We start from the raw sequence: 225,956 nt of genomic DNA, 5'->3' as shown, positions 1-225,956 counted from the left end.
CTTGTCCACCCCTTCGATCGGCGGTTCCCCGGCCGGATAGACGTCGGCGACGATCACGCTGTCGGCGTCGGAAAAGGCGGTCGAGAACTCGTTCATCAGGTCGCGCAGCCGGGTGTAGCGGTGCGGCTGGACCACGGCGATGACCCGGCCCTCGGTCACCTGACGCGCGGCCTTCAGCACGGCGACGATCTCGACCGGATGGTGGCCATAGTCGTCGACGATGCGCACGCCCCCGACCACGCCGGTGGTGGTGAAGCGGCGCTTGACCCCGCCGAAGCCGGCCAGACCCTCGCGGATCGCCTCGTCGGACACGTCCAGCTCGCGCGCCACGGCGATGGCGGCCAGGGCGTTGGAGACATTGTGCCAGCCGGCCATCGGCAGGTGCAGGTTCTCGATCCGGTGGGTCTCGCCGTTCTGGATCACGACGTCGAAGCGGGCGCCGTCCGGCCCCATCTGGCAGTTGTCAGCCCGCACCATGGCCTGGGGATTGGTCCCATAGGTGACCAGCCGCCGGTTATCGATGGAGGCGACCAGCTTCTGCACCTCGGGATGATCCAGGCAGACGGCGGCGAAACCATAGAAGGGGATGTTCTCGACGAAATCGACGAAGGCCTTCCGCACCGCGTCGAAGTCGCCGTAATGGTCCAGATGTTCCGGGTCGATATTGGTCACGATGGCGACCGTCGATTTCAGTCGCAGGAAGCTGCCGTCGCTCTCGTCCGCCTCGACCACGATCCAGTCGCCGTCGCCGACCTTGGCGTTGGTGCCATAGGCGTTGATTATGCCGCCGTTGACCACCGTCGGGTCCAGACCGGCCGCATCCAGCAGGGCCGCGACCATCGAGGTCGTCGTGGTCTTGCCGTGGGTGCCCCCGACCGCGATCGAGAACTGCAGACGCATCAGTTCGGCCAGCATCTCGGCCCGGCGCACCAGGGGGATGCGGCGCTCGCGGGCGGCCTTCATCTCCGGATTGTCGGCCTTGACCGCCGTCGAATAGACCACCGCCGACACGCCCTCGCTGACGTGAGCGGCGTCGTGACCGATGAAGATCCGCGCGCCCAGCTTCTCCAGCCGTTCGGTGTTGGCGCTGGCCTTGGCGTCCGAGCCCTGAACCGAATAACCGATCTTCAGCATGATCTCGGCGATGCCGCTCATGCCTATGCCGCCGATGCCGACGAAATGGACGGGACCGAGGTCGAACGGGACGGGGCGAAGGCGAGCGATCATCCGATGCGCTTAGCAAGGGATCGGGCGGAATGCACGGGGGTGTCTGCGTCCAATTCCGACGTCGGGACGTGATAGGCGTCGCGCGGGAGAACGGGCATGACGGCGAACGCGGTTCGGTCGATTTCAGACTATTCAGACTATTCAGACCCTGTTTTTCGGGCACAGGGTCTGAAACGGCCGCCGCTCGGCCGCCTACGACTTTAGTCGATTGGCCTTGCGGAAGCTTGTCGTGCAAACAGGCGTTGAGTGACCGCCAGGCGGTCAGGCAGGAGTATTTTCGTGGGCAAACTCAGCACCCCTATCATCTTCGGCGTCATCGCCATTCTGGGGGCCGTCTCCCTCGGCGTCATCGCCCTGCACCAGGGGGAGAGCATCAGCGCGGTCTGGATGGTGGTGGCGGCGGTCTGCACCTACGCCATCGCCTATCGCTTCTACAGCCGCTTCCTGGCCAACAAGGTCATGCAGTTGCAGCCCTCGCGCCCGACACCCGCCGTCCGTCGCGACGACGGCCTCGACTATGTGCCGACGCCCAGGAACGTCCTGTTCGGCCACCACTTCGCCGCCATCGCCGGCGCGGGGCCGCTGGTCGGGCCGGTGCTGGCCGCCCAGATGGGCTATCTGCCCGGCGTGCTGTGGATCCTGGTCGGGGCGGTGCTGGCCGGTGCGGTGCAGGACATGATGGTCCTGTTCATGTCCACCCGGCGCGACGGCAAGTCGCTGGGCGACATGATCCGCACCGAGATGGGCAATATCCCCGGCATCATCGCCCAGGTCGGCGTCCTGATGATCATGGTCATCATCCTGGCCGTTCTGGCCCTGGTCGTGGTCAAGGCCCTGGCCGAAAGCCCGTGGGGAACCTTCACCGTCGCCGCCACCATCCCGATCGCCATCTTCATGGGCCTGTACACCCGCTATCTGCGGCCCGGCCGCGTTGGCGAGGTGTCGGTCATCGGCGTCGTCCTGCTGATCCTGGCCATCATCGGCGGCGGCCATGTGGCGGCCGACCCGTTCTGGGGCCCGGCCTTCACCCTGACCGGCCCGACCCTGGCCATACTGATGATGGTCTATGGCTTCATCGCCTCGGTCATTCCGGTCTGGCTGCTGCTGGCCCCGCGCGACTATCTGTCGACCTTCCTGAAGATCGGGGCCATCGTCGCCCTGGCCATCGGCATACTGATCGTGCGTCCACACCTGCAGATGCCGGCCGTCACCTCCTTCATCGACGGCACCGGCCCGGTCTTCGCCGGCGCGCTGTTCCCCTTCCTGTTCATCACCATCGCCTGCGGCGCCGTCTCGGGCTTCCATGCCCTGATCTCCTCGGGCACCACGCCCAAGCTGCTGGAGAACGAGAGCCAGATCCCGCTGATCGGCTATGGCGCCATGCTGTGCGAAAGCTTCGTCGCCGTCATGGCCCTGATCGCCGCCACGGTGCTGGACCCGGCCGTCTATTTCGCCATGAACAGCCCGGTCGCCATCATCGGCAATGACGCGGTCTCGGCCGCCGCCGCCGTGGCCCAGTGGGGCTTCCACATCACCCCCGGCGAGCTGGAGCAACTGGCCCGCGACGTGGGCGAGCACTCGATCCTGTCGCGCGCGGGCGGCGCCCCGACCCTGGCCGTCGGCATGGCCCACATCCTGTCTGGCGTCATCGGCGGCAAGGCGATGATGGCCTTCTGGTACCACTTCGCCATCCTGTTCGAGGCCCTGTTCATCCTGACGACGGTCGACGCCGGCACGCGCGTCTGCCGCTTCATGATCCAGGACCTGCTGGGCGTGGCCGTGCCGAAGATGCGCGAGACCAAGTCCTGGGGCGCCAATGTCGTCGCCACCGCCCTGACGGTCGGCCTGTGGGGCTATTTCCTCTACACCGGCGTGGTCGATCCCCTGGGCGGCATCAACAGCCTGTGGCCCCTGTTCGGCATCGCCAACCAGATGCTGGCCGCCATCGCCCTGATCCTGGGCACGGTCGTCCTGTTCAAGATGAAGCGCGAGAAGTTCGCCTGGGTCATGGTCGTCCCGGCGACCTGGCTGCTGATCTGCACCCTGACGGCGGGCCTGCAGAAGCTGTTTCATCCCGAGGTCCGCATCGGCTTCCTGGCCCACGCCCGCAAGTACCAGGAGGCTCTGGGCGCCGGCGAACTGATCGCCCCGGCCAAGACCGTGGGCGACATGCACCGCATCATCGTCAACGACTACGTCAACTCGACGCTGACGGCGGCCTTCCTGTTCGTGGTCGTGACCATGGTGGTCTACGGCGTCCTGGCCTGCCTAAAGGCCTATCGCAGCAACCGGCCGACCGTGCGCGAATATCCCGAGGCGCACGAGCTGACGGCGTCCGACGACGCGGCGGATATCGCCCGTGCCTAAGTCCGGGCTCCAGTCCGGGCCGGCTCCCGCCGCCACGCCGGACGACCTGCTCTGCCTGTGCCGCGACACCGCCTTGCGGTGGGGTCGCGGCGTCAAGCGGACGGCGGGGGCCATGATCGGCCAGCCCGACTACGACGCCTATGTCCGCCACGCGGCCACGACCCATCCCGACCAGCCCCCGCTGGACAAGATCGCCTTCTTCCGCCTGCACGAACAGCGTCGCTTCGGCGGCTCGGGCGCCTTCAAATGCTGCTGATCTAAAGGCCGGCGGGCTGGTCTGCCGACCGGACCCGGTCCGCTCCCTGCGCCTGGAGCGCGGCGATGGCCGCCTCCAGCGTCGGGTCCTCGCCCGCGCGGCGCTGGCTCACGGTGCGGGGCGCCGCGATGTCCGGGGTGACGCCGCGTTTCTCCAGCCGCACCCCGCCCGCCGTGACGAAGTTCGCCCGGCTCAGCGTCAGCTTGCCCCCGTCCGGCAGGTCCGTCTCCTGGGCGATCAGGACCGAACCGATGGTCTTCTCGCCCACCACTATGCCCCGCCCCGCTTCCTGCAGGGCGGCGGGCGTCAGCTCGGCCGCGCTGCGGCTGCCCCGGTCCACCAGGACCGCGACCGGATTGGCCACCGGCGCGCTGCGGTCGCCGCAGTCGCCTGAGGCCCGCAGGATCACGGGCCGCCCGTTCCGTCCGGTCCGCGTCGCCCAGACCTGATCGCGGGGCAGGAAACAGGTCAACACCGACTCGGCCTCCCACAGCCGGCCGCCGGGATTGGCTCTCAGGTCCAGGATCACGTCCACATCCGACGGCAGGCCGTCCAACTCGCCGCCCAGCCAGCGCCCCAGTCCCGCATCGAACTGTTCCACCGTCAGCACCAGAACCCCCGGCCGGGACTTGTCGGCCGTAAACGGCTGCGGCCCGTCCATCAGCTGCGGGGTCAGGATGGTGTCGCGGCGCATCCCGGTCTCGTCCGTCAGAACCAGATGGACCGGCGTCCCCTCCTGCACCTCCACGTCCGGTCCCCACGGCCGGCCGTCGACGCTGTCCAGGGTCCAGCCCAGTTGCACCCCCGCCGCCTGAGCCGGAGAGCCGTCGCGCACCCGCTCCACCGTCCACAGGTCGGGATCCTCGCCCCGCATCAGGGTCATGCCCATGACGGCCCGGCGCGCATACTGGGCGTCCTGGCGACGCACGGCGGCCGGCGGGCTGGCGCCGGCATGGCCGTCGTCCAGCAGGTCCAGCATGGTGTTGACGACCCGGTACAGCGCCCGGTCGTCGGCCGCCGCCAGGGCCTGGGGCCGGAACCGATCGCGCGCCGCGCCCCAGTCCACCCCATGCAGATCAGGATCGTAATAGCCGCGCCGCACCTCGCTCCAGACCGTGTCGAACACCCGCTGGTTCATCCGCGCCCGCTCGCGGCTGGGCGCGGCGACGACCGCCGCCGCCGGGGTCTCGGCGTAGGCCAAGGCCGCCGGCCCGCCGCAAAGCGGCAAGCTGAGCAACAAGAGGCTGAAAAGCCGGGCGGAACCTTTGACGGACATGCCGGCCATGTGACGCAAGACCGGTCCCGTCCTCAAGTCACGAATATGCGTTATTCGGGAATACGCGCCCCGTCCCAGGCGAACACCCCGCCGCTGTCGGCCGGCGTCAGCGCCGCCATGACCGCCAGCAGCCGTTCGGCGGAATAGTCGGGCGTGAACAGCCGCCCCTCCGCCACCCCCTTCTGGAACGGCGCGCTCAGGCCCGTATCGACCGTGCCGGGATGCAGACCCGCGATCACGGCCAGCGGATGACTGCGCGCCATCTCGATCGCCAGATTGCGCAGGATCATGTTCAGCGCCGCCTTGGACGCCCGATAGCTGTGCCATCCGCCCAACCGGTTGTCGCCGATCGACCCCACCCGCGCCGACAGGGCCGCGAACACCGCCCGCCGGTCGCGCGGCGTCAGCGGCAGCAGGTGTTTCGCCGCCAGCGCCGGCCCCACGGCGTTGACGCGATAGTCCCTCAGCATGTGATCCGCCTCAAGCTGCCGCAGGCTCCGCTCGGGCCGGAACCCGTCATGCAGCACGCCCGTCGCCAGCACGATCAGCGTCGGCGCCGCGCCCTGGCCGATTCGCCGCGCCGCCTCCGCCAGACTGGCCTCGTCCTCCAGGTCGGCCGCCAGGGCCTGTGCGCCCGCGACCTCTTCCCCGGTTCGCGATATCGCCCAGACGGTCTGGTGCTTGCCCTCCACGATCAGGCGATCGACCAGGGCCCGGCCGAGGCCGCCCGTCGCCCCGATCACCACCGCCGATCCGTTCATCCCGTCTCCCCTCGCGTTTCGTCCCATGATAGGGGCGCGGCATGAACATCACCACGGTCGGCCTCGATGCCGACGACACCCTCTGGCACAACGAGACGATCTTCCGCCTGACCCATGCGCGGTTCGTCGATCTGCTGGACGATCACGGCGACGCCGCCACCATCGAGGCGCGCTTGGCCGAGACCGAGCAGCGCAACCTGCGGCTCTACGGCTACGGCGTGAAGGGCTTCACCCTGTCGATGATCGAGACGGCGATGGAGTTGTGCGACGGCGGCGCCCCGCCCGAGGTCGTGCGCGAGATCCTGGCCGCCGGCCGTGAAATGCTGGCCCATCCGGTCGAGACCCTGCCCGGCGTGGACGAGGTGGTCTCCGAACTGGCCGAACACTACCGCCTGGTCCTGATCACCAAGGGCGACCTGCTGGACCAGGAGCGCAAACTGGCGGCCTCGGGCCTGGGCGACCGGTTCGCGGCGGTCGAGATCGTCTCCGAAAAGGACCGGGCCACCTACGACCGCGTCTTCGCCCGCCACGGCACCGGCGCGGCCGAGGCCGTCATGGCCGGCAATTCGATGAAGTCCGACGTCCTGCCCGCCATCGCCGCCGGCGCCTTCGGCGTCCACATCCCCTACCACGTCACCTGGGCCCACGAACTGGCCGACGCCCCGGTGAACGAACCCCGCTACGTCTCCCTGTCCCGCATCGGCGAACTGCCGGACTGGATTGCGGCGATAGAGGCGTGACGCCTCAGGCGTAGCCCAAGAGAGCGCGCAAGCCCGGAGCGTGAAATTCGATCAGCTTCTTCTGCGCCTCTGAGATCTCGTCGGGCAGGACGACCGCGCTGGACACATTCAGGTTCTGGCGCGCCGTTCGGCTCTGTCGTTTGTCTGCGCCGACCCTGACCCGCTCGCGCCAATCGGCGGGCACGGCCTCGAGGCCGCAATCCGCCAACAAACGTAGGAAGAAGACCTCCGAAGCCTTGCTGTTCAGATCTTCCACCGCAGCGACGATGTCTTCGTACCGGTAGAGGACCGCCCGTGTGCCCATCCAGGCGACGACATTATGGGTGTACATGTCTTCCAGCGTCGGCGTCCGCTCGTGAATGCCGAAGATCATCATATTGATCAGTTCGTCGGCCGGTATGGCGCCGCTCTTCAGATGCGCCAGATTGGCCTGCTGAAATTCGTCGGACAGATAGAAGCGCGCACGCGCCAGCACCCAACTGTGCGGATCGCGCGCCAGAACGATATGTCTCGCGGCGCCCAGGGCGTGGACGCCGGAATCGCTGAACAGCAGATGGCCGCAGCTCATCATCGGCCGAGCCGGATCGAACAGATGACGATGCTGGGCCAGGTTGGGAATCTGCACGAACTCGCGCCCATAGTGCTGCCCCACCGGCACGAACATCCGCAGGATGTTGCGAATAAGGTGAGTGCCGCCCTTGGGAATGCTGTTCAGGAAGAGGGGCGTCGACAGTGGCGCGGGATCAAAGCGCGCCGCATCCTCGTCCAGCGTATCCTTCATGCCCAGGATGACCGCCATATTTCACACTCTCCGCAAGACAAAAGGGGCGGCAGGTTGGAGAACCCGCCGCCCCGTCAAGACCATATAGCCCGTTTGTCGATCAGAACGACTTGCTGATGCGGACAAAGCCGCGGCGGCCGTACATGCCTTCGGTATATTGCGAGGTGAAGGCCGAGGTGCCGACGGTGCTGAATTCGCCCAGGTTCAGGGTAGTCAGTTGCGGCGGCAGTTCGTCGAACAGATTGGCTACACCTGCCAGGATCGACCAGCTTTCGGCATCATAACGAACAGAGAAGCTGTGGAAGGCCGTGAAGGGCGCATCAAGCTTCAGATAGACTTCCTGTCCGCCGACCGTGGCGGTGTCGCTGCCATAAGAGGCGTAGTTGCCTTGGTGCCCAATCATCTGGACGGCCCAAACGCCGGTCCAGGGGCCTCGTTCGTACTGCAGGTTCAGATTGCCCACGAACTGCGGATTACCGACCTCGCCGAGGGTGTCGACGATATTGTCGGCGAACAGGGCTTCTCGCGATTCCAACTGCCAGGTCGCCTGGCCGTCGATCGAGAACCGGTCGCCCCAAGGCAGGTCGTGGGCATAACGCGCTGTGAAATCGATGCCCCGGTTGGTCTGTTCGGCGATGTTGATGAACTTGCCGGAGATGGTGTCGATCCGGTGCGTTCCCTCGTTACGGACGAACTGGCTGCAGACCGGGTCGGTCGGGAAATTGTCCGAGAGGTAGCAGGCCGAGACGGTTCTCGAGCCCAGACTGGTGACCTGGTCCTCGATCTCGATCTCGAAATAATCGACCGCAGCGCTGAAGTTGATGAACTTCGGCGTCCAGACCAAGCCTATAACATGGGCCGTGGAGGTTTCCGGCTCAAGTTGTCCCAATCCGCCGCCCTCGAACAGCGTCGCCGAACTGCCGGCCCCGTTGTGGGTCCCGGGCACGCCGCCGCCCGGTCCGTTCGGATTTGCGCAGTTGTCGGCCAGGCGTTGGCTGATGGTGCCGTCAGTCAGGTTCTGCTGCCAGTTGATGCAGGGATCCACCGTGCGCTGGCTGGCGAAGCTGCTCTGGTCGGCCAGATACAGTTCGAACAGAGCCGGGGCTCGGAACGACGTGCCCGTGGTGGCGCGCATGCGAACGTCCGGCAAGAACTCCCAGTTCACGCCGACCTTGTAGGTCGATGCGCTGCCCGACGTCTTGGTGTTGGTCATCCGGCCGGACAGGCTGAGGTCCAGGCCATAGGCGAACGGCATATCCTTCAGAACCGGGATCGACAGTTCGGTGAAGATTTCGGCCGTGCGCTCGGAGCCCTGGGTGATGCCGGCGCTGGACGAACCCCAGGCGTTGGCGCTGCGCGTGATTTCGCCCGGGACGTCGTTGATTTCGTCGTGACGAACATGGAAGCCGAGGGCCGCCCCGATCGGGCCGGCTGGCAGGTCGAACAGCTCGCCACCCATGAAGCCTTCAATATAGGCCTGTTCATAGACAGTGTTGCCCTTGTCCACGTCGAACAGGAAGGCGCGCTGTTCATCAGTCAGATTACCGGCTAGGAAGTCCGGATCGGCCCAGTTGATGTCGATGCAGGTCCGACCGCTGACCGCCATAATCTCGCCGGCGCAGGAATCGGTGCGGTAGCTCTGGCTGTCGACGGCGTCCTTCAGGATGACGTCGGCGGTATAGTCGCCGTCCGAACGGCTGTATTGGAAGAAGACGTCCCACTTCCAGTCGTTCAGGAAGCTGCCCGGATCGACGAAGTCGCCCCGGACGCCACCGACGACGCGGGCGTAATCGACCTGCTGGCTGGCCGAGTTGTGGTTCGTGATCGGCGTGGGGCTGAGCAGATAGTCGCCGCCCCAGCTTTCATAGCCGTACCCAGCGCCGTAAGACCAGTCGCCGGCGTAGGCGTAGTTCCAGAACTGGCGGTAGCCCTTGGTCGAGGATTTGCGGCGGTTCAGTAGGACTTCGGCATAGGCCTCGGCGTGCTCGGTCAACTGGTATTTGCCCTCGGCGAAGACCGTGTAACGCTCAACCTCGGGGATCAGGGTCTGTTCGTCGTCAAACGGGTGGTTGCCGTTCATGACCGCCGTGCTGGGGCCGTCATAGCCGACCAGATAGAAGCCTGGAGGCGGGACCGGCACCTGACCGGCCAAGCTGCCCGGCACGGTCGGGATGTAGTTGCCCAGGTCGCCGTCATAATCATACTGGAAACGGCCCGGCAACGAGGCGAAGGTGTTGTCATAGGCCCAGACATGGCCCCACAACAGGTCTAGGCACGCGGGCTTGCCGGTACGCGGATCGATCCGGTCCGCACGATTGCCTTGAGCGTCAAAGACATACTGTGCCGCGCAACTGGTGTAGTCGCGATCACCCTGCAGTTGCTCGAACTGCTTGTAGTAGTCGCCAGATATGCTGAAGCTGCCGCGTTCGAACGTCTTGCCGAAGGTGCCGGAGAAGTTCATCTGCTCGCCACCGCCTTCGAAGGGCGCGGTATAATAGGCGGTCAACTCGCCGCCGTCCTGCTCGACGCCGGTAATCAGATTCACCACACCGGCTACGGCGTCAGACCCGTAGATCGACGAGGCGCCGTCCTTCAGGATATCGACACGCGACAGGGCCGATTGCGGCAGGACGTTCAGGTCGAACGCCGAAACGCCGCCACGTGTGCCGGCCGGACCGGCGCGACGACCGTTCAGCAGAACCAAGGTGCGGTTGGCGCCTAGGCCACGCAGCGAAACCGTCGCCGCGCCCGGTCCTCCGTCGGTAACGAAAGAGCTGGAGATCGTCGAGGTGACTTGGGGCGAGCCGGCGGCCAGGGTCGATTGCTGCAGCAATTGCGCCGTGTCGCTGAGACCACGCGCTTGGGCGTTCTGCGCGGTCAGCACCTGCACGGGCGAAGCGCTCGTGTATTCGTTCCTCGGGATACGCGAACCAGTGACTACAATTTCCTCTACTTCGGACGTGGCCTCAGTCTCCGCAGCCGTAGGCTGAGTTTCCTGTGCCATTGCCGGCGCGGCGGCCATCAGAGTAGCGAACGCGCCGCCAACCAAGGCAGAAGCATTCAAAAGTCCCATCCGACGAGTCATGGAATTCCCCAGTTCAGCTCTAAATGAACTGCCTACTAAATGTGAATTTCGAACCGCAGGCCACCTCAATGACGCAAAGTCGACACCTTGTCGCAACGAATGTGGCAAATTCGCATCACTTTTTTGACCTGATTTGAGAGCCCGAAAGGTCTTGCCCCCCCGCCCCTCCCTCTCTAAACGGGCCGCTTAACCGACAACCCGACGCGAGCTCCGCATGGCGACGCCCTGCGGCGGCTACGCGCGCGCAAACTACGAAGGAAGACGTCGCCCCTTGGACGCCTCGGACATCAGTCATGACGAACGCGACGCCATGGTGCGCGCGGCGCTGGCCGAACAGGGCGACAGCGGCGTGACGCCGCGCCACACGCTGTTCTTCTTCCTGGGCGACGAAGACGCCCATGGCGACCTGTGCGAGGTGGCGCGGCGCGCCGGCTTCATCGCGCGCGGCGACGGCGACATGACGATTCTCGAGACCACCATGGCCGTCGACGCGGAGAGTTTCGCTCCCGTCTCGTCCATGATGCAGACCTGGGCCGCGGCCTTCCAGCTGGAGTACGACGGCTGGGAATGCGCGGTCGTGACCCATTAGCGTTCAATAAGAAGAAGAGCTGGCGATGCCCAAGCGCACAGACATAAAGTCCATCCTCATCATCGGCGCCGGCCCGATCGTCATCGGCCAGGCGTGCGAGTTCGACTATTCCGGCGTCCAGGCGTGCAAGGCGCTGAAGGCCGAGGGGTACCGGGTCATCCTGGTCAACTCGAACCCCGCCACCATCATGACCGACCCCGAGGTGGCCGACGCCACCTATATCGAGCCGATCACGCCCGAGATGGTCGAGAAGATCATCGCCAAGGAACGCCCCGACGCCCTTCTGCCCACCATGGGCGGCCAGACCGCGCTGAACACCGCCCTGGCCCTGGACGCCTCGGGCGCGCTGAAGAAGTACGGCGTCGAGATGATCGGCGCGAAAGCCGAGGTCATCGACAAGGCCGAGGATCGTCAGAAATTCCGCGACGCCATGGACAAGCTGGGCCTGGAATCGCCCCGCTCCAAGGCCGCCCACTCGATGGAAGAGGCGCTGGAGGGGCTGGAGTACGTCGGCCTGCCCGCCGTCATCCGTCCCTCCTTCACCCTGGCCGGCACCGGCGGCGGCATCGCCTTCAACCGCGAGGAGTTCGAGGAGATCGTCCTGCGCGGCCTCGACCTGTCGCCGACCACCGAGGTGCTGATCGAGGAATCGGTGCTGGGCTGGAAGGAATATGAGATGGAGGTCGTCCGCGACACGGCGGACAACTGCATCATCATCTGCTCGATCGAGAACATCGACCCGATGGGCGTCCACACGGGCGACTCCATCACCGTCGCCCCTGCGCTTACGCTGACCGACAAGGAATATCAGCGGATGCGGACCGGCTCGATCAACGTCCTGCGCGAGATCGGCGTCGAGACCGGCGGATCGAACGTCCAATGGGCGATCAACCCCGCCGACGGCCGCATGGTGGTGATCGAGATGAACCCGCGCGTGTCGCGTTCGTCCGCCCTGGCCTCCAAGGCCACCGGCTTCCCCATCGCCAAGGTCGCGGCCCGTCTGGCCGTCGGCTACACCCTGGACGAACTGCAGAACGACATCACCCAGGTCACGCCGGCCAGCTTTGAGCCGTCGATCGACTATGTCGTCACCAAGATCCCGCGCTTCGCCTTCGAAAAATACCCCGGCTCGGAGCCCCTGCTGGGCACCTCGATGAAGTCGGTGGGCGAGGTCATGGCCATCGGCCGCACCTTCCAGGAATCGATGCAGAAGGCCCTTCGCGGGCTTGAGACCGGCCTGTCCGGCTTCGACGAGATCGAGATCGAAGGCGTCGCCGACGTCGAGGACGCCGGCGCCGCCCGCGCCGCCGTGGTCCGCGCCCTGGGCATCCCGACGCCCGACCGCATCCGCGTCATCGCCCAGGCCTTCCGCCACGGCCTGACGGTGGAAGAGGTCAACGCCGCCTGTTCCTACGAGCCCTGGTTCCTGCGCCAGATCGCCGACATCGTGCGCGAGGAAGGCCATGTCCGGGTCAAGGGCCTGCCGACCGACCCGACCGAGTTCCGCCGCCTGAAGGCCAAGGGCTTCTCCGACGCCCGTCTGGCCCATCTTGTCGGGTCCACGGAAAAGGCCGTGCGCCTGGCCCGTCGCGGCCTGAACGTCCGCCCCGTCTTCAAGCGGATCGACACCTGCGCGGCCGAGTTCGCCAGCGCCACCGCCTATATGTATTCGACCTATGAGACCGGCGCCCTGGGCCAGATCCCCGAGTGCGAGTCCCAGCCGTCGGACAAGAAGAAGGCCATCATCCTGGGCGGCGGTCCGAACCGGATCGGCCAGGGGATCGAGTTCGACTACTGCTGCTGCCACGCGGCCTTCGCCTTCGACGACATCGGCGTCGAGTCGATCATGGTCAACTGCAACCCCGAGACCGTCTCGACCGACTACGACACCTCCGACCGCCTGTATTTCGAGCCCCTGACGGCCGAGGACGTGCTGGAGCTGATCGAGGTCGAGCGTTCGAACGGCGACCTCATCGGCTGCGTCGTCCAGTTCGGCGGCCAGACCCCGCTGAAGCTGGCCCACGCCCTGCAAGAGGACAATATCCCTGTCCTGGGCACCAGCGTCGACTCCATCGACCTGGCCGAGGACCGCGAGCGCTTCCAGCAGATGCTGGAGGCCATCGGCCTGAAACAACCGCCCAACGGCCTGGCCCGTTCGGCCGAAGAAGCCGCGCAAAAGGCCGAAGAGGTCGGCTATCCGGTCGTGCTGCGCCCCTCCTACGTCCTGGGCGGCCGCGGCATGATGATCGTCCACGACCGCGAGCAACTGGACCGCTACGTCCATGAGGCCATGCGCGTCTCAGGCTCCGACCCCGTCCTGATCGACCATTATCTGAACCGCGCCACCGAGGTGGATGTGGACGCCCTGTGCGACGACGAGACGGTGTTCGTCGCCGGCGTGCTGGAACATATCGAGGAAGCCGGCGTCCACTCGGGCGACAGCGCCTGCTCCATGCCGCCCTGGTCCCTGTCGGCCGAGACGGTGGCCGAGCTGAAGCGCCAGACCACCGAAATGGCCAAGGCCCTGAAGGTGCGCGGCCTGATGAACGTCCAGTTCGCCATCGAAGAACCGCACAGCGAGAACCCGCGCATCTTCGTGCTGGAGGTGAACCCGCGCGCGTCCCGCACGGCGCCCTTCGTGGCCAAGACCATCGGCCAGCCGATCGCCGCCATCGCCGCCAAGGTCATGGCCGGCGTGCCGCTGAAATCCTTCGGCCTGACCGACAAGCCTTACGACCATATCGCGGTCAAGGAAGCGGTCTTCCCCTTCGCCCGCTTCGCCGGGGTCGACACCATCCTGGGCCCGGAAATGCGCTCGACCGGCGAGGTCATGGGTCTGGACTGGAAGCGTGAGGGCGAGGCCGACATGGCCCCCGCCTTCGCCCGCGCCTTCGCCAAGTCCCAGATCGGCGGCGGCACCACCCTGCCCACCGCCGGCTGCGCCTTCGTCTCGGTCAAGGAGGACGACAAGCCCTTCATCGTCGAGGCGGTTCAGACCCTGCTGTCGGAGGGCTTCTCCATCATCGCCACCAGCGGCACCCGGGACTATCTGGCCACCCAGGGCATCGAGGTCGGCCTGGTCAAGAAGGTGCTGGAAGGCCGCCCGCACATCGTGGACGCCATGAAGAACGGCGAGGTCCACCTGGTCTTCAACACCACCTCGGGCAAACAGTCGCTTCAGGACAGCTTCAGCCTGCGCCGCACCGCCCTGATGATGAAGATCCCCTACTACACCACCACCGCCGGCGCCCTCGCCGCCGCCCAGGCCATCGGCGCCATCAAGGCCGGCGACCTGGATGTCCGACCGATCCAGGACTACGCCTGATCACGGACCGGAGGGGCGAGCAGACGCCCCTCCGGTTCGCCCTATGACCGACCGTCAGGCCGCGCGGCGCGCGGCGTAGGCTCCACCCGGCAGAGCGGTGATCCAGCCATAGCGGACCAGGGTGGACAGGGCCTGAACCACCCGCTGTTCGATCTTCTTGCCGCCGCCCTTGAAGGCGCGCGACACGGCGGCGGCGTCCATCGGACCGTTCGCCGCCTCCAGCACGGCGCGAATGGCCATGACCTGTTCGCCCTTGTCCTTGGGGAAGACCGGCAGGCTCTTGTCGATGGCGACGACCGTCTCGCCCAGGTCCAGTTGACCGGACTTGGCGGCGGCGCCCTTGGCGAAACGCGGAATCTGATAGTCGGGCCGCAGCCAGCGCACATGGCCCGCCGCCTCTTCCGCCGCGCGTTCGGCGTTCAGGGCGACCAGCCGTTCCAGAATGATCTCGTCCAGTTTTTTACTTTCGTCATCCTCGGATGACGAAAACAGAGGGATCAGGTCGTCCCAGCCATAGGCCTGCATCGTCGCCCGGTCGATCTGGTCGTGCAGATCCTTCAGGATCAGCACCCGGCCGCGTTCCTTGACGTCCTGATCCTTGGCGTCCAGCGGCACCCCGGCGCGGATCTTCTCCAGCACGTTATACAGGCCAGTCAGGGTCAAGTCCGGATGCTCGGCCTGCACCGTCTTGCGCGTGGCGTCGAGTTCCTCGCCGAGGGCGCGGAGGGTGGCGCGGAGGGCGTCGGACGTGTCGGGGAAGGGGAAGGGGTCGAAGCAAGCGCTTCGCGAGTAACGGGAGTCGTTGCCTACGCCTAGCCACCCGCCCTTATGCATCGACCATTCGACGTGAAGGCGCGATGAGAGCACCGCAAGATGCCAAGCATCAGACGAGCAAACTCCTATCAACGTTTGATCCATCATCACGTCGGATGGCGCGAACTGAAAAGTACGGAACTTCGAAGTTTGAATGGTCAGAATGTAGCGATGTAAATCGCTGACACTGTCGCGAAACTCCGGTCGAGCTTCGGCAAAATACCACCAGTTATCTCTGTAGCTTGCGCGTCGATCAGTGGCTCTGACCGGCCGAATTCTTTCCGCAAGTCGAGTGTAAACAACAGGGTGCTCTCGCCTTAATGTGGCAAGATCTAAGCCAAAGGGATCGATTATGGTGACGCCGCGTACTCGAGCGCTGAGGTCGCGTCCGCTTCTGTATGTCCTGATCAGTGAGCCGCTTTGCGGCTCTACGGAAAGCAGTTGCTGATGCTCAGCGGGGGAAAGGATAAAACCATCCCCCAAGAAAATTATTCCCCTGAAGCAGACGCCCTGATTGGCACCGAGAGCAACGGCCGACGTGGCGTCCACCCCAGTCGTCAGATCTGCGTTGATCTTTGCGGTGCGGCTTTCATAAGCAATTTCCGGGGTGTCGCTGTCGAGGCCGCGCTCCGACGTGGTCCAAAAGAGCGAACCCTCATGACGGCCAGCTTCGCAACTGGTCATCGCAATCCTGACGGAGGCGCTGTCGCTAGTCGCTTTCGTCCAAGGGTGATCTGCCATCGCAAAAATGATCGAAAGCGGCAACTTGCCACCCAAATAGCGCTCTATAACGCGCCGCTGAAAAACTTGACTGATCGAGTTGGTGGTAACGAATCCGAAGCGTCGCAAAGGAGTTTTCTTGCGGGTCAAAATCTCGCCAGCGCGATCCCACCAGTACATCACGAAATCGGCGCTCTCGTTAACATGAGGATGAGCGCGCCAAACAGCTTCCGCTTTTCCAGGGTCAAGTCTTGAGCGAAGAGTTGCCCCGCCGATAAACGGCGGGTTCCCCACGATGAACTCCGCCACGGGCCAGTCCGGCCGCCGTGCGTTCGGATAGACCTGAACCGCAACCCCGTCCCTCATCTCGAACTGATGTTCGGGATAGCCGTCCCAGGTCAGGACCGCGTCCTTCTGCTGGATATTGCCGAAGGCCTTCAGGATCGGTTCGGCGGGGTGTTCGACGCTGTTGCGATAATGCTGTTGCAGATAGCCGATCCACAGCACCAGTTCGGCGATGGCGGCGGCGCGGACGTTCAGTTCGATGCCCAGGAACTGGTGGGGATCGACCGTCTCGAAGCCGATGCCCTCTGTCTCGCCCAACTCGGCCAGGGCCTCCAGCACCTCGCCCTCCAGCCGTTTCATCAGCTCCAGCGAGACATAGAGGAAGTTGCCGGTGCCGCAGGCCGGGTCCAGCACGCGGGTCATGCACAGCTGATGGTGAAAGGCGCGGACGGCCGCCACGGCCTCCTTATGCTCGCCCCGTTCGCGCGCATCCCCGGCCTTGACCAGGGCGGCGTTCCAGTCGCCCCGTAACGGCTCCATCACCGTCACCTCGACCAGCCGCTCGACATAGGAACGGGGGGTGTAGTGGGCGCCCAGCTTGCGCCGCTCGCCCGGCTCCAGCGCCTGTTCGACCAGGGTGCCGAAGATGGCCGGCTCCACATAGCGCCAGTCGTGGCTCGAGGCGGCCAGCAGTTCCCCGATCTCCTCGCGCCCCAGGGGGAAGGCCTTGGCGTTCTTGAACAGGCTGCCGTTGAAATGCCTCAGGTGCAGGCCGAAGCCGGCATAGAACCGGCTCTCGTACTCCGGCGCATCCATGCTCTTCCACAGGGCCTGGAGCATCGGCGCGAAGCTCTCGGGATGGTCCAGTTGGTCCTTCAACAGGGCGGTGAACCGCCCGCGTGGCAACAGGTCCACATCCTCGGCGAACATGGTGAAGATGCACCGCATCAGGAAATGGGCGACCTCTTCCGCCGGATGCTTCTTCTCCAGCCGTTTCGACACCTCGGCCAGCCGCTCGGCGATCTGGCGGGTGACGCGGGCCGACTCGCGGGTCGGGTCCAGCGAAAGCGGCTCGGTCCAGATCGCCTTCAGCCGTTTGACGATCTTCTCGTCGCGCAGATCCTCCAGCCGGACCCGGAAGCCCTTGCGGTCGGGGAAGTGCGAATAGGCCCGGCCGCTGCCCGAGAAGTCGGCATAGACCTCGAACACATAGCCCACGTCGCAGACGATGATGAAGGGCGGGGCGGCGTGGTCGGCCGGCAGGCGGAAGACATAGTCCTCGGCCTGACGCCGGGCGTTGCGCATCAGCACGTCCCACTTGCCCTGGGACGCGGCGGTTGAGGCGGTTTCGTCCGCCTTGAACAGCGCGCCCTGGCCGTCGTCGCGATGCGCCGCCCGCGACTGTTTGGCCTCCAGGATGAAGCAGCCGCGCTTGTACAGGTCGATCCGCAGCGTCGAGGCAAGGCCCTCCGACTCGCGCCGCTTCACGCCTCGCTCGAACACATAGTCGTTGGTGCGGGTGTCGTCGCTGGCCGGATCGGGACGCGGAAGATCCAGGGCTTCGCACAGTTCCGTCAGGAACATCTGATAGTTGGCGCGCTCGGCCCCGCCCCGCGCGGCGCTCCAGCGCTCAATGAAGGTGTCGATATCCAATGATGCGCCCCGTGTCCGCGCCACACCCTAGAGTATGATCTCTTGGGGAGGAACCGGCCTTCATCCCCAATGACGCCTTCTTGCCGATCAGACGCCATCCTCTAAGGTGGCCTTGGGGAACAAGGGGATCACGGATGAAACGCGCGATATTGACGACGGCCGCTCTGGCTCTGGCCCTGGCGGCCGGGACGCCCGTCCTGGCGCAGGACGCCGGTCTGAAGGCGGCGGTGAAGGCGGATTATGACGCCAATCTCGCGACCCTGTTCGACTGGTTCCACCGCAATCCCGAACTGTCGGGGCAGGAGGTCCAGACCTCGGCGCGGCTGGCGCGCGAGCTGACGGCGCTCGGCTATCAGGTCACGACCGGCGTCGGCGGCACGGGCGTGGTCGCCGTGCTGAAGAACGGCGACGGCCCCACCGTCATGATCCGCGCCGACATGGACGGCCTGCCGCTTCAGGAACGCTCGGGCCTGGCCAACGCCTCGACGGCGCGCCAGCTGGACGCCGACGGGGTCGAAAAGCCGGTCATGCACGCCTGCGGCCATGATGTGCACATCACGGCCCTGGTCGGCACGGCCCGCCAGATGGCGGCGCGCAAGGCCAACTGGTCCGGCGCCCTGGTCCTGATCGGCCAGCCGGCGGAAGAACGGATCTTCGGCGCCCGGGCCATGATGGAGGACGGCCTCTACAGCCGCTTCCCCAAGCCGGACTACGCCCTGGCCTTCCACGTCTCGGCCGACACCCCGACCGGCAAGATCGAGGCCCCGCTGGACATCACCTCGTCCAGTTCGGACAGCGTCGATATCGCGGTGCGCGGCGTGGGCACGCACGGCGCCTATCCGCACCTGGGGGTCGATCCGGTGCTGGTCGCGTCCCAGATCGTGGTCTCCCTCCAGACCCTGCGCAGCCGCGAGGTCAGTCCGCTGGAGGGGGCGGTGGTCACCGTCGGATCGATCCACGGGGGGATCAAGCACAACATCATTCCCGAACAGGTCGATCTGCAACTGACCGTCCGCGCCGACAGCCCCGAGGTCCGCACGACCCTGCTGGACGGGATCGACCGGGTGGCCCGCAATACGGCCCTGGCCCTGAACGTGCCCGAGGACCGGCTGCCGGTCGTGACCCGCTCGGCGACCGAGACCACGCCGGCGACCATCAATGACCGCGAGACCGCCCAGCGGGTGCGCGACATCTTCGCCGCGACCTTCGGGCCGGACGTGCTGCGCGACACGCCGCGCGGCGGCATGGGGGCCGAGGACTTCGCCTATTTCGTCCAACCCGAGACCGGGGTGAAGGGCGTCTATTTCAGCGTCGGCGGCACGCCCGAGGCCGAGCTTGAGCAGGCCGCCGGCCACCATTCGCCCCTGTTCAAGATCACGCCCGAACCGGCCGTGACCCTGGGCGTCGAGGCCTCGGTCGCGGCGGCCGAGGGCCTGATGCCCCGGACCAACTAGGAACGAACTAGGGCGAACTAGGCGGCTTCGGCCGCCTCTTCTTCCCCATCCTCGCCCGCCACGATCCGCGTGGCCGCCAAGTCGCCGGTGACATTGCCGACGGTGCGGAAGATGTCGGGGATGACCTCGACCGCCAGCAGCAGGGGCAGCACCCCCAGCGGCAGGCCCATGGCCAGGCAGATGGGGCCGACGCTGGCGAAGAAGCTGACCTGGCCCGGCAGGCCGACCGAGGCGATGGAGACGGCGACAGCCGTCAGCCCGCCTGCGATCAGAGCGGCCAGGCTCAGCTCCACCCCGTTCAGTTGGGCGACGTACAGACAGACCGCCAGATTGGCGACCGGGCTGGTGATGCGGAACACCGCCACCGCCAGCGGCAGGACCAGACCCGCCGAGGTCTGGGGCACGCCCAGCCAGTCGCGCGCCCGTTCGATCATCACCGGCAGGCTGGCCAGCGACGACTGGGTCGAGACCGCCACCACCTGGGCCGGGGCCACGGCGCGCGCGAACCGGCCCAGCGAGATCCGCCCCCAGACCGTAGCCACCACATAGATGATCATGATCAGGCCGATCTGGCTCAGGCAGACGATGGCGACATAATGGGCCAGGGTGCCCGCCACCCCCAGCCCGGCTCTCAGGCCCACGCCCAGCGCCAGGGCGAACACCCCGAACGGCGCGGCCAGCAGCACCCAGTGGACGATCACCACCAGGGTCTCGGCCACCGCCTCAAAGAAGCCCGCCAGGGGCCGGCGCAGCTCGGCCTTGATCCGGGTCGCGGCGAAACCGAAGGCCAGGGCGAAGACCACCACGGCCAGGACCCCGTCGTCCGCCGCCGCCTTGATCAGATTGGCCGGCGCCAGACTGGCCAGGAAGGCGCGCAGGCCGTCGGTCCGCGCCGCCTCGCCCACCGTCGCCAGCGAATCCGCCGGAACCCCGGCCAGCAGGGCCCGCCCCGCCTCCGGATCGATGGGCCACAGGGCCAGCAGCCCTAGGCCCGCCAGGATCGCATAGACCGTCGCCCCGACCAGCAGCAGGCCGAACACCGTCAGCGACCGCACCGCGATCCGCCCCGTCGCCGCCGCGTCGGCGATGGAGACGATGCCCGTCACCAGCAGGCTGAACACCAGGGGGATGACGGTCATCCGCAGGGCGTTCAACCACACCTGGCCCAGGCTCTCGACCACGCCCAGCGCGCCGGTCAGCCAGGGGGCGTCGGCTTCCTGGGCCAGGGCGCCGACGACGACGCCGGCGGCCAGGGCCGCGATGACGAAAAAGCTCAGCGAGGTGAAGAAGGCGGCGACGCGAGATCTGTTCATGACGCACGGCTAGCATCGCTTTCGCCGTCGCGCGCGCCAAACCTTCTGTGATCGGCCTTCAGTTCATGTCGTCGCAGGTCGAAACGCGCCGCCGGCCGAGGCGTTGAGCCGACGAAGGAGATTCCATGTCCCGTCTGCACAAACTCGTTCCCCTGCTCGGCGGCCTGCTGCTGTCCCGGGGCGGCCGCCGCGTCGCCGGACGTCACGCCGGCAAGCTGGCCCTGGCCACCCTGGCCTATGAGGTCTGGCGCAGCCGACGCGAGGGCGCCCGCCCCAAGGTCCGCCCCGGCCCCCGTCCGCGCTGGAGCGGCCGCTCCCCGCGATAGGCCTCGACTTCCGGCCTCACGATGGGGATAGTCGAACCCGTTCGAACGGAGCCTCCATGATCAAAGTCCATCATCTGAACGACAGCCGTTCTCAGCGCGTGCTGTGGCTGCTGGAAGAACTGGGCCTGGACTATGAGGTGGTCCGTTACGAACGGGACGCGACCAGCCGGCTTGCGCCCCCGGAACTGCTGGCCATCCATCCGCTCGGCAAGTCGCCCGTGATCCAGGACGACGGCGTCACGGTCGCCGAGACCGGCGCCGTGGTCGAGTATCTGCTGGACACCTATGGCGAGGGCCGCCTGCGCCCGGCCGCCGGTTCCGAGGACGCCCGACGCTTCACCTATTGGCTCCACTACGCCGAGGGTTCCGCCATGCCGCCCCTGCTGCTGAAGCTGGTGTTCTCCATGCTGCCGCGGCGCGCGCCCGGCCTCGTCCGACCCTTGGTCAAGAGCATAGCCGCCAAGGCCCTGACCGGTTTCGTCGATCCGCAGCTGCGGACCCACGTCGGCTTCTGGGAGGACGAACTGGGACGGTCGGAGTGGTTCGCAGGCGACCAGTTCACCGCCGCCGACATCATGATGAGCTTCCCGGTGGAGGCCGGCGCCGACCGGGCCTTCGACCCAGCGACCAAACCCCGACTGAGGGCCTTCCTCGACAAGATCCACGCCCGCCCGGCCTATCGCCGCGCACTGGAACGGGGCGGGGCCTACAGCTACGCCTGAGGCGAAGACACGGCTCGGACGCAACCCGGCGACGTCACGGGCGTTAAGAGCCCATGCAATTTCGAACCATTCAGATCGTAGCGGGCCTGACGGCGGCGGTAGCCTTCGTTCTGGCCTTCATGGCCGCCGGCGCCGCCCTCGTGTCCGGCCTCTTCATGCTGGCCGGTCTCGCGGCGGTCGCCTGGCTGGCCTACAGCCTGATCAAGGGCGTCGTGCACCGCGACGACAAGTCCGAACCGCCTGCCCGCGCCTGACGCCTCCATCGATAACGGGGCTCGCTCTTGAAATCCTGAACGAGAAACCCTAATATTGATGCCCGGCCGCGCCCGCCCCGCGGCCTTTTGTGTGCCTACTCCGCGTCTTTCCAGTCTCCGGGCGAACCAGAAAAATCACGACACCAATGGAAAAAGTGCCGATGACGGCCGAGGGCTACCGTGTCCTCGACGATCAACTGAAGCAATTGAAGTCGGTCGAAAGGCCGAGCGTCATTGCGGCCATCTCTGAGGCCCGCGAGCATGGCGACCTGTCCGAAAACGCCGAATATCATGCCGCCAAGGAGCGTCAGGGCTGGATCGAAGGCCAGATCGCCGAGATCGAGGACAAGATCAGCCGCGCCCAGGTCATTGACGTGTCGAAACTGTCGGGCAGTCAGGTCAAATTCGGCGCCACGGTCACCGTGGTCGACGAGGACACCGAGGACGAGGCCCGGTACCAGATCGTCGGCGAACACGAAGCCGACGTGAAAAAGGGCAAGGTCTCGATCGCCTCGCCCATCGCGCGCGCCATGATCTCCAAGGAGGTCGGCGACGTGGTCGAGGTCAACACCCCCGGCGGCGTCAAGGCCTACGAAATCCTCAAGGTCGAGTGGAAGTAAGATCGTGACCGACGCCGCAGGAACACGCCCGCCTCTGGTGTCGCATGTTTCTGTGGGCGTCTCCGATCTGGAGAAGGCGGGCGCCTTCTATGACGCCGCGCTCGGCGCGTTGGGGATCGGCAGGGTCATGGACCATGTCATGGGCATGGCCTACGGCCGCGCCTTTCCCGAATTCTGGGCCTCCATCCCCCATGACCGCCAGCCATGCTCGGCAGGCAATGGCGTGCATGTCTGTTTCGCCGCATCCGATCGGGACGCCGTTGATCGTTTCCACGCCCAGGGCCTGGCGGCGGGCGGCCGCGATGACGGCGCCCCCGGCTTCCGGCCCGACTACGCGCCGGGCTATTATGCCGCCTTCCTGCGCGACCCTGACGGAAACAAGCTCGAGGCCATGACATGGGTCAGGCCGGCGTCGATCGACGCGTGACCGCCCCCTCGTCTTCCCGCGCCCTGACCATCTGGGTCGTCTCGGACGGCCGCGCCGGGATCGAGAACCAGGCCCTGGGCCTCGCCGAGGCGGTGGAACGCCTGACCCCGGCCGAGATCGCCGTCAAACACGTCCGCTGGCGCCCCCTGTTCGACCGCTTGCCGTCGGCCTTCAAGACCCCGGCCATGCTGGCGCCGACGTCCGACCCGCTGACGGCGCCCTGGCCCGATCTGTGGATCGCCACCGGCCGCGCCACCCTGCCGCTCTCGACCCGCGTCAAGGCCTGGAGCCAGGGCCGCACCTTCGTGGTCCAGACCCAGGACCCGCGCTGGTCGAACGCCAGCTACGACATGATCGTCGCCCCCGCACACGACGGCCTGTCGGGCGATAATGTCTTCGAGATCACCGGCTCGCCCCACCGCATCACGCCCGCGCGGATCGCCCAGGCCGCGCCCGCCTTCGCGGACCGGATCGCCCCCCTGCCCCATCCCCGTGTCGCGGTGCTGATCGGCGGCAGATCCAAGGCCTTCGACCTCACCGAGGCCCATGCGGCGGACCTGGCCGACCAGATCGCGGACGCCGTCCGCGCATCCGGGGGATCGCTGATGCTGACCTTCTCGCGCCGCACGCCCGAGGCCGCCAGGGCCGTCATGACCGCGCGCCTGTCCGACCTACCGGGCTGGATCTGGGACGGGACCGGCGACAACCCCCTGTTCGGCTTCCTGCACTACGCCGACCATATCCTGGTCACCGAGGACAGCGCCAATATGGCCGCCGAGGCCGCCTCGACCGGAAAGCCCGTCCACGTCCTGCCCATGATCCCGCTGAAGTCCGGCGACAAGTTCGCCCGGCTGCACGACGACCTGGCCGAACGCGGCGCCACCCGTCCGTTCGACGGGACACTGGACGGCTGGACCTACGACCCCCTGGCCGAAACCGAGCGCGCGGCGCGGGCTGTGCTGGAAGCGATGGGGACACGCTAAGCCCAACTACGTTCCGCTCATCCCGGCGAAAGCCGGGACCCAGGGCTTTGGGCGTTCAGATTAGGGCCGGGACTCACCGCTTTCGATCCAGCGCATCGCCGAGCGAAAGAACTGGGTCCCGGCTTTCGCCGGGATGAGCGGGATGAGCGGGATATGGGCTGGTCAGTCGCCCCCGCCTCCGCCGTCTCCGCCGCCGTCGCCCCCCCCCGTCATGGCCGTGATGATGCGTGTCCCCTCCGTCGAAAATCACTGGCCCGCCGCCGTCCGAACCCTCGCCCGTCTTCGACTTGGGTTTTGCGCTGAAGACCACGCCCAGCCCGGCCCCGATAGCGACCCCGACCCCGATCCCGAGAGCCAGATTGTCCAGGGCCAGGCCCAGTGCGACCCCGATCGCTATCCCCACGCCTATGCCGACCGGAAAGACAGCCGCCTTGTTGTCGCTCATCCCCGCCTCCCTTTGCACCCGAGGCGAGACTAGCATCGCGCAAACGGGAATCAGCGCCTAAATAGGCGTCATGACCCAAGCTCGTACCGTCCGCGTCGCCATCATCGGTTCCGGCCCCGCCGGCTGGACCGCCGCCATCTACGCCGCCCGCGCCTCGCTGAACCCCGTCGTCATCGCCGGCATCCAGCCCGGCGGCCAGCTGACCATCACCACCGATGTCGAGAACTATCCCGGCTTCGCCGAGACCATCCAGGGCCCCTGGCTGATGGAGCAGATGCAGGCTCAGGCCCTGCACGTCGGCACGGAAGTCATCCACGACATCGTCGTCTCCGCCGACCTGTCGCAACGCCCGTTCCGGCTGAAGCTGGACGGCGGCGAGGAGATCCTGGCCGAGACGGTCATCATCTCCACCGGCGCCCAGGCCAAATGGCTGGGCCTGGAGTCCGAGGCCGCCTACCAGGGCTTCGGCGTCTCGGCCTGCGCCACCTGCGACGGCTTCTTCTACCGCGGCAAGGAAGTCGTGGTCGTCGGCGGCGGCAACACCGCCGTGGAAGAGGCGCTGTTCCTGACCAATTTCGCCGCCAAGGTCACGGTGGTCCACCGCCGTGAGGAGTTCCGCGCCGAGAAGATCCTGCAGGACCGCCTGTTCGCCAATCCAAAGGTCGAGGTGATCTGGAACTCGGCGATCGAGGAGATCGTCGGCGTCGTCGACGGCATGGCCAAGAACGTCACCGGCGTGCGGCTGAAGAACGTCCAGGACGGCTCGACGCAGGAAATCCCGGCGGACGGCGTGTTCATCGCCATCGGCCACGCCCCGTCGTCGGAACTGTTCAAGGGCCAGCTCGAAACCAACTCGGGCGGCTATCTGCGGGTCAAGCCGGGCACGGCCGCGACGGCCATCGAGGGCGTCTGGGCTGCGGGCGATGTGACCGACGACATCTATCGCCAGGCTGTCACCGCCGCCGGCATGGGCTGTATGGCCGCGCTGGAGGTCAGCCGTTTCCTGGCCGAGGAAGACCACGCCAAGGCTCACAATCCGATCAGCCACAAGGAAGCGGAAAAGATCGGGGTCTGGTGAACGCCTGCCGCCCGGCCGCCTGAAACCTCAGGGACCGGGAGGACGTCAGGCGAACAGTTGCAGGCCCGGCGGCGCGTATTCCACCGGCTCGCCGTGTCTGCAGCGAAGGGCGTAGTCGATCGCCTTCTGGACGCATCGCTCGTCGGTCGGCTTCGACAGGACGCCGATGGCGCCGGCCACGCCGTCGCGCACCATGCCGGGATTGGCCGTCATGAACAGGACGGTCACGCCCATGTCCTGACCCAGTTCCCGACCCAGACTGATGCCGGTGGGTCCGTCGGAGAGGTGGATATCGACGAGGGCCAGATCCACATCGATCTCTCGCGCCATGTCGCGCGCGCCCTTCGCCGTCGTGGCCACGCCGACGACCTCATGACCCAGATCCTCCAGGACGAAGCGCAGTTCCATGGCGACCAGGGCTTCGTCTTCGATGATGAGGATACGCGCGGTCATGGATACTGAACTTGTGTGCGGGAACGAACACAACGCAGATGGAAGGGATCGGTTTCAGGCCAAGGCGATCTAATGCGCCTTTTCGGCCGCCCTGCGACGGGAAAGCGCCGTGGCCGGCAAATCCACCAGGATTCGAAGGCCTTCGGGACGCCAATCCCGAACCAGCCGCCCGCCCAGCTGGCCTTCGACGGACAGCGAGGCCAGGGACGATCCGAAGCCCGTTCGTGTCGGCGCCTCTGACACAGGGGGGCCGCCGGTTTCGATCCAGGTCAGGATGAACCGGTCCTCTTCCCGCCGCGTCGCCAGATCCACCCGCCCCCCGGTCCGGGACAGGGCCCCGTATTTGGCGGCGTTGGTCGCCAGTTCATGGAACAGCAGGGCCACCGACGTCGCCGCCTGATCGTCGAAAACCGCGTCGTCGCCCGCGAGATGGACCCGGGCCGCGCCTGCGTCATCGGCATAGGCCTGGAACAGGTCCGACAGGAAGGCGTGCAGCGTATTGGCGCCGACCGTCGGCTGCGACGTCTCGGTGTGCGGCCGCACGAACTCGTGGGCGCGCGCCAGGGCCGTGATCCGCGTCCGCAAGGAGGCGGCGAACGCCCGCGCCTCCGGGTACTGCCGCGCCGACAGGGCCACCAGGGCCGTGATGACGGCGAAGATGTTCTTGATGCGGTGGCTCAGCTCCTGGCTGATCAGTTCGCGGCCCTGCTCCAGCCGCTTCAGCTCATCGATGTCGGTGCAGGTCCCGAACCAGCGGCTGATTTCGCCGTCCGGGTTCCGCACGGCCGCCGCCCGCCCCAGGGTCCAGCGATAGACGCCGGAATGGTGTTTCAGCCGGTATTCGATCTCATAGGGTTCGCCGGTCGCCAGGCATCGCCTCCAGCGCTCCATCGCTCTCGGCTGGTCCTCGGGATGGAACATGTCGGTCCAGCCCTCGCCGTCGGTCGATCCGGCGGGCACGCCGGTGAACTCGTACCAGCGCGCATTGTAATAATCGTGGAAGCCGTCCGGTCGCGTCGACCACACCATCTGCGGCATGGCGTCCGCCAGGACCCGAAACTGGGCCTCGCTGGCGCTGAGCCGCGCGGCGATGGCCTCCAACTCGGCGTCCGCCTGTTTCCGGTCGGTGATATCCACGACGACGCCCGAAAACCGCACGGGCGCGCCGGTCGGATCGAAATAGACCTGGCCGCGGGCCACGATCCAGCGCGCCTGGCCCTGGGCGTCGCGCACCCGGTACTCGCTATGGAAACGACCTTCCCCCGACATGGCGGCCTGAATCTCCGCCTGGACCCGCGCTTCGTCCTGGGGATCCACGGATCGGGTGAAGTCGGCGATCGGCGCGCCCGTGCGGGCCATGACGGGATCGACGCCGTACATGGCCGCAAACCGTTCGTCGGCGACGACCCGGTCCGCCACGATGTCCCAGTCCCATGCGCCGACATAGTTCGACGCCTGCAACGCCCGGCGGGTGGTGTCCTCGCTTTCCTCGCGCTGGCGCAGAACGCGGCGCAGCTCCAGCTGGGACATGACCTGGTCGGCCAGGGTCTGCAGCGCCATCTGCTGCAGATCGGTCAGTCCCTCGGGACGCGCCTTGGTGTCGAGCACGCACAGGGCGCCCAGCGGCACGCCGTCCTGCGTCTTCAACAGCCGCCCGGCGTAGAAACGCAAATGGGGTTCGCCCGTCACCAGGGGATTGGCGGCGAAGCGCGGGTCCAGGGACGCGTCGCGCACCACCATTCCGTCCGCCTGCAACAGCGTATGGGCGCAGAAGGAGGTGGCCAGAGGCGTCTCTCGCACGCCCAGACCTGCCTCGGCCTTGAACCACTGGCGGTCTGCATCGATCAGATTGACCACGGCGATGGGCGCCTCGCAGATCCGCGCGATCAGGGCGACGATGTCGTCGAAGGCGGCCTCCCGGTCGGTGTCCAGGACCCCATAGTCCCGAAGGATCGCCAGGCGCTTGGGCTCGTCCCACCGCAGACTGTCTTTATCGGCGTGGGTCAAGCAGGCGTCCTCGCTGGGCCGGTGGTTCCGGTCGATCATGTGAATGCTCTGCCCACGCGAAGCGTTGCAATGCGCGGGTCGGCGCGTTTCAGGACGCCGGTCGGCCGACTTCCTCGACCGGCATGTCCGCCACGCCTTCGGGCGCGACCGCGACGGCTGCGGGCTGTTCCAGCGTCCGCAGCCGGGCGTTTATGGCGACGACTTCCTCCTGGGTCGGCAGGCGACGGCCGCCCAGACTGACCACGCCGACGACGCGTTGCTGGCCGTTGATCTCGACGGTCTTGATCGGCGCATCCCCGCCTGGCGCCGCCAGAGTGTCGGGATCGGCGCCGCCGGTCGCCTGACCGGGCTGGACGCCCGGCCGCGGCCGCGAGAACCGCGCCTCGTCGATCACCGGCTCATGGCCCTTGTAGACGGTGCGGAAGGCGGCGGTTTCGCCGTACAGGCCCTTCCAGCGATAGAAGACATGCACGCCGATCTTGTTGACCCGGGCCACCGACGGCGACCACCAGGGGTTCACATAGTCGGCGTGGTAATGGGTGGCGGTCCCGACCTGCTGGGCGACCGCGCCGTTCAGCGCCTTCTCCGCCACCTTGCGCGCCCGCTCCCAGGCCCAGGCGACCGGCGCCTGGGACAGGGATCCGTCGCAGGTGAAGCTGAACTGACAGCCCGTGGTCCGCTCGGCGCCCTCGAACACAACGCCGCAAATGGTGTTGGCGTAGTTGGGATCGCGCACCCGGTTCAGCACCACCTGGGCCACGCCGGCCTGACCGGCGTCCGGCTCCAGCGCCGCTTCGAAATAGACGGCCTGGGTCAGGCATCGCAGGGCGCGGCGCCGATCCTCGGCGCTGCCCTTGAAGACGAAGGACCGGGCGGGACGCAGGGCGCCGGTCGCCAGCATCGCCCCGTCGGTGGAATAGGCCGCGGGCTGCAGCAGGCTTGGGTCATGACGCTGGGCCAGGGCCAGTTGCGAAGGCGTCAGACGCCCCTTCACGGCGTCCAGGCCGTGAGCGCTCATGTCCCCGCCGGTGATCCGGGCCACGGCCTCGGCCGTGCGGTCGGCGTCGGGACGCACGCTGGACCCGGCGGCCATGGCGACGCCCAGCACCGCGCCGGCCGCAGGCAGGGCCGCCGCCGAGCGCTTCAGCGCCGTCCAGATCATCTTCCAGTGGGCCAGTGTCATTCAAATCCAGAAAGGAGACGACGCTCCGGGAGCCGGAGCGTCGTCGTCGTCAGCCCTATGCGCGGACTTCGGGGCGGTTTTCGGGCGCCCGCAGACCGATGTTATCGGCCGCCGAGCGTGGAGCGCAGCATCCAGGCGAACTTTTCGTGCGAGCCCAGGCGCTGGGTCAGCAGATCGACGGTCACGTCGTCTCCATCGCCGTCGGCCACGTCCAGAGCCGCCCGCATGGTGGCGATCAGGGTTTCGTGGTCGCGCATCAGCTCACGCAGCATCTCGGGCGCGTCCTTTTCCGGGTCGCCGTCGCGGATGCTGGTCAGATTGGCGAAGGTGCCATAGCCCTGAGGCGCGAACTCGCCCAGCGCCCGGATACGTTCGGCGATGTCGTCCAGCGCCTCCCACTGGTCGCGATACTGCTGCTCCAGAAGATTGTGCAGGGCGAAGAACTCCGGCCCCCGCACGTTCCAGTGATAGCCGTGGGTCTTCAGATAGACGGCGTAGGCGTCAGCCAGAACGCGTGTCAGCTGTTGGGCGACGTCGCCACGCTCGGTCTGGGACAGGCCGGTGTCGATCGTGTCAGTCATGTTGCGCTCCTTGGGTTGATTAACTTTACGCCGGAACGGGTCCGGTCGAATATGGCTGTCAGGAACGCGAAGCGCGAGCGAGCGTTGCATGGACAAGCGTCACTTTAGAACGACGCGTCGGGAGCGGGCGAAGCATGGACCCAGCCGTGGTCTTCAGGCGACTTCGGGACGCCGACGGAGGTCTGCTGGCGCTCGCGCGGCTCAAGCCGGGTTCGGTCTGGACCCGGATTGTCATCGGACTGATCGGGGCCGGCGCCGCCCTGTTGCTGCGCGCAGCCGGAGCGGCCTTCTACGGCGAAATCACCGGCTTCATGATCCTTCTGCCCGGCGTCATCCTGGCGGCCCTGGCGGGGGGCCGGCTTTCGGGCGCCACGGCGCTGGCGGCATGCCTGATCGGGGGCTGGTCCCTGGTGATCGTCAGCAGCGGCTCGAAGCCGGGGATGCCCCCCGGTCTCAGCGTCGTGGCGACCTTCAACTTCATCGTGGTCGGCCTGTTCTGCGCCTGGATGGGCGCCTGCCTGCGCGGCGCGCTGGCGCAACTGGACGCGGTCGTCTCGGCGCTGTCCCTGTCCAACGCGCGCATCGACGAGACCGAAGGACGGTTGCAGATCGTCAGCGAACTGGCCCCCGTCATGCTCTGGATGACCGACGAGACCGGCCGCATCATCCATCTGAACAACGACCAGCGCCTGTTCTGGGGCGGGCTGGACGATCCCAGCGATTTCGACGCCGACGCCTTCCTTCACCCCGACGACCGGGACCATGTGCTGTCCGTCTGCCGTCAGGCTGATCGGGACCATGTCGCCTATGTCGTCGAGGGGCGTCACCGTCGCCACGACGGCGAATGGCGCGTCCTGCGCAGCGAAGCCCGGCCCCGTCTGAACGCCGACGGCCGCTTCTTGGGCATGATCGGGGTCAACATCGACGTCACCGAGGCCCGCGCCGCCGAGGCCGCCCTGCGCGACAGCGAAACCCGGTTCCGTCTTCTGGCGGACACGGCCCCCTCGCCCATCTGGCTGACGGATGTCGATGGGGCGGTCGAGTTCGCCAATATCGCCCTGACCGACTTCTACGGCGGCACGGCCGCCTCCCTGAGCGGCCACGGCTGGAAACAGACCATCCATCCCGATGATCAGCCGCAGGTCGAGGCCGCCCAGGCCGCTGCCCGGCCTGATCTTCGCCCCTATGGGTTCGAGGCTCGGTTCCGGCGTCACGACGGGGCGTGGCGCTGGATGCGCGTCGCCGTGGAGCCGCGCTTTGACAAGGCCGGGGTCTTTCTCGGCTACGCCGGCATCTCCTTCGACACCACCGAGAACCGGGAGGCGCTCGAAACCGCCGCCCGCGCGGAACGGCAGCAGGCTTTCCTGCTGGCCCTCAGCGACCGGCTGCGCGACCTGTCCGACCCCGGTCTCATCATGAGCGAGGTCGAGGCGTCGATCGGACGTCTGATCGCAGCCGACCGCGTCGGCTATGGCGAGATCGATCCCGACAGCGGCCTCATCTCAGTGACCGGCCAGTGGGCCGCCGACGACGGGGCCGTTCGGGACAGGATCAGCCTTGACGCCTTTGGCGAGGGCCTGATCGCCGACCTGGCCCAGGGCCGCACCGTCCGGATCGACGACGTGTACGAGGATCCGCGCACCGCCGACGTCGCGGGCGCCTTCGACGCCATCGGGACTCGCGCCCTGATCCGCGCGCCCCTGATCCGGGCAGGCCGTCTGCGCGCCTTCCTGTTCGCCCACGCCTCTGTTCCCCGTCGATGGACCGAGGCCGAGGCGCGCCTTCTGGAGGAAGTCGCCGCCCGCACCTGGACCGAGGTCGAGCGCGCCCGCGCCGAGACCCAGACCCGCGAGAGCGAGGAACGGTTCCGGGCCATCGCCGATACGGCGCCGGTGCTGATCTGGGTCACGGATCAGGATCGCCAGCGCTCCTTCGTCAACCAGGCCTATGTCGACTTCTTCGGCGCCGACTATGAATCGGCGCGGGCCGCAGACTGGCGTTCGTCCCTCCATCCCGACGACGTCGCCCGCATCGTCCAGGAATCGGCCGACGGCGAGGCGACCGGCCAGCCCTTTTCCATGGAGGCCCGCTATCGTCGCCATGACGGCGAATGGCGCTGGCTCAAGTCCTTTTCGCGTCCCCGCCTGACGGGACAGGCGGTGGTCGGTTTCGTCGGCGTCGCCTTCGACGTCACCGACATGCGCGCGGCCCAGGCGCGGCTGACTGAATCGGAAGTCCGCTTCCGCACCGTCGCCGACAGCGCCCCGGCCCTGATCTGGATGACGGACGCCACGCCGTCGATCATCTTCGGCAACAAGCGCTATCGCATCTTCTGCGGCATCCGCTCCAATCGGCAGTTGGCCGACGCCTGGCGGCGCCTGATCCATCCTGACGACGAAACGGTGTTCGACGCCGCCTTCGCCCGCGCCTTCCAGGCCCGGGACCGGTTCGAGGCGCTCAGCCGGGTCAATCATCCCACCCTGGGCCTGCGATGGATCCGCACCGAGGGCGTGCCGCGCTTCGACGCCTCGGGCGTCTTCCAGGGCTATGTCGGCGCCAGCCTGGACGTCACCGACGCCAAACGGGCCGAGGACGACCTGAAACGCATCAATGAGCTGCTCGAGGACCGGGTGGCCGAGGCCCTGACGGAAAAGGCCGCCGCCGAGGCCCACCTGATGCATGCCCAGCGGATGGAGGCCGTGGGCCGGCTGACCGGAGGCGTGGCCCACGACTTCAACAATCTGCTGACGGTCGTCATCGGGGCCCTGGACATCATCCTGCGCTCGGACGACCCGGCCAAGAAGAAGAAGCTGGGCGAGGCCGCCCTGGCCGCCGCTCGGCGCGGCGAGAGCCTGACCCACCAGTTGCTGGCCTTCTCGCGCCGCCAGGCCCTGCGCCCCGAAGCCATCGACCTGAACGGCCTGATCCGCGAGGGCGAGCCCCTGCTGCGTCGCGCCGTCGGCGAGGCAGTCGACTTCAAGGTCAAGCTGAAGCGCGGGGGCGTCCGCGCGAACGTGGACCCGGCCCAGTTCGAGGCCGCCCTGCTGAATCTGATCGTCAACGCCCGCGACGCCCTGGGCGACGTCACCGGCGGCCCTATGCGCGACGGCGCCCCAATGGGCGCGCCCCCGGCCGCGCAGGTCCGCGAGGGAGCGAGGATCACCGTCCAGACGATGACCTGTTCGGTCGAACCCGGTCAGGTCGCCGAACTGGCGCCGGGCGACTATGTCTGCGTGTCGGTGTCGGACAACGGATCCGGCATGCCGGCCGAGGTCATCGACCGCGTCTTCGAACCCTTCTTCACGACCAAGCCCGTCGGCAAGGGCACGGGACTGGGGCTCAGCCAGGTCTATGGCTTCGCACGCCAGTCGGGCGGCGGGGTCCATATCGCCTCCACGGTCGGGCGCGGGTCCGAAATCCGTCTCTATCTGCCGCCCCTCCAGCCCCAGGAGACCGCGCCCCCCGCCCCCGTTCCCATCAGCGCGGACGTCGCCTTCGCCAAGGGCGGCCGCATGCTCCTGGTCGAGGACGACGCCAGCGTGGCGGCCGTGGCTCTGGATCTTCTGGAGAGTTTCGGTCTCGAAGTGGTGCTGGCCGAAAGCGGTCCCGACGCGCTCAAGGCGCTACAGGCGGCGCGCTTCGACATCATGCTGACCGACATCGTCATGCCGGGCGGCATGAGCGGCGTCGATCTGGCCCGGCAGGCGGCCCGAGACTGGCCGGACATGCGCATCGCCCTGACCTCGGGCTATGTCGGCGACGACGTGGACCAGGTGCTGGCCGACACCCCCTGGCCCTTCCTGCGCAAACCCTATTCGACGGAACAGTTGCGCAGCATCATCGACGGCCGCGCCGGCCTTCCCGCTGAATAGGCCTTCCGCTGAATAGGTCCGTCCGCCCAATAGGGCGGCCAAAGAAAAACGCGCCGCAGAAACCCGCGACGCGTCGATCCTTCAGTGCAGGGCCTTGAGCGACTTAGCGACGCGCCTTGCGGGCGGCGTAGCGGGCGTCGCGCTTGGCCTTCTGCTCTTCCTTGGTCAGTTGCTTGCGCGCCTTGCGGTCGGCGCGCTTCTCGGCCTCGAGGGCTTCCTGGGCTTCGAGATCGGCGGCCATGCGGGCGGCGTCCTTCTCGGCCTTTTCACGGCGCTGCTCGGCCTTGGCCAGCTCGTGCTGCTGGCGCAGGGCCTCCTTTTCGGCGGCGCGCTTTTCAGCCAGGCGTTCGAATTCAGGGTCGGGGGCGGCGGCCTTCGGCTTGAATTTGGCGAGCAGGGCCTTTTTGGCCTCCTGCTGGGCGGTAATGCGGTCGGAAAATCCGGTCTTCAGATCTTTCATGCGAAAGCGTCAGGGTTCCTTGTGAACAGCCAGGGGCGGCTATCGGGGATCAGGCGGCGACGAAAAAACGCACGGCCAGAAGCGGGCCGCACAAAGCCGATACGCGCGCCAAAAGCAAGGTTCACCGCAGCGAAATCGGACGGACGCACGATTTGACGCGCATATGCCGCGCATCGCCCGTCCAGTGATGCAGATAGGTCGCGCCCCTGCCGAAACAAGGGCGCGACGCGTTCTAGTTGGGTTTCTGGGCCTGGCCGACGACGGCCCCGGCGGCGCCGCCGACAGCCGCGCCGACCGGTCCGCCGACGACAGCGCCGGCCACCGCGCCGCTCGCCGCCTTCTGTTCGATCGTGGTTCCGCAGGCGGCCAGGGCCAGGGTCGCGGCGGCGACAGCCGCCATCACAAGGGGTCTCGACATGGGGCTTCTCTCCAAAGGTCACGCTTCAACGCGACCGCAACGCACAGGTTCCCTCCCTGGCGTCAAGTCGCGAATACGGCCCATGATCGCAAAATGAACAGAACCCGGCAGGCGCTTTAGCTGATATCGCAGGCTGTCACATTTGCGAATGAAGACCTACTGCAATACAATACAGTATTCGTCGTCACGACTGTCACATTCCGGCCCGGATTGTCATTCCCCCCGTGCGATACAGTGAAAATACCTAATCGTTTCGACGCCTTAACCGCAGGCTTGCGAATCAGCCACATTCAGGTCACAAACTTCGCTATATAGGCCCGTCCTCGACGCCGGGCAGCATGAGCCGTGCGTTGACCGCAGTTGGAACGCGACCGTCAGAGTCGCCCAGCAGGCGAGACTACCCCGGGGGCAGCGTTTCTCGCCCTGCTGAACAGGACTAACTCGTTGTCGCATTCCTCTCAGACGCGCGCCGCGTCGCGCACCGATCGTGTGGCGAAGATCAAGCCCATGACGGCTGCAGCGGCCTTTGGCGGTCTGGTGGGACTGGCGATCGGCGGCGCCTATCTGGGCGGAACCCTGGCGCAGGCGAATACGCTGCGCGCCCAGGCCGAACGGATTCACGGCGCCACCGCCGCCGGCTTCACCGAAGAAGCGCTCTCGGCCGCCGCCGGGGGCCTGGACGCCAGCGCGCTCTCGATCGCACGCCGACACGATCCCTATACCAGCGCGGGCGCCGCCCAGCGCGACCGCCAGGCGGAACTCCTGGCTGCCCGCCTCGACCAGTTGAACGACAACCGCGATCCGAACCTGCGTCGCGCCAATCTGACCACGCCGGTCGGCGCCCGGCCGTTCCGCATGGCCAACGCCCTGGACGCCAGCCGCGATCTCGATTGCCTGACCCAGGTCGTCTATTACGAAGCCCGCGGCGAAGGCCGCGACGGCATGAAGGCCGTGGCCCAGGTGGTCCTGAACCGCGTCCGCCACCCCGCCTTCCCCAAGACCATCTGCGGCGTCGTCTATCAGGGCGCCGCGCGCCGCACCGGCTGCCAGTTCTCGTTCACCTGCAACGGCGCGATGCGCGGTCGCGTCAACTCGGGGGCCTGGAACCGCGCCAAGAGCATCGCCTCGGGCGCCCTGTCGGGATCGGTCTATTCGGCCGTCGGCAACGCCACCCATTTCCACACCACCGGCGTCTCGCCGGTCTGGCGCAACTCGCTGATCCGGGTGAATCAGGTCGGCAGCCACCTCTTCTATCGCTTCGGCGGACGTTCGGGCGCCAGCGGGGCCTTCACCTACGCCGCCCGGCCCTCGACCGCGGGCGACCAGCCCCGTCTGATCCAGGCCGGGCTCGATCCGGTCGAGGCCGCCCGCCAGGCCGGACAGGCCGTGGCCTATTCCCTGGTCCTGGCCCAGGAAGGCCTGTCCGCGCCGGAACCGGCAGCCCCCGCCGCTCAGCCGCGCCCGCAAGCCCAGCCGCAACCGGAAGCCGCCTCGCGCGCCCAGCCGTCGCCCCAGCCGGCCGCCCAGACCGCCGCCGCCCGCACGAGCCGCCCTGCGGTCACGTCGGCCAAGACCGCCGCAAAGGTCGAGGCCACGGACGTCTCCAACCCGGTCTGATCCATGGACGGGAGCGGCTTCGAGAGACCGCTCCCGCTCTAAAGGCTCAAAGCGCGTCCAGACCGATGTCCAGCACGGGCGCGGAATGGGTCAGGGCCCCGACCGAGATCACGTCCACCCCGGTCTCGGCTATGCCCCGCACGGTCGTCAGATCGACCCCGCCCGAGGCTTCCAGCGTCAGCCGTCCCGCGACCCGCGCCACGGCGGTCCTCAGATCGTCCAGGCTGAAGTTGTCCAGCATGACCACGTCCGGCGCCGCCCCCTCGGCGATCAGGCCCAGCACCGCCTCCAGCTGATCCAGCCCGTCGACCTCGACCTCGACCTTCATCAGATGGGGCGCAAAGGCCCTGGCCCGGCGGACCGCCTCGGCCACCCCGCCGCACACGGCCACATGGTTGTCCTTGATCAGAATGGCGTCATCCAGGCCGAAGCGATGGTTGATCCCCCCGCCGCACGCCACCGCATGTTTCTCCAGCGCCCGCAGGCCCGGCGTGGTCTTGCGCGTATCGGCGATCCGCGCCTTGGTCCCGGCGACCGCCTGAACATAGGCCCGCGTCAGGGTCGCCACGCCCGACAACCGCCCGACCAGGTTCAGCGCCGTCCGCTCGGCCGACAGAAAGGCCCGCGCCTCGGCCTCGACCACCGCCAGCACCGCCCCGGCCTCGAAGGCGTCGCCGTCCTCGAGCCGCAGATCGACCGACGCCTGCGGATCCATCGCCAGCACCGCCAGCCGCACGCAGTCGATCCCCGCCAGGACGCCGGGCTTGCGCGCCACGAATCCTGCCTTCATCCGGGCGTCTGCGGGAATACAGGCCAGGGCCGTCACATCGCCCGCCCGGCCCAGATCCTCGGCCAGGGCCATCCGCACGACCGGCTCGATCAGCACATCCGGCAGGGACCGGCTCACGCGGCGGGCTCCAGCACGGCCGGACGCATCGCCGGGCGCACATTCCGCACCCGCGTATGGTCCGCCACAGCCGCCGTCTGCGGATAATCCGAGCGATAGTGCCCGCCCCGGCTCTCACGCCGATCCAGCGCCGCCTGCACGACCAGACGCGCCGCCTCCAGCGCCGCCGCCGAGCCATACTGCGCCTCCAGCCGGTCGATCAGGGCGATCAGGCCCGACAGGCCCGCTTCATTCCGCACCACCCCCGCATGAGCCGTCATCGCGGTTCTCAGTTCGGACATGGCCGCCTCGGGCAGGTCCGGCGTGACCTCGACCGGCGATGGCCGTCCGCCGCCGGTCTCCAGCGCCGCCGCCCGTCCCGCGCGCCGCCCGAAGGTCGCCGCCTCAAGCAGGGAGTTGGACGCCAGCCGGTTCGCCCCATGCACGCCCGTCGCGGCGCATTCCCCGACCGCATACAGGCCCGCCACCGTGGTGCGCCCGTCCGCATCGGCGGCGATCCCGCCCATATGATAATGGCAGGCCGCCATCACCGGGATCGGACTGATGCGCGGGTCCAGGCCGCTGCGCATACAGGCGGCGAACACGGCCGGAAATTCGTGCGGGAAGGCCTCGCCGATGGCCGCGCGCGCATCCAGATAGGCGCCCCGCCCCTCCATCCGCGCGGCATGGACCGCCCGCGCCACCACGTCGCGCGCCTTCAGGTCCGCGTCCGGCGCCTCGCCCAGCAGGAACCGGCCCTCGCCGTCGATCAGCCGCGCACCCTCGCCCCGCAAGGCTTCAGTCGCAAGGGGCGCGGGATCCAGACCCACGTCGATGGCGGTGGGGTGAAACTGCACGAACTCAGGATCCAGGATCTCCGCCCCCGCCCGCGCCGCCAGCGCCAGGCCTTCGCCCTTCAGCGCCGCCGGTGTGGTGGTCGCCCCGAATAGACCGCCCGCCCCGCCTGTAGCCAGAACCACCGCCGTCGCCGTGATCTCGACCAGACGCACGCCCGGCCCGCGCGCCGCCACCGCCCCGACCACCCGGCCGTCGGCGTCCAGCAACAGGGCCTTCAGCCGCGCGTCTTCCCAGACCGTGATCCGCTTCTCGGCCCGCACCGCCGCGACCACGGCCGACAGGATGGCCCGCCCGGCCCCGTCGCCGCCGACCCGCGCCACCCGCGCCACCGAATGGGCGGCCTCCAGACTGACCACGAAGCCGCCGTCCGCGTCCCGGTCGAACGGCGCGCCCAGGGCCGCCAGCCATTCCACCGTCTCGCGCCCGGCATCGGTCAGGGCCCGCGTCGCCGTCGGCTCGACCAGACCCGCGCCCGCCGCCTCGGTGTCCTTCGCGTGCAGTTCCGGCGAATCCACAGCCGTCAGGGCCGCCGCCATCCCGCCCTGCGCCCAGGCGGACGAACAGGCGTTCAACAGGGGCTCGGGCGTCAGCACCAGAACCTCAGCCCCCGCCCGCGCCGCTTCCAGCGCGGCCGACAGGCCCGCCAGACCGGCGCCGACGACCAAGGGCCCGTCATGTCGCGTTCGGTTCATCAGCGCACTCCAAGAGAGTTCAGGCCCAGGCTCACCGCCCCGGCCGGATCGCCCCCGACCATGGGCAGCAATGCGCCCAGGGCCGCCGCCGCGCAGACGGCCAGGGTCAGCAGGTACAGGACCAGGCTCTTGCCCGCCTCGGGCCAGCTCAGCGTGCCCCAGGCCGCGCGCCAGACGCCGCGCTTCAAGTGGGCCAAGACCGACAGGGCCAGGAAGGCGGCCAGGATGAATCGCCCGGTGGACAGTCCCCACCAGACCACGGCCACGCCGATGACCAGCAGCACGATCTGCTCCAGCCGCGGATGCACCCGCGTCAGCACCGGCCCCAGGGCTCTGGACCCGTCCAGAGGCGGCGCCGGGACCAGGTTCACCAGGTTCAGCATGGCGATGAAGAAGGCGCCCATCAGCCATTCGCCCTGCCCGGTCGCCATCCACACCCCGACAAACGGGATCATGGCCAACAGACCGAACGCCGGGCCCGCCAGCGAAACCAGCACCCCGTCCCATTCGCTCTTCGGCTCCCGCCGCGCCTTGGCCAGCCCGCCCAGGAAGGGAATGATATAAATCCGCGCCGGCCCCATCCCCATCTTGTTCATCGCCAGGGCGTGCCCCGCCTCATGCACGAACAGGCCGATCAGCACCGCGCCCGCCACGATGGCGCTGCCGGTGATCCACCACAGGAAGCCGCCCATCAGGGCCGTGGACAGCAGGGCCCAGACCAGGCTCTGATCCTTCTCGACCGGAATCTCGGCCGGGGCTGCGGGGGCGGCGCGCACGGCCGGGTCCTCGGGCTTGGGATCCCAAGGGCCGGGGATGCGATCAGGCGTGCGGTTCGGGGTGTCGATATTGCTCATGACGTCCAGATGGGCGCAGCAATCGGTCTCGACCACGGGACCGATCGCCGCGTCTCGCTCAGATCAGCTCCACATCGACGTGATGCCGCGCCTTGACCAGGTCGTAGCGCGCCGGAACGGCGGGCGGCGGCAGGTCGATCATCCGCTGCACGGCCAGCCGCCCGCGCTCGATCATGTCGGCCGGAACCGTCACCTCGAACTGCATGTGCAGCAGGCAGTCGCGGATGTTCTGCAGCGTGATCCGTTTCATGTGCGGGCACAGGTTGCACGGGCCGATGAACTGCACGCCCGGCACGTCGCCGGCGACGTTCGAGGCCATCGAACATTCGGTGATCATCACCACCTGTTTGGGCCGACGCGCCTCGACATAGTCGGTCATGGCCGCCGTCGAACCGGCGAAGTCCGCCGCCGCCAGCACGTCTTCCGGGCATTCCGGGTGGGCCAGGATTTCCGCGCCCGGATAGGCGGCGCGCATCTCGGCGATGTCGTCCACCGTGAACCGTTCGTGCACCTCGCAGCGGCCCTTCCAGGCGATGATCCCGACCGTCGTCTGGGCCGCGACATTGCGCGCCAGATATTCGTCGGGGATCAGGATGACCCGATCCACGCCCCATTCCTTGGCCGCCCATTCCACCACCTGCACGGCGTTGGCGCTGGTGCAGCAGATGTCGGTCTCGGCCTTCACATCGGCCGTGGTGTTCACATAGGTCACGACCGGCAGGCCCGGATAGCGCGACTTGATCCGCCGCACATCCGCCCCCGTGATCGACGACGCCAGCGAACAGCCCGCCCGAAGATCGGGGATCAGCACCGTCTTTTCCGGGCTCAGGATCTTCGAGGTCTCGGCCATGAAGTGCACGCCCGCCTGGACGATCACCTTCGCATCCGACCGCGCGGCCTCCTTGGCCAGGCCCAGGCTGTCGCCGACATAGTCGCCGACCCCGTGGAAGATCTCGGGCGTCATATAGTTGTGGGCCAGGATCACGGCGTCGCGCTCGCGCTTCAGCCGGTTGATCTCGCTGATCAGCCGCGCCTGTTCGGGCCACTCCAGCGGCGTGACATGGTCCTTGACCTTCGCCCACACCCCGGCGGTCTCCCGCTCCAGTTCCTTCGTCAGACCAAAGGCGCCGTCCGCCATGACCGTCTCCCTAGACCCTTATGCTCAAAGTTAGCATAAGCACATCCAATGTAGGCCGATGGAGGCCGCGCGCAAGAGAAATCATCGCGTCCCCGCCAAGCACGGGAGACTCGCCGTCTTGAGCGCACGAACCTTTCACAAATGGGGCAAAATCGCCTAGACGAACGGCGACTTCATTTCCTCACCCACGCCTCGACCGACATTTTGATGCAAGACACCATCCGCCGCATCCTCACCGCCCGCGTCTATGACGTGGCGGAGGAGACCCCGCTTGATCCGCTGCGCCGCCTGTCGGCGCGGCTGGACCGGCCCGTGCTGCTGAAGCGCGAAGACCTGCAGCCGGTGTTTTCGTTCAAGATTCGCGGCGCCTACAACAAGATCGCCGGCCTGTCGCAGGCCGAACTGTCCAGGGGCGTGATCTGCGCCTCGGCCGGCAATCACGCCCAGGGCGTGGCCCTGGCCGCGGCCCGCCGCAACATCCCCGCTGTCATCGTCATGCCCACCACCACCCCCGGCATCAAGGTCGCCGCCGTCCGCGCCCTGGGCGGCGGAGTGGTCCTGCACGGCGACAGTTTCGACGAGGCCTACGCCCACGCCCGCCATCTGGAGAGCCAGACCGGCGCCGCCTTCATCCACCCCTTCGACGATCCCGAGGTCATCGCCGGCCAGGGGACGGTGGGGCTTGAGATCGCCCGCCAGCACGCCGACCCCATCGAGGCCGTCTTCGTGCCCATCGGCGGCGGCGGCCTGGCCGCCGGCGTCGCGTCCATCATCAAATTCCTGCGCCCCGACACCCGCGTCATCGGCGTGGAGCCGGTCGACGCCCCCACCATGAAGGCCGCCATCGACGCCGGCGAGGTCGTGACCCTGAACGAGGTCGGCCTGTTCGCCGACGGGGTCGCCGTGCGCCGCGCGGGGACCGAGACCTTCCGCCTGTGCAAGGACCTGCTGGACGAGATCGTCCTGGTGGACACCGACGCCATCTGCGCCGCCATCAAGGACATCTTCGACGACAGCCGGGCCATCGCCGAACCCTCGGGCGCCGTGGCGCTTGCGGGCCTCAAGGCCTGGGCGGCCGCCCACCCCGGCGCGGGCACGCTGATCGCCATCAACTCGGGCGCCAATCTGAACTTCGACCGTCTGCGTCACGTCGCCGAACGGGCCGAGATCGGCGAGGGCGCCGAGGCCCTGCTGGCCGTGGCGATGAAGGACGACCGCGACGACTACCGCCGCTTCCTCGACAGTCTCGACGGCCGCTCGGTCACTGAATTCAACTATCGCTGGTCCGGCGACGGCCACGCCCAGATCTTCGTCGGCGTCGCCCTGCGCAACGGCCCGCACGAGCGTGACGACCTGATCGCGACCCTCCGTTCCGGCGGCTACGCCGTCGAGGACATGAGTGACAACGAGACCGCCAAACTGCACGTCCGCTACATGGTCGGCGGCCGCACGGTCGGCCTGCCCCACGAACGCATCCTGCGCTTCCAGTTCCCCGAACGGCCCGGCGCCTTCCTGCGCTTCCTCAACAGCCTCCAGCCCGCCTGGGCCCTGACCCTGTTCCACTACCGCAACCACGGCGACGACGTCGGCCGGGTGCTGGCCGGCGTCAGCGTCCCGCCCGAAGAACAGGCCCAACTGTTCGCCGCCCTCGCCGACCTGGGCTACCCCTATGTCGACGAAACCGCCAACCCCGCCTGCCGCCTGTTCCTGGACGGCGCCTAGACACGCCGAGGGCGGCGACCGTCTCCGGCCGCCGCCCTCAAACCCGCCCTGATTCAGCTCAGGCCTTTTCGATCGCCGCCGCGATCTGGTCGCTGGAGTGGCCGGTCAGGTCCTTGGCGATCTCGCCGGCCAGTTTGGATTCCAGATCCTTGTGCCAGTGCTTGCGCAGTTCCCCCAGAGTCTTGGGCGCCGCGATCACCAGCAGTTCGTCGATCTTGTTGGTGACCGACCATTTGTTTAGCACCTCGGCCACGCCCATGGCGAAACCGTCCTCGGCCTGGGTGTCGTTGTCCGGGTTGGCCTCGCTGGACCGGCGGCCGGACGAGCCGGAAACCCGATCCTCCATCGCCGGAATCTCCAGCGGCGACAGCCGGATTTCCTGGGCGTTCGTGTTCTTGAACAGGACCAGCTTCTCGCCGTCGACCACCGCCACCAGGGCGCCATTGGATAGTTTCATCGTCGATACTCTTTCGGTCTGTGGACTTGGGTAACGGTCGGGGACCGATGCCGTTGCCTCGCCGATCAGAGCAGCCGGCCGCCGGCCTCGTGCGCCAGCAGCCAGCGCTTCCGCTCCAGCCCGCCCGCATAGCCGGTCAGGGTCCCGTTCGCCCCGATCACCCGATGGCAGGGCACGATCACCCCCACCGGGTTGGAGCCATTGGCCAGACCCACCGCCCGCACCGCCCTGGGCGATCCGATCGCCGCCGCCAGCTGCCCGTAGCTGCGCGTCTCCCCCGCCGGAATGGCCCGCAGCGCGGCCCACACCGCCTGCTGGAACACGGTCCCGCCGGTCTTGACCACCACCGCGTCGAACGCCGTCAGATCACCGCCGAAATAGGCTTCGACCGCCCGACGCACCGCCTCCGGCGCCCGCCCCTCGACCAGTTCGACCGGGCCGTAGTGGCGGTGCAGCAGCCGGCGCATCCGGTCTTCGTAGTCATGGAAATCCAGCGCCCGCACCGCCCCCTCGGCGTCGGTCGCCACCAGCACCTCGCCCACCGGCGAGGCGATCCGATCCAGGGTCAGGGTCATCGGCGTTGATTGTCTAGTCATCGGCCGTCTCCGTCACACGGTTCCAGTACAGGGCGCCATAGGCGCGCCAGGGGCGCCAGGCTTCGGCCCGCGCCGCCAGGGCTGCATTCAAGGTCGCAAGCCGGTCGCTGGGCGCATCCTCTCCGGCATCGATCCAGTCCCCCGCCGGCCGCAGTCCCGGCCAGGCCTCAAGCGCCGCACGCAGGTCCGGATCCGCCGACAGGTCCCGCCGGATCGCCTCGGGATCAGCCGCCAGATCGAACACCCGCCGCACCCGCGCCAGCACGCCGGGCAGGGCTTTCAGCTCGTCCACCCGCGCCTCCACGGCCGCCTTGCCCTCAGACCCCAACCGCACGGAGACCTCGCCGTCCGTCCCGTCCGTCGCCGCCCGCAGCCTGCGCCGCCAGACCCCGTCGGCCACCGCTTCGTCCGGGGCGGCCCGCGCCGCCAGGGCCGACATCATCGCGCTCCAGTCATAGGGCGGGCGATAGGCCAGGCCCAGCTTCACCGGGCCTCCGCCCTCGCCTTCCGCCTTGCGCCGCCGCAGTTCCGACGGCGGACGGCCATACAGGGCCTGGAAGGTCTCGTTGAACCGCCGCACGCTGCCGAAGCCCGACGCCATCGCCACCTCGGCCATCGACAGGTCGCTCTCGTGGATCAGCTGTTTGGCCAGCAGCACGCGCCGCGTCTGGGCCACGCTGACCGGCGCCGCGCCCAGGTGCTGGCGGAACAGCCGCCGCAGATGCCGCTCGCCCACCCCCAGCCGCGCCGCCAGGGCGTCTGCATCGCCCCCGTCCAGCGCCCCCGCCTCGATCAGGGCCAGGGCCCGGCTGACGGTGTTCGACGTGCCGCGCCAAGCCCCCATCTCGGGCGCCGTCTCGGGCCGGCAACGCAGGCAGGCGCGAAACCCCGCCGCCTCCGCCGAGGCCGCCGTGGGATGAAACACCACATTCTCGCGCCGGGGCGTTCGCGCCGGACAGACCGGCCGGCAGTAGATCCCCGTCGAGGTCACGCCGGTAAAGAACCGCCCGTCGAACCGGGCGTCCCGCGCCCCCAAGGCCCGCCAGCAGGCCTCCTGATCCAACGACTGTTCCATGACCCGCAGGATGGCGGCTCAGCCCGGCGATGTCTCGCGGTTTTCGGACATGGATGCTCAGTCCTTCAGATAGAAGATCGCCTCGACCGTCGTGTTCAGCGCCCGCGCCAGATCCAGGGCCACAATGGTCGAGGGGATGAAGACCCCGTTCTCCACCGTGTTGATCGTCTTGCGCGACACCTTGGCGGCGTCGGCCAGCTGGGCCTGGGTCAGGCCGGCCGCCGTGCGGACCTCCTTCAGCCTCAACCCCAGCCGACTACTCCCCATCGCCGGACGCCTCTCGATCCAGAAGCGCGAACCGCAAGGCCGCCGCCCCCGCCGAAGCCAGCAGCGAGAAGGCCAACACCAGCGGCGTCCAGTTCGGCGCCCACACGCTGGCGGCCAGCGCCAGGGTGGCGCCCGCCATCAGGACGATGAAGGCCAGGCCCGTCGCGCGCGCCCGGATATGACGGGACAGTTCGTCGTCGAGGAATTTCTTCACTTTCCGCGAACCGCCGTCCCACTCCATAACCGTCATAACAATGATCCAGCTGACCGTGACGGCCATCAGCAATGGAACCACAGCCTCACTGACACGCCCGGCGAGCAGGTCGTCCGAAAAGCCGATGATCATGATCCCCTCGATCAGAACCACCAGGCTCATGGTGAACAACTGGATGGTCCGATTCCGTTGAACGCGATCCCGATAAGTCATGATCGCGTCCAGGCGTCGTCGATCTTGGCCGGGCTTGCTGAACCAGGCCAGGATCGCCCCGACCAGCATGGCGACGCCGCCCGCCGCCGCGACCGCCATGGCCCATTGCGCATCACCACTATCTTCGCTGGCGGCCAGCGCGCCGATCCCGACGATGCCCAGCGTGAAGACCACCAGGGCGAACCCGTGCCGGCGGCGGCGGCGACGCTCACGCGCCAGGGCCGCCTCCTTCTCATCCTCATCCATGAGCGCCGCTCCTCAAGACTCTCGGCCCGCAATCCGATTGCAAATCACCCATCGCGCCCGGCCTCCCGATCCAGCCAGGCGAATCGCAGCCCCGCCGACGCCCCGCCCAAGGCCAGGACATAGGGCAAGGCCATGATCCCGTACTGGGGACGCCACAGCCCCAGGCCCAGCGCCACGGTCAGGCCCGTCATCAGCACGACGAAGGCCAGGATCATCGATCTGGCCCGCATGAGCTGGGTCAGCTCGTCTTCCAGGAACCGGCGGTTTTTGCGTGTGTGTGCGTCCCAGCCCATGACGATAAGCGGGATCAGCCAGCCGTAAAGAACCGGCAGAAGAACCTGCACATAGGCGCCCAGATTATGGTCTCCACCCAGGATCCGCTCCATCGCCCGATGCGCCTGAGCCATGAAGAGAAGTAGCACCACGGGCAGCATCACCAGCTGTTGGGTGCGCGCCCGCTCCAACTTGTCACGCCGCGCCCCTTCTCCGCTCGCCGCCACGATGATTGACTGGCCTGGACGCGCGCTCCACGCCCAGATCGCCCCGATGAGCGTCAGAGCAAATCCGATCCCTGTCGCCACGCCCGCCGCCGTCGCCTCATCGCCTTCTACGCCGGAAACCAACGCGAACCCCGCGCCGCCGACCATGGCTACGGCGCCGACGACGGCCAGGGCGAGCGCCGTCCACCAGCACCGTCTTCTTTCCAGTTTCACGCGCTGGATCGCTTGATCGTCGCTGTTGCTCATGTCGCCCTCCTGACGTAACCTTGAGGTTACATATCACCTATAGGTTACACGTCAAGACCGTTTTCTTTTTCCGTGCCCCGACTAAGGTGTCCGCCTCCCGGGGGGTCAGTTCATGTCCAGTCATCGTCGTTCCGTGCGTCCGCTCGCCTTCAGCCTGGCCGGCGCCTGCGCCGCCGCCTTGCTCGCGGTCCAGCCCGTCTCGGCGCGCCAGACAGGCGCCGACATCCCCACGGTGCGTCAGACCCTGGGCTATGACAGCGGTCAGGAGATCACGCGCGCCGCCGACGTGCGCCGCTATTTCGAAGCCCTGCGCGCCGCCGCTCCGGACAGGGTGGCGATAGGCGACTATGCGACGACCTGGGAGGGCCGCCCCCTGTTCTGGGCCGCCGTCGGCTCGCCCGCCAACATCGCCCGGCTGGACCAGATCAAGGCCGACGCCCGCGCCCTGGCCGATCCGCGCCGCACCTCGCCCCAGCAGGCCGCCGCCCTGATCGCGGATCAGCCGGTCCTGGTCTGGATGGCCTATTCGGTCCACGGCAATGAGATCAGCCCCGCCGACGCCGCCATGCAGGCCGCCCGTCGCCTGCTGACCGACCCGACCGCCCAGGCCTGGCTGGCCAACACCGTCGTCGTCTTCGTCCCGACCCAGAACCCGGACGGGCGCGAGCGTTTCCTCAACAGCTTCGCCTCGGGCCGCGGCTCCCTGCCCAATCCCGACCCCGCCTCGGCCGAGCGGGACGAGCCCTGGCCCAGCGGCCGCTACAACCATTATCTGTTCGACCTGAACCGCGACTGGTTCATCCAGACCCAGCCCGAAACCCAGGGCCACGCCGCTCTGGTCCGCGACTGGCGGCCCCAGGTGGTCGTCGACAGCCACGAGATGGGCTCGGACGAGACCTTCTTCTTCCCGCCCGAGGCCGAGCCGCTGAACCCGTGGATCTGGCCGCGCACCCTGGAGAACCGCGCCCTGTTCGGCCGCAACACCGGCGCCCGGTTCGATGCGGCGGGTCTGGCCTATTTCAACCGCAAGGTCTTCGACGCCTTCTATCCCGGCTATGGCGACGGCTGGCCGGGTTATCTGGGCGCCGTCTCCATGACCTACGAGGTCGGGTCGGCCCGGGGCCTGGCCGCCCGCCGCAGCTCGGGCGAGGTCTTCACCTACGCCGACACCGTGAGCGCCCACCTGACCGCCACCCTGGCCACCATCGAGACAGCCTCGCGCAATCACGACCGGTTGCTGAACGACTTCTACGCCTATCACCGCGACGGCGTGGCGGGACGGGGCGCCTATGTTCTGTCGCGTGCGTCGGATCCGGCGGCGGCGGACCGTCTGGCTGGACTTCTGGTCCGATCGGGCATCGAGGTCGGGGTCGCGCGCCAGGCCTTCGCCTGCGCCGGCCAACACCGCGCGGGCGACTATGTGATCAACCTGGCCCAGCCCCAGCGCCGGATGGCCGAGGTGCTGCTGACCCGCGACGTGCCTGTCCCGCCCGACTTCCTGGCCGAACAGGAGCGGCGCCGCGCGCGCGGCCTGGGCGACGAGATCTATGACGTCACAGCCTGGTCCCTGCCCTTGATGTTCGGCGTCGATGCGACCCGCTGCGACAGCGCGCCGAGCGTCGCCGTCGAGGCGCGCGGCCCCGAACTGGTCACGCCCGCCGCCGTCCGGAACGCAGAGGCCCGCTACGGATTCCTGGTCGCGCCCGGCTCGGCCCAGCCCCGCTTCCTGGCCGCCGCCCTTCAGGCCGGACTGACGGTCAATTCGGCCGACCAGCCCTTCACCCAGAACGGCCGCGACTGGCCCGCCGGAACCCTGATCCTGCCGAAGGCGGGCGCGCCCGCCGACCTGATCGCCACCCTGAACCGCCTCGCCGCCGACACGGGCGCCGAAGTCGTGGGCGTAGACGAATCCTGGGTCGAGCGCGGCGCCGGCTTCGGCTCCAGCGACGTGGTGCGTCTCCGCGCGCCCCGCATCGCCCTGGCCTGGGACAGTCCGACCGCCCCCGACGCCGCCGGCGCGACCCGCTGGCTGCTGGAACGCGACCTGGGCTATCCCGTCACCGCCATCCGCACCGCCAGCTTCGGCGAGGCCGACCTGGCCCATTATCAGGTCCTGATCCTGCCAGAGGGCCGCGACTACGCCTCCGTCCTGGGCGAGGCCGGGGTCAAGGCCCTGCACGACTGGGTCTCGCGCGGCGGCACCCTGATCAGTCTGGGAACCGCCACCCGCCTGCTGGCTGACGCCGACAGCGACATGCTGGCCTCGCGCCGCGAGGACGGCGCCTTGGACAAGGACGAGGACAAGCCCGCCGCCCCCGCCCGGATCGCCAACCAGACCGACTACGCCGCCCTGCTGGCCCACAGCGACCACGGCCCCGACTCGGTCGCCGGCGTCCTGGCCCGCGCCCATGTCGATCCCGACCACTGGATCGGCGCCGGCCTGCCCGAAACGCTGAACGTCCTGGTGCGTGGGGCCGACATCTACGCCCCCCTGAAGCGTGGCGAAGGGACCAACGCCGTGCGGTTCGAAGGCTCCGACCGGCTGCTGGCCTCGGGCCAGCTGTGGGCCGAGAACCAGGCCCAGCTGGGCTTCAAGCCCGTGGTCATGGTCGAGTCCCTGGGGTCGGGCCAGATGATCGCCTTCACCCAGGATCCGACGGTGCGCGGCTATCTGGAAGGCCTGAAGCCCCTGTTCGCCAATGCGGTGTTCAAGGGACCGGCCCACGTCTCGCCGCGCTGGTGAAGTCCCAGACGCCTGATCGCGATCAGGACTGGACACAGGCTCAGACGCGCATAACCTCGTTTTTCGCCCGCAGAGGCGCAAATAGAAAAATGGGAGTTACGCCTTGGTTCGTCTGTCTGTTTCCAAACTCGTCTCGATCGGCGCCTCGGTCGGGGCCGCCGCCGCCCTGTTCGCCGTGGGCGCCGTCGCTGTCGCCCAAACTCGTCCCGATCCCCAGCCGGCCGTTTCCGGCCGCGCCCTGCCGGTCGGCAGCTATCGCGAGACCTGCCGCAACATCTCGCTGAACGGGGATCGGCTGCGCGCACGCTGCATCGCCAAGGACGGCCAGTCGGTGGCCTCGACCCTCAGCGTCCGCGCCTGCCGCGGCGCCCAGGTCCGCAACGACAACGGCCGCCTGACGTGCGACGCGGCGCCCGCCGCCCGCACACGCTGACGCCCGCCCCGGCCCCGGATACGCCGGGGCCGGGCCCGATCACATGGGCCAGAACAGCAGGATCGCCGGCGGACCGATCACCAGCACCAGCAGGCTCAGCGGCGCCCCCAGCTTGGGATAGTCCGAGAACCTGTACCCGCCCGGCCCCATGACCAGCGTATTGCACTGGTGCCCGATGGGGGTCAGGAAGTCGCACGCCGCCCCCACCGCCACGGCCATCAGGAAGGGGTCAGGCCGATAGCCCAGTTGCTGGGCCAGGGTCGCGGCGATGGGCGCCACCACCAGAACCGTCGCCGCATTGTTCAGGAAGGGCGTCACCGCCATGGCCGCGAACATCATGCCGGCCACCGCCACCACGGGCGGTATGCCCTGGAAGATCGACTTCAGCCCCCCGGCGATCAGATCCGCCCCGCCCGTCTGCTGGATCGCGTCCGACACCGGGATCAGGGCGGCGATCAGCACCAGCAGCGGCCCGTCCAGCGCGGCGTAGGCCTCGCGCATCTTCAACCCGCCCAGGGCCACGATCACCACCGCCGCGCCGAAGAAGGCGATGGCCACGGGGATCAGGCCGAACCCCACCATCACCATGGCGACAGCCAGAACCACGGCGGGCAGGAACTTCCGCCGCTGGCCGCCCAGCCGCATGTCCCTTTCCGCCAGGGGCAGCAGGCCCAGGGTCGCCAGCCGCCCCGGCAGGCCGGCCTCGGACCCCTGCAGCAACAGCACATCCCCCGCCTGCAGCTTGGCCGTCCGCAGATGCTGCGTCAGCTCATAGCCGCTGCGCGACACCCCCAGCAGGTTCAGCCCGTACTGGCCGTACAGGTCCAGCGACCGCACCGACTGTCCGGTCAGGGACGAGTCCGCCCCGATCACCGCCTCGACCAGATGGACCTCGTCCTTGGCCTCCTCCAGCAGCACCGGCCGGTCGCCGCGCACCAGCTTCAGCTTGGTGGCGACGATGAATTCCTCCAGCGCCTCCTGGTCGCCCTTGATCAGCAGGGTGTCCCCGGCCCGGATCAGGGTGTTGCCGCGCGGCCGGGCCTTGCGCTTGCCGTCGCGGATCAGGGCCATCACCTGGATCTCGTCCGGCGCCATGGCCTTCAGGGCGCTGATGGGCTTGGTCGCCAGCGTCCAGTCGTCGGGAACCCGCGCCTCGGTCAGATAGGCGTTGGCCGACAGGGCCGCCGACAGACCTATGGTCCCCGTCCGGTCCTTGGGCAGCAGCCGATAGCCGAACGTCAGGAACACCAGGGCGGCCCCCGTCAGGATCAGGCCCACCGGCGCATAGTCGAACATCTGGAACGGCGCCCCGACCATGTCCTGACGCACCTCGGCCACCAGGATGTTGGGCGCGGTCCCGACCAGGGTCACCATCCCCCCCGCCATGGCCCCAAACGCCATGGGCATCAGCAGCCGCGACTGTTTGGTCCCGGTGCGCCGGCTGACCTGCAGCGCGACCGGCATCATGATGGCCAGGGCGCCGACGTTCTTGGTCACCATCGACAACAGGGTCACGGCCGCCGTCAGCACCGGCACCTGGCTGCGTTCGGTCTTCAGGTGCGGCAGGATCCGCTTCAGCGCCAGTTCGACGATGCCCGACTTGGCGAAGGCCGCCGACACCACCAGGGCGCAGGCGATGATCACCGTCACATCGTTGGAAAAGCCCTCGAACGCCGCCTCGGCCGGGATCACCCCGATGGCCAGACCCGCCACCAGGGCCGCCACGGCGACCAGGTCATAGCGGAACCGGCCCCAGATGAAGGCCGCCACCGTCAGGCCGACCAGGCCGAAGGCCAAACCCTGTTGTAGTGTCACTCAGTTGCTCTCGCCCCCGGCCGCCCAGCGCCGCCGACGGACAGCAACGGCGGAAACGGCCGGAGGTTCAACACATCCGCGCCGGCGTCCCTTACCGGCCGACGACCAGTCGCCCCGCCGCCCGCAGGATCCGCCAGATCTCGGCCAGGAAGGCCCAGACCACGATGATCATCAGGATCGCCGCCAGACCGCCCGCGTCGTCCGCCGTGGGATGGAACAGCGCCCGCGCCCGTTCGGCGAACTCCGTCACCGTCCCGACCCAGATCACCGGCGTCAGCGGCGACCAGAACCACAGCCACGCCACGCCCCAGGCCGCTGCGGCGCCGAAAGCCATGTCGCCCAGGGCCGTCAGCCGCACATTCCCCCCCGACGCCGCCCGCGTCAGGTCGAACAGGATCCGCGCCACGACGAACAGGGTCACGGGCCAGTAGGCCGCGTCGACGACCTGGACCAGGATCCGGCCATAGTCGACGCCGTCCACCACCCCGGCCAGTTCCTCCGGCCGGATCGAGGCCATCGGCAACAGGCCGGTCCACCACAGCAGCAGCACGCCCCAGGCGATGGCGCTGGACACCGCCCGCGCGGCCGGCGACATCTCGGCGCTCCTGCGCACCGCCGGCCCCGACTTGGCGGCCGCGCCTTCACGCAGCGTCGCCCCGCCGCGCGCCAGCCTCTGGCCCCAGGTCTCGGCGTCGATATCGCCGCCCAGTTCGAACAGGCCCAGATCCTTGACCCGCCATCTGGCGATGAAGTCGGGCTTCTTCTCCTGCCGCTCCAGCACGAAGCCGATCAGGGTCACGATCCCGATCACCGACACCGCCCCGCTGAACAGGCTGGCGAAGGCCTGGCCTATCGCCTGACCCGCGTAGATGTCGCCGGCCAGCACCCGCGCCGCCAGTCCGATCAGGGTGACGCAAACCATCACCAGCAGCGCCGTCTTCACCGCGAACAGCCACCACGGATAGAGCTCCGGCCCGATCAGCGCCTGCGGCCCAGACCGATAGCGCGCCGCCACCGTCAGCGGATGGCCGACCTCGCGCAGCAGGGCCTCGACCTCGTCGTCGCTCGGCGCCCGGCCCAGCCGCGCCTCCAGCGCCTCGAGCCGCCCCATGATCTCGTCGCGCAGCTCGGCGACGATGTCCTCGCGCGTCGCCTTCGGCAACTGGGCCGCCACGGCCTTCAGATAGGATTCAACCAGGTCCATCCCACGCTCTCCCTCTTTCCCGATGTTCACAGCATCTTCTCCAGCGAGGCCGACAGGCCCCGCCATTCGGCCGCCAGCCGCGCCAGCATGGCCTCCCCGCGCGGCGACAGGCGGTAGAACCGCTTCTTGCGCCGCTCCTCCTCGCGCCACTCGCTGTCCAGCAGCCCCTGGCTCTCCAGCCGCCGCAGCAGCGGATAGAGGGTGCTCTCCTCCATCTCGACCCCGACCTCGCCCAGCGCGACCCGCAGCGAATAGCCGTATTGCTCGCGCCGCAAGCTCGCCAACACCGCCAGGATCAACGACCCCCGCCGCAGCTCCAGCCGCAGACTCTCGAACAGCAGTTCCTCATCCTGACTCAAACCCGCGCTCCCGATCCACGACGTCGCATAGTGTGTGACGCACAGTGTATGAGACATACTGTGCGAGAGAGTCAAGCGAGCGATGGTTTCCGCATGAAGAAGGGCGCGGAGGGTTTCCCCTCCGCGCCCCAATGCCGACGATGCGTCGATCCGCTTAGAAGCTGCGGAAGTTTGCGCTGATGAAGAAGCGTCGGCCGAACAGATCGAAGTTATCCGCCGTCGTATTACCGAGCCAGCGCGCCGGCTCCGCGTCGAAGGCGTTGACCACGCCTGCACGCAGGGTGACGTCGTCCCGCACATCCCAACGCACCGAGAAATCGTGTTGGCTGAAATCGCCCGTCTCGATGTACTTCAGGCTCTCGTAGCGGTCCGGATTGGCCAGGATATTGTCGATGTCCTCGATTTCTTGGCTGGCCTGCCAGTCCCAGTCCCAGCTGAACGACAGGGTGTCCGTCGGCGACCAGGTCAGGGTGGACAAGAAGCGCACGCGCGGCGAACCGACGGTGTCCTGATAATCCGTACCGTCCGCCGGATCGTCGATGTTCACGTAATCGACCTGTTCGATCAGCCAGTTGCCGCGGATGGCGTGACGGAACGAGCCCCATCCACGCCCGCCGAAGCGGAACAGATCGCCGCCCCATCGGGCCGAGAAATCGACGCCCTTAGCCGTCAACGCCGCATAGTTGAGCGAGCCCTGGATGAAGCTGGTCACCTGGAAGCTGGTTGCGTCCCGCGTCTGGGTCAAGCAGGCCAGAGTATTGACCTGATCGCCGCTGACGCACTGGTTTGCGGCCGCCTGAGCGCTCACCGAGTCGATGGCGTCGTTGATCTCGATATCGTAGTAATCCATCGTGATCGCGAGGTTCGGCAGCAGGTAGTCCGGCGTCCAGGCGAAGCCGTAGCTGAAGCTTTCCGAAGTCTCGGGCTGCAGGAATTGGTTACCGCCCGCCAGGCCGGGCACCGAACCGCTGCCGTAGTTCGGCAGATAGGCGTTCGTCGCGCCCAGGTCGGCGAAGTTCAGATCCAGACCGGCAGCCGAGGCAAGCGCGCCGCAGTTGGCGATCCGGTTGGCCGCGATCGAGCGGTCAGCCAGATTGTTGATGACGGTCGCACTGCAAGGATCCGAGAAGCCGTTGGCGAAGGTCTGCCCCAGCGGCTCGTTGGTCTCGCTGAGGTTCGGCACGCGGATCGCGGTCGATTTGGTGGCGCGCAGCAGCAGTTGGTCGAACGGACGATAGGTTACGCCCAGGCTATACGTCTCCTGTTCGCCGACGTTGGAATAGTCGGAGAAGCGGTAAGCCCCGTTGATGTCCATAGACCGGCCCAACCAGGTGTCGCGCATGATCGGGACCTGAAGCTCGGCGAACATCTCGTTGGTGTCATACGACGCTTCCTTGAAATCCGCGCCGCTGTTCAGGAACAGCAGACGCCCTGCGCGGTCCCGATCACGCCCGATGCCGCTGGTGATCTCCTTGCGGTACTCGTAACCGACGACCGCACCGATCGGACCGGCGCCCCAGAAGTCCCACAGATCGCCGCCGGTAAAGGCGACGAAATCGTGCTGCTTGTTCTGATCTTCGACCTTGATCGAAGCCTGAATATAATCCAGCGCCTCTTGCGAGAAGCCGCCGGCGCCGAACACCCGCACAGGGGTGCAGTCGCTGATGACGTCGCCCTGGCGCGAATAGGTCGTGGTGACGCCGCCGCTGGTGAGGCTTGCGTTCGGCACGGCGACGCCTTGGGCGTTCAGCAGTTGCACGCGGCAGACCACCTCGCCCGCACGGCCGTTGACGATGCCAGCGGTGTCAACCACCGCGTCAGCGGCCGCCTGATAACGAACGATATCCACGCCCAGTTCGACGTTTTCATTGTCCATCTGGCCATAGGTATAGGCCGCTTCCCACCGAATATTGCGCACGAAGCCGAAGTCCGGCGCATCGCCCCGCAGACCCAGCACATAACGCTGCAGTTCGCGGGTGTTTTCCTGAGTCCGGGATGGGCCATACAGCTTGTGCTGGGCGCGCGGGTCGGCGACCGTTCCGGTCAGAACCCCGGCCGAGTTATAGACTTGCCGGCGGTTATTCGTGATCGCCAGGCGCACATCTTCCGGCAGATAGGCGTTGTCCAGCCCGATCTCGAACGCCGACGTCGCCGTGATCGCCCCGACCGTGCCCGGCGCGAACTGGCGGATGTTGAAGTCGTGGAATACCCGCTGACCGGCGTCATAGGTTTCTTCCTTGACGTACTTGGCCTCTCCGAAGGCCTCGATGGAATCGGTCAGCTTGAAGTTGAAGCCGGTCTGGAAGCGGTAGTTCTCCGATTCCGGAAGGCGGCTGTTCTGGCCCTGCTCGGTATTGGGGTTCTGACCCAGCCCCCCGTTGCTGACGGTGCGCGACAGACCCGTCTGCTGGCGAATCGGGCCGAACACCACAGCCTGCGAGGCGCCGGCGTCGGTATACAGATAGCTGTTGTTCGGATTGTTGGTCGGCGCGACCGAGAAGCAGTTCGCCGAGAACGAGGTGGCCGAGCAGGTCGCGAACGGCACGTCCGGATCGCTGGCGGGGCTACGTTGCACGCCGGTGGACAGAATCGTGATCCCGCCTCGGTCTGTGCCGCGAATATAGGTGCGCAGGTTGTTGACCAGGATCAGATCGATGACGCCGTCGCTGGACGCTGAGGACGGGTCTGCGTCGTTGCTGATGAAACCCCAGCCCTCCCGACGCCAGTCGACATCGCGGTCCAATACCTCGTCGCTGCGCTGATACTCGCCAGAGACATAGACGTTCAGACGATCTTCCAGGAACTTGCCCCCCCACAGGGCGGAGAGCCGCTCGCTCATCTGTCCGTCTTGGTTGACCTCGGCCAGCGATGCATCGACCTCGAGCCCGTCGAAATCCTTGCGCAGCGTGAAGTTGACCACGCCCGACACGGCGTCTGCACCGTAAACGGCCGCAGCACCGCCGGTGATCACTTCGACGTTCTCGATCAAAAGACGCGGAATCGTATCGACATCGACGGCCAGAGAACCGGGCGAGGACCCGACATGGCGACGGCCATCGACCAGGACCAGCGTACGAGCCGAGCCCAAGCCGCGCAGGTTCAGCAGCGACAGGCCGCCATCGTTCAGGTTCGATCCTGTAGTGTCTTCCGGCACTTGAGAGAATGAAAGCGCGGGAATGTCGGCGAGGAAGTCGATGACGTTAGATTCACCCGATTGCAAAACCTCTTCCTGGCCGATCTGGATCAGGGGCGTCGCGGCGGTGGTGGCGTCGCGGCGGATGCGCGACCCGGTGACGACGATCTCCCCAACTTCGGCAGCCTGCGAGCCTTCGGCCTCCTGCGCGGCGGCGGCGCCGACACTCCCCATCACTCCGGCCAGCACTGTTCCGGCCAGAAGGGCCCCACGCAAAGTCCGTCCAGCGTCCAAATTCACTCGCATGCATAACTCCCCGAATTGAGCGACTAATAGTCGCCGCAATGCACATGAGAGCGAGGCGACGCCACCTCATTTCAGCAAAACAGACATATATTTGGCGCCTGCGTATCAATTTGGTGACAAGTTTGCGCCTTTTGATTGTTCCGCTATCAACTTAGTCGAGTGACAAAGAAAAAGGCGGCGGACCGAAGCCCGCCGCCCTCTTCATTTCGAATCGACCGCGATCCCTAGAAGGACTTGGTCAGGTTCACGAAGGCCGTGCGGCCCAGGTAGTCATAGCCCGAGTACAGCGGGGCGTTGCCGACCCGGTTGTACACGCCCGACGAGATGGTCGGCGGGTTGTCGTTGAACAGGTTGCGAACGCCGAGCGTGGCGGTCCAACCATCGGACGCATACTGGACCGAAGTGTTGTGCAGCCAGTAGTCATCGGTCGCGAGGTCGTAGTCCGACGTAGCCGGATCTTCCCCGTAGTAGGCGTAGCTGTCGGTGCCCTGGATCCATTCGACACCGTAGCGCACGCGCCACTTGTCCCAGGCGTAGGAGACGTCGGCCGTTCCGGTGAACTCCGGATTGTCGATCATGCCGGTGTAGTCTTCCAGCGGATCTTCGGCGAACAGCTTGTTCGAGATTTCCGTGTACTGGGTGATCGCCAGGTTGAACAACGCCGTGCCGGGGCCGACGTCCTTGCGATAACGGACCGTGTAATCCAGGCCTTTCACATTGTCCGTCGCCAGGTTGACGTAGCTGTCGCGGACCGTGAGGCTGTTGTCCACCGCATCGCGCGTGACCAGTCGGCAGAAGCCGGCGTCGGCCGCGAAGTCGGCCGGGTTGGAGTCATAGCAGCGGGTCAGGATCTGGGCTGCACCGGTGCGCGACACGCCGTTCTCGACCTCGATCTCGTAATAATCGACGGCGAAGGCCAGATCGCCCCAGCCCGAGGGCAGCGGCGGCTGGACGACCAGGCCGACGGTCATGTTGGTCGAGGTTTCGGCCGCCAGGCCGGCGTCTGCGCCGCCTGCGGTGATCACCGTGACGCTGTTGGTCGACTGGAAGTCGCCCGCCAGGCCTTCGGCCGTGCAGTTGGCGACGCGGTTCGGGTTCACGCCCGGCGCGCCGTAGTTGTTGCAGCGGTCGTTGGTGTTCGACAGGAAGCCGGTGGTGGCGCCGACGAACTGTTCGAACAGCGCCGGGGCGCGGTACGAGGTGCCGTAGGTGCCGCGAACCGTGACCCAGTCGATCGGACGATAGACCAGACCGACCTTGTAGGTCGTGTCGTCGCCGTACGAGTCATAGTCGGTGTAGCGGAACGACCCGTTCAGGGTCAGCTCGCGGACGCCCGGCAGGTCGACCAGGATCGGCGCTTCGATTTCGCCGAACACTTCCTTCACCGAATCCGAGCCGCGCGTGATGGCCGAGGTCGAGAAGTTGTAGGTGTTGCCCAGCTGGCTATCCAGGCCCGGCGTGTCGTCGATTTCGGACTCACGCCATTCGGCGCCGAAGAAGCCCATGACGCGGCCGGCAGGCAGGCTGAACAGCGGGCCGTCGATGCCGATGCTAACCACTTTTTCGGTGAACTCGGTCGTGCCGGTCACCGGACGGAAGACATAGTCGACCCAGTCCTGCGGCAAGGCGCCACGGATGGTCTGCGCGTTCAGGGCGGGTGCGGCGACGCAGCCGGGGTTCGAAGCCAGTTCGGCGCACTGGAACTGGCCGGGCGCCGTTTCCACCACGTCCAGCGACTCGATCATGCGATCGGTCAGGAACTGTTCGCTGGTGTAGGTCGACTTGGACCGCGAATAGCTGACGTAGGCGTCATAGCGCCATTCCGGCAGGAACAGGTCGCCCTTGATGCCGGCGACATAGCGGCCGAAGTCCACTTCCTGTTCGGAATGGTCGTTGCCGAAGCCGATGAAGGCGCGGGCGCCGACATCCTGGCCCTTGTTCAGGCCCTGATCGCCCGAGATCGTGCTGAACGCCAGGCTGTCCGGGATCAGCGGGCTGCCCTTGGCGTAGTCCAGCGAGAGCTGGCGATAGCCGGTCTGCGAAGACTTGCGCTGGTTGAACAGGGCTTCGCCATAGACCTCGGCGTTCCCCAGGGCGTGAAGGTCATAGCCGACTTCGCCGTACAGGGTGGTGATGTCCACCGGCGAGATCAGCGACTCGTTCAGCATCCGGTCTTCGAAGGTGTCGCGGACGTTGAGGTCGTTGCCGGGGCCGCCCACGCCTTCAAACCCGGGCACGCCGCCGGCGACGCCCGCGTTCGGACGCCAGCGATTGAACACCGTCCCGACGGAACCGGGCGCGCCGACGCCCGCCGTGCCGATGAACGTCCGGGCGCCGCTGGCGCTGGGCGGACCCTCCACGCCCAGGGCGACGGTGTTGATCGTCACGCCGTTCGAGCCGGTCGTGGTGATCGGATAGCATTTCGACTGGCCGGTCAGCGGGTCGATATAGTCCTGGCCGTTGCGGAAGCCGTCGGTCTGGCAGCGCGTGAACTCGCGGTCGCGCAGGGTCAGTTCGTCACGCTCGTAGCGTTCGACCGAACCGGCGGCGCGCCAGCGGTCGGCACGGACGCCCGCCGTCAGCGACAGACGGGTCGAACCGCCCGCGCCATTGGCTTCCAACGGCTCGTTGCGCTGGCCTTCAAAGGTGACGCCTTCGAAGTTGTTGCGGGTCTGGATGTTGACCACGCCGGCGACGGCGTCCGAACCATAGACCGACGAGGCGCCGTCACGCAGCACTTCGACGCGGTCGATGATGGCGGTCGGCAGCACGTTCAGGTCGGCCGCGCCGACCGAACCGCGCGAACCGGCCGGCGAAACGCGACGGCCGTTCAGCAGCACCAGGGTGCGGCTCGGGCTCATGCCGCGCAGGCCGATGGTGTTGGCGCCGGGGCCGCCGTTGGTGACGTAGCCGCCGTACGAGTTGTTGATCTGCGAGGTGCCGCCGGTGACGGCCGTGCTCTGCAGCGCCTCCGTGGTCGAGGCGAAGCCCTGCAGGGTCGCCTCTTCGCGCGTCACGACCTGGGTCGGCGAGGGGGCGTTATAGTTGTCACGGCGAATACGGGAGCCGATGACGACGATGTCTTCGACGCTTGCGGACTCATCGGCCTGAGTAACGGTGGCGTCTTGAGCCATCGCGACAGGCGCTGAAAGCATGGACAGCGAAGCCGCCACAATTCCGCCGACCATAGTCGACGACAGAAGGTAATTTTTACGAGTACGCATACGCCTCATTCACAAACAGTATTGAACAATACTTAGGGAAACAGCTAGATATCGCGGATATATACCGATGGTATGTTAAATACATCCGTTATATGACCTTGTTAGGCATACGTTTTACACACCGCAACCAAAAAGTCGCATAATTGTACGAAAAATGGAGGAATTGGGCGCGATAGGTCACATGTTGCGGCGTATTGAAGCATTTTACTTCCACATCACGCCGCTTTGTCGCCATTTTTAGGCCTTGAACCGGCCGTTCACCGCCGCAAGCCCCCTCTCTGGCGCCGCCGCTTCCTGCGCACTAAGTTCTGTTCATGAACCGTTCTTCGACGCCGAAGCCCGCCGCCGCCAAGCCCGCCAAGCCCGTGCACACGCCCGACCCCGGCGTGCGCGAGGCCGCCGCCGCCTTCAAGCGCGACACCGGGAAAATGCCGATGTTCGCCCCGGTCACCGGCCCGCGCCTGACGCCGGAGGAGCCCGTCGCCGCCCCCGCCGACTGGGTGCCCCACCGCCCCTCGCACGAGGGCAAGAAGAAGGGCGGCCGCTTCCGGCTCGAGACGAAATACACCCCCGCCGGCGACCAGCCCGCCGCCATCGCCGAACTGGTCGCCCAGGCCGAGGCGGGCGACCGCGATCAGGTGCTGCTGGGCGTCACCGGCTCGGGCAAGACCTTCACCATGGCCAAGGTCATCGAACAGACCCAGCGCCCGGCCCTGATCCTGGCCCCGAACAAGACCCTGGCGGCCCAGCTCTACTCCGAGTTCAAGTCATTCTTCCCGGACAACGCCGTCGAATATTTCGTCAGCTACTACGACTACTACCAGCCTGAAGCTTATGTTCCGCGTACGGACACCTATATCGAGAAGGACTCGAGCATCAACGAGCAGATCGACCGGATGCGGCACTCGGCGACGCGGGCGATCCTGGAGCGGGAGGATGTGATCGTCGTCGCCTCGGTCTCCTGCATCTACGGCATCGGGTCGGTGGAGACCTATACGGCCATGACCTTCACCCTGAAGGTGGGGGACCAGATCGACGAGGCGAAGCTGCGGGCCGACCTGATCGCGCTGCAGTACAAGCGCAACGACCTGAACTTCGACCGCGGCATGTTCCGCAAGCGCGGCGACGTCATCGAGATCTTCCCGGTCCACCTTGAGGACCGCGCCTGGCGCATCAGCCTGTTCGGCGACGAGCTGGAGGCGATCCAGGAGTTCGACCCCCTGACCGGCAAGAAGACCGCCGACCTGACCGAGATCACCGTCTACGCCGCCAGCCACTATGTGACCCCGCGCCCGACGCTGAACCAGGCCACCCAGGGCATCAAGGCCGAGCTGAAGGAGACGCTGGACTGGATGATCGAGAACGGCAAGCTGCTCGAGGCCCAGCGGCTGGAGCAACGCACCCGTTTCGACCTGGAGATGATGGAGGCCACCGGCAGCTGCGCCGGCATCGAGAACTATTCCCGCTGGCTGACCGGCCGCGCCCCCGGCGAGCCCCCGCCCACCTTCTTCGAATACATCCCCGACAACGCCCTGCTGTTCGTGGACGAGAGCCACGTCACCATCGGCCAGATCAACGGCATGTTCCGCGGCGACTACCGCCGCAAATCCACCCTGGCCGAATACGGCTTCCGCCTGCCCTCCTGCATCGACAACCGCCCGCTGAAGTTCGAGGAATGGGAGGCCATGCGCCCCCAGACCGTCCACGTCAGCGCCACCCCCGGCGCCTGGGAGATGGACCAGGCCGGCGGCGTCTTCGTCGAACAGGTCATCCGCCCCACCGGCCTGATCGACCCGCCCGTCGAGATCCGCCCGGTCAGTGGCCAGACCCGCAACCAGGTCGACGACGTCATCGACGAGGTCAAGGCCACCACCCGCGCCGGCTACCGCTCCCTGGTCACCACCCTGACCAAGAAGATGGCCGAGGACCTGACCGAATATATGCATGAACAGGGGATCCGCGTCCGCTACATGCACTCCGACGTCGACACGCTGGAGCGGATCGAGATCCTGCGCGACCTGCGTCTGGGATCCTTCGACTGCCTGATCGGCATCAACCTGCTGCGCGAGGGGCTGGACATTCCCGAGTGCGGCCTGGTCGCCATCCTGGACGCGGACAAGGAGGGCTTCCTGCGCTCCGAGACCAGCCTTATCCAGACCATCGGCCGCGCCGCCCGCAACATCGACGGCCGCGTCATCCTGTACGCCGACCGCATGACCGGCAGTATGGAGCGCGCCATCGCCGAGACCGACCGCCGCCGCGAACGCCAGATGGCCTACAATACCGAACACGGCATCACGCCCGAAAGCGTCAAGCGCGACATCAAGGAGCTGATGGACAGCCCCTATGAGTCCCGCGAAATGGACCGCCTGACCCGCCCCGGCGTCGCCGAAGCCTCCAAACCCTTCGTCGGCTCAAACTTCCAGGCCGCCCTCAAGGACCTGGAAGGCCGCATGCGCGAGGCCGCCTCCAACCTGGAGTTCGAGGAAGCCGGCCGCCTGCGCGACGAGATCAAGCGCATGAAGCTGCTGGACCTGGAATTCGCCAACGAGGCCCTGACGGGGGCGGGCGAAGAGGTGGACCGGTCGGCGCCGAAGAAGTGGCGCGCGGAAGCGGCGGCGGAGAAGGCGGAGGCGTTCAGGAAGGGGCGGTAACCTGCGGTTAAGGGCCGTTTGATTTTGCGCCTTACCCGTGTGCAAATCACCGCTCCAAAAGCTATGGGCAGGCTGCATGGCATTTTCAGAGTTTGAGCCACCGATTTTCAAGCGGTTGCCGCGTAACGACACGGGTGACGCCCCCGGTCATCAGTCGGGATTTGTCGTACCTGCTGAGCTTGGGCCATTTTTCCCGCCGCTCCCCCCTGGAACTGCCCTGTCCCCAGTTCCTTCCATCGCCATTCGCGCCTTGCTCGTGATGAATGGCGTAGCGCTTGGGACAGTGGACACCGTCTATCAGCACCAAACGTGGGGCGGAACACGAGCGCCTGAACGGCGAGTCACCTCAAACTTGAAGCCTCTGCTCGGAAAGGCAAAGGCGGGCGATATTCTGTCTATCGAGCGTAGCCTCGATGATGATCTTTTCTATCGACTTACGCTTTATCCAGCGGGCAGTCCGGAGTTTGCCCAGATCGACAGCCGCACAGGAGGTAGGAGGTGGGGGACCTTGGGTGGAGACGCGCCCGTCAGCAACGCCCAGATCGCTTCTGCGGAGAAAGATCTGACCGCGCTGGTTGATAAGCCATTCAGACCATTTGACGACGGAGCAGCCATACAAATAGTTGCGCGGATTGCACGAAGTAGAGCTTTCCGTGGTCTGATCAAGCGTGCCTACGATCAGAAATGTGCAATGTGTGGTGGCGGGTTAGTCAATGCCTTAGGCAATTCAGAAGTCGAGGCAGCACATATTATTGGACGCGGCGCTCTCGGGTCGGATGACGTAAGAAATGGCCTAGCCCTGTGTCGCGCTCACCATTGGGCTTTCGACCAAGGTATGATTTGTGTCAGCGACCAAAGCACAGTCATTGTAAAACCTGAACTATATTCGAGGTCGGAAAACGCTACGCTAAAGTTGATTGATGGAAACAAGATTTCCACACCAAAAGAGCATAGATTTTGCCCCGATCCTGGTGCGCTCGCCTGGCACCGAAAGCATGTTTTCGAGGTTTCGGCCTAGCCTAACGTATTTGATCCAGCAACTTCTAAAATGCGCCTTTCTGAATAAAGCCAACTTTCGATCTTAGATGAAATTGATAATAGATCTAATCGACCTTTCCCTTTGAGGCTGCACTCCCAAACTGTGCATATCCTCCAACCCTCCGCACTCAGTTGGAGAGCGTGTTTGTAGTCCCGCTCCGAGTTCTGGGAGATCTTTTCCGCCCAGAACTCCGGCCGCGTCTTCGGCCATTTGAACAGATGACAGTCGTGCCCATGCCAGAAGCACCCGTGCACGAAGATCACTGCCCGATATTTTGGCAAGCACAGATCCGGGTTGCCCGGCACGTCCTTGCAGTGAATCCGGTAGCGAAACCCGCGTGCGTGAAGCGCCTTGCGAATCATGAGTTCGGGCTTAGTGTTTTTGCTCCTGATGCCAGACATCATCCGGCTGCGGGTCGCCGAATCGACGATGTCAGCCAACTGCCACCTTGCGCCGCGCAGCCAGCGCTCGGAACAGGTGCGGCTTCATGTGTTCGGCCACAGCCTTAACCGCCGGAACGACGACCGAGTTTCCGAACTGGCGATAGGCTTGGGTGTCCGACACCGGGATGATGAACTCATTTCCACGTGGCTCGTCAAAGCCCATTAGCCGCGCGCACTCTCTCGGGGTCAAACGCCTTGGAGCCTTGCCATCCTCCTGTTCGATCAGGATTTCCGAGCCGTCCTTATAATACCGGGCGGACAGGGTGCGGGCGACATCGTCCGGCCCGACCAGACCGAATCCAAAGCCGTTGCCCGCCGCTTGGTGTTTCTCCTTGTACCGCTGGAGATAGTTCCAGAGGTGATCGGTCAGGGTGTACTTCTCCGAAACCCGCCCCGAGTTTCCGACGGTGAACCTCTGGTCCGGCGCTTCCGAACCGTCGCCAGGATGCAAGATATCTCTCAACTTCGGTTTGGCGTCGGGCACCTTCAGATCGGCGAAGCTGAACCCCTGATCCTCACGGAACCCGATGATGAAAATCCGCTCACGGTGCTGCGGCGTCCACGACCGGCCGTCAATGACGCGCCAGTCAATGGTGTAGCCTAGCTCTTCGGTCAGAACGTCCTTGATGGTCTGGAATGTCTTGCCCTTGTCGTGACTGATCAGGTTGCGGACGTTCTCCAGCAGGAAGGCCGCAGGCTGGTGATGGGCGATGATCCGCGCCACATCGAAGAACAGCGTGCCTTGGGTTTTGTCCTCAAATCCGTGCGCACGGCCGAGCGCGTTCTTCTTGGAAACGCCGGCGATCGAGAACGGCTGACAGGGGAAGCCGGCCAGCAGAACGTCATGCGCCGGGATATCCTCAACGGCGATTTTGGTGATGTCGCCGTTGATTTCGTGGTCGTCGTGGGGGAAGTTCGCGGCGTAGGTCTTCTGGCTGTACTTGTCCCACTCGGACGTAAAGACGCACTTGCCGCCGATGGACTCGAAGCCCCGCCGCAGTCCGCCGATGCCGGCGAACAGGTCGATAAAGGTGAAATCTGCCGCTTCCTTACCTCCTCTCACAAGCTTGAGTGAAGGTTGGGAGACTTCAATCGGTCCATCAATATAGCCACGCTCAACAGCCTTATCGGCCACCGCTTGGCCCGCCTGCTTAACCATGTTCGCATACTCCGACACGGTCGACCCCGCGCTGCTATAAGGTGCCAGACTGCCAAGTTTTAGCCAGGAGAACAAGTCAAGAACGTATGTGATATATTCACACCTAGGCCTCATCGTCCCAAGGCCTGTTGCGGGATCGGCGGCTGGCGGGGCTGAAGTTTCGGCGGCAGATGGTGATCGGGCGGTATATCGTCGATTTCGTCTGTCTGAGGCATCGGCTGATCGTCGAGGCGGACGGGCCGCAGCATGACGACCGGATCGAGGACGCCGAGCGGGACGCCTGGCTGCGCGAACAGGGGTTCCGGGTGCTGCGGTTTCCGAATGGGATGATCGGGAACCAGCGGGAAGCGGTGCTGTCGGCCATTGTGGCGGCGACGGAGGAAGGCCTGACGCGCGACTAAGCGTCCTTCTCCCCTTGCGGGAGAAGGTGGCAGCCGAAGGCTGACGGATGAGGGGTTTCACCGGCCCTTACGGTCCACGCCGAACCGCCCCCTCATCCGGCCCTGCGGGCCACCTTCTCCCGCAGGGGGAGAAGGAAGACGCCGCTCACAACCCGTCCAGCGTCTTGTCCCAGTCCTTCGCGGACATGACCTTGCCGCAGCAGTCGATGACCATATCGACCCCGGTGCGGATGCGTCGGGCGCTTTCCGTCTCGGCGACCGGCTCCATCCCGGCCGCCTTCAGCTGGTCCTCCAGGGCGGCGACCCGACGGTCCAGCGCCGCGCGCCGGTGCAGCTGGGCGTGCCGAAACTCCTGGTTCTTCTGACCCAGGGTCTGCTGCTGGGTCCAGTAGGCTTCTTTCAGCGCCAGATGGGTGTCGGCGGCGCCGGGGCGGATGGCCAATCGGTCGCTCGCCGCCAGAGGGTTCATCAGTATGTCGTACACCAGTTGCAGCGGCGCATTCTCGACCGTCATGGCCCCGTGCGCCGTCTCGCCCCGCGCCTCCAGCTTGCGATAGGTGGCGGCCAGCCCCGCCAGGGCGCGCGCCTCCAACAGCCGGCCGGCGCGCATGGCCCGGCCCGAGGCCTGGGCGGCGGCCTCGGCCAGGACGGCCGGGTCCCCGCCGGCCGCATCGTCGGATGATACGTCGAACAGGCTCGGCGGCGGGGGCGGCGGATCGACCGGCTCGGCCGGAGCGTGCAGATAGCGGGACCAGCCGTCGCGCGTGGCGCGGGCGCGCAGGGCGTGGGCGGTCACGCCGTATTTGGCCGCGACCTCTTCGGCGCCCAGGCCGGCCAGATAGTCCTGGCGCACCTTGTCCCAGACTTCGGCGGGTTGAATCTTGTATTTGCGTCTTTCCATGCCGCCAGTATGGGCCATGGAGAAACCCTGGCTGGAAAGTCGGCGATATTCAGGGTTAAGAGCCTGAAATCACACAAGTCGATATGTCAGTTCAAACCCGCCAGCGCTCCTAATTCCTCTCCCTCCCCGTTCCGGGGAGGGGGGGCGAGCCGGAGGCGAGACCGGGTGGGAACGGCAGGGCGACGCTTCACCGACCTGCCGAAATCACAACGGCCGGGCGACGCACCACGCACCTGCCTAAATCGGAGCGGTGCGGCCTTGCCTGGCCGCCCCCACCCCGTTGCTTCGCAACGCCCCTCCCCCGCAGGGGGAGGGAGAGGGCGGGGCGGTGGGATCAGTCCTCGTCCATCTTGAGCGCGGCGATGAAGGCTTCCTGCGGGATTTCGACCTTGCCGAACTGACGCATCTTCTTCTTGCCGGCCTTCTGCTTCTCCAGCAGCTTCTTTTTCCGCGTGGCGTCGCCGCCGTAGCATTTCGAGGTCACGTCCTTGCGGAGCGCGCGCACCGTCTCGCGGGCGATGATCTTGCCGCCGATGGCCGCCTGGATCGGGATGACGAACAGGTGGGGCGGGATCAGCTCCTTCATCTTCTCGACCATGCCCCGGCCGCGCGTCTCGGCGCGGGCGCGGTGGACCAGCATGGACAGGGCGTCCACCGGTTCGGCGTTGACCAGGATGTTCATCTTCACCAGGTCGCCGACCTTGTATTCGGTGATCTCGTAGTCGAACGAGGCATAGCCCTTCGAGATCGACTTCAGACGGTCGTAGAAGTCGAACACCACCTCGTTCAGCGGCAGCTCATAGACCACCATGGCGCGGGCGCCGACGTAGGACAGTTCGATCTGCTGGCCGCGGCGGTCCTGGCACAGCTTGATCACGCTGCCGAGGTATTCGTCGGGCGTCAGGATGGTGGCCTTGATCCAGGGCTCGGAAATGGTCTCGATCTGCATCACGTCGGGCAGGTCGGCCGGATTGTGCAGGTCGATCTCGGAGCCGTCGCGCAGGCCGATCTTGTAGACCACCGAGGGGGCGGTCGCGATCAGGTCGAGGTTGAACTCGCGGCTGAGCCGCTCCTGGATGATCTCGAGGTGCAGCAGGCCGAGGAAGCCGCAGCGGAAGCCGAAACCCAGGGCGGCGCTGGATTCCATCTCGTAGGTGAAGGAGGCGTCGTTCAGCCGCAGCTTGCCGATGGCGGCGCGCAGGTCCTCGAAATCGGCCGCGTCCACCGGGAACAGGCCGCAGAAGACCACCGACTGGACCTCCTTGAACCCCTTCAGCGGTTCGGCGGTCGGCTTCTTCTCGTCTGTGATGGTGTCGCCGACGGCGGCGTGGGCGACTTCCTTGATCTGGGCGGTGATGAAGCCGACCTCGCCGGGGCCCAGCTGGTCCACCGGGGTGTTCTTGGGCAGGAAGACGCCGACCCGGTCGATCAGGTGGGTCGAGCCGTTGCGCATCATCTTGACCCGCATCCCGGTCTTCAGCACCCCGTCGAAGACGCGGACCAGGACGACGACGCCCAGATAGGGGTCGTACCAGGCGTCGACCAGCATGGCCTTCAGCGGGGCGTCGGGGTCGCCCTTGGGGGGCGGGAGTTTGGTGACGATGGCTTCGAGGACATCCTCGATGCCGATGCCGGACTTGGCGCTGCACAGCACGGCCTCGGAGGCGTCGATGCCGATGACGTCCTCGATCTGGGCGCGGACCCGCTCGGGCTCGGCCGCCGGCAGATCGACCTTGTTCAGGACGGGGACGATCTCGTGGTTGTTATCAATGGCCTGATAGACGTTCGCCAGCGTCTGCGCCTCGACTCCCTGCGACGCATCCACGACCAGCAGCGACCCCTCGCACGCCGCCAGGCTGCGCGACACCTCATAGGCGAAGTCCACGTGCCCCGGCGTGTCCATCAGGTTCAGGACATAGTCCTGCCCGTCCTTGGCGCGGTAGTTCAGGCGCACCGTCTGCGCCTTGATCGTGATCCCCCGCTCCTTCTCGATATCCATATTGTCGAGCACCTGCTCGGACATCTCGCGCGCGGTCAGGCCGCCGGTGAACTGGATCAGTCGGTCGGACAGGGTGGATTTGCCGTGGTCGATGTGCGCGACCACGCTGAAGTTCCGAATGTTCGAGATAGGGGGAGTCGTCATCCGCGCGGCCCTATCACGCGTAGAGGTCCGGGACCAGCGGGCGCGGCGATCCGCGCCCGCTGGCCGTGCTAGATTAAGGCTTTGCAACAATATGTATCCGCGTTTGAGAACGGCTCGCGGACGCGGTATGGGTCGCGCCTCCCGATAACCGGCGCGAGCCGGGGCCTGCAACCGAGGAACTCCCCGTGTCCAAGACGACCCGAAACGCTCTCAACCTCGGCGCCATGGCCCTGTCGGCCTTCCTGCTGGCCAGTTGCGGCGGACATGGCGATGAGAAGACCGAGGAGAAGGCCGCCGGCGGCTCGCGCCAGACCGTCACCGCCGCCACCGTGACCCTGACCAATCTGCGCCGCACCGTCACCGCTTCGGGCACCGTCTCGGCCTGGGAGGAAGTGCCGGTCGCGGCCGAGACCGGCGGCCTGACCGCCGTCGCCGTCTATGTGGATGAGGGCTCCTATGTCCGTCAGGGCCAGCCCCTGGTGCAGATGAACGACGTCCTGCTGCGCGCCCAGCTGCGCCAGCAGCAGGCCCAGGTGCAGTTGGGCGAGGCCAATGTGGCGCGCGACGACGCGGCGCTGGAGCGGGCGCAGCAGCTGAAGGCGCGCGGCTTCCTGTCTCAGGCCTCGCTGGACACCGCCCTGGCCAACCAGCGGGCGTCGAACGCCAATCTGGCCGCCGCCCGCGCCACCCTGGCCCAGACCCAGACCCATCTGGCCCAGGCCACCATCCGCGCGCCCGTCGCCGGCCTGATCATCAGCCGCAGCGTGACCAAGGGCCAGATCATCTCGGCCGGGACCGAACTGTTCCGCATGGTCCGCGACGGCCGGCTGGAGCTGGACGCCCAGGTGCCCGAAACCGAGCTGGCCCAGGTTCGCGCCGGCCAGTCGGCGACCGTGACCTCCAGCGAGGCGGGAACCACCGCGGGCACGGTGCGGATCGTCACGCCCGAGGTCAACGCCAGCACCCGCCTGGGCCTGGCGCGCATCTCGCTGTCGCCCGGCGCCCAGCTGCGGCCGGGCATGTTCGCCCGCGCCGACATCGACGTCGGCGACCAGCCGGCCACCACCGTGCCCACCGGCGCGGTCCTGTATCGCGACAACAAGCCGGGGGTCTTCACCCTGGTCGCCGACGGCCGGGTTCACTTCCAGCCCGTCGTCATCCTGTCGCGGACCGACACCCAGACGGCCGTCACCGGCGTCAATGTCGGCGCCCAGGTCATCGTCAGCGGCGCGGGCTTCCTGAACGAGGGCGACCGCGTCAACGTCGCCCAGGCCCCCGGCGGCGCCCGTTCTGCTGTCCCCGCCGCCGCCGCCGCCCAGCCTGCGGCCAAGTAGGACCGACCCATGAACCAGATCTCGTCCTGGGCGATCAAGAACCCGATTCCGATCATCCTGCTGTTCCTGCTGCTGACCCTCGGCGGCGTGGTCGGCTTCATGGGGATGCGGATCAACTCCAACCCCGACATCGACTTCCCGCTGGTCAATGTCACCGCCGCCCGCCCCGGATCCGCCCCGGCGGAAATGGAGGTCCAGGTCACGCGGCTGATCGAGGACTCGCTGGCCGGCCTGTCGGGCGTGCGCCACATCACCTCGAACATCAGCGACGGCGTCTCGACGACGGTGATCGAGTTCGAACTGGGCACGGACACCGACCGGGCCACCAACGACGTGCGCAACGCCATGACCGGACTGCGCGCCAGCCTGCCCCAGGACATGCAGGAGCCGGGGGTCCAGCGCATCGACATCACCGGCGACGCCCTGATCACCTATGTGGTCCGCTCGCCCACCATGACGCCGGAACAGATCAGCTGGTTCATCGACAACGAGATGAGCCGCGCCCTGCTGGCCCTGGGCGGCGTGGGCCAGGTCAACCGCTCGGGCGGCGTGGACCGCGAAATGCGGGTCGAGCTGGATCCGCAGCGGCTGGCCGCCTATGGCGTCACGGCCGCCGAGGTCAGCCAGGCCCTGACCAACGTCAACAACAACCTGCCCGGCGGCCGCGTCACCATCGCCGGGTCCGAGCGCGCCGTCCGCACCCTGGGCGCCGCCACCTCGGTGGCGCAGTTGCGCGAGACCCTGGTGCCGCTGGGCGAGGGCAAGACCGTGCGCCTGGATAATCTGGGCACGGTCGAGGACAAGTGGAGCGAACCGCGCCGCCTGGCCCGCTACAACGGCCAGGAGGCCGTCACCTTCAACTTCCTGCGCTCGCGCACCGCGTCCGAGGTCAAGGTCGCCGAAAAGGTCCGCGAAGAGGTCAAGAAGATCGACGAGGCCCATCCCGAGCTGACCATCAGCCAGGTCACGGCCAGCGTCGAGGAGATCGAAGAGAGCTATCTGGCCTCGCTGGAGGCCCTGCTGCTGGGCGCCGTCCTGGCCGTCATCATCGTCTTCATCTTCCTGCGCGACTGGCGCGCCACCCTGATCGCGGCGACGGCCATGCCGATGTCGCTGATCCCGACCTTCGCCATCCTGGGCCCGCTGGACCAGTCGCTGAACGTCGTCACCCTGCTGGCCCTGTCCCTGACCATCGGCATTCTGGTCGACGACGCCATCGTGGAGATCGAGAACATCGTCCGCCACATGCGCGACGGCAAACCGCCCTATGACGCCTCGCTGGAGGCGGCGGACGAGATCGGTCTGGCGGTCGTGGCCACCACCGCCACCATCATCGCCGTCTTCGCGCCGGTCGGCTTCATGCCCGGCATCATCGGCCAGTTCTTCAAGGCCTTCGCCCTGGCGGCCTGTGTCTCCGTGGCCTTCTCGCTGCTGGTGGCGCGGACCCTGACGCCGCTGATGGCGGCCTTCATCCTGAAACACTCCCACCACGAGGATCGCGACCCGTTCTGGATGGGCGGCTATCTGAAGGCCCTGCACTGGTGCCTGGGCAACCGCTGGAAGGTCTTCATCATCGGCATCCTGTTCCTGGTCGGGTCGATCGCGACCTCGATCGTGGCCAAGATGTCGTTCGAGTTCATGTCGCCCGGCGACACGGCGCGCGCGGCCTTCCAGGTGGAGCTGCCGCCGGGTTCGACCCTGCGCCAGACCGACGCCGTGGTGCAGCAGATCACCCGCAAGCTGGAGGCCCGCCCCGAGGTCACCTCGGTCTATGCCGCCGTCGGCGGCCAGGACGTGACCCAGGCCAACATCTACGCCGACATGGTGCCCAAGGGCGACCGCGAGCTGAGCCAGCAGGCCTTCGCGCGGGTCATGGTCGACGAGATGAAACAGATCCCCGGCGCCCGCATCCGCGCCGGCATCAGCCAGCAGGGCGGCGGCCCCGGCGACGGCACCACCTACACCTTCTCGATCCTGAGCGACGATCCCGTCGCCCTGAACGCCGCGGCGCGCAAGGTGGAGGAAGAAATGCGCGGCGTGTCGGGTCTGGCCAATGTCGTCAACTCGGCCGCCATCGCGCGTCCCGAAATCCTGGTCACGCCGCGTCCGGACGAGGCCGCCCTGGCGGGCGTGTCGGCCGGCGCCATCTCCCAGGCGGTGCGGGTCGCCACCATCGGCGACGTCGATCAGAACCTGCCCAAATATAACCTGGGCGACCGCCAGATCCCGATCCGGCTGCAGCTGACCGAAGCGGCGCGCGAGGACCTGAGCGTGCTGGAGAACCTGCGTGTGCCGGCGACGGGCGGGGCTTCGGTGCCGCTGAGCGCCGTCGCCGACATCCAGTTCGGCGCCGGTCCGGCCACCGTCACCCGTCAGGACCGGTCGCGCATCGCCTCGATCAGCGCCGAACTGGACGGCATCACCACCGGCGCGGCGAGCGTGGCGGTCAACCGCCTGCCCTCGGTCCAGAACCTGCCCGCCGGCGTGCGGCAGGTGCCGGCCGGCGACGAGGAGTTCATCCAGGAGATGCTGACCGGCTTCGGCATCGCCTTCGCCTCGGGCATTCTGCTGATGTATGCGGTGCTGACCCTGCTGTTCAAAAGCTTCGCCTATCCGATCACCATCATGGCGGCCCTGCCCCTGGCCATCGGCGGCGCCTTCATCGCCCTGGCCATCGGCGGCGCCAACTTCTCCATGTCGGCCCTGATCGGGGTGCTGATGCTGATGGGGATCGCGGCCAAGAACTCCATCCTGCTGGTCGACTATGTCATCATGGCCGAGAAGGACGGGATGCCGCGCCGCGAGGCCATCATGGACGCCGCGCACAAGCGCGCCCGCCCCATCCTGATGACCACCTTCGCCATGGGCGCGGGCATGGTGCCGATCGCCATGGGCATCGGGGCCGACGTCCAGTTCCGCTCGCCCATGGCCATCGCCGTGCTGGGGGGACTGATCTCCTCGACCTTCCTGTCCCTGCTCTATATCCCCGCCATCTTCACCATCGTCGACGACGTGGCCCAGTGGGCGCGGCGCATCCTGCGCCGCTCGACGGCGGGGCAGCGGGAACTGGCGAAACCGCGGCAGGCGCCGTTGGTGGAGTGAGGTCGATCGGCTTTGCGGACCCTCATTGGGTCCGCAAAGGGTGGTTAGCGGGCATCGCCATGGTAGGGTCACAGCCAAGCTGTGGGGCGCAACCATGATTTTCGACCTGTTCGCCCTACTCAATGAGAAGGCGTTCTCACACCCGAGCACAATCACGGCGGCGCTGCTTAACAACGACAGTCTGCGGTTGACCGTTCGCGGATGTGGCTGGTGGAAGGACAGACCAACCTACGCCAATGGCGGAGCCATCCTGTCATTCTCTGGCATATCCGGGGGAACTCTAGACATCCGCGCACTCCTCGATTTGGAAGACGACGAAGCGCTCGGGAATTTCGAGGTCACTAGATCAGACGATCTCGATTGGGCCCGCCCTACGACGTTCTCGCTGTATTGTAGCCAGCCGCTGCCCGAACCCCTCGCCGTCTATGATGTTGTTGAACGATGGGTGGAGCGGTCTCACGGAGTCAAAGCCGTGCATGATTTTCTCCATGGCTCTGCACGACTCTCCACATTCCTCGCATATTCGAACGCGGACTTTTTCATGCTGGCGACGGGGCCTGAGAGCCTGCGGACACTTCTCGCTGACGAACTCGCGCGGCAAGAGGTGAGGCATCAGTTTGAACCGTCGGGTGGGTATGCGGACAGTCGGTATCTTGTTCGACTGGCCGAGAACACTTGGTTCTTCTGCGAGTCAGCCACGCTTGAGCCAACTTAGACGCAAGGTCCGCAACGGGTCGAAAGTCGAATTGGGGACCACGTCTGAGACCAGACGTTCCAGAGGCTCAAGAAAAGGGCCGACCGGTTTCCCGGTCGGCCCTTCGTCGTTCCCCCCTTTGAGCCTTACGGCCCGGGCGGCTGGACGATCAGTATTTGACCTTCAGCGTCACGCCCCAGGTGCGCGGGGCGCCCAGGTAGGCGTTGTAGGTCGCCGTGTCGGTGGCGATATTATAGTAGGTGCCGTCCGCCTGGGGCGTGGTGGTGTTGGTGAAGGCCGTGCCCTGCAGCGGAGCGGCGAAGCCGACCTGGGTGTATTCTTCCTGCAGCAGGTTCTGGCCCCAGACGTCGATGGTCCAGCGTTCGTCTTCCGACCCGATGGTGATGCGGCCGTTGACGACGGTGAAGGCCTCCTGGTCCTTGTAAGGCAGCAGGTCCGAACCGGTGTTGTAGTCGGTCGAATATTTGGCCGACAGGTTGAAGCCGCCGCGCAGGCCGCCGCCCAGCGAGCGGTCGAAGGCCAGGGCGCCGGTCAGCGACCATTCCGGAGCGAACGAGGCGCGGGCGCCCGGCAGCAGGGACAGGGCGGGGAAGCGCGCCGGGTTCGACAGGTCGGCGGCGGTGAAGTCGTTGTACTTGGCGTCCGTATAGGTGACGCCGCCCTGGAACATCAGGCCCTCGACCGGGGTGAACCAGACCATGTCGGCGTCGACGCCGCGCGAGGTCAGTTCCGGGATGGATTCCACCACGAAGGCGGTGCCCAGGAAGGTGTTGAGCTGGAAGTTCTCGAACTTCTGATCGAAGTAGGTGAGGTTCAGCAGCATCGAGCGGTTGAACAGGGTCGTCTTCACCCCCAGCTCGTAGCTGTCCACCGTCTCGGCGTCGAAGAACAGCGAGGCGTCCGGCGTCACCCCCGTCTGCACCCGGTCCATGTTGTAGCCCGCGCCCTTGTAGCCCCGCGCATAGGAGGCGTAGGCCATGACGGCGTCGTTGAACCGGTAGGAGCCCTTGAACGTGCCGCTGATGTCGGTGTCGCTGAACTTCTCCTGGATCCGGCGATTGTCATAGAGCGGGTTCGACCAGGGCAGGCACAGCAGGCCCACAGCCGCGGCCGGGGTCCCCACATTGACGGTGCCGGGGATGGCCGACGGCGCGCGGTTGGCCGGATTCTGGTTCGCCAGGGCGCCGCCGCAGGCCGCGCCATTGCTTCCCAGATTGTCCTGAACCCCCAGCAGACGCTTGCTGTCATAGGTGTAGCGCAGGCCCAGGTTCAGGTCGAAGGCCTCGGTCACCCGCCAGGTGTTGTTGGTGAACAGGGCCACCGATTCCGACCGCTGGGAATAGTGGTCCTCATAGGCCTTGCCCGCCGCGAAGGTCGGGGCGGCGGCGCTGGGCGCCACGGCGCCGACGACGCAGAGCGGGGTGTTCGGCGCGGCGGCGGTGACCAGGAAGCCCTGCGGATTGGTGAAACAGCCCAGGCGGCTGGGGCTCGGTCCCCCCACGGCGGCCGGCAGGGTCGCCGTCAGCAGGAAGGAGGCGAAGCCGTTGTAGTCCGCGCCGTAGGAATAGGAGTCGTCGCGATAGACGCCTTCCTTGGTGGCGAACAGGCCGACCAGCCAGTCGAACTTGTCCGTCGTGCCCGCCAGACGGAATTCCTGGGTCAGGTTGTCGACGCCGTAGCCGTTGGACCCGTCATTCTCGCGGTGAAGGATGTCGGCGCCCGTATAGTCCAGGTCCATCCCCTGCTGGAACGACCAGTCGCGCCACGAGGTCTGCGACGTCAGGGTGGCGTTCAGGCTGGGCAGGTCGATGGTGGCTTCCGCCGACAGGCCCATGTCCTCGATCTCTTGAGGCGTCTCGCGGTTCGAATAGGCGGTGCGGCTGAAGGGCACCGTGCCGAAGCCGGCGACGGGCGGCCGCTGACCGGGGCCGTTCGGCGCGGCCAGGGCGGCGATGAAGGCCTGGGTCGGGCCGACGCGGGTCTGAACCGCCGAGCAGCAGAATTCGTCGCGCTTGGTGTAGTCGGCGATCAGGCGGATCGACACCTCGTCGCTGGGCAGGATCAGCAACTGGCCGCGACCGGTCCAGTAGTCCTGGGTGTTGTCCTCGGTCAGGGTGCGCGGGCCGTCGCCGACGTTGACGTCATAGAAGCCGTCGCGTTCGCGGTGCGCCACGAAGATGCGGCCGGCGATGATGTCGCTGAGCGGGCCGGTCGCCGAGACCGAGCCGCCCATGGCGCCGTAGTTGCCGGCGGTCAGTTCGGCCGAAACCGACGGGTCGAACGACGGGCGTTCGGTGATGATGTTGATGACCCCGGCCGAGGTGTTCTTGCCGAACAGGGTGCCCTGCGGCCCCTTCAGCACCTCGATGCGGCTCAGTTCGCCCAGGTCGCCGAAGCCGACCGAGTTGCGCGAGCGATAGACGCCGTCGATCACGACGCCGACCGAGGATTCCAGACCGGGGTTGTCGCCGACGGTGCCGGCGCCGCGGATACGGACCGTGGTCGAGGCTTCCGACTGGGTCGAGGTCACGGTCATGCCCGGCGTCAGGATCTGCAGATCCTTGATGTCCTGCACCCCGGCGCCGTCCAGCACTTCCTGCGACAGGGTCGTGACCACGATCGGCACGTCCTGCAGGCTCTGTTCGCGCTTCTGGGCGGTGACGATGATGTCGTCCACGCTGGTGGGCGCCTCCTGGGCGGCGGCGATCCCGGCGAAGCCGAACACGGCGGCGCCGACGACGGCGGCGGACACGGTGGTCCGGAGATAGCGGTTAGTGTGGCGCATGAAAGCGTCCTCCCGGCTCTGAAGCCCGGTCACGCGGAGCGAGACCGCAGCGTTTCCTAGTTCCCAATCGACGCGCCTCTGCGTGGAGACGCGTTCAGTACCGCAGAGGCTAAGCCCGCTTGGGCGTGAGCTACAAGCGAGCGTTGTTACCCGCGACGATTTTTCGCCGCAGTTCGACCTTCCTGTGACAAGGAAGAGACAGAAAACGCTTACGCTAGGTCAGTTTTTGCACCGCAGTCGCGGCTTTCGCGGCGAAATCGGAGGCTATTCGCCCCTGACCTTCGACCGGGTCCGGCCCGCCAGACCCAGAACGACAGCCGCCGCCACGGCCGACAGGATCGAGCCGCCGATGACGCCCAGCTTGACCTCGACCTGTTCGGGCGAATCGACCGCGCCGGGGAAGGCCAGGACGCCGATGAACAGGCTCATGGTGAAGCCCACGCCGCACAGCAGCGACACCCCATAGACCTGCAGCCAGGTGGCGTCGGTCGGCCGGGCGCCGATCCTCAGGGCCGAGGCCAGCCAGGCCATGCCCAGCACGCCGATCTGCTTGCCGAAGAACAGACCCAGGGCGATGGCGACGACCAGGGGCGCGAAGGCCTGGTCCATCGTCAGGCCGGCGAAGGAGACCCCGGCCTTGGCGAAGGCGAACAGCGGCAGGACCAGGAAGGCGTTCCACGGATGCAGGTCGTGCATCGCCTCCTTCAGCGGGCTCTGGTGATCCTCCTTGCGCGCCGCGATCGGCACGATCATGGCGAAGGCCACGGCGGTCAGCGAGGTGCTCAGCCCCGACAGGACCGTCAGATACCAGACCGCCGCAAAGCCCAGCACCCAGAAGGGCGTCGGGATCCGGATCCGGTGCGCCACCAGGCCGTCCACGGCGATCAGGCCCAGGGCCCAGAACAGCGGCGCCCAGTTGGCCCCCTCGCTGAACAGGACCGCGATCAGGGCGATGGCGCCCAGGTCGTCGACGATGGCCAGGGTCAGCAGGAAGACCCGCAGCGACGACGGCAGGCCCTTGCCGACGAAGCCGAAGATGGCCAGGGCGAAGGCGATGTCGGTGGCCAGCGGAATGGGCCAGCCCGCATGGGGCGCCCCCATCGTCGCCGACAGCAGCAGATAGACGGCGGCCGGCCCGGCCATGCCGCCCAGGGCCGCCAGCACCGGCGTCGCCAGCTTGCGCGGGTCGCTCAGCTCGCCGCGCACGATCTCGTATTTGATCTCCAGCCCCACGACGAGGAAGAAGATCGCCATCAGGCCTTCCTTGATCCAGTCGGAGATCGATTCCTCCAGCCGGATCGGACCGATCTGAAGCACATGATAGCTCTTCAGCCAGGCGAAATAGTCCGCCGACCAGGGCGAGTTGGCCACCAGCACCGCCGCGATGGCCGCCAGGGCCAGGGCCGAGCCGGACGCGGCCTCGGTCTTGAGGAAGTCGAGAGTCAGTTTGCGCGCCACGGCGGCCTCCGATCGAAAGGATGAGCTGTCGTGACGCCAGGTTATCGACGGGCGTCGGACCGGGTTCACCGCTTCATCGTGTGAAGACGGCGCCGGCCTGGCCGCAAGCGCAGCCTGATGTCTGCCGACAAGAATACGGCATGGGCCCAGAGGTTCAACCGAAACCGTCACCATAGGCGACTTGCGAAACAGATGCGGCGGTCGCACCTAGCCCCCATGCCCCCCTCCCCCGCCTATCGCCCCGAAGCGCGCGTCTTCGATCTGGGCCCCGATTTCGCCGACGCCGTCCAGGCGGCCGATTTTCCCCAGGCCGTGCTGCGGTTCCGCAACGACCGCGCCGCCGCGGATGTGGGGCTGGAGGGGCTGGACGACGCCGAATGGATCGCCGCCTTCGGCCGGTTCGCGCCCCTGCCCGGTCAGCCCGGCCCTCTCGCCATGCGCTATCACGGGCACCAGTTCCGCCAATACAATCCGGACCTGGGCGACGGGCGGGGTTTTCTGGCCGCGCAGATGCGCGACGCCTCCGGCCGGTTGCTTGATTTAGGCACCAAGGGTTCGGGCACGACGCCCTGGTCGCGCGGCGGCGACGGGCGGCTGACGCTGAAGGGCGGGGTGCGCGAGGTGCTGGCCGCGTCGATGCTGGAGGCCCAGGGCGTCCCCACCAGCCGGGCCTTCTCCCTGATCGAGACCGGCGAGGCGCTGGAGCGGGGGGACGAGCCGTCGCCGACTCGTTCGGCTGTCCTGGTGCGCCTGTCACACTCCCATATCCGCTTCGGAACCTTCCAGCGCGCCGCCTATCTGGGTCGCGCCGATCAGATCGAGCCCCTGATCGAACACGTCCGCACTCTTTATCACCCGACGGTCGCCGCCGGGGACGCGCCCGGCCTGCTGCGCGCCGTCGTCGAGGCCTCGGCCCGACTGACCGCCCGCTGGATCGCGGCCGGCTTCGTCCATGGCGTGCTGAACACCGACAATCTGAACGTCACGGGCGAGAGTTTCGACTATGGCCCCTGGCGCTTCCTGCCCGAATACGACCCGGCCTTCACCGCCGCCTATTTCGACCAGACCGGCCTCTACGCCTTCGCGCGCCAGCCCGAGGCGGTGTTCTGGAACCTGACGCAACTGGCCGGCTGTCTGAAACTGGTCGCCGGGGCCGAGCCCCTGACCGACGCCCTGAACAGTTTCGGCCCCGCCTATATCCGCGAACTGCGCGCCGCCTTCCTGATGCGGCTGGGCTTGCTCAGCCTGGGCGAGGCGGCGGACCAGAGGCTGGTCGATGCGACCCTGGCCCTGTTGCGGGAAGGCGGCGAGGCCCTGCGCTGGGAGCCTCTGTTCTTCGACTGGTTCGGCGGCTTCGCCTCCTCGGCCCGCGCCCTGTCTGGGCCGCGCGCCAGACTGTACCAGGGCGAGGCCTTCGACGTTTTCCGCTTCGCCCTGATGGAACATGAGCCCGACCGGATCGAACGGCTGGAACATCCCATGTTCGCCGCCCGCGAGCCGGAGGAGATGCTGATCAACGAGGTCGAGGCGATATGGGCCGCCATCGACGCCGCCGACGACTGGGGGCCGTTCCAGGCCAAGCTGGCGCGGCTGGAGGCCGCGCGCACCGCCTGGGGCTTCACCGCCTGAGCCGAACCTTACGAAAGCTTCATCTCGTTTATCGATAATGTTCTTGTCTGTTTATCGATAAGGCCATATCGATAGTCACTAAGGTGTCGCGGAGGGCGACCCAGATGGAGGCTATAGGATGAAACTCGTGGGCAAATATTCGGCCGCCAGCGCACTGCGTTGGCTGTTGGGCTTCTTCAACGTCTTCGTCATGATCGGAGCAGTCGCCGCGGGCGTCCTCCTAGTCGCCAGCATGATCATCGGCGTCGACTGGATGGACGCGCTGCGCGATGGGGCGACGGATCCTGACGGAAACTACGAGCTGACCGGCCGCCTGACCCTGCTAGGCGCCTTCCTCGCCTGCGGCTTCACCTGGTGGATCATCAACCGGCTGCGGCGCATCCTGCTTTCGGTGAACCAGGGCGACGCCTTCGAGTTCGCCAATGTCAAACGGCTCCAGGCCGTGGGTTTCGGCCTGCTGGGTATTCAGCTGACCGCCCTGATGCTGTCCATCGTCGCCCCCCAGGCCATCGGCCAGTCGGCTTCCGACTATGATTTCGACCTCGGATCCTGGCTGGGCATACTGGTAGTCTTCATCCTGGCCGAGGTCTTCCGCCAGGGGTCGGCCATGCGCGACGAACAGCTGACCACGGTCTGAGAGGCGCGCCATGATCATGATCCAGCTGGACCGGCTGCTGCTCGAACGCCGCATGTCCCTGACCGAACTGTCCGACCGCGTCGGCGTCACCCTGGCCAATCTGTCGATCCTCAAGACCGGCAAGGCCCGCGCCGTCCGCTTCTCCACCCTGGACGCCCTGTGTCGCGAACTGGACTGCCAGCCCGGCGACCTGATCGTCCAGACGCCGGGGCCCCAATCGGATGAACCCTGATCGGCCGAAATATCGTCAGAACCCGTTGCAGGGGCGGCGCGAATCGGGCCACTCGCGCCGCCCCTGAAACACAAAGTCATCAGCTGATGTCATCAATTGATGTCATCGCGTGATGACAAATGACGAAAGGGCCTCTAGATACCCCCTTGCGAACGGAGCCGCTCAATCCGATATCGCAACTGTTACCAATCAGGCCCCTCCCGATGACCACAACCCATCTGCCCGTCGCCCAGGCCCGCAGCCGCGCCGCCTACAAGAACATCACCCTGTGGACGCTGCAGGGCTGGATCGCGATGTTCTTCATCGCCGCCGGCTACGCCAAGCTGACGGAGCCGATGACCAACCTCATCACCCTGATGGGCTGGCCCGCCGTCGCGCCCGAGAACATGGTGCGCGGCATGGGCGTGGTCGAGCTGGTGCTGGCGCTGGGCGTTCTGGCCCCGCTGATCTCCTGGCGCGTCGGCCGCCCCCTGCTGCTGACCTCGGCCGCCGGCTTGATCGTGCTGGAATCGACCATGCTGATCATCCACGCCCTCAGCCAGGACATCGGCCTGGCCGTGGTCAACCTCATTCTGCTGGGCTTCACCATCCCGGTTCTGCTGGGTCGCCGCACGGCCTGACCCGCCCCCGAAGATCGATCGCCGGGACCCTCTCCCCCCTCCTGTCCCGGTGTGTCGCGCCCGGAGCCTTCTCCCCCCTGGCTCCGGGCTTTTCTTTGCCTGCCGTCCATCTCGGCGAAAGCTTACCCTTACGCGCACGTAAAGCCTTTCCTTTACGCGCACGTAAAGTTATGGTGCCCGCATGGCCACCGCCGACGATCACCGCACCTATTCCATTCGCCAGCTGTGCCGCGAGTTCGACGCCACGGCCCGCGCCCTCAGATTCTACGAGGACAAGGGTCTGCTGACGCCGGCCCGCAAGGGACAGACGCGCGTCTATGATTCCCGCGACCGCGCGCGGCTGAAACTGATCCTGAGAGGCCGCCGCATCGGCTTCACCCTGCAGGAAATCCAGGAGATGCTGGACCTGTATGACCGCAAGGATCACAACGTCCACCAGATGGCGGTGGCCCTGAGACGCCACCGCGCCCAGATCGCCGCCCTGAAGCAGCAGCTGGAAGACATCGAAGGCGCCATCCAGACGGCGGAAGACGCCTGCGCCTGGATGGAGTCCAAGCTGGGCGAACACCGGCCGGACCTGCTGCCCGGCGCGGAAGACTATGAGAAGCTGCTGCGCGCACGCCTCAACCACGACCATCACCCCTTCAAAGCGAGAGCCTGACCCATGGCCTACAAGTCGCCCGTCCGCGATTTCACCTTCATCCTGAATGAAGTGCTGGAGATCGACCGCTACACCAACCAGCCCGGCTTCCAGGACGTGTCTTCGGACCTGGTCGGCCAGATTCTGGAAGAAGGCGGCAAGTTCGCCGACGAGGTCATCGCCCCGATCAACAATCCGGGCGACAAGGAAGGCTGCCACTGGTCCGAAGGCGGCGTCGTCACCGGTCCCAAGGGCTGGAAGGAAGCCTACAAGGCCATGTCTGAAGCCGGCTGGATGGCGCTGGCCGCCGACCCGGCCTACGGCGGCCAGGGCATGCCCAGCATCGTCGCCTCGGCCTTCGGTCAGATGACCGCCGGCGCCTCGGCGGCCTTCTCCATGTATCCGGGCCTGACGTCGTCCGCCTATGCCGGCATCCACGCCAGCGCCTCGGACGAGATCAAGGCCAAATACCTGCCCAAGATGGTGTCGGGCGAATGGTCCGGCACCATGAACCTGACCGAGCCCCAGTGCGGCACTGACCTGGGCATGGTCCGCACCAAGGCCGTGCCGAACGGCGACGGCTCCTATTCGATCACCGGCCAGAAGATCTGGATCTCGGCCGGCGAGCATGACTTCTCGGACAATATCATCCACACGGTTCTGGCCCGCATCGAAGGCGCGGTCCCGGGCATCAAGGGCCTGTCCCTGTTCGTCGTGCCCAAATATCTGGTCAACGAGGACGGCTCGCTGGGCGAGCGCAACACCCTCGAATGCGCCGGCCTCGAGCACAAGATGGGCATCCACGGCAACGCCACCTGCGTCATGCAGTATGACGGCGCCAAGGGCTGGCTGCTGGGCGAGGAAGGCCGCGGCATGAACAACATGTTCGTGGTGATGAACGAGGCCCGCCTGGGCACCGGCCTGCAGGGCCTGGCCATCGGCACCGCCGCCTATCAGGCCGCCGCCGAGTTCGCCAAGGACCGCCTGCAGGGCCGCAGCCTGACCGGACCCAAGAACCCCGAAGGCCCGGCCGACCCGATCATCGTCCACCCCGACGTGCGCCGCATGCTGCTGGAGGCCCGCGCCTTCGTCGAAGGCGGCCAGGCCTTCATCCTGTGGACCGCCCTGCACGCCGATCTGGAGAAGTCGGAAGACGAGGCCGTCGCGACCAAGGCCAAGGACTACATGGGCCTGCTGACGCCCGTGCTGAAGGCCTATCTGACCGACAAGGGCTTCCACGTCGCCTCTCTGGCCATGCAGGTCCACGGCGGTTCGGGCTATACCGAACACTTCCCGGCCAGCCAGTATCTGCGTGATGCCCGCATCACCATGATCTACGAGGGCACGAACGGCATCCAGGCGCTGGACCTGGTCGGCCGCAAGCTGCCGGCCCACGGCGGCCGCGCCATCATGACCTGGTTCGGCGAGATCGACGCCTTCGTGGCCGAGAACGGCGCGAACGAGGCGATCAAGCCCTTCGTCGACGGCCTGGCCGACGCCAAGAAGAAGCTGCAGGAAGGCACCATGTGGCTGATGCAGAACGGCATGGCCAACCCGGACAACGCAGGCGCCGCCTCGACCGACTATCTGAACGTCTTCGGCCTGACGGCGCTGGCCTATATGTGGGCCCAGATGGCCAAGGTCGCCCAGGCCCAGGTCGAGTCCGGCTCGACCGACCCCTACTACGCCACCAAGCTCCAGACCGGCCGCTACTTCGTCGAGCGCATCCTGCCCGACGCCGGCGCCCATCTGGCCAAGCTGAAGACCGGCGCGGACGTGCTGATGGCCATGCCGGCCGAGGCGTTCTGAGCCGGCGCTAACCTCTCCCTCCCCCTCGGGGGAGGGCGGTCGACGCGCAGCGACGACCGGGTGGGGAGGGCTCGGCGACACAAAGACCGAGCCCGCTCACCCTGCCGTCCCCACCCGGCCGCTTCGCGGCCCCCCTCCCCGGACGGGGAGGGAGACGTCCAGGAAACGCTCATGAACATCCTCAACAGCCCCGACCCCGATTTCATGCGTGAAGAGGAGATTGTCCTCTTCTCAGACAGCGTCGGCAAATGGATCGACGAGCACGCGCCGCCGGAAAAGGTCCAGTCCTGGATCGCCAACTCGTCCGTGCCGCGCGAACTGTGGAGCCAGGCCGGCGCCGACGGCCTGCTTGGCCTGTCCATGCCGGAAGAAGACGGCGGCATGGGCGGCGACTATCGGCACGAGGTGGTGCTGATGCGCCAGCTGGGCTGGAAGGGCGCGGACCATTTCGGCATCAGCCTGCACAACGCCATCGTCGCCCCCTACATCTGGCACTACGGCACGCCTGAGCAGAAGGCGCGCTGGCTGCCGCGGCTCCAGTCCGGCGAACTGGTCGGCGCCATCGCCATGACCGAACCGGGCGCGGGCTCCGACCTGCAAGGCGTCAAGACCACGGCGGTCAAGTCCGGCAACGGCTATGTCGTCAACGGCTCCAAGACCTTCATCACCAACGGCCAACTGGCCAACTTCATCATCGTGGTCGCCAAGACCGACCCGGCCGAGGGCGCCAAGGGCACCTCCCTGATCGTGGTCGAAACGGACGGCGCCGAAGGCTTCGAACGCGGCCGGAACCTGCACAAGATCGGCATGGAGGGGAACGACACCTCCGAGCTGTTCTTCAACGACGTGAAGGTCCCCGGCGACAACATCATCGGCGGCGCCGAGGGCCAGGGCTTCGTCCAGCTGATGCAGCAACTGCCGCAGGAACGGCTGAACATCGCCGTCCAGGGCGTCGCCGCCGCCGAGCGCGGGCTTGAGGCGACGATCGCCTACGTCAAGGAACGCAAGGCCTTCGGCAAGCGGGTCATCGACTTCCAGAACACCCAGTTCAAACTGGCCGAGGTCAAGACGAAGCTCACGGTCGCCAAGGTCTTCGTCGACCACTGCATCGGCCTGCACCTCAAGGGCCAGCTCGACGCCGCCACGGCCTCCATGGCCAAATACTGGGTCACGGACATCCAGGGCGAGACCATCGACGAGATGCTGCAGCTGCACGGCGGCTACGGCTACATGAACGAATACGCCATCGCCCAGCTGTACAAGGACGCGCGGGTGCAGCGGATCTACGGCGGCACGAACGAGATCATGAAGCTGCTGATCGCGCGCACCCTCTGATCGCCCCCTCCGTCATCCTCGGTCAAGCCTGAGGATGACGGATGGAAGAGACGGAGATAGGAAGGCGGACATGATCCGTCTTCACGTCCCTTCCCCCCTCGCCGCCGCCGCCGCCGTCGCCCCCACGCTCGACCAGTCGCGCTATCTGACCCAGGTCATGCGGCTGAAGGTCGGGGACGAACTGCTGGTGTTCAACGGCCGCGATGGCGAATGGCGCTGCACCGTCGCCGAAGTCCTGAAGAAAGGCGTCATCCTGCGCGCCGAGGAACAGGCGCGGCCCCAGACCTATGGCCCCGATCTGGAGCTGATCGTCGCGGTGGTGAAGAAGGCCCGGGTCGAGACCATCGTCGAGAAGGCCGCAGAGTTGGGCGCGCGCAGGGTGCGGCTGGTCCTGACCAAACGGACCAACGCCGACCGCATCCGCCTGGACCGGCTGGACGCCATCGCCGAAGAGGCCGCCGAACAGACCGGGCGGCTGGACGTGCCCCCGGTCGATGATCCGGTGAAACTGGACGCCCTGCTGGACGAGTGGGAGGCGGGACGCCGGCTGATGTTCTGCGACGAGACAGGAGGGGCGCCGGCGATGCGGGCGCTCGCACCCTATTCTCCCTCCCCCCTCAGGGGAGGGGCGTTGGCGCGCAGCGACGACGGGGTGGGGCGGGCCGAGCAACCGGACGCCCTGCCTGGCCCTGCCCACCCGGCTTCGGCTGCGCCTTCGCCCCCCTCTCCGGACGGGGAGGGAGAAGGTCAACCAAAATGGTCCATCCTGATCGGCCCCGAGGGCGGTTTCTCGCCAGAAGAAGGCGAACGCCTGCGGTCCCTGCCCTTCACCACCGCCGTGTCTCTGGGTCCGCGCATCCTGCGCGCCGACACCGCCGCCATCGCCGCCATGACCTTGTGGCAGGCGGCCGTGGGCGATTGGGAGCGTTGATTTTCACTCCGCTATTTCCTGCCCCCTTGAGCCGGGCCTCATCCTCGCCCATCTAGCCGCGACACACGGTCGCTCAGAGATGCGCCGGAGGGGATCTGACGCATGACCGACAACGCGCCGCTGAGCCGGGACGTCCTCATCGAAGCCATGTCCAAGGGCGCCAAGCCCAAGGACCAGTGGCGGATCGGCGCCGAGCACGAGAAGTTCGGCTTCGACAAGACCACCCTGGCCCGCCCCGCCTACGACGGGCCGAGCGGCATCAAGGCCATGCTGGAAGGCCTGCAGCGGTTCGGCTGGTCCCGGGTCGAGGAGAACGGCGTCCTGATCGGGCTGGAGCGTCGCAACGACGAGGGCTTCATCGCCTCGGTCAGCCTGGAGCCCGGCGGCCAGTTCGAACTGTCCGGCGCCCCGCTGAAGACCATCCACGACATCTGCAACGAGACCGGCCAGCACCTGATGGAGGTCAAACAGGTGGCCGACCAGTTGGGCGTCGGCTTCCTGGGCGCCGGCTTCGACCCGCTGTGGACGCGCGAACAGGTGCCGGTCATGCCCAAGGGCCGCTACGACATCATGCGCGCCTATATGCCCAAGGTCGGGACCCTGGGCCTGGACATGATGCTGCGCACCTGCACCATCCAGGCCAATCTGGACTTCGATTCCGAAGCCGACATGGTGGCCAAGTTCCGCACCTCGCTGGCGCTGCAGCCGATCGCCACCGCCCTGTTCGCCTGTTCGCCCTTCACCGAGGGCCGCCCGAACGGTTTCCTGTCGGCGCGGGCCAACGTCTGGACCGACACCGACGCCGACCGCACCGGCATGCTGGGTTTCGTGTTCGAGGACGGCTTCGGCTTCGAACGCTACGCCGACTATGCGCTGGACACCCCGATGTATTTCGCCAAGCGCGACGGCAAATATGTCGACGCCTCGGGCCAGTCGTTCCGCGACTTCCAGGCCGGCAAACTGCCCGCCCTGCCCGGCGAATATCCGACCCTCAAGGACTGGAACGACCATCTGACCACCCTCTTCCCCGAGGTGCGGCTGAAGGCCTATCTGGAGATGCGCGGCGCCGACGGCGGCCCGTGGAGCCGGATCTGCGCCCTGCCCGCCCTGTGGGCCGGCGTCCTGTACGACGCCCCGTCGCTGGCCGCCGCCTGGGACCTGGTCAAGGACTGGGACATCGCCGACCATGAGCGCCTGCGCCGCGACGTGACCCGTCTGGGCCTGAAGGCCGAGGTGGCGGGCCGCAGCGTGCGCGACATCGCCGTGGATCTGGTCAACATCGCCAAACAGGGCCTGAAGAACCGCGCCCGCTTCTCGGGCGGCATGGTGGACGAGCGCGGCTATCTGTCGGAACTGGAAGACATCGCCGACAGCGGGATCACCCCGGCCGAACGCCTGCTGGACCTGTATCACGGGGCCTGGCAGGGCGACGTGAAACGGATCTACGCCGACTTCGCCTACTGAAACCCGCAGCCCGTCGCGCTGGGCCGGCCCGATTGTCCGTTCTCAAGCCGATCTTTGAGCGAGGCCGCAGGGACGGTTCGGAGGGCGGCGAAGACAAGCCGTGCGGCGATCATGACCTCACCCAGACCGACGCGACATAATCGCCCAGTGGAAACATCCTCGTGCGCGCAAATGCGGCCTTAACCGATCTCGCGTAGTGGCTGAATCACTTCGCGAGGAATTGCTGCAATGATCCGTTCGCCCGCCGAGGCGCTGCGCCCACCGCCGACCGATGTGGATCTGGACACCTTCTTCGACGTGTCGCTGGATCTTCTGGTCGTGCGTGAACTGGACGGGCCGGTGGTCAAGGCCAGCGCCTCCTGGTTCTCGGTCCTGGGGTATCGGCCCGATGAACTGGTCGGTCAGCTTCTGCCCAGTCTCGTGCATCCCGACGACCAGCCCGCCACACAGACGGCCATCCTGGAGGTCACGAACCGCCGCCCCGGCGACCCGGTTCTGGGTCAGATCAATCGCTATCGGCACAGGGACGGTCACTACGTCACCCTGGAATGGCGCGCCCAGAGGTTCGGCGACCGGATCTATGCGGTCGCGCGCGACGTGACGGCCAAGGTCGCCGCCGAAAGGGCCCTGATCGAGGCCAAGGCCGCCGCCGAGGCCGCCAGCCGCGCCAAGTCCGACTTCTTGGCCAATATGAGCCACGAGGTGCGAACGCCCCTGAACGGGGTGATCGGCATCGTCGATGCACTGTCCCGCACCGCCCTGGATCCCGCCCAGACCGAGATGGTCAATCTGATCCGGGCGTCCGGCGTCACTCTGGAACGGCTGGTGTCCGACATCCTCGACGTCTCCAAGATCGAGGCGGGCGAGCTGACGCTGGAGACCCGCCCCTTCGACCTCGACGAGGCCCTGGACGCGCCGCTGGACGTCATGCGTGTCCGCGCCGACGAAAAGGGCCTGAGATTCGACGTCATCCGCGACGATGAGGCGCGTGGCGTCTTCGTCGGCGACAGCACCCGCATCCGCCAGGTGATCGGCAACCTCCTGTCCAACGCAGTGAAATTCACCCACCAGGGCGGCGTCTCCGTCCGCATCGCCCTGGACGAAGACCACGACAGCCTGACCCATCTGATCGTGGATATCCAGGACACCGGCGTCGGCTTCAACGCCGAACACGCCCCCCGCCTGTTCGACCGCTTCAGCCAGGCCGACGCCACCATCACCCGGCGCTTCGGCGGCACGGGCCTGGGCCTGTCGATCTGCCGCGCCCTGGTGGAGATGATGGGGGGACGGATCACGGCCGAATCGACGCCCGGACAGGGCAGCCGCTTCAGGATCGAGATTCCCTTGGCCCGCAGCACCTCCCTGTCCGACTATGTCGCCGGCGAACGCGCCCGGGCGGCCGAGGTCCCGGCGCCGATGCACACGATCCGGGTCCTGCTGGCGGAAGATCATCCGACCAACCAGCGCGTGGTTCAGCTGATCCTGGCCGGACACCCCGTCGAACTGATCACGGTCGAGGACGGCGCCCAGGCCGTCACCGCCTTCCAGGCCGGCAGCTTCGACGTGATCCTGATGGACATGCAGATGCCCGGCATGGACGGGCTGACGGCGACCCGCACGATCCGCGAACTGGAAGCGACGCGCGCCGCCAACATCCACACGCCGATCATCATGCTGAGCGCCAACGCCATGGCCCAGCACCGCGAGCAGGCGATCCAGGCCGGCGCCGACATCCATGTGCCCAAGCCCATCACCGCCGCCAGTCTGCTGGCGGGCATCCAGGCCGTCCTTCAGACCTGAAGACCGCCTGAAACAAGCGCGCCTCGCGGCGCGCGTCTCAGGCGACGGCGGCGATCAGCGGCGGCCCGCTTCGGCGCCAGTCGCTGCTGGTCCAGCTCAGGACCATGTGGGTCAGCTCGACGATGTTGATCGGCTTGGCCATGCAATCGTCCATGCCGGCGGCGAAATACTCGGCCTTCTGTTCCGCCAGGGTGTTGGCGGTCAGGGCCACGATGGGGGTGGCGCCGCGATGGCCCGGCAGGGCGCGGATGGCGCGGGTGGCGGCGACCCCGTCCATGACCGGCATCTGGATATCCATCAGGATCAGGTCCCAGTCGCCGGTGCGGGCGGCTTCCAGCCCCTGGGCGCCGTCCTCGGCCGTGGCGCAGGCGATGCCCTGGACCTCCAGCACCGCGACCACCAGGGCCCGGTTGCAGTCGTGATCATCGACATACAGGATCCTGGGCGTCCGCCCCGACCCTTCCGTCTCGATGGCTTCGCAGGCCCCAGAAACCTCGGCCGGAAACTCGGCCGGAGCCTTCGCCCCGACCTCTGACTCGACGACGGTCAGACCGGTCGCTGCGGGCGCGGCGTCGCCTTCCGAGGCGTCCCTGCCCGACTGGTCGATCATCTCGTTGACGACCGACAGCAGGCGCTGACCGGCGTTGTTGATCCGCCCCACATGGTCGGCCTGTTCGACATTCAGACTGGACGTCGCCAACAGGTCCGAGAAGCCGATCACCGTATTCAGCGGCGTGCGCAGCTCGTGCGACATTTCGGTCAGGAAGGCCTGGCGCGCCTCGGCCATGGCGGCCTTCTGCTCGGCCGCCGCGCGGGCGTTCTGGGCCTGGACCCGCGCGGTCACGTCGCGTTCGTCCAGCAGCACGCTCATCTGGCCGGTCGCCGGATCCGTGACCGGCCGCACGTCGAGCTGATGCCAGCGCAGCCCGTCACGCGTGACGACCTGGCAGACGTCGGTGACGGCGTTTCCGGCCAGGGCGGCGGCCAGCAGCGGCGGCGCGCGCTCCGGCTCGGCGAACCGCGCCTCGAACCCGTCGGTCGCCGTGCCGTAGGCGGCGAAGGCCGCCGGATTGGAGAAGATCGGCCGCCCCTCGGGATCGAACAGGCTGATCAGGGTCGAGGTATGGCGCAGGGCCTCGGCCGCGCGGTTCTCGTCGCCGTCCGCCGCGATGGGCGAAGCCTCGACCAGCAGCACCGGCGTCCCGTCTTCCAGAAGATAGGTCGAGATCACCGCCGCCACCGTCACCGGGTGGCCGTTGGGGTAGAAGGTCCACTGGTCGCAGACGACCGACCCGTCGGCGGTCTCGCGCGCCAGCCGTTCGACGCGCGCCACGGCCGCCGGCGACAACTGGCCGAAGCCACGGGCCAGCAGGGCCTCCAGACTGTCCGCCTCCCATAGCTCCAGCGCCGCCGGATTGGCGTAGACGCCGCGCCGGCTGACCGGATCGAACAACCATATCGGGCGACGCAGGGCGTCCCATTCGTGCATAGCTGCGGTGCCCTTTCTGGACGACGGTTATTGTAGGACGATCACTGACGGAACGCTGTTAAGAACCGGCTAAGTCGAACCTGCGGAAACCCCGTATGCGCCGCGCGTCCCAAAGCCGTCAGCTCAGGCCACGGCGTAGCGCGCCACGACCCCGTCCGGCTGGAAATCATGCTCCGCCAGCTTGTCCAGCGACCGCAGCACCCGCCCCAGGAAGGCGGCGGGATCGCCCGCCTCCACCGCCGGCCGCAGCCAGTCGGTGACGACGGCGCGGGCGGGGTAGGTCCCGACCGGGCCGGGAATGCTCAGCGCCACCTCGACCCCTTCGGCGATCCAGCCGGCCACTGTGGCGAAGAAGTCCGGCGAGGCCAGGAAGTCAGACGGCCGGATGACATACAGGGTGATGACCCCGTCCTCGATCCCGTCGGGCCGCACGATCACCCCGCTGCGGTCCGGCCGCCAGTCGTCCGACAGCTCGACCACCCGCCACAGGCAGAACCAGACGCGACAGGTGTTGGGTCGGATCGCATGGACCGAGCAGCCGGCGGCCTCGACGCAATAGGCGCACAGTTCGCCGGTCGGCTTGGCCAGTTCGGGCAGGTCCAGCGGAATGGCGCGGCAACATTCGACGCAGGCCCCGCAGGTCCGGTCGGGCAGCAGGGGCAGGCTCACTCGCCCGCCCGCTCCAGCCGGGCGATGCGGCGGTCCATGTCGGCGACGACGGCCTCCAGCCGCGTCTTTTCCGACGCCATGTCCACCGGCGTCCCGTCCTCATAGGCGATGGTCGCGCCTTGAGCGATCAGATCGAGGCGGTAGATGGCCGTCACGCGCTGGGCCCTGAACCGTTCCAGGGCGGCCTGGGCGGCGGGATCGGGGGCCGAATTCGGGGTCTTGCTCATGGCCGTGGCTCTAGCCCATCGCGTCTTCAGGGGAAACCGCCTGTGGATACGGGCGTTTGACGCTGAACCCCGGCCAGAATCCCTGTATGAGATCCACGGATGATCGGGCGTTTCCCCATCCTCTATATCGCCGAGGCCGACGCCGAGGACGCCGTGCTGTCCTCGGGCGTTCTGGCGCATCTGGTCGACAGCCTGCCGGAGGCCGGCTTCACCGTCGTCGGCTCGGCCGCCAGCGCCCCCCTGTTCGCCGACACCCCGCGCCTGGAACGCCTCCTGGTGCTGGAGCGCGAAGGCCGTTTCGACTGGATCGCCCTGTGGAACCAGGTGCGCGGGACCAAGTGGGGCCTGATCGTGGACATGCGCGGCTCGGACCTGTCGGGCAAGCTGCGCCGTGTGAAACGGGCGGTGCGCGACAAGACCGCTCAGCCCGGCCTGCACGCGGTCCAGGCGGCGGCCGCGGTGCTGAAGCTGGAGCCGCATGAGGTTCCGGCCCCCCGCCTCCATGTCTCGGATCAGACGCGCGCCCAGGTCGAGGCCCTGATCCCCGCATCCGGCGGCGCCAATTCTGAAAAGGATCGGCCCATCCTGGCGATCGGCCCCGGCGTTGAATGGATGGGCCGCCGCTGGCCCGCCGAACGCTACGCCAAGGTGGCGACCAAGCTGCTGGCCGACGACGGCCCCCTGGCGGGCGGCCGGCTGATGCTCGTCGGCGAGGAGATCGACCGCGAGGCGGCCCACACCATCCGCTACGCCGTCCCCCGCGCCCGCGTCATCGAACTCCAGGGCAAACTCACCCGGCTCCAGACCGTCGCCGCCCTGTCGAAGGCCAGCCTCTACGTCGGCGCGGACTCGATCTGGACCCATCTGGCCGTCGCCTCGGGCGTCCCCGTCGTGGCCGCCTTCGGCCCCTCCGACGAGGCGACGCGCGGCCCCTGGAACGGCGTCGCCGTGCGCGGCCCCCGCAGCTTCGAGGAGTTCAAGGCGCTGGATCCCCGGCTGAACCAGGCGATCCAGCACATGATGGACCTGCCGTGGGAACGGGTGCTGAAGGCGTCGGTTCGGCTGTTGAAGGAACGGGGCTGACGACAATCTCCCTCCCCGTCCGGGGAGGGAGAGGTTTAGCCGTTTCGCGACCCGTGCCGCATCCGCTAGAAGCTCGCATAGCCAGCCTCAGGAGCCGCCCCCATGACCCAGACCTATGACCTGATCGTCCGTGGCGGCGAGGTGGCCAATCACGCGGGGCGCGGCCGGGCCGACGTCGGGGTGATCGACGGCAAGATCGCCTTCATCGGCGACCTGTCCCAGGCCTCGGCCGGCGAGACCTTCGACGCCACGGGCCTGACGGTCCTGCCCGGCGTCATCGACACCCAGGTCCATTTCCGCGAACCCGGCCTGGAGTGGAAGGAAGACCTGGAGACCGGGTCACGCGCCGCCGCCCTGGGCGGGGTCGTCGCCGTGTTCGAGATGCCGAACACCAATCCCAACACCACCGACCCGGACACCATGGCCGACAAGCTGGCAAGGGCGAAGGACCGGATGTGGACCGACCACGCCTTCTATGTCGGCGGCACCCACGAGAACGCCGACTATCTGGGCGAGTTGGAGCGGCTGCCCGGCTGCTGCGGGGTCAAGGTCTTCATGGGCGCCTCGACCGGCGACCTGCTGATCGCCGACGACGAGGGGGTGCGCAAGGTCCTGTCGAACGTGCGCCGCCGCGCCACCTTCCACTCCGAGGACGAGTACCGCCTGGTCGAACGCCGCGGTCTCGCCCGCACCGGCGACTGGACCAGCCACCCCGAGGTCCGCGACGCCGAAAGCGCCATCCGCTCGACCCGCCGCCTGGTCGGCCTGGCCCAGGAGACCGGCGCCCGCATCCACGTCCTGCACGTCACGACCAAGGACGAGATGGAGTTCCTGCGCTTCCACAAGGATGTCGCCACCGTCGAGATCACGCCGCAACACCTGACCCTGGCCGCGCCCGAAGCCTATGAGCGGCTGGGCGCCTACGCCCAGATGAACCCGCCGATCCGGTCGCAGGAACATGTGGACGCCCTGTGGCTGTGGGGCATGCAGCAGGGCGTCGCCGACGTCCTGGGGTCCGACCACGCGCCGCATACAAAGGAAGAGAAGGCCAAACCCTATCCGGCCTCACCGTCCGGCATGCCGGGGGTCCAGACGCTTGTGCCCCTGATGCTGACCCATGTGGCCCAGGGCCGGCTCAGCCTGGAACGGTTCATCGACCTGACCTCGGCCGGCGCCCAGCGAGTGTTCGGCACGGCCAACAAGGGCCGGATGGCCGTCAGCTATGACGCCGACCTGACCATCGTGGACCTGAAGGCGAAGCGCACCATCACCCACGACCAGCAGGCGTCGCGCTGCGGCTGGACCCCGTTCGACGGCGTCGAAGCGACCGGCTGGCCTATGGCGACCCTCGTGCGCGGCCGGGTGGTGATGCAGGACGGCGAACTGATCGGATCGGCGCACGGCCGGCCGGTGCGGTTCATGGAGACGCTGTGAGGTCGGCCTCTACACAATCCGTCACCCGCTTCACCCCCACCCCCGTCATCCTCGGGCTTGACCCGAGGACCGGGCGCGGATCGGGCTGTGCGCCCGCCGCTGACGCAATGCGGCGGACCCTCCGGTCCTCGGGTCAAGCCCGAGGATGACGGGGGAGAAGGAAAAACTCGGCCTGATCGGCTTCGGCGCCTTCGGGCGGCTGACGGCGCGGCATTTGTCGCCCTGGTTCGACATCTACGCCCATGATCCAGCGGCGACCGACAGCGACGGCCACGCCACCCTGACCGACCTGGCTGCGGCCGCCGCCTGTCCTACGATCATTCTGGCCGTGCCGGTCGAGGCGCTGGAAGCGACGCTGACCGCCATCCGCCCCCATTTGCGCCCCGACGCCCTGGTCATCGACGTCGGCTCGGTGAAGGTCAAACCCGCCCGTCTGATGGAAGACCTCCTGCCCCCCGGCGTGCGGATCGTCGGAACCCACCCCCTGTTCGGCCCCCAGAGCGGCAAGCACGGCATCGCCGGCCTGCGCATCGCCATCTGCGCCGTGCGCGACGCCCCCGATGCGCGCAGAGACGCCCGCCGCGTCGCCGCCTTCTGCCGCCGCGCCCTGGCCCTGAAGGTGTTTCAGGTCAGCCCCGAGGATCACGACCGCGAGGCCGCCACGGTCCAGGGCCTGACCCATCTGATCGCCCGCCTGCTGCTGGCCATGGAGCCCCTGCCGACCCGTATGACCACCGCCAGTTTCGACCGCCTGATGCAGGCCGTCGACATGGTCCGCCACGACAGCCCCGCGGTCTTCCGCGCCATCGAACGCGACAACCCCTTCGCCGCCGAAGTCCGCGACCGCTTCTTCGCCCTGGCGGACGCGGCGCGGGGGGATTTGGACGCGGAATGAGTGGGGAAGCATCCGACCACGCCATGCCTCACATCGGTTGACGAGGCGTCTCGGTTCGCTGAACCTGGGCCTGGGATGGTGTAATCGAACATACCGGTCACAACCGGAGCAGCGGGTGAGAGCCCTGCTCCCAAGTCTGCTTTGCGAACCGGCGGCGATTTCGCAAGACGACCCGAACCGGGCAACCAGAATGTCCGCTCTTGCGGCGGCCCTATAACTCGGCGACCCTGCCGTCTTCCTCATCATCTCCTAGCGCCGTGCCCGTCATGCAGATCGCCGTCCTAACCCTTGATGGTTTCAACGAGCTGGATTCCTTCATCGCAGCAGGCATCTTAAACCGGATGAAATCACAGGGCTGGGCGGCCCACATCACCTGCCCCACGCCGGAGGTCACCTCGATGGCCGGGGTGACGATTCAGCGCCAGAAGCCGCTGGAGTTCTTGGCCGACGCCGACGCGGTGCTGATTGGCAGCGGGATCAAGACCCGCGATTACGCCGCCGATCCCACGTTCCTGTCGCGCCTCCCGCTGGACCCGTCGCGCCAGCTAATCGGCGCTCAGTGCTCCGGCACGCTTCTACTGGCCAAGCTGGGGCTGATCGGCGACCTGCCCGCCTGCACCGACCTGACGACCAAGCCTTGGGTTATCGAGGCGGGCGTAAATGTCGTTGATGCGCCGTTCGTCGCGCACGGCAATGTCGCAACCGCCGGCGGTTGCCTAGCCTCGCAATACCTTGCCGCTTGGATGATTGCGCGCTTGGCGACCCTGCGTGACGCAGAAGAAGCCATTCACTACGTCGCGCCCGTCGGCGAGAAGGCTGAATACGTCCAGCGCGCGATGGCGGCGGTGACGCCGTTTTTGAACGTCGGAGAAACACGGGCTGCATAATCCATGGTCGTCCGCTTCTCACCCCTTTCACCCCTTTAAGACCTCCGCACAGTCCGCTGATCCCCAACCTTTCCAATAATTCACGCGGCAATCCAGCATCATCGCCCTACCCTACTCCAGGCTGAACGGTCGGAGGCGGGCATGGCGAAGCGGCGAGCGTTCCTGGCGGGCGGCCTGGCGGCCTGCGCCCTTTGCGGAACGGCCCTGGCTCAGGCAGCGCCGCCCATCACCGGTGGCGAGGTGGCCGGCGACTGGATGCTGAAGATCACGCCGGCCGAGCGGCAGGACCTCAACATCTCCTTCAAGTCCAAGAGCGGAAACCAGCTGGATTTCCCATTGACGGTCACGCCCCAGCCGCGCGGCCGGCTTTCGTGCGTCCTCGACGGGGATCCGGCGGACTGCCGCATAAGGGACGGCAAGCTGGTCGTCGTCATGGCCTCGGGCGGCGTGCGCATGACCTTCACCCTGACGGGTCGGTCGCGCGGCGGGTTCCAGGGCGACGCGAGTCTGAGGGTCCGTCTGCTCCCCATCGGCGGCCATATCGGCGCCGTGACCATGGCGCGCCGATCATAAGGGCCGGCGCGCGGACGGTCGGCGCAGGCGCCACCTATCCTAATTCCGCAGACATTCTGTCGACGAAACAACCGCCTGACTGAAAAATCCCGTCGCCACCCCCCGCCCTTCCCTGCGGGCCTATACTTCCGTCGTCGGCATTGGAAGGGAGGCTCATTCAGTTGCAGACTCTGGCGCCTCGCCCTGGGTTCGAGGGCTCCGCGCAATTTCGTCCCACCCCGATTTCAGACAATTCAGACTATTCAGACACTGTTTTTTCGCCGCACCGTCTGAAATCCCCTGCGACAATTGACAAAGATTGCCAAACTCCCATTCTGACCGGACAGGAGCAGACCCCATGGCGACGATGAACATCTCCCTGCCCGACCCGATGAAGGCCTGGGTCGAGGAACAGGCCAAATCAGGCCGCTACGCCAACGCCTCGGACGTCGTCCGTGACCTGATCCGCCGCGAACAGGTCAAGGCCGAGAAGATCGCCCATATGCAGCGATTGGTGGACGAGGCGCGCGCCGGCGGGATCAGCGAAAAGACCCCACGTGAGATCTTCGAGGAAGTCCGCGCCGAATTCGAAAGACGCAAGGGCGCGGCGTGACCCGCCTGCGGCTGAGCGAAGACGCCGAAGCGGATCTGCGCCTGATTTTCTGGCAGGGCCTGGAAATGTTCGGCGCCCGCCAGACCGAAACCTATATTTCAGGCTTGGAAGACCAGTTGCAGCAGTTGCTCCTGTTCCCCGATACGGGCCGGTTGCACACGGATATCCAGCCGCCCGTCAGGGTTCAGCCCTATGGCGCTCACGTCATCATCTACGAACACATCGACGACATCGTCGCAGTCCTCCGCATCCGCAGCGCACGCGAGGACTGGACGGCCTCACCTCTGGGAAGCGACTGGCCATGACCCACCCCATCCACATCGGCGTCGGCGGCTGGACCTTCGAACCTTGGCGCGGAATCTTCTATCCCGAGGGCCTGGTGCAGAAGCGCGAGCTGGAATACGCGGCGTCGAAACTGACCAGCATCGAGATCAACGGCACCTATTATTCGACCTTCAAACCCGACTCCTGGCGCAAATGGCGTGACGAGACGCCGGAAGGCTTCGTCTTCTCGGTCAAGGCCAGCCGCTACTGCACCAATCGCAAGATCCTGTCGGACGGCGGCGAGAGCTTCGAGAAATTCCTGTCCCAGGGCCTGACCGAACTGGGCGACAGGCTGGGGCCCATCAACTGGCAGTTCATGGGCACGAAGAAGTTCGACCCCGAGGATTTCGAGGGCTTCCTGAAACTGTTGCCGCCCGAGAAGGACGGCCTGCGCCTGCGCCACGCCCTGGAGGTGCGCAACCCGAGCTTCGCCAGCGAGCAGTTCTACGACCTGGCCCGCAAATACGGCGTCGCCATCGTCTACGCCGTCGATGACGAGGAGCCGACCTGGCCCCAGATCGACGAAGAAACGTCTGACTTCAGATATGCCCGGCTGATGTCCAGCCGCGAGGACGAGCCCACCGGCATGACCGCCGCCGAACTGTCCGCCGTCGCCGACCAAGCCAAGGCCTGGGCGAAACGCGGCGAGGTCTTCGCCTATTTCATCTCGGGGGCCAAGGTGCGGAACCCGGCGGCCGCCCAGGCGCTGATCGCCCAGTTGAAATGACGCGCGCCGCCTTGCGACCGGTCACGCCGGGCCACATCTGCCCCCCACGCCCCACCGCCTGCCCGAAAGCCTGAAGGACTTCCCCATGCCGATCGCCACACGCGCCTTCGCCGCGACCGCCGCCGACAAGCCCCTGACCCCCTACAGCTTCGAACGGCGCGATCCCGGCCCCGACGACGTGCTGATCGACATCAAATACTGCGGCATCTGCCATTCCGACCTGCACATGGCCCGCAGCGAGACCGGCCAGGCCCAGTACCCGCTGGTGCCCGGTCACGAGATCGCCGGCGTGGTGGCGGCCGTCGGCTCGAACGTCACCCGCTTTAAGGAAGGCGACCGCGTCGGCGTGGGCTGCATGGTCGACAGCTGCCGCGAATGCTCGTCGTGCCAGGAAGGTCTGGAGCAGTATTGCGTGCCCGGCTTCACCGGCACCTACGGCGGCAAGGACCGGAAGGGCGGCACGGCCGAGACCATCACCCAGGGCGGCTATTCCGACCACATCACCGTCGATCAGCATTTCGTCCTGTCCATCCCCGACAGGCTGCCGCTGGACGTCGCCGCCCCCCTGCTGTGCGCCGGCGTCACCACCTATTCGCCGCTGAAGACCTGGGGCGTCGGACCGGGCTCGAAGGTCGCGGTCATCGGCCTGGGCGGCCTGGGCCATATGGCGGTCAAGCTGGCGGCGGCCATGGGGGCCGAGGTCACGGTCCTGTCCACCTCGGACCGCAAGAAGGCCGACGCCGAGCGGATGGGCGCCAAGCATTTCCTGATCAACTCGGACAAGGCGGCGATGAAGGCCGCGGCCGAGAGCTTCGACCTGATCATCAACACCGTCTCGGCCACGCACGAGATCTCCAGCCAGGTCCAGCTGCTGGCGCGTGACGGGACCATGGTCATGCTGGGCCTGACCACCGAGGGCCTGCCGGTGTTCGCCGTGCCCCTGCTGTGGCGTCGTCGCCGCATCGCCGGCTCCCTGATCGGCGGCATCGCCGAAACCCAGGAGATGCTGAACTTCTGCGCCGAACACGGCATCGCCTGCGACATCGAGACCATCGCCCCCGACCAGATCAACGAGGCCTATGAGCGGATGCTGAAATCCGACGTCCGCTACCGCTTCGTCATCGACATGGAGAAGCTGGCGGCCTGATCCGTGCGACATCAAGCCCGGTTTCCCCCGCGGAAATCGGGCTTGCCTGCGGCCGAGGCGTCGCTACACCTTTAACCACGGTCCGCAGCAGACGGACCAAAGGGACAAGGAAACGATGATGGCGCGTGTGGCATTCGTGACCGGCGGCACCCGAGGCATCGGCAGGGCGATCGTCCAGCGCCTCAGCGAGGACGGCGTCCGCGTCGCCGCCGGCTATTCCGGCAATGACGAAGCCGCCCAGGCCACGGCCCGGGCCACCGGCTGTTTCGTGGTGAAGGGCAATGTCGGCAGCTTCGAAGACTGCGCGCGCGCGGTGCAGGAGGTCGAAGCCGAGCTGGGTCCGGTCGACATCCTGGTCAACAACGCCGGCATCACCCGCGACGGCTTCTTCCACAAGATGAGCCATGACCAGTGGTCCGACGTGATCCGGGTGAACATGGACAGCGTCTTCAACACCACCCGCCAGGTCATCAACGGCATGCGCGACCGCGGCCACGGCCGGATCGTCAACATCTCCTCGATCAACGGCCAGAAGGGCCAGGTGGGCCAGACCAACTATTCCGCCGCCAAGGCCGGGATGATCGGCTTCACCAAGGCCCTGGCCCTGGAGAACGCCCGCAAGGGCGTGACCGTCAACTGCATCGCCCCCGGCTATATCGACACCGAGATGGTCGGCGCCATGGACCCCAAGGTGCTGGAATCCATCGTGGCCCAGATCCCCGTGGGCCGCCTGGGCAAGGGCGAGGAGATCGCCGACATGGTGTCCTGGCTGGTGGGCGAGCGTGCTGGATATGTCACAGGCTGCACCCTGTCTCTGAACGGCGGTCAGTACCTGGTCGGGTGAAGCGGCTTCGCCCAAAATCCGCCGCGTGACGGTTTCATCCACAGTCTCATGAAGTTGACGGAAACGGACTGGGCGAAAAAGTCGCCTCGCGTGACCGCGATGGCCCTGGCGGCCGTCGTGACCGTGGGTCTGTCCGTGGCTGCGCCTGCGGTCCTGCCCTCGGACTGCCACGCCCAGTCGCGCCGCAACCTGCCGCCCTCGGCCCGCTATGTGGCCGGCACGGGACAGGGGTTCGTGCTGGACGTGACCGGGTCGCGCCCCCTGCTGCGGTTCGACCGTTCGACCGAGATCTGGGTGCTGCGTCCCGCCCCCGCCCCGCGCGGCGACATCGTCTATCGCAACGACAACGGCGACCAGGTGCTGCGCGTCACGGCCGACGGCGGCATGACCCTGTACACCACCACGGCGCCCCAGGGCTCGCCCGTCTCGCCGTCGGGCGAGGCCGCGCCCCTGCTGGCCCCGGCCCTGACGGCCGTCCAGCTGTGGAACTACATCATCCGCCAGAGCGACCGGGCCAGCCGCGCCCTGGGCCGACTGGTGGTCGTGGACGTGGACATTCAGCCCGGCTCGGAAGCCGTGGCCGCCGACGCCCTGTCGACCGCCGTGGACGCCATCGCCCGCATGGCCCGATCACCGGCCCTGCGCCGCGAGGCGGACAAGATCCGCCGCATCGAGATCGTCGATCAGGGCCGGGGCCCCCAGGCGACCTTCTCACGCGGCGTCCTGCGCATCGTGATCATGCCGCGCGCCGGCGTGGCCGGCCGTCCGTCCTCGGCCCTGATCGTCCGCGTGGTCGCGGACGACGTTCTCAGCCGCTGAAGCCGTCCTTCGCGGCCCGCCGCGCGGCGAACTGGGCCGCATCGACCGCCGTCAGAAACGGATTGAACCGCCGCTCCGTCCCGATCGTCGTCGGCACGGTGGGCTCGCCCCGCGCCCGCGCCGCAAAGATCGCCTCGGCGTGGGCCCGGGTCTCGGGCCGGTCGTCCAGGGTCAGGGTGAAGCGCGCGTTCGAGGCCGTATATTCGTGGGCGCACCAGACGACGGTCGCCTCGGGCCAGGCGGCCAGGGCCTGAAGACTGGCCCACATCTGCTCCGGCGTCCCCTCGAACAACCGGCCGCAGCCCAGGGCGAACAGGGTGTCGCCGACGAAGGCCAGCTGGTTCTCGACCGAGCGGAACACCACGTGGCCCAGCGTATGGCCGGGCGTGGCCGTGACCTCGAACCGCGTCTCGCCGACCATCACCACGTCGCCGTCCGCGACCACCCGGTCCAGCGGCGCGACGCGGCGCACCTCCTCCGGCCCCACGATCTCGCAGCCCGTCTCGGCCTTCAGCCGTTCGTCGCCCTCGGTGTGATCCGGGTGCCAGTGGGTGTTCAGGATCAGGTCCAGCCGCCCCCAGCCCAGGGCCTCCAGCTCTTGAAGGATTCGCTCCGCATCCGGCGTGTCCACCGCCGCGACCACGCCGGTCGCCGTATCGCGGATAAGGAAGCCGTAATTGTCGCTGCGGCACGGAAACAGGTGAACATCCAGGGTCATGACGTCATTCTAGCAGGACGGCTCCGGCGGGCCTATGGTGGACCCCATGCGGCGCAGCATCGACGAGCTTCGAACCTTCTACGGCGAGCCCACCGGGGCCCTGGTGCGCCGTCTGCTGGCCCGGCGCCTGGACGACGCCTGGGGCGAGGCGCCCGACTGCGACGTTCTGGGCGTCGGCTACGCCACGCCCTGGCTGGACGCCTTCGTCGGCGCCCGCCGCGTGGTCGCCGCCATGCCGAGCGGCCAGGGCGTCGAGCACTGGCCCAGCGTGGGGCGCAACCGCACCCTTCTGGTCGACGACCGCCGCCTGCCCTTCGCCGCCGGGTCGTTCGACCGCATCCTGCTGGTCCACGCCCTGGAAGAGGCCGACGATCCCGCCGCCCTGCTGCTGGAGGCGGTGCGCGCCCTGGCCCCGACCGGGCGCATCATCCTGGCGGCGGCGGCGCGCGGCGGCCTGTGGGCGCGGGCCGAGAACACCCCCTTCGGCCACGGCCGCCCCTTCACCCGGGGCCAGCTGGAGCGGCTGGTGCGCGAGGCGGGGCTGGAGCCGGCGGCCTGGTCCCAGACCCTCTATGTCCCGCCGTGGACGCCGCTGCTGCCCCTGGCCGACGGTTTCGAACAGGTCGGGCGGCGCATCGCGCCGAACACCGCGGGCGTGATCCTGCTGGAGGCGTCGCGACAGGCCTATGCGCGCATCCGTCCCAGCGGCCTGGCCCAGCGCGTTCCGGCCCGGCCGGCGCTGACGCCCCAGCCCGTCGCCTCGACCTCCTCCCCGACGCCCCGTCCGCACCCCTGACAGGGAGTTGAGATCGTCCCATCTGTTCGTCGGACGCGAACAGCCTTATGGCGAGCCTCATGCATCGACTGATCCTCATGCGGCACGCCCAGGCGGAGGCCTCCAGCCCGTCCGGCGGCGACGAAGCCCGCCCCCTGTCCAACACCGGACGCAAGGAGGCCGTGCGGATGGGCCAGACCCTGGCCGAGCGCGGTTTGACGCCCGACCTGGCCCTGGTCTCGTCCGCCGTCCGCACGCGCCAGACCTGGGACCAGATGCACGACGCCTTCGGCGACGTCGAAGTCCGCGACGAACCGCGCCTGTACAATGCGCCGTCCGACGTGCTGCGTCGCTTCGTCGAGTCCTGTGAGGACGAGGCCGGCTGCCTGATGCTGCTGGCCCATAATCCCGGCGTCCATGTGCTGGCCACCGAATACCTGTCCGAAAGCGCGGCCTCGCCGGCCATTCTGGACCGTCTGGCCGGGGGCTTCCCGACCGCCGCCGCCGCCCTGTTCACCGTCGATGTCGCGGGGCGCTGCGTCTTCGAAGGCTTCCTGACTCCGCGCGACCTGGGGGTCGCATGACCGGGACCGCCTACAAGATCCTCGCCGCCGAGGAATGGCGCGCGGCCCTGGCCGAGGGCCATTACGAAGGCTCCGCCGTCGATCTGGCGGACGGCTACATCCACATGTCCACCGGCGAACAGTTGGTGGAGACCGTGCGCCGCCATTACGCGGGCCGCGACGATCTGATGCTGCTGACGGTCGATCTGGCCCGGTTCGGCGCGGATCTGGTGTGGGAGCCGTCGCGCGGCGGCGACCTGTTCCCGCATCTGTACGCGCCCCTGCCCGTCGCCGCCGTCACCGCCGTGCGCGCCCTCTCGGTCGCCGAGGACGGAGCCATGCTGTTCGAGGATCCGGCATGAGCCTGCTGGCCGACTGGGGCGCCGCCGCCCTTCGCCGCCTCGATCCCGAGACCGCCCACCAGGTGGCGATCAAGGGCCTGGCCCTCGCCCCCCTTCCCGCCCCGGCGGCCGACGATCCGATCCTGCATACGACGCTGGCGGGGCTCGCCCTGCCCAATCCCGTCGGCCTGGCCGCCGGCCTGGACAAGAACGGCGAGGCCCTGCGCGGCCTGTCGCGGCTGGGCTTCGGCTTCGTCGAATGCGGCTCGGTCACGCCCCGCCCGCAGCCCGGCAATCCCAAGCCCCGCCTGTTCCGCCTGACCGAGGACCGGGCGATCATCAACCGGATGGGCTTCAACAATGAAGGCCTGGAGGCCTTCGCCGCCCGTCTGGATCGCCGCCCCACGGACGTGGTCGTCGGCGCCAACCTGGGCGCCAACAAGGATACGGAAGACAAGGCCGCCGACTATGTCGCCGGCCTGCAGCGGCTGGCCGGCCGCGCCTCCTATTTCACCGTCAACATCTCCTCGCCCAACACGCCCGGTCTGCGCGCCCTGCAAGGGCGTGAACAGCTGGACGATCTGCTGGGCCGGATCGACGCCGCCCGCCCCGCCGACCCCGCCGCCCGCGTGCCGGTCTTCCTGAAGATCGCGCCCGACCTGATCGCCGACGAGATCGGCATGATCGTCGAGGCCTCGCTGGCGCACCGGATTGACGGCCTGATCGTCTCCAACACCACCCTGGAACGGCCCGAGACCCTGCGATCCCCCGATGCGCATGAGACGGGCGGCCTGTCGGGCGCCCCGATCCGCCCGTTCGCGGAAAAGGCTCTGCGCGCCGCCGCCGAAGCCGCCCAGGGGCGCCTGCCCCTGATCGCGGTCGGCGGGATCGACAGCGGGGCCGAGGCCTATGCCCGCATCCGTCTGGGGGCCAGCGCCGTTCAGGTCTATTCCGCCTTGATCTACGACGGGCCCGGTTTGATCACCCGCATCAAGCGTGATCTGGCGGCGCGACTGCGCGCCGATGGTTTTTCCTCAATTTCGGCCGCTATCGGGGCCTCGCGTTGACAGAGCGTTAGCCTCGATCTGCGTCTAGTACCGCCAAGCGAACGACCACGGTTCGTATTGCCGGGAAGCTGGATGTCCAAGACGACCGCAGTCGACACCGCCGCAAGCGGCTGGACAGTGGCCGCCCGCCATCGCCGCAGCAATCTGCTGCAGCGTTTGGGACTGGGGGCCGCCGTCGCCCTTGTCGTGACGCCCATGATCGGCTGGCGGATCTGCCTGGCCTGGTTCGCGGCCTATGGCCTGATGCAGGGTCTGGAACTGCTCGCCTTCGCGCGCGTGAATCGTGACGGCGACGGGAAGGTCCCCCTCTGGGGACGGGTGACGGCCTGCCTGAGCCTGTTCGCCAGCGCCTCGCTGTTCGGCAGTCTGTCGATTCCGATGTGGCTGATCGGCGGTCCGCTGGGCGGGGTCTGCGCGGCCCTGATGCTGCCGGCCCTGATGCTCTTCTCGATGATCAATTCGCCGCGCTCGAAATCGATACTGGTCTCCTCCCTGACGCCGCCGATGCTGTATCTGCTGGCGGTTCCCTTCCTGGCCGCCTGGTTCGGAGCGCCGCCGCCCCTGGTGATGACGGCCGCCGCAGCCGTGGTCCTGGTCATCTTCTTCACCATCATCAGCTGGCAGAAGATGAGCGAGGCGACCGAGAACCAGATGCGCGCCCACGCCGAGGCCGAGCGCCTGCGTGTGAAGGCCGAAGAGAGCCTGGTCGCCCACACCGCCTTCCTCGCCGCCATCGGTCATGATCTGCGCACCCCGATCGGCGCCATACTGACCGGCGCCGCAGAGCTTCAGGCGCTGGACGCGAACTCGCGGTCAAACGCCCATCTGATCACCGACGCCGGGCTGATGATGAAGGCCCTGCTGGACGACCTGCTGGATCACTCCAAGATCGGCGCCGGCCGGATGACGGTCGAGGCCGTCGACTTCGACCTGCGCGCCACGCTGGCCCAGACCTTGCGCCTGTGGCGCGGACCGATCGAGGCCAAGGGCCTGAAGCTGCGCGTCGAGGGCGCCGCGCGCATGCCCCGCAGCGTCAAGGGCGACGCCATGCGGATCCGTCAGGTGATGAACAACCTGATGTCCAATGCGGTGAAGTTCACGCCCCAGGGCCGGATCACCCTGCGCCTGGACGCCTGGGCCGAAGAGCCCTCCGGCTATTGTGTTCTGCTTGAGGTTCAGGACACCGGCCCCGGCATGACCGGCGATCAGCTGGCGCGGCTGTTCAACCCGTTCGACCAGACGGCCGAAGGCGTCAGCGCCCGGTACGGCGGTTCGGGCCTGGGTCTGGCGATCAGCCGCGACCTGGTCGAGTTGATGGGCGGCCGCCTGACGGCGCGCAGCGCGCCGGGCCAGGGCGCCAGCTTCACCGTCTCCCTGAGCCTGCCCTTCGGCGAGAACGCCGCGCCGATCCTGGTTCCCGGCGACGACAGCCGTCTGGACATCGCCCTGGCCCTGGCGGCCCGGCCGCTGGCCGCGGGACCGGACGCCGGAACGCCGCCGGCCGTCCCACAGGACGCCGACGTCTCCCCGACGGCCGAAACCGCCGACCAGACCGACGACGACCGTCCGCTGCGCCTGCTGGTGGTCGATGACCACGACATCAACCGTCGCGCCGTCCAACTGATCCTGCAGCCTCTCGGCTGCGACATCGTCACGGCCGCCGACGGCATGATCGCGCTGGAGCGCTGCGCCGAGACGGTCTTCGACGTCATCTTCATGGATGTCCGCATGCCGGAGTTGGACGGGCGCGAGACCACCCGCCGCCTGCGCGCCGAGGGCGGCCCCAACGCCCGGACGCCCGTCGTCGCCGTCACCGCCGACACCGCCCCCGAAGACGTCGCCGCCTGTCAGGCCGCAGGCATGGCCTATTTCGTGTCGAAACCCCTGACGCCCCCGGCCTTGCTGGGCGCGCTGCAGCATGTGCTGGACGACTCCGCTCAGGCGGCCGAGATCGCCGCCGCCTGATCCCGGACATCCGCGACCAGCCGTTCGGCGAAGCCCGGCGTGCGCAGGTCGCACTCCCACACCGTCAGAACCCGCCAGCCGTCATCCCGCAATTGGGCCGTCACCCGCGCGTCGCGGGCGCGGTTGCGGTCGATCTTGGCGCTCCAGTATTCGGCGTTGGCCTTGGGCTTGCGCGCCCCCCGCGCGCAGTCGTGCCCATGCCAGAAACAGCCGTGGACGAAGACGGCGACCTTGCGCCCCTTCATCGTCACATCCGGCCGACCGGCCAGGCCCTGGCCGCCCAGCCGATACCCGATACCGGCCGCGCGCAGGATCCTGCGCACGGCCAGTTCCGGCGACGTGTCCCGCCCCTTCACGCGCCGCATCACCGCGCTGCGCTGTTCAGGACTGAAGACGTCGGTGCTCATGATCGGTCCAGGCTCAAGTCGCGAAGCGGCAGCCTGGACCAACCCCTATCAGAGCTGCGCCAGCAGGTGCTCGGCCGAAGACACCTTGAACTCGCCGCCCTGTTCGATGTTCAGCTGGGTGACCGTGCCGTCCTTGACCAGCATGGAATAGCGCTGCGACCGCTGACCCAGGCCGAAGCCCGAACCGTCCAGCACCAGACCCAGTTCGCGGGTCAGGTCGCCGTTGCCGTCGGCCAGCATGACGATGGACTCGTCGTCGATGCCCTGGCTTTCCGCCCAGGCCTTCATGACGAAGGCGTCGTTGACCGAGATGCAGGCGACCACGTCCACGCCCTTGCCCTTGATGGCCTCCAGATTGTCCTTGAAGCCCGGCAGGTGGCGGGCCGAGCAGGTCGGGGTGAAGGCGCCCGGCACGGCGAACAGGGCCACGGTCTTGCCGGCGAAGATGTCGGCCGTATTGACGGGCTTGGGGCCTTCGGCCGTCGCCCGGGCGAAGCTCGCGTTCGGAATCCGGTCGCCGATCTGGATGGTCATGGGGCTCTCTCCGCGCGGGTTGGTTGGGTGCGCCCGCGACAGATAGACGTCGCCGCCGTCATCGCAAGCGGCAACGCCTTGCGCCCGCCCGTTTCACGCCCGATGATAGGATCATCATGACCGACGCCTCATCCCTGACGGGCCGTCTCCTGGTCGCCATGCCCGGCATCGGCGACCCCCGGTTCGAACACGCCGTCATCCTGATCTGCGCGCACGGGCCGGATCACGCCATGGGACTGCGGATCGACCGCCCGGCGCCCGGCGTCGATCTGAAGACTGTTCTGGACAAGCTGGACGCGCCGGCGCCGGAGGATTCGGTCGGTCGGGTCGTCCTGATGGGCGGACCTGTCGAACGTGAACGGGGCTTCGTGCTGCACACCGACGACTGGAGCACGGGCGACGACACCCTGCCCTTCGGCGACGGCCTGGCCATGACCGGAACGCGCGAGGCCCTGGCCGCCATGACCGACGCCGTGGCCGGCCCGCGCCGGTCGGCCCTGCTGCTCGGCTACGCCGGCTGGGGCGAGGGCCAGTTGGAGGACGAACTGGCCGAAAACGTCTGGCTGACAGCCGACGCCGACCTGGATCTGATTTTCGACGGCGACCACGAGTCCAAATGGACCCGCGCCCTGGCCCGCATGGGCGTCGATGCAGGCCGGCTTTCCAGCCAGGGCGGGCGGGCCTGAACCCGGCTTCGGCCGCGCCATCCGAAACTCGGTCCGCATTAACGAAATCGCTAGGCTGGTGCGCGAGACTGGGGTCTGCCTCGGGATCAGCCAATCGGTTTGGCCTGGGTCGGGAGGAATTTGTGATGCTGATTTCCAAGGGTGATCGTCGCGAACTGGTCGGCTTCCGCGTCGGCGAGCAAGCCTTCTGCATCGACATCACCTCGGTGCTGGAAATCCGCGGCTGGACGCCCACCACGCCCCTGCCCCGTGCGCCGGACTATATGAAGGGCGTCGTGAATCTTCGCGGCGTCGTCCTGCCCATCATCGACCTGGCGGCGCGTCTCGGCCTGCCGACCAAGGAACCCTCGGCCCGTCACGCCATCATGGTGGTGAAATGCGGCTCGCGCACGGTCGGTCTTCTGGTCGAGGCGGTGTCGGACATCGTCGAACTGGACGACGGGATGCGCCAACAGACGCCTGACATGGGCGACGACGGCGGCCCCGGCGTGATCGCCGGCATATTCGCCGTCGACGGCGAGATGATCAGCCTGCTGGACCTGGACAATGTGCTGCCGCCGCTGGCCGAGGCCGCCTGAGTCCTGACCCGACCGGAAACCTGACCCGACGACGATATTGCCGAACGGCGTGTCATGGCCGCGCCTATCGCGTCGCCAGCGACACCATCAGCAGCACGACCAGGACCAGACACAGCCCCTGCCAGAACCGCACCGGATCGCGCTCGATCAGCGACAGTGGGCGGGGCGCGGGCGCCGCGGCGGCGCTGCCCGTCTCCAGCACATGGATCAGCTCCTCCACGTCCTCGAACCGGTCATCCGGATCGACGGAAACGGCGCGCATGACGGCGGCCTCCAGCCAGGCGGGCATGTCGGGCCGGCGTCGTCCGAGCGATACGGGCGCGCGGTCGAAGCGCGGCGCGTCCGACGGATCGACTTCGCCCCACGGATAGGCGCCGGTGAACAGCCGGTACAGGGTCACGCCCAGAGCGAACTGATCGGTGGCGGCGCTCCCGCTCTCGCCGCCGTACATCTCGGGCGCCTTGTAGCCGGGGGTGCCGGGCGCCTCGGCCTCGGCGAACTCCTCGGCCCGCTTCAGCCGCGCCACGCCCAGATCGACCAGCTTCAGCCCGCCGGTCGTCTCCAGGATCACATTGTCCGGCTTGATGTCGCGGTGCGTCACCCCCGCCCGGTGCAGGGCCGCCACGCCCCGCGCCAGCTTCAGGGCCACGCCGATCCCTTCGGCGATCTCGAACGGCCCGTCCTCGGCCAGCCGCGCATGAAGGGTCTGGCCCGGATAGAAGGGCTGGACGATATAGAGCCGGCTCTGGCGCCCCGCATCCAGGCTCAGCACCTTGCCGACGAAGGGGCTGTCGATCCGCCGGCCGATGAAGGCCTCGCGCAGGAAGGCGGTCCGCGCCCCCCGCTCCGACACCGCCGCAGGCTTGGGAAACTTCAGGACGACCCTTTCGTCGCTGGATCGGGCGTCTCCGGACCGGGCGTCGCCGGACCGCGCCAGGAACAGACGCGTATAGCGGCCGTCCGCCACCAGCTGCTCCAGATGGAACCCGTCGACCGTCTCGCCCTGTTTCGGCGGCGGCAGTATGGCCAGGCCCTCGGCCTCGGCGGTGATCGCCTCCCAGTCGGGCGCCCCGATCCCCATGACGTCGATGACCAGGACGGTCGCGTTGTCGCGCGCGCCCGCCTCGGCCACCTCGGCCAGAATGGCCTGGGCGTCGGCGTCGGGCGATCCGCGCCGCCCCAGCAGCCGCGACAGCGCCTCGTCCGTCAGCACCCCGTGAACCCCGTCCGTGGTCAGCAGCAGCCGGTCGTGCGGCGCCAGGCCGACATGACGCACGTCCAGCTTGACGTCCGCCTCGATCCCGACAGCGCGGTACAGCACATGGCTCAACCCCTGCTGCGCCCGGGTGTGATCCTCGGTCAGCCGCGTCAGCACCCCGTCGCGGAAATGATACGCCCGGCTGTCCCCCACATGCAGCGCCACCGCCTCCCGTCCGCGCAGGATCAGGGCGGTGAAGGTGGTCGCCGCCGCCTCCATGGCCGGATCGATCCTGCCCCGCGCATGGAGCCAGCGGTTGAAGCCCCGCAGCGCCTTGATCCCGTTGGCGGCGATGCCGTTCAGCGGGTTCTGATCCAGATAGCCGTCGATGAAGCTGCGCGTCGTCAGCTCGGCCGCCATCCGCCCGGCCTTCGAGCCCGACACCCCGTCGGCGATGACCGCCACGACCCCATGCTCGCGCTGCTCGGCCGGGGTGCCCAGATGCACCCCGCCGAAATCCTGATTGTCCGCCTTCGGCCCCTGCGCAGTGGCGAAACCGGCGGCGATCTCCAGTCTGGCGTCGGTCACGATCCCCTCCCCGAGCCGCCATCCTAGGCACAAGGCCTAGGCGGGCGAAACTTGGAAAGTGAAATCTAAGCCGACCGCTGCTTCAGCGGCGCCGTGCCGTCCGCCAGGCTCTCGGCCAGATAGACCTCCGCCTCCTGCGCCGGGAGCGCCGGGGCGTAGCCGAAGCCCTGGCCGTAGTGGCACTGGGCCTCCAGAAGCAGGGCGGCCAGTTCGCCGTTCTCCACCCCTTCGGCGACGACCTCCAGCGACAGGTCGCGGCCCAGGTTGACCACCGACTTGACGATCTTGGCCGAACCCTCGTCCTTGTTCATCGTCAGGACGAAATAGCGGTCGATCTTCAGCGTATCGAACGGCAGGCGCGCCAGGTACGACAGCGACGAGAAGCCGGTGCCGAAATCGTCCAGCGCCAGCGACGCCCCGACGTCCTTCAGCGACTGCAGCACCTCGGCGGCGTGCGCGGTGTCGCGCATGATGTCGCCCTCGGTCACTTCCAGCTTCAGCGCCCCCTTGGGCAGGCCGCTTTCCTGGATGATCCGGGCCACGTCCTCGCACAGGTGCGGGCGTTCGATCTCGCCGACCGACAGGTTGACGCTGCAGAACAGCTTGCCGGCCAGGGGGTGGCGCTGGATCCATTCGGCCAGTTGCCGCGCCGACTGGGTCATCATCAGCAGGCCCAGGTCGTTCATCATGCCCAGGTCGGCGGTCAGGCCCAGGAATTCGTCCGGCGGGACCAGGCCGCGTTTGGGGTGACGCCAGCGCGCCAGGGCCTCGAAGCCCGCCACCGCCCCGGTCTTCAGGTTCACGATGGGCTGGAAGAAGGGCACGATCTCGCCGCGCACGAAGGCGTTCCGCAGATCCGCCTCCAGCGCCAGACGGCTCAGGCTGTCGCTCTCCAGCGCCCGGCCATAGGCGGCCGATCCGCCGCGCCCGGCGCCCTTGGCCGATTCGACCGCCAGTTCGACCCGGCGCAGCAGCTCGGAGGCGTCCGGCGCGTCCGGCCCGCCCTCGACCACCACGGCCCCGATGGAGACGGTCGGATAGATGTCGAAGCCCGCGACCCGCAGCGGCTGCTCCAGCGCCTCGCGCAGGCGAAAGCTGGCGTGTGAGGCGGTCTTCTGCACGATGACGGCGAACTCGTCCTCGCCGATCCGCGCAGGCGAGGCCTCCTTGGAGAAGGCGGCCGCCAGGCGCGACCCCAGGGCCGACAGCACCAGATCCGTCCGTTCGTGGCCCAGGGCCTCGTTCAGCCGCCTCAGACGGTCGACGTCGCCGACCACGATCTCGTATTCGCCGGCCTGGGTCAGGACCTCGCCGACCCGCGTGATGAAGGCCCGGCGATCCAGCAGGCCGGTCAGCGCATCCCGGTCCGACCCGGCGAACTTGGTCTCCAGCGCCACCACCCCGGCGGCGCGCAGCCCGTCCTCCAGCCAGACCCCACGCCACATGCAGGTATCGGATCCGCGCATGCGCAGGCGCACCGCGACCTCGGTCCCTTCGTCCTGGGGCTTCAGCATCTTCTCGGCCAGCGACCGGTCCTGCGGCAGGGTCGAGGCGACGAAGCCGGCGCCCGAACATTCCGGCGCCAGCGGCCCCAGGCCCAGGACGCGCGTCGCGCCGGTGAACCGCAGTTGATCCTGCGACGGCGTCCAGACCCACAGGGCCGTATCGGCGGCCGCCAGCGCCTCGATGGCGCTCGTGGCGTCCCAGGCCAGGGATCGGGGTCGCGCGGTCAAAGCTGTCGCCCTCTCAAGACGGCGTCCGGCCGCCGCGATCGATCTCGTCCTCGACGAGGCCGAACAGCAGATGATCTGCCCACTCGCCGTTAATTTTCAAATAAGCCCGCGCCAGACCCTCGTTCTGGAAGCCGGATTTCTCAAGCACCCGGCGCGAGGCCTGGTTGGTCGGCAGGCAGGCCGCCTCCAGCCGGTGCAGTTTCAGCCGGTCGAAGGCGTAGCCGACCACCGCCCGCATCGCCGCCGTCGCATAGCCGCGCCCGGCGTAGGGCTGGCCGATCCAGTAGCCCAGGGTGCCGGTCTCGGCGACGCCGCGGCGCACGTTCGACAGGGTGACGGCGCCCGCCAGGGTCTTGCCGCCGTCGACGAAGATGAAAAACGGCCAGGCGTTGCCCAGCTCCATCTCCCGCGCATAGATCGACAGCCGACGCCGGAACGCGCCCTTGCTCAGATCGTCGTCCGGCCAGGCCGGCTCCCACGGTTGAAGATAGTCGCGCGACCCGTCGCGCAGGACGGACCAGGCTGCATAATCGGACGCCCGCGGCGGCCTCAACAGCACGCCGTCGCCCCGGACCACGGGTCCGGCTACATCGCTCATCCAGTCCAGGAGGGCCATCGAAACACAACCTAGCGCGCCGCCGCCCGCTTGGCGACAGATGCACGCGAATCTGATCCGCGACGGAGTTTTGTTTCCGAGGCGTTACACTCAGACCGACGATCAGGAGCCCTTCATGGCCGCATCTTCGACCGACGCCGCCATCGCCGTGACCCGACTGGGCCTCGGCGCCCGCCCCGGCGAGATCGCGCGCGTCGCGGCCGATCCGCGCGCCTGGGCCCTGGCCCAGATCCGCTCCGAAGGCGCGCCTCAACCGGCCGGCCCCTTCGCTGATTCCGGCCAGCGGATGGCGGCTTTCCTCGACTATCAGGGCGATCGGGGCCAGCGGGCCGGCGCATCTGCGGACGCCGAGGCGGTGCGGACGGCGCGCCAGGCGGCCCGTCGCGCGCTCGCCGACGACACCGCCCAGGCCTTTCTGACGCGCGCCCGGCTGGGCGCCACGACGGCTGACGGATTCGCCGAGCGGTGGGCCCTGTTCTGGGCCAACGCCCTGACCGTGTCGGCGGTCAAGTTCGACAGCGGCGCCTTCATCGACCTTTATGAGCGCGAGGCCGTCCGACCGAACGTCTTCGGCCGGTTCGAGGATCTGGTGGTCGCCGCCGAACAGCATCCGGCCATGCTTCTGTACCTCGACCAGGCGCGTTCGACCGGGCCGGACAGCCCGGCGGGGACGCGACGCAAGGTCGGACTGAACGAGAATCTGGCCCGCGAGATGCTGGAGCTTCACACCGTGGGCGCCGACGCCGGCTATACCCAGGCCGACGTCACAGAACTGGCCCGCGCCCTGACCGGCTGGTCGATTCCCCGGCCCCAGGATCGCCAGGCCGCGCCCGGCCGAGACCGCGCCCGCCGGGCGGCCCAGGCAGTTGAACCCGGCCCGAACGGCTTCGTCTTCCGCGCCAATATTCATGAACCCGGCCCCCGCACCGTGATGGGCCGGACCTATGCGCAGAGAGGCGCGGCCCAGGGCGAGGCCATCCTGCGGGACCTGGCCCGGCATCCGGCCACGGCCCGGCGTCTGTCGCGACGGATCGCGGCCCATTTCGTCGCAGACACGCCGCCTGAACCCCTCGTGGCGCGGCTGGAGCAGGCCTGGCGCCGGTCCGACGGCGACCTGGCCCAGGTCGCGCGCGCCCTGGTCGAGGCCCCCGAGACCTGGACGCCCCAGCCGACCAAGATCAAGACGCCCTACGAGTTCATCGTCTCGACCCATCGGGCCCTGGACGTCCCGCCCCAGCGAATCCAGCCCCTGCGTCAGGCCCTGATTGAAATGGGCCAGCCCCCCTTCGCCGCGCCTTCGCCCGAGGGCTGGCCCGACACGGCGGCCGACTGGGCCGGTCCCGACGCCCTAGTCAAACGCCTGAACTGGGCGCGGACCGCCGCCGAAACCGCCCGGACCGCCGACATCGCCGCCGCGGCGCGCGACGCCCTGGGCGACCGGCTGTCCGAACGCACCCGCCTCGCCGTCGCCCGCGCCGAAAGCCGGACCGAGGCCCTCACCCTTCTCCTGATGTCGCCGGAGTTCCAGCGCCGATGACCCGTTTCACCCTCGACCGCCGCGCCCTGCTGGGGGCGGCGACCGCCGGCATGGGCCTGGCCTTCGCCGGGCGTGTCGCCGCCCAGACCGATGCCTCCCGCCCCAAACTGGTGGTGGTCATCGCCCGAGGCGCCATGGACGGCCTGTCCGTGACCATTCCCTACGCCGACCCCGACTATGTCCCCTTGCGCGGCGGCCTGGCGCTGGCGGCGCCGGGCGAACCGAACGGGGCGTTGGATCTCGCCGAGGGGTTCGGCCTGCACCCCGCCCTCGCCGGGCTGCACCGGCTGCACGATCAGGGCCAGATGCGGTTCGCCCCCGCCGTGGCCCTGCCGGTGCGGATCCGCTCGCATTTCGAGGCCCAGGACGTCCTGGAGAACGGCGGCGAGGCGCTGCGCCAACGCGAGGACGGCTGGCTGAACCGCGCCATCGTCGCGGCGGGCGGCGCGCGGCTGCAGGGCCTGTCGATCGGCGCCCAGACGCCCTTGATCCTGCGCGGCGACGCCCCGGTCTCCAGCTGGGCGCCGGGCGGCCGCGTCACGGGCGAGGACCGGATCGCCGCCCTGCTGCAGGACCTCTATGTCGACGATCCGATGCTGGGCCAGAACCTGGCGCGCGGACTGGCGACCGAGGCCCTGGTCGCCGACGGTTCGGGCCAGACCGTCCGCCGCAACGACGTCGAGGCCCTGGGTCGCGCCGTCGCCAGGTTGATGACGGGGGCCGAGGGGGCCGACATCGTCGCCGTCTCCCTGGACGGCTGGGACACCCACGCGGGTCAGCGCGGCCAGCTCCAGACGCGGCTGACCGGTCTGGATCAGTTGATTTCAGGCTTGAAGGACGGGCTGGCCGACCAGTGGTCCCGCACCGTCGTGGTGGTCGCCACCGAGTTCGGCCGCACCGCCCGCGCCAACGGCACCCAGGGCACCGACCACGGCACGGGCTCGTCCCTGCTGCTGGCGGGGGGCGGTCTCAAGCCCGGCGGCCTGATCGGCGACTGGCCGACCCTGGCGGACAATCGCCTGTTCGAAGGGCGCGACCTGGCCCCCACCCTGGACATCAGATCCGTGTTCAAGGGCGTGTTGCGCGATCATATGGGCCTTGATCGCGCGGCCTTGGACACCCGCGTCTTCCCCGACAGCGCGGCCGAGGCGCCGACCCTGGCCGGCCTGGTCTGATCTCCAGGCCGGGCCAGGGGCCGTATCAGGCGACTTCGGTCTCGACCGGAATCTTGCAGATGCGGTTCAGATCGGCGCGGATCGAGCTGCCCTGGAAATGGGACATCTCGGCGCCGGAATAGCCTTCGGCAGACAGGGCCTTGACGACGTCGCCGGTGTTCAGACAGTCAGGAGTGCGGGCGAGCTGGTAGGCGCGCTCCACAACGTGGATGCGGTTCATGGTAGAGCCTTTGCGTGTACCAATCTAACGCGCTCCAAGCTGGACCGTTCCACCGACTGTAAAATCCTTGTTGCGGCCGCGCTTGCATTTGTCACGAAGACCTGAGTACATAGACTTCGTCGATCTCTCTGCGTAACGCCCACTCTCTCTGCGAACGCACGAGTCAAGGCCGCTCCCATTCAGACCCGACAGGCCGAAGGGACGTTCCCTCGGTCAACTTCTAACGGAGGTCTCAAAATGGCTACCGGCACTGTCAAATGGTTCAACCCGACCAAGGGTTACGGCTTCATCCAACCCGACGACGGCGGCAAGGACGTCTTCGTCCACATCTCCGCCGTTGAAGGCGCTGGCCTGCGCGGCCTGGATGAAAACCAGAAGGTTTCCTACGAGCTGGAACGCGACAAGCGTTCGGGCAAGGAATCCGCTGGCCAGCTGCAAACCATCGGCTGATTTCAGCTTCACGGCTGATATGGCGACGGCGGCTCCGAAAGGAGCCGCCGTTTTCAATTGGGGCGTCGCAATGTAACCGGAAAGATGGCCGAGCTATCCTTGATGCGGGCTTTGCACGACAATCATTTTTCGGTCCGGTCGCGAGCAGGTCACAAGCACTGATCCGTCGCTCGTATTGAAGCGGACAATTCTTAGTTCGTTGCTTTCGACGATGTTCACCGGCGCGATCGCAAGATCGTCCGCCATGCTGCGAATCGCAGTGAGGCACGATTCAAAGTCCATAGAGCGGGTCGCAGTTGGCATGCCGGTGCTTGAGGTGCTTTGGACAAATTCCGACGACGTATCTTCTGCAGCGGATGAGTATGAGCCATCGCCACATGAAGCGAGGACAACGCCGCTAAGGATCGTGAGCCACTTTTGCATGAATCGCCTCCGACAACGGATGCTACACGCTCTATCAACCATGTCGAGCATTCGCTCCGCATGGTTTTACTGGCGACAGCCTCACCCCTTCGTCGTCTCGATCCACCCCGCGAACGCATCGAGGAACCCCTTCAGGAACTCCCGCGTCCCCTCGTTCTTCAGCGTCCCATCCTCTTCGTTCAGCAGACCGGCGACATTGCCGATATAGGCTTCCGGCTGCTGCATGGTGGGCATGTTCAGGAAGACCAGGGGCTGGCGCAGGTGATGGTTGGCGCCGAAGGCGGCCAGGGCGCCGGGCGAGACGCTGACGATGGCGGCGGGCTTGGCCGCCCAGACGCTTTGGCCGTAGGGGCGCGAGCCGACGTCCAGGGCGTTCTTCAGGGCGCCGGGGACGGAGCGATTGTATTCCGGCGTCACGAACAGCACGGCCTGGGTCGTCGCCAACTCCTCTCGGAACCGCGACCAGGCCGCCGGCGGCGTCTCCGTATCCAGGTCGGGATTATACAGCGGCAGGTCGCCGATCTCGATCAGGTCCAGCTCCAGCTCAGGCGCGGCCAGGGCCTTCATCTCAAGGCCGATCGCGCGGGAATAGGAGCCCTCGCGCAGGCTGCCGACGATCAGGGCGACGCGGACGGACATGGAGGCGCTCCGGGTTTGGATGTTTCAAGCGTCAGCATAACAGATGCCGAGGGTGGATGTTCCCTACCCCCCGAACAGGGCCGCCGTGAACGCCTCCCCCGCCGGCGCCGCCGACTTCGGCCCCAGGACGGCGCTGGCCGCCTGGCCCCCCGCCAGCATCCGACCGCCGACCGCCCGCACGGCCTCGACCGTCTGGGCCTCCAGTTGTTCGGTCATGGAGAGGCTGGACCGGGGCGCGCCGAAGATCAGGGTCTGGGCCGCGTTGCGTCCTGCCCGGCTCATCGGGTTCTCGTCCGACATCCACAGCCCGGCCTTCATCACCGCCTTGGCCCGCGACAGCTCCTTTTCGGTCGGCCCGGTCTCGGCCAGGGCCCGCACCTCGCCCGCCGCCACCTGGGCCAGTTCCCGCGCCCGATCCGCAGCCGCCCCGGCGTAAATGCCCAGCACCCCGGTGTCCTCGTAAGGCTCCTGATAGGCGTCGATGGCGTAGGCCAGGCCCCGCTCCTCGCGCGCGCTCTGGAACAGGCGCGAGGCCATGCCCCCGCCCAGGATCTCGCCGAACAGCCGCATCGACGACAGGGCCGGGTCGGTCGCCGACAGCGCCGGCAGCTGGAACACCAGATTGGCCTGTTCGATCTTGCGCGTCAGGGTCGCATGCCCGCCGACGAAGGCCGCCGGCGCCGGGGCCGGAACCGGGGTCGCGACCGCGTCGCCGAACCAGCGCTCGGCCAGGGCCAGCAGCTCGCCCTCCTCCACCGCGCCGGACGCCGACACCACCATCCGGTCGGGCGAATACAGCCGCGCGCGCCAGGCCTCGACGCTGGCCTTGTCCGCCGGCTTCAGGCTGTCGACCGAGCCCAGGATCGGCCGGCCCAGCGGCTGGCCGGTGAAGGCGCGCGTCTGGACCATCTCGAACACATGGTCGTCGGGGGTGTCGAAGGCCTCGGCGATCTCCTGGGCCACCACGTCCTTTTCGCGCTCGATCTCGGCGGGGTCGAGGGCAGGCCGGAACACCAGGTCCGACAGCACCTGCATGTTCAGCGCCAGGGTGCCTTCCAGCCCCCGCACCTCGAAACTGGTCCGCTCATAGCCGGTGGAGGCGTTGATCGTGCCGCCCTCGGCCTCGATCCGCTCGACGATCTCGCGCGCGGCCATGTCGCCGGCGCCCTTGAACACCAGATGCTCCAGCAGGTGCGACCAGCCTGAGCGATCCTGCGGCTCCCACCGCGCCCCGCCCTTGACGGTGACGACGACGGCCAGGGTCTTCAGGCCGGGCATGGGGTCGCAGATGACGCGGACGCCGTTGGACAGGGTGTGCAGGGTGGCGGTCAGGGGGTGTCTTTCTTCAGGCGTCTTCGAAGCAGGGCCACATAGAAGCCCGCCAGCACAATCGCCAGCCCGAACCAGGTCAGGGCGTAACCGAAATGATTGTTGGAAAAGGCCGCCGGCGGGGCAGACGGTTTCAGGGCGCCGAACTCGGGATTGGTCGGGCTGACGGCGAACACCGCCTCGGGCCGCACCGGGCCCTGGACCTTCAGGGCCCTGGCCATGGCCGCCGTGTCGCGGCCATAGAAGCGGCCGTTCGCCGCAGGCGGCGTCATGCCGCCCGGCGGATCGAAGCGGCGGAACTCGCCGATCAGCACCAGCGGCAGGGTGGACTCCGCCACGCGCGGCCGGCCCGAAATCTCGTCGGCGACGAAGCCCCGGTCGATCAGCAGGCTGAAATCCGCATCGACGGGCCGGCAGGCCGAGATCAGCCGCACCCCCGCCACCCCGTCATGGATGGACTGCAGTTCGACATAGGGCGCGGTCGCCAGACCCGGACAGACGATCAACGCCTTGCGGAACTCCAGATCGCCCCCGTCCGGATCTGCCGCCAGCACCTGATCCAGCGGCGCGGGGGGGGGCGCCGCCGCCGCCTCGGACGCCGCGATCAGCCCCTCTTTCCACTTCAGCCGCTCGACCTGCCACAGGCCCAGCCCGATCAGCAGGACCAGGGCCGCGACCGTCAGCAGCGTCAATATCCAGGGAAACCGCCTCATATATCCTCTCCCGTGGAGCGAAGCGGATCGGGGGAGGGGGACCGCGCAGCGGTGGAGGGGGCGCTTTGGTTCCTGTACTGCAAACCGATCATCAGCCCCCGCCCCGGCCGCATCAGCGCCAGCGACAGGGCCACCACCAACGGCAGCCAGACGATCAGGTGCAGCCACATGGGCGGATGGAATTTGATCTCGACCACCAGGGCCGAAAACCCGACCAGAAAGCCCGCGATCTGCATGATGAAACTGGCCGGCCCGTCGCCGGTCTGGATGGTGGCGTAGTCCAGCCCACAGGCCTCGCATCCCGCCCGCACCTTCAGGAAGCCGGCGAACAGACGCCCCTGGCCGCAGCGCGGGCACCGCCCCTTCAGTCCCGCCCGCACGGCGGAAACGGCGACGGCGGGAGACGATCCCTCGTCCCCCGCCGTCTCGATCTTGTCGGTGGTGTCCGGGATCAACCGAAGACGACGTAGACGAAGGCGAACAGGAACAGCCAGACCACGTCCACGAAATGCCAGTACCAGGCCGCCGCCTCGAAGCCGAAATGCTTCTGCGGGGTGAAGTCGCCGGCCAGCAGGCGGATCAGGCAGACCGCCAGGAAGATGGTGCCGATCAGAACGTGGAAGCCGTGGAAGCCGGTCGCCATGAAGAAGATCGACCCATACAGGCCCGAGTTGGCGGCTTCCTCGTTGAAGAACAGGTGCTCGTGCAGGATGTGCTGATATTCGTAGGCCTGAACGCTGGTGAAGAAGACGCCGAGGGCCACGGTGATGATCAGGGCGATCTTGGCGCCCTTGCGGTCGCCGACCTGGATCGCGTGGTGGGCCCAGGTGACGGTGCAGCCGCTCAGCAGCAGGGTCACGGTGTTCAGCAGCGGCAGCTGCCAGGGCGACAGAACCTCGACCCCCTTGGGCGGCCAGGTCGACCAGGCCTTGGCCGTGTCCGCCCAGGTCCCGACTTCCGGGGTCAGGGCCCGTGATTCATGGAACAGGGCCATGTCGAAGAACATCCAGAAGAAGGCGACGAAGAACATCACCTCCGAGGCGATGAACAGGATCATGCCGTAGCGCAGGCCGATCGAGACGACCGGCGTATGGTCGCCCGCCTTGGATTCCTTGATCACGTCCGACCACCAGCCGATGGCCGAGAGCAGAACCCCCGCCAGACCGGCGAAGAAGACGCCCGGCTTGCCCTCGGCCAGGAAGTTGGCGGCGATCGGCCCGTTCTCGGCCGGCGCCAGCCCCTTCATCCAGATCACGGCGCCGATGAACATGATGGTCGCCGCAATGGACGACAGCAGCGGCCACGGACTGGGCGGCACGAGGTGATAGTCGTGGTGCGGAGCGGCGTGCGCGTCGGCCATGCGTTTCATCTCTATATTGGGCTGGCGATGAACTCGCCTTATCCCCCAGCTATAACCGCCGCTTTTGCGTCGCGCCAGTGCGCCGCCGTGTTTCCGCCGCGATCTCCGGGCTGCTCCCAAACGCGTCACCCTCGGGCTTGTCCCGAGGGTCCACCTGTCCGCCGCACCTCAGGTCGGGCGAGGGTCCGGTGTCTAAACTCCACAGCTTGTAATCGCATTAGGCGTGGACCCTCGGGACGAGCCCGAGGGTGACGGGGTTGCGGCGCTACACCCGCGCCTTCAGGGCCTCAAAGGCCGTCTTCGAGAACACCGACAAGGGTTGCGGCAGATCATCCAGCGCGAACCAGCCGATCTCCGACAGCTTGTCCGGCTCGGTCAGCCACGGCTCGCCGGCGAAGTCGCGCGCCAGATAGATCAGCGACACCCAGTGCTGGCGATCCGCCGCGATCACCTCTTCGGTCACGCACAGGAACTCGACCGCGCCGATCGTCAGGCCGCTCTCCTCTTCGGCCTCGCGACGCGCGGCCTCGGCGGAGATTTCCATGTGATCGACCTTGCCGCCGACGATGTTCCAGTGTCCCGCCTCAGGCGCCTTCAGCCGCTTGCACAGCAGCACCCGCCCGTCGGCGCGCTGGATCACGAGACCGCAGCCCACGCCGGGGAAATCCACACCCGGTCGAGCCATGGACTCAGGCGTTCGGTCCCGCCGGCGCATCGACCGACGGATAGAAGGTGTAGCTCAGGGTGATCTCGCGCGCGCCCCTGGCTTCGCGGTCCGTGGCCAGTTCGGGGGCGATGAAATACTGGACCGGGAATTGGCGCGTCTCGCCCGCCGCCAGGGTCTGATCCGAGAAGCAGAAGCATTGCAGCTTCTGGAAATAGGGGCCGGTGTATTCCGGCACGACATTGTACCCGGCCCGCACCTGGATCGGCTGGTCCGAGGTGTTGGTGACGTCGAAATAGGCCAGGCCCGTCTCGCCGATCCGCACCCTTTGGGTCGTCTGTTCGGCGCGGAAGGTCATGGGCAGGCCGCGCACGTTTGTGTCGAACCGCACCAGCACCGTCTGGTCCAGCACCGTGTCCGGCGCCTTTTCGGCGCGGCGCACCGTGCCGTCGAAGCCCGTGACCTGGCAGAACATCCGGTACAGGGGCACAGCCGCGAAGGCCGCGCCCGTCATCCCCATCACGCCCAGGACGCAGACGATGGCGATCAGGTTCTTGCGGCCGGGATTGTTCATCGCGGCGCCCCCGTCGCCTCTTGCAACAGGGCGCGCTCGGCCGCCTGGTTCTGTTGCAGGCGCAGGACCGTGGTGGTGAAGACCAGGACGATGAAGGCCACCAGGGCCGCCGCGATCCAGACGTTGCGGCGCTTGCGGGCGCGCAGTTCCTCGGGCGTCAGACGCATGGTTCAGGCTCCCAGGCCCGCCACCGCCTCGACCAGGAAGGCCGAGAACAGGGCGACCAGATACAGGATCGAAAAGGCGAACAGGTCACGCGCCGGTTTGGCCTGGACCTTCACATCATACAATGCGGCCTCGCGTCCCACGGTGTCGGCCTTGTCCGGCTCGTCCCCGGCGCGCGAGCGGTACAGCCGCCAGGCCAGGCCCAGGAAGCCCAGGCCGCCGGCGACCGACACGACCGCGTAGATCATCCCGCCCATGCCCACCAGGGCCGGGGCCACGGCCGAGGCCACGAAGACCAGCGAATAGATCAGGATCTGCAGCCGGGTGGACCTGGCCCCCCGCGCCACCGGCATCATCGGTATGCCCGCCTTGGCGTAGTCGCCGGCCGAATACAGGGCCAAGGCCCAGGAGTGCGGCGGGGTCCACAGGAAGATGATCAGGAACAGCAGCCAGGCCTGCCACGGCGCCTGGCCCGTCGCCGCCGCCCAGCCGATCACCGGCGGAAAGGCGCCCGCCGCCCCGCCGATGACAATGTTCTGCGGCGTCCGACGCTTCAGCAGCAGGGTGTAGAAGCCGGCGTAATAGACGATGGTCAGGGCCAGCAGCCCGGCCGCGAACCAGTTGGTGTTCATCCCCAGCAGCATGACCGAGAACAGGCTCAGGATGACGCCATAGGCCATGGCGTCATTCTTTCTGACCCGCCCCGCCGCCACCGGCCGACCGCGCGTGCGCCGCATCAGGGCGTCGGTCTCGCCTTCCAGCGCCATGTTCAGCGACCCGGCCGCGCCTGCGCCCACGGCGATGCACAGGATGGCGATGGCGGCGACCAGCGGGTTCATCGATCCCGGCGCCATGACCAGTCCGGTCGCGGCGGTGAAGACCACCACAGACATGACGCGCGGCTTCAGCAGCTGGAAGAAGTCTTCCGGCTGGGCGGTCGAGAGCGCGGGGCGGGTCTGGACGTCCTGGGTCATGGGTTCGGGTGTCATGGGTGAGGGCCGCATAGCATACCCCAAAGCAGAAGGCCGCCCCTTCCGTGGAAAGAGCGGCCCGCCGTTCGGGATGTCAGCCCGGGATCAGTGCTCGTCGCCCTTGACCACCGGCAGTTCGTTGAACTGGTGGGTCGGCGGCGGCGAGGACAGGGTCCATTCCAGGGTCGTGGCGCCCTCGCCCCACGGATTGGCGACGCCCGGCCGGCAGCGAATGGCGGCCTCGGCCAGCATGACCAGGAAGACCAGCACCCCCACGGCCGTGATCGCGTAACCGATCGACGAGATCTGGTTCCACAGGGTGAAGGCGTCCGGGTAGTCGATATAGCGGCGCGGCATCCCTTGCAGACCCAGGAAATGCTGCGGGAAGAACACCAGGTTCACGCCCACGAACATGATCCAGAAATGGGTCGCGCCCAGGAACTCGTTGTACTTCACCCCGAACATCTTCTCGAACCAGTAGTAGAAGCCCGCGAAGATGGCGAAGACGGCGCCCAGCGACAGGACATAGTGGAAGTGGGCCACCACGTAATAGGTGTCGTGCAGGCTGTAATCGATGCCGGCGTTCGACAGGACCACGCCGGTCACCCCGCCGACGGTGAACAGGAAGATGAAGCCGATGGCCCACAGCATGGGCGTCTTGAAGCTGATGGAGCCGCCCCACATGGTGGCGATCCAGCTGAAGATCTTCACCCCGGTCGGCACGGCGATGATCATGGTCGCGGCGATGAAATAGGCGCGCAGGTTCACGCTCATTCCGACCGTGTACATGTGGTGCGCCCAGACCACGAAGCCGACGAAGCCGATGGCCACCATGGCGTAGGCCATGGCCAGGTATCCGAACACCGGCTTGCGGCTGAAGGTCGAGACGATGTGGCTGATGATGCCGAAGCCCGGCAGGATCAGGATGTAGACCTCCGGGTGGCCGAAGAACCAGAACAGGTGCTGGTACATGATCGGGTCGCCGCCGCCGGCCGGGTCGAAGAAGTGGGTGCCGAAGTTGCGGTCGGTCAGCAGCATGGTGATGGCGCCGGCCAGGACGGGCAGCGACAGCAGCAGCAGGAAGGCGGTGATCAGCACCGACCAGGCGAACAGCGGCATCCGGTGCAGGGTCATGCCCGGCGCGCGCATGTTCAGGATGGTGGTGATGAAGTTGATCGCGCCCAGGATGGAGCTGGCGCCCGCGACGTGCAGGGCGAAGATGGCCAGGTCGAAGGCCGGGCCGACGTGGCCCACCGTCGACAGGGGCGGATAGGCCGTCCAGCCCCCGCCGAAGCCCTTGCCCGGCCCGCCGTCGACGAACATCGACAGGATCAACAGGCACCAGGCGGCGACCAGCAGCCAGAAGGAGATGTTGTTCATGCGCGGGAAGGCCATGTCCGGCGCCCCGATCATGATCGGCACGAACCAGTTGCCGAAGCCGCCGATCATGGCGGGCATGACCATGAAGAAGATCATGATCAGGGCGTGGGCGGTGACCACCGCATTATAGCCGTGCTTGGACTGCTCCACGAGACCCAGAAGCTGGATCGACGAGCCTTCCTTGAAGATCTGGATTCCCGGCTCCGCCAGCTCCCAGCGGATCAGGCCCGACAGCGCCCCGCCCACGATGCCCGCCATGATGGCGAACATCAGATACAGGGTGCCGATGTCCTTGTGATTGGTGGACAGGAACCAGCGCGTGAAGAAGCCCACCTTGTGATCGTCGTGGTGGTGGGCGTCGTGGGCGGGAAGGACGTCGCGGGTCGAAACGGTTGCGTCAGCCATGGAACTGCTCGCCTCTTACTGGGCGGCCGGCGCGGCGGAGGCCGCGGCGGGAGCGGGTTGAACGGTCGGCGCGGTCGGCGTCGTCGCCGTCTGGGCGGTGGGTATGCCGGTCTGGGCGCCGGCTTCGGGGCCGGTCGTCGCCGTCCCGACCACGGGGGCGCCGGTCGTGCCGGCCTCGACCTGGGCGGCGGTTCCGCCCGGCGCGGCCTCGGCCGTCTTCGGCGTCATGGAGCCGCCCTTGGAGGCGATCCAGCGTTCGAACTCGGCCTGGGTCACGACATTGATCTGGATCGGCATGAAGGCGTGATCGACGCCGCACAGTTCCGAGCACTGGCCGTAGAAGACGCCGGTGCGCTCGGCCTTGAACCAGGTCTCGTTGACCCGGCCGGGCACGGCGTCGGTCTTCAGGCCGAAGGCCGGCAGGGCCACGGCGTGGATGACGTCGGACGCCGTGATCAGCAGACGCACCGTCTTGCCGACCGGCACCACCATCGGCTCGTCCGCCGCCAGGCGATAGACGGCGTGCGACAGACCGCGCTCGGCCAGTTCGCCTTCCGGCACCATGTTGGAGATGTATTCGGCCACGCCCTGGTCGGGATATTCGTAGGCCCAGTTCCACTGGTTGCCCGTGACCTTCACCGTCAGATCCGGTTCCGGCATGTCGTGATAGGCGAACAGCAGGCGGAAGGAGAACAGCGAAATCCCCACCAGGATCACCACCGGCAGAACGGTCCAGATGATCTCGACCGTGGTGTTGTGGCTCCAGCGCGCGGGGGTCGGATTGGATCTCTTGTTGTAGCGGAACACGATCCAGGCCAGCAGGCCCAGCACCAGCAGGGTGATGCCGGTGATGACGGGCATCAGGACGATGTCGTGGAACCAGATGGCGTCGTGCTTCAGCGGCGCGGCGGCCGGCTGAAGATCGATGCCGCCCGGCGTCGGCTGGCCCATCAGATCCTGCGCCCACGTCGGCGCGGCGGAGAACAGTGCGATCCCGACGGCTGTCGTCGCCGCCGTCGCTCCTGCCTTCGCTCTTCCCAGGGCTCGCGTCCCCATTCCCATACGAAGTCCCCACAATATCGTTTTTCAGCAGAGACTTGAGAACGAATCTCAAGTCTTCGCGCGGGCATGTTCTCCACCCGTCACTTCCTTGAGTCCCTATCGGATCGCCCTTCGCTTGCCAAGCGATCCGCGCTCCATCCGCCGCAAACTCGCCCCAAACCCGTTCGCCCCCTCATCGAACCCCGTTGGATTAAACCTTCGTCATGTTTAAACAGGTACCTTGCGTCGCAAGGTACCTTGCCGTACTCAATCTCCATCAAAGGAGACATCGAGGTGACCGAAACCATCGAGATACAGCTGAAGAAGGGGGTTCTGGGACTTTGCGTCCTGGCGCTTCTGAACCGGGCCGACAGCTACGCCTACGAGATCGCCAGCCGCCTGTCGGACGCGATCGATATGGGGGAAGGCACCATCTACCCCCTGATGCGGCGGATGCAGTCGGACGGACAGGTCGAGACCTATCTGGTCGAGTCCTCGTCCGGCCCGTCCCGCAAATACTATCGCCTGACCGACGCCGGACGGACGGCCCTCGCCGCCCAGACCGCCGAATGGTCGGCCTTCACCCAAGCCGTCGACGCCGTCCTGGCGAGCGACGCGAACACGATCCAGGCTTCGGCGCCCCAGGCGGCCGAGGCTCAACCGGAGGAAACGGAACAATGACGCGCGCGGAATTCATCGCCCGTCTCAGAAGCGGCCTGGTCGGCCTTCCGACCGCCACGGCGACCGACATCGTCGCCGACTATGAGACCCATTTCGCCGACGGTCTGGCCGCCGGCCGCACCGAGGCCGAGGTGGCCGCCGCCCTGGGCGATCCGGGCCGGCTGGCCCGCGAACTGAAGGCCGAGGCCGGGATCCAGCGCTGGCGCCAGGAGAAGAACCCCTCCGCCGCCGCCGCCGCCGTCTTCGCGGTCCTGGGCCTGGGGGCAGTCGACATCCTGATCCTCCTGCCCATTCTGATGGGCGTGGTCGGGACCCTCTTCGGCTTCTTCATCGCCGCCATCGCCCTGTTCATCTCGGGCGGCGGCGTCATGGTGGCCGGTCCCTTCGCCGGCTTCCCCGGCGGCCCGTTCGCGGCGATCCTGATGGGTCTGGGCCTGATGGCCGGGGCCGTCTTCATCGGCGCCCTTCTGACCATCGTCACCATCTGGCTGGTCAACGGGATCGTCTGGTTCGCCCGCCTGCACTACCGGCTGCTGAAGCCGGCGCTTGAACCCCAATCCGACGCCCAGTCTGACGCTACGAGCACGGGAGGCTCGCTATGATCCGCACACTGTTCATCATCGCCGGCGCCGCCCTGGTGCTCTGCATGGTCACCCTGGGCGGGGCCATCGCCCTCGGCGGCCACGACCTGCAACGCCACGGCTGGGCCTGGACCATCAAGGACCGGGACGGCGAGTCGATCCGCTTCGAACGGATCAAGAGCGGCGAGACCGACGGTCTCGGCCCCTTCACCACCCGCACCCTGGCTTGGACCGGCGGCGAGGCCCTGACCATCGATTCCAGCATCGACGTCGAATACGTCCAGGGGCCGGCCAATACCGTGGTCATCACCGGGCCCAAGGGGCTGACCGACCGCGTCACCCTGACGGACGGCCGCCTGTCCCTGGGCGACGGCGACGAACGGATCGTGTTCGGCTGGGACGGCGGAAACTTCTCCGCCCGGTCGGACCGCGACGAGCTGCGCGTCGTCGTCACGGCGCCCAATGTCCGCCGCTTCGCCTCCAACGGCTCGGGCGACCTGGACATCAGCGGCTATGACCAGCCCTCGATGGCCCTGTCGATCTCGGGTTCGGCCGATGTCACCGCCTCGGGCCGCACCGACGCCCTGGATCTCGACATCGCCGGCTCGGGCGACGCCGATCTCCGGGCTCTGGACGCCAAGGACGCCAAGGTTGACATCGCCGGCTCCGGCGACGCCGACATCGCCCCCACCGGCGACGTCCAGGTCAGCATCGCGGGCTCCGGCGACGTCAGCCTGGCCACCCGCCCGGCCAAGCTGACCAGCGAAATCGCCGGCTCCGGCGACGTCTATCAGAACTGAAAGGACCAGACCCTCCCTCGCTTGCGGGGGAGGGTCCGCGACTGCATGAACGTGGTGCGGGGCTGAACCTTACAGGCCCCCTCCGTCACGGCGCTCTGCGCCGCGCCACCTCCCCCAAGGGGGGAGAAATGCGAACACCGAAATCCTCCCCCCTTGGGGGAGGTGGATCGCCGGCGAAGCCGGCGAGACGGAGGGGGCCCGAACGGCGCCAACTGTCACAATGACGCTGGTCTCACCCCAGCGATTCCAACTCCTTGCCAGATTCTCGTCCCGACTTCCCCGCCAGGGTTCGCCCACCCCCTATAATCACGCCCGGTCTCGTCGCTTGGAGGGCTCGTAAGGCCTGCGACCTTGCGGCGGCGGGAGCGGATGGAACGGGAGCGGGGGTGAAATCTCCGCGCCGGCGGCGTCTCAGGACGTCGTCGTAGGGTCGAGGGGGATACTCGATCGCACTCGGGACGGTTCTTCGCAGGGACCGCCGACCCGTCGCAGGCTTATGGGGTTAGGCGATAAGACCGCCACCGCTCGGCGCCCCGAGCTTGCAGGCCAACCATTCGCGCGGGGCGTCAAACCTTCGTCGAAACGGTACTCAGAACACTAAACTCCGGGCGAAGGCCCGGCGCCCCGCCCAGCCCTCCGCTTCCAAAGGGCCTCCAACTCCGCCGAACGGACGGAGCGTTTCGTCACGCCTTCACCCTGCCCTTCATTCCCGCTAAGCCATGCCCATGACCTCCGCCCCTCTTCCCGACGCCGGCGCCAACTGGGTGGATCGCCATGCGCCGCAGCGGCTGAAGCCCTGGCTGAAGCTGGGCCGCTTCGACCGGCCCATCGGCATCTGGCTGCTGCTCCTGCCCGGCTGGCAGGGCGTCACCCTCGCCCTGACCCAGTATCGCCAGGCGCCCGGCCTCTATGACCTGTGGCTGTTCGTCAGTTTCGGCGTCGGCGCCTGTCTGATGCGCGCCGCCGGTTGCGCCTTCAACGACATCGTCGATCGCGACTTCGACGCCCAGGTCGCCCGCACCGCGCTGCGCCCCATCCCCGCCGGCCTGATCAGCGTCAAACAGGCCTGGGCCTTCGTGATCGGCTGCAGCCTGATCAGCCTGCTGATCCTGCTGACCCTGCCCGTCGTCGCCATTGCCCTCGGCGTCGGCTCCCTGGCCCTGGTCGCCGCCTATCCCTTCATGAAGCGGATCACCTGGTGGCCCCAGGCCTGGCTGGGCCTGACCTTCAACTGGGGCGCCCTGATGGGGTTTGCGGCGGCGGTCCCGCTGGTCGCCGGAACTCTGAGCCCCGCCTTCCTCGCCTATCCGACAGGCATCGGCGGCGTCGCAATTCACGTCACCGGCTGGGCGCCCGCCGTCCTCCTCTACCTCGGCGGCGTCTTCTGGACCCTGGGCTACGACACCATCTACGCCCTGCAAGACATCGAGGACGACGCCATGGTCGGGGTCAAATCCTCGGCCCGCCGTCTGGCCTCGGCCGTCCGCCCCGGCGTGGCCGTCTTCTATCTCATCAGCCTGGTCCTGGCCGTCCTGGCCGGTCTGTCAGCCGGACTCGGCCCCCTGTTTTGGCTGGGCCTGGCCCTCTACGCCGCCCATCTGGCGCTTCAGGTCGTCCGCCTCGACCGCACCGACGGCGCCCTGGCGCTGAAACTGTTCAAGTCCAACCGAGAGGCCGGCTTCATCCTGCTGGCCGCCCTCGCCCTCGGATCCATCGGCCTGTGAAGGAGTCTCCCATGAACCGTTCCGTTCGCATCCTGCTGCTGTCCGTCGCCGTCGCGGCCACCGTCGCCGCCTGTCAGCGCCGCGACGACAAGGTCGAGGCTCCGGCCCCCGCCCCGGCCGCGCCCGCCCCCGTCAACCCGGCCGCAGCCGGCGCGCCGATGAGTTTCGACTCCAAGACCCAGTACGCCACGGTCAAACTGACCCTGCCGGACGCGATCAAGTCCAAGCCCGACCTGCACGCCCCCCTCTACGCCGCCGCCGTGCGCGACCTGCGCCAGTTCTCCGAAGGCGCCCAGGCCGACCTGTCCGAGGCCGGCGGCGGCCCCGGCGGCTACGAGAAGACCATCGCCTTCGACCCCGGCGCCGAGACCGGCAAGCTGTTCAGCCTGGCCCGCACCGATTTCGAGTTCACCGGCGGCGCCCACCCCAACACCAGCTTCTCGGCCGTGCTGTGGGACAAGGCGATGAAGAAGCGGCTGGGCTTCGCCGACCTGTTCCGCCCCGGCGCCGATCTGGCGGGCCTGGACAAGGCCCTGTGCGACGCCGCCAACGCCGCCAAACAGGCCCGCTCGCCGGGGTCGGAGACCGCGACCCTGGGCGGCAAGATGTGGACCTGCCCCAAGGCCGTCGCCACCCCCTTCGTCCTGACGCCGGGCACGACGCCGGGCAAGGCGGGCGGGATCACCTTCCTGCTGGGCGCCTATCAGATCGGCCCCTATTCGGACGGCCCCTACCAGATCGCCCTGCCCCAGTCGGTCTTCCGCTCCCTGCTGAACCCCGCCTACGCCGACGAGTTCGCCGGCGCGCCGGTCAAGGCGGGGGACGTGACGCCGAAGAACGGCTGATCAGTCGGCCAGGAACTGATCCACCAGTTCGGCGAACCGCTGGGGCTGGTCGGCCATGATGAAATGCCGGCTGCCGTCGACCCGGATCAGTTTGACGCCGGGCAGGGTCGCATATTCGTGACCCCAGGCCTGATCCGCCTGGGCGGCGGGCGCCCCGCCGTCGGCATCCGAGGCGTAGAGGGCGGTCACCGGCACGCTCAGGTTCGCAAGACCTGGCCGCGCATCCGTCAGCAGGACGTCCCGCATGGCCGCCGCCATGGCCTTGCGGTCCGACCCGGTCGTCCAGTCGACCAGCCTGACCCGCAATGCCGCGTCCCGCGTCATGCCCTGGGCGCTGCCGACCTGGGCGGCGCGGAAGGATTCGTCCGAGAGGGCCAGAAGGGTCTGCGCCGTCTGTTCCGCCGCCGGTCTCATGGCCTCGACCGTCACCTGCGGCCCCCGCAGCGCGCCGAAGAAGGGCAGGCTGTCCACGCTCATCAACCGGCCGACAGCCTCAGGATGCTGCTGGGCCAGCACCAGTCCCGCCAGGGCGCCCATCGAATGACCGATCACCGCCGGCCGCTCCAACCCTTGACTGCGGATGTAGCGGTCCAGTTCCTCGACCACCGGCTGGACGAAGGGGCCGTCGCCATGACTCCAGGCCTCGCCGGCGAAGCCCGCCAGCTGCACGAGATGGACCCGGTGCGTCGCCTTCAGCCGATCCGCCGTGGTCCGCCACACTTCCCGCGAACAGCCGAAGCCGGGGATCAGGATCACATCGGGGCCCGCCCCCACCACCTCCACGGACAGGCGGTCCGAGACGAAGGCGGACGCCTGGGCGCCTGGCTGGGCGAAGGCGGCGGTGACGCCGACCATCAGCGACGGGGTGCAGACCGCCAGACCGAACAGTGCGGCGCGCAGGCGCGGGCGCGCCTTGAAGAAGGCGTTGAACATCGGATGTCTCCCTTGGGTTTTAGGTTTGGTCCGCCGCCGTCAGGCGTGCGGGTTCTCGAAGATTTCCTCGACCGGTCGGTCGAAGGCCGCAGCGATGCGGTAGGCCAGGTCCAGCGAGGGATCGTGCCGCTCGGTCTCCAGGGCGATCACCGCCTGTCGCGACACGCCCAGCGCCTGGCCCAGTTGCTCCTGGGTCCAGCCGCGCTCGACGCGCAGCAGTTTCAGCCGGTTCTTCATCGGCTGGTCCGGATGAAGGGCGCGCTGATTCCGTACATGCCCCAGAACAGGGGTACGATCAGCCAGGTCTCGATATGGGGCGCGCCTGCGAAGCTCTCGCCGAAGCCCCAGAAGGTGGCGACCGCCATGGCCAGTCCCGAAGCGACGATGAACTGTTTAGCCGTAAGGCTGCGGACGAACTCGTCGCTTTCGCGCATCAAGGACAAGACGGCCCAGATCTGGCCGATCACCGGTCCCGAGACCGCCGCCGCCAGCCCCCAGGCCGCCGGCTTTCCCATCACTTCGTCGAAGGCGTCGGTCGTCATCATGGCCACGCAAATGGCCACATAGGGAATGGTGAAGGCCATGGTGCGAATGACGTATCGCCGGTGCGCCGGGGTGGTCGATTTTCCGAAAGACAGCATGTCCGCCTCCTTGTGTAAGGCCAACCTTACATCGGTCAAATGTCATGTCAACCTGACTTTTTGTAAGGAACACCACACATCATCGCATTGCTTTGTCCAGACCCGCCTTAGGGACTAGACTGCCGCCATGCCCGCCGCCCCGCGCTTAGCCGCATCCGCCCTGTTCACGCCCGAGGAATGGGCTCCGTTCCAGGCCCGCTCGGCCTGGGTCGGGCCGCTGCTGGTCGCCCACTGCTGGGCCGTGATCGCGATTGCGGTCGTCGCGGGGGTGCTGATCCCCTGGCTGATCCCGCTGTGCGTCATGGTGATCGGCACGCGCCAGCTGGGTCTGGCGATCCTGATGCACGAGGCGGCGCACGGCGGCCTGTCCCGGAACCTGCGGCTGAACGATTTCCTCGGCCACTGGCTGTGCGCCGTGCCCATCGGCGCCAGCCTGACCGCCTATCGCCCCTATCACCTGGCCCACCACCGCTTCGCCCAACAGCCGGAGGATCCCGACCTGATGCTGTCGGCGCCCTTCCCCGTCTCGCCCGCCTCCCTGCGGCGCAAGCTGATCCGCGACCTGACCGGCCAGACCTTCTTCAAGCAGCGGGTGCTGCTGCCGCTGGCCCAACGGCGCTCAGGCAGCCCGAAGGGCCATAGCGCACAAACAATGAGCGATAGCGCCCACCAATATGAGGCCGTCGTCACCGGCCGCTCGGTCCTGCCCTTCCTCGCCTTCAACGCCCTCCTGCTGGCGGGCTTCGTCGCGGCGGGGGTCTGGTGGGCCTTCTTCGCCTTGTGGCTGCTGCCGATGGCGACCTGGTTCCCGATGGTGACGCGGCTGAGAAACATCGCCGAACACGCCTGCGTCGAGGGCTCGGCCGCCGACGCCTTCCGCGCCGCCCGCACCACCCGCGCCGCCTGGTGGGAGCGGGCCTTCATCGCCCCCTACTGGGTCAATTTCCACGCCGAACATCACCTGTTCATGCATGTGCCGTGCTGGAAGCTGCCGGCCCTGCACCGCGCCGTCCACACCCGTCCCCAGGCCGCCGGCATGGAGGTCGCGCCCGGGTATGCCGACGTGCTGAAGACCGCGACGCGTCGCCGGGCATGACCATCCCCGATCCGGCCGCCTTCATCCACGCCAACACACGTCTCCAGCCCGTGCCCCACGCGCCGGAAATCTCGCTGTGGCTGGCGGACGAGATCACGCCGATCTGGCGCATGACGGAAGAGGAACTGGGCGAACTGGGCCTGCCGCCGCCCTTCTGGGCCTTCGCCTGGGCCGGCGGCCAGGCGCTGAGCCGCTATCTGCTGGATCACCCGCAAGAGGTCGTCGGCAAGCGGGTGCTGGACTTCGCGACCGGTTCGGGCCTGGTCGGGGTGGCGGCCATGCGGGCGGGCGCCGCCTCGGTCCTGTGCGCCGACATCGATCCCTTCTGCCAGGCCGCCGTCGCCGCCAACGCCCAGGCCAACGGCGTGGCCCTGGGCTTCACACCGCTCAATCTGCTGGACGCCCCGCCGCCGGCCGTGGACGTCATCTGCGCCGGCGACATCTGCTACGAAAAGCCGATGACCGAGGCCGTGCTGGCCTGGCTGGGCCAGGCCCGCGCCGCCGGAACCCGTGTCCTGATCGGCGATCCCGGCCGCACCTATTTTCCCCGCTCGGGCCTGGATTTCCTGGCCGAATACAGCGTGCCGACGACCAGAGAGCTGGAGGACCTGGAAATCAAGCGATCCTCCGTCTGGGCCATGCCCTGAGGTCACGGCGCGGCCGCGCTTGCCTCTCGCGCCGTCGCCGCCCATCTTCAAGGACATGAGACTGATCGCGACCCTTTCCATAGTGATCGCCGCCATGGCCTCCAGCGCCGTGGCGCAAACCCCGCCCTATGTCCCGCCTTACGCCGCGCCCTACGGCGCCTATCCCGGCGGCGGTCCTGCGGCGATCGCCGACCAGCATCGCTATGAAAACGACCGGCTGCGGCGACAATCCGAGGCCAACGCCGCCCTGGCCCGACAGCAGCAGATCGAAACCCGTCAGCGCCTGATGCAGATCGAGGCCGCGCGCGAACCGACCGTGTCGCCGGCCGTCCCCGCCCGCCCCCTGTATAACGTCGCCCAGGAGCGCAGCCTGCGCGAAGGCGCCGCCGCTCGTCGCCAACAGACCCGCCAGGGCGTGACCCAGATCGACGACTGGCTGGATCGGCCGAACTGACGCATCCCTTCCCTTTCCTCCGCGTTCCGGCCTAGCTTCAAGACGGATCAGGCGGAGGGAACGGGCATGCGCTGGCAGGGCGGACGGACAGGCGGCGGCGGGATCGAGGATCGCCGAGGTCTCGGCGGCGGGGCGCTGGCGGGCGGCGGGATCGGCGTCGGGGTCCTGGCGATCATCGGCTATCTGGTCTTCGGCATAGATCCGGCGACCACAACCCAGTTGGCCAGCCAGTTCGGCGGCGTCGGCGCCGAGCAGCAGCAGGGTCAGGTCGGGACGCCTGAAGATCAGGCCGGTCGGTTCGTCGATGTCGTCGGGGGCAATATCAACGACGTCTGGACCCAGAAGCTGAACGGCTACGAACCGCCCAAGGTGGTCATCTATGAACAGGGTACATCGACCGGCTGCGGCTTCGGCCAATCGGCCATGGGCCCCTTCTATTGCCCGACCGACAGGACCGTCTATCTGGACCTGGGCTTCTGGCAGGAGATGGAGACGCAACTGGGCGCCTCGGGCGCCGACTTCGCCCGCGCCTACGTCATCGCCCACGAGTTCGGCCACCACGTCCAGACCCTGACCGGAACCTCGGCCCAGGTCCGTCAGGCCCAGCAGCGCGCGCAGGGGGAAGCCGAAGCCAACCAGTATTCCGTCGCGCTGGAGCTTCAGGCCGATTGCTACGCCGGCGTCTGGGCCAGAAACGCCTCGGCCGTCTCGAACGGCCAGGTCGCCCTGGAGCCCGGCGACATCGAGGAGGGCATGAAGACCGCCCAGGCCATCGGCGACGACACCCTGCAACGCCGGGGCGGCGGGCGCGTTTCGCCAGAGAGCTTCACCCACGGCTCCGCAGCCCAGCGGGTCGAGTGGCTGCAACGCGGCTATCAGTCGGGCGACCCGGCCGTCTGCGACACCTTCAGCGGCGCCTGAACAAGGTTTTCGGTGATGGATTCTGCGGGTTGCGGGTCTGGTCCCGCGCCCCTAACACCGCCTCGCGCGCCCCAGCGACGCACAGACCGACGGATACATTCCCATGCACGCTCGCGCCGGCCGCCAGGCCCTTCCGGAAGACCTGATCGACCTCGACGCCCTGATCGGCGCCTATGGATCCGGCCGGCCCGACATGGCCGACCCGGCCCAGCGGGTGGTGTTCGGCACCTCGGGACACCGGGGCTCGGCTCTGGACGGCGCCTTTACCGAGAGCCACATCCTGGCCATCGCCCAGGCCGTCGCCGAATATCGCGCGGCGCAAGGGATCGACGGCCCGCTGTTCGTCGGTCGCGACACCCACGGCCTGTCCGAACCGGCTTGGCGCACGACGCTGGAGGTGCTGGTCGGCAATGGCGTCGAGGTGCTGATCGACGCCCGCGACGGCTTCACCCCGACCCCGGCCGTTTCCCACGCCATTTTGGCCTACAACCGCGACAACAGCCGTCAGGCAGACGGTATCCTGATCACCCCGTCGCACAATCCGCCGCGCGACGGCGGCATAAAATACAATCCCCCCTCCGGCGGTCCGGCCGGCAGCGACGCCACGGGCGCCATAGCCGCCCGCGCCAACCAGTTGATTGAGGGCGGCCTGGCCGAGGTGAAGCGCGTCCCGTTCGACAGGGCCTACGCCACGGCCGGCCGGTTCGACTTCCTGGGCGCCTATATCGACGACCTGCCCAGCGTGCTGGACCTGGACGCCATCCGCGACGCCGGGGTCCGCATGGGGGCCGATCCGCTGGGCGGAGCAGCCGTGGCCTATTGGGGCGAGATCGCCCACCGGCACCGGCTGAACCTGACCGTGGTCAATGACATCGTCGATCCGCGCTGGGCCTTCATGCCGCTGGACGCCGACGGCAAGATCCGCATGGACTGTTCGTCGCCCAGCGCCATGGCCAATCTGATCCGGATGATGCAGGGCGGATCGGCCTATGATCTGGCCTTCGGCAACGACGCCGACGCGGACCGCCACGGCATCGTCACGCCCGACGGCGGCCTGATGAACCCCAATCATTTCCTGGCGGCGGCCGTCGCCTATCTGTTCGTCAACCGTCCCGGCTGGGGCCCGGACGTGGCGGTGGGCAAGACCCTGGTCTCGTCTTCGATGATCGACCGCGTCGTCGCCGGCATGGGCCGCCGCCTGCTGGAGGTGCCGGTCGGGTTCAAGCATTTCGTGCCCGGCCTTCTGGACGGAACCGTCGGCTTCGGCGGCGAGGAATCGGCCGGGGCCACCTTCCTGCGGCGCGACGGCACGGCCTGGTCCACAGACAAGGACGGCCTGCTGCTGTGTCTGCTGGCGGCCGAGATCCAGGCCCGCACGGGTCAGAGCGCCAGCCAGCTCTATGCCGGCCTGACCGAACAATACGGCGCTCCCGCCTATGCCCGGATCGACGCCCCCGCAGATCGGACGCAGAAGGCGCGTCTGGCCGCCTTGAGCTCCGCCGACGTCGCCGCCACCACCCTGGCCGGTCAGCCGATCACCGACATCCTGACCAAGGCCCCCGGCAATGGCGAGGCCATCGGCGGGCTCAAGGTCGTGACCGCCGACGCCTGGTTCGCCGCCCGCCCGTCGGGCACCGAGGACGTCTACAAGATCTACGCAGAGTCCTTCCTGGGAGCGGATCACCTGGCCCAGGTCCAGGCCGAGGCCAAGACGCTCGTGGCCGCCGCCCTGGCGGGCTGAAGGGCTTGAGGCTTGACTTTATGTCCGCGAACCTCCATTTGCGCTGCGTCGCACAATCGCGATCTCCGGCGTCTCCAGCGCGTGTAAGTCCATCTCGGACCTGTCTGTAGAAGCCGCCGGCCCCTCAAGTTCATTCGCTGCCCGGACACGCGGGGCGGCGCCCGATCCACCCCGCAGGCTTCCTTCCGAAGCCCGGCCGGGACTGGCGGTGCGCGGCCCTAAGGCGTCATGCCATGGCTGAAAGCGCTCTGCCGCACGCGAAAGACACTGCTGTGAGCACCACATTCGAATCCATGGGCCTGAACAAGGCCCTTCTTCAGGCGCTGGCGTCGGAAGGCTACACCAAGCCGACCCCGATCCAGGAAAAGGCCATCCCCGACGTCATGCAGGGCAAGGACCTGCTGGGCATCGCCCAGACGGGCACCGGCAAGACCGCCGCCTTCGCCCTGCCGATCCTGCATCGCCTGGCCGAGAACCGCATCGCCCCCAAGCCGCGCACGACGCGCGTGCTGGTCCTGTCGCCCACGCGTGAACTGGCCACCCAGATCGGCGACAGCTTCAAGGCTTACGGCGCCCACCTGGGCTTCCGGGTCGCGGTCATCTTCGGCGGCGTGAAATACGGCGCCCAGGAGCGGGCCCTGCAACAGGGTCTGGACATCCTGGTCGCGGCGCCCGGCCGTCTGCTGGACCACATCCAGCAGAAGAACCTGGACCTGTCCTCGACCGAGATCTTCGTCCTGGACGAAGCCGACCAGATGCTGGACCTGGGCTTCATCAAGCCGATCCGCCAGATCGTCAGCCGCATCCCGGCCAAGCGCCAGAACCTGTTCTTCTCGGCGACCATGCCGACCGAGATCGGCAAGCTGGCGGGCGAGCTGCTGAAGGACCCGGTCAAGGTCCAGGTCACGCCGCAATCCACCACCGTCCAGCGCATCAGCCAGTCGGTCGTCCACGTCGAACAGGGCCGCAAGCGCGCCCTGCTGACCGAAATGTTCAGCGATCCCGAGTACACGCGCTGCCTGGTCTTCACCAAGACCAAGCACGGCGCCGACAAGGTCGCGGCCTATCTGGAAGCGGGCGGGGTCGAGGCCGGCGCCATCCACGGCAACAAGTCCCAGCCCCAGCGTGAACGCACGCTGGACGCCTTCAAGAAGGGCAAGCTGCGCGTCCTGGTCGCCACCGACATCGCCGCGCGCGGCATCGACGTAGACGGCGTCTCGCACGTCGTGAACTTCGAACTGCCCCATGTGCCGGAGGCCTATGTGCACCGCATCGGCCGGACGGCCCGCGCGGGCGCCGACGGCACCGCCATCAGCTTCGTCGCCGGCGACGAGATGAAGCTGCTGAAGGATATCGAGAAGGTCACGCGCCAGAAGATCCCGGCCATCGACCGCCGCAACGACAAGGCCCTGGGCCAGCTGGACGCCACCATCATGGCGACCGGCGTCGGCAAGAAGGCGACCATGCCGGAACGCGAGGGCGGCGAGCGCAATGAAGGCGGCCGGGGTGGTCGTGGGCGCAGCCGCGTGCCGCACCGCGACGGCGTCCGTCCGGAAGGCGGCGGCCAGCCGCATCGCCAGCGCCGCGCCCGTCCCGGCGAGACTCCGGCCGCTCCGCGTCCCGAGCGCGCCTACAACCCCCTGGCCGGTGAGCGCGTGCCCTCGATCAACGACAACGCCAAGCCTGCGGAAGGCGAAATGAAGCGCCGTCCCCGTCGCCGTCCGTCGAACGGCGGCAAGGGCTACGGCGGCGCGGCCAAGGCCTGATCCCCGCTCGCCACCCTCGGGCTTGCCCCGAGGGTGGCGGACCGGAAATCGACGACAAAAAACGGCGGCTCCTTTGCAGGAGCCGCCGTTCTTGTTTCAGCCGATGGCTGTGGACCTTAGAAGTTCCAGGTCGCGCCCATCGAGAAGCCGACGCCGTGGCCCTTGGCCTCGCCGCGCAGGGTGGAGACGACCAGGCCGTTGCCATACACGTCGCGGGTGTCGTTGATCGTGGCCGTATCAATGTCGATATAGGTCACGGCGCCGTCGAAGGTCATGGAGCCCACGCTCTTCGACAGACCGGCGGTGTAGAGGAACCGGTCGCCGTCCGGGATACGGGCGGTGCGGTGATCGTCCGGCGTCGGGGTCGGGTCGTAGCCCAGGCCGGCGCGGACCGTCATGGTCGGATCGATCTTGTAGTCGAAGCCGATCGCGCCGGAGGTGACGTCGTCATAGTCCTGAACGATGGTCGAGGAACCGGACGTTCCATAGGTCACGCGGATGGCGTCGAACTCGCTCCAGCCGATCTGGTTGACCTGGGCGTTCAGCGTCAGGCGGTCATTGACGGCGTAACGGGCCGAGACGGTGGCGTACCAGGGGGTGGTGAAGCTGGCGACGCCGTCAGCCGAGACGTTGGCGGCCGCCAGAACGCCGGTCAGGCCCGAGAGGTTCACGGTGCCTTCCAGCTCGTGCTCGATCTTGGAGCGATAGGACAGACCCAGGTCCAGCTTGCCGAAATGCATCTGGGCGCCGGCGTTCCAGCCGTAATCCCAGCCGTCTCCTTCAAGCTGGTTGCGGCCGTCGGTGCTGGGCGAGACGGCATAGGTCGGAGCAAAGACGCCGGGGATGGCCACGTTCGGCAGGGCCGAGCTCAGGGTCGCCTTGGCGTACTGGGCGTCAAAGCCGGCGCCGATGTCCAGCCAGTCCGTGACCGTCATGGCGGCGACCAGGCTGACATTGGCCGAGCGCAGCTCCGACGTCAGCGCGTCGTAGCGGGCGAAATCGGTCGGCTCGTACTTGGTGGTGAAGTTGAACGGCGCCTGGACGGCCATGCCGACGTTGAAGCGCTCGCCGATCGGCATGGAGACGGCGAAGTTCGGGATGATGCCGCTTTCGACCACGTTATGGACGTGCGGATCGCCGTTGACCGGCGCAGTCCGGCTGACGATGGCCGGGGTGGGGACGTTGTAAGTCAGGCTGGAGCCGCGATCATTGACGTCTGAGTCCAGGATCAGGCCGTGCATGCCGGTGTAGACCTGGCGCTGGGTTCCGGCGATCGCGGCGGGGTTCCACCACAGCGACTGCACGCCCTTGTCGGCGCCTTCGCCCGAGTTGGCGCGGCCCTGGCCGCGGGTCGATTGTTCCTGCACGTAGAACGAACCGGCCATGGCAGGCGCGGCGACGCCGGCCAGCAGGACGGTGGTCAGGGCGATGCCGCCCATACGAGCGAGATTCCTGGGAGTCATTAAGCCATTCCTATAGTGTTGCCCCCGCCATCAGACGCGGCGGTGGGTATCGGGGAGGGTTGTGCACGGCAGCGCTTTCGTCAGGAAAACGTTGCATGCGTGGCGGGTCTCGGCCGGGAAACGGGCGAAACTGTGTCGGAAAAATCGCACACGATCACACCGGCGAGAGGTTACGCGGCGGCAGGTTCATTCCGTCAGGCGACAGTGTCGTGCAACACACAGTCTGCCATGACGTCGGGTAAGGAATCCTTGACCGCCGCACAATCGCCTTGCGTATCCATGATAGGATGGTCATCTGAAAATACCCGCCGCTGCTGATTGAACCATGTACGAAACGCCCGATCTCGAAACCGACGCCCTGGTCCGCACCAGCGCCATCCGCATTCACCAGGCGGAGGACTTCGAGGGGATGCGCAAGGCCGGCCGTCTGGTCGCTGAGGCGCTGGACATGATCACCCCCCATGTTCAGCCGGGCGTGCTGACCAGCACGATCGACGACCTGATCCGCGAGTTCACTCTGGACCACGGCGGCCTGCCGGCGTGCCTGGGCTACAAGGGTTACGAGAAGACCGTCTGCACCTCGATCAACCACGTCGTCTGCCACGGCATTCCCGGCGACCGGGTCCTGAAGGACGGCGACATCGTCAACATCGACCACACGGTCATCGTCGACGGCTGGCACGGCGACTCGAGCCGCATGTATGCGGTCGGCGAGATCAACGCCCGCGCCAAGAAGCTGATCGACGTGACCTATCAGTCGCTGGATCTGGGCCTGGAACAGGTCAAGCCGGGCAACACCTTCGGCGACATCGGTTTCGCCATCCAGAAATTCGTCGAGGCCCAGCGCATGAGCGTGGTGCGCGACTTCTGCGGCCACGGCATCGGCCGGGTCTTCCACGACAGCCCCAATGTCCTGCACTACGGCCGCAAGGGCGAGGGCGCCGTGCTGAAGGCCGGCATGTTCTTCACCGTCGAGCCGATGGTGAACCTGGGCAAGCCGCACGTGAAGGTCCTGTCCGACGGCTGGACCGCCGTGACGCGCGACAAGTCCCTGTCGGCCCAGTGCGAACACACCATCGGGGTGACGGAAGACGGGCTGGAAATCTTCACCGTCAGCCCGGCCGGACTGTTCCGCCCCAACTGAACCCTTGATCCCCCCTCGTCTTCCGCACAGGTTGCGGCAGAAGAGGCAGGGGACATGCTGGACGACCTGACACCCGAACCCAAACCGAAGCCGCGTCACAGCGGCCATCGCGACCGGCTGCGCGAACGGGCCGCCAAGGGCGGGTTGGGCGCCCTGCCCGACTATGAGCTGCTGGAACTGCTGCTGTTCCGCTCCATCCCCTACAAGGACGTCAAGCCGCTGGCCAAGGATCTGCTGGCCCGGTTCGGCGGGCTGGAGGGCATAGGCGCCGCCAGTCACGAGGCCGTCGAGGACCAGGTGGCGCGGACCCTGGCCTATGTGCCCGGCAAGGCGACGCGGGCGGTCGCGCTGGACCTGCAGCTGATCTTCGACGTGACCCGCAGGATCGCGCGCGAGCCGACGGCGAAACGGCCGGTGATCTCGTCGTGGACGGCGCTGCTGGCCTATGTGCGAGTCGCCCTGCAGCACGAGCCGCGCGAGCAGTTCCGGGTGCTGTATCTTGACAAGAAAAACCAGCTGATCCTGGACGAGGTGCAGAACCGCGGCACCGTCGATCACGCCCCCGTCTATCCCCGCGAAGTGGTGCGACGGGCCTTGGAACTGTCGGCCAGCGCCCTGATCCTGGTCCACAACCATCCGTCCGGCGACCCCACCCCCAGCCGCGCCGACATCGAGATCACGAAACAGGTTGTGCAGGCCGGCCGAGCCCTTAACGTCGAGGTTCACGACCATCTGGTCGTCGGCCGCGACGGGGTGGCCAGCTTCAAGCAACTGGGCCTGATGTGAACGCTGAAATTCTCAAGACTGAGAGGCTGGTTCTGACACCGGTCGAGGTGAACGACCTAAGCCCCCTGATCACGCTTTGGGCCGACGAAGAATTCACCCGCCACATCACGGGTCGGCCCCTGACGAGCGAGGAGGTCTGGTTTCGGCTGCTACGCGACCTGGGACAGTGGAGCGTCGCCGGCTACGGCGCCTGGACCGTCCGCCTGGTGAACAACGGCTCCTATCTGGGCAGCGTCTCGATACTGGATCACCGACGATTGATCGATCCGCCCCTGACCGACCCCGAACTGGGCTGGGGCCTTTCGCCGGCCTTCCAAGGCCAGGGCTTCGCTTCTGAAGCCGTGCAAGCGGTTCTGGACTGGGCGGACGTCCGCCTGCCGGCCGCACGCACTGTCTGCATGATCGCGCCGGAGAACCTCGCCTCCGTTCGGCTGGCGGAACGGGTCGGCTACCGCCCCTATGCGACGACGACCTACAAGGACGGTCCGGTTCAGCTCTTTGAACGGCCGAAACAGGCGTAGCCCGGCATTAAGGTTTATCGGGCATGCTGAAGGAGAACGATCCAAGAGCCCCGCCCATGCCCATGTCCGTCGAAACCCTGCGCCAGCATCTGGTCGAGGCCTTTCCCGACGCCGAGATCGCCATCGACGACCTGGCCGGAGACGGCGACCACTATCGCGCCCGCATCGTCTCCAGCGCCTTCGCCGGCATGCCGCGCGTGCGCCAGCACCAGTTGGTCTATGCCGCGTTAAAGGGACAGATGGGCGGCGAACTGCACGCCCTGGCGCTCGAAACCGCCGCCCCGCCCAAGGAGGCTTGATTCCATGCGCTATCGCCCCTTCGGCGTGTCCGGCGCCGCCATTTCCAACCTGACCCTCAGCTTCGGGCTGGACAATCTGGCGCGCGGTCGTGAGGGCGCGCTGAACCTGCTTTATTCCGCCCTGGAAGCCGGGGTGAATTCCTATCGGCTCGAGACCGCCGATCCGGTTGCGGCCGAGGTGCTGGGCGAAGCCCTGGCCCATGTGGATCGCAAGCTGGTCTGTGTCAGCCTGACCCTGGGCGTCGGCGCAGGCCGCGAGGCGGCGCGCGATTTCTCGGCCGAAGGCATGACCGGCGCCATCGACCGGGTGCTGCATTTCTCGGGCCTGGGCTGGATCGATGTCGCGGTGCTGCACGAGCCGGGCGAGCACGAACTGCCGCAGTCGTCGCTGAACGCGCTCAAGGCCCTGCGCGCCACCGGGCGCATCAAGCTGCTGGGCGTGGCGGGCGGCGGCGAGGTCATGGACACCTATGTCTCCACCGGCGCCTTCGACGCCCTGGTGACCCCGTTCGACATCAACGCCGACTGGAGGCTGCGCAATCGTGTCCGCGCCGCCCGCGAACAGGACATGTCGGTCTTCGCCTACGACTATTTCACGGACCGCCGCGCCAAACCGCGTGGAACCGAGCCTGTTGCGAAAAAGGGCTTCTTCGGCCTGGGCGGCGCGCCCAAACGCCCGCCCCAATCGCGGCAAAGCGACGCCTTCGGCTTCCTGTATCGCACGCCCAACTGGCCGGCCGAGGCGATCTGCCTCAGCTATGTCCTGACCGATCCGACCATCTCCAGCGTCATCATACGCGCCAATGACGTGGAACGGCTGAGCATGCTGGCCTCGACGCCGGAACGCGACCTGCCCCCGGGCCTGGCGGCCCAGATCGAAATGGGCCGGGTCACGGCCTCGGCTGCGGCCTGATCTCGAAGCATAGACGCGACCACGCCTTGACCCGGCCGTCGCCTCTCCCTAGCTGACGACCTTCACGAAAGGCCTCTCCCGTGACCGACACCGTTCCTGCCGCCGATCCCGTCCACGCCTTCATCGGCGACACTGTCGCCCAGCATGACGTCGTGCTGTTCATGAAGGGCACGCCGGACCAGCCCCGCTGCGGCTTCTCCTCGCTGGCCGTCCAGATCCTGGACCATGTCGGGGCCTCCTTCGTCGGCGTCGACGTGCTGCAGGACGAAGCCCTGCGCGAGGGCGTCAAGAGCTTCACCGACTGGCCCACCATTCCCCAGTTGTATGTGAAGGGCGAATTCGTCGGCGGGTCGGACATCATCCGCGAAATGTTCCAGGCCGGCGAACTTCAGGCCCTGATGGCCGAGAAGGGCGTGCCGCTCGGCGAAGCCTGATGGCTCGCCCGGTCCTGACGCCGCGCGAGGATCGCGAGGTCTTCGTCGTGCCGCTGGAGGTCCGCCCCGAACACATCGACGCCAACGGCCACGTCAACAATGTCGTCTATGTCGGCTGGCTTCAGGACGTCGGCACGGCCCATTGGAACGCCCGCTTCGACGCGGAGACCCGGGCGCGATGCTCCTGGGTCGCCCTGCGGCACGAGATCGACTATCTGCGCGCCATCGCGCCCGGCGCGACCGGGATTGTGGCCCGGACCTGGGTGGGCGACCCGCAGGGACCACGCTTCAACCGCTATGTCCGCATCGAGGACGCCGAGGGCCGGGTCTGCGCCCAGGGCGTCTCGGAATGGTGTCTGGTGGACGCTGCGACCCTGAGGCCGCAGCGCATACCGTCGTCGATGCTGAAGGTGTTCGAGACTACTTCAGCGGATTGAGGATCCGCGCCGGCGCGCCGGGCTCCAGGCCCAGGTCGGCGTAGGTCCAGCGCAGTTCCACGCCGTCGGGCAGCAGGGCCTTGCACAGGTCCGGCTTGGTGCGACGCAGGGTGATCTCGGTCGGCGAATTCTCGGCCACGGACACTTCGAAGTCCGAAGCCTGGGTGCAGCCGTTGGAATCGACCCGGACGACCAGGGCGCCGTCTGCAAAGCGCGCCTCGCGAATGGCTTCGGCCGGCGGGGCGTCGTTGCGGGTCACGTTGACCGAGACGTTCTCGCCCGCATCGCTGTCATAGATGACGCAGGCCGACAGCAGCGGCGCGACGCACGCTGCGACCGCCAGACCCTTCAGCAGGCCGCGCATCATTGGTCCGACGCCGGGGCGGTGATGACCCGCGTGGTCGGCTTTTCGGTCGAGACGATGATGCAGCCCGACAGCAGCGGGGCGGCGATGGCGATGGCGAGAGCGAGACGAAGCATTGGTGTGATCCCCTAATGAGCTTGACGCTTTTGTGGCGCGCGTCGACGCGCCAGGCACGTGAATTTTCGGCAAGCCAGGTGAACAATCGGAAAGGTCGGGCCTTGATCGCGACTGCAACCGGCATAGCTACCGTCCCTCTCCCCTCCCCGGACGCCCCCATGAGCCAGCTCTTTTCGCCGCGCAGCATCGGCCCCCTGACGCTGAAGAACCGCATCGTCATCGCGCCGATGTGTCAGTATTCCGCGATCGACGGCGTGCCCCAGCCCTGGCACGTCCAGCATATCGGCCGTCTGGCGGTGTCTGGCGCGGGCCTGGTCATCATCGAGGCCACCGGGGTGGAGGCCGCCGGCCGGATCACGCCCGACGACACCGGCCTGTGGAACGACGAACAGGAGGCCGCCTTCGCCGAGATCCTGCGCGGCATCCGAACCTATTCCCACACCCCCATCGGGGTTCAGCTGGGCCACGCCGGCCGCAAGGCCTCGACCTCGGCGCCGTGGAAGGGCGGTCGCGCCCTGGGCCCGGACGAGGGCGCCTGGCATACCTACGGCCCCTCGGCCCTGCCCTTCCGCGACGACTGGCACACTCCCGCCGAAATGACCGAGGCCGACATGGACCGGGTGGTCGCCGCCTTTGAGGACGCGGCTCGCCGCGCCGACCGCGCCGGGTTCGACCTGGTCGAACTGCACGCCGCCCACGGCTATCTGCTCACCGAATTCCTGTCGCCCCTGTCGAACCACCGCGCGGACCAGTACGGCGGTTCAGCCGAGGCGCGGATGCGCTTTCCGCTACGGGTGGCCCAGGCTCTGCGCGAGGCCTGGCCCAGGACCAAGGCCCTGGGCGTGCGTTTCAACGGGTCCGACTGGGTCGAGGGCGGCGTGGCCCTGGACGAGGTGATCGCCTTCGGTCGCGCCCTGCATGAGATGGGCTACGGCTATCTGCACCTGACCTCGGGCGGCAATGTCGCCCGCGCCGACATTCCGGGCGCCGAGCCCGGCTATCAGGTCCGCTTCGCCGAGGCGGTCAAACAGGCCGTGCCGGACGCCGCCGTCATGGCGGTGGGCATGATCTTCGATCCGCAACAGGCCGAGGACATCGTCGCCTCGGGCCAGGCCGACATCATCGCCATCGCCCGCGCGGCTCTGGACGACCCCAACTGGCCCCACCACGCCGCCGTGGCCCTGGGCCAGGGCGAGGGTCTGCCGCCCCAGTACGAGCGGGCGGGCAAGGCGCACTGGCCGGGTTACGGCCGGTAAGCGCGGCTCAGGTCTGGGGCAGCTGATAGGGGTTGTTGACGCTGACGGGCGAGCCGGGCGCCAGGCCCAGCTCCTCGAACGACCACTTCAGCTCGACCCCGTCGACCAGGGGCTCCTTGCAGGTGTCCTCATCGAGGCGGCGCAGGGTGATGACCGCATCGGCGCCCTTGATGCTGACGATGGGGATCAGGTCTTCCTTGCGGGTGCAGCCGTTGGAACTGACCCAGAAGACGGCCGCGTCCTTGGTGAAGGCGGCGGCGTGGATCGGTTCAAGCGCGCCGGGCATGCCCACGGTCGAAACACTGGGCGCATCCACCCCCGCGCAGGCGGATACGCCCGACACAGCGGCGATAAACGCCATAGATTTGAAGACGGCGCGCATCGCTTAGGCGGCCTCCCCTGCTCCGTCGAACCCTGAACAGCCCGAGAATGCGCCTGTTCGCCCCGGAAGGGAACAGGCCGATAAACGAAGGGCCCCGGACGGATCCGGGGCCCTTCCAACTCAATTTTCTGCTGCCGCTCAGGTCGCCCGAGGGACGATCGCCGCGCCAGAGAAGGCTTCGATTACGAAGCGTAGTATTCGACGACCAGGTTCGGTTCCATCTTCACCGGATACGGCACGTCCGTCAGTTCCGGCACGCGGACGTAACGGACCGAGAACGAACGGTCGGACAGTTCCAGATAATCCGGCACGTCACGTTCCGACGACTGCTGGGCTTCGATGACCAGCGCCATGTTGCGCGACTTTTCCTTCACCGTGACGACGTCTTCCGGCTTCACGCGGTAGGAAGAGATGTCGACCTTCTTGCCGTTGACCAGGACGTGGCCGTGGCTGACGAACTGGCGGGCGGCCCAGACGGTGGGGACGAACTTGGCGCGGTAGACGATGGCGTCCAGACGCGATTCCAGCAGGCCGATCAGGTTTTCCGAGGTGTTGCCCTTGCGGCGAGCCGCCTCGTCATAGGTCTTGGCGAACTGCTTCTCGGTGATGTTGCCGTAGTAGCCCTTCAGCTTCTGCTTGGCCTTCAGTTGCAGACCGAAGTCCGAAACCTTCGACTTGCGACGCTGACCGTGCTGACCGGGACCGTAAGAACGCTTGTTGACCGGCGACTTGGCGCGGCCCCACAGGTTCTCACCCATGGCCCGGTCGATCTTGTATTTGGCGCTGTGGCGCTTGGACATTCTATTCTCTTTTCGACGATACGGCCCGGCATCCCCTCGATTGGGAATGCGATCTCAACGGCGGTCCACGCATCTTCCGTCATCAATCCCGCTTCCGGCGAACCGGAAACGTGGAAGGCGGCGCTTATCGCCACACAGGTCCCCGGAGTCAAGCCGTGGTGAGCGTTAAGCACGATGGACAGGAACCCCACGACCTCGGCCGATCTTTTTGTCGTCGGAGGCACATCTCCTGATCCCCTCGCGGAGGGCGAAATGGCGCATTCGACGACGACCGGCCTGACCGACGAGGCCTTTGACAGGCTGAAGCACAAGCTGATCGACCTGGTCGAACCGCTGTCCGACAGCCAGTTGCTGGATCTCGCCGACGGGATCCACGAGTTGCTGCGTCAGCGACGCACCCTGCGGCAGCACCATGCCGAACGCATGACGGAACGCGCGCGCCTGGCGTCGCTGAGCTGAGCCCGCGACGCCAGGCCACGATCAGGCGGCCGGCTGCGCCTCGCTGATGAACGTCGCCCGGCCCTCCCGGGTCTGGATCTTCCCCAGGCCAGGGAAGGGGAAGTGATAGGCGTAGATGTGTGCGCCCGACGCCCGCAGGGCCGTGATTTCATCCAGACGCGCCTTCTTGCCCGCCGTCGCATCGTCGTCATAGCCGACGGTCCAGTCCGGATGTTCGACCGACAGGACCCAGTGGTGCATCAGGTCGCCCGTGTACAACAGCTGGTTCTGGCCGTCGGTGATCAGATAGGCGACATGGCCCGGCGTATGACCGGCCGTGTCCTGGGCCTCCACGCCGGGCGCGACCTCTTCATCTGGACGGAAGGCCTGGACCTTGGGCGTGATCACGCGGACCAGGTCCGCCATTTCCGGATTGGCGCGGATCGACGCCCATTCGGCCTCCGACATCCGGATCGCGGCGTTGGGGAAGGCCGGGGCGCCGTCGGCGACCAGACCGCCCACATGGTCGGGGTGGCCGTGCGAGATCATCACGTCGGTGATGTTGGCCGGATCGACGCCGGCGGTCTGCAGGCTCTGCATCAACTGACCCTTGCCCGCGCCCAGACCGGCGTCGAACAACATGGTCCGGTCGCCGTTCCGCACCAGCAGCGGATGAATCTCCAGCATGATGGGATCGGCCGGTTGTCCGGCGGCGGTCAGGGGGGCGGCGACCGCCTGGGGCGTCAGGCCCACGCCGAAGACCTTGTTGTCGTTCGGCACGGGGTTCTGGCCGTCGAACAGGGCGATAGCGTCCAGGGCGCCGATCTTGAACCGATAGACAGGCTTCTCCGCCGGGGCGGCGACTGTCTGGGTCGGGTTCGGCGGCGCAGGCTCGCCGGATTTCTGATCGTTCGCCGCCGGGGAGCAGGCCGCCAGGGTCAGGGCCGTCACGGCCGCCGTCGCCATAAGAATCCGCATCGTTTCACTCCTGTGTGCAGGCTGAATCGAAAACGCCCGCCGGAGGTTCCGGCGGGCGTCGTCTTGTCGCTTAGGCCAGGCCTAGACGGCGGCGGCGTACAGTTCGTTGACCTTGTTCCAGTTCACCACCGACCAGAAGGACTTCAGGTAGTCGACGCGGCGGTTCTGGTATTTCAGATAATAGGCGTGTTCCCAGACGTCGGCGCCCAGGACGACCTCGCCGCGCTCTTCCACGACATCCATCAGCGGATTGTCCTGGTTCGGCGTGGAGGTGATCTTCAGCTTGCCGTTCTGGACGATCAGCCAGGCCCAGCCCGAGCCGAACTGGGCGGCGCCGGCGGCGTTGAAGTCTTCCTTGAACTTGTCCATGCCGCCCAGGTCGCTGTCGATGGCGGCCTTCAGCTCGGCCGAGGGTTCGCCGGTCTGATCGGCGGGGGCCAGCAGTTCCCAGAACAGGCTGTGGTTCCAGTGACCGCCGCCGTTGTTGCGCACGGCCTTGGGGGCGGTCGAGACGCTGGTGAAGATTTCTTCCAGCGACTTGCCCTGCAGATCCGCAGCCGCATCGATGGCCTTGTTCAGGTTGTCGACATAGGTCTGGTGGTGCTTGTCGTGGTGGAAGGTCATCGTCTCCTTGTCGATGGCCGGCTCCAGCGCGTCATAGGCGTAGGGCAGCGGGGGCAGGGTGAAGGCCATGTCTGTCTCCTGAAGACGGTTGTTCTGAACCCCATTTAGGGGCTGTGGCGTCTGACCCAAGCGAATTAATCCAGTTTTTGTTCAGCTTGGCCATTTGCATTGCCTGACAAGACGAACGATTGTCCATACGTCAATCGGAGGCTGTCATGTCGCGCATCGGATTCATCGCCCTGACGGCGCTGGCCGTTTCCGGAAGCGGTTGCACCAGTTTGCGGGCGCTGGATCAGGCCGCGACCGATCTGGCCAACCAGACGCCGACCTGCACCCAGGAACCCGCAGTCGGCGTCGACAACTATGGCGGCAAGACCTGCACGATCACTCATACCGTTCGGTCCTCAACGACCACGACCACGACCGTAGAGGAAACAGGCAAGGAGCCCGTCACCACCCGCACCGTCACGACGCCGTCAGGAACAACGACCGAGATCGTGCCGACGCCGTAAGGGATAAAGTCAGCCGACGGGCAAGTTCGCCTTCAGGCATTCGCGCACGGCGCGCTTGACGTCGCCCGGCGCATTGGGCTCGTCCACGCCCTCGGCGGCGAAGACGGCGCGGACGGCGGCGTCCAGCCCGTTCGGCAGTGCGGCGATCACGCGCTTTTGTCCCTTCTCATGCAGACAGAAGCCCACCTCGCGGCACAGGGCGGAAAACATCGGCTCATAGGGATCGGTGGCGCTCATCGCGCCCCTCTAGCATCAGGGGATGAGACGCGACAGCCAGTGCATCAGGTTCAGTGCGAACTGCCGGTCGTCATGGCCGTCGGTGTTCAGGCCAAAGCGATAGGGTGCGCGGTCCGGCTGGTCAGGGAAACGCACGATCTGCGCGGTCAGCATGCCGGCTTCACCCAGCACCACGACCCTGCCCGCGCCGAACGGGAAGGCAAGCCCCTGGGCCGGCAGGGCGGGCCGCGCCAGCTCCGCCGTCACGACATCCACATCCTCGCCCGCGCGCAGGCGCTGCCGAATCGCCTGAAGGGTGGCGAGATCCGGCGCTTCGAACGCGTTGTCGCTCATCGCCAGCAACACGGTCGATCCGTCGGGCCCCTTGAGGGACTGGCCGGTGAAGGTGTTGACGATCTGCACGCCCTCGCCGCCCCCACGACCGGCGATAATCGGGTGATCCCCCAGCGCCTGTCGCGGAAAGACCAGATTGGCCGTCACGTCGTTGCGAACAGATTGAAAGGCGTAACCCTTGCCCATCGTCACGCCGAACCGAGCGCCCAGCGCTTCGGCCGCCGTTCCATGCGGCGCGTGATCGACGGCAAGCAGCAGGGAACCGCCAAGTGCGACCCACCGCGCCAGGGCCTCGATCTCGGCCTCGTCAAAGGCCGAAACGCGAGAGCCGTTCTCGGAGCTGGCGGCGTTGGCGATCACCAGCACCGCGACCCCATCCAGCGCGCCCGGCGCATCCAGTCGCCCGCGCCCCGCGTCAACCCGATAGCCGTCGGCCCGCATGAGGGCGGCAAACCCGGCATATCGGCCGTCGATAGTCTGAAGGCTTCCATGCCCCTGATCGACACGGATCAGGGGGTCCATCAGCCGTATAGGCTGGAACGGCGACCTGCGGACGCCAGTCGAGATCGCCCGCCTGTTCCTGCGCTGCGGCCAAAGAGGCGTTTAAGGCCACGAGCAGCCCCAGCATCAGGACCGAGCCGAGGCGCATCATCCTCAGGCCTTCAGCCGTTCAGCGTGGAAGGCGATGTGGTCGGCGATGAAGCTGGTCATGAAGAAGTAGGAGTGATCGTAGCCGGGCTGCAGCCGGATGGTGACCTTCTGACCGGCGGCGTCGGCGGCGGCCTGGAGCAGTTCGGGCTTGAGCTGGTCGGTCAGGAAGCTGTCGGCGTCGCCCTGGTCGATCAGGATGTCGTCGTAGACAGACTTGGCGGCGCCGGCCTCGATCAGTCTGGCGGCGTCGTGGCGGTCCCATTCGGCCCGGTCCTCGCCCAGATAGGCGGTGAAAGCCTTTTCGCCCCAGGGGCAGCGGGTCGGCGAGCAGATGGGGGCGAAGGCCGAGACCGAGCGGAACAGGTCGGGATGGCGCAGCGCCAGGGTCAGGGCGCCGTGGCCGCCCATGGAATGGCCCGAGATCGACCGGGCGCCTGTAGTGGGGAATTCGGCGTCGATCAGGGAGATCAGTTCGTCCGTGACATAGGACTCCATGCGGAAGTGCGGAGCCCAGGGCGTCTGGGTTGCATCGACATAGAAGCCCGCGCCCTGGCCCAGGTCATAGGCCGGATCATCGGCCACACCCTCGCCGCGCGGCGAGGTGTCGGGCGCGACGATGATGACGCCGTGCTCGGCGGCGGCGCGGTAGGCGCCGGCCTTGGTGGTGAAATTGTCCTCGGTGCAGGTCAGGCCCGACAGCCAGATCAGCACCGGGAACGGCCCCTGCCCGCCCGGCGTGAAGACCGACAGGGTCATCGGCGTGCCGGTCACGGCGCTGTCGTGCTTCAGATAGCGCAGGGTTCCGCCGTGGACGATGTGGGTCTTGGTGGTCTGCATCAGTCGACGACCCGGTGCATGGCGCAGATCTTGTTGCCCGAGGGATCGCGCAGATAGGCGAGATACAGTTTCCCGAACGCGCCCTGGCGCAGGCCGGGCGGATCTTCGATCGTGGCTCCGCCGGCCTCGACGCCTGCCGCGTGGAAGGCGTCGACCATGGCCGTGTCCTTGGCCGCAAAACCGATGGTGCCGCCGTTGGCGTGACAGGCCGGCTCGCCGTCGATCGGCTTGCCCACGGCGAAGGCGCCGTGCGCCGTGCGCCACCAGTAGCGGCCCTTGGGATCCGGCCCCTGAGCGGAGTCGATGCCGAGAGCGCCGAGAGCGGCGTCATAGAAGCGGCGCGACGCCTCGATATCGTTGGCGCCGACGGTGACGTGGGTGAACATGCGTCTCTCTCCCTTGAACTAGAAGACCACCACAGACCGGATGCTCTCTCCGGCGTGCATCAGGTCGAAGGCTTTGTTGATCTCTTCCAGCGGGAAGGTGTGAGTGATCATCGGGTCGATCTCGATCTTGCCGTCCATGTACCAGTCGACGATCTTCGGCGTGTCGGTGCGGCCGCGCGCGCCGCCGAAGGCCGAGCCGCGCCACACCCGGCCCGTGACCAGCTGGAACGGGCGGGTGGCGATCTCCTTGCCCGCCTCGGCCACGCCGATGACGATACTCTCGCCCCAGCCGCGGTGACAGGCCTCAAGCGCCTGGCGCATGACCACCGTGTTGCCGGTGCAGTCGAAGGTGTAGTCGGCGCCGCCGCCGGTCAGTTCGACCAGATGGGCCACCACGTCCGGCACGTCCTTCGGATTGACGAAATGGGTCATGCCGAAGCGACGGCCCCACTCTTCCTTGTCGGGGTTCAGATCGACGCCGACGATCATGTCGGCCCCGACCATCTTCAGCCCCTGGATGACGTTCAGGCCGATGCCGCCCAGGCCGAAGACCACGGCGTTGGCGCCTGGCTCGACCTTGGCCGTGTTGACCACGGCCCCGACGCCGGTGGTCACGCCGCAGCCGACGTAGCAGGCCTTGTCGAACGGCGCGTCCTTGCGGATCTTCGCCACCGCGATCTCGGGCAGGACGGTGAAGTTCGAGAAGGTCGAGCAGCCCATGTAGTGGGCGATGGCCTGGCCCTTGTAGCTGAAGCGCGACGTGCCGTCGGGCATCAGCCCCTTGCCCTGGGTGGCGCGGATCGAGGTGCACAGGTTGGTCTTGCGCGACAGGCACGACTTACACTGGCGGCACTCGGGCGTGTACAGTGGGATCACGTGGTCGCCGACGGCGACCGAGGTCACGCCCGGCCCCACCTCGACCACCACGCCCGCGCCCTCGTGGCCAAGAATGCTGGGGAAGATGCCCTCGGAGTCCAGGCCGTCCAGCGTATAGGCGTCGGTGTGGCAGATGCCGGTGGCCTTGATCTCGATCAGCACCTCGCCGGCGCGCGGCCCCTCCAGATCGACCTCGACGATCTCGAGCGGACGTTTGGCCTCAAAGGCGACGGCGGCGCGGGTTTTCATAATTTTGGTCCTTCGGACGTCCCTACCGCTCGCCGCGCGCGGCTTGCTACATGAGGAACAGGCTGGATGATGTGATCCTGTTCTAGGCCGCTCCCGGCATCGATGAAACGGCGATAAACGCAAAACATTATTGCCAGGCAGGGACAATCGTGTTGGACCTTCCGTATGAGCAGTCGTTGGGACGGGATCGACGAATTCACGGCGGTGGCTGAACAGGCCAGTTTCTCGACGGCGGCGAAGCGGCTGGGCCTTTCCACCTCTGCGGTCAGCCGAGAGATCGCGCGATTGGAGGACCGACTGCAGACCCGGCTGCTGAACCGCACGACCCGCCGGGTCGAACTGACTGATGCAGGCCGCGATTTCCTGGCGCGTTGTCGCCGGCTGATCGACGAAAGGGACGAGGCCCTGGCGGCCGTTCAGCCGGATGACAGCGCCCCGCGCGGCCTGCTGCGGATGACCTGTTCGGTCTCCTATGGCGAGCGCTTCGTGGCCCCGGCGGTCAACCGCTTCGCCCGCGATCATGCCGAGCTGTCGATCGAGCTGGACCTGGATAATCGGCTGCGCGACCTTGTCGGCGACGGCTATGATCTGGCGATCCGGTTCGGGCATCTGACGGACTCGCGACTGATCGCCCGACGACTGGCGTCACGGCGACTGATCCTGTGCGCCGCGCCTGCCTATCTGGCCCGGCGGGGCGCGCCGCGGGACCTGTCCGAACTGCCGGCCCACGATCTGCTGACCGGATCATCGGAACACTGGCGCTTCAGCGAGGCGGGGCGCGAAACCAGTTTCCGTCCCCAGGGCCGATGGCGCTGCAACTCGGGCGCCGCCGTGCTGGATGCTGCGATCCAGGGGCTGGGCCTGTGCCAACTGCCGGACTTCTATGTCACCGAGCCGCTACGCGCCGGCGTCCTGACCGCCCTGCTGACCGAGCACCGTCCGCCCGATGAAGGCGTCTGGGCCGTCCATCCGCACCGCCGCCATGTCCCCCCCAAGGTGCGGCTGATGATCGACCATCTGCGCGCCAGCCTGGCGGCTTGACACATCACGGGCCTGCATCGTCCACGCGCAACGATCGTCTGATCCAGCTGCGGGGGTCCCTGCGCCGACAGAGGACCCGGAACGGCTGGAACAACATCGCGCGCCGATGGATTCTTGGCCGGCCCGACTACGCCGCCTTTCTGGCGAATTTTGGCGCTTGCTGACCGAGCCGCAGGTCAGGCAAACAATCGCATCATGAACCTCGTCGTCCTGACCGGCGCCGGCATATCGGCCGAAAGCGGCGTGCCCACATTTCGAGCCGAGGATGGTCTGTGGTGCGGCCACAGGGTCGAGGCTGTGGCGACGCCGGAGGGCTATGCGGCGGATCCCGCCCTGGTGCAGGACTTCTATAACCAGCGGCGGCGGCAGTTGGCGCAGGTTCAGCCGAACGCCGCCCATCGCGCCCTGGCCGAGCTGGCGGCGCGGTGGGAGGGGGATTTCCTGCTGGTGACGCAGAACGTGGATGATCTGCACGACCGGGCGCACGCCGAGGCCCCGCCGGGCGCCGGGTTCGAACTGATCCATATGCACGGCGAACTGCTGAAGGCCCGCTGCACCCGGTCGGGGGTGGTGATGGACTGGGCCGGCGACATGGCGGCCGACGAAGCCTCGCCGCATCATCCGCAGGGGCGGATGCGGCCGCACGTCGTCTGGTTCGGGGAGATGCCGTTAGCCATGGAGCGGATCGAGACGGCGCTGGAGACCTGTGACCTGTTCGTCTCCATCGGCACCTCGGGCGCGGTCTATCCGGCGGCGGGGTTCGTGCAGTCGGCGCGATACGCGGGGGCGCGGACGGTCGAGATCAACCTGGCGCCGACGCAAGGGGTGCACCTGTTCGACGAAGGCGTCTATGGCCCCGCGACGCAAGTCCTGCCCGCCTTCTTCGACGCCCTGTAGATGCGAAAACGGCGGCCGCTGCGATGCGGCCGCCGTTCAGGCCTTGAGGGCTGAAAGCGCTTAGGCGAGGACCACGATGGTCACGCGGCGGTTCTGCGACCGGCCCTCGGGGGTGTCGTTGGAGGCGACCGGCTCTTCCGGACCGTAGGAGATGGTCGACATCCGGTTCAAGGCGACGCCCTGGCGGTTCAGGAAGCGACGCACGGCCTCGGCGCGCTGCTCGCCCAGCTGGTTGTTGTGTTCGACCGGGCCGGTGGCGTCGGTATAGCCCTGGATTTCCAGATAGACGTTCTTGTTCTCGTCGCGCAGGCGTTGGACGAACTGGGCCAGGCGCTGCTCGGCCTCAGGCGACAGGGCCGAGGCGTCGGTCGGGAACTTCACGGAATCGTCCGACAGGACGACCTGATAGAGGAACTTGCCCTCGGCCAGTTTGTGGGCGTCGTTGGCGCGTTGCAGGGCCTGGCCCGCAGTGCCTTCGACCCCGGTGACGCGGGTGTCCACCACCTCGACCTGATCACGCACGAAACGATGGCTGGCGCAGCCGCTGGCCGCAAAGCCGAGGGCGATGAGGGCGCCGCCGACGACCGCCGTCCTGAGTTTCGATCTGCTCAAGTTCTGTCTCCTTCTTGCCGGGGGCGCCACACCCAGTTCATGCGCCAGATGAAAATGGCGTAGGCGACAAGGCGGAGTAATGACGTGCTTTGGGCCGGAAAATGTCAGCTTAGCCATATAATCCGTAACGAATTCGCATGATTATTGCGTCAGATCGGAACCGGATCGCGAGCTGGCACGTTAGCCCGCCAACAGGCTACGCCCTGTGGCGGATGAACTGATCTATCGCTGATCTTGAACAGCGGGCGGTTGTATTCGCAACCACGCCACCTTCCTGCCGCGACCGAATGTTTTCAACAGGGCGTCGTGATTTTTTACAGGGATTGGTGACGGATGACCATGCGACCGATCATCTTCGACACATCACGGATCGGCGATTGAGCGCCGCGCGGCCCGACCGGACCCGGCGCTGGCCCCTGGCGACCGCCTGCGTCGTCGCTGGCCATGCGGCCCTGGTGCTGGTCATGACAGCCGCGCGGCCGGAACCGCTCGCGACGCCCCATGAAGCGGCGCCGGTGATGGTCGAATTGGTCGAGCCGCCGCCTCCGCCCACCCCCATCCCCGCGCCCGATCCGGCGCCGACGCCCGACGCGCCGGCCGCAGCGGCTCAGACCCCGGCGCCGCCCAAACCCGCGCCCCAGCTTCGACCGCCCGCCGTGGCCGCAGCGCGTCCCCGAAAAGTCGTCGCCAAGCCGCCGCCGGATGTCGAGCCCCTGCCCGCCGCCCCCGCGCCGCCGGGACCGCCCCTGCCCCTGCTGGGCGCGGCTCAGTTGGCCGGCGCCGCCACGGTTGGATCGGGTCCGGGCGGCGGCGCTGGAAACGGCGTGGGCGGAGCCGGCGGGACGGGCGGATCCGGCGCCGGATCAGGCTCGGGCGGCGGGACTTGCGACATGGTCCGCTGGGTTCAGGACGCCGTGCGTGACGACGCCGCCGTGCGCCGCGCCGTCATCGCCGCCAGCGAGGAGATGAACGCCTCGGGCCGGGCCATCCTGGTCTGGAACGGCGACTGGCTGCAAAGCCGCAACCAGTCCGGCAAGGGTCTGGCCGGGGTGCGCCAGGCCATCGCCCTGGAGGTCGCCTTCGCCCCGGCCGAGTGCAGGACCCAGCGGATGACAGGCCTGGCCGTGCTGAAGCTTGAGGACGGCGCCGACGGCGCGCGCATCGCCCTGGGCAAGGGCAGCTGGCGCTGGTCGGATCTGCTGGGGGCGGGGTGACGACCTCTTGCGTCATCCTCGGGCTTAACCCGAGGATGACGGGGAGAAGGAGCGACTCCTTATTCGCTCGTATTCCCCTTCGCCGCCCGCTCGGCCGCCAGCTTGGCCAGCACACGCCCCCGTCCCTTGGCCAGGGCGTGGATGGCGCCGCGCATGGTGGCGACCTCCTGTTCGGAAAAGGCGGCGCGGCCCAGCATGACCCGCAGGTTCTGGCTCATCGAACGCTTCTTCTCGGGAGGATAGAAGAAGCCGCCGAGCTCCAGCTCCGCCTCCAGATGTTCGTACATGCCGACCAGCAGGTCGTTCGACGCCGGCGGCTCACTGTCGCGGAAGCGCGGCGGCGGGGCGTCCAGGATCAGGGTCCGCCACTCATAGGCGTTGATCGCCACCGCCTGGGCCAGGTTCAGCGAATGGTGTTTCGGGTCGATGGGAATGGTGACGATGCCGGCGCACAGGGCGATGTCGGTCGTCTCCAGCCCCGCCCGCTCGCCGCCGAACAACAGGCCGGTCTTCAGGCCCGAGGCCGTGTCGTCATACAGGATGCGGCCGGCCTCGCGCGGGGTGCGGACCGGCTGGCGCGTCTCGCGCGGGCGCGCGGTGGTGGCGAAGACGGTGTTCAGGTCGGCCACCGCTTCGGCGACGCTGTCGAACACCCGCACCCCTTCCAGCACCCAGTCGGCGCCCGAGGCCGTGGCCCAGGCCCGTTCCTGGGGCCAGCCGTCGCGCGGCGTGACGAGACGAAGATCCGACAGGCCGAAGTTCGCCATCACCCGCGCCACGGCGCCGATATTCTCGGCCATCTGGGACTTGTCGAGGATGACGGCGGGGGGCGTAAGGTCGGGGGGGGCGAATTCGGAAGAAGCGGACATGGCCGCCTCCCTACTCGTCCAGACCGTAACGGGCCAGAGCGGCGCGCAGATCGTCCAGGCGCGGCGCATAGTTCTTCCACCGCCCTGAGGCACGGGCGTACAGGGGCTCGCGCACCTGCCAGACGCTGGCGGTGCGGACCGGCCCCTGGCGCTGATGGAAGTCCATCACCGACGGCTCCCACGCCAGGCCGCAGGCCGCCACCAGATCGCGCACGGCCGGCTCGCCCCGCGCCACCAGGTCGTCATAGTCGACCTCGTGCACGTCGTCCGGCCAGACCGACTTCCAGTGCGCCGCCAGCCGTCGTTCCTGGGCCGTCCAATGGGCGGCGTGCTCCAGGTTCAGCGCATAGGCCATGTCGTAGGACAGGTGCAGGAAGAAGACCGACAAGGCGTTGTCGATCGGATTGCGCACGGTGTGGATGATCCGGGCCTTGGGGAACAGGGTCTTGGCCAGGCCGATGTAGAGGATGTTGTCCGGCCGCTTGTCCGTGACGACGCCGACGCCGGGCACGCGCTCGCGCACGGCGTTCAGATAGACGTCGCGGATCTTGCGCCGGCTGGCGTCGTCAAACACGCCCAGGGCCTCGGGGAAGGGATTGAAGACGTTGGCGGCCAGGGTCGGCAGCAGGTCCAGCTCTCCACCGGCGCGCACGCCGCTGTGTCCGCCCAGGATGCGCTCGACCAGGGTCGAACCGGAGCGGAACATGCCGCAGATGAAGATCGGCGCGGCCGAGGGATCGTCGTCGTCCAGCCCAGTCACCGGCGCCGGCGTCGCGGCGATCAGACGATCGACAAAGGCCTCGGCCTTGGCGGGATCATAGACGACGCCCTTGGCCCGAGCCAGGGCCGCGCTCGCCTGGTTGGCGGCGACATAGGCGTCGAAGGCGGCGTCGTAGTCGCCCGCCACATCCAGGATTCGTCCCAGGGCGAAACCCAGGTCCGCCTGTTCCAGCCCTTCCGGGGTGGCGGCCAGGGCGGATCGCAGCCGACCGATCAGGGGATCGTCCGGCGTCGTCGCCGTCTGCAAGACCGCCAGCCGCGCCAGGGCGGTTCCATGGCCGGGATCTATGGCCAGGACGGACTCATAGGCCTGCCGCGCCTCGTCGCGTCGCCCGGCGTCCTCATGCAGATTGCCCAGGTTGAGCCAGGCGGGCGCATAGGCGGGCGCAATGGCGAGGGCGGTCCTTAGTTCGGTCTCGGCCGCATCTGGTCGGTTCAGATCCTCTGCGAAGATCACGGCGCGGTTCAGGTGGATTTCCTGCGGATCGCGCGCGCCCTGGGCCAGGGCCTGGTCATAGGCGGTCAGGGCGTCGTCAAGGCGACGCATACGCCTCAGAAGCCGCCCCAGATCGTACCAGACGTCGCCCAGTTCCGGTCGCTCGGCCACGACGGATTGATAGAGGACCACGGCCTCGGGGATGCGCCCTTGGCGCTCGAGGGTCGCGCCTTGCGCCAGGCGGACTTGGTGTGCGTCGGACATCAGTCTTCACCGACCATGGCGATCCAGGGATCGACGGTTCCGGCCTCGACCTCGGCGACCTTGACGGCGGGCCAGCCGATGGAGGCGCTGCCCGAGGCGGTCCAGGCGGTGGCGATGAAGTCGCGCAGTTCGGCGGCGCCGGCCGCCAGACGCTCATTGACGAAGGCGGCGCCGCGCGGATCGCTGTCGCGGAAAGCCCCGGCTTTCTCCAGCCGGTAGAAGGGGATGACCGTGCCCAGGGTGGCGGTCAGATAGGAGACGGTGCGCGCCTTGACGTCGAAACCGTCCAGATCGGCGGCCGGCATGGCGGCCTCGACCGCGTCCAGGCGGGCGACGCGGTTGGTGAAGGCGCCTTCGAACAAGGCATGGGTCTGGCGCGAATTGGTGAAGCCTTCGGGGTTCGGGAACTCGCCCCAGCCATTGTAGTGGATCGTCGTGTGATGGGGTTGCGACCCGTCGCCGACATAGTGGCCCATGACCCCGATGTCGCGCAGGATCAGGGCCTCGCGGCGCAGGCGGTCGGCCCGGTACCAGGCCTGGCGCTCCATATTGGTCTCACGTCTTTCGGCGGCGTTCAGCACGCGCCAGTAGGCGAAATCGCGGCCCAGATTCTGCCAGGCGTCGATCATGGCGTAGGGCAGATAGCCGGCGTCATCGACGTCCAGACCGGCCCTGGTCAGGGCGGCGTCGTATTCCGACTTCAGACGGGGCAGTTCGGCCAGGGGCATGCCGCGCGGGTCGAAGACATGGCCGGCGTCGTCCAGGTCGATGAAATGGGCGGTGTCGCGTTCGCGGTCGTGGGGCTGGCCCGCGCCCTTCCAGCGGTCGGGTTCGCGCGCCAGCTCGCCGACGTCGGCGATGGCGCCGGGCGTCTTCAGAAAGCCCGGCATGTCGGCCGGCAGGGCGCGCATTGCGGCGATCCCGATCAGCCGGTGGCCGGTGTTGCCCCAGGCGTCGACCACGGCGGGGGTGGCGACGGCGACGAGGGCCAGGGCGGCGATGACGAGACGTTTCATGACGGACAAACCTCAGTGAGATCACGCCCGTCTAACGTATCCTTGATCGGCTCTCCAGCCCGCCGGGGTGGCGATCACGCCGCGAACGCCTAGATTAAGCGGGCTCCCCGCTCCTTTATCCTTGCAGGCGCCACAGCCATCGGGGAGCGATGACGTGATTGCGTCGTCGCCGTCCTTGCACGGCATAAGTGGACGCCAGATCGAAAGGACCACGCACCATGCGCGCGCCCCGCCTCGCTCTTTTTGCTTCCGCCGTCGCTCTGCTGACCGCCGCCGGCGCACACGCCCAAACCCCTTATGAAGCCTCGGGCCAGACCGCCCCGACCGCGGCGCCTGCCCCGGGCGCAGCCGACTTCACCGACGAAGAATTGCGCAAGTACGATGTCGCCATCACCCGCGTCCGCGCGGTCAGCGACACCCTGAACGGCGCCCAGCCGACGCCCGAACAACAGGCCGAAATGGCGGCTGCGGTTCAGGAGTCCGGCCTTGAGGTCGTGCGCTTCAACGCCATCTCCAACGCCGCCGCCGAAAGCCCGGTGATCAACGCCCGCATCAACGCCATGAAGGCGCCGAAGCCTGCTCCCGGATCGGTCGCGGCCGGCGTCAGCGATGCGGAACTGCGCCAGTTCGTCGAAGCCATGACCAAGATTCGCGCCGTCACCGCCAACGTCCAGAACGGCCAGGCCACCCCGGAACAGAGCGCCCAGCTGACGGCGGCGGTCGAGGGGTCCGGCCTGGCGGTGGACCGTTTCAACGCCGTCGCCACCGCCGTGTCCCAGGACGCCGGTCTGCGGGCCCGGGCTGAGTTGATCGGCGCGCGACAACAGGAGGCCGGCGCCCAATAGGGCGTCAGGTCTCGGCGGGTTCGCGCCGTGTGTCCGGTGCGGCCGGACCCGCCTCGTCCTCGTTCAGCAGTCGGCCTTCGCGACGCGGCTTCACATAGGGAGCGGGTTGCGGCGTCGGCATATTGCCGCGCATCAGTTGGCGCCCGGCCTTGATGCCGCCGGTCAGCTGCAGGTCCAGACGCGCCTCGTCGCGGCGGCGGACGTCGCCGATGGCCTCGGCCGCCTGGCCCTCGTCCATGCCCAGTTCGATCAAGGCGCGCTCGCCGAACTTCAATGCGGACTCGAAGGTCTCGCGGATCTGATAGTCGACCCCGGCCTGGATCAGCCGCATGGAATGGCCCCGGTCGAAGGCGCGGGCCATGATCTTGGTCGTCGGGAACTCGGACTTGACCAGTTCGACGATGCGATCGGCGACCTCGGGCTTGTCGACGCAGACCAGGACGATCTCGGCCTCGTCCGCACCCGAGGCCCGCAGCGTGTGCAGCTGGGCGCCGTCGCCATAATAGACCTTGAACCCGAACTGCGAGGCGGCCTGGATCATCTCGACGTCGTTCTCGATGATCGAGACGTCCACATCCCGCGCCAGCAAGGGCTGTGACACGACCTGGGCGAAACGGCCGAAGCCGATGATCAGAACCTGGCCGCGCAGGTCCTTGGCGAAGTCCACCCCCTCGGCGTCCTCGGCCGACAGGGTCGGCTTGGGCAGCAGGCGCTGGGTCAGCAGACTGGTCAGCGGCGTCAGGGCCATGGACAGGATGACGATGGCCGACAGCATGGCGCCGATCTGGGCGTCGAACAGACCCGCCGTCACCGCCGCGCCATACAGGACGAAGGCGAACTCGCCGCCTTGGGCGAACAGGGCCGCCCGCTCGACCGCCTCGTGGTGCGAGGCCTTGAACAGGCGGGCGACGGCATAGATGCCCAGCGCCTTGACCGCCATGAAGGCGATCACGCCGCCGACCACCAGACGCCAGTCGGCGACCACCACCGACAGATCCAGGGACATGCCGACGCTGAGGAAGAACAGACCCAGCAGAATGGCGCGGAAGGGCTCCACATCGGCTTCCAGCTGGTGGCGGAAGGTGGATTCGGACAGGAGGACGCCTGCCAGGAAGGCGCCCATGGCCATGGACAGTCCGCCCAGCGACATGGCCCAGGCGGCGCCGACCACGACCAGCAGGGCCGCCGCCGTCATCACCTCGCGACCGCCGTAACGGGCCAGCAGGCGGAAGATCGGATTGACCAGATATTTGCCCGCCAGCAGCACGCCGCCGACCGCCGCCACCGCGAAGCCGATGGTCTGCCACAACGGCGGCGCCTGTTCGTTCGCAACGCCCAGCACCGAGGCCAGGACGGCGACGATGGCCAGCAACGGCACGATGGCCAGGTCTTCCAGCAGCAGGATGGAGACGGACCGCTGTCCGGGCCCGCCCGCGATCTCGCCCCGCTCCTCCAGCATCTGCATGATGACGGCGGTGGACGACAGGACGAAGCCCATGGCCCCGACAAAGGCGACCGGCGCCGAAAAGCCGGCCAGCATAGCGGTCAGGGTCAGGATCAGGCCGCAGAACAGCACCTGGGCCGCGCCCAGGCCGAAGATCTCTTTCCTCAGCCCCCACAGCCGTTTGGGCCGCATCTCCAGCCCGATGATGAACAGGAAGATGACCACGCCGAACTCGGCGACATGAAGAATGGTCTCGGGCTCCTGAAACAGTTTCAGGCCGAACGGCCCGATGGCCAGACCTGCCGCCAGATAGCCGAGCACCGAGCCCAGACCGACGCGCTTGAACACCGGCACGGCGATGACGCCCGCCGCTAGCAGGGCCGCAGCCGCGCCCAGATCCAGTCCCGTCGTCGCCTCGGCCATCACATCCCCTGTTGGTGAAAGCTGATAGTGGGGAAGCTGGGCAGATTTTGCGAGCCCGATCAGCCGAAGACGGCGCCGATACTCGCCAGACCGTCGCCCGCCGGCGACATGACCTTCCAATCCTTTGCGAGCCCATCGGCCAAGGTCTTCAGTCGTTCCAGAACCGCAAGCATCGGATAGGGGCCTGTGCTGATCCGGCAGGCCCCCGCCGCGAAGAGGATCGAGGCCGGGGGCGCGTCAGGCCCCGCCATCAGACTGATCGGCCCGCCGATGCCTTGCGCTAGACGGGCCACGACGACGGGGTCGATTGCGCCGGGCAGAAAGACCACGTCCGCTCCCGCCGCCAGCCAGGCTCGTCCCCGTTCGACCGCCATATCGATCCGCTCTGCCTCGCTGTCGCCAAGCCCCAACAGGAAGACGTCCGTGCGAGCGTTGATCACCACTTCAGGCGTTGCGGCGCGGATGGCCGCGATCCGCGCTTGCTGATCCGGGATCGTCATCAAGACGCGGGGGGCGGCGTAGTCGACGTCTTCGAAATTGAGTCCCACCGCTCCGGCCGCCCAGGTCGCGCGGGCCGTCTCCGCCGCATCCGCCTGGCTCGGACCGTAGCCGGCCTCGACATCGGCGTTGAACGGTAGAGTTGTGGCGCGGGCGATGGCGGCGACCTCCCGCATCATATCCTCGCGCCCCAGCCCCTCGCCGTCACGAACGCCCCGCGACCAGGCGACCCCCGCGCTGGTCGTTGCGACCGCGTCAAATCCGGCGGCCTGGAAGATGCGCGCGCTGGCTGCGTCCCAGCAGTTCGGCAAGATCAATCCGCCTGAACGGTGCCGTTCCCGGAAGGCCTGAGCGAGACGTGTCTGATCCATCATGAGCAACTCCTGTCTGATTTGCGATCTGACACGGAAGCCGCGCCCGTTCTGGCGATTTTCGGACGCCGTCAAAATGCGGCGCCACAGTTTCGCCTCAGGCGACAAGCGGAGTAGCGCCCAGAACAACCGGAGGAAGCCATGCCGCGTCTCGTCAGGATCGCCGTCGCCGCCACCCTGGGCCTGTCCGTCGCGGCGCCGCCCTTCGCGGTTCCCACCTTCGCCCTGGCCCAGCCCCAACGCCCGTCATTGGACGGCGAGGCCACGCCGGCCGCCTGTGCGCCCTTGGGCTTCGTCCTGTCCCCGCCGGGCGAACCGATGCAACATCTGACCAGCCCCGTCCGGCCGACGCCGATCCCGGCCCCGACGCAGAGCCGCATCGAGGGCGTGCCTCCGCCACCGCCACCTCCTCCTCCTCCCCCGCCGCCGGCCCCGCCAGCACCCATGCGTCCGGCGGTGGTCGCCGCCGCACCGGGGCAGGCTCCGCTCAACGCCGTGGTCGTGACCGGATCGCGCATCATGCCCGGCGCCCCAGCCCCGTCCGACACCGAAACCTATCCCGACGCCACGCCCAATCCGGTCAAGCGGACGGCGGACCAGCCGGTCTCCACCTTCTCGATCGACGTGGACACGGCCGCCTATTCCAATGTCCGCCGCTTCATCGACGAGGGCCGCAGCCCTCCGGCGGACGCGGTGCGGGTCGAGGAACTGATCAACGCCTTCGACTATGGCTACGCCCGCCCGACGTCCCTGGCCCGCCCGTTTGCGATCACCACGGCCGTCGTCGCCTCGCCCTGGGCGCCCCGAACCGAAAGAGGGGGCCGCCAGATCGTCCACATCGGCTTGCAGGGTTATGAGCTCCCGCAGGGCGAACAGCGGCCGCTGAACCTGACCTTCCTGGTTGATGTCTCGGGCTCGATGCGCAGCCCGGACAAGCTGGACCTGGCCAAACAGGCGATGAACCTGGCCATCGACCGGTTGCGGCCACAGGACACCCTGTCGGTCACCTATTACGCCGAGGGTGCGGGCACGACCCTGCAGCCCACGCCCGGCGACCAGAAGCTGAAAATGCGCTGCGCCGTCGCCAGCCTTCGCGCCTCGGGCGGCACGGCCGGCGCGACCGGCATGACCAACGCCTATGACCAGGCCCAGGCCAGTTTCGCCCGTGACAAGGTCAACCGCATCCTGATGTTCACCGACGGCGACTTCAACGTCGGCGTCACCGACAACAAGCGGCTGGAAGACTATGTCGCCGAAAAGCGCGGAACCGGCGTCTATCTGTCGGTCTATGGCTTCGGACGCGGCAACTACCAGGACGCCCGGATGCAGACCATCGCCCAGGCGGGCAACGGCGTGGCGGCCTATGTGGGCGACCTGCGCGACGCGCGGCGCCTGTTCGGCCCGATGTTCGACAAGGGCGCCTTCCCCATCGCCGACGACGTCAAGATCCAGGTCGAGTTCAATCCCGCCCGCGTCGCCGAATGGCGGTTGATCGGCTATGAGACCCGGCTGCTGAACGAGGCGGACTTCGCCAACGACCGCATCGACGCGGGCGAGGTCGGATCGGGCGCCAGCGTCACGGCCCTGTACGAGATCACCCCGGTCGGCGGACCGACCCAGGTTCCCGAGCGCCGCTATCCGGACAACCGGATCGGCGTGGGCGGCGGCGATCCGAACGGTGAGATCGGCTTCATTCAGGTCCGCTACAAACAGCCGGGCGGCAGCCGGTCGGACCTAATCCAGCAGCCTCTGACCAGCCGCGCCGCCGGCGCCCAGCCGCCCGAGGCCACGCGCTGGGCCCTGGCCGTCGCCGCGTTCGGCCAGAAGCTCCGCAACGACCCGTGGATGAGCGCCGACTACGGCTGGGATCAGGTGCTGGCCCAGGCCCAGGGCGCGCGCGGCGAGGATCCCTGGGGCGACCGGGCCGAGTTCGTCCAGTTGGTGCGCGCGGCCAGGGACCTGCCTGAACGTCGCGCGCCTTAAGGCCGAGCGGCGCCAAGCGGGCGCACGGCGGCGGAACCCCGCCGTGCGCGGCGGGTTTTCACGGTGACGCTACACCCTAGGAGACCGCCATGAAGATCCGCGACGTCATGACCAAGGATGTCCACCTCGCCCGCCCCGGCGACACGCTTCAGGAGGTCGCCGCCCGGATGGCCAAGGGGGATTTCGGCTTCGTGCCCGTGGCGGACGGCGACCAGTTGATCGGCGCCATCACCGACCGCGACATCGTCGTGCGCGCCCTGGCGGCCGGCGCCGCCCCGTCCGCGCCCGTGGTCGAATACATCACCCGCGACCCGCAGACGGTGCTGGACACCGACGACCTGAAATCCGTGCTGGATCTGATGGGGTCGCGCCAGATTCGCCGCGCCCCGGTGGTGGACAAGCATGGCCGCATCGTCGGGGTCATCTCGCTGGGCGACCTGTCGACCCGGGTGAAGGAGAAATACGCCGGCGAGACGCTGGAGAGCATCTCGCGTTAACCCTCCCCCCTCACCACGCGCTAACCGGCGCCTGCCATTCTGCACCCTGAACGGTGGGAGATCAGAATGGCGCGCGCGCAGTTCCAGAAGGGTCAGAAGGTCTGGGTCGAGTGCGTGGGCGCCTGGGCCACCATCGAGAAGGTTCAGCCGGTCTGGGCCAAGGGTTTCGACGAGCCGGTGCGCGTCACCTACGACGTCGGCCTGGGACGTGAGTTCGCCGCCGCCGAACTGATGATGGCCGCCGCGGACGCCGCCGGGGCCGAGGTCGGCGACTGGCGCGTGCTGCGGGCCCGCAACAAGTGGCAGGCGGAAGAGGACTGCCTGCACCACCCCCAGCCCGGCACCTACCCCGTGGTCGTCACCGACACCGCCGACTGGGGCGGTTGGCGCGTGCCCGGCGCCGAATACGACCGAGACCCTCAACGTATTGAATTTCAATCCCGGCTGATCGCCGCTGCGCCCCGCCTGATGCAACTCGCCGAAAGTCTGATGGACCTAGTGGCCGAGAGCCCCGACGACGCGCCGCCCGCCGTTCTGGCCCTGGCGCGCCAGGCCCGCGACACGCTTCAACCTGTGACGGAAATTCTGGAAGCGGCGCCGGCCCGGGCGAGCGGCGTCATGCCGGGTGCGGACGCCAGCCTGGCGGAACGCTGAACAGGCGGAGCCGCGCAGCTTTCAAGTCGCGCAGCGGGTCGGCCTGCTGCGGTCAGGCTCGCGGCACAGGCTCAGGGGTAGGGCAGCCGAGCGTGGAGTGAGGGCGGCTGTCGCTGTCGTCGTCCGTCCACGTCGATGACTTCTGACGCGCGTGACCGAGATCGAAAAACAGGTTTCGCCTCAGATCAGTTCGACGCCCATTGCGGTGGCCTCGCCACCGCCGATGCACAGGGCGGCCATGCCCCTGGTCTTGCCGCGCGCCTTGAGCGCGGACAGCAGGGTGGTCAGCACACGCGCGCCCGAGGCGCCCAGCGGGTGTCCCAGGGCGCAGGCGCCGCCGTTGACGTTGATCTTGTCATGGGGGACGCCCAGCTCCTGCATGGCGATCATCGGCACGATGGCGAAGGCCTCGTTGACCTCCCACAGATCGACGTCGTCGGCGGTCCAGCCCGCCCTGGCCAGGGCCTTCTTCAGGGCGAAGACCGGCGCGGTGGTGAACAGGCTGGGCTCATGGGCGTGGGCGGCCTGGGCGACGACGCGGGCGACCGGGGTCAGGCCCAGGGCCTGGGCCGTCGATTGGCGCATCATGACCAAGGCGGCGGCGCCGTCCGAGATCGAGGCGGCCGAGGCGGCGGTGATGGTGCCGTCCTTGCCGAAGGCGGGCTTCAGATTGGGGATCTTGGACGGGTCGGACTTGGTCGGCTGTTCGTCGCGATCGACCACAACCACGCCCTTGCGGGTCTTGACCTCGACCGGCGTGATCTCGGCGTCGAAGGCGCCGCTGTCCTGGGCGCGTTTGGCGCGACCGGCGCTTTCGGTCGCATAGGCGTCCTGCTGCTCGCGGGTGAACTGATAGGCCTTGGCCGTGTCCTCGGCGAACTGCCCCATCAATTTGCCGGGCTCATAGGCGTCTTCCAGACCGTCCAGATACATGCTGTCGGAGATGACGTCGTGGCCGATCCGGGCGCCGCCCCGGTGCTTCTGCATCAGATACGGCGCATTGGTCATCGACTCCATGCCGCCCGCCACGATCACCTCGGCCGAACCGGCCAGCAGGGCGTCATGCGCCATCATCGCGGCCTGCATGCCCGAGCCGCACATCTTGTTGATCGTGGTCGCCTCGGTCGAGATCGGCAGGCCCGCGCCCATCCCGGCCTGACGGGCCGGGGCCTGGCCCAGGCCGGCGGGCAGGACGCAGCCCATGATGATCTGCTCGACCTTGTTCGGGTCCAGGCCGGCTCGCTCGAGCGCCGCCTTCACCGCCGTCGCGCCCAGGTCGGTGGACTTGGCGTCGGACAGCGCGCCCTGGAAACCGCCCATCGGCGTGCGGGCGTAGGAGACGATGACGACGGGATCGGCGGACATGGCGGGTTTCCTCTTGCTTTGGGCTCTGAGATAGCGATCCGACCGCCCGATGTGAACCGGGCGCCCTGCTGCAATCAGGCGAAGTGAAGTCGACGGTAGCGGCCTCGGAAATAGAGCAGCGGGTCGCGGCGCGGCTCGAACCGGGCGCGCGTGACCCGGCCGATGAAGACCAGATGGTCCCCGGCCTCGACCACCTGATGGGTCGCGCATTCGAAACTGGCCAGCGAGCCGGACAGGATCGGCGCGCCGGTGTCCCAGGTCTCCCAGGCCACGCCGTCGAACCGTTCGGCCGAGGACCGGGCGAAGGCGCCCGACATCGGCTGCTGGCCGATGTGCAGCACATTGATGGCGAAATGCGCCGCCCGCTGGAACCGCTCCAGATTGGACGAACTGCGGGCCAGGCAGAACAGGATCAGCGGCGGATCGAGCGACACCGAGGAGAACGAGTTGGCCGTCAGGCCCACCGGCTGCCCCGCCTCGTCCTGGGTCGTCACCACCGTCACCCCAGTGGCGAAACAGCCCAGGGCGTCGCGCAGGGTGCGGGGATCGGAACCGGCCTGGTAATACAGGGCCTCGCGCGGGGCCTGGCGTTCCAGGAAGGCCAGGATGACGGCGTCGGCCGTCTCGCCCGGATCGGCGGGAGCGTCGGGATCCAGCGTCAGGATCGGCAGGCCGTCCAGCGGCGCGGTCGCCTCGACCGGCGCCTCGCCCGCCACGATCAGGCAACTGGCCAGGGCCGGGCCGGTGACGACCAGAGCCGGGACGACGGCGGCCAGGGTCTGGGCCGAACACAGGATGGCGGGCCGCGACGAGATATCGGTCAGCAGGCGGCGCAGGCCGGCCGCTTCGTCGCCCGCTTCCAGAGCGTCGGCCAGCAGGACGTGCCGCCCGGCCTCGACCAGGGCCCGCACCCACCGCCGCCAATCGGGCGACAGGCCCTGGGGCGCGCCGATCAGCAGGACGACCGGATCCTGGGGATCGCCCCAGCTCTGGACGTCCAGACCTCCGATCCGGGGCGGCGATGCGATCATGAGGCGGGACGGTCCAGTGCGGAGGGGAAGAGGCGTCTCATAGAGGAAGTCCGCCCCTTGAGACCATGGCTTACGATCTCGGGGCGGCGTCGGATCATCCGGCGTCCAGATCCGCCAGCCGTCCGCGCAGCATCTGGAGCATGGCGGAAAAGTCCCGGCCCCCGTGGCCCAGACCGTCGAACAGCGCGTACATCGCCTCGGCCTGGGCGCCCAGAGGAGTGGAGGCGCCCGATTTGGCCGCCGCCTCCTGGGCCAGTTTCAGGTCCTTCAGCATCATGGCCGTGGCGAAGCCGCCCTGATAGTCGCGGTTCGACGGCGCAGTCGGCACCAGGCCGGGCCAGGGATAATAGCTGGTCACGCTCCAGCACTGGCCCGAGGATTTGGACGCGATCTCGAAGAAACGCTCCGGCTCCAGACCCAGTTTCTCGGCCAAGGCGATGGCTTCGCACGTGCCCAGCATGGAGACGCCCAGCAGCATGTTGTTGCAGATCTTGGCCGCCTGCCCCGCCCCGTGGTCGCCGGCGCGGATGGTGATGCGGCTCATGGGTTCCAGCGCGGCCTCGACACGGGCGAAGTCGCCTTCGTCGCAACCGACCATGAAGGCCAGGGTTCCGGCATCGGCCGCCGCCGTCCCGCCCGAGACCGGTGCGTCGGCAAAGGCGTAGCCGGCGTCCCGCGCCAGCCCCGCCACCTTGCGCGCCGTCTCCACGTCGATGGTCGAACAGTCCAGCAGCAAGGCGTTGGACGGCGCCGCGCCGATGATCTGCTCGGCATAGACCTTGTGCACATGGGGGCCGGCGGGCAGCATGGTGATCACCACCTCGGCGTCGCGCACCGCCTCGGCGACCGAGGTCGAGGGCGCGCAGCCCGCCGCCGACGCGCGCTCCAGCGCCGCGGCGCTCAGATCGAAAGCGGCGACCGAATGGCCGGCCTTCGCCTGGTTCGCGGCCATGCCGCCGCCCATATTGCCCAGGCCGATGAAGGCGATCTTGGTCATGGTCTCTCTCCCTTTGGTCGGCGTCGCTGTCAGGGCAGCGGCGTCCATTTTTCATTGTCCGGCAGCGGCGCGAACAGCGCGTCCAGCGTCGCCTCCGTAACGCCCGACAGGTCCGCCGGGGACCATTTCGGCGCATTGTCCTTGTCCACGATCACGGCCCGCACGCCTTCCTGGAAGTCGTGGGTCCGCACCACCCGCCCGCCCAGGGCGTATTCCATCGCCATATTGTCGGCGAAGGACGTCAGGGCGGCGCCGGCGCGCAACTGGCGCAGCGTGACCTTCAGCGACTGCGGCGACTTGGTCTTCAGGATCGCCAGCTGGGCCGACGCCCAGTCGGTGCCTTCGGCGTCCAGCGCCGAGAAGATCTCCTCGACCGTGTCGAAGGCGAACAGCCGGTCGATGGCCTCGCGATGGGGGTTCAGGGGAGCCTCTTCCGGCTCGGTCGGACAGACCCAACGGTTCGCCTCCTCCAGCGGGTTCTGCGGATTGGCCAGCAGGGCCGCCTTGAACCCATCGATGTCGATAGCCGGAACGAAGTGGGTGTGTATCCCAAGCTCCACCGTATCCGCCGCCTTCAGCCGCGCGCCCGTCAGCGCCAGCCAGACGCCCGTCTGGCCCGGCAGACGCGGCAGGAACCAGCCGCCGCCGACATCCGGGAACAGGCCGATCCCCGTCTCCGGCATGGCGTAGGTGGTCCGCTCCGTGGCGATGCGAATGGCGGCCGGCTCCGAGATCCCGACGCCGCCGCCCATGACGATCCCATCGACGATGGCCGTGATCGGCTTGGGATAGTCGAACATCAGATGGTTCAGCCGGTATTCCGCCAGGAAGAAGGCCCTGGCTTCGGACGCATCCCCCGCCCCGCTCTCGGCGATCATGCGGATGTCGCCCCCGGCGCAGAAACCGCGCTCGCCCGCATGGTCGATCAGCACCGACTGCACCGCAGCGTCCTCACGCCAGGCCAGCAGGGCCTCGGTCATCGCCTCGCACATCGCCCGGTTCAGGGCGTGTATCGCCTTGGGCCGGTTCAGGCTGATACGGCCGACGCCGTTTTCGACGCGGGCGATGATTTCGGGTTCGGTCATGAAAGGTCCTTCTCCCTGAGATCAACAACATCCTGCCCGGCGGCTGCTGCAGCCTTCAGCAGATCGGCGTCGCGCGACGCCAGGCCGGCGTCCCTTTCGAGCGTCAGCCACAGATAGGCCGCGTCGAACAGGCTCAAACCCCGCCCCTGGGCCAGAAGGGCGATCCGACGCACCTCGCGAGCGGACAGGGCCGGCGCCAGACCGATCTCGTATTCGTCCAGCCGTACAAAAGCTTCAGACAGGTTGAAACCCGCGTCGCGTCGCGCCTGGCGCACCAACAGATTGGCCACCTCCCACTGGAAGACATCGGGCGCGATCAGTTCATAGTCGTCGAGCGCCGCCAACAGACGACGCGCGGGAGCCGTGGATTGGCTGGCCAGCAGCCAGGACGCCGCCGCCGAGGCGTCAACGACCAGGGTCTTCATCGCGCGCAATCGCCTTCAGTTCGTCCCAGCTCATTCGCGCCCAATCGGCATCCGCCGCCTGCCCGGCCATAAAGGCCTGAGACCGTGCGGCCAGTTCGGCGCCGGACAGTCGGCGACGACGCGGCTCGGGCGTCAGACGCGCCACCGGTCGCCCGTGCCGGGTGATGACGATGGTCTCGCCCGAGGTCTGGACCTCGTCCAGCAAGGACGACAGCGACGTCTTGGCTTCGAGAACTCCGATGGAACGCATGGCCGAAATCCTGATCAGAATTCTGGTCAGAATAACAGATCGCGGCGCCGACCGCCATCATACCCGCGCCATCTCCCGCGCGATGATCACCCGCATGATCTCGTTGGTCCCCTCCAGGATGCGGTGGACCCGCAGGTCGCGCACGATCCGTTCCAGCGGATAGTCCTTCAGATAGCCGTAGCCGCCGTGCAACTGCAGCGCCTCGTCGGCGATCTGGAAACAGGCGTCGGTAGCCAGCCGCTTGGCCATGGCGCACCACTTCGTCTTTTCCGGATGGTCGGTGTCGATGGCCCAGGCCCCGCGCAGCACCATCAGGCGCGCCGCCTCCAGATCCGTCGCCATGTCCGCCAGGCGGAACTGAAGGGCCTGGAATTCGCCGATCGGACGACCGAACTGTTTGCGGGTGGCGACGTAATCCTGGGCCGTTTCCAGCGCCAGACGCGCGCCGCCCAGAGAACAGGCGGCGATGTTCAGCCGCCCGCCGTCCAGGCCCGCCATGGCGTAGCGGAAGCCCGCCCCCTCCTCGCCCAGCAGATTGGCGGCCGGCACGCGGCAGTCGTCGAACTGGACGATGGCGGTCGGCTGGGCGTTCCAGCCCATTTTCCGCTCCTGGGCGCCGAAGGACAGGCCGGGCGTCCCGGCCTCGACGACAAGGGCGGAAACACCCTTTGCCCCCTCCCCGCCCGTGCGGACCATGACGACATAGAGGTCGCTGGTCCCCGCACCGGAAATGAAGGCCTTGGAGCCGTTCAGCACATAGTGGTCGCCGTCGCGCACCGCCGTGGTCCGCAGCGCCGCCGCGTCGGAGCCGGAGCCCGGCTCGGTCAGGCAATAGGAGGCGATCTTCTCCATGCCGACCAGATCGGGCACGAACCGGGCGCGCAGAGCGTCCGATCCGAACCGGTCGATCATCCAGGTCGCCATATTGTGGATCGAGATGAAGGCCGCCGTCGCCACGTCGCCGCGCGACAGCTCCTCGAAGATCACGGCCGCCTCGACCCGGCCCAGCGCCATGCCGCCGTGTTCCTCTCCGGTGTAGATGCCGCAGAAGCCCATCTCGGCCGCCTGTTTCATCACATCGACGGGGAAGTGCTTCTCCTCGTCCCAACGGGCGGAGTGGGGCGCCAGCTCGGCGTCGGCGAAGGCGCGTGCCGCGTCCTGAATAGCGCGCTGGTCGTCGGTAAGGGCGAAATCCATGGCGGCCTCAGCGCATCGTCGGAATGACGAACGAACTGTCGGAATGCTCCAGCGCCGAATCCGGCCACCGCGCCGTCACGGTCTTGGTCTTGGTCCAGAAGCGGACGCCCTCCATGCCGTGCTGGTTGATGTCGCCGAAGGCCGAGCGCTTCCAGCCGCCGAAGGTGTGATAGGCGACCGGCACCGGGATCGGCACATTGATGCCGACCATGCCGACATTGACCCGGGCGGCGAAGTCGCGGGCCGCGCGGCCGTTCTGGGTGAAGATGGCGACGCCGTTGCCGTACTGGTGGTTCGACGGCAGGGCCAGCGCCTCCTCGAAGGTCTCGGCGCGGACGATCTGAAGCACCGGGCCGAAGATTTCCTCGCGATAGGCCGACATGTCCGCCGTCACGTGGTCGAACAGCGACGGGCCGATGAAATAGCCCTTCTCGTGCCCCTGCAGGCTGAAGTCGCGGCCATCGACGACCAGTTCGGCGCCTTCCTGCACGCCTTTTTCGATCCAGCCCAGAACGCGGTCCTTGTGGGTCTGGGTGACGACGGGACCGTAGTGGGCCTCGCTATCGGTGGAGACGCCGACCTTCAGGCTGGGGATTTCGGCGACCAGTCGCTCGCGCAGTTCGTCGGCGGTCTTCTTGCCGACCGGCACGACCACCGGCAGGGCCATGCACCGTTCTCCGGCCGAGCCGAAGGCGGCGCCGGTCAGGTCCTTGACCACCTGGGCCATGTCGGCGTCGGGCAGGACGATGCCGTGGTTCTTGGCCCCGCCCATGGCCTGGACCCGCTTATGATTGGCGGCGCCGGTCTGATAGACATAGTGGGCGATGTCGGACGAGCCGACGAAGCTGACAGCATGGACCAGCGGATGGGTCAGGATGGCGTCGACCGCCGTCTTGTCGCCATGCACCACGTTCAGCACCCCATTGGGCGCCCCGGCCTCCAGCATCAGTTCGGCCAGCCGCACCGGCAGTGACGGATCCCGTTCCGACGGCTTCAGCACGAAGGTGTTGCCGACCGCGATGGCCACGCCGAACATCCACATCGGGATCATGCCGGGGAAGTTGAACGGCGTGATGCCCGCCACCACGCCCAGCGGCTGGCGCATCGAATAGACGTCGATGCCGGGGCCGGCGCCTTGGGTGTATTCGCCCTTCAGCGCGTGGGGGATGCCGCAGGCGAACTCGATCACCTCCAGCCCGCGCTGGATGTCGCCCCTGGAGTCGGCGATGACCTTGCCGTGCTCGCTGCTGAGCAGTTCGGCCAGTTCGTCCATCCGCGCCTCCACCAGGCGTTTGAAGTCGAACATGACGCGGGCGCGGCGCTGGGGATTGGTGCTGGCCCAGCCGTCGAAGGCGTTCTGAGCGGCCTGGACGGCGCGATCGACCTCGGCCGTCGTGGCCAGTTGGACGCGGGCCTGAACCTGACCCGTATTGGGGTCGAAGACGTCGCCGAAACGGCCGGACGCGCCGTCGAAAGCCGCGCCGTCGATGAAGTGGCGAATGTCGCGCACCATACCTGAGATTCCCTATGTGCTTATTGCTATTGCCCCCGTCATAGCAGGCAGGATCGGCCTCTTGCAGCCCCAAAGACGAAATGAAAGCCCTTGACGGAGCCACCCCAGCCTCACCGCTTCGGGACCCGAAATGTTCGAATCCGGACACAGTCATTAATAATCGAAATCAGGTTGTACATAATAACAATCACGCCCGTCGCAGTGCTATTGACTGTCAAGTCATCAGCCCAGGCTAATACTAAGGTCTTATTTTTGCTTTCCCTGACCAATTTGAGTAGACTTAATTATGTCAAATTCGCCACAAGAGACGTGAAACTCCCCACAGAGGCGAGGCGTCAACGGCGAACGGGGTGGGAGACGACCAGTGGAGGCCTTTGCTGAGAGCATATTGTCGGATGCGCCCATGGCGATCATCGCGCTGGACGAGGCGGGTTTCGTCTGTTGCGCGAACGCGACGGCGGATCGGTTTTTCGGCCGCCCTCTGTCCCCGCCGAACGCGGCCGCCATCAGCGATCTGATCGAGGGTTTCGACAGGGCGGCTCTGCAGTCCCCGACATGGGTCGAAGACCTCAATGCGCGCGCCCGAAACGCCGGGGAGGATCCTCTGTGGCGGGCGCGGCGGCATGACGGCGTTCACGCCTTCGTCGACGTCCAGGCCGCGCGGTTCTCCGCCCGCAACGGCAAGTTCGTGACTCTCTTCATTCAGGACATGACCACCGCCGTCACGGCGGAAACCGCACTTCTGGAAGTGAGGCTCCAGATCATTCACAACTGGCGACTGAGTTCGTTGGGGGAAATGGCCTCCATGGTGGCGCACGAGGTCAATCAGCCCCTGTCTGCGGCCATCAACTATCTGGCCGCCGCAGAGACGGCCGTGAAAAAGCCGGGTCCGAACACGGCGAACGCCCCCGAGCTCATGGCGGCGGCGCGAGCCCAGGTGAAACGCGCGGCCGACATCATCCTGCGTCTTCGCGCGTTGATGATCCACGAGAAGCGCTATCAGGCGCGCGAGCGGGTCGCCGAGGTGATCGAAGAGATCATGCCCATTCTCGTCAGCCATGCCCGCGAAACGAAGGCGGAAATCTCCAGCCGGATCGACCCGGCCGCCTATACCTACTGCGACCGCGTTCAGCTTCAGCAAGTCATCCTCAATCTGGCCCGAAACGCCATGGAGGCGCCCCCGAACGGCGTCCCGCGCAGGGTGGAGATCTCAGGACGGCAGACGTCGCAGGGCTATCAGATTCTCGTCAGCGACAACGGTCCCGGCGTGCCGGCGGACATGGCCGGCAAGCTTTTCGACCCCCTCGTCAGCAGCAAGTCCGGCGGAATGGGACTGGGCCTCTCGATCTGCCGCACGATCGTAGAGGCGCATGGCGGCGTCATAGAACTTGTCCCGAGCGCGCTTGGGGGCGCGGGCTTCGCGTTCACACTGAACGCCAATGTCCACGACCTTTCCACGCAAGGCGGCGCGTCCGGGGCGCGCAAACGCCCCAAGTTGAACCCGGGCGTCGCCGAAACTGACGACTGGGACAGAGTCCGCGCTCAGTTCGTCAACGCGGATGAATACGGATGCGACAGTCTAGAGGCCAATCGACATCGCGGTTGATCGTATCAAACCCCGTGCAAGGCTCGATCGCACGACGATCCGACGCTCAGATTTTCAGAAATCTTCGGTATTCGTGGGAGCGCCATTCAATCTCAGAGCGTGCGCCGCAATAGGGACTTTCAGTCCTATTGAAAGTTGGATCAGCAGGATTAGAACAGATCCATGGGCCATCGTGGAATCATCACAGCGGAACGTTTGACTACGGTCGATGAGAACGCAGTCGCACTGATCGGTCTGGACGCCCGGATCCAGCAGATGGACCAGATGCTTGATCGTCTTCTGAGCGACGACGACTTGGCCGGACCGGCTGTTCAGGCGCTGCAGATCGTCGAGGCCGCCGGACGTCGAGGTTTGCGGCAATGCGCTCTGGCCGATTCGGTCAGCCTGCCGGCGGGCACGGTCTCGCGCCTGGTCGACACACTCGTCAAAGGCGATCTGGTCAGCCGGAGGCCGCACCCGACCGATCGGCGCGTGACAATGCTGGCGCTCACGGCGGCGGGCGGCCGACGACTGGACCGTCGGCGGGCGGATTACGGCCGGCTCGCCGAAGCCCTCACGCCCCAGGCCGCCGAAGCCCTGCGGGTCGTAAACCCGCTTCTCGAAGTCATAGCTGAAACCCTCGCCCGATCCGCAAAATCAAAGGCTGCCTGAGCGTCCCGCAGGGGTTGTTGTTGCAGCGCGGAACTGTTCCAACCCCCAACAATGTTCAACCATGGCTTAGGGTTAATGCAAGACTGTGCTCCCAGGTCTGGAGTACCAAGATGTCGGAAAATATGGATCTTCAGGAACGGCTTGCGTTCCTGAAGCTGGATGATGAGGCGCGCGCCGCTTTGGCCGACACGCGTCCGGTCGTTGAGGCCGCCCTGTCCCAGACCCTCGACGCCTTCTACGATCAGGTGCGCGCGACGCCCGATGTCGCGCATTTCTTCAACAGCGAGACCCATATCTCCGGGGCCAAGAGCGCCCAGGCAAAACACTGGTCCCTGATCGCATCGGGGGACTTCACCCCTGACTATGTCGAGGGCGTCCGACGAATCGGCCGGACCCACGCCCGGATCGGCCTGGAGCCGCGCTGGTACATCGGCGGCTACGCCCTGGTGCTGGAGGGGCTGATCAAGGCCATCGTCAAGGCGGACGCCGGCAAGCGCAGCCTATTCGGCCGCAAGGACAAAGGCGACGCCCTGGGCGCCGCCCTGGCCAGCGTGGTCAAGGCGGCCCTGCTGGACATGGATTTCGTCATCTCGCTTTACCTCGAGGCCGCCGAGGACGGACGGCGGGAGGCGGACGAGAAACGCGCCCTGGCCGAGGCCGAACAGATCCGGGTCGTTCAGGCCACCGCCGAGGCCCTGACCGCCCTGGCCGAGGGGGATCTGACGACACGCATCCATGCGGATTTCCCCGGCAGCTACGCCCGGCTGAAGGCCGACTTCAATACGGCCATGACGCAACTGGACGCAGCCATGGCGGAAATTTCCGGCAATACCGAAGCCATGCAGGCCGGCGCCGGAGAGATCAGCGAGGCCGCCGACGACCTGTCTCGCCGCACCGAGCAGCAGGCGGCCACTCTGGAAGAAACCGCCGCCGCCCTGGATCAGATAACCGCCACGGTGAAGAAGACCGCCGAGGGCGCGACCCAGGCGGCGACCGTCGTCGAGACCTCGCGGGTCGCCGCGGAAAAGTCGAAGGACATCGTCGAACGCGCCGTCAAAGCCATGAGCGCGATCGAAACCTCCGCCGAAAAGATCAGCCTGATCATCGGCGTGATCGACGAGATCGCCTTCCAGACCAATCTTCTGGCCCTGAACGCCGGCGTCGAGGCCGCCCGCGCCGGGGAGGCCGGTCGTGGCTTTGCGGTCGTCGCTTCGGAAGTGCGCGCCTTGGCCCAGCGTTCTGCGGACGCGGCCAAGGAGATCAAGTCCCTGATCACCGCCTCCTCGGTCCAGGTGAAGTCCGGGGTCGATCTGGTCGGCGAGACGGGCGACGCCCTGTCTTCCATCGTCAGCCGCGTGATGGAGATCGACCAACTGATGGTCGAGATCACGGCCTCCACCCAGGAGCAGTCGACCGCCCTTCACCAGGTCAATACGGCGGTGAATCAGATGGACCAGGTCACGCAACAGAACGCGGCCATGGTCGAGGAGTCGACGGCCGCCAGTCATAATCTGACCCAGGAAGGGCAAAGGCTGGCGTCTCTGGTCACCCGGTTCCGGGTCACGCAGGACGGCGGCCGGAGAACGGAGCAGACGGAAAGCCGGGTGGAACGTCCCGCACCCCGCGCCCCGGCACGCGCCTTCCGTCAGGTCGGTTCAGCCGCCCTGGCGACTTCGGCCCCGGCGAACGAATGGGAAGAATTCTGACGCAGGGGACCATGCCGCGTCCCGCGCGGGTCAGTCCTCCGAGAGGATCGTCTCCACGCGCTGCGCCAGTTGCTTCAGTTCGAACGGCTTGGTCAGGATCCGCATGCCGGCCTCCAGATCGCCTCCGCTGAGGACCGACGTCTCGGCATAGCCGGTGATGAACAACACCTTGAGCCCCGGCTGCCGCGCCCGCGCGGCGTCCGCGAGCTGGCGGCCGTTCATCCCGCCCGGCAAGCCGACGTCGGTGATCAGGAGATCGATCACCCGCCCCGAACCCAGGACCGCCAGTCCCGCCCGCGCGTCCTCGGCTTCGATGAAATCATAGCCGAGTTCGGACAGGCCTTCCGACACCAGCATGCGGATCGTGGCCTCGTCATCGACGATCAGCACGGTGTAGCGCCGTCGCGGCGCGCCCGACGGCGCGGGTTCGTCGACCGTCTGACCGAGCTCGACCTGGCCATGGTGGCGCGGCAGATAGAGGCCGATGGCGGCGCCCTGCCCCGGCGCGGACCGAATCCGGACCTGGCCGCCGGACTGCTGGACGAAGCCATAGATCATCGACAGCCCCAGGCCCGTGCCCTGACCGATCGGCTTGGTGGTGAAGAAGGGATCGAAGGCCCGGGCGATGACCTCCTCGTTCATGCCGACGCCGGTATCGGTGACGCTGAGGCGGACATAGTCTCCGCTGGGCAGGCCGAAGTCCGGAGCCTCTGCGCGATCCAGCACGAAATTGTCCGTCTCGATGGTCAGCCGCCCTCCGTCGGGCATGGCGTCGCGGGCGTTGATGCACAGGTTGAGAAGCGCATTCTCCAGCTGTCCCGGATCGACCAGCACCGGCCATGTCCCGGCCTGATATCGGGTTTCCAGCCGAATGGCCGGGCCCATGGTCTGTCGGATCAGATCCTCCATGCCGCGCGCCAGGCTCTCGACGTCCGTGGCCTTGGGCTCCAGCGTCTGACGCCGTGAAAAGGCCAGGAGACGATGGGTCAGGGCTGTCGCCCGCTGGGCGGCCGCCTGGGCCGCCGCGATGAACCGTCCCACCTCGGAGCCGCGCCCCTCGGCCAGACGCTTGGCGACGATCTCCAGACTGCCGCTGACGCCGGTCAGCAGGTTGTTGAAGTCGTGGGCTATACCGCCGGTCAGCTGGCCGACGGCCTCCATCTTCTGCGACTGGCGAAGCGCGGCCTCGCTGGCCATCAGTTCGGCGGTGCGCTGCTCCACCGTCCGCTCCAGCGACGCCGCCAGCCTGGCCAGATGCCGCTCGGCCCGACGACGCTCCCGCGCCGCCAGAGTGCGTTCGCCGACGTCCCGGAGGAACCGGATCTCGTCCTCCTGCCAGGCGCGCACGGAGGCGTGGTTCAGATAGGCCAGGGCGACCATGCCTCCCTGTTCCGTCAGGGGCATGTTGATAACGGCGCGGGCGGCGATGGTTTCCAGCACGGCCGCAGTCTCGCGTGTGCGCGGATCCTCGCGCGCGTCGGCGAAGGCGACGGTGTCGCCCCGCTTCAGATCCTCGACGTAGGAACCATAGTCCCGGAAGTTCAGGACGCCCGCGATGGTCTCGACGCCCGGCGCGTTCCAGTCGCGGCTTATGGTGATGGTTTCCCCGTCCTGGTCCACAATGCCGAAGCCGGCGCGGCTGACCTCGAGCGTCCGGCCCAGAATCTCGGCGGCGGCATAGGTGATGTCCTCGGGATCCTCGAGATCGCGCAGGACGTCCGACAGTTCCACCATGGCCGAACTCAGGCGTTCGGACCGCACCCGATCGGTGATGTCGGTCGTGACCCCCGAGATGCGCAGCGGAGCGCCCTCGGCGTCCGACACCAGTATCCCCCGGGCCTCCATCCAGCGCACGCCGCCCAGGGGCGTGATGACGCGGTGGGTGATATGATAGTCCGCGCCGTCCTGGATCGTCGCATCGCTCTGCGCGCGCACCGCCTCCCGGTCGTCGGGATGGATCATCTTCTGGCGATCTTCGTAGGTGAAGGGCGTCTCGACAGGCCAGCCCATCAGGGTCTTGTAGGCGTCGGAGGCCATAAGGGTCCGGGTTCGGACATCGACGCTCCAGGCTCCCAGCCCGCCGGCCCGCATGGCCAGATCCAGTTCCCGGTCGCGTTCGTAATCCACGCGCTCACGCGCATCCAGTTCGGCCTTCAGCGCGGCCTTGTCCGTCTGAAGTCCTGCGAGCCGCTCGCGTTCGATCGTGACATCGACCTGGCTGGCGAAGAAATAGGCCAGCACGCCGTTCCCGTCGAACACCGGCGCCATAAGGAGGCGATTCCAGAACGGCGCGCCGTCCTTGCGGTGATTGCGGATGTCGATCTCGATCGGCCGGACCGCATCGACGGCGGCGCGAATGCGGCTGACCGCTTCGGGATCGGTCTCCGGCCCCTGCAGGAAGCGGCAGTTGCGTCCGAGGATCTCCTCGCGGGCGTAGCCGGTCAGGCGGCAGAAGGCCTCGTTCGCAAACACGACCGGATTGTCGGGCCGGCGCGGATTGGTGATGACCATGGGCATGCGGGTCGCGCGGACCGCATTGACGAAGGGGTCGGAGCTGTCGTCGAGCCCCAGCACCTCCGCCTCGATCCGCTCGGCGTCCAGGCTGACCCGATCAGGGCCCCGATCAGGGCGATGCACGCCGTCGGATCCTGATCCAGTCAATCGCATACCTTTCCTGCCTCCCGACCTTGGGGGGCGGCGTAATCAACACGCGAGCCGCTTTCCGGTTCATCGCCGAGGGGGACGCTTCGCAGAGCCCCCGTCAGCGACACGAAAGGCCGTCGCGCCCCCGCTATAAAGGCGCGCTGCCGGTGACGAAACCCGCAGATGGGGATTGGATCCGATGGCCGTGCGGACAGGCGGCGCAACTGAGCGAATTCGTACATAACCAGGGCCGCCTCCTGATCATAAGCCACCGGAACCTCTAAAGAATTTCCATCCAGGAAAGGAACTGGAACCTTCTCGGAACATTGATGTGTTCGGCCCGGCTGAACGGGTCGGAGCAAACATCATGAAGATCGCGCAGGTCACCCCGCTTTACGAGGCCGTTCCTCCGAAGCTCTACGGCGGAACCGAGCGCGTCGTGGCGCATCTGACCGACGCGCTGATGGACCTGGGCCACGACGTCACCCTGTTCGCCAGCGCCGACGCCCAGACCAAGGCGCGACTGGTGCCGGTGCGCGACCAGGCCATCCGCCTGGACCCGGCGTCCCTGAAATCCGACCTCGCCGCCCACCTGTCCATGCTGGGCGAAGTGCTGGACCGGGTGGACGAGTTCGACGTCATCCACTTCCACACCGACATGATCCATTTTCCGCTGTTCCGGCCCTATGCAGACAAGACCGTGACCACCCTGCACGGGCGTCTGGACATGAAGGATCTGCCCGGCGTCTATGCGCGGTGGAACGAGTTCGGCCTGATTTCGATATCGGACGACCAGCGCAAACCGCTCCAGTTCGCCAACTGGACGGCCACAGTCCACCACGGCATGCCGGGCGAGCAGTATCTGTTCTCGCCGAAGTCCGAGGGCTATCTGGCCTTCCTGGGCCGCATCTCGCCCGAGAAGCGGCCGGATCGCGCCATCGAGATCGCGACCCGACTGGGCAAACGCCTGAAGATGGCCGCCAAGGTGGACGCCGCCGACAAACGGTATTGGGAAGAGACCATCCGCCCGCTGATCGAGGGCAATCCCCTGATCGAATTCATCGGCGAGATCGGCGACCATCAGAAGTCCGCCTTCCTGGGCGGGGCCGACGCTTTGCTGTTCCCCATCGACTGGCCCGAACCCTTCGGCCTGGTGATGATCGAGGCCATGGCCTGCGGTACGCCTGTCGTCGCCTTCCGCTGCGGCTCGACGCCCGAGATCATCGAGGACGGGGCGACCGGCTTCCTGGTGGACACCCTGGAACAGGCCGTCGCCGCCGCCGGCCGGGCGCATCTGCTGGACCGCGAAACCGTGCGGGCGCGGTTCGACCTGCGCTTCTCGGCCACGGCCATGGCGCGCCGCTATCTGGACGTCTACGGCGACCTCCTGGCGCGCCGTCCCTTCGCCGAGGCCGCCTCCAACGACGCGATGAAGCCGCTGCGGCCGCTTGGAGAAGATCGCAGCTTCGCCGCCCTCGCCTGAAAGCGCTCCACTGATTTCCGAGGAAACAGGGCGGCGGAGGTGAACCCTCCGCCGTCTGCGCCATTTGATCCTGCAAGCGGCTCCTCAAGGCCGCATTCGGGCAGGATAGGTTCGGGACAAGCCTCACGAACGGACGGGGAAGAGACTGTATGGACGACGCCTACACCACCCAGCTGACGGCGGGCGATTCCGTCGAGGCTTCCGGTCTCGAACAGCTGATGGCGCTCAAGGAGGGCGACACCTTCCTGGTCGCCGACGGGTGGGGCGACATGAGGGGCGGAGCCGACGGCCTGTTCGCGGGCGACACCCGCGTCCTGTCGCGCTGGACCATGACGGTCGGGCTGCTGAAGCCGTCGCGACTGTCTTCCGGCGTCAGCCAGGACAATGTCTTCTTCTCCTGCCACACCACCAACCGCCCCCTGCCCCCGATGGGCGGGCGTTCGGCGCCGGCCGGGGTGCTGCACATCGAACGGCGCCGCTTCCTGTGGGGGCGGCGAATGTTCGAACGCATCCGGATGGTCAATCACGGGATCGAAGACATCCTGCTGCCGCTGGCTTTCGACTTCGGCGCGGATTTCCACGACATCTTCCAGGTGCGCGGCACGCACCGGGCCAAACGCGGGACCGTCCACACCCCGACCACCGACGGCCGTCGCGTCACCTTCCGCTATGTCGGCCTGGACAAGGTCGAACGCTCCAGCTGCCTGGCCTTTTCCGAGCCGCCGGCCCGCCTGACCCATCAGCGCGCCGAGTTCATGTTCAGCCTGCCCAAGGGCCGGTCCATGGACCTGTTCATCGAATGCGGCGTCGATTCCTGCGAGACCCCGGACGCGCGGCGCTGGCGCGAGAACGCCGTCCAGGCCCGTCTGGCCATGCGCGCCAAACGCCGCCGCGGCGCCTCGGTGCGGGGGCCGCGCAGCCCGCGGTTCAATGACTGGCTGGACCAGTCGCGCGCGGACATGGCCCTGTTGACCACCGACCTGCCGACCGGCCCCTATCCCTATGCGGGCACGCCCTGGTTCTCGACCCCGTTCGGTCGCGACGGCATCATCGCCGCCTGGCAGATGCTGTGGCTGGACCCGTCCCTGGCCAAGGGGGTGCTGACCTATCTGGCCTCGCGCCAGGCGACCGAGACCTCGCTGTTCCAGGACAGCCAGCCCGGCAAGATCATGCACGAGACGCGCGGTGGCGAGATGAGCGCCCTGCACGAGGTGCCGTTCGGCCTCTATTACGGCGGCGTCGATACGACCTGCCTGTTCATCGCCCTGGCCGGCGCCTACGCCAGCCGCACCGGCGACCTGGATCTGATCCGCGCGCTGTGGCCGAACCTGATCGCCGCCGCCGACTGGATGCGCGACTATGGCGACAGCAATGACGACGGGCTGATCGACTATCAGCGCGGGGCCGAGACCGGCCTGTCGAACCAGGGCTGGAAGGATTCCGAGGACGCCATCTTCCACGCCGACGGCCGTTTCCCCAAGGGGCCCATCGCCCTGCTGGAGGTCCAGGGCTACGCCTTCGCCGCCTGGCGCGCGCTGGGCGATCTGGGCGAACGGCTGGGCGACGATCGCGCGCCCGGATGGCGTGACCGGGCCGAACAGGTCCGCGCCCTGGTCGAGGACAAGTACTGGATGGAGGACGAGGGCTTCTACGCCGTCGCCCTGGACGGCGACGGGGAACAGTGCCGCGCCATCGCCTCGAACGCCGGCCATCTGCTGTTCACCGGCCTGCCGTCGGTCGAGCGGGCGCGACGGGTGACGAAACGCCTGTTGTCGGCCGAGTTCCGCACCGGCTGGGGCATCCGCACCCTGGAGCTGGGCCAGGCGCGGTTCAATCCGATGAGCTATCACAACGGTTCGGTCTGGCCGCACGACACGGCCATGGCCGCCGCCGGCATGGCCAATTACGGAGAGCGCGAGGCGGTCGCCCAGATCCTGGCAGAAATCTACGCCGCCGCCGCCCATTTCCATCTGCGCCTGCCGGAACTGTTCTGCGGCTTCCCGCGCGAGCCGGGCGAACCGCCCATCGCCTATCCGGTCGCCTGCCTGCCCCAGGCCTGGGCGGCGGGGTCGGTCTTCCTGATGCTGCAGGCCTCGCTCGGCCTGTCCATCGACGCCTGGACCGGCAGCATAGACATTGCGGACCCCTTCCTGCCCACGGGGCTTGAACGGTTGAAGATCACCGGGTTGAAGGTCGGCGACGCCCTGGTCGATCTTTCGATCCGGCATGTCGACGGCCGCGCCGTGGTCATCCCCAACCACCGCCAGGGCCGGCTCGCCGTCCGGACCCTGCGTTGACCGTCCGATGATCCTCGCCGCCCTCATCAATCCCGGTCTCGAGCGCCGCTACCTCCGGGACCTCGGACGGGCGTTCGCCGGGGCCCTCGTGTTCAGCATTCCCCTGCTGATGACGATGGAGATGTGGGAGGCGGGGACAGCGATGGACCGGTGGCGACTGCTGCTGTTCGTCGGCGCCGGACTGCCGCTGCTTTACGGCCTGGCCCACTACGCCGGTTTTTCAGACCGGCGGGGGCTGCGCAACGACCTGCTGGACACGGCCGTCGCCCTGGCGGTCGGTTTCATCACCGCCTCGGTGCTGTTGATCCTGTTCGGCGTGGCGGACTGGAACGCATCGCCGCGCGAAGCCCTGGGCATGGTCACGCTCCAGGCCCTGCCGGGCGCCATGGGCGCCCTCCTGGCCCGCAAGCAACTCAGCGGCGACGGAAAGGGCGACACGAAGGAGGCGCAGGCCTCCTATGTCGGCGAACTGTTCCTGATGGCGGCAGGAGCCCTGTTCTTCGCCCTCAATGTCGCGCCGACCGAAGAGATGATCCTGATCGCCTACAAGACCACCACCGTCCATGCGCTGGGCCTGATCGCCCTGTCCGTCCTGCTGCTGCACCTGATCGTCTTCAAGGCCGGTTTCGCGGGACAGGAAGAAGCGGATCGCCCCGTCGAGGCCTTCCTGTATTTCACCCTGCCCGGCTACGCCGTCGCCCTGGGGGTCAGTCTGTTTGTCCTGTTCGTCTTTGGCCGAACGGACGGACACGCGCTCGGCGGGGTTCTGCACATCATGATCGTCCTGGGCTTTCCCGCCTCCATCGGCGCGGCTGCGGCCCGCCTGTTGGTCTGAGCCATGAACACGAATTCGACCCACCCGAAGCGACCCGTGTTGCAGTGGAGCATGGCCGCCCTGGGCGGAGCCGTGACGGTTGCGGCCATCAGCGTCATGGTCTGGGAGGGTTTGCAGCCCAGCGCGCCGCCCATGCTCAGGGCTCGCATCGTCGAGATCGAGGCCACGGCGGCGGGCCATGTCGCCATGGTCCAGGTGACGAACGACGGAGACGAGACCGCCGCAGCCGTGAAAATCGAGGCGGTGCTGGGCGATCAGACCGCCACGGCGACGTTGGACTATGTGCCCGGCCACGGCGAGGCCAAGGCCTATTTTCGTTTCGACGCGAACCCCCGCACGGCCGTCGTCAGGGTCCAGGGCTGGTCCGCCCCCTAGCAAGATCGCGTCCGGGCCGCCCTGGCCGGGAAACTGTAGCGACCGTGCGGCGTTAGGCCCAACGAAACGACGCAGGGAGACGACCATGGCCGCACGCCCCACCTGGCAGGGACATCTGAAACTGTCGCTGGTGACCTGCCCGGTCGCCCTCTACACCGCCACCTCGTCCAGCGCCCATGTCAGTTTCCACCTGATCAATCCGGACACCAACAACCGCATCCGCATGGTCGCCACCGACCCGGACACCGGCCCCATCGAACGCTCGGACCTGGTCAAGGGCTATGAGGTGTCCAAGGACGAATATGTCCTGTTCGACGACGCTGACTTCGACAAGGTCAAGCTGGAGACGACCCGGACCATCTGCATCGACAGCTTCGTGGACGAGGACGAGATCGATCGTCTGTACTGGGACGATCCCTTCTATGTGGTGCCCGAGAAGGGCGTCGGGGCCGAGGCCTTCGCCGTCATCCGCGACGCCATGAAGGCCGCGGGCAAGATCGCCATCGGAACCCTGGTTCTGCGGGGTCGTGAGCGCCAGCTGGCGCTTGAGGTGCGGGGCAAGGGGCTGGTGGCCTATTCGCTGCGGGCGCATGACGAGGTGCGCGACGCCGACGACTATTTCGACGACATCCCGGCGGTGAAGCCCGACAAGGACATGGTCGATATCGCCAGCCGGATCATCGGCCAGAAACAGACCGACTTCGATCCGACCACCTTCAAGGACCGCTATGACGACGCCCTGCGCGAGATGATCCAGGCCAAGCAGAAGGGCGGCAAGGACGTGATCGAGGCGCCCGAACCCGACGACACCAATGTGATCGACCTGATGGAGGCCCTGCGCAACAGCCTGAAGGGCGCGGCGAGCGGGACCAAGCCGGCGGCGAAGAAGACCGCCAAGGCGCCGACGAAAAAGAAGCCGGCCTCGCGCAAGAAGGCCGCCTGACGGGGCCGCCTACAGCCCCATCGCCTTCAGCACGGGGCGCAGACTGACCTCGCCGGCGCGGAAATCCTTCCACGGGTCGGGTTTCTTGAGCAGGGCGGGCGCGTCGTGCAGGGTGAAAGCCTTGGGGTCCAGCCCCGCCCGGACCTGGCCCCAGGACAGGGGAAAGGCGATCCCCGCGCCGGGCCGGGCGCGCACGGACCAGGGGGCCACCGCCGTGGCCATGCGGCCGTTGCGCAGATAGTCGATGAAGATCTTCCCGCCCCGCGCCTTCTTGGCCAGGGTGGTGGTGAACCGGTCGGGCTCGGCGCGGCGCACCTCTTCCGCGATCGCCTTGGCGAAGGCCTTGCACTGGTCCCATTCGATGCGGCTGCGGCCGTCGGAACGGATCGGGACGACGACATGAAGCCCCTTGCCCCCGGTCGTCTTGACGAAGGGATGAAGGCCCCGCTGTTCCAGTTGGGCCTTGACCGTCTTGGCGGCGGCGATGACGGCCGCGAAATCCAGACCCTCGTCGGGATCGAGGTCGAAGGTGACCTGCTCCGGCGTCTCGGGATCGCCCGGTCGACAGCCCCAGGGGTGCAGTTCCAGTCCGCCCGACTGGGCCACGGCGACCAGGCCGCCGACATCGGTCACGGCCACATAGGGATGGCGCGCCTTCACATCGATCAGCTTGAGGCGCGGATTGGACCCCGCCATCGCGTGGCGCTGAAAGAAGGTCTCGCCGCCGATGCCGTCCGGAGCGCGGATGATCGAGACGGGGCGGTCGGCGATATGGGGCAAGATCCGCTCGGCCGCCGACTCGTAATAGCGCGCCAGATCCGCCTTGGTGATGGCGGGGCGACCCTCGTGCGCCGGCCACAGGATCTTGTCGGGATGGGACAGGGTGACGCCGGCGACGACCACCTTGCCCGAGGCGCTGCCTGAGCCGGTCTTCTTGCGACCGGCCGGATTGGCGGGCGCAGGCGGTTGCGGATCGTCCGTGACATCACGCGCCGACTTGTCCTCGCGCAGGCCCTTGAACGCCGCATGGCGCAGCGAACCGCCCTCCGTCATCCCGCCGTGTTCCAGCTCGGCGACCAGAACGGGCTTGACCCAGTGGATCTCCTTGCCGCCGCGCGGCGCCCCCTTGCCGATGAAGGGAGAGGCGTCGGCCGCCGCATCCTTCAGGGCCGGCAGCAGGGTCTTCAGCAAGGGGGCGGCGTAGCCCGTGCCGACCCGGCCAAGGTAGCGCAGCCCGCCTTCGCCCGCCACGCCGACCAGCAGCGAGCGGAACCGCGTCCCGCCTTCGGACGACCAGCCGCCGATCACCACCTCGTCGCGGCCCCGGCATTTGGACTTGACCCAGGTCGAAGACCGACCCGCCCGATAGGGGGCGTCCAGTTTCTTGGAGATCACGCCTTCCAGGTCCATGCGACAGGCGCTGTCCAGCACCGCCTGCCCGGTCGAGGCGAAGTGATCGACATAGCGCAGCCGTTTGCGCGCCTTGGCCGGAACGCGGTCGATGTGAGCCTGAAGCCGCGCCTTGCGGTGCGACAGGGGCAGGTCCCGCAGATCGTCCTGCCCCTCGCGCAGCAGGTCGAAGGCGAAATAGACCAGGCCGGCGGTCTTGCCGTCCGATATGGCCGCCTGAAGGGCGGAGAAGTCGGGGGTGTGATCCTCGCTCAGGGCGCACAGTTCACCGTCGATCACCCCGTCGGGCCAGGTCGCCGCATCCGCCGCCAGTTCCGGAAAACGGTCGGTCCAGTCATGGCCGCGACGGGTGTAGAGCCGCGCCTCCCCGCCCCCGGTCGCCACCTGGATGCGGTAGCCGTCGAACTTGATCTCATGCACCCAGCCGGCGCCGCCCGGCGGATGGTCGGCGACCTTGCACAGCTGGATCGGGACGAAGGCCGGCGGTTTCGACAGCGTCGCGTCGCTCGCCCTGGCCTTGGGTTTGGCCGGTCCCTTGCGCGCGACGGGACGAGAGGCGGTCCATTCCTTCTTCCCCTCGGATATCTCCGCCAGGCTGCGGCCCGTGGCGATGGAGGCGTCGATCTCCATATTGGCGTCGCCCTCGCCCGGCACGGCCGCCTCGTCCTTCTCCTTGATCAACAGCCAGTTGTTGCGTTTGGACGGCTTGCCGCGATCCGACTTGAGCCGCACCAGGGCCCAGCCGCCCCTCAGACGTTCGCCGTGCAGGGTCATCTTCAGCGAGCCGCGCTTCAGCGCCGCCTCGACATCCGGCTCCTGCGGCTCCCATTCGCCGCGATCCCACAGCTGCACCGTGCCCGCGCCATAGTTGCCGGACGGAATGGTCCCCTCGAAGCTTCCATAGTCGAGCGGGTGATCCTCGACCTCGACCGCCAGGCGCTTGACGGCCGGATCGCGCGACGGGGCCTTTGTCACGGCCCACGACTTCAGCACTCCGTCATGCTCGATGCGGAAGTCGTAGTGCAGCCGTGTCGCGGCGTGCCGCTGGATCAGATAGGTCAGCCGGCCCTTGCGCGCCGCCGTGGCGGCGCCCGCGGGTTCCGGCGTGCGGGTGAAGTCCCGCTTGGCCTTATAGGCATCCAGTCCGTTCGCCATGCCGCCCTCGTTCGACACCCGATCAGCGGCGCGGCGCGATCCGCCAGACTGTATTGGACAGGTCGTCCGCGACCAGCAGGATGCGCCGCTGGGCGTCGAAAGTCACGCCGACCGGACGCCCGCGCGCCTCGCCGTCCTTGATGAAGCCGGTGACGAAATCGACCGGCGGACCGGCGGGACGACCGCCTGAGAAGGGCACCCAAGCGACCTTGTAGCCCGACAGGTCCTGACGGTTCCAACTGCCGTGTTCGCCGATGAAGGCGCCCTGGCTGAAGCCGCCGCCGAAGCCGCCGGCCGTCGCGAAGCTGAGCCCCAGGGCGGCGACGTGCGAGCCCAGCGCATAGTCCGGGGCGATGGCGCTCTGGACCAGATCCGGGTTTTGCGGACGGACGCGCGGATCGATGTTCTGGCCCCAGTAGCTGTAGGGCCATCCGTAGAAGGCCCCTTCGCGGACCGAGGTCAGATAGTCGGGCACCAGTTGCGGACCCAGTTCGTCGCGTTCGTTGACGACGGCCCACAGGGCGCTGGTGGTCGGTTCGATGGCCAGGGCGGTCGGATTGCGAATGCCGGTGGCGAAGGTGCGGTGCGCGCCGGTCTGGCGGTCGATGGCCCAGACGACGGCGCGGTCCTGTTCCACGGCCAGGCCGCGCTCGCCGATATTGCTGTTCGAGCCGATGCCGACATACAGGGTCTGGCCGTCCGCGCTGGCGGTCAGCGACTTGGTCCAGTGGTGGTTGATCGCCGACGGCAGCTTGGTCACTTCCTGGCGTGACGCGGTGATCCGCGTCTGGCCCGGCTGATAGTCGAACCGCACCAGGGCGCCCTGTTCGGCGACATAGAGGGCGCCGTCCACAAAGGCCATGCCGTAGGGCGCGTCCAGATTATCGATGAAGGTGGTGCGCACCTCGGGCTGACCGTCGCCGTTGGCGTCGCGCAACAGGGTGATGCGGTTGCCGCCTTTAACAGACGTCTTGCCCTTGGCCTTGATGACGCCGGCGATGATGTCCTTGGGCCGGAGCTTGGGGGCGTGGCCGCCCGAGCCCTCGGCGATCAGGATGTCGCCGTTGGGCAGGACCAGGATCTGACGCGGGATCTGCAGATCGGTGGCCATCGGGGTGACGACGAAGCCGTCCGGCACGGTGGGCGTTTCGCCGTCCCAGCCGATCGGCGTGGCGATCTTCATCGGCGGCACCAGGGTCTGGTTCAGGCCGGGAAGGTCGGGATTGGCGCCGGTCTGGTTCAGGTTGGGGTCGCTGCGGCTGCACCCGGCCAGGGCCAGGACGACGGCGGTCGTGCAAAGGAGCTTGTTGATCATCACGCGATCTCCCGCACGGTCGAGTTGGAATAGGCCAGCCAGCCGGCGATCAGGATCAGGACGGTCGACAGGATCGACAGGGTCAGGCCGAAGGCGCCGACGGAGCTCCAGGCGTCCTGGCTGTGCTTGAAGGCGTTGATCAGGCCCAAGACCCAGGCCAGGGCCAGGGCGGCCAGATGGATCACGGCGGCCCGTCGCGCCGGGGTGCGCCAGGACAGGGCCAGGTCGATGAGAGCCCACAGGCCGGCCAGGCCGCCGAACACCAGGGCCCCGACGATCAGCCAGGCCGAGAAGTTCGACCACTGCATCTGGGCCGTCTTCAGATAGGCGATGTCGCTGATCAGGGCGGAACTGAACAGGGCGATGGGAAAGGCCATCAGAATTCCGCGGAACGGATTCAACCTCTCACGGAAGGCGGCGACAGCGGGCATGTGAGGGTTTCCTGCGGCGTCGCCACGATACGGCGACGTCGAACCCAACACGCGGCCCGGTCTTTGGTTCATCCGGCCAGACGCGACCGAAGGCAGTAGAACAGGCCGCCGGCGAGACGCCGGCGGCCTGTCATCGTCTTAGAAGCGCTTGGTCAGTTGAACGCCGTAGGTGCGGGGTTCGTTGACGAAGGCGGTCAGGTTGTTGAAGTCGATGGCGCCGATGACATTCTCTTCGTCGGTGATGTTGCGAACATAGGCGGCCGCTTCCAGCCCCTTGTTCAGATCCCGCCAGCCGGCGCGCAGGCCGCCTTCGAAGTTGGTGTCCACCTTGAACTCGACCGATTCATACAGGAACAGGTTGAAGTCCTTCTGCATGGCCCAGTCGGTCGAGGCGAAGAACTCGGTGTCGTCGCCCAGAGGCAGAACATAGTTCAGCGTCAGGTTGGCGGTGTATTCCGGCGCCTGCGGGAAGGGGTTGCCGTCGACATTGGCGCGACGGGTCGTGCCCACGGTGACGATGGGGTCGGTGACGGTGCAGTTCGAGCCGCAGATGGCGACCAGCAGGTTGCTGTCCTTTATCTCGGTGTGGTTCCAGGCGGCGCCGGCCGACAGGCTGAAGCCCGCGCCCAGATCGATGTCGCCGTCCAGCTCCAGGCCGTAGCCTTCACCCTTGTCGGCGTTGATCAGGCGGTTGGAGTTGTCCGCGCCGCCGATGGCGGTGAACTGCATGTCGCTGACTTCGTAATAGTAGGCCGTGGCGTTGAAGCGGGCGCGACCTTCCCACAGGCGGGCCTTCAGGCCCGTCTCATAGGACATGACCGTCTCGGACTCGGCCGTGGTCAGGACCGGCAGGTTGCGGCCCTGGATCGACGGGCCGCGATACCCCTTGGCCACGCGGGCGAACAGGTTGAGGCTGTCATTGACGTCGTACAGGGCGCTGACGTCCCAGCTGACCTGCTCGTCGCCGACCGAAACGGCGCCCGTGCCGCCCGCGCCCGCGCCGGTGACGATCCGGCCCTGATAATCGCGGCTGTCGTCGGTGTAGCGCAGGCCGCCCGTCACCTTCAGGGCCTCGGTCAGCTGATAGTGCGCCTGACCGAACACCGACCAGGAGTCGGACTTCTGGGTGATGTCGGTGACCTTGGTCGGTTGAAGACCGCCGACGCCGTTGAAGGTGCCCGAGACCAGGTTGATGCGCTCATCCCAATAGAAGGCGCCGACCTGCCAGCCGAGGCGGCCGTCGCCGTTCGAGGAGAGGCGCAGTTCATAGGTGTTCTGGCGCAGGTCGCTGGACAGGGTGCCGGTCTCGGAATTGAACGGCGTCTTGTAGGAGGCCGTCGCCGCAGCGCTGGCCACGCCGCCGTCGATGTCGCCGTCGCCCTGGGACGAACCCTGATAGGCGCCGACGATGCCGGTCAGGGTGGCGGGACCGAAGTCATAGGCGACCTGAAGCGACTCGGAAGTGGTCTTCTGCTTCTGGAAGTTGTTGCGGCCGCCGTCGTAATAGACGGTGTCGCGGTCGAAGTTGCCGTTCAGGTCGTTCGAGCCCTTGGTCAGGGCGTTGGCGCGGTTCATCGTGCCCGTGCCGTCATAGTCGCGGGCCTGCAGGGTCAGCAGGGTCGACAGGCGGTCGGTGGGCTGCCAGGCGACGTGGACGCGGGCGGCGACGTCGTCGAATCCGCCCAGGTCGTCACCGTTCGCATCGGCGAAGGACGGGTTGTAGGCGTTGTTGACCCAGTCGTCGCGGTGGTTCCACAGGAAGGCGCCGCGCACCTGCAGGGTCTCGGAGGCCGGCAGGGTGACGGCCGCCTCGGTGCGGGTCGAACCCAGGTTGCCGTAGGTCAGCGAACCGAAGCCGGTGAATTCGTCCGACGGCTTGACGGTGTCGATCTTGATCACGCCCGCCGGGGTGTTGCGACCGAACAGGGTGCCCTGGGGCCCGCGCAGCACTTCCAGCTGCTGCACGTCGAACAGGGGGAAGCCCTTCAGATAGACGCTTTCCAGCACCACGTCGTCCAGCACCACCGAGACCGGCTGCGAGGCGGTGAAGTCGAAGTCCACGTTGCCCAGGCCGCGGATATAGAAGCGCGGAGCGTAACGGCCGTTCGAGCTTTCGACCTGAAGGCTGGGCACGCGGCCCGACAGCGACAGGATGTCGGCGCCGCCGGCCGAAATATCCTGCAGGGTCTGGGGCGTCAGGGCCGTGACGGCGAAGGGCACGTCGCGGATGTTCTCGCTGCGGCGCTGGGCGGTGACGATGATGTCGTCGACGCCGGTCGCTTCAGCGGCGACGTCAGCGGTTTGGGCGAAGGCGGCGCCTGCGGTCAGCAGGGCGAGACCGCTGACGGTGGCGGCGAGGAGGGCTTGGCGAAGCATGCGCGTGTATCCTTGGCGACATGGGGAGGAAGCTGTCGCGCGAGCCCCTAAGGCCTCCGAAGGCGCGGCGCCAGTCGAGACCTGCGCCTGAATCTTGAACCTTTGACGACGCGGACACAGGAGCGTGACAATCGTGTCCCGAACGACGCATCCGACCGAACTCGCCATTGTGAAGCTTGGCTGTGGGTGCGAAAATGAAGGCGTGCGTGACTCGGTTCCGCAACCGTATCGACACCGTTAGTATCCCCCCATGTCCTTCGTCACGCCCTCCCGTCGCCGGCTGCTTCACCTCGCTGGAGCGGCGGCCCTGACGTCCAGCCTGGCGTCCGGTCTGTCGGCCGCGCCCCGAAGCCCCGTCGTCGGTCGGGTGCTGGCCATAGCGGACATGCACTCCGCCTATGAACGGACCGCCCGACTTCTGGCCGCGTTCGAGGCCGAGGTCCGGTCCCAGCCGGTTCCGCATGTGATCGCCATCGACGGCGACATCTTCGAACACGGCAACGTCGTGTCCGTGCGGTCGGGCGGCGCCGTCGACTGGGCCTTTCTGGCCGAGGCGGTCCGGATCGCGCCGACCGTGGTCAATCTGGGCAATCATGACAACGACCTGACGCCGGACCTGGCCGAGGTCGTCGGCCGGTTGCGCGGCCTGGGCGTGATCGTGGTCAGCAACATCGTCGATGCGCGGACCGGCGCCGGCTATGCCCCCCCGACGGCGACGGCGCCGTTCGGGAGCCGCACGCTGCGGATCGTCGGCCTGGCGACCAATGCGCTGAACACCTATCCCAAGGCGTCGCGCGACCAGTTGTCCATTCCAGCGCCTGCCGAATGGGCGAACGCCCGTCTGGCCGATCTGACGCGCGGCGCCGATCCGGTGCTGGTGCTGAGCCACGCCGGAGTCGTCGCCGACCGCAGCATCCTGCCCCTGCTGCCGGACGGATCCCTGATGATCGGCGGGCACGACCATCTGCTGTTCCAGCATCGCCAGGGACGCAGCGCCTACGCCCACACCGGCTCCTGGACCAACGCCTATACGGCGGCGGACTTCCATGCGGACGGATCGGTCAGCGTCGCGTCCCATCCCATCGCCGCCGACGCCCCGTCGTCGTCCCGGCTGCAGGCCCTGATCGACGCGACCCTGGCGGAGACCCTGACGGACGAGGACCGGGCCGTTCTGGGACAAGGGGTCGAGGCCCTGTCGCTGGGCGACACCGGCCGCCGCATCGCCGCCGGTTTCGCCCAGGCGGCCGACGCCGACGCCGGCTTCATCGGCCACACCACCCTGGGCACGGGCGCGCCGGCGGGGCCGATCACCCGATACATGTTCGATTCCATCGTCCGGTTCGACGGCCGGCTGATGACGGCCGAGGTGTCGCGCGGCCAGTTGGCCGGCTTCATGGCCCGCGCCAACCAAGACCGCCCCATCCCGCTGGAGCAGCGCACCGGCGACTTCCTGTACGGGGCGGTCGCCGCCGGTTCACAGGGGGCCACGGCGCGTATCGTCACGACCGACTGGTGCGCGACCAATCAGGCGGAATATTTCGGGACGACGTCGCTGGCGTTCACGCAGGTGGCGGACCTGAAGGTCAAGCCGGTCGCCCTGTCCGCCCTCATCGAAACCCCGTCGATTCCAGGCTAGAGCCTGACCAGCGACGGACCAATCCTGGAGCGGCCGATGGCGCCGGGGCTCAGGACTGCGAAAGCCGAATCAGGGCGAAGGTCGCCGCCAGGGCGACGACCGCGCTGGTGACCATGCTGACGATGACGCTGGCGGCGGCGGGATGCGCCTCGACAGTATCGACAATCTTGTCACGGCTCATTTCGGCCGCCGCTTCGGCTTCCTCGCGCAGACGGGCGGCCGCCCGGGCGACGGCATGCGTCGATCGGGTCACGGCCTCGGTCGCGTCCGCGCCGGTCTTCAGGGCTGCGTCCTTGAGGTGATCGCTGGCTTCGTCGGCGAGGGCCTGAAGGTCCTCGCTCAGGGTCTTGAAGGCGGACTTCGGCATGGGGAGGCTCCTTGGGTGTATGCGCCACTAAAGCCTGTTCTGCGGACGACGTCGGTGATCTGGATCAAGGTGGACGGCGTCGAGCCGGCCTAGTATGCAAATGCAGCCAAGAGATCGGACCCGCTGGGTCGGACCGGCGCTAGGCCCCCTTTGGAGAGGGCCTCCATGTCGACGACCCCGCTCGCCACATCTTCGGACATCGCGCTGAACCTGGCGCTTTCGCTCATCTCCGCGTCGGTCGCGCCGGTGTTGTTGCTGGACGGCGACCTGTCCGTCGTGGCCGCCAGCCAGAGCTTCCTCGAAACCTTCGACATCGGAACCGACCGGGTCGCCGGCGTGAAGATGGCCGATCTGGGCGGCGGCGAGTGGAACACGCCCTCGCTCTGGGCCCTGCTCAAGGCCACAGCCTATGGGCAGGCCGCGATCCCGGCCTACGAGATGGATCTGGCGTCGCCTTCAGGATCCCGACGTCTGGTCCTGAACGCCCAGCGCCTGGTTTACGGAGACGGACAGGGCGTTCGATTGCTTCTGTCCATCCAGGACGTCACGGAACAACGCGACCGTGCGCAGCAGAAGGACGACCTGATCCGGGACAAGGCGGTCCTGATCGAGGAAATGCGCCACCGGATCGCCAACAGCCTGCAGATCATCGCCAGCATACTGCTTCAGGGGGTGCGCAAGCTCAGTTCCGACGAGAGCCGGGACTATCTGCGCGACGCCCATCAGCGGATCATGTCTGTCGCCGCCGTCCAGCGTCAGCTCTCGGGCGCCGAACTGGGCGACGTCGATCTGCGGGATTATCTGACCGACCTGTGCCGCAGCATCGGCGACTCGATGATCCGCGACCATGACCGGCTGACGCTGTCGGCCACGATCGACGACACCCTCGTTTCATCCGGCAAGGCCGTCAGCCTGGGGCTGATCGTCACCGAACTCCTGATCAATGCGATCAAACACGCCTTCCCCAAGCAGCGGCCAGGGCGGATCACCCTGGATTATCGCTCGCAGGGCGAGGGCTGGACCCTGACGGTCCGCGACGACGGCGTCGGCCTGCCGCCGGACCCTTCGATCGCCAAGCCCGGCCTGGGCGCCGGCATCATCCGGGCCCTGGCTCAACAACTCGGCGCGGTCATCGTCATCACGGACGCCGAACCCGGCGTGCGGGTGTCGATCGTCTGCGCGCCTCCCCCCCTTCACACGTCCTGAAAGGACATCTCATGGTCAACAAGATCCTATCCCCAGACCGCCAGGGCCTGGCGGAAGAACGGCTGGCGGCGCCGGACGTCCATCATGAACCGCACGGTTTCTCCGACAGGTTCGCCCTGGGCTTCACCAAGCTGCTGCGCTTCTCCGCCGACACCTTCTTCGCCAAACGCTACGGCCACCGCGCCATCGTGCTGGAGACGGTCGCGGCCGTGCCCGGCATGGTCGGGGCGACGATCCAGCACCTGACCTGCCTGCGCCGGATGAAGGACGACGACGGCTGGATCCGCACCCTGATGGAAGAAGCCGAAAACGAGCGCATGCACCTGATGACCTTCATCGAGGTGGCCAAGCCGACCTATTTCGAGCGGCTGGTGATCCAGATCGCCCAGGCCGTCTTCTATGTGGGCTTCTTCCTGCTCTATCTCGTGTCGGCCCGCACCGCCCACCGGGTCGTCGGCTATTTCGAGGAAGAGGCCGTAATCAGCTACACCCTCTATCTCAAGGAGATCGACGAGGGCCGCTCGCCCAACGTCCCGGCCCCTGAGATCGCCAAACACTATTGGAAGATGGCGCCTGACGCGACGCTGCGCGACGTCGTGCTTGTCGTCCGAGCCGATGAGGCCCACCATCGCGACGTCAACCACGGCTTCGCCAGTTCGCTGAACGGCGAAGCCATCGATCACGGCCTCGCCGCCCCCTACCCCGCCCACGCGGCCGAAATCCGCGCCTGAAGAAAGGGGTGATGGAGGGGGCGCGACGACCCGCCCCCTCGGTCGCCCGGCTGTAAAGGGCGTCAGGTTGATGTCAGGTTCGATGGCCAGTCTGACGCCGCCGCGCGCCTGCGCCCGGCCCGTGCCACCCCCTTCCCGGAGCGCCCATGAAGAAGATCCTGCTCCCTTCATGGCTCCCGGCGACCTTGCAGGCGCCGGCCACCTGCGTTGAGCGCTGGCGTCGGCGGAAAAATCCGGTCATGTCGATGACTGTCGGCAGGATGCGGATCGCCGGTGGAACGGATGTCGATCATGCGTCTCCTTCTCGTTGAAGACACAGCGCGGCTGGGCGACCTGCTGAGGGAAGGTCTGTCCCGCGACGGCTTCGTGGTGGACTGGCGCCGGGACATCGCAGGCGCGACGGACGCGGTCGCCAGCGCCGCCTATGATCTCATCCTGCTCGACCTGGGCCTGCCGGACGGCGACGGCCTGGACTGGGTGCGGGCGCTTCGGCGGGCCGCCGACCTGACGCCGATCCTGGTCCTGACCGCGCGCGGCGGGCTGGAGGATCGGGTCACCGGCCTGGACGCCGGGGCGGACGACTATCTGGTCAAGCCTTTCGACGCAGCGGAGCTGTCGGCGCGGTGCCGGGCGATCCTGCGTCGGCCGGGCCGTCGCATGGCGCCGGTTCTTCAAGTGGGCGGGCTGCGGTTCGATGTCGCCGCTCGCCAGGCGGCGCATGGCGACGTCCCCATCGACCTGTCGCGCCGCGAGGGCGATCTGCTGGAGACCCTGATGCGTCGGGCGGGTTCGGTCGTCACACGGGGCTCCCTGGAAGAGTCGCTGTATGCTTTCAACGAACCGGTCACGCCCAACGCCGTCGAGATGGCCGTCTCGCGGTTGCGGCGCAAGCTGGACGACGCCGGCTGCACCGGGGTGCTGCATACGGTCCGGGGCCTGGGCTATCTGATGCGGGACGCCGTCGCTTGAGCCGGCCGCCGTCCATTTTTCAGCGATTGACGCTCGGCTTCGCCCTGATGAGCCTGATCGGGGGCTGCGTCCTGTTGCTGTTCGTCGGGTTGGAATACGGCCTGTCTTCCCGCGCCCGGCGCGACGAAATCCGGTTCGTCGGCATTGCAAACGAGGTGGCTGATCACGTCGTGACGCCCCTGCTGGTGCTGATCGTCCCCATGGGCCTGGCGACCCTGTGGGTGATCCGTTCGTCTCTGCGTCCCCTCGCCTTGGCGGGAGAACGCATCGAGGCCGCCCAGGCGGCGGACAAGGGGTTTCGGGTCGAGGCTCACGACTTTCCGGCCGAAGCCACCGGGTTCGCGGACGCGGTCAACGGCCTGCTGGCGCGGCTCGACGAGGCGGCGACGCGCCAGGAGGCCTTCGCCGCCGACGTCGCCCATGAACTGAGGACGCCGCTGGCGGTTCTGGCCCTGGAACTCGACAGACTGGATTCCCCGGACGGGCAGAGACTGAAGCGGGATGTTTCGGCCCTGTCTCGCCTGGTCGATCAGCTGCTGATCCTGGCGCAACTGGATGCCCAGGCGGCCGCGCCGGCGGCGGCGGCGGCGGTCGATCTGAGCGAGATCGCGACGGAAGTCGTCTCGCAATACGCCGCGCTAGCCATCGACGAAGACAAGGCCCTGGCCTTGGAGATCAATGACGCCGCAGTCGTCGAGGGCCGTCGCGAGGCAGTCGCCGCCGCGCTGCGGAATCTGGTCGAGAACGGGTTGCGGGTCACCCCGCCCGGGGGCGTGGTCACGGTGACGGCGGGTCCCGGCGCACGGCTTGCGGTGATCGACGGCGGGTCCGGGCTCGCGCCGGAACGGCTCGCCGCGCTGAGCCAGAGATATCGCCGGGGCGATCACGCCAGCCCCAGCGGCGCGGGACTGGGACTGGCCATTGTCGCACGCATAATGGCGGCCCATGGTGGCCGTATCGCGACGCGGCCGAACCAGGCTGAGCTGATCCTCGCCTTTCCTTCTGCAGACAGGAACCGACCATGAGCAGACTTGAACGCCACGCCGAACGCCATCTGGTCGCGCGCATCGGCTGGCTGCGCGCCGCCGTGCTGGGCGCCAATGACGGCCTGGTCTCGACCGCCAGCCTGATCGTCGGCGTGGCCGCCGCACAGACCGGCAAGACCGGAATCCTGGTCGCCGGCGTCGCCGGCCTGGTCGCCGGCGCCATGTCCATGGCGGCCGGCGAATATGTCTCCGTCAGCTCCCAGTCCGACACCGAGAACGCCGATCTGGCGCGTGAAACAGCCGAACTGGCGGCGGACCCGGAGGCCGAAACCCGCGAACTGGCCGGCATCTATCGCAGCCGGGGCGTCGATGAGGCGGTGTCGCTGGAGGTCGCCCGGCAGCTGATGGCTCACGACGCCCTGGGCGCCCACGCCAGGGACGAGCTGGGCATTTCGGAACAAACCACCGCCCGTCCGATCCAGGCGGCCCTGACCTCGGCGGCCACCTTCTCGCTCGGCGCCATTCTGCCGCTCGCGGTCGTGCTGGTCTCGCCCCGTTCTCTGCTGGTCGCCCTGGTGTCCGGCTCCGCCCTGATCGGCCTGGCGCTGCTGGGGGGGCTCGGCGCCCAGGCCGGGGGCGCGGGCGTCGGCAAGGCGGTCATGCGCGTCACCTTCTGGGGCGCCCTGGCCATGGCGGTGACCGCAGGGATCGGCCACCTGTTCGGAACTGTGGTCTGAAAAACAGGAGGGCGCGGGCGGGACGTCCTCAGTCCTCGTCCGCTTCCCCCGCCCCGTCGCCCTCGCCCCTTTCACGCTTCTGATCGGCCTCTCCCGTTTCACCCGCTTCAACGCGCGCGCCCGGCGTAAAGGCGCCCGGGTCCATCCGGGTGGCGGCATAGGCGGACCCCGCGACGACCAGAACCGCCAGGGGCACAGCCACGCGGGCGGGCGGCGCGGCGTCCTGGGCGTCGGGGAAATGGACAGTCGTCTTTCGGCCGGTGACCATCGCGCGGATCAGATTGTCACGCGACAGGATCGACATTACGACCACCGCCAAGACGTGCAGGGCGATCATCGCCAGCAAGACGTAGCCGATGACCTCATGCGTATCCTCGCCGCCCGTCGCCCCGGTGAAGACGGTCGCGGCCGTCAGGGCCAGCAACCCCAGGACCGCGATCCCGCCCAGCGGATTATGGCCCATGGACGCATGGACCCGGCCTGCAAACAGACCCTTGACGTGCCCCGCCATCCTGGACGGCCGGATCAGGTTCGAGAACCGCGCATGTTCGCCGCCGACAGCTCCCCAGACCAGTCTGAAAGCGATCAGGACAGCTGCCACCCATCCTGCCGGAACATGCCAGGCGGACAGCGCGCTGTCCTCTTCCGAGGACAGGAAGGCCAAGGCGACCGAGGCGACCAGCGTCCAATGGAACAGGCGCACGCCCGGATCCCAGACTTTTACGGTTCTTATCGAAGGCGTGGGGTGGGCTGACATGGCGGATCTCCGTTCGGACGGAAATCTGCAGGTCGAAACTGACGACGCCCTGACACCCGGCCCCCGTTTTCGCCGTCGTCACTGCACGCAGTGGCGCGCCCCCACGACCGGGTTGCAACGAACCGCCGCCGCCAAGATCAGCCTGGGCGTGTTCATTGTGAAGCATTCATAAAGTTTCGGCGCGTCGTGCGGCCGACCGCGTCTCTCAGCTTGGGGGCATATCTCAGCTCCGGTTCAGGGACTGCGGTCGATGAAAAATCTTTCATTCAAAACAAGACTTCTCGCGTCATCGATGGCGCTATTCTCCATGGTCGCAGCGGCGCAGGCCGCCGCTCAGGACCGGACAGCCGCCACGAGCGAAACCGCCGAGGTCGGCGAAATCGTCGTCGTCGGCACGCGCAACGACGCCATGCGCACCCAGATGCGCAGCGACAACGCCGTCAGCGTGATGTCGGCCGAAGACCTGGAACATACGGCGGTTCACAACGTCGCCGAGGCCCTGGCCCTGCTGCCGGGCGTCAGCGTCCAGAACACCGGAAACTCCTTCTTCGGCGGCGTCGACGGCGCCTCGCGCGGCGAAGGCATGTTCGTCGGCGTCCGGGGCATGAACTCCGAATTCACCCTGGCCCTGATCAACGGCGTCAACGCCGCCCAGGGCATGCCCTATTCGCGTCAGGTGCAGCTGTCGCTGCTGCCGCCGTCGGGCCTGAAGACCATCGTGGTCAACAAGAATTCCACCGCTGACATGGACGGCGACGCCATCGGCGGCACGATCAACTTCGTCACGCCCTCGGCCTTCAGCATGGCCGACGACTACGCGTCCTTGTCCGTTTCCGGCCGGGTCGAAAGCCGCGCCCGCGACTATGACGAAGACGGTCTGGGCGGCGGCGTCAGCGGCGAGATCGCCCGCCGCTTCGGCCAGAACGACCAGTTCAGCCTGTATGTCAGCGCCTTCTACGACAAGCGCAACTTCGCCAACTCCATGATCGCGGGCCTGATGGCGGCCCAGAACGACGGCGGCTGGGCCTATCTGCATTCGACGACGGACTCGGCCGCAGGCGTCAATCCGGACGGCATGGGCCAGGAGGCTAACCTGGCGCTGACCGGCATGAACGTCGGCGTCTCGACCGGTTACACCGAGCGTTTCGGCGGCAATTTCTCGCTGGACTGGCGCGCGGACGACAGCCTGGACGTCTATCTGCGCGGCTCCTACGCCTTTGCGGAAACCCAGCAGAACTCGACGTTGAACCAGTTCATCCAGAACCGCGCCCGCGTCTTCAACACCGCGACGGGTCTGTATGATCTGAACCTGACCAACTCTTCGGTGCGGGTCTGGTACACGACCAATCCCGAAGACGCGGACCTGAGCACCCTGACCTTCGGGGCCGTGAAGCGCTACGGCGCCTGGACCCTGTCGCCGTCGCTCTTCTACTCCTACGGCGGCAACGACCGCCCGGACCATATCGAAGCCTCGATGCGCAACAACCAGTCGGACAAGTACAACACCGGCTCGCTGCTGCCCTACAGCGGCCTGTTCGCCGGCTATGACGCCGACGGCTATCCGATGCCGCTGCTGACCGCGGCGCAGCAGAACCTGGTCAACAACGCCGGGTCCGCCCTTCTGGCTCGCCGCGCCGGACAGCGCACCGAGCAGTTCTCGAACCAGCAGAAGGTCGGCGCCCGTTTCGACGCCCAGTACGATTTCGGCGGCGCCCTGTCCTACGTCAAGACCGGGGTGAAGTACGTCGAGAGCCACCGCCGCGTCAGCAGCCACGACTGGACCAACGATCATTTCGCCAACCTGCTGGGCCGCGCCGGCGTGACCTGGGATGAACTGGGCCTGGTCGAGGGCTATTTCGACTCGGCCTATCCGGGCCTCTACAATATCCGCGCGCCGAAGGTGAACCACGACCGTCTGGTCGAACTGTTCAACCAGTATTTCGACGCCGAGGCCGCAGCGGCCGACCTTTGCTACCTGAACTGCAACACGCTGAAGGGCGACGAGAACGTCGCCGCCGCCTATGTGACCGGCAAATGGAATCTGGGCGCGGTCGAAGTTCTTCCGGGCCTGCGCTACGAGCATACCCAGATCGAGAACACCTACTGGAACAACGACGAAGCGGCGCAGCGGTTCGAATCCAACTCGACCGAATATAACGAATGGCTGCCCAGCCTGTTCGTCAACTATCGACCGACCGATCAAACCGTGTACCGGGCCTCGATCACGCGCGCCTATATGCGCCCGGCCCTGGTTCAACTGGGCGGGTCGGAGACGACCGAGCGCGGCGACAACTCGATCACCGTCACGCGCGGCAACCCCGACCTGAAGACGCTGAAGTCCTGGAACTTCGACACCTCCGCCGAGTGGAGCAACGACTTCGGCGGCTACGCCATGGTGGGCGGCTACTACAAGCAGCTGTCGGACTACATGTACGACAACGGCTCGACGACCGTGAACGGCGGCGAGAACGGCGGCGGGACCGAGTACAACGGCGAGATCTTTGATCGCGTGACCATCGTCTCGCCGACCAACGGCGGCGACGGCTACGTCAAGGGCGTCGAGATCCAGCTGTACCAGGCCTTCGACATGTTGCCCGGCTGGCTTTCGGGCCTCGGCGCCGGGGTCAACTACACCCGTCAGTGGACCGAGGTGGACATCGGCGGCGGCGAGAAGCACCGGATGCAGAACGCGCCGGACGAACTGGCCAACGTCAAGCTGAACTACGCCTGGCGCAACCTGACGCTCGACCTGAACTGGAACTACTCGGGCGAGACGGTCACGGCCTACAATCGCGTCGCCGGCCTGGACTACTGGACCCGGCCGATCCGCCGGACCGACCTGCACGCCGGCTATGCCTTCGACAACGGGGTGATGCTGGACCTGTCGGTGTCCAACCTGTTCGAAGACTACAGCTACTGGGCTCACGTCGGGCGGAACAGCCTGGCGCTTTCGGACGTGGTCAACTCCGGCCGCACCACCCTGCTGACGCTGAAGTACGACTTCTGACGTCGGCTCGGGGGCCCGGCGCGTTTTCCCCAGCGCGCCGGGCCTTCTTTCCTTGAGATTTTCATGATCCGCCCGCTCGCCGCCGCCCTGCTCATCGTCCTGATCGGGGCCGAAAGCGCCGCCGCCCAGACGCCGCGCGCCCTCGCGGCCCTGGACGAATTGCGGGCGGCGGCGGGCGGACTGAGCGATGCGCATCTGCGCGAAGAGACTTTGGCGGGGCTGCAGTCCCGGCCCTGCGTCCGCCACCGGGCGGGTCTGACGGCGGCCGACGAAGACGTGATCTTGGCTGCGCTTCGGGCGGACGGATTGATGCCCGCGTCCGCCGATGGGGTGCAGGCTGAGGTTCAGCGCCTGACGGTCTTTCCGCCGCTGGCGGACGGCGCGGCCTGTCCCGCCCTGCCCCAGCCTTTGGAATCGGCGCCGGGCGGAAACGCCGGCTCTCATCACGACTGGCCCGGCGGACTAGTCGATCACGAAGTCTTCAACCTGCGCCTGGGCCTGGCCCTGGCCGATCTGTATGAGGCCGAGGACGGCCTGCCGGTGGATCGCGACGCGGTGATCGCCGCCGTCCTGTGGCACGATTGGGCCAAGGCCCTGGTCCTGGTGTGGAACGATGACGGAAGCCTGCCGCCGGAACGACCGATCGCCGGGGCCGGCGCCCATCATGTGCTGGGTCTGGCCGAGGCGATGGCGCGCGGCCTGCCCGAAGCGGAGATTCTGGCCCAGGCCTGCGCCCATGCCGCACCGATCGGCGATGACCAACGGACGGTGCAGAACTGGCTGCGAGCGGCGGCGATCATTTCGCGCACCGCCTGGACCGTCCCTGCCGTCCCGACCCGCGAATGCCTGATCAGCAACGCCGCCGACGACAACTGGGTTCATGCCGAGGCGGCGGTCCATGCCGCCGACGCCGCCCTGGCGCGGCTGGCGCCCCGCTTCGGCTATCCGGCCGCCGACGGTCCCGCTTACCGGACGCGCCTGCGCAATCCGATGCTGGAAACCCTGGGCGCGGACCGGATCAAGGCCCTGTCGGATGTCGAGGGCGACGCCGGGGTCGAGCGCGCCCTGCGGGCCGCCGGCTTCTAGAACACGCTGCGCAGACTGACGACGACGCGCCGACCGGAATCCACCACGTCCGACAGGGCGGCGCCGTCACGTCCGACATGGGCCCAATAGCTGTACGCCCCGGTGAGGTTGGTGACGATCACGTCCAGCCGCGTCCGCTCGTCGAACCGCCACCGGGCGCGCGCATCCAGCCGCGCCACGGACCGGACCCACAGATTGTCCCAGTCGCCCTCTGCCTTCAGGACGTCATAGGCCGACAGATAGGCGCCGGTGTAGTTCAAGCTCAGATAGGCGGCGGCGCGCCCCTGGGCGTAGGCCAGTTCCGCATTGCCCAACCATTCGGGGGCGTTCAGCATCGGCTGGGACCGCCCCAGAATCTGCCCCAGATCGACACGGGACCACTGCCTGCTGAGATTGAGGTCCAGGCTGGCCTGACCGCCCAGGTCGAACGGGTCGCCGAGCGGCTGAAACCACTCCATTTCCAGGCCGCGTGTGTCGCCGCGCCCGCCGTTACGGGGCATGACCACTCGGACGGCGGCCTCATCAGGAACCACGCCGACGTCCAGGCTGGAGCCGCTTTCGTACAGATAGTGATCGATCTGTTTGGCGTAGGCGGACAGGCTGAGCGCCCCGCCGCCCGGCAGCCAGGTCTGATGCGACAGGTCCAGGTTCCAGGCGTCGGCGCTCTTCAGGTCCGGATTTCCCCGCGTCACGGTCGTCACCCCGTCCAGGGTCTCGGTCCTGACGCCGCCGCCCAATTGCATGAAGGCGGGGCGGCTGTACGACCGCCAGGCGGCCGCCCGCCAGACGCCCCGATCATTGGGGCGGTAGGACAGGTTCAGACTGGGCAGAAGCATGTCGTAGCGGCTGCGGTTGGCGGCCCAGTCGCCGGGCGTTTCGCCCTCGCTCGCATCGGGCAGAACCCAGAACCGGTTGACGATGCGTGCCCTTTCTTGGCGCAGGCCGAACTGCGTCTCCCAGGCTCCGGTCGCATGCGTGGCCATGACGTAGACGGCCTGAACGATCTCGCGCCCCGACTGGCTGTTGCAGTTGAGGTTGTTGACGTACAGGGCGCCGCAAGTGTCGAAACTCTCGGTCGTGCGGTTGGCCTCGAACAGGGCCTCGAGCCGGTCGTGATCGATCCGGGGGATCGACCAGTCGTAGAGGCCGGGAAAGACCTCGGCGTAGGTCCCCTTGGCGATCCCCAGCGCCTCCCAGGTCAGACCGGCGGTCTGATAGATGTCGCCGAAGAAGGCGTTGGTCCAGTTCCGGTCCGTCAGGTCCCGGTCGCTCCGCCCCAGTTTGGCGCCGATCCGAAGGTTGCGCCACGGCCCCTGCATCGGCGTGAAGCTCAGGTCGAAGCCGCCGCCGTATCGCATCTGTTCGCTGAACTGTTCGGTGCGCTGGCCGGCGCGACGCGCCACCAGCACCGATCCCGCCTGGTTCAGATCGTCGAACACGCTCTGCGGCCACTGGGGCACCGGCAGGCCGTCGCGATACTGCACCGTCACCCCGCCGAAGGCGCGCGGGGTCCGCCCGACGTTGTACCCATCGTTCTGGTTGATCCATGCCGAGGCCTCCAGATGGTCGGGGCGGGCGCTCTCGCCGCGGCTGGCGAACAGATAGGGCGTCAATCGCCAGCGGCCGGAGACCGCATCGGCCTTCAGACTGAGCGTCGACAGGGAGACATTGTCCGGATTGGTCTCGTACCAGACCCGCGTCGACAGATCCCGGACCGACAGGCGATAGACGCCCGATCCGTCGTCGATCCAGGACTGGGCCCCGCTGACGACCTGGCTGAAGGTGGAATTCTGCTCGGTGCGGGCCTGGGCGTGGGTGGCGTTCAGCCGCAGGTCCAGACCGGGAGCCGCGCGCCAATCCAGCGCCAGGGCGTAGTTCTGCAGGCGACTGCGCCCGCTGGAGACGCCCACGTTCAGGCTTGTCTGAACCAGCCCCTCCTGCGGATTTTCGGCGTCGGGCGCCCCGCCGGCCGCAGAGCCTGAAACCCCATAGGCCCAGCCCCGGTCGTTCTGGGCCGCCATCACCCCGGCCAGTTCCGAATTGACGAAGCTGCGGTCTTCGTGGGCGGCGGCCAGATAGAGGCCGAACTGTCCTGCGGCGCCGAAACGGCGGCCGTGTTCGACCCGGATCGTCTCGCCCAGACCGGATTCGCCATAGTCCCGCGCCCGCGTCTCGACCCGACCGCCGACGGTGACGGCGGTCCAGGGCGATCGCGACAGATCCGTCGGTCCGGGCGTCTGGAAGTCCAGGGCGGCGCCAATGAAATCACCGTCCAGATCCGCGCGCCCGGTCTTGTGCACCACCACGGTCTGGAAGGCGTCCGGCGGCAGCAGGTTCAGTTGGACCCCGCGCGAATAGGGCAGACCCTGGGCCACCGACACGCCGTTGATCATGCTGAGATTGTATTCGGCGTTCAGGCCGCGATAGGCGGCGTACAAACCCTCGCCGCGCGAGGCCGAGTCGATGCCGCCGATAAAGGACCGCCCGGTGTTGATCACCGTCATGCCCGGCAGGTCGCCCAGGGCTTCCGACAGGTTCTGCGCCCCGCCGCGCTCCATGTCCTCGCGCGAAAGGCTGCGCACCGACGTCGGCGCATCCAGATCAGTCGCCAGGCGACGGGCGATCTCGCCGGGCTCCGGACGGCGCCCCCACACCTGTATGGGCTCCAGGTCCGCAGTCGGAGCCTCTATCGGGGGCGGCGGCGACAACCGGGGCCGGGCGACGATGACGAAGGTTCGGCTGTCCACCCGACGCGCCGCAAAACCCGCGTCGGCCAAGGCCAGGTCGAAAGCGCGCGCCGTCTCGAACCGCCCGACGACGGCGCGGCTCCGTCGCCCCTCAAGCCGTTCCGCCGGAAACAGGATCTGGACGCGTCCCTGGCGCGCCAGGGCCCGCAACGCCGCAGCCAGCGGCTGGGCGGGAACATCGAAGACCGGAGCCCGCCCGGCCGCCGACACCGACGACGGCAGGATCGCGACAGCCAGAACCGCTCCGCCGACAGACCGTAGGAAAGCGTGACGTCCGCCACAGCCCATGTGGGACGATCCGTGATGAACCCCGCGACTGCGAGGCTTCTATGGGGCGGCTGCAATGAATTGATGACATTCGCGGCCCACGGATTTGGCGGCCTGTCGACGGCGCTGCGTCTCTTGAGGTACAGGCTAGCGAGTTCGGATGTTTGACGGCGTCGCCCCATCGATGACAGCTTCACGAAAGCCCGCCGATCCGGCGGTCGCGATCATGGCCGAGCTGATGCAGCGGTTTGACGCGCGACTGCGTCTGTACCTGCGTCGCTTCCTCGCGCCCGCCGATGTCGAGGACGCCTTGCAGGACATCTATCTGCGGCTCACGCGGCTGGCGGGCCGGGTTCCTCCGCCCGATTTCAACGCCACCTATGTCTTCAAGACCGCCGACAGCGTGGCGCGCGACCTGCGTCGGCGACGGCTCGGACGCGGCGGCGACCGCCATGTCGAGGTGTCTGACGATCTGGCCCACGACGCCCCTTCCCCTTTCGACGAGGTGCGCTGGCAGCAGAACGCCGACCTGCTGCGCCGCGCCATCGCTTCGCTGACGCGCGATCAGCGGATGGTGCTGATGATGCATCGTGTAGAGGGTCTGACCCTGGTCGAGATCGCCGAACGCCAGCGCATCCCGCTGCGGACGACCCAGCGCCTGCTGGCCGACGCACTTGCCCGTTGCCGGCACAAGCTTAAGGATTGCGGATGGTTCGAACAGTAATTCCATTTCGCCCCCCTGTGCGTGACGCCGAAGCCGAGGCCTTCGTGGCTGAACGCCTGCGCGAAGAGCAGGGCGGGCGCGCCTCGGACGCCGGGTCGAGCGAGATCCAGGCGGTCTGGGACGCGCTGGGCCAGATGGAAGCCGCCGATTTCGTTGCGGACGACGGCCGGGCGGCGACAGGCCGTGTCGTGAACCGCCGCGCCTGGATCGCGGGCGGAACCCTGGCCGCCGGCGTGGCCCTGGGCGGCGTCTTCCTCTGGCGCCAACAACCCGTGATCTACGAGACCGAGGTCGGCGAGCGCCGCACGATCGCCTTGCCAGACGGCTCCCAGGTCACTCTGAACACGGCCAGCCGCATATCGGCGCGGTTCGCCGGGCGTGAGCGCGAGGTCGTGCTGGAATCGGGAGAAGCCTTCTTCGCGGTGGCGCATCAGGATGACGCCCCCTTCGACGTCCTCAGCCACGCGGCGCGCATCCGCGTCACCGGCACGCGGTTCAACGTGTACCGCCATGCGACCTTCACCGACGTCGATCTGCTGCAGGGCGGCGTGGCTGTGGGACCGGCGGCGGAGCCTTCGCAAGCGCGCCTTCACCTTCGCGCCGGACAGGCCGTACGTCTGTCATCGGCCGGAGACCCCGGCCCGGTCTCCGCCGCACAGGGCGGCCGTATCGACGACTGGCGCCAGGGCCGCATCAGCTTCGACCGCACGTCGCTGCGTGCGGCGGTCGTCGAGATGAACCGATACAGCAACGCGCCGCTGCGCATCCTGAACCCGTCGCTGAACGCTCTGGAGATCGACGGGGTCTTCGAGGCCGGCGACACGGCGGCCTTCGCCAAGGCGCTGGGGCGGCTGCACGGCGTGTCGGTTCGCTTCGACAGAGGGGCCTGGACGCTGTCCTGATACGACGCGCCGGGCCGCGCCCGCGAAAGGCGGGAGCGGCGTCTCATCTTACGGCGACACGCCGACGCCGCAGAGCCCGGCTTCCCGTGGCGACAGCGGCAGAATATCCAGAGCCATGTTCTCTGGCGACGTATCGGCGTCGAAGACCTGAGCCCGCTCGAAGAAGAGGCCGGGCGCCGGCAACCGTTTCCGGCGCGCGGCGCCCCATCGTCCCTCGATCCTCATCTCCGCCTAGACGGTAGGAATCGTGCCCCCATCGATCACATACTCGCCGCCGTGAATGGCTGCGGCGCGGTCGGAGGCGAGGAATGCGATCAACTCGGCGACCTCCTCCGGTTTCGCCGCCCGCCCCAGGGGGATCCCGCCGAGCGCGTTCAGGACGCTTTGCCGCGCATCTTCCAACGTCCCGCCCGAGCCTGCGGTGATCCGTTCCAGCAAGGCGTCCGAGGCTTCCGTGGATATCCAGCCGGGCGACACCACATTGACCCGCACGCCCCTGGGCCCCAGTTCCTTGGACAGGGCCTTGCTGTAGGTGGACAGGGCCGCTTTGGCGGCGGCGTAGGCGGTGGTGGATTCCGGTAAAGGCAATGTCCGCTGGATAGACGAGACGTGGATGATGGCGCCGGATCCCCGCCCGATCATCTGCGGCGCCAGCAGGCGATCCAGGCGAACCGCAGGCATCAGGTTCAGATCAAGTTCGGTGCGCCAATGCGCGTCGGTCAGGGCGGCGAAGCCTCCAGCCGGCGCCGACGAGCCGCCGACGACATGCACCAGAACATCAACGCCGCCAAACCGGTCCATCGCGGCCTGGGCCAAGGCCTCGCACCCTTCCAGCGTCATGAGATCGGCCTGGACGAACTCAGCGCCGGTCGAGGTCTCGGGGGCCGCCCGCGCGGCTGTGATCACCCGGGCGCCGCCGGCGAGAAAACGCTGGACGGTCGCGCGGCCGGCGCCCTTGGTGCCGGCGGTGACGAGAATCCGTCGACCTTCGAACTCTGTGGGATCGGGGCGCATCGTCACAGCGAGATCTCGAGCGCGCGGATGGCGTCGTCGCCCAGAGTGAAGCGAAGCGTGAACCGAAGGGGGCTGCCCTTGAAGTCGCCGGCCGTGGGTCCCTCCAGGACGACCTGGTCCCCGTCGTGGCGCATCGTATCCGGCTTGAAAATCGCCTTGCTCGCGATCGTGGCCTCGAGCATCCACCGTCGGAGCGCCGCATGGCCCTGATGGCGCCCGCCGTCGTCCTTCACGACAGCGTCAGGCGCAAAGGGCTGCAGCATGCCGGCAAGGTCGAGGCGCGCATTGGCCGCGACATAGTCAGCGATGGGTTTGGGAAGGTCGGCGATCATTGGGTCTCCCGTTCGGATTCTTGCGTTCGATCCAAACTGCAAGTACGCTCCCACAATGGCAAGAACCGACGAAAAAGTTAGGTACGCACCTGAAGGTAAGCCCTTCGACTACACCCCCCAGACTGCGGCCTTGAGCGCGCAGAATGTCATCCGTGTCCTCGAAGGACGCTGGAAGCTGGTGATCCTGTTCCAGCTGTTCGGGTCGAACGTGCGGCGGTTCTCCGAACTCGAAAAAGCTATTCCCGGCGTGTCGCAGAAGATGCTGATCCAGCAGCTTCGACAGCTTGAAGCCGATGGAGTCGTGGCCCGCATCGTCCACCCCCAGGTCCCGCCCAAGGTGGAATATCATCTGACCGAATGGGGACAGTCCCTCTGTCCGGTTCTCGACAAGCTCCTGAGCTGGGCCGAAGCCGCCCCCGCCGATGTGCGTGACCGGCTGATCGAAAGTGATCGATCAGCGGCGAACACACAGGGCTGAGTTCAGGACAGGCGGCCAGTGCGTCGATGTTTCGATTGGCTCCCACTCCTGCCCCGCAATCGCCTTTCGGCTCATGAACGGCGCTGCTTGCGGTGGTGAGGCCGACCGTCTTCCCTTTCGCATTATGATTTCATTACGCCGAACGTCGGGATTCACATCGCGTCTTTACGCCCCGCCGTGGTCCTTGCCGGCTCTGATTTGAGCTGAGGAGGCCGGCATGGCCGACGTGATTTTTCTGGCGGTCGGGGCCGGGGCGTTCATCGCCTTCGCCGCGCTGGCCGCAGCGTTGAGACGGGTGTGACGATGATCGCCATGCTCTGGGGCGCGGGGGCGGTCGTCGTCGCCGTTTACATGGTCGCGGCTCTGCTGCGGCCCGAGCGGTTCTGAAGAACCGGGACTGAAATCATGAACATTCAAGGATGGGGCGAGATCGCCCTGACCCTTGGGCTGGCCGTTCTGCTCGGCTGGCCCATCGGCGTTTATATGTCGCGCGTCTGGAACGGCGAGCGGACCTGGCTGGATCCGGTGCTGAAACCGGTCGAGGCCGTCTTCTATCGGGCGGCCGGGGTCGATCCGAAGCGCAGCCAGGGTTGGCTGGGCTATGCCGGCGCCCTGCTGGCCTTCAATGCGGCGGGCTTTGTCCTGCTGTACGCCATCCTGCGTCTGCAAGGCGTGCTGCCGATGAACCCGCAAGGCTTCGCCGGCGTCTCGCCGCACCTGGCCTTCAACACCGCCGTCAGCTTCGTCACCAACACCAACTGGCAGAGCTATGGCGGCGAGACGACCCTGTCGACCTTCACCCAGATGGTGGGTCTGACGGTTCAGAACTTCGTCTCGGCCGCGACCGGCGCCACCATCGCCGCCGCCCTGGCGCGCGCCTTCGTCGCCAATCGCGGCGAGGGGGTCGGCAATTTCTGGGCCGATCTGACGCGGACCACCCTCTATGTGCTGCTGCCCGCCGCCTTCGTGTTGGCCGTGGTGCTGTCCGGCCTGGGCATCGTCCAGAGCCTGGCCGCCAGCGTCCATGCGACGACGGTCGAGGGCGGCTCCCAGACCCTGCCGCTGTTCCCGGCCGCCAGCCAGGTGGCGATCAAGCAGTTGGGCATCAACGGCGGCGGCGTCTTCAACGTCAACGGCGCCCATCCGTTCGAGAACCCTTCGCCCCTGACCAATCTGATCACCGCCGTGGCGATCAACGTCATGGGCTGGGCCGCCTTCTTCGCCTTCGGCCGCTCAGCCATGGCGGGGCGCGACATCCGCGCCCTGGTCGCCTCGGCCCTGATCATCCTGAGCGTCTCCAGCGCGGCCATGTATGTGATCGAGACCCAGCCGGCCCCGGCCCTGGTCGCCGCCCACGTCGATGCATCGGCGAACATGGAGGGCAAGGAGGTTCGCTTCGGCGCCCCGGCCTCCACCGTCTGGTCGGTCGTGACGACCGGCGCCTCGAACGGTTCGGTCAACTCGATGCACGCCAGCTATATGCCGCTGGGCGGGGCCTTGCAGATGTTCCTGATGCAGCTGGGCGAGATCCTGCCGGGCGGCATCGGTTCAGGCATCGCCATCATGGTGGTGATGGCCCTGCTGTCGGTCTTCGTCGCCGGGCTGATGGTCGGTCGTACGCCGGAATATCTGGGCAAGAAGATCGAGGCGCGCGAGATCCAATTCGCCATGATCGCGGTCCTGGTTCTGCCGCTGGCCATCCTGGGCTTCTCGGCTGTAGCGGCGGTGTTCCCGACGGCGCTGGCAGGCCTGCTGAACAAGGGACCGCATGGCCTGTCCGAGATCCTGTACGCCTACACCTCGGCGGCGGCGAACAACGGCTCGGCCTTCGCGGGTCTGACCGCCAACGCCCCCTGGTGGAACACGACCCTGGGGCTGGGCATGCTGTTCGGACGGTTCATACCGGCCGTCGCCGTCCTGGCCATCGCCGGCAGCCTGGTGGTCAAGCCCAAGCTGGCGGCGTCTACCGGCACCCTGCCCACCGACAACGGCTTGTTCATCGGCCTGTTGATCGGCGTGATCCTCATCCTCGGCGGCCTGCAGTTCCTGCCCGCCCTCGCCCTGGGACCGATCGTCGAGCACTTCCAGGTGCTCGCGGCGGTCGCCGGCGCCTGATCCTCCGGACATCCTGACATGACACAAATCACATTGGATTCACGCGGAGGGGAGCCCGGCGAAGGCGGTCGTTCGACCCCCATCGCGGGCGGTCTCTCCGGGGCGATGATCGGTCGCGCCGTCGGCGAGGCCTTCCTCAAGCTGAACCCGGCCAAACTGGTCAAGAACCCGGTCATCTTCACCACCTGGATCGTGGCCCTGCTGGCCACGGTGTCGGCGGTCGCGGCGGTCGTGGGCGGCCAGTCGGCGGGGTTCGCGGTGCAGCTGGCGCTGTGGCTGTGGGCCACGGTCCTGTTCGCCAATGTCGCCGAAAGCGTCGCCGAAGGGCGGGGCAAGGCGGCGGCCGACAGTCTGCGCGCTACCCGCGTCACGACCAAGGCCAAGCTGATCGTCGATCCCGAGACCGGCACAGTGGTTCCGACCAATGCGTCCGAGCTCGAGGTCGGGTCGATCATCCTGGTCGAGGCCGGCGATGTCATCGCCTCGGACGGCGAGATCATCGAGGGCGTGGCCTCGGTCAACGAGGCCGCCATCACCGGCGAGAGCGCGCCGGTGATCCGCGAAAGCGGCGGCGACCGTTCGGCCGTGACCGGCGGCACCACCGTGGTGTCCGACTGGATCAAGGTGCGCATCACCGCCAAGCCGGGCTCGACCTTCCTCGACCGCATGATCGCCATGGTCGAGGGCGCGGACCGTCGCAAGACGCCGAACGAACTGGCCCTGGCCGTGCTGCTGGCGGGCCTGACCCTGATCTTTCTGATCGCGGTCGTGACCCTGGTCGGTCTGGGCGCCTATTCGGGCGTGAACATCGATCCGATGGTGCTGGGCGCCCTGTTCATCACCCTGATCCCGACCACGATCGGGGGCCTGCTGTCCGCGGTCGGCATCGCCGGCATGGACCGGTTGCTGAAGGTCAATGTGCTGGCCACCTCGGGCCGTGCGGTGGAGGCGGCCGGCGACGTCGACACCCTGTTGCTCGACAAGACCGGCACCATCACCTTCGGCAACCGCATGGCGACCGAGGTCATCCCGGTTCCGGGCGTGCGTCCGGAAGCCGCCCTGGCCGCCGCCGTCATGGCGTCCCTGGCCGACGAGACGCCCGAGGGCCGCTCGATTGTCGAACTGGGCCGCAACGCGGGCATTTCGGTCGAACAGCCGGCCGGCGCCGTCGCCATCCCCTTCACCGCCGTCACCCGCCAGTCAGGCCTGGACGTCGGCAAGGACAGCTGGCGCAAGGGCGCGGTCGATGCGGTGCTGAAGGACCTGAACCTGTCCGATGGTGCGGCTCCGGCCGAGTTCCGTCAGGCCGTGGACCGGATCGCCCGCTCGGGCGGCACGCCCCTGGCCGTCACCCAGAACGGCGTCCTGGTCGGCGTCATCCACCTGAAGGACGTGGTCAAGCCGGGGGTGAAGGCGCGCTTCGCCGACCTGCGCCGCATGGGCCTGCGCACCGTCATGATCACCGGCGACAATCCGGTGACGGCGGCGGCCATCGCGTCGGAGGCGGGGGTGGACGACTACCTCGCCGAGGCCACGCCCGAGGACAAGATGCGGCTGATCAAGGCCGAACAGGCCAAGGGGCGTCTGGTCGCCATGTGCGGCGACGGCGCCAATGATGCGCCTGCCCTGGCTCAGGCCGACGTCGGCGTGGCCATGCAGACCGGCGCCCAGGCCGCCCGCGAGGCCGGCAATATGGTCGATCTGGACAGCGACCCGACCAAGGTCATCGAGATCGTCGAGGTCGGCAAGCAATTGCTGATCACGCGCGGCGCCCTGACAACCTTCTCGGTCGCCAACGACGTGGCCAAGTATTTCGCCATCATCCCGGCGATGTTCGTGGTCTCGCTGCCGGCGCTGGGCGCGCTGAACGTGATGCGTCTGCACAGTCCCGAGAGCGCCATCCTGTCGGCGGTGATCTTCAACGCCCTGGTCATCGTCGCCCTGATCCCGCTGGCGCTGAAGGGCGTCAAATACCGGGCCATCGGCGCCAGCGCTCTCCTGGGTCGCAACCTGCTGATCTACGGCCTCGGCGGCCTGATCGCCCCGTTCGTGGGCATCAAGCTGATCGACCTCATCATTTCCGCGCTGGGCCTGGCCTGATGCGCGTTTCCAGGGATATTCCGATGCACAATCGTCTCAACAAGATGCGCGCTGCGGCCGCGTCGAAAACCAGCTTCTGAGGCGACGATCATGGTCCATTCGTTCCGTCCGGCCATCGCGATGATGGCCCTGTTCACCCTCCTGCTGGGGCTGGCCTATCCGCTGGCCGTCACCGGGATCGCCCATAGCGTCTTCCCCCGCCAGGCCAGCGGCAGTCTGGTGCGCGACGCCGGCGGCCGGGTCGTTGGCTCGGCCCTGATCGGCCAGGCCTTCGCGGGCGAGACCTATCTGCACCCGCGTCCCTCGGCGGCGGGCGACGGCTATGACGCCGCCGTCTCGTCGGGCTCCAACATGGGGCCGTTGAACCCGGATCTGGCGGCCCGCGTCGCCGAAAGCGCCCAGGCCATCCGCGCCGACGACGGCGCGGGGGGCATCCCCGCCGATGCGGTGACGACCTCGGCCTCGGGCCTCGACCCGGACGTGTCCCCGGCCTACGCTCGGCTTCAGGCCGCGCGGATCGCCCGCGCCAGAGGCGTCCCCGTGCAGCAGGTCCAGACCATCATCGACGGCCAGACCCAGGGGGCTCTGCTGGGCTTCGTCGGCCAGCCGCGCGTCAATGTCCTGCTGACCAACCGCGCCCTGGACGCCCGTTTCGGCGCGGAGGGCTGATTGCCCGAGACCGAGGCCGAAACGCCCGCGACTTCAGCCGTTCCGCGCCGCAAGCGCGGGCGGCTGAAGGTGTTTCTGGGCATGTCGCCCGGCGTGGGCAAGACCTACGAAATGCTGCGCGCCGCGCGCCGGCGAAAGGCCGAAGGGCTGGACGTCGTCGTCGGCGTGGTCGAGACCCACGGCCGCAAGGAGACGATGAGCCTGCTGCGCGGCCTGGACGTCATGCCGCGCGCGCCGATCGACCATCGCGGCCGATCGCTGATGGAGTTCGATCTCGACGGCGCCCTGGCGCGCCGCCCCGGCCTGCTGCTGGTCGACGAATACGCCCATTCCAACGCCCCCGGTTCACGCCATCCGAAACGCTGGCAGGACGTGGAGGAACTGCGCGACGCCGGCGTCGATGTCTGGACGACGCTGAACATCCAGCATCTGGAAAGCCTGTCCGACGTCATCCTGCGGATCACCGGCGTTCGTCAGCGCGAGACGGTGCCCGACAGCCTTCTGACCGACGCCGACGATATCGAGGTGGTGGACATCACGCCCGAGGACCTTCGCGTCCGCCTGGCCGAGGGCAAGGTCTATGTGCCCGAAACGGCGCGGGTCGCGTCCGAGAACTTCTTCAAGCTTGAGAATCTGACGGCCCTGCGCGAACTGGCCCTGCGCCGCGCGGCCCAGACGGTGGACGATCAACTGCTGTTCCATCTGCGCGAGCGGGGCGTGTCGGGGCCGTGGGCGGCCGGTGAGCGGATCCTGGTCCTGGTCGGGGGCGACGCCATGAGCGCGTCGCTGGTGCGGACCGGACGACGCATGTCGGACATGATGATGGACGCCCCCTGGTCGGTGGCCCACGTCGAGCGGCCGTCGGGCTCGCGTTCCGACGCGCGATCCGCCGGCCGTCTGTCCGAAGCCTTCAAACTGGCCGAACAACTGGGCGGCCGACCGGTGACGCTGAGCGGCGACGACGTCGTGCGCACCGTCCTGGATCACGCCCACCGCAACAACGTCACCCAGATCGTCATCGGCAAGACGCGGGGCGGCCGTCTGGCCGAATGGACCGGTCGGGCGCTGGCCACCGAACTGCTGCGCAAGGCCCAGGGCGTGGCCGTCCATGTCGTGACCGAAGGCGATGGGTCGGCGCCCGAGCCGACGATCAGGCCCGGTCTCCGGCCTGGTCTGGACTGGCGTCCCTATTCCGCCGGCGCGGGTTTCGTCGGGGCCGCGACCGGCGTCGCCCTGTTGCTGGACACGCGGTTCGAGCGGGTCGATCTGGGCGTCATCTATCTGGCCGCCGTTGTGGCGGCGGGGGTGCTGAACGGGCTGCGGCCCGCTCTCGTCGCGGCGACCCTCGCCTTCCTGACCTACAACTTCCTGTTTCTTCAGCCGCGCTACAGTTTCCTGATCGGCTCGCCGACGGACTTCCTCACGCTGTTGCTGTTCTGGGCCGTCGCCCTGGGCACGGGGGCCCTGGCCGGGCGGGTGCGCGAACAGGCCCGCGCGGCCCAGCGTCGCGCCGCCGCCGTCTCTGCCCTGCTGGCCGCCAGCCAGACCCTGTCGGCGGCCCAGGATCGTGCGACGACCGCCCTAAGCCTGGCCGAACAGGCCTCGGCCGCCGCCGGGGCCGGGGCGGTGGTCCTGCTGCCGGACGGCGACGACATCGTCCTGACGGCCGCCAGCCCCGAGGGCGTGGTCCTGGGCGCCGACGCCATGGCCGCGGCCCGCTGGGCCTGGACCCACGGCGAGGTCACGGGTCACGGCACCGGCACCCTGCCGCAGACCCGCTGGCGGTTTCAGCCCCTGCAAGGCGTGCGCGGTCGCGCCGGCGTGGCGGGGATCGACGCCTCGGCCGTGGCGGCGGGCTCGGACGAGGAGCGGCTGGCCCTGGCCCTGCTGGATCAGGGCGCCGTGGCGCTGGAGCGGGCTGATCTGGCCGGACAGGCTTTGGAAAGCGAGACCCTGCGTCGCGCCGACCGGTTCCGCGCCGCCCTGATGAACTCGGTCAGCCACGATCTGCGCACGCCCCTGTCGACCGTGCTGGGCTCGGCCACCACCCTGATCGACTATGGGGCGACCCTGAAGCCCGAGGTCCGCGACGATCTGCTGCTCAGCATCCGCGAGGAGGCCGAACGCCTGTCGCGTTATGTCGGCGACCTGCTGGACATGACCCGGCTGGAGGGCGGCGGGCTGAACGTCCGCACCGACTGGACCGATGTGCGCGACGCCCTGAACGCCGCCGCCGACCGGGTGTCGCGCCGCCTGGGGCGACGTCGGATCACCCGCGACTTCCCGCCCCAGCTCAGCATGGTGGAGGCCGACCCCGGTCTGCTGGAACAGGCGGTGGTCAATATTCTTGAGAACGCCATCGCCTATAGTCCCGACGGGACGACCATCGAACTGGCGGCCTATGAGGACCGGGGCTCCGTCGTCATCTCCATCGAGGACGAGGGGCGCGGCATACCCACGGCCGAGCTGGAACGGGTGTTCGACAAGTTCCGCCGCATGGAGGATTCGACCGACCGCGCCCCCGACAGAGTCCAGGGGGCCGGCCTGGGTCTGGCTATCGCCAAGGGCTTCATCGAGGCCATGCGCGGCCGCATCGCCGCCGCCAGCCCGATCCACGACGGACCCGACGGCGGCAAGCGGGGCACGCGCATCCTGATCAGCCTGCCCAAATCCATCGCCACCCATCCGGATCTGCTGTGATGCCTGCCGTCCGTCCCCAGGTCCTCGTCATCGACGACGAGCCCCAGATCCACCGCTTCCTGTCGCCCGCCCTGGACGCCGCCGGCTACGAACCCCGCCGCGCCGACAGCGGGCAGGAGGGGCTGAGGGCCATCGCATTGTGGAGCCCCGACGCCGTGGTGCTGGACCTGGGCCTGCCCGACATGGACGGCAAGGACGTGCTGAAACGGGCGCGGGAATTTTACCAGGGGCCGATCATCATCCTGTCGGCCCGCGATCGCGAGGCCGAGAAGATCGCGGCCCTGGACCTGGGCGCCAACGACTATGTCGAAAAGCCGTTCGGGGTCGGCGAACTTCTGGCGCGCATCCGGGCCGGGCTGCGCCAGGGGGCCTTGGCGCCGGTGGCGGGCGGCGTGGTCACGGTCGGAGAGGTGGTCATCGACCTGGACCGCCGCATCGTCACCCGCGCCGGCGAGCGGGTGAAGCTGCGCCCCAAGGAATACGAAGTCCTGGCCTGTCTGGCCCGCAACGCCGGCAAGGTGCTGGGCCACGCCGACCTGCTGAAGACCGTCTGGGGCGCGGGCCACGCCGCCGATGTCCAGTATCTGCGCGTCGTGATCGGCCAGCTGCGCCACAAGCTGGAGGCCGACCCCGCCGAACCGGCCCTGGTCGTTACGGAACCGAGCGTGGGATACCGGCTCGAACTCTGATCGCTCGCCCCGGCGGCTCAGGCGGCGAAGGCGGCCTTCATGGGCTGGACGGTCTGGACGGGACGTCGCGTCGGCAGATCGAAACTGACCACCGTGCCCACCCCGGGCTCGCTTTCTATGTTCAGCCGGCCGCCATGCATCTCGATCAGCGACTTGGTCAGGGCCAAGCCCAGGCCGGTGCCCTGGGTGGTCTTGGAATGCTGGCCTTCGACCTGTTCGAAGGGCCGCGCCAGACGGACCATATGTTCAGGCGCGATGCCGATGCCGGTGTCGGCGCAGGCGACCCGGACGCGATCCTCGCCGGCCGCCCCCTTGAACGGCGTCAGCGACAGGGTGACGGTCCCGCCTTCGGGCGTGAACTTAACGGCGTTGGAGATCAGGTTCAGCATCACCTGTTTCACGCCGCGGTGGTCCGCCTCGATGTCCGGCAGGTCGCCCGCTTCGATCTCCAGGGTCAGGCCGGACTCCAGAACCTTGCCGCGCATCAGCCGGGCGGCGTCCTCGCACACGTCCCGCAGCGAGACGGGCTCGTAGTGCAGGGTCATCTTGCCGGCCTCGATCTTGGCCATGTCCAGGATGTCGTTGATCAGGCTGAGCAGATGCTGGCCCGACTTCAGGATGTCGCCAGCGTAGCCCTTGTACTTCTCGCCTATGGGGCCGAACAGCTCGGCGGCCATGATCTCCGAGAAGCCGTTGATGGCGTTCAGCGGGGTACGCAGTTCGTGGCTCATATTGGCCAGGAATTCGGACTTGGCCTGGTTTGCGGCCTCGGCCCGGGTCATGGCGATCTCGTATTTCCGGGCCAGTTGCGACAGCATCTGCTGGCTGGCTTCGAGCTGGGCCACGGTGCGGCTCAGGTCCTCGACGGCGCGGCGGCGTTCGGTCTCTTCGCGCTTGATGGCGGTGATGTCGGCGGCGGTGACCACCGAGCCGCCCTCCGAGGTGAAGCGTTCGGACAACTGCAGCCAGCGGCCGTCGTGCAGTTCGACCTCGCGAAGGCCCGCCCGGCCGTCCGTCGGCGCATGTTCGGCCTTGATGGCCAGGGCGGCGATGCGGTTCAATTCCTCCTTCGCCGCGCCGCGCCGCACGACGCCGGACTGGAAGTCGAAAGCGTCCTCGAACGCCTGGTTCCAGAGGATGAGGCGGCCTTGGCGATCAAACAGGACGAAGGCGTCCGAGATGCTCTCCACCCCGTCGCGCAGACGGCTTTCGGCGGACTGGGCGGCGGCCTTGGCCCGGCGGGCCTCGGTGATGTCCAGGGCGACGCCCAGGATGGCGGAGAAGCCGGCCTCGCCCCGCGCCCCTCGCGCCTGGCCGCGCGCATCGATCCAGCGGGTCCGGCCGCCGTCGCCCGGGACGGGGAAGGTGACCTCGAAGGCGCCATAGGCCGAGGCCTGGCGCAACGCGTGCTGCACCTGGTCGCGGTAACGGGGATGGATGCGGGCCATCACGATCTCTGCCGGCACGACGCCGCCGGTCTCGAAGCCCAGCAGGGTCGCCATATAGTCGGACAGGGTTACTTCGGCGCCGTCCAGATCCCATTCCCATACGCCGCAGCGCGCCGCCTCCACCGCGATGCGGAAGCGTTTTTCCGACGAGGCCCATTCCCGGCTGGCGCGCGCACGACGCAGGCCCTGGAACAGGAACAGCGCCAGGACGCCGAGGCCCAGCAGCACGGGGGCCGCCAGAACCCAGGCCTCGCCCAGCAGACCCGCCGCACCCGCGGGCGGTCCGCTCTGCAAGGCGACCACATAGGGACCGTCGGGCGTGATCGGCGCCGCCACGACCGACGCCCTGCCCCCCGGCGTGGCGACGGGCGTGGTCAGGGACGCCAGGTCGCCGGCCTGGACGCCGATCAGCGGCGTTGCGGACCGGCCGACCTCGGCGGCGTTCGGCGAGGCCAGGATGACCCCCGTCTTCGACACGATCCGGACCACGCCAGAGGCGGGCAGGGACGGGAGAATGCGCGCCTCAAGCCGCCGCCCCCCGGCTTGCGGCCCCGTCAGGGCGACGACGCCGGGCGACTGCACCGGCCCCTGGCTGGCCAGAATCGCGCCGTCGGCGCCGATCACCGAAAAGCCCGCGTTCGGCGCGACGCCGCGCGCCCGCTCGACGGCGGCCATCGGGAGCGCGTCGTCCAGCAGTGCGGCTGTCCCGACGTCGATCCCGGTCTGGGCGGCCTGCATCAGGACGGCGGTCCGGCTGGCGGCGAGCTGGGCGCTCAACGTCAGGTTCTCGTTCTGGAGGCGATGGGCTTCGCGGGCGGGGCGTGTCGCGTCTCGCGACATCAACAGCACGTATCCGGTGGAGCCGAGGGCGAGGACCAGCACGCCGATGCGCATCCAGGCCGGGGCGCTGGGGGCCCTGTCGGTGGCGCGTCGGCCTCGCTTGTCTTGCCGCCGCTCCATGCCCCGCAAGGCGCTCTCCCGACCAAATCAGCTACAGGGGGAATCTAGGCTGCGTCGCGGATTCCTGTCGAGGCTTGGTTAATGCTTTCTGAATTCTCAGGCCGCCTAGAGCTTCACCGCGCGCAGCCTCAGCGCATTGCCGATGACGCTGACCGAAGAGAGCGCCATGGCGAGCGCTGCAAGAGCGGGCGAGAGCAGCCAGCCGAAGACGGGATACAGCAGGCCGGCCGCGACCGGGATGCCGAGCGCATTGTAACCGAAGGCGAAGATCAGGTTTTGCCGGATGTTCCCCATGACCGCTCGCGACAGACGCCGCGCCCGGACTATGCCTTGCAGATCGCCGCTCAACAGGGTTACGCCCGCGCTCTCGATCGCCACATCCGAGCCCGCGCCCATGGCGACGCCGACATCGGCGGCTGCGAGAGCCGGGGCGTCGTTGACCCCATCTCCGGCCATGGCGACGATGCGGCCCTGTGAGCGAAGCTGCTGAACCACCGACGCCTTGTCCTGCGGCAGGACCTCGGCATGGACCTCGTCGATCCCGAGGCGTCGCGCCACGGCTTCGGCCGTGGTTCGGTTGTCCCCGGTCATCATGACCAGTCTCAGACCGGCCGCCTTCAGCGCGAGGATCGCGGCCGACGTGGTGGCCTTGACCGGGTCGGCGATGCCGAGGACCCCGGCGGCCTTGCCGTCGATGGCCACGAAAATGGCCGTGGCGCCGTCGTTCCGGAGTGCGTCCGCCTTCGGCTCCAGCGTGGAGACGTCGATCGAAAGCTCACCGAGATACCGGGTGTTGCCCAGGGCCACCTGGCGTCCCTCGACAACACCGCGCACGCCGCGTCCCACCGGACTGTCGAAGTCCACGGCTTCCGACAGGGGCAGATGGCGGTCCTTGGCGGCCTGGACGATCGCATCCGCCAAGGGGTGCTCGCTTCCGCGCTCCAGACTGGCCGAAAGACGCAGCACGTCTGTTTCGTCGAAGCCTTTGGCGATCACCATCGCTGTCACGGACGGGCGTCCCTCGGTCAGGGTGCCGGTCTTGTCGAGGATCAGGGTGTCGACCCTTTCGAAGCGCTCCAGCGCTTCAGCGTTCTTGATCAGGACCCCGGCGCGCGCGCCTCGTCCGACCCCTACCATAATCGAGATGGGGGTCGCGAGACCGAGCGCACAGGGACAGGCGATGATCAGGACCGAGACAGCGGCGACCAGGGCATAGGACAGCCGGGGCTCCGGCCCGACCAGCCCCCAGACGGCGGCGGCCAGCAGGGCGATTGTGATCACCGTCGGAACGAACCATCCAGATACCGTGTCGGCCAGCCGCTGGATCGGCGCGCGGCTGCGTTGGGCCTGAGCGACCATCTGGACGATTTGCGCCAGCAGGGTGTCGGCCCCGACCTTGTCGGCGCGCATGATGAAGGATCCGGTCTTGTTCAGGGCGCCGGCGACGACCCGGTCGCCGACCTCCTTGGTCACCGGCATGGACTCGCCGGTCACCATCGACTCGTCGACGGCGATACGGCCATCCAGGATTTCGCCGTCCACCGGGACTTTCTCACCGGGGCGGACCCGCAGGGAGTCGCCGACAGTGATCAGGTCGAGCGAGACATCCTCGTCAACGCCGTCCGCCCGGACCCTTCGCGCGGTCTTGGGCGTGAGATCCAGCAAGGCCCGGATCGCCCCCGACGTCTGCTCGCGGGCGCGAAGTTCCAGGATCTGTCCGACGAGGACCAGCACCGTGATGACCGCCGCCGCCTCGAAATACACCGGCGCGCTCCCGTCGGCCTTGAGGAAGGCGGGCGGGAACAGCCATGGCGCTACGACGGCCACGATGCTGTAAAGCCATGCGACCCCGACCCCCATCGAGATCAGGGTGAACATGTTCAGCCGGCGCGTGCGCAGCGAGGTCCAGCCGCGCTGGAAGAAGGGCAGGCCGCACCACAGGACGACCGGCGTGGCCAGAACGAATTGGATCCCGTTCGACAGCCGGCCGGGGATGAGCATGTGCAGGTTCGTCAGATGGGCGCCCATCTCCAGCGCGAAGACCGGCAGGGTCAGAATCAGACCGATCCAGAAGCGGCGGGTGAAGTCGATCAGTTCGTGATTGGGCGGCGCTTCGGCGGCGACGGTTTCAGGCTCGAGCGCCATGCCGCAGATCGGGCAGGACCCCGGACCCTCCTGCCGGATTTCCGGATGCATGGGGCAGGTGTAGATCACGCCCGGAATGGCGGGGGCGGGCTCCGAAGCAGGCTTCAGATAGCGCTGTGGATCCGCCACGAATCGGGTTCGGCACCCTGCCGAGCAGAAGAAATAGTCCTGCTCGTCATGGCTGGCCCGGTGAGCGGTCGTCTTTGCATCAACCGACATCCCGCAGACCGGATCCTTTAGCGCGACCGATCCCGCGGAGGGTTCCGCCGAGCAGCAGGAGCGACCTGCGGCGTGACCGTGAGGATGAGTGGACATGACGCTCTCCGGCTGATCCAAGCGCCTCGAATATACCTGTAGGGGGTATGGAGCAAGATACCCGCATGGGGTATACAGACACTCTGGAGCGAAGCCGCATGCAAATCGATACGAAGCCCAAAATCCTTAACCGGCTGAGCCGGATCGAAGGCCAGGTGCGGGGCATCGCCCGCATGGTCGACGAGGACCGCTACTGCATCGACCTGCTCACCCAGTTGCGGGCCGTCCGCGCAGCGCTCCTTCGCGTGGAGACGGAAGTGTTGAGGGACCACCTCGACCACTGCGTCATGGGAGCCATGACAGGTGACGATCCTGAGGATCGAAAGGCCAAGGCCGGCGAGCTAATCGAACTCTTGGCTCGCGCCGGTCGATAGGTCGGACGGAGTGCGGATCTTCTGGCCCGACGCCATGATCCGGGCGGAGCCCCTACGGCGACGTTGACGTGCCCGTGAGAATTTCCTCCACGCGGCGCTAGAGTCCGGTCCTTGGAAGGGGGGACTGTCAATCGGCGTCTAAAAGGGACCCCCTATCGGCGTGCAATAGGGACCCCCTTTTGAGGTTCGGGATGGACGTCACGAGCGCACCGCTTGCGAGGGTTGGGGCGTAGGGAGGGCGTAGCCCGACCGGAGGCTCAACCCTCGCCTGGCGTTCTTCGTGGAGGGTTAGCTGCGGTGTTTGAAGCGCCAGCTGTCGTTGCCGGTCTCGACGATGTCGCAGTGGTGGGTGATGCGGTCGAGCAGGGCCGTGGTCATCTTGGGATCGCCGAACACGGTCGGCCATTCGCCGAAGGCGAGGTTGGTCGTGACGATCACCGAGGTCCGCTCGTAGAGCTTGCTGATCAGGTGGAACAGCAGCTGGCCGCCCGAGCGGGCGAACGGCAGGTAGCCAAGCTCGTCGAGGACCACGACGTCGAGGCGGCAGAGGTGAGCAGCCAGCGCACCGGCCTTGCCCAGGCGGGTCTCCTCCTCGAGGCGGTTCACCAGGTCGACGGTGTTGAAGTACCGGCCACGCGCCCCGGCCCGCACGACGTTGGCGATGATG

Annotated in this window: 208 protein-coding genes (1 of these 208 running past the window's edge); 110 read left to right on the top strand and 98 right to left on the bottom strand. The window is 67.6% G+C overall.

What is annotated here, in order from left to right; all coding sequences use genetic code 11:
• Positions 1-1,227: the 5' portion of a UDP-N-acetylmuramate--L-alanine ligase gene (gene murC, locus AC1RSI_RS01040; RefSeq protein ID WP_035308919.1), read on the bottom strand. Its footprint begins 186 nt before the window's first position; the window shows 1,227 of its 1,413 coding nt (coding positions 1-1,227); its start codon is at positions 1,225-1,227; the stop codon falls past the left edge of the window.
• Positions 1,228-1,506: 279 nt separating this feature from the next.
• Between murC and AC1RSI_RS01035 the strand changes: the two genes are divergently transcribed.
• Both AC1RSI_RS01035 and AC1RSI_RS01030 read left to right on the top strand, forming a co-directional pair.
• Positions 1,507-3,594 (top strand): carbon starvation CstA family protein, encoded by a 2,088-nt coding sequence (locus AC1RSI_RS01035; RefSeq protein ID WP_035308917.1) that lies wholly within the window; start codon positions 1,507-1,509, stop codon positions 3,592-3,594.
• Positions 3,587-3,850, top strand: a complete 264-nt coding sequence (locus AC1RSI_RS01030) for a YbdD/YjiX family protein (protein ID WP_369733635.1) — start codon at positions 3,587-3,589, stop codon at positions 3,848-3,850. The genes AC1RSI_RS01035 and AC1RSI_RS01030 overlap by 8 nt, the downstream gene beginning before the upstream one ends.
• A 1-nt stretch (position 3,851) precedes the next feature.
• Here AC1RSI_RS01030 and AC1RSI_RS01025 read toward each other — a convergent pair whose 3' ends face one another.
• The gene (locus tag AC1RSI_RS01025) at positions 3,852-5,135 is read right to left on the bottom strand and encodes a S41 family peptidase (protein WP_154726658.1); all 1,284 of its coding nucleotides are present in this window, start codon (positions 5,133-5,135) and stop codon (positions 3,852-3,854) included.
• A gap of 41 nt (positions 5,136-5,176) precedes the next feature.
• The gene (locus AC1RSI_RS01020; protein ID WP_154726655.1) at positions 5,177-5,887 is read right to left on the bottom strand and encodes an SDR family NAD(P)-dependent oxidoreductase; all 711 of its coding nucleotides are present in this window, start codon (positions 5,885-5,887) and stop codon (positions 5,177-5,179) included.
• Between the two features lie 41 nt (positions 5,888-5,928).
• On the opposite strand from AC1RSI_RS01020, the gene AC1RSI_RS01015 reads away from it, so the two are divergent.
• Positions 5,929-6,627: an HAD family hydrolase gene (locus tag AC1RSI_RS01015; RefSeq protein WP_035310748.1), complete on the top strand. Its 699-nt coding sequence runs from the start codon at positions 5,929-5,931 to the stop codon at positions 6,625-6,627.
• 4 nt (positions 6,628-6,631) lie between these two features.
• Here the strand turns inward: AC1RSI_RS01015 and AC1RSI_RS01010 are convergent, their stop codons facing one another.
• Entirely contained in the window at positions 6,632-7,426 is a 795-nt protein-coding gene (locus tag AC1RSI_RS01010; RefSeq protein WP_035310750.1) for a hypothetical protein, read from the bottom strand.
• Positions 7,427-7,508: 82 nt separating this feature from the next.
• Positions 7,509-10,481: a TonB-dependent receptor plug domain-containing protein gene (locus AC1RSI_RS01005; RefSeq protein ID WP_447941432.1), complete on the bottom strand. Its 2,973-nt coding sequence runs from the start codon at positions 10,479-10,481 to the stop codon at positions 7,509-7,511.
• A 226-nt stretch (positions 10,482-10,707) separates the two neighbouring features.
• Between AC1RSI_RS01005 and AC1RSI_RS01000 the strand changes: the two genes are divergently transcribed.
• Together AC1RSI_RS01000 and carB are read left to right on the top strand one after the other, a co-directional pair.
• Positions 10,708-11,082: a ribonuclease E inhibitor RraB gene (locus tag AC1RSI_RS01000; protein WP_230307711.1), complete on the top strand. Its 375-nt coding sequence runs from the start codon at positions 10,708-10,710 to the stop codon at positions 11,080-11,082.
• Positions 11,083-11,107: 25 nt separating this feature from the next.
• Entirely contained in the window at positions 11,108-14,407 is a 3,300-nt protein-coding gene (gene carB, locus AC1RSI_RS00995) for a carbamoyl-phosphate synthase large subunit (protein ID WP_154726739.1), read from the top strand.
• 54 nt (positions 14,408-14,461) lie between these two features.
• Here carB and AC1RSI_RS00990 read toward each other — a convergent pair whose 3' ends face one another.
• The gene (locus AC1RSI_RS00990; protein WP_154726740.1) at positions 14,462-17,878 is read right to left on the bottom strand and encodes a class I SAM-dependent DNA methyltransferase; all 3,417 of its coding nucleotides are present in this window, start codon (positions 17,876-17,878) and stop codon (positions 14,462-14,464) included.
• Between the two features lie 134 nt (positions 17,879-18,012).
• Here AC1RSI_RS00990 and AC1RSI_RS00985 point away from each other — a divergent pair, with 134 nt between their 5' ends.
• Positions 18,013-19,332, top strand: a complete 1,320-nt coding sequence (locus tag AC1RSI_RS00985) for an amidohydrolase (protein ID WP_154726741.1) — start codon at positions 18,013-18,015, stop codon at positions 19,330-19,332.
• A gap of 17 nt (positions 19,333-19,349) precedes the next feature.
• Here the strand turns inward: AC1RSI_RS00985 and AC1RSI_RS00980 are convergent, their stop codons facing one another.
• Positions 19,350-20,645: a dicarboxylate/amino acid:cation symporter gene (locus AC1RSI_RS00980; RefSeq protein WP_154726742.1), complete on the bottom strand. Its 1,296-nt coding sequence runs from the start codon at positions 20,643-20,645 to the stop codon at positions 19,350-19,352.
• 125 nt (positions 20,646-20,770) lie between these two features.
• Here AC1RSI_RS00980 and AC1RSI_RS00975 point away from each other — a divergent pair, with 125 nt between their 5' ends.
• From AC1RSI_RS00975 to AC1RSI_RS00950, 6 genes are all read left to right on the top strand, one after another.
• Complete coding sequence (locus AC1RSI_RS00975) at positions 20,771-20,971, top strand: cysteine protease (protein ID WP_154726743.1); 201 nt, start codon at positions 20,771-20,773, stop codon at positions 20,969-20,971.
• A 56-nt stretch (positions 20,972-21,027) separates the two neighbouring features.
• Positions 21,028-21,693: a glutathione S-transferase family protein gene (locus AC1RSI_RS00970; protein WP_035311221.1), complete on the top strand. Its 666-nt coding sequence runs from the start codon at positions 21,028-21,030 to the stop codon at positions 21,691-21,693.
• Positions 21,694-21,746: 53 nt separating this feature from the next.
• On the top strand, positions 21,747-21,947 hold the full coding sequence (locus AC1RSI_RS00965) for a hypothetical protein (protein WP_008259424.1): 201 nt from the start codon (positions 21,747-21,749) through the stop codon (positions 21,945-21,947).
• A gap of 146 nt (positions 21,948-22,093) precedes the next feature.
• Positions 22,094-22,567, top strand: coding sequence for a transcription elongation factor GreA (gene greA / locus AC1RSI_RS00960; protein WP_008260399.1), 474 nt, complete (start codon positions 22,094-22,096; stop codon positions 22,565-22,567).
• A gap of 4 nt (positions 22,568-22,571) precedes the next feature.
• A complete protein-coding gene (locus tag AC1RSI_RS00955; RefSeq protein WP_035311218.1) occupies positions 22,572-22,994 on the top strand; it encodes a VOC family protein in 423 nt (140 codons plus the stop codon).
• Positions 22,991-23,977 (top strand): mitochondrial fission ELM1 family protein, encoded by a 987-nt coding sequence (locus AC1RSI_RS00950; protein ID WP_291752164.1) that lies wholly within the window; start codon positions 22,991-22,993, stop codon positions 23,975-23,977. The genes AC1RSI_RS00955 and AC1RSI_RS00950 overlap by 4 nt, the downstream gene beginning before the upstream one ends.
• A 73-nt stretch (positions 23,978-24,050) precedes the next feature.
• On the opposite strand, the gene AC1RSI_RS00945 is transcribed toward AC1RSI_RS00950, so the two are convergent.
• Complete coding sequence (locus tag AC1RSI_RS00945; protein ID WP_492322607.1) at positions 24,051-24,422, bottom strand: glycine zipper domain-containing protein; 372 nt, start codon at positions 24,420-24,422, stop codon at positions 24,051-24,053.
• Positions 24,423-24,492: 70 nt separating this feature from the next.
• Between AC1RSI_RS00945 and trxB the strand changes: the two genes are divergently transcribed.
• A complete protein-coding gene (gene trxB / locus AC1RSI_RS00940; protein ID WP_008264248.1) occupies positions 24,493-25,500 on the top strand; it encodes a thioredoxin-disulfide reductase in 1,008 nt (335 codons plus the stop codon).
• 45 nt (positions 25,501-25,545) lie between these two features.
• On the opposite strand, the gene AC1RSI_RS00935 is transcribed toward trxB, so the two are convergent.
• The 4 genes from AC1RSI_RS00935 to AC1RSI_RS00920 form a co-directional block, all read right to left on the bottom strand.
• On the bottom strand, positions 25,546-25,953 hold the full coding sequence (locus AC1RSI_RS00935; protein ID WP_008261670.1) for a response regulator: 408 nt from the start codon (positions 25,951-25,953) through the stop codon (positions 25,546-25,548).
• 69 nt (positions 25,954-26,022) lie between these two features.
• On the bottom strand, positions 26,023-27,999 hold the full coding sequence (locus AC1RSI_RS00930) for a PAS domain-containing protein (RefSeq protein ID WP_154726912.1): 1,977 nt from the start codon (positions 27,997-27,999) through the stop codon (positions 26,023-26,025).
• A 49-nt stretch (positions 28,000-28,048) separates the two neighbouring features.
• Positions 28,049-29,143, bottom strand: coding sequence for a cell wall hydrolase (locus tag AC1RSI_RS00925; protein ID WP_154726913.1), 1,095 nt, complete (start codon positions 29,141-29,143; stop codon positions 28,049-28,051).
• Between the two features lie 101 nt (positions 29,144-29,244).
• Positions 29,245-29,724, bottom strand: a complete 480-nt coding sequence (locus tag AC1RSI_RS00920; protein WP_035310050.1) for a Dps family protein — start codon at positions 29,722-29,724, stop codon at positions 29,245-29,247.
• A 134-nt stretch (positions 29,725-29,858) separates the two neighbouring features.
• Here AC1RSI_RS00920 and AC1RSI_RS00915 point away from each other — a divergent pair, with 134 nt between their 5' ends.
• On the top strand, positions 29,859-33,596 hold the full coding sequence (locus AC1RSI_RS00915; protein ID WP_447941429.1) for a PAS domain S-box protein: 3,738 nt from the start codon (positions 29,859-29,861) through the stop codon (positions 33,594-33,596).
• Positions 33,597-33,699: 103 nt separating this feature from the next.
• On the opposite strand, the gene AC1RSI_RS00910 is transcribed toward AC1RSI_RS00915, so the two are convergent.
• Both AC1RSI_RS00910 and AC1RSI_RS00905 read right to left on the bottom strand, forming a co-directional pair.
• A complete protein-coding gene (locus tag AC1RSI_RS00910) occupies positions 33,700-34,056 on the bottom strand; it encodes a DUF6481 family protein (RefSeq protein WP_008263506.1) in 357 nt (118 codons plus the stop codon).
• A 232-nt stretch (positions 34,057-34,288) separates the two neighbouring features.
• The gene (locus AC1RSI_RS00905; protein WP_035310966.1) at positions 34,289-34,474 is read right to left on the bottom strand and encodes a hypothetical protein; all 186 of its coding nucleotides are present in this window, start codon (positions 34,472-34,474) and stop codon (positions 34,289-34,291) included.
• A 444-nt stretch (positions 34,475-34,918) separates the two neighbouring features.
• On the opposite strand from AC1RSI_RS00905, the gene AC1RSI_RS00900 reads away from it, so the two are divergent.
• Positions 34,919-36,091 carry a cell wall hydrolase gene (locus AC1RSI_RS00900; protein ID WP_230307747.1) on the top strand — a complete coding sequence of 391 codons (1,173 nt, stop codon included), beginning with the start codon at positions 34,919-34,921 and terminating at the stop codon, positions 36,089-36,091.
• A 46-nt stretch (positions 36,092-36,137) separates the two neighbouring features.
• On the opposite strand, the gene nadC is transcribed toward AC1RSI_RS00900, so the two are convergent.
• Genes nadC through nadA form a run of 4 tightly spaced genes read right to left on the bottom strand, consistent with a single transcriptional unit; the run spans position 36,138 to position 40,519 of the window.
• Entirely contained in the window at positions 36,138-36,998 is an 861-nt protein-coding gene (gene nadC / locus AC1RSI_RS00895) for a carboxylating nicotinate-nucleotide diphosphorylase (protein WP_230307748.1), read from the bottom strand.
• A complete protein-coding gene (locus AC1RSI_RS00890; protein WP_447941428.1) occupies positions 36,995-38,527 on the bottom strand; it encodes an L-aspartate oxidase in 1,533 nt (510 codons plus the stop codon). Before AC1RSI_RS00890 ends, nadC begins: the two co-directional genes overlap by 4 nt.
• The gene (locus tag AC1RSI_RS00885) at positions 38,527-39,417 is read right to left on the bottom strand and encodes a metalloprotease (RefSeq protein ID WP_447941427.1); all 891 of its coding nucleotides are present in this window, start codon (positions 39,415-39,417) and stop codon (positions 38,527-38,529) included. Before AC1RSI_RS00885 ends, AC1RSI_RS00890 begins: the two co-directional genes overlap by 1 nt.
• 22 nt (positions 39,418-39,439) lie before the next feature.
• Positions 39,440-40,519, bottom strand: coding sequence for a quinolinate synthase NadA (nadA, locus tag AC1RSI_RS00880; protein ID WP_154726513.1), 1,080 nt, complete (start codon positions 40,517-40,519; stop codon positions 39,440-39,442).
• Between the two features lie 207 nt (positions 40,520-40,726).
• On the opposite strand from nadA, the gene ilvA reads away from it, so the two are divergent.
• A complete protein-coding gene (gene ilvA / locus AC1RSI_RS00875; protein ID WP_154726512.1) occupies positions 40,727-42,241 on the top strand; it encodes a threonine ammonia-lyase, biosynthetic in 1,515 nt (504 codons plus the stop codon).
• Between the two features lie 58 nt (positions 42,242-42,299).
• On the opposite strand, the gene AC1RSI_RS00870 is transcribed toward ilvA, so the two are convergent.
• The 6 genes from AC1RSI_RS00870 to AC1RSI_RS00845 all read right to left on the bottom strand — a co-directional run bounded on the left by AC1RSI_RS00870 (position 42,300) and on the right by AC1RSI_RS00845 (position 46,055).
• Positions 42,300-42,698, bottom strand: a complete 399-nt coding sequence (locus tag AC1RSI_RS00870; RefSeq protein ID WP_008259789.1) for a baeRF12 domain-containing protein — start codon at positions 42,696-42,698, stop codon at positions 42,300-42,302.
• Between the two features lie 65 nt (positions 42,699-42,763).
• Positions 42,764-43,294, bottom strand: coding sequence for a methylated-DNA--[protein]-cysteine S-methyltransferase (locus tag AC1RSI_RS00865; protein ID WP_154726511.1), 531 nt, complete (start codon positions 43,292-43,294; stop codon positions 42,764-42,766).
• Positions 43,287-44,357: a bifunctional transcriptional activator/DNA repair enzyme AdaA gene (locus AC1RSI_RS00860; RefSeq protein WP_230307676.1), complete on the bottom strand. Its 1,071-nt coding sequence runs from the start codon at positions 44,355-44,357 to the stop codon at positions 43,287-43,289. The genes AC1RSI_RS00865 and AC1RSI_RS00860 overlap by 8 nt, the downstream gene beginning before the upstream one ends.
• 69 nt (positions 44,358-44,426) lie before the next feature.
• Positions 44,427-44,636, bottom strand: a complete 210-nt coding sequence (locus tag AC1RSI_RS00855) for a helix-turn-helix transcriptional regulator (RefSeq protein ID WP_154726509.1) — start codon at positions 44,634-44,636, stop codon at positions 44,427-44,429.
• Positions 44,626-45,309 carry a hypothetical protein gene (locus AC1RSI_RS00850; RefSeq protein ID WP_154726508.1) on the bottom strand — a complete coding sequence of 228 codons (684 nt, stop codon included), beginning with the start codon at positions 45,307-45,309 and terminating at the stop codon, positions 44,626-44,628. Before AC1RSI_RS00850 ends, AC1RSI_RS00855 begins: the two co-directional genes overlap by 11 nt.
• A 44-nt stretch (positions 45,310-45,353) precedes the next feature.
• A complete protein-coding gene (locus tag AC1RSI_RS00845; RefSeq protein ID WP_008262521.1) occupies positions 45,354-46,055 on the bottom strand; it encodes a hypothetical protein in 702 nt (233 codons plus the stop codon).
• Positions 46,056-46,167: 112 nt separating this feature from the next.
• On the opposite strand from AC1RSI_RS00845, the gene AC1RSI_RS00840 reads away from it, so the two are divergent.
• Positions 46,168-48,798 (top strand): M14 family metallopeptidase, encoded by a 2,631-nt coding sequence (locus AC1RSI_RS00840; protein WP_040349733.1) that lies wholly within the window; start codon positions 46,168-46,170, stop codon positions 48,796-48,798.
• A gap of 103 nt (positions 48,799-48,901) precedes the next feature.
• On the top strand, positions 48,902-49,231 hold the full coding sequence (locus AC1RSI_RS00835; RefSeq protein WP_008261145.1) for a hypothetical protein: 330 nt from the start codon (positions 48,902-48,904) through the stop codon (positions 49,229-49,231).
• Between the two features lie 39 nt (positions 49,232-49,270).
• On the opposite strand, the gene AC1RSI_RS00830 is transcribed toward AC1RSI_RS00835, so the two are convergent.
• The 5 genes from AC1RSI_RS00830 to AC1RSI_RS00810 all read right to left on the bottom strand — a co-directional run bounded on the left by AC1RSI_RS00830 (position 49,271) and on the right by AC1RSI_RS00810 (position 59,182).
• On the bottom strand, positions 49,271-51,046 hold the full coding sequence (locus tag AC1RSI_RS00830; RefSeq protein ID WP_040349734.1) for an SLC13 family permease: 1,776 nt from the start codon (positions 51,044-51,046) through the stop codon (positions 49,271-49,273).
• A gap of 91 nt (positions 51,047-51,137) precedes the next feature.
• Positions 51,138-52,250, bottom strand: a complete 1,113-nt coding sequence (locus AC1RSI_RS00825) for an HAAS signaling domain-containing protein (RefSeq protein WP_154726507.1) — start codon at positions 52,248-52,250, stop codon at positions 51,138-51,140.
• A gap of 26 nt (positions 52,251-52,276) precedes the next feature.
• Positions 52,277-52,609: a PadR family transcriptional regulator gene (locus AC1RSI_RS00820; RefSeq protein WP_008261789.1), complete on the bottom strand. Its 333-nt coding sequence runs from the start codon at positions 52,607-52,609 to the stop codon at positions 52,277-52,279.
• 154 nt (positions 52,610-52,763) lie between these two features.
• Positions 52,764-56,018, bottom strand: a complete 3,255-nt coding sequence (locus AC1RSI_RS00815; protein WP_196066395.1) for a TonB-dependent receptor domain-containing protein — start codon at positions 56,016-56,018, stop codon at positions 52,764-52,766.
• A gap of 254 nt (positions 56,019-56,272) precedes the next feature.
• Complete coding sequence (locus AC1RSI_RS00810; RefSeq protein WP_230307675.1) at positions 56,273-59,182, bottom strand: TonB-dependent receptor domain-containing protein; 2,910 nt, start codon at positions 59,180-59,182, stop codon at positions 56,273-56,275.
• Between the two features lie 404 nt (positions 59,183-59,586).
• Between AC1RSI_RS00810 and uvrB the strand changes: the two genes are divergently transcribed.
• Together uvrB and AC1RSI_RS00800 are read left to right on the top strand one after the other, a co-directional pair.
• Positions 59,587-61,926 (top strand): excinuclease ABC subunit UvrB, encoded by a 2,340-nt coding sequence (gene uvrB / locus AC1RSI_RS00805; RefSeq protein WP_291754701.1) that lies wholly within the window; start codon positions 59,587-59,589, stop codon positions 61,924-61,926.
• 76 nt (positions 61,927-62,002) lie between these two features.
• Positions 62,003-62,944: an HNH endonuclease gene (locus AC1RSI_RS00800; protein WP_154727002.1), complete on the top strand. Its 942-nt coding sequence runs from the start codon at positions 62,003-62,005 to the stop codon at positions 62,942-62,944.
• Here AC1RSI_RS00800 and AC1RSI_RS00795 read toward each other — a convergent pair.
• Both AC1RSI_RS00795 and dcm read right to left on the bottom strand, forming a co-directional pair.
• Positions 62,941-63,366, bottom strand: coding sequence for a very short patch repair endonuclease (locus AC1RSI_RS00795; RefSeq protein WP_492322608.1), 426 nt, complete (start codon positions 63,364-63,366; stop codon positions 62,941-62,943). The two genes, AC1RSI_RS00800 and AC1RSI_RS00795, sit on opposite strands and share 4 nt — an antisense overlap.
• A 31-nt stretch (positions 63,367-63,397) precedes the next feature.
• Complete coding sequence (gene dcm / locus AC1RSI_RS00790) at positions 63,398-64,567, bottom strand: DNA (cytosine-5-)-methyltransferase (protein ID WP_154727006.1); 1,170 nt, start codon at positions 64,565-64,567, stop codon at positions 63,398-63,400.
• 128 nt (positions 64,568-64,695) lie between these two features.
• On the opposite strand from dcm, the gene AC1RSI_RS00785 reads away from it, so the two are divergent.
• Complete coding sequence (locus AC1RSI_RS00785) at positions 64,696-64,968, top strand: DUF559 domain-containing protein (RefSeq protein ID WP_419178341.1); 273 nt, start codon at positions 64,696-64,698, stop codon at positions 64,966-64,968.
• A gap of 145 nt (positions 64,969-65,113) precedes the next feature.
• Here the strand turns inward: AC1RSI_RS00785 and AC1RSI_RS00780 are convergent, their stop codons facing one another.
• Entirely contained in the window at positions 65,114-65,887 is a 774-nt protein-coding gene (locus AC1RSI_RS00780) for a hypothetical protein (RefSeq protein ID WP_154727005.1), read from the bottom strand.
• Between the two features lie 316 nt (positions 65,888-66,203).
• Positions 66,204-68,012, bottom strand: a complete 1,809-nt coding sequence (gene lepA / locus AC1RSI_RS00775; protein ID WP_035309712.1) for a translation elongation factor 4 — start codon at positions 68,010-68,012, stop codon at positions 66,204-66,206.
• Between the two features lie 185 nt (positions 68,013-68,197).
• Between lepA and AC1RSI_RS00770 the strand changes: the two genes are divergently transcribed.
• The 3 genes from AC1RSI_RS00770 (at position 68,198) to AC1RSI_RS00760 (ending at position 73,163) form a co-directional block, all read left to right on the top strand.
• Positions 68,198-69,346, top strand: a complete 1,149-nt coding sequence (locus AC1RSI_RS00770) for an efflux RND transporter periplasmic adaptor subunit (protein WP_154726989.1) — start codon at positions 68,198-68,200, stop codon at positions 69,344-69,346.
• 9 nt (positions 69,347-69,355) lie between these two features.
• The gene (locus AC1RSI_RS00765) at positions 69,356-72,448 is read left to right on the top strand and encodes an efflux RND transporter permease subunit (RefSeq protein WP_154726990.1); all 3,093 of its coding nucleotides are present in this window, start codon (positions 69,356-69,358) and stop codon (positions 72,446-72,448) included.
• A gap of 94 nt (positions 72,449-72,542) precedes the next feature.
• Positions 72,543-73,163, top strand: a complete 621-nt coding sequence (locus tag AC1RSI_RS00760) for a hypothetical protein (protein ID WP_154727013.1) — start codon at positions 72,543-72,545, stop codon at positions 73,161-73,163.
• 148 nt (positions 73,164-73,311) lie between these two features.
• Here the strand turns inward: AC1RSI_RS00760 and AC1RSI_RS00755 are convergent, their stop codons facing one another.
• Both AC1RSI_RS00755 and nhaA read right to left on the bottom strand, forming a co-directional pair.
• Positions 73,312-75,948, bottom strand: a complete 2,637-nt coding sequence (locus AC1RSI_RS00755; protein WP_154727012.1) for a TonB-dependent receptor — start codon at positions 75,946-75,948, stop codon at positions 73,312-73,314.
• Between the two features lie 264 nt (positions 75,949-76,212).
• Positions 76,213-77,406, bottom strand: coding sequence for a Na+/H+ antiporter NhaA (gene nhaA, locus AC1RSI_RS00750; RefSeq protein ID WP_492322606.1), 1,194 nt, complete (start codon positions 77,404-77,406; stop codon positions 76,213-76,215).
• Between the two features lie 216 nt (positions 77,407-77,622).
• Here nhaA and AC1RSI_RS00745 point away from each other — a divergent pair, with 216 nt between their 5' ends.
• The 10 genes from AC1RSI_RS00745 (at position 77,623) to AC1RSI_RS00700 (ending at position 88,503) form a co-directional block, all read left to right on the top strand.
• Positions 77,623-79,035, top strand: a complete 1,413-nt coding sequence (locus AC1RSI_RS00745) for a protein adenylyltransferase SelO family protein (RefSeq protein ID WP_154727007.1) — start codon at positions 77,623-77,625, stop codon at positions 79,033-79,035.
• Between the two features lie 118 nt (positions 79,036-79,153).
• The gene (locus AC1RSI_RS00740; protein WP_035310772.1) at positions 79,154-79,672 is read left to right on the top strand and encodes a DUF2975 domain-containing protein; all 519 of its coding nucleotides are present in this window, start codon (positions 79,154-79,156) and stop codon (positions 79,670-79,672) included.
• 10 nt (positions 79,673-79,682) lie between these two features.
• Positions 79,683-79,904, top strand: a complete 222-nt coding sequence (locus AC1RSI_RS00735; RefSeq protein WP_035310774.1) for a helix-turn-helix domain-containing protein — start codon at positions 79,683-79,685, stop codon at positions 79,902-79,904.
• Between the two features lie 203 nt (positions 79,905-80,107).
• A complete protein-coding gene (locus tag AC1RSI_RS00730; RefSeq protein WP_008263834.1) occupies positions 80,108-80,524 on the top strand; it encodes a DoxX family protein in 417 nt (138 codons plus the stop codon).
• Between the two features lie 181 nt (positions 80,525-80,705).
• Positions 80,706-81,185 (top strand): MerR family transcriptional regulator, encoded by a 480-nt coding sequence (locus tag AC1RSI_RS00725; protein ID WP_008261152.1) that lies wholly within the window; start codon positions 80,706-80,708, stop codon positions 81,183-81,185.
• 3 nt (positions 81,186-81,188) lie between these two features.
• Entirely contained in the window at positions 81,189-82,973 is a 1,785-nt protein-coding gene (locus AC1RSI_RS00720; protein ID WP_035310776.1) for an acyl-CoA dehydrogenase C-terminal domain-containing protein, read from the top strand.
• A gap of 171 nt (positions 82,974-83,144) precedes the next feature.
• On the top strand, positions 83,145-84,308 hold the full coding sequence (locus AC1RSI_RS00715; protein WP_154726584.1) for an acyl-CoA dehydrogenase family protein: 1,164 nt from the start codon (positions 83,145-83,147) through the stop codon (positions 84,306-84,308).
• Positions 84,309-84,378: 70 nt separating this feature from the next.
• The gene (locus tag AC1RSI_RS00710) at positions 84,379-85,239 is read left to right on the top strand and encodes a 16S rRNA (uracil(1498)-N(3))-methyltransferase (protein ID WP_040349740.1); all 861 of its coding nucleotides are present in this window, start codon (positions 84,379-84,381) and stop codon (positions 85,237-85,239) included.
• 102 nt (positions 85,240-85,341) lie between these two features.
• Complete coding sequence (locus AC1RSI_RS00705; RefSeq protein WP_035310533.1) at positions 85,342-86,703, top strand: glutamate--cysteine ligase; 1,362 nt, start codon at positions 85,342-85,344, stop codon at positions 86,701-86,703.
• Between the two features lie 228 nt (positions 86,704-86,931).
• Positions 86,932-88,503, top strand: coding sequence for a PAS domain-containing hybrid sensor histidine kinase/response regulator (locus AC1RSI_RS00700; protein WP_154726583.1), 1,572 nt, complete (start codon positions 86,932-86,934; stop codon positions 88,501-88,503).
• Positions 88,504-88,540: 37 nt separating this feature from the next.
• On the opposite strand, the gene AC1RSI_RS00695 is transcribed toward AC1RSI_RS00700, so the two are convergent.
• The 3 genes from AC1RSI_RS00695 to AC1RSI_RS00685 form a co-directional block, all read right to left on the bottom strand.
• Positions 88,541-89,992, bottom strand: coding sequence for a hybrid sensor histidine kinase/response regulator (locus AC1RSI_RS00695; RefSeq protein WP_154726582.1), 1,452 nt, complete (start codon positions 89,990-89,992; stop codon positions 88,541-88,543).
• 123 nt (positions 89,993-90,115) lie between these two features.
• Entirely contained in the window at positions 90,116-90,661 is a 546-nt protein-coding gene (locus AC1RSI_RS00690) for a hypothetical protein (RefSeq protein ID WP_154726581.1), read from the bottom strand.
• Positions 90,658-90,888 (bottom strand): hypothetical protein, encoded by a 231-nt coding sequence (locus tag AC1RSI_RS00685; RefSeq protein WP_035310540.1) that lies wholly within the window; start codon positions 90,886-90,888, stop codon positions 90,658-90,660. The genes AC1RSI_RS00690 and AC1RSI_RS00685 overlap by 4 nt, the downstream gene beginning before the upstream one ends.
• A 99-nt stretch (positions 90,889-90,987) precedes the next feature.
• Here AC1RSI_RS00685 and AC1RSI_RS00680 point away from each other — a divergent pair, with 99 nt between their 5' ends.
• The 11 genes from AC1RSI_RS00680 to AC1RSI_RS00630 all read left to right on the top strand — a co-directional run bounded on the left by AC1RSI_RS00680 (position 90,988) and on the right by AC1RSI_RS00630 (position 100,213).
• On the top strand, positions 90,988-91,971 hold the full coding sequence (locus AC1RSI_RS00680; RefSeq protein WP_008259003.1) for a glycosyltransferase family 9 protein: 984 nt from the start codon (positions 90,988-90,990) through the stop codon (positions 91,969-91,971).
• A gap of 102 nt (positions 91,972-92,073) precedes the next feature.
• Positions 92,074-93,405 (top strand): dihydroorotase, encoded by a 1,332-nt coding sequence (locus AC1RSI_RS00675; protein WP_035311278.1) that lies wholly within the window; start codon positions 92,074-92,076, stop codon positions 93,403-93,405.
• Positions 93,406-93,550: 145 nt separating this feature from the next.
• Entirely contained in the window at positions 93,551-94,300 is a 750-nt protein-coding gene (locus AC1RSI_RS00670; protein ID WP_154726580.1) for a prephenate dehydrogenase/arogenate dehydrogenase family protein, read from the top strand.
• Between the two features lie 266 nt (positions 94,301-94,566).
• Positions 94,567-95,187 (top strand): DJ-1/PfpI family protein, encoded by a 621-nt coding sequence (locus tag AC1RSI_RS00665; protein WP_008263552.1) that lies wholly within the window; start codon positions 94,567-94,569, stop codon positions 95,185-95,187.
• A 141-nt stretch (positions 95,188-95,328) separates the two neighbouring features.
• Positions 95,329-95,760, top strand: a complete 432-nt coding sequence (locus AC1RSI_RS00660) for a hypothetical protein (protein ID WP_008264126.1) — start codon at positions 95,329-95,331, stop codon at positions 95,758-95,760.
• 298 nt (positions 95,761-96,058) lie between these two features.
• A complete protein-coding gene (locus AC1RSI_RS00655; protein ID WP_369733658.1) occupies positions 96,059-96,352 on the top strand; it encodes a type II toxin-antitoxin system ParD family antitoxin in 294 nt (97 codons plus the stop codon).
• Positions 96,349-96,657, top strand: a complete 309-nt coding sequence (locus AC1RSI_RS00650; protein WP_008263996.1) for a type II toxin-antitoxin system RelE/ParE family toxin — start codon at positions 96,349-96,351, stop codon at positions 96,655-96,657. Before AC1RSI_RS00655 ends, AC1RSI_RS00650 begins: the two co-directional genes overlap by 4 nt.
• On the top strand, positions 96,654-97,403 hold the full coding sequence (locus tag AC1RSI_RS00645; protein WP_154726579.1) for a DUF72 domain-containing protein: 750 nt from the start codon (positions 96,654-96,656) through the stop codon (positions 97,401-97,403). The genes AC1RSI_RS00650 and AC1RSI_RS00645 overlap by 4 nt, the downstream gene beginning before the upstream one ends.
• An 85-nt stretch (positions 97,404-97,488) precedes the next feature.
• The gene (locus AC1RSI_RS00640; protein ID WP_035310401.1) at positions 97,489-98,550 is read left to right on the top strand and encodes an NAD(P)-dependent alcohol dehydrogenase; all 1,062 of its coding nucleotides are present in this window, start codon (positions 97,489-97,491) and stop codon (positions 98,548-98,550) included.
• A gap of 118 nt (positions 98,551-98,668) precedes the next feature.
• Positions 98,669-99,394, top strand: coding sequence for an acetoacetyl-CoA reductase (phbB, locus tag AC1RSI_RS00635; protein WP_035310400.1), 726 nt, complete (start codon positions 98,669-98,671; stop codon positions 99,392-99,394).
• Between the two features lie 99 nt (positions 99,395-99,493).
• Positions 99,494-100,213 carry a DUF4908 domain-containing protein gene (locus AC1RSI_RS00630; protein WP_230307690.1) on the top strand — a complete coding sequence of 240 codons (720 nt, stop codon included), beginning with the start codon at positions 99,494-99,496 and terminating at the stop codon, positions 100,211-100,213.
• Here AC1RSI_RS00630 and gloB read toward each other — a convergent pair.
• Positions 100,203-100,931 (bottom strand): hydroxyacylglutathione hydrolase, encoded by a 729-nt coding sequence (gloB, locus tag AC1RSI_RS00625; protein ID WP_154726578.1) that lies wholly within the window; start codon positions 100,929-100,931, stop codon positions 100,203-100,205. The two genes, AC1RSI_RS00630 and gloB, sit on opposite strands and share 11 nt — an antisense overlap.
• Before the next feature lie 46 nt (positions 100,932-100,977).
• Between gloB and AC1RSI_RS00620 the strand changes: the two genes are divergently transcribed.
• The 5 genes from AC1RSI_RS00620 (at position 100,978) to AC1RSI_RS00600 (ending at position 105,642) form a co-directional block, all read left to right on the top strand.
• On the top strand, positions 100,978-101,727 hold the full coding sequence (locus tag AC1RSI_RS00620; RefSeq protein ID WP_154726577.1) for a methyltransferase domain-containing protein: 750 nt from the start codon (positions 100,978-100,980) through the stop codon (positions 101,725-101,727).
• A 59-nt stretch (positions 101,728-101,786) separates the two neighbouring features.
• A complete protein-coding gene (locus AC1RSI_RS00615) occupies positions 101,787-102,290 on the top strand; it encodes a SixA phosphatase family protein (protein ID WP_154726576.1) in 504 nt (167 codons plus the stop codon).
• Complete coding sequence (locus AC1RSI_RS00610) at positions 102,287-102,631, top strand: DUF952 domain-containing protein (RefSeq protein WP_154726575.1); 345 nt, start codon at positions 102,287-102,289, stop codon at positions 102,629-102,631. The genes AC1RSI_RS00615 and AC1RSI_RS00610 overlap by 4 nt, the downstream gene beginning before the upstream one ends.
• Positions 102,628-103,677: a quinone-dependent dihydroorotate dehydrogenase gene (locus tag AC1RSI_RS00605; protein WP_447941424.1), complete on the top strand. Its 1,050-nt coding sequence runs from the start codon at positions 102,628-102,630 to the stop codon at positions 103,675-103,677. The genes AC1RSI_RS00610 and AC1RSI_RS00605 overlap by 4 nt, the downstream gene beginning before the upstream one ends.
• A 72-nt stretch (positions 103,678-103,749) precedes the next feature.
• Entirely contained in the window at positions 103,750-105,642 is a 1,893-nt protein-coding gene (locus tag AC1RSI_RS00600; RefSeq protein ID WP_154726530.1) for an ATP-binding protein, read from the top strand.
• On the opposite strand, the gene AC1RSI_RS00595 is transcribed toward AC1RSI_RS00600, so the two are convergent.
• Positions 105,615-106,049, bottom strand: coding sequence for a very short patch repair endonuclease (locus tag AC1RSI_RS00595; protein ID WP_008262989.1), 435 nt, complete (start codon positions 106,047-106,049; stop codon positions 105,615-105,617). The genes AC1RSI_RS00600 and AC1RSI_RS00595 overlap by 28 nt on opposite strands.
• Positions 106,050-106,097: 48 nt before the next feature.
• On the bottom strand, positions 106,098-106,583 hold the full coding sequence (locus tag AC1RSI_RS00590) for a peroxiredoxin (protein WP_008263696.1): 486 nt from the start codon (positions 106,581-106,583) through the stop codon (positions 106,098-106,100).
• Positions 106,584-106,699: 116 nt separating this feature from the next.
• Between AC1RSI_RS00590 and AC1RSI_RS00585 the strand changes: the two genes are divergently transcribed.
• Positions 106,700-107,269: a YqgE/AlgH family protein gene (locus tag AC1RSI_RS00585; RefSeq protein ID WP_008264211.1), complete on the top strand. Its 570-nt coding sequence runs from the start codon at positions 106,700-106,702 to the stop codon at positions 107,267-107,269.
• A 125-nt stretch (positions 107,270-107,394) separates the two neighbouring features.
• Entirely contained in the window at positions 107,395-107,847 is a 453-nt protein-coding gene (locus tag AC1RSI_RS00580; RefSeq protein WP_035309906.1) for a chemotaxis protein CheW, read from the top strand.
• 64 nt (positions 107,848-107,911) lie between these two features.
• Here the strand turns inward: AC1RSI_RS00580 and AC1RSI_RS00575 are convergent, their stop codons facing one another.
• The 3 genes from AC1RSI_RS00575 to AC1RSI_RS00565 all read right to left on the bottom strand — a co-directional run bounded on the left by AC1RSI_RS00575 (position 107,912) and on the right by AC1RSI_RS00565 (position 111,982).
• Entirely contained in the window at positions 107,912-109,633 is a 1,722-nt protein-coding gene (locus AC1RSI_RS00575) for a bifunctional protein-serine/threonine kinase/phosphatase (protein ID WP_154726531.1), read from the bottom strand.
• 65 nt (positions 109,634-109,698) lie between these two features.
• On the bottom strand, positions 109,699-111,366 hold the full coding sequence (locus tag AC1RSI_RS00570; protein ID WP_447941423.1) for a putative bifunctional diguanylate cyclase/phosphodiesterase: 1,668 nt from the start codon (positions 111,364-111,366) through the stop codon (positions 109,699-109,701).
• A 13-nt stretch (positions 111,367-111,379) separates the two neighbouring features.
• The gene (locus tag AC1RSI_RS00565) at positions 111,380-111,982 is read right to left on the bottom strand and encodes a GNAT family N-acetyltransferase (RefSeq protein WP_291754245.1); all 603 of its coding nucleotides are present in this window, start codon (positions 111,980-111,982) and stop codon (positions 111,380-111,382) included.
• 115 nt (positions 111,983-112,097) lie between these two features.
• Here AC1RSI_RS00565 and AC1RSI_RS00560 point away from each other — a divergent pair, with 115 nt between their 5' ends.
• A complete protein-coding gene (locus AC1RSI_RS00560) occupies positions 112,098-113,519 on the top strand; it encodes a DUF1800 domain-containing protein (RefSeq protein WP_447941422.1) in 1,422 nt (473 codons plus the stop codon).
• On the top strand, positions 113,516-114,694 hold the full coding sequence (locus AC1RSI_RS00555; RefSeq protein ID WP_447941421.1) for a DUF1501 domain-containing protein: 1,179 nt from the start codon (positions 113,516-113,518) through the stop codon (positions 114,692-114,694). Before AC1RSI_RS00560 ends, AC1RSI_RS00555 begins: the two co-directional genes overlap by 4 nt.
• A gap of 25 nt (positions 114,695-114,719) precedes the next feature.
• Here AC1RSI_RS00555 and AC1RSI_RS00550 read toward each other — a convergent pair whose 3' ends face one another.
• Positions 114,720-114,914 (bottom strand): hypothetical protein, encoded by a 195-nt coding sequence (locus AC1RSI_RS00550; protein WP_008262034.1) that lies wholly within the window; start codon positions 114,912-114,914, stop codon positions 114,720-114,722.
• A 237-nt stretch (positions 114,915-115,151) separates the two neighbouring features.
• Between AC1RSI_RS00550 and AC1RSI_RS00545 the strand changes: the two genes are divergently transcribed.
• Entirely contained in the window at positions 115,152-115,364 is a 213-nt protein-coding gene (locus tag AC1RSI_RS00545; protein ID WP_008260410.1) for a cold-shock protein, read from the top strand.
• A gap of 93 nt (positions 115,365-115,457) precedes the next feature.
• On the opposite strand, the gene AC1RSI_RS00540 is transcribed toward AC1RSI_RS00545, so the two are convergent.
• The 12 genes from AC1RSI_RS00540 to coxB form a co-directional block, all read right to left on the bottom strand.
• Positions 115,458-115,787, bottom strand: a complete 330-nt coding sequence (locus AC1RSI_RS00540; RefSeq protein ID WP_154726533.1) for a hypothetical protein — start codon at positions 115,785-115,787, stop codon at positions 115,458-115,460.
• Between the two features lie 81 nt (positions 115,788-115,868).
• Positions 115,869-116,426 carry an NADPH-dependent FMN reductase gene (locus AC1RSI_RS00535; protein ID WP_008263781.1) on the bottom strand — a complete coding sequence of 186 codons (558 nt, stop codon included), beginning with the start codon at positions 116,424-116,426 and terminating at the stop codon, positions 115,869-115,871.
• 63 nt (positions 116,427-116,489) lie between these two features.
• Positions 116,490-117,704 carry a M16 family metallopeptidase gene (locus AC1RSI_RS00530; protein WP_291753061.1) on the bottom strand — a complete coding sequence of 405 codons (1,215 nt, stop codon included), beginning with the start codon at positions 117,702-117,704 and terminating at the stop codon, positions 116,490-116,492.
• Positions 117,705-117,754: 50 nt separating this feature from the next.
• Entirely contained in the window at positions 117,755-118,468 is a 714-nt protein-coding gene (locus tag AC1RSI_RS00525; RefSeq protein ID WP_154726535.1) for an SURF1 family protein, read from the bottom strand.
• Positions 118,465-118,923, bottom strand: a complete 459-nt coding sequence (locus AC1RSI_RS00520; RefSeq protein ID WP_154726536.1) for a DUF983 domain-containing protein — start codon at positions 118,921-118,923, stop codon at positions 118,465-118,467. Before AC1RSI_RS00520 ends, AC1RSI_RS00525 begins: the two co-directional genes overlap by 4 nt.
• Positions 118,920-119,828, bottom strand: coding sequence for a cytochrome c oxidase subunit 3 (locus AC1RSI_RS00515; RefSeq protein ID WP_008260260.1), 909 nt, complete (start codon positions 119,826-119,828; stop codon positions 118,920-118,922). Before AC1RSI_RS00515 ends, AC1RSI_RS00520 begins: the two co-directional genes overlap by 4 nt.
• 265 nt (positions 119,829-120,093) lie before the next feature.
• On the bottom strand, positions 120,094-120,513 hold the full coding sequence (locus tag AC1RSI_RS00510) for an NUDIX domain-containing protein (protein WP_035309951.1): 420 nt from the start codon (positions 120,511-120,513) through the stop codon (positions 120,094-120,096).
• A gap of 4 nt (positions 120,514-120,517) precedes the next feature.
• On the bottom strand, positions 120,518-121,066 hold the full coding sequence (locus AC1RSI_RS00505) for a cytochrome c oxidase assembly protein (RefSeq protein ID WP_035309949.1): 549 nt from the start codon (positions 121,064-121,066) through the stop codon (positions 120,518-120,520).
• Positions 121,063-121,233 carry a cytochrome c oxidase system small membrane protein gene (locus AC1RSI_RS00500; RefSeq protein WP_196066398.1) on the bottom strand — a complete coding sequence of 57 codons (171 nt, stop codon included), beginning with the start codon at positions 121,231-121,233 and terminating at the stop codon, positions 121,063-121,065. Before AC1RSI_RS00500 ends, AC1RSI_RS00505 begins: the two co-directional genes overlap by 4 nt.
• Before the next feature lie 3 nt (positions 121,234-121,236).
• Complete coding sequence (gene cyoE / locus AC1RSI_RS00495) at positions 121,237-122,220, bottom strand: heme o synthase (protein ID WP_154726537.1); 984 nt, start codon at positions 122,218-122,220, stop codon at positions 121,237-121,239.
• An 87-nt stretch (positions 122,221-122,307) separates the two neighbouring features.
• Positions 122,308-123,987 (bottom strand): cytochrome c oxidase subunit I, encoded by a 1,680-nt coding sequence (gene ctaD, locus AC1RSI_RS00490; RefSeq protein ID WP_154726538.1) that lies wholly within the window; start codon positions 123,985-123,987, stop codon positions 122,308-122,310.
• 15 nt (positions 123,988-124,002) lie between these two features.
• Positions 124,003-125,043, bottom strand: coding sequence for a cytochrome c oxidase subunit II (gene coxB / locus AC1RSI_RS00485; protein WP_008264349.1), 1,041 nt, complete (start codon positions 125,041-125,043; stop codon positions 124,003-124,005).
• A 279-nt stretch (positions 125,044-125,322) separates the two neighbouring features.
• On the opposite strand from coxB, the gene AC1RSI_RS00480 reads away from it, so the two are divergent.
• The 5 genes from AC1RSI_RS00480 (at position 125,323) to AC1RSI_RS00460 (ending at position 129,659) form a co-directional block, all read left to right on the top strand.
• Positions 125,323-125,709 (top strand): PadR family transcriptional regulator, encoded by a 387-nt coding sequence (locus AC1RSI_RS00480; RefSeq protein ID WP_008261972.1) that lies wholly within the window; start codon positions 125,323-125,325, stop codon positions 125,707-125,709.
• Positions 125,706-126,311, top strand: a complete 606-nt coding sequence (locus AC1RSI_RS00475) for a DUF1700 domain-containing protein (protein ID WP_154726539.1) — start codon at positions 125,706-125,708, stop codon at positions 126,309-126,311. The genes AC1RSI_RS00480 and AC1RSI_RS00475 overlap by 4 nt, the downstream gene beginning before the upstream one ends.
• Complete coding sequence (locus tag AC1RSI_RS00470) at positions 126,308-127,090, top strand: head GIN domain-containing protein (protein ID WP_154726540.1); 783 nt, start codon at positions 126,308-126,310, stop codon at positions 127,088-127,090. Before AC1RSI_RS00475 ends, AC1RSI_RS00470 begins: the two co-directional genes overlap by 4 nt.
• Positions 127,091-127,815: 725 nt before the next feature.
• Positions 127,816-128,814 carry a 4-hydroxybenzoate octaprenyltransferase gene (gene ubiA, locus AC1RSI_RS00465; protein WP_035311401.1) on the top strand — a complete coding sequence of 333 codons (999 nt, stop codon included), beginning with the start codon at positions 127,816-127,818 and terminating at the stop codon, positions 128,812-128,814.
• 11 nt (positions 128,815-128,825) lie between these two features.
• The gene (locus AC1RSI_RS00460; RefSeq protein WP_291752704.1) at positions 128,826-129,659 is read left to right on the top strand and encodes a DUF3298 and DUF4163 domain-containing protein; all 834 of its coding nucleotides are present in this window, start codon (positions 128,826-128,828) and stop codon (positions 129,657-129,659) included.
• On the opposite strand, the gene AC1RSI_RS00455 is transcribed toward AC1RSI_RS00460, so the two are convergent.
• Genes AC1RSI_RS00455 through AC1RSI_RS00445 form a run of 3 tightly spaced genes read right to left on the bottom strand, consistent with a single transcriptional unit; the run spans position 129,660 to position 131,233 of the window.
• On the bottom strand, positions 129,660-130,592 hold the full coding sequence (locus AC1RSI_RS00455; protein WP_008258689.1) for an alpha/beta fold hydrolase: 933 nt from the start codon (positions 130,590-130,592) through the stop codon (positions 129,660-129,662).
• A gap of 39 nt (positions 130,593-130,631) precedes the next feature.
• On the bottom strand, positions 130,632-130,829 hold the full coding sequence (locus tag AC1RSI_RS00450; protein ID WP_008264044.1) for a helix-turn-helix transcriptional regulator: 198 nt from the start codon (positions 130,827-130,829) through the stop codon (positions 130,632-130,634).
• Positions 130,826-131,233 carry a hypothetical protein gene (locus AC1RSI_RS00445; protein ID WP_035310980.1) on the bottom strand — a complete coding sequence of 136 codons (408 nt, stop codon included), beginning with the start codon at positions 131,231-131,233 and terminating at the stop codon, positions 130,826-130,828. Before AC1RSI_RS00445 ends, AC1RSI_RS00450 begins: the two co-directional genes overlap by 4 nt.
• Before the next feature lie 127 nt (positions 131,234-131,360).
• On the opposite strand from AC1RSI_RS00445, the gene AC1RSI_RS00440 reads away from it, so the two are divergent.
• The 6 genes from AC1RSI_RS00440 to AC1RSI_RS00415 all read left to right on the top strand — a co-directional run bounded on the left by AC1RSI_RS00440 (position 131,361) and on the right by AC1RSI_RS00415 (position 137,858).
• Complete coding sequence (locus AC1RSI_RS00440; RefSeq protein WP_154726370.1) at positions 131,361-132,329, top strand: fatty acid desaturase family protein; 969 nt, start codon at positions 131,361-131,363, stop codon at positions 132,327-132,329.
• Positions 132,326-132,976: a class I SAM-dependent methyltransferase gene (locus AC1RSI_RS00435; RefSeq protein ID WP_154726369.1), complete on the top strand. Its 651-nt coding sequence runs from the start codon at positions 132,326-132,328 to the stop codon at positions 132,974-132,976. The genes AC1RSI_RS00440 and AC1RSI_RS00435 overlap by 4 nt, the downstream gene beginning before the upstream one ends.
• 55 nt (positions 132,977-133,031) lie before the next feature.
• Positions 133,032-133,430: a hypothetical protein gene (locus tag AC1RSI_RS00430; RefSeq protein ID WP_230307656.1), complete on the top strand. Its 399-nt coding sequence runs from the start codon at positions 133,032-133,034 to the stop codon at positions 133,428-133,430.
• Between the two features lie 66 nt (positions 133,431-133,496).
• Complete coding sequence (ypfJ, locus tag AC1RSI_RS00425; RefSeq protein ID WP_154726367.1) at positions 133,497-134,351, top strand: KPN_02809 family neutral zinc metallopeptidase; 855 nt, start codon at positions 133,497-133,499, stop codon at positions 134,349-134,351.
• Between the two features lie 103 nt (positions 134,352-134,454).
• Positions 134,455-136,092 (top strand): phosphoglucomutase (alpha-D-glucose-1,6-bisphosphate-dependent), encoded by a 1,638-nt coding sequence (pgm, locus tag AC1RSI_RS00420; RefSeq protein ID WP_154726366.1) that lies wholly within the window; start codon positions 134,455-134,457, stop codon positions 136,090-136,092.
• 233 nt (positions 136,093-136,325) lie between these two features.
• A complete protein-coding gene (locus tag AC1RSI_RS00415) occupies positions 136,326-137,858 on the top strand; it encodes a DEAD/DEAH box helicase (protein WP_197019757.1) in 1,533 nt (510 codons plus the stop codon).
• Between the two features lie 116 nt (positions 137,859-137,974).
• Here AC1RSI_RS00415 and AC1RSI_RS00410 read toward each other — a convergent pair whose 3' ends face one another.
• Entirely contained in the window at positions 137,975-139,297 is a 1,323-nt protein-coding gene (locus tag AC1RSI_RS00410; RefSeq protein WP_052005012.1) for an OmpP1/FadL family transporter, read from the bottom strand.
• Between the two features lie 349 nt (positions 139,298-139,646).
• Here AC1RSI_RS00410 and map point away from each other — a divergent pair, with 349 nt between their 5' ends.
• From map to AC1RSI_RS00375, 7 genes are all read left to right on the top strand, one after another.
• The gene (gene map, locus AC1RSI_RS00405; RefSeq protein ID WP_035308556.1) at positions 139,647-140,465 is read left to right on the top strand and encodes a type I methionyl aminopeptidase; all 819 of its coding nucleotides are present in this window, start codon (positions 139,647-139,649) and stop codon (positions 140,463-140,465) included.
• A gap of 54 nt (positions 140,466-140,519) precedes the next feature.
• The gene (gene radC / locus AC1RSI_RS00400) at positions 140,520-141,251 is read left to right on the top strand and encodes a RadC family protein (RefSeq protein ID WP_154726365.1); all 732 of its coding nucleotides are present in this window, start codon (positions 140,520-140,522) and stop codon (positions 141,249-141,251) included.
• A complete protein-coding gene (locus AC1RSI_RS00395) occupies positions 141,248-141,772 on the top strand; it encodes a GNAT family N-acetyltransferase (RefSeq protein WP_154726364.1) in 525 nt (174 codons plus the stop codon). Before radC ends, AC1RSI_RS00395 begins: the two co-directional genes overlap by 4 nt.
• Before the next feature lie 56 nt (positions 141,773-141,828).
• Entirely contained in the window at positions 141,829-142,071 is a 243-nt protein-coding gene (locus AC1RSI_RS00390) for a BolA family protein (RefSeq protein ID WP_035308550.1), read from the top strand.
• A 4-nt stretch (positions 142,072-142,075) separates the two neighbouring features.
• Complete coding sequence (locus tag AC1RSI_RS00385; RefSeq protein WP_008261640.1) at positions 142,076-142,984, top strand: aldo-keto reductase family protein; 909 nt, start codon at positions 142,076-142,078, stop codon at positions 142,982-142,984.
• Positions 142,985-143,064: 80 nt separating this feature from the next.
• On the top strand, positions 143,065-143,418 hold the full coding sequence (grxD, locus tag AC1RSI_RS00380) for a Grx4 family monothiol glutaredoxin (protein WP_008264037.1): 354 nt from the start codon (positions 143,065-143,067) through the stop codon (positions 143,416-143,418).
• Positions 143,418-143,855 (top strand): acyl-CoA thioesterase, encoded by a 438-nt coding sequence (locus AC1RSI_RS00375; RefSeq protein ID WP_008258943.1) that lies wholly within the window; start codon positions 143,418-143,420, stop codon positions 143,853-143,855. The genes grxD and AC1RSI_RS00375 overlap by 1 nt, the downstream gene beginning before the upstream one ends.
• On the opposite strand, the gene AC1RSI_RS00370 is transcribed toward AC1RSI_RS00375, so the two are convergent.
• Positions 143,839-144,219, bottom strand: coding sequence for a hypothetical protein (locus AC1RSI_RS00370; RefSeq protein ID WP_154726371.1), 381 nt, complete (start codon positions 144,217-144,219; stop codon positions 143,839-143,841). The two genes, AC1RSI_RS00375 and AC1RSI_RS00370, sit on opposite strands and share 17 nt — an antisense overlap.
• A 275-nt stretch (positions 144,220-144,494) precedes the next feature.
• Here AC1RSI_RS00370 and AC1RSI_RS00365 point away from each other — a divergent pair, with 275 nt between their 5' ends.
• Positions 144,495-145,592: an NADH:flavin oxidoreductase/NADH oxidase gene (locus AC1RSI_RS00365; protein ID WP_154726363.1), complete on the top strand. Its 1,098-nt coding sequence runs from the start codon at positions 144,495-144,497 to the stop codon at positions 145,590-145,592.
• A gap of 7 nt (positions 145,593-145,599) precedes the next feature.
• Here the strand turns inward: AC1RSI_RS00365 and AC1RSI_RS00360 are convergent, their stop codons facing one another.
• A complete protein-coding gene (locus tag AC1RSI_RS00360) occupies positions 145,600-145,974 on the bottom strand; it encodes a hypothetical protein (RefSeq protein ID WP_008262318.1) in 375 nt (124 codons plus the stop codon).
• Between the two features lie 182 nt (positions 145,975-146,156).
• The gene (gene rpsD, locus AC1RSI_RS00355; RefSeq protein ID WP_008260153.1) at positions 146,157-146,774 is read right to left on the bottom strand and encodes a 30S ribosomal protein S4; all 618 of its coding nucleotides are present in this window, start codon (positions 146,772-146,774) and stop codon (positions 146,157-146,159) included.
• A 252-nt stretch (positions 146,775-147,026) separates the two neighbouring features.
• On the opposite strand from rpsD, the gene AC1RSI_RS00350 reads away from it, so the two are divergent.
• A complete protein-coding gene (locus tag AC1RSI_RS00350; RefSeq protein ID WP_154726362.1) occupies positions 147,027-147,233 on the top strand; it encodes a hypothetical protein in 207 nt (68 codons plus the stop codon).
• Positions 147,234-147,254: 21 nt separating this feature from the next.
• Here the strand turns inward: AC1RSI_RS00350 and AC1RSI_RS00345 are convergent, their stop codons facing one another.
• Together AC1RSI_RS00345 and AC1RSI_RS00340 are read right to left on the bottom strand one after the other, a co-directional pair.
• Entirely contained in the window at positions 147,255-148,190 is a 936-nt protein-coding gene (locus AC1RSI_RS00345) for an MBL fold metallo-hydrolase (RefSeq protein WP_154726361.1), read from the bottom strand.
• A gap of 81 nt (positions 148,191-148,271) precedes the next feature.
• Positions 148,272-148,883: a superoxide dismutase gene (locus tag AC1RSI_RS00340; RefSeq protein ID WP_154726360.1), complete on the bottom strand. Its 612-nt coding sequence runs from the start codon at positions 148,881-148,883 to the stop codon at positions 148,272-148,274.
• 146 nt (positions 148,884-149,029) lie between these two features.
• Between AC1RSI_RS00340 and AC1RSI_RS00335 the strand changes: the two genes are divergently transcribed.
• Entirely contained in the window at positions 149,030-149,326 is a 297-nt protein-coding gene (locus AC1RSI_RS00335; protein ID WP_035308536.1) for a hypothetical protein, read from the top strand.
• A gap of 9 nt (positions 149,327-149,335) precedes the next feature.
• Here the strand turns inward: AC1RSI_RS00335 and AC1RSI_RS00330 are convergent, their stop codons facing one another.
• The 5 genes from AC1RSI_RS00330 to AC1RSI_RS00310 all read right to left on the bottom strand — a co-directional run bounded on the left by AC1RSI_RS00330 (position 149,336) and on the right by AC1RSI_RS00310 (position 152,895).
• Positions 149,336-149,563, bottom strand: coding sequence for a hypothetical protein (locus tag AC1RSI_RS00330; protein ID WP_035308534.1), 228 nt, complete (start codon positions 149,561-149,563; stop codon positions 149,336-149,338).
• 15 nt (positions 149,564-149,578) lie between these two features.
• Positions 149,579-150,337, bottom strand: coding sequence for a DUF4350 domain-containing protein (locus AC1RSI_RS00325; RefSeq protein WP_230307655.1), 759 nt, complete (start codon positions 150,335-150,337; stop codon positions 149,579-149,581).
• 213 nt (positions 150,338-150,550) lie between these two features.
• Entirely contained in the window at positions 150,551-151,384 is an 834-nt protein-coding gene (fghA, locus tag AC1RSI_RS00320; protein WP_154726359.1) for an S-formylglutathione hydrolase, read from the bottom strand.
• A complete protein-coding gene (locus AC1RSI_RS00315; protein ID WP_008264038.1) occupies positions 151,384-151,770 on the bottom strand; it encodes a VOC family protein in 387 nt (128 codons plus the stop codon). Before AC1RSI_RS00315 ends, fghA begins: the two co-directional genes overlap by 1 nt.
• Before the next feature lie 18 nt (positions 151,771-151,788).
• Positions 151,789-152,895, bottom strand: coding sequence for an S-(hydroxymethyl)glutathione dehydrogenase/class III alcohol dehydrogenase (locus AC1RSI_RS00310; protein ID WP_035308526.1), 1,107 nt, complete (start codon positions 152,893-152,895; stop codon positions 151,789-151,791).
• Between the two features lie 165 nt (positions 152,896-153,060).
• Here AC1RSI_RS00310 and AC1RSI_RS00305 point away from each other — a divergent pair, with 165 nt between their 5' ends.
• Together AC1RSI_RS00305 and AC1RSI_RS00300 are read left to right on the top strand one after the other, a co-directional pair.
• Positions 153,061-153,936, top strand: coding sequence for a LysR family transcriptional regulator (locus AC1RSI_RS00305; protein ID WP_008262851.1), 876 nt, complete (start codon positions 153,061-153,063; stop codon positions 153,934-153,936).
• A 195-nt stretch (positions 153,937-154,131) separates the two neighbouring features.
• Positions 154,132-154,833, top strand: a complete 702-nt coding sequence (locus tag AC1RSI_RS00300; protein ID WP_154726357.1) for an NAD-dependent deacylase — start codon at positions 154,132-154,134, stop codon at positions 154,831-154,833.
• Between the two features lie 60 nt (positions 154,834-154,893).
• Here the strand turns inward: AC1RSI_RS00300 and AC1RSI_RS00295 are convergent, their stop codons facing one another.
• The gene (locus AC1RSI_RS00295; RefSeq protein WP_154726356.1) at positions 154,894-155,445 is read right to left on the bottom strand and encodes an OmpA family protein; all 552 of its coding nucleotides are present in this window, start codon (positions 155,443-155,445) and stop codon (positions 154,894-154,896) included.
• A gap of 377 nt (positions 155,446-155,822) precedes the next feature.
• Here AC1RSI_RS00295 and AC1RSI_RS00290 point away from each other — a divergent pair, with 377 nt between their 5' ends.
• Complete coding sequence (locus tag AC1RSI_RS00290) at positions 155,823-156,659, top strand: hypothetical protein (RefSeq protein WP_050771669.1); 837 nt, start codon at positions 155,823-155,825, stop codon at positions 156,657-156,659.
• A 59-nt stretch (positions 156,660-156,718) separates the two neighbouring features.
• On the opposite strand, the gene AC1RSI_RS00285 is transcribed toward AC1RSI_RS00290, so the two are convergent.
• The 3 genes from AC1RSI_RS00285 to AC1RSI_RS00275 are packed head-to-tail and all read right to left on the bottom strand — an operon-like array spanning position 156,719 to position 160,024.
• The gene (locus AC1RSI_RS00285) at positions 156,719-157,528 is read right to left on the bottom strand and encodes an RNA methyltransferase (RefSeq protein ID WP_154726954.1); all 810 of its coding nucleotides are present in this window, start codon (positions 157,526-157,528) and stop codon (positions 156,719-156,721) included.
• 10 nt (positions 157,529-157,538) lie between these two features.
• On the bottom strand, positions 157,539-159,008 hold the full coding sequence (locus AC1RSI_RS00280; RefSeq protein WP_291756213.1) for a tetratricopeptide repeat-containing sulfotransferase family protein: 1,470 nt from the start codon (positions 159,006-159,008) through the stop codon (positions 157,539-157,541).
• Entirely contained in the window at positions 159,008-160,024 is a 1,017-nt protein-coding gene (locus tag AC1RSI_RS00275) for a phospholipase C/P1 nuclease family protein (RefSeq protein WP_154726951.1), read from the bottom strand. The genes AC1RSI_RS00280 and AC1RSI_RS00275 overlap by 1 nt, the downstream gene beginning before the upstream one ends.
• Positions 160,025-160,242: 218 nt before the next feature.
• Between AC1RSI_RS00275 and AC1RSI_RS00270 the strand changes: the two genes are divergently transcribed.
• Positions 160,243-160,869 (top strand): DUF4168 domain-containing protein, encoded by a 627-nt coding sequence (locus AC1RSI_RS00270; protein ID WP_154726950.1) that lies wholly within the window; start codon positions 160,243-160,245, stop codon positions 160,867-160,869.
• 4 nt (positions 160,870-160,873) lie between these two features.
• Here the strand turns inward: AC1RSI_RS00270 and AC1RSI_RS00265 are convergent, their stop codons facing one another.
• Positions 160,874-162,736, bottom strand: coding sequence for a monovalent cation:proton antiporter-2 (CPA2) family protein (locus AC1RSI_RS00265; RefSeq protein WP_008261974.1), 1,863 nt, complete (start codon positions 162,734-162,736; stop codon positions 160,874-160,876).
• Positions 162,737-162,795: 59 nt separating this feature from the next.
• The gene (locus AC1RSI_RS00260; RefSeq protein WP_008260134.1) at positions 162,796-163,608 is read right to left on the bottom strand and encodes an isocitrate lyase/PEP mutase family protein; all 813 of its coding nucleotides are present in this window, start codon (positions 163,606-163,608) and stop codon (positions 162,796-162,798) included.
• Between the two features lie 138 nt (positions 163,609-163,746).
• Here AC1RSI_RS00260 and AC1RSI_RS00255 point away from each other — a divergent pair, with 138 nt between their 5' ends.
• The 3 genes from AC1RSI_RS00255 to AC1RSI_RS00245 all read left to right on the top strand — a co-directional run bounded on the left by AC1RSI_RS00255 (position 163,747) and on the right by AC1RSI_RS00245 (position 166,739).
• Positions 163,747-165,588 (top strand): vWA domain-containing protein, encoded by a 1,842-nt coding sequence (locus AC1RSI_RS00255; RefSeq protein WP_008263708.1) that lies wholly within the window; start codon positions 163,747-163,749, stop codon positions 165,586-165,588.
• A gap of 89 nt (positions 165,589-165,677) precedes the next feature.
• On the top strand, positions 165,678-166,085 hold the full coding sequence (locus AC1RSI_RS00250; protein ID WP_008259009.1) for a CBS domain-containing protein: 408 nt from the start codon (positions 165,678-165,680) through the stop codon (positions 166,083-166,085).
• Between the two features lie 66 nt (positions 166,086-166,151).
• Complete coding sequence (locus AC1RSI_RS00245) at positions 166,152-166,739, top strand: hypothetical protein (RefSeq protein ID WP_008261883.1); 588 nt, start codon at positions 166,152-166,154, stop codon at positions 166,737-166,739.
• A 180-nt stretch (positions 166,740-166,919) separates the two neighbouring features.
• On the opposite strand, the gene AC1RSI_RS00240 is transcribed toward AC1RSI_RS00245, so the two are convergent.
• The 8 genes from AC1RSI_RS00240 to AC1RSI_RS00205 all read right to left on the bottom strand — a co-directional run bounded on the left by AC1RSI_RS00240 (position 166,920) and on the right by AC1RSI_RS00205 (position 174,599).
• Positions 166,920-168,104, bottom strand: a complete 1,185-nt coding sequence (locus AC1RSI_RS00240) for an acetyl-CoA C-acyltransferase (RefSeq protein WP_008262262.1) — start codon at positions 168,102-168,104, stop codon at positions 166,920-166,922.
• Positions 168,105-168,178: 74 nt separating this feature from the next.
• Positions 168,179-169,135: a flavin reductase family protein gene (locus tag AC1RSI_RS00235; protein WP_154725730.1), complete on the bottom strand. Its 957-nt coding sequence runs from the start codon at positions 169,133-169,135 to the stop codon at positions 168,179-168,181.
• Positions 169,136-169,229: 94 nt separating this feature from the next.
• Positions 169,230-170,132, bottom strand: coding sequence for a 3-hydroxyisobutyrate dehydrogenase (mmsB, locus tag AC1RSI_RS00230; RefSeq protein ID WP_035306397.1), 903 nt, complete (start codon positions 170,130-170,132; stop codon positions 169,230-169,232).
• A gap of 29 nt (positions 170,133-170,161) precedes the next feature.
• Positions 170,162-171,217, bottom strand: coding sequence for an enoyl-CoA hydratase/isomerase family protein (locus AC1RSI_RS00225; protein WP_154725731.1), 1,056 nt, complete (start codon positions 171,215-171,217; stop codon positions 170,162-170,164).
• The gene (locus AC1RSI_RS00220; RefSeq protein ID WP_154725732.1) at positions 171,214-171,642 is read right to left on the bottom strand and encodes a PIN domain-containing protein; all 429 of its coding nucleotides are present in this window, start codon (positions 171,640-171,642) and stop codon (positions 171,214-171,216) included. The genes AC1RSI_RS00225 and AC1RSI_RS00220 overlap by 4 nt, the downstream gene beginning before the upstream one ends.
• Positions 171,623-171,892 (bottom strand): type II toxin-antitoxin system Phd/YefM family antitoxin, encoded by a 270-nt coding sequence (locus AC1RSI_RS00215; RefSeq protein ID WP_035306346.1) that lies wholly within the window; start codon positions 171,890-171,892, stop codon positions 171,623-171,625. The genes AC1RSI_RS00220 and AC1RSI_RS00215 overlap by 20 nt, the downstream gene beginning before the upstream one ends.
• Positions 171,893-171,949: 57 nt before the next feature.
• The gene (locus AC1RSI_RS00210) at positions 171,950-173,089 is read right to left on the bottom strand and encodes an isobutyryl-CoA dehydrogenase (RefSeq protein ID WP_154725733.1); all 1,140 of its coding nucleotides are present in this window, start codon (positions 173,087-173,089) and stop codon (positions 171,950-171,952) included.
• Between the two features lie 7 nt (positions 173,090-173,096).
• Positions 173,097-174,599: a CoA-acylating methylmalonate-semialdehyde dehydrogenase gene (locus AC1RSI_RS00205; protein ID WP_035306400.1), complete on the bottom strand. Its 1,503-nt coding sequence runs from the start codon at positions 174,597-174,599 to the stop codon at positions 173,097-173,099.
• Positions 174,600-175,005: 406 nt separating this feature from the next.
• Here AC1RSI_RS00205 and AC1RSI_RS00200 point away from each other — a divergent pair, with 406 nt between their 5' ends.
• The 3 genes from AC1RSI_RS00200 to AC1RSI_RS00190 all read left to right on the top strand — a co-directional run bounded on the left by AC1RSI_RS00200 (position 175,006) and on the right by AC1RSI_RS00190 (position 178,565).
• Positions 175,006-176,208 (top strand): sensor histidine kinase, encoded by a 1,203-nt coding sequence (locus tag AC1RSI_RS00200; RefSeq protein WP_230307574.1) that lies wholly within the window; start codon positions 175,006-175,008, stop codon positions 176,206-176,208.
• Between the two features lie 255 nt (positions 176,209-176,463).
• Entirely contained in the window at positions 176,464-176,859 is a 396-nt protein-coding gene (locus AC1RSI_RS00195) for a MarR family winged helix-turn-helix transcriptional regulator (protein ID WP_198004298.1), read from the top strand.
• Between the two features lie 110 nt (positions 176,860-176,969).
• Positions 176,970-178,565 (top strand): methyl-accepting chemotaxis protein, encoded by a 1,596-nt coding sequence (locus AC1RSI_RS00190; RefSeq protein WP_008264158.1) that lies wholly within the window; start codon positions 176,970-176,972, stop codon positions 178,563-178,565.
• Positions 178,566-178,595: 30 nt separating this feature from the next.
• Here the strand turns inward: AC1RSI_RS00190 and AC1RSI_RS00185 are convergent, their stop codons facing one another.
• Positions 178,596-181,202, bottom strand: a complete 2,607-nt coding sequence (locus tag AC1RSI_RS00185; protein WP_035306351.1) for a PAS domain-containing protein — start codon at positions 181,200-181,202, stop codon at positions 178,596-178,598.
• Positions 181,203-181,575: 373 nt separating this feature from the next.
• Between AC1RSI_RS00185 and AC1RSI_RS00180 the strand changes: the two genes are divergently transcribed.
• The 5 genes from AC1RSI_RS00180 (at position 181,576) to ku (ending at position 187,141) form a co-directional block, all read left to right on the top strand.
• Positions 181,576-182,691: a glycosyltransferase family 4 protein gene (locus AC1RSI_RS00180; RefSeq protein ID WP_035306402.1), complete on the top strand. Its 1,116-nt coding sequence runs from the start codon at positions 181,576-181,578 to the stop codon at positions 182,689-182,691.
• Between the two features lie 149 nt (positions 182,692-182,840).
• A complete protein-coding gene (locus AC1RSI_RS00175; protein WP_154725734.1) occupies positions 182,841-184,988 on the top strand; it encodes an amylo-alpha-1,6-glucosidase in 2,148 nt (715 codons plus the stop codon).
• A gap of 7 nt (positions 184,989-184,995) precedes the next feature.
• Positions 184,996-185,823 carry a TIGR02587 family membrane protein gene (locus AC1RSI_RS00170; RefSeq protein ID WP_154725735.1) on the top strand — a complete coding sequence of 276 codons (828 nt, stop codon included), beginning with the start codon at positions 184,996-184,998 and terminating at the stop codon, positions 185,821-185,823.
• Between the two features lie 3 nt (positions 185,824-185,826).
• Positions 185,827-186,198 (top strand): hypothetical protein, encoded by a 372-nt coding sequence (locus AC1RSI_RS00165; RefSeq protein ID WP_154725736.1) that lies wholly within the window; start codon positions 185,827-185,829, stop codon positions 186,196-186,198.
• A gap of 85 nt (positions 186,199-186,283) precedes the next feature.
• The gene (gene ku / locus AC1RSI_RS00160) at positions 186,284-187,141 is read left to right on the top strand and encodes a non-homologous end joining protein Ku (RefSeq protein WP_154725737.1); all 858 of its coding nucleotides are present in this window, start codon (positions 186,284-186,286) and stop codon (positions 187,139-187,141) included.
• A gap of 9 nt (positions 187,142-187,150) precedes the next feature.
• On the opposite strand, the gene ligD is transcribed toward ku, so the two are convergent.
• The 4 genes from ligD to AC1RSI_RS00140 form a co-directional block, all read right to left on the bottom strand.
• Positions 187,151-189,706, bottom strand: a complete 2,556-nt coding sequence (ligD, locus tag AC1RSI_RS00155) for a DNA ligase D (RefSeq protein ID WP_154725738.1) — start codon at positions 189,704-189,706, stop codon at positions 187,151-187,153.
• 22 nt (positions 189,707-189,728) lie between these two features.
• Positions 189,729-191,021, bottom strand: coding sequence for a PQQ-dependent sugar dehydrogenase (locus AC1RSI_RS00150; RefSeq protein ID WP_008262358.1), 1,293 nt, complete (start codon positions 191,019-191,021; stop codon positions 189,729-189,731).
• Positions 191,021-191,452 (bottom strand): DUF2231 domain-containing protein, encoded by a 432-nt coding sequence (locus AC1RSI_RS00145; protein ID WP_008262701.1) that lies wholly within the window; start codon positions 191,450-191,452, stop codon positions 191,021-191,023. Before AC1RSI_RS00145 ends, AC1RSI_RS00150 begins: the two co-directional genes overlap by 1 nt.
• Before the next feature lie 138 nt (positions 191,453-191,590).
• Positions 191,591-193,828 (bottom strand): TonB-dependent receptor, encoded by a 2,238-nt coding sequence (locus AC1RSI_RS00140; protein ID WP_154725739.1) that lies wholly within the window; start codon positions 193,826-193,828, stop codon positions 191,591-191,593.
• A gap of 250 nt (positions 193,829-194,078) precedes the next feature.
• On the opposite strand from AC1RSI_RS00140, the gene AC1RSI_RS00135 reads away from it, so the two are divergent.
• Complete coding sequence (locus AC1RSI_RS00135) at positions 194,079-195,464, top strand: metallophosphoesterase (protein ID WP_154725740.1); 1,386 nt, start codon at positions 194,079-194,081, stop codon at positions 195,462-195,464.
• A 49-nt stretch (positions 195,465-195,513) separates the two neighbouring features.
• On the opposite strand, the gene AC1RSI_RS00130 is transcribed toward AC1RSI_RS00135, so the two are convergent.
• Entirely contained in the window at positions 195,514-195,831 is a 318-nt protein-coding gene (locus AC1RSI_RS00130) for a hypothetical protein (RefSeq protein ID WP_008261187.1), read from the bottom strand.
• Between the two features lie 165 nt (positions 195,832-195,996).
• Between AC1RSI_RS00130 and AC1RSI_RS00125 the strand changes: the two genes are divergently transcribed.
• From AC1RSI_RS00125 to AC1RSI_RS00100, 6 genes are all read left to right on the top strand, one after another.
• On the top strand, positions 195,997-197,037 hold the full coding sequence (locus tag AC1RSI_RS00125; RefSeq protein WP_008262781.1) for a sensor histidine kinase: 1,041 nt from the start codon (positions 195,997-195,999) through the stop codon (positions 197,035-197,037).
• 11 nt (positions 197,038-197,048) lie between these two features.
• The gene (locus AC1RSI_RS00120) at positions 197,049-197,768 is read left to right on the top strand and encodes an alternative oxidase (protein ID WP_230307576.1); all 720 of its coding nucleotides are present in this window, start codon (positions 197,049-197,051) and stop codon (positions 197,766-197,768) included.
• 146 nt (positions 197,769-197,914) lie between these two features.
• On the top strand, positions 197,915-198,079 hold the full coding sequence (locus AC1RSI_RS00115) for a hypothetical protein (RefSeq protein ID WP_154725741.1): 165 nt from the start codon (positions 197,915-197,917) through the stop codon (positions 198,077-198,079).
• Positions 198,060-198,737 carry a response regulator transcription factor gene (locus AC1RSI_RS00110; RefSeq protein ID WP_035306406.1) on the top strand — a complete coding sequence of 226 codons (678 nt, stop codon included), beginning with the start codon at positions 198,060-198,062 and terminating at the stop codon, positions 198,735-198,737. Before AC1RSI_RS00115 ends, AC1RSI_RS00110 begins: the two co-directional genes overlap by 20 nt.
• A gap of 47 nt (positions 198,738-198,784) precedes the next feature.
• A complete protein-coding gene (locus tag AC1RSI_RS00105) occupies positions 198,785-199,762 on the top strand; it encodes a sensor histidine kinase (RefSeq protein WP_197019708.1) in 978 nt (325 codons plus the stop codon).
• Positions 199,759-200,460: a VIT1/CCC1 transporter family protein gene (locus AC1RSI_RS00100; RefSeq protein ID WP_008258991.1), complete on the top strand. Its 702-nt coding sequence runs from the start codon at positions 199,759-199,761 to the stop codon at positions 200,458-200,460. Before AC1RSI_RS00105 ends, AC1RSI_RS00100 begins: the two co-directional genes overlap by 4 nt.
• Before the next feature lie 28 nt (positions 200,461-200,488).
• Here the strand turns inward: AC1RSI_RS00100 and AC1RSI_RS00095 are convergent, their stop codons facing one another.
• Positions 200,489-201,217 (bottom strand): cytochrome b/b6 domain-containing protein, encoded by a 729-nt coding sequence (locus AC1RSI_RS00095; RefSeq protein WP_230307577.1) that lies wholly within the window; start codon positions 201,215-201,217, stop codon positions 200,489-200,491.
• Positions 201,218-201,509: 292 nt separating this feature from the next.
• On the opposite strand from AC1RSI_RS00095, the gene AC1RSI_RS00090 reads away from it, so the two are divergent.
• Together AC1RSI_RS00090 and AC1RSI_RS00085 are read left to right on the top strand one after the other, a co-directional pair.
• Positions 201,510-204,224, top strand: coding sequence for a TonB-dependent receptor (locus AC1RSI_RS00090; protein WP_230307578.1), 2,715 nt, complete (start codon positions 201,510-201,512; stop codon positions 204,222-204,224).
• Between the two features lie 63 nt (positions 204,225-204,287).
• Positions 204,288-205,310, top strand: coding sequence for a hypothetical protein (locus AC1RSI_RS00085; RefSeq protein WP_447941418.1), 1,023 nt, complete (start codon positions 204,288-204,290; stop codon positions 205,308-205,310).
• Here the strand turns inward: AC1RSI_RS00085 and AC1RSI_RS00080 are convergent.
• Entirely contained in the window at positions 205,307-208,345 is a 3,039-nt protein-coding gene (locus AC1RSI_RS00080; protein ID WP_154725742.1) for a TonB-dependent receptor, read from the bottom strand. The two genes, AC1RSI_RS00085 and AC1RSI_RS00080, sit on opposite strands and share 4 nt — an antisense overlap.
• A 163-nt stretch (positions 208,346-208,508) precedes the next feature.
• On the opposite strand from AC1RSI_RS00080, the gene AC1RSI_RS00075 reads away from it, so the two are divergent.
• A complete protein-coding gene (locus AC1RSI_RS00075) occupies positions 208,509-209,048 on the top strand; it encodes an RNA polymerase sigma factor (RefSeq protein WP_035308000.1) in 540 nt (179 codons plus the stop codon).
• A 17-nt stretch (positions 209,049-209,065) separates the two neighbouring features.
• A complete protein-coding gene (locus tag AC1RSI_RS00070; protein WP_008260877.1) occupies positions 209,066-209,950 on the top strand; it encodes a FecR family protein in 885 nt (294 codons plus the stop codon).
• Positions 209,951-210,181: 231 nt separating this feature from the next.
• On the opposite strand, the gene AC1RSI_RS00065 is transcribed toward AC1RSI_RS00070, so the two are convergent.
• Positions 210,182-210,964, bottom strand: coding sequence for an SDR family oxidoreductase (locus tag AC1RSI_RS00065; protein ID WP_008260281.1), 783 nt, complete (start codon positions 210,962-210,964; stop codon positions 210,182-210,184).
• Between the two features lie 2 nt (positions 210,965-210,966).
• Positions 210,967-211,296 (bottom strand): nuclear transport factor 2 family protein, encoded by a 330-nt coding sequence (locus tag AC1RSI_RS00060; RefSeq protein WP_035307987.1) that lies wholly within the window; start codon positions 211,294-211,296, stop codon positions 210,967-210,969.
• A gap of 55 nt (positions 211,297-211,351) precedes the next feature.
• Here AC1RSI_RS00060 and AC1RSI_RS00055 point away from each other — a divergent pair, with 55 nt between their 5' ends.
• The 7 genes from AC1RSI_RS00055 to AC1RSI_RS00025 all read left to right on the top strand — a co-directional run bounded on the left by AC1RSI_RS00055 (position 211,352) and on the right by AC1RSI_RS00025 (position 220,047).
• Entirely contained in the window at positions 211,352-211,774 is a 423-nt protein-coding gene (locus tag AC1RSI_RS00055; protein WP_035307985.1) for a winged helix-turn-helix transcriptional regulator, read from the top strand.
• 303 nt (positions 211,775-212,077) lie between these two features.
• Positions 212,078-212,161: a potassium-transporting ATPase subunit F gene (locus AC1RSI_RS00050; protein ID WP_081836166.1), complete on the top strand. Its 84-nt coding sequence runs from the start codon at positions 212,078-212,080 to the stop codon at positions 212,159-212,161.
• A gap of 18 nt (positions 212,162-212,179) precedes the next feature.
• On the top strand, positions 212,180-213,889 hold the full coding sequence (gene kdpA / locus AC1RSI_RS00045) for a potassium-transporting ATPase subunit KdpA (protein WP_008261543.1): 1,710 nt from the start codon (positions 212,180-212,182) through the stop codon (positions 213,887-213,889).
• Between the two features lie 105 nt (positions 213,890-213,994).
• On the top strand, positions 213,995-215,989 hold the full coding sequence (gene kdpB, locus AC1RSI_RS00040; RefSeq protein ID WP_008263018.1) for a potassium-transporting ATPase subunit KdpB: 1,995 nt from the start codon (positions 213,995-213,997) through the stop codon (positions 215,987-215,989).
• Between the two features lie 90 nt (positions 215,990-216,079).
• On the top strand, positions 216,080-216,658 hold the full coding sequence (gene kdpC / locus AC1RSI_RS00035) for a potassium-transporting ATPase subunit KdpC (protein WP_040349768.1): 579 nt from the start codon (positions 216,080-216,082) through the stop codon (positions 216,656-216,658).
• Positions 216,659-219,358 carry a DUF4118 domain-containing protein gene (locus AC1RSI_RS00030; RefSeq protein ID WP_291756671.1) on the top strand — a complete coding sequence of 900 codons (2,700 nt, stop codon included), beginning with the start codon at positions 216,659-216,661 and terminating at the stop codon, positions 219,356-219,358.
• Complete coding sequence (locus AC1RSI_RS00025; protein WP_154725745.1) at positions 219,358-220,047, top strand: response regulator; 690 nt, start codon at positions 219,358-219,360, stop codon at positions 220,045-220,047. The genes AC1RSI_RS00030 and AC1RSI_RS00025 overlap by 1 nt, the downstream gene beginning before the upstream one ends.
• Positions 220,048-220,064: 17 nt before the next feature.
• Here AC1RSI_RS00025 and AC1RSI_RS00020 read toward each other — a convergent pair whose 3' ends face one another.
• Together AC1RSI_RS00020 and AC1RSI_RS00015 are read right to left on the bottom strand one after the other, a co-directional pair.
• On the bottom strand, positions 220,065-222,455 hold the full coding sequence (locus AC1RSI_RS00020; protein WP_230307582.1) for a PAS domain-containing sensor histidine kinase: 2,391 nt from the start codon (positions 222,453-222,455) through the stop codon (positions 220,065-220,067).
• Positions 222,456-222,560: 105 nt separating this feature from the next.
• Positions 222,561-224,915 (bottom strand): heavy metal translocating P-type ATPase, encoded by a 2,355-nt coding sequence (locus AC1RSI_RS00015; RefSeq protein ID WP_035307967.1) that lies wholly within the window; start codon positions 224,913-224,915, stop codon positions 222,561-222,563.
• Positions 224,916-225,013: 98 nt separating this feature from the next.
• Between AC1RSI_RS00015 and AC1RSI_RS00010 the strand changes: the two genes are divergently transcribed.
• The gene (locus AC1RSI_RS00010; protein ID WP_008260442.1) at positions 225,014-225,289 is read left to right on the top strand and encodes a metal-sensitive transcriptional regulator; all 276 of its coding nucleotides are present in this window, start codon (positions 225,014-225,016) and stop codon (positions 225,287-225,289) included.
• Positions 225,290-225,577: 288 nt separating this feature from the next.
• Here AC1RSI_RS00010 and AC1RSI_RS00005 read toward each other — a convergent pair.
• Positions 225,578-225,956 (bottom strand): ATP-binding protein (locus tag AC1RSI_RS00005; RefSeq protein ID WP_492322605.1); only part of this gene is annotated, 379 nt, incomplete at its 5' end.

This window comes from Brevundimonas sp. GW821-FHT10E09 (assembly GCF_058809375.1).
This window is presented reverse-complemented; position numbering and strand designations above follow the sequence as displayed.

Coding starts and splice junctions, on each gene's coding strand:
- AC1RSI_RS00470 (WP_154726540.1), top strand. CDS start 126,308: ATGATCCGCACACTGTTCATCATCGCCGGCGCCGCCCTGGTGCTCTGC.
- kdpC (WP_040349768.1), top strand. CDS start 216,080: ATGGTCCATTCGTTCCGTCCGGCCATCGCGATGATGGCCCTGTTCACC.
- AC1RSI_RS00720 (WP_035310776.1), top strand. CDS start 81,189: ATGGCCTACAAGTCGCCCGTCCGCGATTTCACCTTCATCCTGAATGAA.
- AC1RSI_RS00595 (WP_008262989.1), bottom strand. CDS start 106,049: ATGAGCACCGACGTCTTCAGTCCTGAACAGCGCAGCGCGGTGATGCGG.
- AC1RSI_RS00525 (WP_154726535.1), bottom strand. CDS start 118,468: ATGAGGCGGTTTCCCTGGATATTGACGCTGCTGACGGTCGCGGCCCTG.
- radC (WP_154726365.1), top strand. CDS start 140,520: ATGCTGGACGACCTGACACCCGAACCCAAACCGAAGCCGCGTCACAGC.
- AC1RSI_RS00735 (WP_035310774.1), top strand. CDS start 79,683: ATGATCATGATCCAGCTGGACCGGCTGCTGCTCGAACGCCGCATGTCC.
- AC1RSI_RS00340 (WP_154726360.1), bottom strand. CDS start 148,883: ATGGCCTTCACCCTGCCCCCGCTGCCCTACGCCTATGACGCGCTGGAG.
- AC1RSI_RS00660 (WP_008264126.1), top strand. CDS start 95,329: ATGGCGAAGCGGCGAGCGTTCCTGGCGGGCGGCCTGGCGGCCTGCGCC.
- AC1RSI_RS00075 (WP_035308000.1), top strand. CDS start 208,509: ATGACAGCTTCACGAAAGCCCGCCGATCCGGCGGTCGCGATCATGGCC.
- pgm (WP_154726366.1), top strand. CDS start 134,455: ATGCACGCTCGCGCCGGCCGCCAGGCCCTTCCGGAAGACCTGATCGAC.
- AC1RSI_RS00715 (WP_154726584.1), top strand. CDS start 83,145: ATGAACATCCTCAACAGCCCCGACCCCGATTTCATGCGTGAAGAGGAG.
- AC1RSI_RS00970 (WP_035311221.1), top strand. CDS start 21,028: ATGATCAAAGTCCATCATCTGAACGACAGCCGTTCTCAGCGCGTGCTG.
- mmsB (WP_035306397.1), bottom strand. CDS start 170,132: ATGACCAAGATCGCCTTCATCGGCCTGGGCAATATGGGCGGCGGCATG.
- AC1RSI_RS00980 (WP_154726742.1), bottom strand. CDS start 20,645: ATGAACAGATCTCGCGTCGCCGCCTTCTTCACCTCGCTGAGCTTTTTC.
- AC1RSI_RS00255 (WP_008263708.1), top strand. CDS start 163,747: ATGCCGCGTCTCGTCAGGATCGCCGTCGCCGCCACCCTGGGCCTGTCC.
- phbB (WP_035310400.1), top strand. CDS start 98,669: ATGGCGCGTGTGGCATTCGTGACCGGCGGCACCCGAGGCATCGGCAGG.
- AC1RSI_RS00125 (WP_008262781.1), top strand. CDS start 195,997: ATGTCGACGACCCCGCTCGCCACATCTTCGGACATCGCGCTGAACCTG.
- AC1RSI_RS00675 (WP_035311278.1), top strand. CDS start 92,074: ATGACCCAGACCTATGACCTGATCGTCCGTGGCGGCGAGGTGGCCAAT.
- AC1RSI_RS00855 (WP_154726509.1), bottom strand. CDS start 44,636: ATGGGGAGTAGTCGGCTGGGGTTGAGGCTGAAGGAGGTCCGCACGGCG.
- AC1RSI_RS00695 (WP_154726582.1), bottom strand. CDS start 89,992: ATGCACGAATGGGACGCCCTGCGTCGCCCGATATGGTTGTTCGATCCG.
- AC1RSI_RS00530 (WP_291753061.1), bottom strand. CDS start 117,704: ATGCCCGGCCTGAAGACCCTGGCCGTCGTCGTCACCGTCAAGGGCGGG.
- AC1RSI_RS00585 (WP_008264211.1), top strand. CDS start 106,700: ATGACCGACGCCTCATCCCTGACGGGCCGTCTCCTGGTCGCCATGCCC.
- AC1RSI_RS00195 (WP_198004298.1), top strand. CDS start 176,464: ATGGACCAGATGCTTGATCGTCTTCTGAGCGACGACGACTTGGCCGGA.
- cyoE (WP_154726537.1), bottom strand. CDS start 122,220: ATGACACCCGAACCCATGACCCAGGACGTCCAGACCCGCCCCGCGCTC.
- AC1RSI_RS00670 (WP_154726580.1), top strand. CDS start 93,551: ATGACGGGGGAGAAGGAAAAACTCGGCCTGATCGGCTTCGGCGCCTTC.
- AC1RSI_RS00270 (WP_154726950.1), top strand. CDS start 160,243: ATGCGCGCGCCCCGCCTCGCTCTTTTTGCTTCCGCCGTCGCTCTGCTG.
- AC1RSI_RS00305 (WP_008262851.1), top strand. CDS start 153,061: ATGAGCAGTCGTTGGGACGGGATCGACGAATTCACGGCGGTGGCTGAA.
- AC1RSI_RS00755 (WP_154727012.1), bottom strand. CDS start 75,948: ATGCGCCACACTAACCGCTATCTCCGGACCACCGTGTCCGCCGCCGTC.
- AC1RSI_RS00260 (WP_008260134.1), bottom strand. CDS start 163,608: ATGATGGATCAGACACGTCTCGCTCAGGCCTTCCGGGAACGGCACCGT.
- AC1RSI_RS00210 (WP_154725733.1), bottom strand. CDS start 173,089: ATGGATTTCGCCCTTACCGACGACCAGCGCGCTATTCAGGACGCGGCA.
- AC1RSI_RS00590 (WP_008263696.1), bottom strand. CDS start 106,583: ATGACCATCCAGATCGGCGACCGGATTCCGAACGCGAGCTTCGCCCGG.
- AC1RSI_RS01010 (WP_035310750.1), bottom strand. CDS start 7,426: ATGGCGGTCATCCTGGGCATGAAGGATACGCTGGACGAGGATGCGGCG.
- AC1RSI_RS00200 (WP_230307574.1), top strand. CDS start 175,006: ATGGCGATCATCGCGCTGGACGAGGCGGGTTTCGTCTGTTGCGCGAAC.
- AC1RSI_RS00870 (WP_008259789.1), bottom strand. CDS start 42,698: ATGAAACTATCCAATGGCGCCCTGGTGGCGGTGGTCGACGGCGAGAAG.
- AC1RSI_RS00050 (WP_081836166.1), top strand. CDS start 212,078: ATGATCGCCATGCTCTGGGGCGCGGGGGCGGTCGTCGTCGCCGTTTAC.
- AC1RSI_RS00515 (WP_008260260.1), bottom strand. CDS start 119,828: ATGGCCGACGCGCACGCCGCTCCGCACCACGACTATCACCTCGTGCCG.
- AC1RSI_RS00085 (WP_447941418.1), top strand. CDS start 204,288: ATGATCCGCCCGCTCGCCGCCGCCCTGCTCATCGTCCTGATCGGGGCC.
- AC1RSI_RS00135 (WP_154725740.1), top strand. CDS start 194,079: ATGTCCTTCGTCACGCCCTCCCGTCGCCGGCTGCTTCACCTCGCTGGA.
- AC1RSI_RS00460 (WP_291752704.1), top strand. CDS start 128,826: ATGAACCGTTCCGTTCGCATCCTGCTGCTGTCCGTCGCCGTCGCGGCC.
- carB (WP_154726739.1), top strand. CDS start 11,108: ATGCCCAAGCGCACAGACATAAAGTCCATCCTCATCATCGGCGCCGGC.
- AC1RSI_RS00910 (WP_008263506.1), bottom strand. CDS start 34,056: ATGAAAGATCTGAAGACCGGATTTTCCGACCGCATTACCGCCCAGCAG.
- AC1RSI_RS00335 (WP_035308536.1), top strand. CDS start 149,030: ATGTCGCGCATCGGATTCATCGCCCTGACGGCGCTGGCCGTTTCCGGA.
- fghA (WP_154726359.1), bottom strand. CDS start 151,384: ATGCAGACCACCAAGACCCACATCGTCCACGGCGGAACCCTGCGCTAT.
- AC1RSI_RS00110 (WP_035306406.1), top strand. CDS start 198,060: ATGCGTCTCCTTCTCGTTGAAGACACAGCGCGGCTGGGCGACCTGCTG.
- AC1RSI_RS00780 (WP_154727005.1), bottom strand. CDS start 65,887: ATGGCCCATACTGGCGGCATGGAAAGACGCAAATACAAGATTCAACCC.
- AC1RSI_RS00800 (WP_154727002.1), top strand. CDS start 62,003: ATGGCATTTTCAGAGTTTGAGCCACCGATTTTCAAGCGGTTGCCGCGT.
- AC1RSI_RS00415 (WP_197019757.1), top strand. CDS start 136,326: ATGGCTGAAAGCGCTCTGCCGCACGCGAAAGACACTGCTGTGAGCACC.
- ku (WP_154725737.1), top strand. CDS start 186,284: ATGGCCGCACGCCCCACCTGGCAGGGACATCTGAAACTGTCGCTGGTG.
- AC1RSI_RS00600 (WP_154726530.1), top strand. CDS start 103,750: ATGTCCAAGACGACCGCAGTCGACACCGCCGCAAGCGGCTGGACAGTG.
- kdpB (WP_008263018.1), top strand. CDS start 213,995: ATGATCGGTCGCGCCGTCGGCGAGGCCTTCCTCAAGCTGAACCCGGCC.
- AC1RSI_RS00240 (WP_008262262.1), bottom strand. CDS start 168,104: ATGTCCGCCGATCCCGTCGTCATCGTCTCCTACGCCCGCACGCCGATG.
- AC1RSI_RS00765 (WP_154726990.1), top strand. CDS start 69,356: ATGAACCAGATCTCGTCCTGGGCGATCAAGAACCCGATTCCGATCATC.
- AC1RSI_RS00905 (WP_035310966.1), bottom strand. CDS start 34,474: ATGTCGAGACCCCTTGTGATGGCGGCTGTCGCCGCCGCGACCCTGGCC.
- AC1RSI_RS00890 (WP_447941428.1), bottom strand. CDS start 38,527: ATGAACCGAACGCGACATGACGGGCCCTTGGTCGTCGGCGCCGGTCTG.
- AC1RSI_RS00350 (WP_154726362.1), top strand. CDS start 147,027: ATGGCGCATTCGACGACGACCGGCCTGACCGACGAGGCCTTTGACAGG.
- AC1RSI_RS00090 (WP_230307578.1), top strand. CDS start 201,510: ATGGCGCTATTCTCCATGGTCGCAGCGGCGCAGGCCGCCGCTCAGGAC.
- ctaD (WP_154726538.1), bottom strand. CDS start 123,987: ATGGCTGACGCAACCGTTTCGACCCGCGACGTCCTTCCCGCCCACGAC.
- AC1RSI_RS00640 (WP_035310401.1), top strand. CDS start 97,489: ATGCCGATCGCCACACGCGCCTTCGCCGCGACCGCCGCCGACAAGCCC.
- AC1RSI_RS00150 (WP_008262358.1), bottom strand. CDS start 191,021: ATGATCAACAAGCTCCTTTGCACGACCGCCGTCGTCCTGGCCCTGGCC.
- AC1RSI_RS00550 (WP_008262034.1), bottom strand. CDS start 114,914: ATGAACCGCATCCACGTTGTGGAGCGCGCCTACCAGCTCGCCCGCACT.
- AC1RSI_RS00310 (WP_035308526.1), bottom strand. CDS start 152,895: ATGAAAACCCGCGCCGCCGTCGCCTTTGAGGCCAAACGTCCGCTCGAG.
- AC1RSI_RS00215 (WP_035306346.1), bottom strand. CDS start 171,892: ATGCGTTCCATCGGAGTTCTCGAAGCCAAGACGTCGCTGTCGTCCTTG.
- AC1RSI_RS00620 (WP_154726577.1), top strand. CDS start 100,978: ATGCGGCGCAGCATCGACGAGCTTCGAACCTTCTACGGCGAGCCCACC.
- dcm (WP_154727006.1), bottom strand. CDS start 64,567: ATGGTTAAGCAGGCGGGCCAAGCGGTGGCCGATAAGGCTGTTGAGCGT.
- AC1RSI_RS00165 (WP_154725736.1), top strand. CDS start 185,827: ATGAACACGAATTCGACCCACCCGAAGCGACCCGTGTTGCAGTGGAGC.
- AC1RSI_RS00120 (WP_230307576.1), top strand. CDS start 197,049: ATGGTCAACAAGATCCTATCCCCAGACCGCCAGGGCCTGGCGGAAGAA.
- AC1RSI_RS00280 (WP_291756213.1), bottom strand. CDS start 159,008: ATGTCCGACGCACACCAAGTCCGCCTGGCGCAAGGCGCGACCCTCGAG.
- AC1RSI_RS00015 (WP_035307967.1), bottom strand. CDS start 224,915: ATGTCCACTCATCCTCACGGTCACGCCGCAGGTCGCTCCTGCTGCTCG.
- AC1RSI_RS00065 (WP_008260281.1), bottom strand. CDS start 210,964: ATGCGCCCCGATCCCACAGAGTTCGAAGGTCGACGGATTCTCGTCACC.
- lepA (WP_035309712.1), bottom strand. CDS start 68,012: ATGACGACTCCCCCTATCTCGAACATTCGGAACTTCAGCGTGGTCGCG.
- AC1RSI_RS00345 (WP_154726361.1), bottom strand. CDS start 148,190: ATGCGGATTCTTATGGCGACGGCGGCCGTGACGGCCCTGACCCTGGCG.
- AC1RSI_RS00700 (WP_154726583.1), top strand. CDS start 86,932: ATGATCCGTTCGCCCGCCGAGGCGCTGCGCCCACCGCCGACCGATGTG.
- AC1RSI_RS00605 (WP_447941424.1), top strand. CDS start 102,628: ATGAGCCTGCTGGCCGACTGGGGCGCCGCCGCCCTTCGCCGCCTCGAT.
- AC1RSI_RS00810 (WP_230307675.1), bottom strand. CDS start 59,182: ATGGCTCAAGACGCCACCGTTACTCAGGCCGATGAGTCCGCAAGCGTC.
- AC1RSI_RS00510 (WP_035309951.1), bottom strand. CDS start 120,513: ATGGCTCGACCGGGTGTGGATTTCCCCGGCGTGGGCTGCGGTCTCGTG.
- AC1RSI_RS00235 (WP_154725730.1), bottom strand. CDS start 169,135: ATGATCGCATCGCCGCCCCGGATCGGAGGTCTGGACGTCCAGAGCTGG.
- AC1RSI_RS00410 (WP_052005012.1), bottom strand. CDS start 139,297: ATGGGCGGCATCGCCCTGACCACCGTCCTGCTGGCCGGCGTCGCCGCG.
- AC1RSI_RS00845 (WP_008262521.1), bottom strand. CDS start 46,055: ATGAGCAACAGCGACGATCAAGCGATCCAGCGCGTGAAACTGGAAAGA.
- AC1RSI_RS00740 (WP_035310772.1), top strand. CDS start 79,154: ATGAAACTCGTGGGCAAATATTCGGCCGCCAGCGCACTGCGTTGGCTG.
- AC1RSI_RS00500 (WP_196066398.1), bottom strand. CDS start 121,233: ATGCGTCTGACGCCCGAGGAACTGCGCGCCCGCAAGCGCCGCAACGTC.
- AC1RSI_RS00180 (WP_035306402.1), top strand. CDS start 181,576: ATGAAGATCGCGCAGGTCACCCCGCTTTACGAGGCCGTTCCTCCGAAG.
- AC1RSI_RS00730 (WP_008263834.1), top strand. CDS start 80,108: ATGACCACAACCCATCTGCCCGTCGCCCAGGCCCGCAGCCGCGCCGCC.
- AC1RSI_RS00580 (WP_035309906.1), top strand. CDS start 107,395: ATGCTGATTTCCAAGGGTGATCGTCGCGAACTGGTCGGCTTCCGCGTC.
- AC1RSI_RS00665 (WP_008263552.1), top strand. CDS start 94,567: ATGCAGATCGCCGTCCTAACCCTTGATGGTTTCAACGAGCTGGATTCC.
- AC1RSI_RS00865 (WP_154726511.1), bottom strand. CDS start 43,294: ATGACTAGACAATCAACGCCGATGACCCTGACCCTGGATCGGATCGCC.
- AC1RSI_RS00915 (WP_447941429.1), top strand. CDS start 29,859: ATGGACCCAGCCGTGGTCTTCAGGCGACTTCGGGACGCCGACGGAGGT.
- AC1RSI_RS00850 (WP_154726508.1), bottom strand. CDS start 45,309: ATGGATGAGGATGAGAAGGAGGCGGCCCTGGCGCGTGAGCGTCGCCGC.
- AC1RSI_RS00455 (WP_008258689.1), bottom strand. CDS start 130,592: ATGTTCAACGCCTTCTTCAAGGCGCGCCCGCGCCTGCGCGCCGCACTG.
- AC1RSI_RS00545 (WP_008260410.1), top strand. CDS start 115,152: ATGGCTACCGGCACTGTCAAATGGTTCAACCCGACCAAGGGTTACGGC.
- AC1RSI_RS00615 (WP_154726576.1), top strand. CDS start 101,787: ATGCATCGACTGATCCTCATGCGGCACGCCCAGGCGGAGGCCTCCAGC.
- AC1RSI_RS00930 (WP_154726912.1), bottom strand. CDS start 27,999: ATGATCGACCGGAACCACCGGCCCAGCGAGGACGCCTGCTTGACCCAC.
- AC1RSI_RS00985 (WP_154726741.1), top strand. CDS start 18,013: ATGAAACGCGCGATATTGACGACGGCCGCTCTGGCTCTGGCCCTGGCG.
- AC1RSI_RS00725 (WP_008261152.1), top strand. CDS start 80,706: ATGGCCACCGCCGACGATCACCGCACCTATTCCATTCGCCAGCTGTGC.
- AC1RSI_RS00360 (WP_008262318.1), bottom strand. CDS start 145,974: ATGCGCGCCGTCTTCAAATCTATGGCGTTTATCGCCGCTGTGTCGGGC.
- AC1RSI_RS00375 (WP_008258943.1), top strand. CDS start 143,418: ATGGCTCGCCCGGTCCTGACGCCGCGCGAGGATCGCGAGGTCTTCGTC.
- AC1RSI_RS00840 (WP_040349733.1), top strand. CDS start 46,168: ATGTCCAGTCATCGTCGTTCCGTGCGTCCGCTCGCCTTCAGCCTGGCC.
- AC1RSI_RS00220 (WP_154725732.1), bottom strand. CDS start 171,642: ATGAAGACCCTGGTCGTTGACGCCTCGGCGGCGGCGTCCTGGCTGCTG.
- AC1RSI_RS00920 (WP_035310050.1), bottom strand. CDS start 29,724: ATGACTGACACGATCGACACCGGCCTGTCCCAGACCGAGCGTGGCGAC.
- AC1RSI_RS00250 (WP_008259009.1), top strand. CDS start 165,678: ATGAAGATCCGCGACGTCATGACCAAGGATGTCCACCTCGCCCGCCCC.
- AC1RSI_RS00630 (WP_230307690.1), top strand. CDS start 99,494: ATGGCCCTGGCGGCCGTCGTGACCGTGGGTCTGTCCGTGGCTGCGCCT.
- AC1RSI_RS00170 (WP_154725735.1), top strand. CDS start 184,996: ATGATCCTCGCCGCCCTCATCAATCCCGGTCTCGAGCGCCGCTACCTC.
- AC1RSI_RS00100 (WP_008258991.1), top strand. CDS start 199,759: ATGAGCAGACTTGAACGCCACGCCGAACGCCATCTGGTCGCGCGCATC.
- AC1RSI_RS00330 (WP_035308534.1), bottom strand. CDS start 149,563: ATGAGCGCCACCGATCCCTATGAGCCGATGTTTTCCGCCCTGTGCCGC.
- AC1RSI_RS01025 (WP_154726658.1), bottom strand. CDS start 5,135: ATGGCCGGCATGTCCGTCAAAGGTTCCGCCCGGCTTTTCAGCCTCTTG.
- uvrB (WP_291754701.1), top strand. CDS start 59,587: ATGAACCGTTCTTCGACGCCGAAGCCCGCCGCCGCCAAGCCCGCCAAG.
- AC1RSI_RS00475 (WP_154726539.1), top strand. CDS start 125,706: ATGACGCGCGCGGAATTCATCGCCCGTCTCAGAAGCGGCCTGGTCGGC.
- AC1RSI_RS01015 (WP_035310748.1), top strand. CDS start 5,929: ATGAACATCACCACGGTCGGCCTCGATGCCGACGACACCCTCTGGCAC.
- AC1RSI_RS00680 (WP_008259003.1), top strand. CDS start 90,988: ATGATCGGGCGTTTCCCCATCCTCTATATCGCCGAGGCCGACGCCGAG.
- AC1RSI_RS00105 (WP_197019708.1), top strand. CDS start 198,785: ATGAGCCTGATCGGGGGCTGCGTCCTGTTGCTGTTCGTCGGGTTGGAA.
- AC1RSI_RS00285 (WP_154726954.1), bottom strand. CDS start 157,528: ATGTCCGCTTCTTCCGAATTCGCCCCCCCCGACCTTACGCCCCCCGCC.
- rpsD (WP_008260153.1), bottom strand. CDS start 146,774: ATGTCCAAGCGCCACAGCGCCAAATACAAGATCGACCGGGCCATGGGT.
- AC1RSI_RS00435 (WP_154726369.1), top strand. CDS start 132,326: ATGACCATCCCCGATCCGGCCGCCTTCATCCACGCCAACACACGTCTC.
- AC1RSI_RS00315 (WP_008264038.1), bottom strand. CDS start 151,770: ATGTTCACCCACGTCACCGTCGGCGCCAACGATATCGAGGCGTCGCGC.
- AC1RSI_RS00505 (WP_035309949.1), bottom strand. CDS start 121,066: ATGAACAATCCCGGCCGCAAGAACCTGATCGCCATCGTCTGCGTCCTG.
- ilvA (WP_154726512.1), top strand. CDS start 40,727: ATGCAAGACACCATCCGCCGCATCCTCACCGCCCGCGTCTATGACGTG.
- AC1RSI_RS00825 (WP_154726507.1), bottom strand. CDS start 52,250: ATGGACCTGGTTGAATCCTATCTGAAGGCCGTGGCGGCCCAGTTGCCG.
- AC1RSI_RS00390 (WP_035308550.1), top strand. CDS start 141,829: ATGCCCATGTCCGTCGAAACCCTGCGCCAGCATCTGGTCGAGGCCTTT.
- AC1RSI_RS00020 (WP_230307582.1), bottom strand. CDS start 222,455: ATGGAGCGGCGGCAAGACAAGCGAGGCCGACGCGCCACCGACAGGGCC.
- AC1RSI_RS00060 (WP_035307987.1), bottom strand. CDS start 211,296: ATGATCGCCGACCTTCCCAAACCCATCGCTGACTATGTCGCGGCCAAT.
- AC1RSI_RS00535 (WP_008263781.1), bottom strand. CDS start 116,426: ATGTCCGTCCGCGTCGCCCTGATCGTCGGCAGCCTGCGCGAGGGCTCC.
- AC1RSI_RS00130 (WP_008261187.1), bottom strand. CDS start 195,831: ATGCCGAAGTCCGCCTTCAAGACCCTGAGCGAGGACCTTCAGGCCCTC.
- AC1RSI_RS00645 (WP_154726579.1), top strand. CDS start 96,654: ATGACCCACCCCATCCACATCGGCGTCGGCGGCTGGACCTTCGAACCT.
- AC1RSI_RS01000 (WP_230307711.1), top strand. CDS start 10,708: ATGGCGACGCCCTGCGGCGGCTACGCGCGCGCAAACTACGAAGGAAGA.
- map (WP_035308556.1), top strand. CDS start 139,647: ATGTACGAAACGCCCGATCTCGAAACCGACGCCCTGGTCCGCACCAGC.
- AC1RSI_RS00365 (WP_154726363.1), top strand. CDS start 144,495: ATGAGCCAGCTCTTTTCGCCGCGCAGCATCGGCCCCCTGACGCTGAAG.
- nadA (WP_154726513.1), bottom strand. CDS start 40,519: ATGGCGGACGGCGCCTTTGGTCTGACGAAGGAACTGGAGCGGGAGACC.
- AC1RSI_RS00010 (WP_008260442.1), top strand. CDS start 225,014: ATGCAAATCGATACGAAGCCCAAAATCCTTAACCGGCTGAGCCGGATC.
- AC1RSI_RS00610 (WP_154726575.1), top strand. CDS start 102,287: ATGACCGGGACCGCCTACAAGATCCTCGCCGCCGAGGAATGGCGCGCG.
- AC1RSI_RS00370 (WP_154726371.1), bottom strand. CDS start 144,219: ATGCGCGGCCTGCTGAAGGGTCTGGCGGTCGCAGCGTGCGTCGCGCCG.
- AC1RSI_RS00325 (WP_230307655.1), bottom strand. CDS start 150,337: ATGCGGGCCGACGGCTATCGGGTTGACGCGGGGCGCGGGCGACTGGAT.
- ypfJ (WP_154726367.1), top strand. CDS start 133,497: ATGCGCTGGCAGGGCGGACGGACAGGCGGCGGCGGGATCGAGGATCGC.
- AC1RSI_RS00175 (WP_154725734.1), top strand. CDS start 182,841: ATGGACGACGCCTACACCACCCAGCTGACGGCGGGCGATTCCGTCGAG.
- AC1RSI_RS00095 (WP_230307577.1), bottom strand. CDS start 201,217: ATGTCAGCCCACCCCACGCCTTCGATAAGAACCGTAAAAGTCTGGGAT.
- AC1RSI_RS00560 (WP_447941422.1), top strand. CDS start 112,098: ATGGCCGCATCTTCGACCGACGCCGCCATCGCCGTGACCCGACTGGGC.
- AC1RSI_RS00080 (WP_154725742.1), bottom strand. CDS start 208,345: ATGGGCTGTGGCGGACGTCACGCTTTCCTACGGTCTGTCGGCGGAGCG.
- AC1RSI_RS00145 (WP_008262701.1), bottom strand. CDS start 191,452: ATGCCCGCTGTCGCCGCCTTCCGTGAGAGGTTGAATCCGTTCCGCGGA.
- AC1RSI_RS00705 (WP_035310533.1), top strand. CDS start 85,342: ATGACCGACAACGCGCCGCTGAGCCGGGACGTCCTCATCGAAGCCATG.
- AC1RSI_RS00450 (WP_008264044.1), bottom strand. CDS start 130,829: ATGAAGAACCGGCTGAAACTGCTGCGCGTCGAGCGCGGCTGGACCCAG.
- AC1RSI_RS00710 (WP_040349740.1), top strand. CDS start 84,379: ATGATCCGTCTTCACGTCCCTTCCCCCCTCGCCGCCGCCGCCGCCGTC.
- AC1RSI_RS00275 (WP_154726951.1), bottom strand. CDS start 160,024: ATGAAACGTCTCGTCATCGCCGCCCTGGCCCTCGTCGCCGTCGCCACC.
- AC1RSI_RS00945 (WP_492322607.1), bottom strand. CDS start 24,422: ATGAGCGACAACAAGGCGGCTGTCTTTCCGGTCGGCATAGGCGTGGGG.
- AC1RSI_RS00745 (WP_154727007.1), top strand. CDS start 77,623: ATGCCCCCCTCCCCCGCCTATCGCCCCGAAGCGCGCGTCTTCGATCTG.
- AC1RSI_RS00555 (WP_447941421.1), top strand. CDS start 113,516: ATGACCCGTTTCACCCTCGACCGCCGCGCCCTGCTGGGGGCGGCGACC.
- AC1RSI_RS00430 (WP_230307656.1), top strand. CDS start 133,032: ATGAGACTGATCGCGACCCTTTCCATAGTGATCGCCGCCATGGCCTCC.
- AC1RSI_RS00055 (WP_035307985.1), top strand. CDS start 211,352: ATGGCAAGAACCGACGAAAAAGTTAGGTACGCACCTGAAGGTAAGCCC.
- AC1RSI_RS00565 (WP_291754245.1), bottom strand. CDS start 111,982: ATGGCCCTCCTGGACTGGATGAGCGATGTAGCCGGACCCGTGGTCCGG.
- AC1RSI_RS00265 (WP_008261974.1), bottom strand. CDS start 162,736: ATGGCCGAGGCGACGACGGGACTGGATCTGGGCGCGGCTGCGGCCCTG.
- kdpA (WP_008261543.1), top strand. CDS start 212,180: ATGAACATTCAAGGATGGGGCGAGATCGCCCTGACCCTTGGGCTGGCC.
- ubiA (WP_035311401.1), top strand. CDS start 127,816: ATGACCTCCGCCCCTCTTCCCGACGCCGGCGCCAACTGGGTGGATCGC.
- AC1RSI_RS00025 (WP_154725745.1), top strand. CDS start 219,358: ATGCCTGCCGTCCGTCCCCAGGTCCTCGTCATCGACGACGAGCCCCAG.
- AC1RSI_RS00245 (WP_008261883.1), top strand. CDS start 166,152: ATGGCGCGCGCGCAGTTCCAGAAGGGTCAGAAGGTCTGGGTCGAGTGC.
- AC1RSI_RS00225 (WP_154725731.1), bottom strand. CDS start 171,217: ATGACCGAACCCGAAATCATCGCCCGCGTCGAAAACGGCGTCGGCCGT.
- AC1RSI_RS01020 (WP_154726655.1), bottom strand. CDS start 5,887: ATGAACGGATCGGCGGTGGTGATCGGGGCGACGGGCGGCCTCGGCCGG.
- coxB (WP_008264349.1), bottom strand. CDS start 125,043: ATGGGGACGCGAGCCCTGGGAAGAGCGAAGGCAGGAGCGACGGCGGCG.
- gloB (WP_154726578.1), bottom strand. CDS start 100,931: ATGACCCTGGATGTTCACCTGTTTCCGTGCCGCAGCGACAATTACGGC.
- AC1RSI_RS00300 (WP_154726357.1), top strand. CDS start 154,132: ATGAACCTCGTCGTCCTGACCGGCGCCGGCATATCGGCCGAAAGCGGC.
- AC1RSI_RS00965 (WP_008259424.1), top strand. CDS start 21,747: ATGCAATTTCGAACCATTCAGATCGTAGCGGGCCTGACGGCGGCGGTA.
- greA (WP_008260399.1), top strand. CDS start 22,094: ATGGAAAAAGTGCCGATGACGGCCGAGGGCTACCGTGTCCTCGACGAT.
- AC1RSI_RS00540 (WP_154726533.1), bottom strand. CDS start 115,787: ATGCAAAAGTGGCTCACGATCCTTAGCGGCGTTGTCCTCGCTTCATGT.
- AC1RSI_RS00385 (WP_008261640.1), top strand. CDS start 142,076: ATGCGCTATCGCCCCTTCGGCGTGTCCGGCGCCGCCATTTCCAACCTG.
- AC1RSI_RS00925 (WP_154726913.1), bottom strand. CDS start 29,143: ATGACACTGGCCCACTGGAAGATGATCTGGACGGCGCTGAAGCGCTCG.
- AC1RSI_RS00935 (WP_008261670.1), bottom strand. CDS start 25,953: ATGACCGCGCGTATCCTCATCATCGAAGACGAAGCCCTGGTCGCCATG.
- AC1RSI_RS00795 (WP_492322608.1), bottom strand. CDS start 63,366: ATGTCTGGCATCAGGAGCAAAAACACTAAGCCCGAACTCATGATTCGC.
- AC1RSI_RS00440 (WP_154726370.1), top strand. CDS start 131,361: ATGCCCGCCGCCCCGCGCTTAGCCGCATCCGCCCTGTTCACGCCCGAG.
- AC1RSI_RS00190 (WP_008264158.1), top strand. CDS start 176,970: ATGTCGGAAAATATGGATCTTCAGGAACGGCTTGCGTTCCTGAAGCTG.
- AC1RSI_RS00975 (WP_154726743.1), top strand. CDS start 20,771: ATGTCCCGTCTGCACAAACTCGTTCCCCTGCTCGGCGGCCTGCTGCTG.
- AC1RSI_RS00140 (WP_154725739.1), bottom strand. CDS start 193,828: ATGCTTCGCCAAGCCCTCCTCGCCGCCACCGTCAGCGGTCTCGCCCTG.
- AC1RSI_RS00760 (WP_154727013.1), top strand. CDS start 72,543: ATGATTTTCGACCTGTTCGCCCTACTCAATGAGAAGGCGTTCTCACAC.
- ligD (WP_154725738.1), bottom strand. CDS start 189,706: ATGGCGAACGGACTGGATGCCTATAAGGCCAAGCGGGACTTCACCCGC.
- trxB (WP_008264248.1), top strand. CDS start 24,493: ATGACCCAAGCTCGTACCGTCCGCGTCGCCATCATCGGTTCCGGCCCC.
- AC1RSI_RS00445 (WP_035310980.1), bottom strand. CDS start 131,233: ATGCTGTCTTTCGGAAAATCGACCACCCCGGCGCACCGGCGATACGTC.
- AC1RSI_RS01005 (WP_447941432.1), bottom strand. CDS start 10,481: ATGGGACTTTTGAATGCTTCTGCCTTGGTTGGCGGCGCGTTCGCTACT.
- AC1RSI_RS00115 (WP_154725741.1), top strand. CDS start 197,915: ATGAAGAAGATCCTGCTCCCTTCATGGCTCCCGGCGACCTTGCAGGCG.
- AC1RSI_RS00685 (WP_035310540.1), bottom strand. CDS start 90,888: ATGAGCAAGACCCCGAATTCGGCCCCCGATCCCGCCGCCCAGGCCGCC.